The sequence below is a fragment of the Leptospira tipperaryensis genome (genome assembly GCF_001729245.1).
GTDB classification, from domain to species: domain Bacteria; phylum Spirochaetota; class Leptospiria; order Leptospirales; family Leptospiraceae; genus Leptospira; species Leptospira tipperaryensis.
Genome location: NZ_CP015217.1, coordinates 1785413 through 2016098 on the forward strand (window position 1 = coordinate 1785413; position 230686 = coordinate 2016098).

Here is a 230686-nt window from a genome sequence, read left to right on the forward strand (position 1 = left end):
TAGGATTCGTAACCCGTGGAACGGCAATGGGTTCGACCGCCGCTTCTCTGAAAGTCCACACCTTTCAAAAACATTCTTCCGTATGCGAGTTGTTTGGCGAAAGAAACCGCGATCCCGGCCATATTGAGGGACGGATTCTCCAGAATCGGAGCCTCGGGATAGAAGAGGGCGCGTAACGTTTGATCTAAAGGATGAGTGGAAAAGTAGATCCACTTAGGATTGGGAAGATCAAAAAGATGCGCGGAACCGCCGAACCAAGTAACGATCGGAACGTCGGGGGGAAGAATGTTTCGAAAGTGAAATAACGTTCCTCGAGAAGAATCGATGCTCAAAACCATGTCCGGAACGATTCCCGAAGTGACCAGCCAACCCAGAGAAGTGTCGGAAGCGAGAAGATGAAATCGATTTCTGTTTTTAAGAATCCAATCGGTTTCTCCTTCCAAAGAAGGGCTCGCTCCGGTGAAGAGTAAGGTCTGGTCCTTGAAAAAATTCTCCTTCGCTCCCGAGATAATTCCGGAAGAATTCAAATTCTTGAATATACTCGAAACGTTTCTGACTTCGTTTCGGACCCAGATTTTTTGAAAGTAATCCTTTGCCGCCTGATTCTGGGAATTCTGTTTGAGAGAATCCAAAAAGTGAACCGTAAGATCCGGGAACTTACGCGTATAAACCGGATGTAAGAACGGAGTGACTTTGTTTGTGCCTTCTGCAAGCCAGTGGGTGAGGGGTTGTTCCAAAAAAGAATCCAAACCGAAGATCATCCGAATTTGGTGCCCTTTTTCGGAATAAGAACGTAGCAGTCGATCAAAGAATTTTTCGGCGATCGGTTTGAGAGAAGAGATCGGTTCTACGATGAGAAGATGAACCGGTGTTTCCCTTTTTTTGAGATAGGATTCAACGTGATAACCGAGCGCAAATCCAAAGATTAGAATCGTTTCTTTTGGCGATTCCGGAATCGGAATTTGTTCGGAGAGTCTTTCTCCTTCGGATGTGGGATTGAATCTAGAATGAAAAAGGAAACCCGATTGGGTTTCCTCTAAGTTCAGGGTTCCGTTTGGATTGGAAATGAGACGGTAGATAAGCGAAAGACCTCTTAGTCCTCTTTTTTCTCGGCTACTTCTTCCTCTTCGTCGTCGTCGTCGAGTTTTTCTTCCTCGTCTTCTTCGTCATCATCTTCATCCTCGTCTTCCTCATCATCCTCGTCCTCTTCTTCTTCCTCATCTTCATCGGCGTCGAGACCTTCTTCGTCTTCGTCACCATCCAAGATTGGGCGAGGAGCTTCTTCCGGGATAAAATCTTCTTCCGTATCTTCTTCTGCGATCGGAGCTTGAGGAGCTTCAAAAAGTCCGTTAAATTTAGAATAGGACGCGTTTGTGATGTTTGCTTCTTGGTCGAGTACGATTCTTTCTTCTTTTGTGAAGTAACCATACTGCACTTCTTCGCTCGCGAGTGCATACATCGCTTGAACTGCTAATTTTCTAGCTTTGATTTTTTTAGGGAGTTCTAATCTTTCGATTCGGTCCAGCGTGTGGAATCCGGCAACGGCTTTTTCATACTTGTTGCGTTTTGCGAGTTCGATGAGAGTTACGATGTCAAATTCAGGATTAAGTTGGTTCATTCGGATTCCCTGGTAGAGTCGAAAGGACGTTCAAAATACCATGAAATCAAGGGTAGAGGAGTTGTCAAACCCTTATCGTCCTCATTTCAGAGAGAACTCTTTTTTGGGATCCTCAGAAAAAAACTGTAAAATCGGTCAAATTATGTCTCATAAGGATCTTTTTTCGGGACATCCAGGCAGGTCCGTGCCATTGTTTGGACCCAACCTGAGGTTCTTGTTTATTCCTTGAATTTAGAGCCGGAACGCTTTCCTCTGGTATTATCCATGAATTCGGAACCAGATTTCCGCCTTTTCTTTCCCTCCCTTACTGGAAATTATGTAGCATTGATGAACCGATTAACCCTCTTTCTAATTTTTGCCCTTTTTGTATTCCAATGTGCGCCTTCCGAACAACCCAATTTGGGAGTTCAAAATTTTCGGGGAATCACTTTGGACGGAAAGGAGATCAAACTTTCCGAAGTTACCGCGCCCCGTTTGGTTCTGAACGTTTACGGACCGAATTGTGTCCCTTGTATCAAGGAACTTCCGGCTCTCAACTATCTCTACCAAGAAATGCAAAAGGATCCTAAGATCCAATTCTACATGGTCGTTGATCCGGCTCTTTTTTTCGACGATCCCGAAACCATGTCGGAAGAAGACTTGCTTACAAAGGCAAAACCTTTGGTGCAAGAAGAAGCTCGTAAGTTTGGAATTCAAGTTCCGATTCTTCTTATGAAAAAACCGTTTCGTGTGAGTCGATCCGATTCCATCATTACGGGAACTCCGGAAACACTTCTTTTCAAAACAAAACCTTTCGTTCTCTATTATAATTTTATTGGACCGATCAGCGAAGAGGCCAATCCGGCAAAACTCATCTCCGATCAAAAAATTCTCTTTTTCAAAAGGATGGCCGGATCTTCATGAGAAGTTTGATCGTTCGTTTTAAAGACTGCGAAGGTCCAGGAATCCTTTTGGATTCTTTGAAAGAAAGAAATTATAGAATTTCGTATCACAACGCTTACGACACGAGAATTCAACCCATCCCGGACGCACATCTGATCTTTGATCTGATCGTTTTGTTGGGAGGTCCACAATCGGTCGCGGACCCGACGCTTTTTTCTTTTTTTGAACCTTGGTTCAACTTGGTGCGTTATGCGTCATCGATGCCCAATCGAAAGGTGATCGGAATCTGTTTGGGTTCTCAGATCATCTCCAGAGCGTTAGGCGGAGAAGTAAACGTAGGCGATAAGGGCCCGGAGGTCGGTTTTTCCGAAGTGAGCGTCCAGGATTCTCATCCGGTTTTAAACGGGACTTCTTCCTTTCCCGCCTTTCATCTTCACGAGGACGTGTTTACGATTCCGAAGGGCGGCAAACATCTTCTAAAAAGCGAGATGTATCCCAATCAGATGTTTTCTGTTCAAGATCGAATCTTTGGGGTCCAGTGTCATCTGGAAGTTACGGCTCCTATGCTCCAGGTTTGGCAAGGGGTTCACGCGGATTTTATTCGTTCCGCCGGTTGGGTTCCTGGACCCGATACCGAGTCTCTGAGGTCTCAGATGGAGACGTCAGGACGTAAAATATTCAATGCGATTCTCGATCTATGAAGTTCGGGATTCCACCAGCAACAATTCAATAACGTAATACGGAAAACTGATATGATTCAAAGCATTCTCCGGGTAATCCTTGGAAGCAAATTCGAAAGAGATATAAAAAAACTCATCCCGATCGTCCAGCAGATCAATTCTTTGGAAGATTCGATGAAGGCGATGAGCGACTCAGAACTTTCTTCGCAGACGGTCCGTTTTCGAGAGAGACTCGCGAAGGGAGAAACCCTGGACGCCATTCTTCCGGAAGCGTTTGCTACGGTGAGGGAAGCTTCCCTTCGTACGATGGGAATGCGTCACTTCGACGTTCAGATGATGGGCGGGATCGCACTCCACGGCGGTAACATCGCGGAGATGAAAACCGGTGAAGGTAAAACCTTAACTTCCACTCTTTCGGTTTATCTCAACGCACTCGCGGGTTTTGGGGTTCACGTGGTTACCGTTAACGACTATCTCGCAAAGCGGGACGCGAACTGGATGAAACCGATCTATGATTTCCTCGGGATTTCCGTCGGTGTGATTCAACACGATATGGATCACGAACAAAGAAAGATCGCTTATTCCGCGGACATCACATACGGAACCAACAACGAATTCGGTTTTGATTATCTCAGAGACAATATGGTTTCCCACAGGGATCATAAGGTTCAGAGATCTCATTTTTATGCGATCGTGGACGAGGTGGACTCGATCCTCATAGACGAAGCGAGAACTCCGCTCATCATCTCCGGTTCTTCCGATGAAACCACTGACAAATACGTTCGTATCAATAAGATCATTCCTAAATTGATCGTAGGCGAAGACTTCGAAGTGGACGAAAAGGCGCGTAACGTGCTTCTTTCGGAAAGAGGGGTTTCTCACGTGGAAGAAATTCTCGGGATAGACAACCTCTATGCTCCCGAAAACGTAGATTTGGTTCACCACGTTCATCAGTCTCTCAAAGCCCACAAGATCTTTCAGAAAGACGTGGACTACGTAGTTCAAGGCGGAGAAGTCATCATCGTGGACGAATTTACGGGTCGTCTGATGGCGGGAAGAAGATATTCCGACGGTCTTCACCAGTCTCTCGAAGCAAAAGAAGGTGTGACGATCGCAAAAGAATCTCAGACCCTCGCTTCGATCACCTTTCAGAATTATTTCAGAATGTATGACAAACTCGCGGGGATGACCGGAACCGCGGACACCGAAGCGGAAGAATTTAGAAAGATCTACAATCTTGACGTCATCGTAATTCCGCCTAACGTGACGGTTCAAAGAAAAGACTTTCCCGATCGAGTTTATAGAACCGAAAATGAAAAGTTCGAAGCCATCCTCGGAGAAATTCGCGATCTTCAGAGCAACAAACAACCGGTTCTCGTGGGAACGATTTCCATAGAGAAGTCCGAAGTTCTTTCCAGAATGCTCGCTTCCGCGGGAATTCAACACAACGTCTTAAACGCAAAGTTTCACGAAAGAGAAGCTGAGATCGTTGCAAACGCGGGAAAACCGGGCGCGGTCACCATCGCGACCAACATGGCGGGTAGGGGAACTGATATCGTTCTCGGTGGAGCTCAACTCTACAAAGAAAATCTGGAAACCTGGAAAGACGAAGACGATCTCGTAAGACAATTCAAGGAAGCCATCTTAAAACAAAATCTGGATCTGGCGGAAACGATCGCTCAGAAAATGGATTCCGGCGCGAAACAAAAAAGAGCCTCCGAAATTCTCGGGTCCATAAAAATTTGGAAAAAGAATCACGAAGAAGTTTTGAACGCGGGTGGTCTTCATATCCTTGGAACCGAAAGACACGAAGCAAGACGGATCGACAACCAGCTTCGCGGACGTTCCGGTCGTCAGGGAGATCCGGGTTCCAGCAGATTCTACCTTTCCCTCCAAGACGATCTGATGAGAATCTTCGGTTCGGATCGTATTTCCGGACTGATGAAATGGGCGAACATGCCGGAAGGTCAAGAGATCGAGAGTAAGATGGTGAGTAACGCGATCGCAAGAGCTCAGAAACGAGTCGAAGGTCATAACTTCGATATCAGAAAACATCTTCTCGAATACGACGACGTCATGAACCGTCAGAGAATCGTAATCTACAAAATGAGAAACGACGTCCTTGAAAACGAAGACATCGCTCCTCTCATTCTCGGGTTTATAGAAGAATCCGTTGAGAATCAAGTCGTCACTCACTGCGAAGGAAGTAATCCTTCCGCTTGGAATCTGGAAACACTGAACGAGTGGTTGGAAGGATTGGATCTCGACGTCAGAATCAAAGAAGAAGATTTCAAAAAAACAAAAAATCCTCAGCTCGCACTTTTTGATACGATCAACGCCGCTGCGAAAAAACGTTACGAAGCGAGAACGGAAAGTATCGGAAAGGACATCTGGAAACTCTTGGAAAGAAATATTTTCCTCGATATCCTGGATCATCGCTGGAAAGAACACCTCTATTCCATGGATCATCTCAGAGAAGGGATCTGGACCGTAGGTTATAGCGAAAGAAATCCTCTCGTCGAATACAAACTTCAAGGTTTTAGAATGTTCGACGTAGCGATCGAAAATCTAAAAAACGAAGTCGTCAACTTTCTCTTCCGAGTCGAAGTAACAGAAAATTCTAAACTACCCGAAGAGAAAAAAGAATATAAAAAAGTAGGTCAGGAAGTGACCGGTGGTTTTCCAACCTTGCAGGGCGGAAGTCCGAATTCTTCCCGTTCCAACGGATCTGCTGTTTCGGTAACAACGAGTTCCGGCGGCGGAACCGAAAGAAAAACGAGTCGGAGAAGAAAGAGGTGAGTTCCTTCACGAAGATTCTTCCTTTTCTTTTGGGGACAACGCTTCTCGTTTCCTGCGTAACTCCTCCGCCTCCAAAAGGATCTGCAAAACAGATCTTTGCGGATTGTATGGAAACCTTCGGGGACAAGGAGAAGTGTGAAAAGCTGGTTCTCAAACAACTCCTCGGATCCGGTCAGACGATCAATCCGGAAACCGGAGTCGCTGAAAATCAAACGGCGAGCGAACCGACCCTGGATCCTGAAATTGAAAAGAGTCTTAGGCTTCGCTCCGAAATCAAGGACACACTTCAGGGACAAAATCGGATCTTTGTAAAAGAATTTTTGGGAAATCCGGATCAGATTCAATTTAGAACCAATAGCGTCGAAGCCTTTATCTATTTTCGACCGATCAGTCGTTTCAAACCGGGAGCAAAGCCGGACGTCGAAATTAGAGTTCTGATGCGCAATGGAACCGTGGTTCGTGTGGAGCACATAGCCCCTTAAACCCATTTAAGACCTCACAAAACGCAATCGGTGCCTTATTTTCGAACAGAAGAACCGAAAAACATTTGTAGAGCTACTCCTACCTAAGAAATGTGGACTGGAATGCAGGTCCACTGGCTCAACAGACTTCTGATTCTCGCGCTCACGGCGGTAATTGTATTACCCTGTGAAGAAGACGGAACGTTTGACCTCGCATTTTTAGATGTCAAAGGATCGGAAGTTCATTCCGCTCTTGCAAAACGGATTGAGAAAAAAGAGACGACCGCTCAATTGCAGTGCGATCTGGATTCTCAGGAATTCGCTCTTTGTCTTAGAAGCCGCTACGACTTTTTAGATCTCGTTTTTTCCGATTTTTTCGAACTTTCCAAAACGGAAGTCGAATTCTTTCAGAGAAACTTCTTCGCTCCGAAAACTCAATACAACTATCTCCTTTCTTCCTTACTCCTCAATCTTCCTCCACCGATCGCTTAATTAGAATATTATAAAATTCTATCGTAAGAATTTTCCGAACGATAGATCTCCGTTTGGTGCGACGCACTAAATCGGAAGCGAATGCCCTTTTTTAGGGAAGATTGAATCTTGGAGAACCGTACCTCTTGATCCGCAAACAAATAAAACTGGCAAACTTATGAAAAAGATTTTCACGCTCTTAATTCTGCTCATACTGCAACCCATTCTTCCGGAAGAATCCAAAACGGCTTCTTCTCCTTCGAATGGGGAGCAACCAAGCCTTGGGATTCCGGCCACCTCCACTCAGTCGGAGAATCCGATTCAGGCCGAGGCGCCGAATGGAATCCCGATCGAGTTCAACTTGGATCTCAAAACCGCAGAAGAAAAGCTCTGGAGAAACAACCTCCTTTTGCTCGCTTCTCGTTTTAATATCGACGCGCGCAAAGCGGGAATCGAACAAGCGGGACTCTACGCAAACCCGAACATCTTTATCGATCAGAGTATCTTTGCGGAACCGACTCAGAGATACTTCGACTTCACTCGTTCCGGACAGACCGTTGTTCAAATTCAACAATTGTTTTTACTCGGCGGTAAGATCGGAAAACGGGTTCGTGTCGCGGAACTAAACGCTCGTATGAGCGAACAAGAATTCTACGATCTCGCACGCGGTCTCGTCACCAAATTGAGAAAACTTTTTTACGCGATCTATTACTATCGTCAGGCGATTACGTTTTACGATCAGAGTTTGGAAGCCCTCGGTAGAACCGTTTCCTCCGCCGAAATGGGTTACAAAAGAAGAGCGATCCTACAAGCGGAAGTCCTTCGTCTCAAGGCACTTTATTTCTTTCTCAAAAAAGAAAGAGAAGATTTGAATATTCGAATTTTGGAAAGAGAAGCGGATTTAAGAGTTTTGTTAAACGACGATTCTCTGAGAAGTTCGGACGTAAAAATCGTTCCGCAGATCAATGAAGACCATTTGGACTTTTTGGAACCCGCAAAGTTAAAACGGGACGAACTTTTGGAACTCGCAAGAAACAAAAGACCCGATCTCAAAAAAGCGATCCAAGCCCTTCGTTACGAAGAAGCCAACCTGGAATTGCAACACGCGAACGCGATTCCCGATCTCGCTTTTGGTCCGATGTACAACCGGGGTGGAACTGCCTTTCAAAACTATTGGGGGGTCACGGCTCAGTTGAACATTCCTATCTTTGATAGAAATCAGGGAAACATCAAGGCTTCGGAAAAAGCGATTCTTTCCAAAAAGCAGGAACTCAAAAACACTCTTTTGGAAGTGGAAAACGAAGTCGCAGTCTCCATTGAAACCGCGAGAGTCAAAGACAATCTCTATCGCAAATTTAGAAATACCTACACCAAGGAATATTTGGATCTTTCGAAAGACATGATTCTTAGTTATGAAAAACGTTATATTACGATTTTGGAATTTGCCGATTTTTTTGAAACCTATCGTTCCAGCGTCGTTGAAATGCTAAAACTGCAAACGGATCGTATGGACGCGATCGAGGGGATCAACTTCTCGGTCGGGCAGGGGATTCTTATCCCGAAACTTTCGGAACCCATACCCGTAACGAATCCAAAGAAGGAAGACTGACCATGAAATTACCTTTTACTAAACGCACAACATTCGTTCTTGGAATCGCCGCTATCATCGCCGTCGTTTCCCTCGCGATCCTCGGACTTTCCAAACGAGGAAAGCCGACGATTCATCCTCCGAGTAAAGCTATCGTTCACGACAAGGGAGAATGGATCGAATTTAAGGAAAACAGTCCCGGATTAGAGATTATAAAAACGGCTCAGATCGGTAAAGAAGGAGAATTCGTGGAAGTCGAGGCTCCGGCTCGTTTGATCGCTTCTTCTTCTCCCTCTATGAGCGGCGGTGAAAAGATTATTCTTTTTGAATCTGCGGATCTAAACGATCTGTATGTTGGTTATATTCATTCTAAAAATAGCCTGAACCGTTCTCGTAAAAATTTGGAACGGATCAAGGACATGTTCAAACATAGGGTCGCGACCGAAAAAGATCTGATCGAAGCGGAGACGGAATCCGAAAACGACGCGGCCGAACTCGCAGAATTTGAAGGGAAACTCCGCGCGGTCGGTTTGAATCCAGCAGAACTCAGAAACGCGAGCGCACTCAGCGCTTGGATCATCTGCGACGTTCCGGAATCGCAACTGCAAAGCCTGAAAAAAGGAAAAAAAGTAAAACTCAAATTTTCCAGCTTTCCGGAAACCGCTTGGACGGGAACCGCCGAGGCTTTGGGAGACAACGTGGATCCCACAACTCGAACGGTGAAAGTTAGAATCCTTGTGCGCAACGAAGGTTACGTTTTGAAACCCGGGATGTTTGCGACGGTCCGTTTTCCGGAAGATAGAAAGGGCGATACGGTAGTCATTCCGTTCACCTCCGTAATCACCGTGGAAAGCAGAAGTTATGTTTTTGTGGAAGAATCTCCTCGCGAGTTTTACAAAAGAGAAGTGATCTTGGGAACTTCCGGCGAGGAAAGAGTTACCGTTGTAGAAGGCCTTGCCAAGGGCGATCGAGTCGTCGTGGAAGGAACCATTCTTCTCAAGGGACTCAGCTTCGGATTCTAACATGAAAGATATTAAATTCTTAAGCGTAGTCATTATATCTGTTTTTTTGAATGTTTCTCTTTTGGGACAAACTCAAAAAAACGATTCTAAATCCGATCCTTCCCCGGAATGGGTGGAAGAACCGGACGGAAAAACTCGAATTGGAAAAGAAGGCCCGAATGAAAATTCTCTCAAAGGAAAACCTCTTCCGAATTCGACAAACTTTCTAGTTTACGGCGCGAGCATAGGCTCTCCCGGAAGTATCAACTTCAACGTTGGTTATTACTACAAGGATATCGTACTTCGGGCTTCCGGCGGGAGATGGAATCCGCATTGGTGGGGCGGTCAGGTCGATATCGGTTATAGTTTCTGGAAAACTCCGGTAGTCGCACATAGCGTTTCTCTTGTATTCGGAAAGTTTGAAGTAGATCCTTTTCAACCGGAAGTCGGCCGTGGTGGTCAGAACTCCTATCCTTCCGGCTCTTCCTTTCCCGGTTATAGTCATAGGGATCCTACATACGAAGATTTGATCATTCGCTCTTATGTGACGGAACAAAATCCGACCTTGGCTTTGTATCTGGAACACGAAAGTCGAGACAGACAAAAAGTTCATCTAAATCAGCAATACGTGGGTTTGACCTACGACTTTCTCTTGGGAAATTTTTTCCTTCAGTTGGGTGGTGGAATCGGGAAAGGGGATTATAAAAATCCGCAACTTCTTATTCAAATCGGTTATCTCTTTGATACGAGGTCTTCGGAATGATTCGTAATTTAATTGAAGTTGTACTTCGTTACCGTATAGCCACTCTCGCCGCGACGATCGCTTCCATCCTTTTCGGAACCTGGGCTTGGATTGATATTAGAAAAGAAGCATATTCTGATATCGCGGACACTCAGGTGCGCTTGATCGCTAAGTTTCCGGGTAAGGCGGCAGTGGAAGTGGAAGAGCGAGTCACGATTCCGATTGAAAGGGTCTTGAATGCGATCCCGAAAGTCGCCGTGAGAAGATCGAGAACGATCAACGGTCTCGTCGTATTTCAGTTCGTTTTTGAAGACGGAACCGACGATTATTTTGCAAGGACGAGACTTCTGGAAAGGGTTCGTGATGCGGACATTCCTGCGGAAGTGGAACCTTCGCTCGGACCGATGAGTTCTCCCGTCGGAGAAATCTTTCGATACGTTGTGGAATCGAGCGCGAACCACACTCCGATGGAACTCAGAACGATCCAAGACTGGGTGATCATGCCTAAGATGTTACAGATCCCCGGGATCGCGGACGTCGTCACCTTCGGAGGTTTGCCGAAACAATACCACGTAGTCACAACTCCGGATAAGTTGATTCGTTACAAACTCACGATCAACGACGTAATCAGCGCGATTCAACAAAACAACCTGAACACGGGTGGAAACCTTCTCTTACAAGGGGAACAAGGATTTCCGATTCGTTCCTTGGGTGCGATCCGAGATCCGAAACATATCGAGAACATCGTAGTCAAAACCGTAAACGGGGTTCCCGTTTTTATTCGCGATTTAGGAACCGTTGAAATTTCACATCCGATTCCGAGCGGCGTCCTCGGTTATACCGTCCAGAACGATCAGGAAGGCCTGATCGACGTGGATTCTTCCGTTCAGGGTCTTGTCGCCATTCGAAGATGGGGTGATCCGAATATTATGGGAGAAAGAATCAAAGCTCGAGTCAAAGAGATCAACGAGAACTATCTTCCTGACGGGGTTCAGATGAGAACCACGTATGACCGTACCGATCTTGTGAACTACACGTTACGCACCATTGGTAAAACTTTGGTGGAGGGGGTCATAGTCGTAAGTTTGGTTTTGATCTTCTTTATTGGAAGTGTAAAGGCTTCGATGGTCGTGGTTGCTACGATTCCGTTTGCGATGCTTTTTGCATTTTTGATGATGAATCTTACCGGAATTCCTGCCAGCTTACTTTCGTTAGGCGCTATCGATTTTGGAATCATAGTGGACGGCGCGGTGATCATGGTCGAGAATATCATGCGCCGTTACCGCGACGCGTCTTCTTCGGATAAGACAAAAGGAATCATTCGATTTACGGTGGACGCGGCTTCGGAGGTGGGAACCGAGATCATATTCTCCATTTTGATCATCGTACTTGCCTATCTTCCGATTTTCTCTTTTGAAAGAATCGAAGGACGTCTTTTTAAACCCATGGCGTTTACGATTTCTTTTGCGATCTTGGGCGCTTTGATTTTTGCTATGACCGCGATTCCAGTGATGATGTCCTATATCTATCGGAATTATTTCGAATCCGCAAATCCGGGACCGATCGAATGGCACAATCCGATCTACGAATGGGTGGAACATAAATACGCGAGACTGATCGAATATCTTGTAGAAAGATCGAAGAGGGTCGTAACGATTTGTTTTTCAGTAGTAGGCACGTTACTCGTTATTGGTGGGTTATCGCTTGGAACCGAGTTTCTACCCGAAATGGACGAAGGCGGTTTTAACTTAAGAATTTTCTTTCCCGTAGGAATCTCCTTACCGGAATCCAGAAAGTTTATTCCGAAAATCAGACAGATGATCTATAAGAATGAACAGGTCAACGTAGTAATATCTCAGCTCGGAAGAAACGACGACGGAACGGATCCGCTTCCTCCGAACCGACTGGAAGTCCTCGTGGGTTTAAAAGACTACGACGACTGGAAGGAAAAGATCACCAAACAGGAATTACTTCTCAGAATGAGAAACGATCTGGAAGCGGGGCTTCCGGGTGCAAGAGTGAGTTTTTCGCAACCGATCATGGATAACCTTTCCGAGGCGATCATGGGAACGATCGCGGATCTCGCCGTTTTCGTATCCGGAAACGACTTGAAGATAATGCGACAGATTGGGGATGAAATTCTCGAGATCGTAAAAGATATGAAGGGCGCGAGTGAATATGGAATCGAACAGGAAGCCGACAGTTCTCAGTTGACGATTCGAATCGATCGAGAAGCCGCAGCCCGTTTTGGAATCAACGTGAGCGATATCCAACAAATGGTGGAAGCCGCGATCGGGATGCAAAGAATCGACACCCTCTACGAAGGACCTTCGGACATTCCTCCAAAGATTCCGGCCCGTTTCGGGATCGTAGTCCGATTTTCAAAAGACTACAGAACTTCTCAGAGAGCGATCGAAAACATGCCGATCATTTCTCCCAAAGGAGAAAGGATTCCTCTTTCTGAAGTCGCACAGGTGACTTTAGAAGAAGGGCCGACGATGATCTTTCGCCAAGAGGGAAGAAGGACCGTCACCGTTCGAACCAACATCCGAGGAAGAGACCAGGGTGGTTTTGTCGCCGAGTTGCAAAATCGAATAAAACAAAAAGTCAAACTCCCCGACGGTTACGAAGTTCGGTACGGAGGGCAGTATGAAAACCTTTCTCGAGTAGGAACCCGTCTTATGATGGTGATTCCGGTTACGATCGCGATCATATTTGCGGTTCTTTATCTACTTTATAAAAACTTTAAGTATGTCTACGTGGCTCTCGCTTGTTTGCCTCTTTCTCTTGTGGGAGGAATTTATGCGCTTCTGCTTCGAGGTTATTACTTCAACGTTTCCGGAGGCGTGGGATTTATTTCCCTTTTCGGAATCGCGACGATGTCGGGGGTTCTATTCGTCTCGAGGACCAATCATATCTTAGCGGAAGACGACGACCTCAGTGTCAGAGAAGCTGTGAAGAAGGCAGCGGTGATCCAGCTTCGGCCTATGCTCATGACGATGCTTTTGGCGCTTCTAGGTCTGATTCCGGCTACGCTGGCTTCCGGAGTCGGATCCGACGTTCAAAGACCTCTGGCAACCGTGATCGTGGGCGGTCTGTTCTCGGCGCTTTTCTTGGTCCTAACGGTGCTTCCTTCTCTTTACCTGATTTTAGTAGGAGAAAGAAAAACTTACGGAGTTCAGAAGAAGTCGAATGAACCTTTGGAACCATATTCTTATTTGGATCAATATACGATCGAAGAGTACGAGGAAGAGGAAATAACTTTGCCAAAATCGAATGGGAAAAAGAAAGCTTCCTTGGTAAAGGATAAGAAGGGGAAGGCGAGTTCTTCCAGTAAGCCGAAGAGAAAATAAACTTTGATTTTAGAATCTATTCGGGTTCTCAAAATCCTTTTTTCGTCCTTTGGAAAGCCAGTTCCGAAATTTCGGTTTCTTTCTAAGGGACGAAAGTTCCGCAAAGATTCACCCCGCACGTGTGAAGAAAAGAATTCATTCTTCCGGCAGACGAAATCCCTCTGAAAAAAAGATTGAAATCGGACTTAAAGTCCGTCCGAAGTAGAATTGTCTAACAATCTATCTCTGAGCTTGCTCATTGGAAAAACTTCAATCGGGATTTTTTAGTGATGATCGAACTTAAAAGAACGGGAAGAGTTAGGGATTAAGAAACCATTTCTGAATTTATCACGATTTGCGAAATAAAAAGAAAGGAAGAACCGGCTCCCTAAGAAGCCGGAAATTTTATCGGAGTACTAGATAATATTCGGAAATGTATAAAAGCTGCTGCTCGGTTAAAAGATCTTCCGTAGCAAAGGGAAGGGAAGGATCCATTCCTTTATTTCGAACTTTTTTCCTTTGAATTTCTTTTCCAATCGTAGTCTCGGAGTTCGAAACAAATTCTCTCCAGGACTCTTTTGTTTTTTGTAAGATCTCATTGAATTTCATACTGCTTTCTCTTTTTAAAAAAGGCGCTCCGTTAAAGAGCGCCTTTTATACTTCATAACTAAGGATATTGAATCTAAGTCTTAGAACTTCGCAACAACACCTAAAGTCAAACCGTACTGGTGATCTGATTTCTCACCGCTTTGATTTACGAATTGTTTACCGGTCGCCCAGTCTCTACGCAAATCGAGTTTGATTAACAAGTTTTCGGTAAAGTTCCACACAGGAGTTACAGTAAAAGTTTTGTATTGTCCTGCGTTTCTTGTTCCACTGTAATCCTTGTAATCGTCGCTCATTGCTTGTAAAACTTGCGCTTGGGTAATTCCATACGCTCCGGTAGTAGGGTTTGCGGCTAATGCCGCTACTACTGCGTCTGCAATCGCTGCATCGGTCGCTTTTTTGTAATCGCTCAGATAAGTATTCGCTCCCATGAAAGGATTGAAAGTTGTCAAAGCGCCGTTGTTGTGTTTATCGTCGATATACTCGGCACGGACGTTCACACCCCAAGCTTCGTTGATTTTAAACTTAGCAAAAATACCATAAGCTTTGTAGGTAGTTTTGACGTCGCGTTTATTGTTTAAACCGTAGAAAAGGGTATCCTTGTTGAAAACTTCCGAGCCAGTTCCATCGACGTTGTAACGTTTTTGATCCAAGCCATTGTTTGCAAGACTTCCGGATTTTTCACTCCAAGTATAGTCTAAGTCAATTGTGATCTTATCAGTCGGAGTAATCGACAAGATTGCATGGTTCATGAACCAGTAGTCTTTGTCGTATTTCGCTCTTTGTGGATTGGAAACATTGTATTTTCCGATGTTAGGATCTCCAAGAGCAGTTGCTAATTCTGTAGCTAAAGCTGCTTTCGTTGGATCTACACGAGCTCCGGCGTTATCACTGGAATACAAAGTATTCCAAGTAATCGAGAGTTTATCTTCGATCAATTGACCTTTTATCTGGGTACCTACTGCTTTTCGTTCGGTAGCTCCTTCTAAAAGGAAGTTCTTGGAGGAAGCAAACGCTGCATTCTTTGTCGGATCTCCGATTGTGGTCTGCGGTGATGTATAACCGGTACCTATTCCACTGTTGTAGATATAAACGGTTCCAGCCCATTTATCCGTAAACTGTGTGGTCAAGCGTGCACCGGTGTGAATGAAAGGGATCGTGTTTTGGAAGATGGCCCCTATCGAGTAGTTCGGGTTACTCATGGATTCGAGAACCTCGTAACCGATATGCGTAGCCATTTTACCTACGTCCAAAGTCATCCCTTTGAGCACTGGAAAATACATACTTATATATGCTTGTTTTAGCATATTGTAGTTGTAAGTAGCGTTATTCTGAGTGTAAGGGTTTTCTTGATAAGGGTTGTTTAAACCGTTTTGAAAATCGACCCGAAATCCCCAAGGAGAACTTTTCTCAGCAGCCTTTTGAACTGTAAGCGCCGCAGCATTCACTGCGAAGTTCTTGTTATTGGTCTCGAAGGCACGGGTGGAATCGATATCATTTCCTTGTTTCGGGTTCAGGTTGTACATGTAATACACGTCAACAAACCCGGAAAACTCAACCTGATCATACCATTTCTTATCTTCTGGCTCGGCCGCTTTGGCCGGCGCGGGTGCTACTGCCGCTTCTGCTGCAGGCTTTTTCCCAGTCTGGGCAAAGACTTGGGAAGTTCCTACAAGGCAGAGGACAGAAGCAACGAGGCTTAATGTTTTTATTCTCATCATTCTCCTAAATCTCCTATGCCCATTATATGCAAGATGTATGCCAACGCCTAAAAAAGGGAATTTAGCTGAAAAATACGCAGATTTTTGTAGATCTAAAGGATTAGGGTGCTTAGGGAATAGGACAAGGCTGAATAACGGGGCATTTTATTGGGACAAATGCCTAAAAAATAGACATATTTGAATTAGGGTTTAAGCGGGAATGAGGGCGAGAAGGATTTCCTTTTGATTTTCGGAAGGGTTTTCCAGGACATGAGACAGAAGTTTTGCAAGAACCGTTCCCATTTCCTTGGGAGGAAGCTTGGGTCTGTGTTTGAGAATGTCTTCTCCCCGAAGGGCGAGCTCGGTGACAAGAAGGGCCTGCGGTTCTTTTGCGAGTTTCAGGACGCGAGAAGAATCTAAGACGGATTGAAGAGAGGGTTCATACACAAAACAAAGTTTGAGGATATGTTCGAGGACGATCCAAAGGTTCTCACGGGTCGCATGGACGCAGGTCGGATGCAAAAGAATTTTGCGGAGTTCCGAGTCGCTGATTTCGTTTTGGTTCTTCCACTGGAGAATCTTTGTTAGAATTTCCGCAAAGAAAATGGAATCCTTTGTGTTGTGATTGGAATAGCGAAGATCTTTTAAGAACTGTTTGGAATGAGATCCGACTGCAAACGAGCCAAACAACCAGGCGTGCAAAAATGTTAAACGAAGACTCAAAGGAAACGCGGGAATCTCCTTCATTCTTTTTGCGGCGCTTTCGTTCTCGTTTGGGTAGAGGACAACGTTTGTAAACAATTCTAAGATTTGAAATTCTTTGAAAAGTTTGAGAGAGGGAAACGGATTTTTACTCTTGAGGGTTTTGTTGAGTTCGTCGTGAACTCTTTCTCTCGAAACCTTTGCGGTGATGTTTCTACAAGTGCGGATCGCTTCGGCCGTATGTGGATCCAAGGAGAATCCGAGGCTACTCACAAAGCGCAGAGCACGGATGGGCCGGAGACCGTCCTCTGTAAATCTTCCGATCGGATCTCCGATCGTCCTTATGATTTGATTTTGTATGTCCTTGATTCCCTCGTGTTCGTCGATCAGAACCTTTTTTTCCAAGTCGAGCGCGAGTGCGTTCATCGTAAAGTCTCGGCGTTTCAAATCTTCACTCAAGGAAACTCCGAATTCTACGCTTTCCGGTCTTCTTCCGTCCACGTAGTCCGCGTCTTTTCGAAACGTAGTTACCTCGTAGGCTCGATCTTGGACGAGGACCGTGACGGTTCCGTGTTTGAGTCCTGTGGGAACCGTTCTTTTGAAAAGAGAAAGAATCTGTTCTGGTAAGAGAGACGTCGTGAGATCGAATTCTTCCGGTTTGACGTTGAGAACTAAATCACGGACGGAACCGCCGACGACGTAACATTCTCCGCCTGCGCCCCGGATCGTTTGTGTGAGAAAAAGTATATCGGAGCGAAAGGGTTCGGGGATTTTCCCGATCAAAACGGAAGGATCCAGCTCAGTCATTTTGAATCATTTTCTTCCAGAGATTTCCGTATCGGTCGCGAAGGGTTGTGTTGTTTTCCAAAATCCGATCGATCTTTTGTTTCCATTCCGGATCGACCGTAATTTGACTAAAGGGAAGTTCCGTTTTTTCGGAAAGGATTTTGTCGATTCCTAACGCGGTCTTTTCGGTCGCAAACGCGCAGAGTTCTTTGGTATCCGGGGTTTCCTTTTCAGAAAGACAGAGAAGAAGCATCTCTTCAAACTTTTCTTCCTTTTGGAGGGAGAGGAGTTTGTTTTTGAGGGCGTTCCCACATTCCAAAAAAAGTCCGAGCGCGAAGAATAGAATCCAGATTCTTCTTAAAATTGAAACGTCTGCGGGAATACGCCGTTGGGTTTTATTTAGAAAAGGCTTCGTTGGCGAGTCTATCGGCGAGTGCGTTTTTTTCACGGGGAACATGGGTAATCTGGAAAGATTGTAACGTGGAAACGAGTTTGTCCACTTCCTTTTTGTATTCCAAAAGATTGGGATGTTTTACCTTGTATCTTCCCGTCACTTGTCGAACCACGAGTTCGGAATCCATAAACGCGTGAACGGATTCGTGTTTTCTGCGAATACATTCTTCCAGACCTCGTTTGAGCGCCGACCATTCAGCGACGTTGTTGGTGGCGTCTCCGATTCTTTCCGAAATGGTGAATTCTTCTTTGTTGTCAATAAGACCGGCGACTCCGATCGAGGACGGACCGGGGTTTCCCTTGGACGCTCCGTCACAATAGATCTGGATCAAGAATTCTTATCTCCTCGAAAGAGATCCATCACGAACAAAACCGGTTTCCAGATAAGAATGTAAAACAACAAAAGTCCTCCTTTTACAAAGACGCTCAAGAAATTTAGGATGAATTCTAAACTCCAGCTTGTAAAAGAATCCGTGGCTTCGGGGAATAAAAAGGTGAATCCAAAAAGAAGAATCCCGAGTCCGAGAAGTACAAATTGTAAGACCGCGTTTCCGAGGAGAAAGGACGTAAGACTGGCCAGAGTGAAAAATAGCGCTAAGCGAAGTCCGCGTTTTTTGATTTCGAAGTTCATAAAAAGACTGTGCATTTCCGAGTTTTTTGATCCTTGCACGAAATTGAGTTTCTTTGCCATGTTGAAAACAACCGCGTCTTTCGTCGAGTTTTCCCTAAAAAACTTTACGAGTCGGGTCGTTTGTGACATGCTTTTCCAAAGATGATCCAACAAAAACTCCAAGACCTCGTGGATTCGCTTCCGATCAGTCCGGAGCGAAATTGTTCTTACTATTCGGATCGTCCTAGTCAAATTCAATATCTACCGTTTCATGGAGAGATCGCAAAGGAAGCCCTTCAGTTTTTTTTCGATTCCGGTTTTAGAAGAACGGGAAACATTCTCTATCGAGCGTCTTGCAACGGTTGTAGAGATTGTTTGAGTTATAGAATGCCCTTGGATCTTTTTGTTCCCAGTAGAAACCGCAGAAGACTTTTGAAAATCAATTCCGACTTGAGAATTCGTTTCGCTCAACCGGAACTCACGAGCGAAAAAGAAATTCTCTATCTCCGTTATCAAAGATCCCGTTATGAAAATTTTGTAAGTGGAGAATCCGATCAGGAACTCTTAGAAGGAATGCGTTGGAATCTTTTTGGTTATCCCGAAAATTCTTTAGAGATGACTCTATCGTTGGAGGAAAGGATCGTAGGCTTTATGATTCTGGACGTGGCCTCCGATTCTCTCTCGGCCGTGTATTCGGTGTATGATCCTGATTTTTCGGATCGAAGTCTGGGGAGTTTCGCCATTCTTTGTTCCATTCTCCACGCGCAGAAACTGGGAATGAAGTTCTATCATCTTGGCTATTATCTTCCGGGACATCCCGATATGGATTACAAAAAGTATTGGGCGCCCTCGGAAATTCGGGAACCGGACACAAATCTTTGGATCCAATCGGAAGAGTTTCAAAAAAAGCACCCGGACTTTCCTTGGAGTTAGAATTCCCACTCTAAATCATACTTGTCAGTTCCGTTTCTTCCCGTAAAACGGATGAATATGGCAAAAAAAATCATCGTCGTTGGTGCATCTAGCGGAATCGGAAAAGAACTCTCCATCCTTCTTTTGGAACAAGGACATACGGTGACTCTGGTCGCTCGTCGTGATAAGGAATTAAAATCCATCGCGGCTCCTTTTAACACTTCGAAAGAAACAAAAGCATTTATTATCAAACAGGACGTTACCAATTTCGATCAGGCGGACTCCGCGTTTCAAAAAGCTGTAAAATCCATGAAGGGTCTCGACGAGATCTACTACGCATCCGGAATCATGTATGATATCCAGCCGGAAGAATTCGATACTACAAAAGACATCGAGATGTTAAACACAAATCTTCTCGGCTGTGTCGCTTGGTTGAATCCGGCGGCATTCTATTTTCAAAATCAAAAGAGCGGAAAAATCATCGGAATTTCTTCGATCGCCGGAGATCGCGGAAGAAGAGGGAATCCGGTTTATAATACTTCGAAAGCGGGAATGAATACGTATCTCGAAGCGCTTCGCAATCGTCTCGGAGTATTGGGAATCCAAGTGCTCACCGTGAAACCCGGTTTTATCGATACTGCGATGACACAAGGATTGAAAGGACTCTTCTGGTTGATCTCGGCAAAAGAAGCAGCTTCTATCATTCTCAAAGCGGCCGACGGCGGAAAGGAATGTATCTACGTTCCGGCGCGTTGGGGACTCGTGGGACTAATCATAAGAATGATTCCGTCTTTTATCTTCAAACGTCTTTCTATTTAAGCCTGAATCGATTGAAAGGGTAAACACTATGGCAACTGCATCCAAAGCTTCTGCGAAGAAGAAGACCGCTTCTTCTAAAACTGCAAATGCAAAACCGGCGAAGACAAAGAAGTCTTTCGTTGACATTCATCTTCCGGAGGCGACGAAAGTAGAAGCCTGGGGAATGAATCACCATTCGATTTCTCCGGTCGTCTTCCCGGAAAAAGAAGAGGATTTTAAAAATCTATTTGCTTACGCGGAAGAGAAAAAACTCAAGCTGACCTTTCGCGGAGGCGGGTGCAGTTACGGAGACGCGGCGACCAACACAAAGGGAGTCGTGATCGATATTTCGAAATACAATCGAATCTTAGAATTCAACGCAAAGACAGGAATTCTCAAAGCGGAATCCGGTGTAACGATCAAACAACTCTGGGAATTCGGAATTGAAAAAGGATATTGGCCTCCGGTTGTAAGCGGGACCATGTTTCCGACGTTAGGCGGAGCTCTTTCGATGAACATTCACGGGAAAAATAATTTTGCCGTGGGTCCGATCGGGGATCATATTCAAGAGTTCACCTTTATGACTCCGGATGGAAAGGTTCTTACCTGTTCTAGAAAGAAGAATCAGGATTTATTCTTCGGAGCCATTTCCGGCTTTGGAATGTTAGGCGCTTTTTTGACCGTAACGATTCAGTTAAAACATATCTACGCGGGTAAGATGAAAGTATGGCCCGTGGTCAGTAAAAATCTTCAAGATATGTACGACTATTTCGAAAGGGAATACAAGAATTCGGATTATCTCGTAGGTTGGGTGGACGCCTTTGCATCCGGAAGTTCTCTGGGAAGAGGACAGATTCACAAAGCGGTTCATTTAAAGAAGGGAGAAGACCCAGAGTTCCCCGAAAATTGTAAATTAGAAAATCAGAATCTACCAACCACGTTCCTAGGAATCATTCCTAAGTCATGGATGTGGATCTTTATGCTTCCATTCTCCAATAATTTGGGAATGCGTCTTGTGAACTTTGCCAAGTTCATTTCGGGTTATCTTACAAACAACAAACCTTATATGCAAGGCCACGCGGAATATGCGTTCCTTTTGGATTACGTTCCGAATTGGAAGTTTATGTACAAACCCGGGTCGATGATTCAGTATCAGAGTTTTATTCCGAAGGAAAACGCGGTGGATGCGTTCTCGGAAATTTTGAGAATCTGTCAAAAAAGAGGAATTATCACTTGGCTCGCCGTATTTAAAAAACACAAACCCGATCCGTTTTTACTCACTCACGCGTTGGACGGATATTCGATGGCAATGGACTTTCCCGTAACTTCAGGAAACAAAAAGAAATTATGGGAACTCGCGGGTGAGTTAGACGAAACCGTATTGAAATTCGGTGGTAAGTTTTACTTTGCAAAAGATAGCACCCTTCGACCGGAAATCGTACAGAGGGCCTTTCCAAAAAAGAATTTGGAAGCTTTTCACGCGTTAAAAAAGAAATACGATCCGAAAGGAATCCTCGAAACCGATCTCTATAGAAGAATCATGGGAATCTGGTGAACGGATGAGTCGTGTGAAGGCGTATTTTAGCGAACTAAAACGAAATCAGGATCTCAAAGTATTTCTTTTTATCTTTGCGTTAGGCGCCTTCTTTCGTCTTTTTAGGTTGGATCTTCAGAGTCCCTGGGAAGACGAACTCTTTTCGATTCGAGCTTCCTCCCAATCTTCTCTGGTAAAACTTTGGGATTGGATGAAGAATGATCCGCATCCGCCCTTATATCAGACACTTTTGTTTTTTTGGTTTCAGACTTTTTCTCCGACTGTTTTTTTCGGAAGGTTGCTCAGCGCCATCGCCGGACTCCTGGTCCCTCTTGCATTCTATGTCTTCGCTCCTAAAACTCTGAGCGGAAGAATGAAGGTTTCCGTCGCCGCGTTACTCGCGCTTTCCACCGGGCTTATCTATTATTCGCAGGAGCTCAGATCTTATAGTCTTCTCGTTTTGTTTTGTACGATCCAACTTGCGTTTGTACTTCGATCCGTGTATGAAAATGGAAATCAAAGGAAGATCTATCTAACCGTTTTGGTAATATCTCTTCTTGCTTCTTACACTCATTTTTTCGGGTTTATCTGGTCGGCGTCCGTCTTTCTTGGGTTGTTTGTTTCCAGTTGGATTTTTACAAAGAAATTTCCGAAAGAGGAGTTCCTCTTAGGAATCGTTTTTGCGATTTTGTTTCTTCCAGCCTTGTATCTTCTTTTTAATTCGGATAAGATCGGAATCGCTTCCTGGATTCCGGAAGCTGGTTTTACCGCGTTTGTAGTCTTTTTTGATTTGATCTTTCATTCCGGAATTCTCAAAAAATTCATTCCCGGGATCGTCGCTTCTTTGGCCTTGCTCGTCGGTTTTGCCTCTCTTTACTTTCGCAAGAATCAGGGCGAGACGGAGACTACAAGTTTAGAAACAGAACATAAGAAATCTGTAATTCTTCTTTTTATCACTCTTTTGATCTTTTCGATCGTGATTGGAGTTCTTTCCGCGATTCAACCTTTGATCACCGCGAGAAATCTTTTGGTAACGAGTCCGGCGTTGTATTTTTTAATCGCGACCGGCTTTTCTCTTTTTCCGATCTACAAAGGAAAACGTCTGGAATCGGTCTTGATTCTTATCTCCTTGGTTTCTCTCTATTATTTTACGCGTCATTTTTATAAACCATACAAAGAACAGTGGAGAGAAAGTTCCCACTATATTATTTCCGAAGTAAAAGATCATCCGGAAGAATATACGCTTCTTTGTTCTTCTCATGCCTACAACATGGAATACTTTTTAAAGACGGCTGAGATCACGGGGATCACCCCAAAAATCTACAGCAGAGAAGAAGCCGATCTTTTTATCAAGGATCCGAAAAGAAAGAATCTTGTGATATTGGAAACGTCTTGGAAATACCTGGATTCGCAGGAAGTAGACGCGTTGTCTACAAAGAAGATATATGATCGAAACGATCGATTGTTTTACGGAATGAGAGTGATCGTAATCCGTAAGTAAAAAATTCCGGAATTTTAAACTATGAAGAAAAAAAATATTACCTACGTCATTCCATGTTTGAACGAAGAAAGAACACTTCCTTTGGTTTTAGAGAAGTTAGTAAAACTGAAAAAAGAACTGAAACAATACAACGTCGAAATTCTTGTTTCCGATAACGGAAGCGAAGACAAGTCGATCGCAATTGCAAAAAAGTTCGGCGCAAGGGTTGTGAACTGTAAAGAACGAGGTTACGGCGCGGCTCTCAACTTCGGAATTACGAACGCCACCGGTGAAATCGTAATTTTTGCGGACGCGGACAATACATACGACTTTCTGGAATCTCCGGCTCTTCTTGCGGAGATGGAAAAGGGAGCGGAGTTTGTGATTGGATCGCGTTTGAGCGGGAAAATTCATCAGGGTGCGATGCCGTTTTTGCACCGTTATCTCGGAACCCCGGTGATCAACTGGATTATCAATCTATTATATTCAAAAAAAGGAAATCGTGTCCAAGACGCAAATTCCGGTTTTCGTTGTTTTCTGAAAAAGAAATATCTCGAATGGGAAATCGAAAGTACCGGAATGGAATTCGCCTCCGAAATGCTCGTAAAAGCTCTGAGAAGCGGAGTGAAACTATCGCACGTTCCGATCAGCCTATATCCTGACGTTGCGGGAAGAATCCCTCACTTGAGAACTTGGAGAGACGGGATGAGACATCTTTTACAGATCCTCATCCATTCTCAGCAGTTGTTCTATTATTCGGGTTTGGTTCTTTTTCTTACGGGTTGGGCGATCACGCTCGTCGGATATTCAACTGGAATCATCGCGGTCGGACCGTTTCATATCTTCGGGATTCATTCTCTCACCGTTCTGCTGTTAGTCGCAACTCTGGGGCAAACCGTATGGGCCATCGGACTTTTTCTGGCGGCTAGAAAGACTTCCGAGTTGGGTTTTTATTCTAAGTTAAACAATCTTTCGGAAGATCTTTTGTTTTGGTATTCCGCGAGAATGATTTTGTTCGTCGTTCTCTTGTTCGGTTTTATCGTTTTTCGTTGGTGGAGAAATTCATTTCAAGTTTTGGATCTCGAAAAAGAAATTTTGATGATCAGCTTCTTGAGTGTACAGATTCTAAATCTCATCGGACAAACCATCACCGCGCATCTATTAAAAAGAACATAACTCAAACCCCCATAGGGGGTGAGTTAGCCAAAAGCCTGCGTGCGCGTCGGCTTTTGGTTCTTGACGCAAGTCAAGAAATAGAGCGACGTATCTATTACCAAAACGTTTTCAATCAACGACTAACGAGTGCAAATGAAAGCCCGCGGCTTTATCTTACTTTAACGAATACGTTTTAAGAGTAAAATCCAGAACTTTCTTCTGATCCTTTAACTTGTAAAACCGAGTAGAATCCGGAAAACGAACCGCGATTTTTTCTTTGTATTGTTTCTCGGGTAGGTTTGGATCCTTGGGTGGTTCGAGATCATACTCTAAAACGGAATACGATTCGATCTTTTGATTTTTTAGAATTTCTTCTAAATCCATTGCGTCCTTAGATGTATTCACAGACAGATGGATTGCGGTGAGATAAGAATAACCGATCAAATAATTGGTGAATTGACCTTTGTGAACGATAATCTTTCGTTTTTGAAACTCACTTTGAATTTCGTTGTAAGGCGAGATCGCCCCAAAAAGAATCTTAAATCCTTCTCTTGTAAACTTATAGTTGTAGTATAAACTGCAAGTCGCTATAAGCGCGAGAACGATTCCTGCTTTCGGATACTCAACACTTCTATGATATAGAAATATAAAAATTCCCGCAGAGAGAAAAATAAAACCCGATTCTAAATATCTCAAACCGAAGTGATGAACGCCGGCCGTATAAGGACTTAAAAACGAAATGGAGAAGACGGTTCCGAGTCCTACGATTCCGAGCAACGATTCTCCGGAAAGTGTCTTTTTACGAATCAGATTGGAAAGAATGCCGAGGATGAGAATCGCATACGGCGCGGCTTTTAAAAAACCGGTTTTTGTCTCGTCCCCGAAAAGATAACCTTGAAAGATCGAAATCTGTTTTGAGAGCGAAAACTGACTGACCGCGTCTCCGGAACTTACGAGAAATCGAATTCCCATCGGATGACCAGAATATACAAAATTTAAGAATCCGATGGAAACGAAAGCCACGGTTGCACCTAACGCGGAGAAGATTAGATATTCTCTGAGATTCTTTCTGGTTTCTTTTTGAAAAAAAGAAAGAAAACCGAAAAGAAAGATCGGGAAAGCGGATTCCGTTCTGAGAAAGAAAGCGGTGACTGCTATTAGTCCGGAAATACAGGAGAATATTCTAAAGTTAGAATGTTCCGATGGTTCTTTCGTTTTGATTAGGTCTGCAAAGAGGGATCTGATTACTAAGAGTCCGAAAGTAAGAAGAAGCAAGTTATTCAGTGGAACCTCGGAAAATTCTTCCGAAGAAAGAACAGGAAAACTAAGACCAAACGGAATCAAGGTGCTGATTAAAATGACCCAGGCTTGTTCAATAAATAAAGAGAGAATGAGATCAAAGACGATCATACAAGCGAGCAGACAAAGAAGCGGCAAAAAAGTAATGATCTTAGGGCCTAGGAGATAGGCGGGCAAGCCGTTGACCAAGGCTAAAATCGGCGGATACTGAAAGAGGCAGTTGCCTTTTGAGTTTTCCTTTAGAAAGGCCCATGGATAATCAAACGGAAAAAAACGAAAGTCCGGATCCAAATTTTTTCCGGGATAGGTGCATTCCGATTTCGAAATTGCGCCCAACCCATTTTGAGCAAAGGCTATCGTCTGGTAGTATTTGATTTCAGAGTCGCTCGAAACAAAAGGAAACTGACGATCCAGTTTAGAACGATTGAATATAAGAAATCCAAAAACGAGTAGATAGAGAGAGTATCGAACGTAGCTGTGAGTCAGTCGTTGTAACATCTTAAGATTTTATTCCGTAAAAATGATATGAAATGGATCCGTCTTTTTTGCTTCCCCGAGTTCTTGTCGGATATCCAAATTAGGTTCGTTCTTTTTTAAAAGGTCGGCCTTTTCCTTTCTACAAGCGGAAGAATACGGATTCTGACGGATACATCTTGTGAGTAAGGATTGGGAGAGCGTTTGGTACTCCGGTTTTTTTCTAAGAATCAGGGACGCTAAGACGAGACTTTCTTCCGAACGAATCCATTTTTCGTTCTTGACGATCTCTTCGATCGGATAGGAAACTTTTTTTCGCTTTCCGATCGTATTCTTTTCTTTGTATATTAGAAAATTATCAAGTTCGATTTCGTTCTGGACGGATGCGAGAATCAAGTTTCTCAGTCTTTGTTCCCAGGTGATCTGAAAACAAACCAAACCTAAAATAAACAAACCTACGTAAAAAGAGAATTGAAAAAGGCGTTTTTCCGTCCGTATGGACCGATTTTTAAAGCCGTATTTTATCTGTAACAAAGAAACGCAGAGAACGAGAGGAATGAGAAAATGTTGTTCTCCAAGATTAAAATCAAAGAACTCGTGAAATGCGACAAAGAGAAAAAGGCAGGAGATAAAAATTCCTAAATTTGCAGTTTCTCTCGTTTTAGAACGAAGCATCTTATAAGAAAGATACACGAATTGAAACGCGATTCCAAGAAAGACAACGGATCCTAAAATTCCAAAACTAGTATAGGCTTCGACGTAGAGATTATGAGCTTGCGGATAAGAACGAAAGGAATGCAAGAAAAGATAAAAGTCCTCGTAACCGATCGTTCCTGGATGTATGCCGGGGAGATGTGCCAAAAGGGAATCCGCGTCCGGGCCTAGACCGAAGATGGGCGCATTATGAAAGACGGATTGAAAGTGAAAGGTCCAGAGAGAAAAACGAATCAAGAGGGTTTCCGGATTGAAGTAACGAGTAATCGATTCTCCGGGTATAAAAAAATACGTTCCAAGTCCGAGGATCAATAAACCAAAAACAGTCGGAACGAAAACCTTAGTAAAAGAAACTTTTTTGCCTAAACGCAAAAGAAGAAAATAGATCCCTGCTACGAGAAAAGCCAACATGCTCGCTCTGGAATGATTTAGAAACGTTAGATATATCGCCGCCGCCGCGCCCGGAATGAGAACGGGAGAAAACCAAGGAAACTGGAAAGCGGTGTATAACGTGACAATCGTTGTAAGCGCCGAGATGACCGCAATGGAAGAGACCGGAAAGCCGGCGTAGGTTAAAAGAAGCGGCGGCTCCAAGATTGGAAAGGGCCAGATCGTATGAACGGCGGAAAAAAGATTGATCGTGTTTAAGAGTAGATCGAAGGAAAGGATCAAGAGAAGACCCTTTTTAATCCCTCTGCTCGGGTAAGCTGAAACTAAGAAAAAGATTCCGGTTCCGGAAAGAAGAAGAGAGAGTTGTAGGAATCCTGCCTGTGCTTTGTAAGACAGAAGCGACGAAATCAAAACCAAAAGAAAAAAGACGGTGATGATCCCGTGAAGTTTTTGAAATCGAATTCTTCTCGGAGCCAGATATAAAAAGGAAGCTAACACAAATATCAAAAGAGGAATCGATTTGATGCTCGAAAACAGAGGAGGAGAAGAGGCAAAAGCAACCGTATGAATAAAAAGAAAAATAGGAGGAACGTTTTTTAAAAAAAGAAAAATGGAAAACGAAAAGGCTGCGACATACAGAAGTTTCAAATTCGATTTTTGAGGAAAGTAAACAACAGGTGCGCGGTTGATTCCGTTGACCGTCGAAATCCCGATGAGCAGAAGACAGGCCAAGAAAAAGATCGGATGAATTCGGTTTAATTTTTTCTTCCAAGCGAGCGCGGAACAAAAAAACCAGACAAAGAGAGTGAATACCAAACTGTCTCTAGAAAGAGCTGGATTCGAGGGATCGAAAAAAAACAAAAAGCCGAAACAAAAACAGAGTAGGATGAGAGGTAAAATTTTTAAATTGAGAAACTGGCTCATTTCAGTTTTTGTAAGGTCAATGAAAAGAAGATATATGCAGGCTATCTTCGCTCCCCATTTTTAGCAATCAAGATTCATGGTGATATAAATCATGTCTTTTGCGCAGAATCACAAATTCTTTCGATACCAATTTTGTCTATTTTTATCTTTCGCTTGAGCAAAGTAGTATTCCTCAAATTCTCGATATTTTTCTTTTCGAAGATCGGCAGGAAGAGTTCGATAAGTATCTCTATAACGATCTAAATATTCTTCAAAATTTACAAAAGAGATAGAAGAAATTTTTCCAAGTTCTTTCATCGTTTCCGGAGAATAGTTCAGAATTTGCCAAGTCACTCCGAGGTGGTCGACTTTCAGAGCGTCAAACTCGTTGGTAGGTTTTTGGACGTTCGTGAAGAGAAGAAGTTGAACGTTTCTTTTTTTTAGATAGTCCAATGGAGTCGATTTTTCATGACCGATTCTGCCTCTTTTTTTCGATTTCAGCCGAGCGATTGTTGGATCCGTCAGGCCGGCTTCCGTTTCAATCGCTAAGATCGGATTGAGATAGTATATAAAAATACATTCCGCGCCGGCAAAGGCAACCTTTACTTGGGAAGTTTCAAAGTGTTCTTTCCAGGGTGAAATGAGATCTCGAATTCTCTCGGTAGTTTCTCTTTTGTAGATTTGATTTTCGTCCGCTACGTCGTGTAAGACGGGAAGAGCCGAACCCTTGTAGATGTCCCAACGCAGAAGAATCAAGATCGGAAGAATGTAGGCGCTCGCATTCCAAAATTTTTTCTGGAAAGAAGGTTCTGAAATTTTAGAGAAAAGACCGGATTCTACCCATACAAAGACTAAGGGAAGAATGGGGAGATAGAATCGAGAGAACATAAAATCTCCTCCGATCCAGGTATAGTACGCTCCATACAAAGTTGGAAAGACAAAAAGAAGAATCCATCGAAAGTCCCGAGTTGTCGTCCCATGAAATTGATTTCGAAGCGCTTGAACAAAGAAAAACAGAGAGAAGAACAGGATCGGAATGAGAGCGTAATACATTTTAAGGAATAGGAAAAAATAGACCAACCCTTGAGATAGATAAAAACTTCCGCCCGACTTTGCGTAGAACGTATTGGGTAACAGATTTCCATAATATTCTAATTTCCAAATATAAAAAAAGGCGGGACTGACATAGACGAGCAAAAGAATTAAAATGGATTTTTTTAGAAATCTGTTTTTCCAGGAAGAATTCGGATTCTCTTGTAAAATCATTAAGCCGACGTAAATTCCGGAGAAGGCGTGAAACAAAAGTCCGTCGGGCCGATTGAGACAACCCAAAGCCGAGAAAAGGATTCCGGGTAGCCAATTATAATACGTTATTCTCTTTGCAAAGATCAAATGATAAGAGGCCGCAACGAATAAAAGAGCATGAAGCGATGTTTCAAGTCCTCCCGTGGCAAAAACCCGGTTGTGGTGGAGTAGGACAAAACAAGAAAGCGCAAACGGAAATCGGAATCGAGGAGCGGTCTCTTTTAAATTCCATTTTAATAAATAGATACAAACGCCTAAGAAGGAAATGATTCCAAAAAAATAAGTAACAAGAATCGGATCGATCCTTTCAAAAAGATGCGACGGGCTGAGTAGAAGAGTCCATAAAAAATTTGTATAACCTTCCACTCTTTCGCCTTCGTTGAAGACCAATCCTTTTCCTTCCGCTAGATTTTTCGCATAACGTAACGAAATGAATGCGTCATCCGAAATCCAACGCATTTGATAGGCTGAAAAGAGCCCGAATAAAATCAGCAGAATGCTGAATGTGAAATACAAAATGCGCTTCAAAGTTACATTCCCTTCTTGGATTCGAGTTTGCGGAACCATTCTATAGAATACTCATGTTTTTTTATACGGGCCGGAATTTCCTTGTAGGAATCAGAGTTCCGAAAAACTTGTAACTGAATGATCAGGCCACTTGGCACGCTTCCGAAGACAAAAGTAGAATGGGATCATTGGTTCCAGTCCGGGGAGATCATTCCTTATTTTCAACCGATCCTTTCCGTTGAAAGAGATTCTATCTTCGGATATGAAACGTTGGGAAGGTTCAGGGATCAATCCGGAAATGTACATTCTCTCGGACCGTTTTTTCTGGACGCCGAAACCGGAGTTTTGGATCCGCAAGAAAGAAAAGAAATCTACAATCTCAAAAGGGATGTAGACAGAGATCTTCGAAAGAAGGCGATTCTTCATCTCCTCAAAAATCAACATCTGTTTCCGGACGCAAAACTTTTCTTAAATATTTCTCCAGCTTATATGCGGGATCATATCGAAGAGGAGGCCGCCGATTCTTATACGATCCGTCTTGTAAAAGAACTCGGACTCGATCCTTCCAAGATCGTCATCGAAATCGTCGAAGAACATTTTGACGGAAGTTTAGAAAGTCTTCGACCTCTGATTTCTCGTTACAAAAAAGAAGGTTTCCTCGTTGCGATCGACGACCTCGGTTCTCGTTCTTCCAACTTGGATCGAATCGGAATCTTTCATCCCGACATTTTGAAAGTGGATCTTCAGATGCTTAGGAATTCGGTTACATCCAGAAATTTTCAGGAAATTCTTTTTACCATATCGAGACTTTCGGAATCTCTCGGATGTTCCCTTCTTTTTGAAGGAATCGAAAACGATAAGGAATTGTTTCAATCTCTCACATACAGCGCCCGTTTTTTACAGGGATTCTATTTTGCGGAAGCTCTTCCCGATATGATCGGACAAGAAGAATTAAAACTCAGATTCTCCACATTACACGAACTCTTTTTTAATTATAAACGTTATCAGTTGATGAAGCAGATCAAACGTGAGAATGAACTGGAAGAAAAACTAAATCTCTCCGGAATCACGGTTTACGAAGACGGAGATCTCCACGGTGTTCAGATTCAAAATCCGAGAGTTCTGAGCGATTTTGTTTTTAGAATCTACGTCACAAGTCTTACCGGAAGTCAGGTTTCCCCCAATTATATGAGGATTGGAGAAGTCTCGATCGATACCGACGATTCCTTTATCGGAAGAAACTGGAGTTGGAGACCGTATTTCTTAGAACAGTTTTACAAATCGATGAAAGACACCCGAGCCGAATGGATCATCAGCAATCCATACTACGATATCAGCTATGAAATACTTCTCATCACTTACAGCAAACGTCTTCCCGACGGACATGTCCTTTTTGTGGACGTGCAAGTTCCTGAATATTAAGAAATTCTAAAATATTGTCCGAAAAGGGTCAGATCTGAGCCTGGTTTGCTTCAGCGAGAAGTCGGTTGACGTTATCGATGTATTTTTTTCTTTCACCGGGGCGAGAAGAGTTTCCTTCGATCGAAAGTCCGACGTAAAGATTACCGTCCGCGTCCTTTGTCACCGATCGAATCACTCCGAACGCGGTGAGAGGAGCCTGCATCTTGAAGAAGATATCGAAGGTAAATCCGGCCCTTTTAGTAAGGTCGTGGTTTAGATCCGGATGATTGATCTTTGCTTTTAAGCCGCCGGTCGAAATGTTGACGATCGGAAATCTTTCTTTCACAAGAACCGTATTGGATTCTCGGATTCGATCCACCATCTCAAAGGTAAGAGTTTTGATTTCCATCACTTCCAAAATATCGATTTCACGATTTCGATTTTGCGCGTGAACGTAACCGATCGGAATCGCTTGTTCTTCGTGATTGAGATAGATTACGGGAACAATGAGTTCGGATCTGATTTTCTGGTTTGCGTATTCGATGATTTTTTTACGAATATCGTCCTTGTCACCGATCTCAGCTTCGTAATCGATAAAACCTTCCTGATCAAAGGGCGCATAACTTGAAGCCTTCTGCGTATCCGGAATAAAAAGAATCTTTCTGCTCTTTTTAACCAGGTCGAACTTGTCTCCGATGGTTCTAAAGACGTCGATTTTAAGAATATCGTATTTCGATTTTAACTTTGTTTCATAGTCGGCGAAGTTGACTTTGACCGAGGTCGGAATATTAAAAAGATTTGCGTCGATCGTGGTTTTGCTCGTACGAATATTCGTGATCCAGACGGATCCTTCTGTCGGAGCGATACGATTGAGGCTGCGTTCCTTGCTCGCGATAGAAATATCGGAAACGCCCAGGATCAGTTGATTTCCCGGTTTTTCATCCAAGACTTCACAATCCAATTCGACATACTTTGCGAGAAGTTTTGTCAGGGTGACTTGACTGTTTAAAGGAAACGCGTTTGGTGTCTGAGTTTGAATCAGAATTTTTGTCGCGTCTTTTGATACCTGCAAAATTTTAACGATCTGTTTTACGATGCCGGGCGACTGTGCGACGATGTCGGTTTTTACGAGAAATTTTGAAATAATGTGAAACTTTTTTGCCGGGTCTACGACCGTTTCTTTATCTCTTTTTTTTCTCTGAATTGTTTCCATAGTTTTTCAAAGCAAAGGAGGGGAAATTCTCTTGATCTCAGTTCTCTGTTTACCTTTTATGTACTAGGTAAGGAATAAGAATGTCAAACCAAACTTACCGCGACTCCGAATATTTAGACGGACTATCCGGAGACGAACTTTTCAGTCTTCAGATTGGTCTAACCTACAGAGATTTTCTCGTCCTCCCTGGATTTATCGACTTCCATCCCTCTGAAGTTGAGCTTGAAACCAGACTGACTCGAAATATAAAACTAAAACGACCTTTTATTAGTTCGCCAATGGATACGGTAACCGAATCCCAGATGGCCATCGCGCAAGCGTTGATGGGAGGGATCGGAATCATTCATTACAACAATACGATCGAAGAGCAAGTTACGCTCGTTGAGAAAGTAAAACGTTTTGAAAACGGGTTCATCACCGATCCTGTGATCCTCGGACCAAAGAATGTAATCAAGGATTTGGATTGGATCAAGGAGCACAAAGGCTTCACAGGAATTCCGGTTACCGAAGACGGAACCAGAAATTCTAAACTTGTAGGGATCGTAACCAACAGAGATATCGATTTTGAAAAGAACAGAGAGATCACACTCGATAAAGTGATGACCACAAACGTGATTACCGGTAAAGCAGGAATCACTTTACAAGAAGCGAATGATATCATCAAGAAATCAAAGATCGGAAAACTACCGATTGTGGATTCTAATGGAAAGTTGGTGTCACTTGTAAGTCGTTCCGACTTAAAGAAGAATAAAGAATTTCCGGACGCCTCAAAGGATGAAAACAAAAGACTTCGTTGCGGCGCTGCGGTATCAACTTTGATGGAATCCAGAGAAAGAGTCGCGGCTCTTTACGAAGCCGGAGTCGACGTGATCATCATCGATTCAGCACAAGGAAATTCGAACTATCAAATCGAAATGATTCAGTTCATCAAAAAAGAATTTAAGAATCTGGATGTGATCGCGGGGAACGTTGTAACCCGTGGACAGGCCGAGAATCTCATCCAAGCGGGCGCAGACGGGCTTCGTATCGGAATGGGACCGGGTTCAATCTGTATCACTCAGGATACGATGGCAGTCGGACGCGCGCAGGCAACGGCCGTATTCCAAACTGCGAAACACGCGGCGAAATACGACATTCCTGTCATTGCGGATGGAGGAATCTCCAATATCGGCGATATCGCGAACTCCCTTGCGATCGGAGCTTCTACTTGTATGATGGGTTTTATGTTTGCGGGAACCACCGAAGCTCCGGGAGAATATTTCTATGAGAACGGAATTCGTCTCAAGAAATACAGGGGAATGGCGTCGATCGAAGCGATGAAAGCAGGCGGGGACAAACGTTATTTTAACGAAGGACAAAAAGTAAAAGTGGCACAAGGTGTGAGCGGTTCGGTTGTCGATCGCGGATCCATTCTCAACTTCATTCCGTATTTGTCGCAAGGACTCAGACTTTCATTCCAAGATATGGGATACAAATCCATTCCTGAAATTCACAAGGCTTTAAGAAACGGAGCGATTCGTTTTGAAAGACGATCCGAATCCGCGCAGGCTCAGGGTTCCGTTCACGGTCTCTATTCTTTCAGCGCACCAACGATGAGGGCGGAGTAAGTTTGATTCGGATTCTTGCGCTGATCGTAAGTTTCTTGGCGTTCACCATTCCTGGCCGAGAAACAAACCCGCAAGGATCCGTAGGTCCTAGAGTCGCGCAAGAATTGGTCGCCAGACTCGACCAAGCGCTTGCAAAGTCGACGCAAGGATTGATCAAGGGAAATTTAATTCTAATCCGAAGATCCGGAGAAACCTGGAGCTGGGACGTAAGCATTTTTAGAAAGGACGAAGATACACTTTATCTTTTTGAAAGCAGGGGAAGAGGATTAGAATACAAGATTCTCATCAAAGACGAGGGTGAACAAATCTACGCCTTCAATGTACTTTCCAAAAAGATCTTTCGAAAAGTGGACGAGGAAAAATACGAACAACATCTTTCCACGGGTTTTAGTTTTATGGATCTTTCCGGAGTTTCCTATCAGGCCAACTACAACCCGATCGTGCAGAGCGACTTAAAAACTTCCGATCATTCCTTTAAAAGAGTTTCTCTCAAGCCGATCATACCGTATTTTTATTCCAAGCTCATTCTATTATTGGATTTGGATTCACTAAAACCGACCCGTTTGGATTTTCACGACAAGGACGGGGTACTTTTTAAGACGATGAACATAAAATACGGTCCAATCAAGGTAAAACAAAACCAAAAGATCGGAAAGGAAGAACTCGCAAACCGACTGGAGATGTTGGATTTGAATACGGGTTCTATCAGTGTATTAGAATATACTGAAATAGACAAGGAAGTAAAACCGGATCCTTCCTTGTTTGATCTCGCCAATCTAAACAGATAGGATTTCGTTTTGGAAGAAACGATTCTATTCCGAAGAGACTGGAATTCCGAAAAGGAATTCTTCCTAAATCGAGAAGAAATATCTCATCTAAAGGCGCTTCGAATTCACTCCGAAAAAAAACTTCTCCGAGTTTTAAACGGAAACGGATCCGAATGGATCTACGAAGTGGAAGCCAACTCCAATCAAGGCTTTCTAAAAGAATCCAAAGTTCATCCAAAGTCGGAAAGAATTTCCGGAATCGCCACCGCGATCCCGAAAGGAAATCGATTGGAATGGCTTTTGCAAAAGGGAACCGAACTCGGCCTCACACATTTTTATTTTCTAAACTTCGAACAATCCGATCGAAAGGATTTTAATATGGAAAGGGCGCAGAAGATCACGGAGGAAGCGGCGGCGCAGTCAAAACAGATCTTTCTGCCGGAAGTGCACGCGCCGGTTTCTCTAAAGGAATTTCTAAAATCCCAGGCGAATCAAAATCATTCTTACTATCTTTTAGATCCCAGAGGAGAATCGGAATTGAAACCGGAATACTTTCAGAATTCGATTTGGATCATCGGCCCGGAGGGCGGTTTTCGAGAAAAAGAAACAAACCTACTGAAAGAGAAAAAGGTCTTGGGAGTAAAGGCGGGAGATTCTATTTTAAGAATCGAGACCGCTGGAATTTTCGCGGCCTCGATGTTTCGATACTTTACTTGTTAAGAGCGCTGTATTGCAGATACAAACTTACGATATTGCAGTTTGTAGTGCAGGCGCTTGTGCAAGTATTCAGGTTTTGCAGGTTGGCGCTGGTAGTAGTTGCACCCCAACGGTCCGCACAAACGGCGTTGCAAGAATCGATCGTTCCTCCGGGGCCGCAAGCAAGGATATAATTGAAAACGGCCTTATCAGTGGTCTCATCGTGTCTGGAATGACAGCCACTCACAGCAAGGAAAAATAAAAGGGATATTAGAATGATTGAAGACAGTTTCCTCATACGGTTAGGTTCCCTAGCAAGGAATTCCTCGTAAATCAAAAAAGATTGGACAGAGACAGATTCCAACGCAAACTTTTTTCGATATCGTTATGAAAGTGAACGGAAAAAAACTTCCCCTTTCCGATTTGAAATCGTCCCAAATTCCAGACCTATTAGAATATCTGAAAATAAAACCGGATATGGTCGCCATTCAGAGAAACGGCAGCATTCTCAAGAGAGAGTTTTGGGGCCAAACTGAATTAATGGAAGAAGATCAGCTGGAAATTCTAAGGTTCGTCGGCGGTGGTTGATCCTAACGTTTGGTTTCACGCGGGCTTATATCCGATTCTGGATCTGGATTTTTGCAAAAAGAAAAATCTCAATTTTTTTGAGCTTCCCAAACTTTGGATGGAATATCCGGATATAGTTCCTTGGATTCAGATTCGTGCGAAGAACGTAAGCGCCGAAGAATTGGATTCCCTCGTAAAAACTTTGTTAGATAAATATCCGTCGATTCCTTGGATTCTAAACGATTCCTGGAAAGAGGCGATCCGATTTGATTGTTTCGGAGCTCACGTTGGAAAAGAGGATTACGAATCCTTGAACGAAGAAGAAAAAATTTCACTCCGAGAGTCGAAATTATTTTTAGGAACCTCGTCTCATACCATCGATGAAGTGAACGTGTTGGATTCTTCCCTTTGGAATTATACGGGATTAGGGCCGATCTTTCCGACCGAAAACAAAGACGACGCAAAATCCATAATCGGAATCGAGTCTTTGTCCAAACTTTCACGGCCGCGTTCTCTGCCCGTTACTTTGATCGGAGGAATTCAAGTTTCGAATCTGGATCAGATTTTGGACCAAGGTTCGTTTCTCCTTTCGAGTATTTCCATGGTTTGTATCGAGGAAGAATTTCGGGCCGCAGCCGCAAAAATACGAGCTCGAAAGCGGTAACTTTCAATTGACTCTGAACTTATGTCGTATAGGATGCCTTTAGGATGAAAAAGCCTAGTGAAATCATACATCTCTCCGCGAAGGACGATCGGGATTACCTCCTGGATTATCAAGTCATTCAGACGGAAACATTAGGAAAAACGGATATTCTGGGAGTGCCTTTTGACAATGTCTCTCAAGATGAGGCAGTCGCTAAGATATACCGTTTACTGGAAGAAAAAGAAAGATTTCATCACGTTCTCTTTTTGGACCCGATCAAAGTCATGTCGGTTAGAAAGGGAAAAAAACTTCACCGGATCACTGAAAAAGCCACCTTGATTCTCGCGGAAGGCGCAGGCCTCCAATGGGCCGCTGCGAGGCTCGGAAAAAATCTCAAAGAAAGAATTTCTCCCATCGCGTTGATGATGGACTTGGTTCGTCTTTGTGAGCTCAGAAATTATTCCATCTTTATGCTCGGCGGTAAAGAAGACGTAATCGAAAAGGTTTATTTTACACTTTCCCGTCACTTTCCCGGAGTGAGAATCGTAGGACGTCACGCGGGTTATATGAATCCGCAAAGAGAATTGATGGTAAAAGAATCGATTCGTAAGACCAGTCCGAATATTATCTTTCTCGCAATGGATTTTCCGGAACAAGAAATCTGGATCGAAAACAATACCGCATTCTTTGGCCACTCCGTGATCATCGGGGTGAGCGGCTCTTTAGACATTCTTTCCGGAAAGGTAAGAAAGGCTCCGAATTTTTTCAAACTCAGAGGACTGATCTGGGTGTGGAGAATTATGAGCAAACCTTGGAGACTGTTTCGCGTATTTAGAATGTTTCAGTTTTTTACGGTTGTATTTTTCAAATCCCTCTTTCGTAAAAAATCTTAGAATCGTTTGATTCTATAATCATACGATATGCGAAACTTCTTGTCGTAAGATAAGAATCGTATATTGTTTTTTTATAATGTTTTTCTAAAAGTTCTTGCGTCTTTCTGTTTCCGCAATAAGATTCTGTGTATGTTTGATTACAGTTTTATTACTTTGTTTTTGACTACCGTCTTAGGTTTTGGATCCCTTTTCGGTTTTTTGCATCTTGTTTGGAAACAGCTTTTCTCACAATTGGAGGAATCCAAAAAAGAATTAAAATCCGATCTTTTGTATTTGGAGGCCGAATTTAAAACGGATATCCATCGGGTAGAATCTCGTTTGGATCGTTCGATTTCCGCGCTTGGAGAACGTATTGATATTTTAGTGGATCATTTTTCGCTTCGGCTCATGGCGGAATCTCCTAAAAAAAGAAAACGCCTCCAGGGTTGAGTTTCCATTCTTATAGTTTAAAAAGTCTTTTGATCCATTAAAAAAGAAAAGGCCTTGGAAGTTTCCAAGGCCTTTTTTGTAAGATTCCAATTTGAAAAGAGGAAATCTGTATTACGAAATTCTAAATCATTCGGGCCGCATCAAAGGAAATAGAATCGTATCTCGAATCGAATGAGAATTGGTAAGAAGCATCACCAAACGATCGATTCCGATTCCAAGCCCGCCCGTAGGAGGCATTCCGTATTCCAGAGCGCGGATATAGTCTTCGTCCATCATAAACGCTTCGTCGTCTCCGGCTTCTCTCTGTCTTACCTGTTCTTCAAATCTTTCTTTTTGATCAAAAGGATCGTTTAACTCAGTAAAGGCGTTTCCGATTTCTCTTCCCGCCACATAGGGCTCGAAACGTTCCACAAATCCCGGTTTTTCCGGATTGGATTTTGCGAGAGGAGAAAGTTCAGTCGGGTAATCCGTGATAAAAACGGGTTGGATGAGATTCGGTTCTGCCTTGTCGGAAAATACTTCGTCTGCGACTTTCCAGATGCTATGGCATTTGGAAACGTCCACTTTTAGCTCGGAAGCCTTTTTCTTCGCTTCTTCAAGAGTTGTAATCTGACTAAAGTCGATTCCACTATATTCTTTGATGATATCTACGTAAGTGACTCTTCTCCAAGGAGGGGAAAGATCGATCATGTCTTTTCCGTATTGAATCTTTAAGGTTCCGCAGACTTTTTCGGCGAGATAGGTGATGAGTCTTTCCGTAAGATCCAACATCGAAGCCATGTCCCCGAAAGCCATGTAGGCTTCCATCATCGTAAATTCAGGATTGTGCTTTGTGGAAATTCCCTCGTTTCTAAAGTTTCGGTTGAGTTCGAAAACCCGATCCAGTCCGCCTACGATCAGACGTTTGAGATAGAGTTCCGGAGCGATTCTTAAGAATAACTGCATATCGAGAGTATTGTGATGTGTTACGAACGGTCTCGCCGCTGCACCACCCGCGATCGGTTGCATCATCGGTGTTTCCACTTCTAAAAAACCTTCGTTTGTGAGGAAACTTCTGATTTCGGAAACGATTCTGCTTCGAGTGATGAAAGTCTCTCGTACGCTATCGTTGACCACCAAGTCCACATAACGCATTCTATATCTCTGCTCTACGTCCGCAAAAGCGTCGTAAATGACTCCGTCTTTTTCTTTTACAACGGGAAGAGGGCGGATACACTTTGCGAGTAGTTGAACGCCGGTTAGGTGTAAGGTGATCTCACCTTTCTGAGTGGTGAACAGATAACCTTCTAAGCCGATGATATCTCCCAAGTCTAAAGACTTGAAGATTGCGTAGGTCGCTTCTCCGAGATCGTCTCTTGTCGCGTAGAGCTGGATGATTCCGGTGCTGTCCTTGAGATGAGCGAAACTCGCTTTTCCCATCACTCTTTTGGAATGTAGCCTTCCTCCGAGTTTGTAAATCGTTTCGGGTCCAGTCGGAGTTTTTTCGTATTTTTCTACGATTTCTTTGGATTTAGAATCCGGAAAAAAACGAATCGGGTAGGGATTGATCCCTTGTTTTTTTAATTCTTCTATTTTCTGAATTCTTTGCTGAATGAGCTCGTTTGATTCTTTTGCGTCTAACATTACGATTCTATTTTCCTGGAAGTATTTGATAAAACGTTCTGGCTAAGTTTGTGAATACGAGTTCAAATCCTTCTTCGGTTAAAAACCAATTGGAAAGATTCGTTCGATCCGCGAGAGGAACGATATGGACTTTCAATCCAGCTGGTCCTAAGACGGATTCGTAAATTTTTTGATTGAGCGAGGACTCGAATCTTTTGGAGAGAATTAGAATATTCTTCAGTTGCCGATCCAGACAGATCTTTAAAAGAGACTTTGAAAAATTCTTCGCACCCACCGGATAAGGTTCAAGTTTGTAGATGAGAATTTTAGATTCTTCCACACCCAGACTCACGAGGGAACTTTGAATCTCCTGAGTAAGATCCAGTCCAATTCCTAAATTGGAATTTGCGGTCGCGGGAGAATAAAGAATGATTAAGATTCCTGCGTAACCCTTTTTGAAACCGTCCGCGGCATTTTTTAAAATATCCCTGGGAAGTGTTTCTTTTACCTCCACAACAAGAGCGTCGCTCTTTGGAAACGGAGTGTCCTTTATCAAAAAAAGAGGAGAAAGAAAGACAAACCCTACAATGAGAAGTAGGCAAAGGAAAAATCCGGAAAGGAATAACCGCGTTTTGTACAAAACTTCCCGTACGGATACCGGTCCTGGATTTGCAGACATATAGAACGAGAGTTTTTCCCAGGAACCAAATTACAAGAGGAATTTAGAGGCGCTCAAGTTGTCGTTTCGAAGATTCGTTTTCTTTCGATCAAAGGGGGAACTGAATTTTTTCGCTCAAAGAACCATTTGAATCAATGAACCGGATCTTTTTCCGAAGCGTCGTTGCTGTAGAGCATCGCCGTTTCAAGTTCGATTGTAACCCTCGGTTCCACCAACTGTGCAACGGTTTCTACGATGTCCGCAGGAGGTTTGTTTAGAGAAAGCATAAGATCTTCCCAGCTTGCTCTGAGTCCGATAAATTTTACGATCGCATATCCCAACATGAGAGCGTTCGCGAGGTTGTAGAAAGAATAAGCCCAGTTTCGATGTAGGTAGTTCGTAACAAAGCCGAAGAAAAGCTGAGCCAAAAGAGAATATTCTGCAACTACGTAGAGCGCGGGCATCGCGGTTCTTCCGATAACTTTCGGAGTTCTGCTGAATGGAATTTGTTTTCCCGTAACGGCTTGGTTCAGAGACATCAAAACTCCGGCGAGATTGACCGGAATGAGGAGTAGATTCAACGCATAAACTCGGAATACATCCATCCAACGATATCCCATTTCCACAAGATCCATTCCGTAGAGAAAGAAATAGGGAAGGGAGGAGATCGCAATCCAGTAGGTTTCCATTCCTTCTCCGAGGGGACTTCCCATAAGGATTACCAAACCGATATTGACCGCCGCGATAGAACCGAGGTAGTGAACTCGAAAGAACGCTTCGATAAACTTCGTAAGTTTCCAAGGCCACTGAAATACGTGACGTAAAAGTTTCGGAAGAATGATCAATCCACCGTTCGCCCATCTTCTTCTTTGAATGAGAAGGGAACCGAAGTCGGCAGGGGTCGCGCTATAAGCGAGACGTTCCGGATAGTTATAAAGATTCCAATTTACGTCCAAAAGATCGATGCTGGATTCGGTGTCTTCGATTACCGTGTTGTCTTGAATGTAACGATAGACCTTATGTCCTCGTTCTTCATACACGGTGCAGATATCAAGAAGTGCTTTGTAACGAAGCATCGCGTTCGCCCCAACCCAGAACGTAGCGCCGAAATGAGTAAAACCTTGGTGAATCTGATATTGAATGTCTGTGGTTGCTCCCGCCATTTGTTCGAGGAGATTGGGAGCTCCGGGAATCGCGCTGTAAGGAGTTTGAGCGACGGCTACTCTTTCGTTTTGAGGCGAGGCCATCACGTGCGCCAACTTCAAAACGTAGTCGGGAAGAAGTGCACTGTCGGCGTCTAAAGTGATTAAAAATTCTGCGGCAGGAATTTCAAAGGAAGGAATTAATTCCTGCGTCTCTTCGAGAATGGCTCCGTGAGATTCTTCTCTTTCTTTCCATTTTTTTCCTAAAAGATAGATGTAACTGTTTAAGTTCATCGCTTTGTTCGGAAGATGAGAGAGGTTGAGATATCTCTTTCTTTCAAAGCTCGTAAAATTTACGGAAAAGAGATAAGAAAGTCGATTGTATTCTTTTTCGATTCTTTCCAAAGAAGCTCCGCCTTGAGAAAGGAGATTCTCCAATTCAATCGTTCTTTCGGAATGCAATTCTTCCCATTTGGCAAAGAAACGATCTCTCATAAAAACACGGGTGTGTTCCGGAAGTTCTCTTTTGATCGTATGATCGTCGTAGTTTAGAATGCGAGTCTGAAACCAAAGAGATACGCTTTGGTAAAGACGGATCAATTCTTCGGTTTCCGTAGATGGATCGAGAGAACCGAAAAGTTTACGTTTTAGGAATTCGTCTTTGGCCTTGGAGAAAGGCGCACAAGCTTCCTCAAATTCTTTTTGAAGAGATTCCGGAAGATTTCTCATCTTCTGAAGGGCTTCGAAATCGGAATAATTTTTCGGTTGAGGAGGATCGTCGATCAACAATACAACCCGTCTGTTTGGGTAGTCTTGGAGGGCGGCGGACAAAAGTGTTTCTCGGACGATGTCCAATTCTTCTTTATAGGAAGGGACCAAAACGGCCAACGGAGGACATTCCGTCTTATAGATTCCTTCCAATTTTTCTCGATCGGGAGGGTTGTGTTTGAGAAGTCTTTTGAAATAGCCCAGGCGGGTAAATTGATAAACGAAGTTCCCGTAGGTGAGTAACGTTATGATAACAATGAAAGCGACCTGACCAATAGCGGCAAACGGTCTGTGATCGAGAATTTCTTCGACGAGAATTTGGAACATCTCGATGCACGCGAAAACGCAGGAGACGATCGTCAGAAAAAGGAAAATGCGAGTGATCCAGATCTGGTTGCTGTAATACCGATTTGTCTTCAAATTCATGGATTCTGCTACAAGAGCTGGATTCTTTCTCATCTAAATTCGTACTGAATCTACTATATCAAAAATTACCCTTCGTTATGTAATTCATAATTATTGCCGTCAGAAGGAAATTTTTATTAAGTTCAAGAAATTTAGGAAATTCTAATAAGAATAAGGTGAGTTCCCTTGGGTGGATTTCTGTGTCTTCTGACATACGATGTATCTTGGGTTCTCCAATTGTTCAATAAAAGTTGCAAGATCACATTTCCCATCGATGAAGATTCGTTTTATATGCAAAGGGTCAGCCCCCGGTTGGTTGGCCCCTTCTTCTGTTGTCAAAAGCGCCTTGTAACCGGATTGTTTTGCTAACTGAACCAACTTTTCATTGTACCAACCGCAAGGCCAGGCCAGATAATTGATTGGGATTCCTAACTTGCTTTCTAAGATTTTTTTGGATTCCTTGAGTTCGAAGAGAGCTTCTTTTTTTCCCTTGTTCGGAACCTTATGATCAACCCAGGTTACGAGGTTGTCCTTAGGATTCCAGGGATGGCTATACGTATGAGATCCGATTTCGAAAAGTGGGTTCCCTGCCAATTCCCGAATTTCGGACCATTCCAAATATTCTCCGTTTCCAATTCCTTTGGGCCCTGCGATGATCCAGAAGGAAGCGGGAAAGGAATGTTTTTTTAGAATTGGAACCGCGTTTAAGACATTCTTCCAACCGTCGTCAAAGTTGAGGACGATGGAACGATCGGGAAGAGCGGTTCCTTTTTTCATATAAAGGAGGAGTTCTTTCATCGAGATCGGATGATATCCATGAGAAGAAAGATAGTCCATCTGCTCTTTGAATTTTTCAAGGGAGATTACTGTTTCTCCCGGCACTCGATCCTCTTCTGTTACAATTTCGTGATAGATAAGAACGGGGATTCCTTTGAGATTCGAGACTTTCGCCGTGTTCGATTCCTTTTCGGGAGAACTGCAGAAGACATGGAAAGAAAGTAAAATCAAAACAAACCCGAACCCGGTGAAGTTAAGAATTTTGGATACGATCGAATTCAAAGGTTACCTCGTGTTTAGATGATTCTAAGATTAACTCTTAAAGGGCATATCACCCAGATAATTCTTCTTACCGATTTCCACTCCGTTATGACGTAAGATGGAATACGCGGTTGTAATATGAAAATAGAAATTAGGAATCGCGTGTTGGATTGCGAATTCTTTTCCGGTGAGATACTTTCCTTCCCAGCGCGGTTGCGAGATTTTACGGTCTTCGGATTCGTTGAAGTCCTTTTCCGAAAAGGTTCCGAGATATTCCAAGACCGATTGAATTCTTGTCTGGAGTTCGGAAAGAGTTTTTTCCTGGTCGTCGTGTTTGGGCGCGTCCTTTCCGGTAAGACGGGAAACTCCTAACTTTGCGGTATCACAGGCGATCTGAACTTGTTTGATGAGATGAAACTGATCGAGAGCGAGCCTTGAATTCAGAAGAATCTCGACGTCGACCTTTTTGGTTTCTGCGTGGGACGCACCTCTTTCTAAGAGGACGCTGAGATTTTTGAGCATCTTTGTGAATTGAAGAATTGTGATTTCGTAGAGCATTTTTTTTTCCTGATAAAACAACGCGGTGATTTTTCAAGCTTTTGAGATGCTTACAATTCAGATAGAATTTTTCAGAAGAGAAGAGTATCTAAGGATTTTTCAAAGAAAGAAGGAAGCGTTTTAGTCGGGATTCGATAATGAAGTCAAGGAAAAGGAATGAAATTAGCTACCGCAAACTCAGAGAATGAATTCTTCTCATTGAAAAATGCTGCTTTTTTGGATAGAGTCAGGTTCCGGAAAATTTCCCGCGAGTATTCCTCCGTACGAAGAGGTACCGTAAAGCGTAGCTTAAATCTCATGATAAATCCTGTCGGAAGTCCGACAACTCTTCTGTGAAAACGGCGCGCCCCACCCTGATTTTGGGAGGTGGGGCGGGGTGGTGGAAAAATTCCGGAAATTTTCCATTATCACAAAATTCTAATTTTGCAAGAAAAAAGTCTCGTGTAGGAGCTCTAACAAATCCGACGATTCTCGTTTGGAGCTTCCTTGTAAGCAGGGCTGTAGCCAGAGCCAGGGGAGCCGTTCCGTTTTACGGATGTAGGAACTGCAACGCTCGGTTGGAAAGTGAAATTCTTACCAAAGCTCGCTTCGAGTCCCGATTCTTTGTAATAGATTGTATGATTTTAAAAAAGAGGAAAGATTCTTGCTCGAGTTAAACTCAGTAAATTTCTCCCTAAGGGTCGAAATTGAGGGGACTCGCCGTTTCGCAGTCTCGCATCCTGCGCAACTTTGCTCCACGGCGTCTCACTTTGGCCTCGGAACATCCTGTTCCTCGGAATCGTTTTTCGCTTTTTACGAAAGCTCAAAACGATTTACCAAAGCTCGTTTCGAGTCCCGATTCTTCGTAATAGATTGTATGATTTTAAAAAAGAGGAAAGATTCTTGCTCGAGAGGGGACTCGAACCCCTACACCTAATCGGCACAAGCACCTCAAGCTTGCGTGTCTACCAATTCCACCACCCGAGCGGTTGCAATGGACAGGATGTGAGAAGAGGGTTGGGAGTCAAGAAAGTTACGATCAAACGAGTTCGTATTTCTTTCGAGTCTTTTTATCCTCGGGGTCAATTTGAATTTTTTCGGGGTGAAAGACGATATTCCAATAACGTTTGGAATAAGCGAAGATACCGATACTGAGAATGAGGACCAGAACGTAGCCTGAATATTCAGGATGTTTCAGAAAACTCTCGCCTACAATTTGTAATTCAATGAGAGGAAGGCACATATACCAGAGGACGGCGACGGCGACGAGTCCAACTCCAAACTTTCCCCACCAATTTGGTTTTCCTTGAATTCCTCTTTTGAGATAGAGAAAACTTCCCAACCAAACGCCTAAGATTTCCCGAATTACATAAGCGACGAGAATCCAAGAAGGGAAACGGAAGTAGTGAACGATCACGGAAAGTCCGCCTACTGTAACGATCTTATCGCAGACGGGATCCAAATAACGTCCCAAAACGGATTCTTGATTGAGAAGACGCGCTAAAAAACCATCCAGATAGTCCGTGATAACCGCACCGATACAAGTGAGGACCGCGTAGATGAGGAATTCCGTTTTTTCCGGATCTTCCATATAAGTTTTCGTGAAAGTAATAAAAAAGGGTAAAAGAAAGACTCTACTTACGGAGAGAAAATTCGAGACCGTAAAGATTCGATCTTCTAAGAGTTCCTTTGGTTTTTTTTCCTGAACGAGCATTCTTGTTTCGTTCCAATATTTTTATCAGAAGAATTTTGTATTCCAGTAAATGAAAGAATAGATTTTCGGAACAGAATTTTTCGGACTAATTTGTTTGAAATCGGTTGACCGGATACCTTCGTTTGAAAAAGTATCAAAGGAACGAGGAGCTGTAGCTCAGCTGGTTAGAGTGCCTGCCTGTCACGCAGGATGTCGCGGGTTCGAGTCCCGTCAGCTCCGAGATTCATCTTTTCCCGCTTCAATCTTCAACTTACATAAACTTGGACTCGAAGCTTTCGAGCGAGAGTGAATTTCGTTTCCGTAAGAAACGGAATTCACGATGCGAATCCATGGATGGATGAGCGCGCGAGTAAGACGCCGTGGAGCTTAATTCCGCACGATGCGGAATTGCGTAACGGCGAGTCCCGTCAGCTCCGAGATTCATCTTTTCCCGCTTCAATCTTCAACTTACATAAACTTGGACTCGAAGCTTTCGAGCGAGAGTGAATTTCGTTTCCGTAAGAAACGGAATTCACGATGCGAATCCATGGATGGATGAGCGCGCGAGTAAGACGCCGTGGAGCTTAATTCCGCACGATGCGGAATTGCGTAACGGCGAGTCCCGTCAGCTCCGAGATTCATCTTTTCCCGCTTCAATCTTCAACTTACATAAGCTTGGACTCGAAGCTTTCGAGCGAGAGTTTTAGATATACTCTTCTCCGTCTTTTTTCACAAAGATCGTTCCTTCTTCTTCCAATTCTCGGACCAGGTTGAGAACGATATTTCTTGCGTCGTTGATTTCGCGTAAGGTGAGTTTTCCTCGGATGTCCATCATATCCATGATTTCGGCCGCGCGGTTTCTAGACATAGCGTTTAGGAAGTGATTTCTGAGTTCGTCTCCGGAACCTCGAAGCGCCATACTCAGAGTTTCGTCGTCGCTTAGGCGATTGATAAGAATTCGCATTTCTTTTTGATCGAGACCAAGAACGTCTTCAAAAGTGTATAACTTTTCTTTGACTTGTTTTGCGAGTTCCGGAGAATTCGCTTCCAGCTCTTTTAGAATATTCTCTTCCTGAGACTTGTCCATGTGATTGAGAATATTTGCCAAAGCTTCGGCTCCGCCAGCTTCGCTGTATTCGGAACGATCTCTCTGCTCGTATTTTTTCTTTAAGACCCTGGCGATTTCTTTGATCGCGTCGGGATGGGTCTTTGTAGTGTTTGCCAAACGATAGGCGACACTGGCCTGCAATTCTCCCGGAAAGAATTTTAAAATATCGGCGGCTTTTTTCGGAGTCATAAAAGCGAGAGTGACTGCAATTGTCTGAGGAGATTCGTGTTGGAGAAGACCCGCGAGAACTCCGGGTTCCGCTTCGCTTAAAAAAGAAAAATCGTCTTCGATATCTTTCCGGGAAAGTTTTCCTAAAATATTCTCCGCTTTTTCCTTTCCCATCGAGTGCTGGAGAATTTCTCTCGCGGCGTCCATTCCACCTTTGATTTCCCCTTCACCGGGAAGAACTGAATTCTTAAATTCTAATAGAACGTCTTCTTTTTCTTTTTTGGAGATGGTCTTGATCTGAGCCATCTCGAGGATGATCTCTTCGATCATAGAGTCGTCTAATTTTGAAAGAACCTTGGCGGCGTCTTCTTTGTTAAGCGACAAGAGGAGAAGGGCCGATTTTCTGATTTTTTCTTTTCTTGCACCGGAAGTTGATTCTTTATCCACAAAAATAAAATCCTTAACCTGTTAGTAGGCGAAGGGGATGTTCCGTAAATTCTCGAAATGCAGAAAGAAATCTGGCTCCGGTGGCGCCGTCGACAACTCTGTGATCGCAGGAAAGAGTTACCGTTAAGGTTTTTCCCGCGACCAGACTTCCGTTTTGGATCACCGCTTTTTCTACGAGAGCGCCTACCGCGAGGATGGCAGCTTCCGGTTCGTTGATGACCGCAGTGAAGGAAGAAATTCCAAACATTCCGAGGTTGGAGACGGTAAAGGTTCCGTCCGTGTATTCCCCCGGTTTGAGTTTTCTCTCTCTTGCTCGGGAAGCAAGTTCTTTTATCTCGCGACTGATCGCGGTCACATTTTTCTGATCCGCGTTTCGAATATAAGGAGTGATGAGTCCGCCCTCGATGGAAACCGCGACACCGATATCGATCCTTCCGTGCTCAAGGATATGATCTTCTCTCCAAGAAGAGTTGACTTCGGGAACTTCCCTCAAACACAAAGAACAAACCTTGAGAATGAGGTCGTTGACGCTGATCTTATCGTGACCTTCGAGTTTTAGATCCTTGTTGATCGAATTTCTGAGATGATCGATCGGTTCCGCGTCGACTTCCATCGTAAGATAAAAATGAGGAATCGTGGATGTAGAATGAGCCAGTCTTGTTGCGATGGTCTTTCTCATTCCTGTCAGTTCCAACTTTCGATCCTGACGTTTCACAAAATGGGTTCCTTTGCCTCCGGATTCTTGAAAAGAAAGAATGTCTCTTTTGATGATTCTTCCTCCGGGACCGGAGCCAAGGACCTCGTCTAAGTTGACTCCGCTTTGAAGCGCAAGATTTTTTGCAAGAGGTGAAGCCTTGATCGTTCCACCAAAATTCTTTCCCTCTCTTTGAGAATGAAAATCCTCTTTCCGAGTTTCATCGGGTTCTCGAACAACCGAAGCCACCGGCTTTTGTATTTCTATCTTTTTCTCAGGAACGGACGAAGTAGTTGTAGGTGCGACGGAAGAAACTTCGGGAGTTGGATTCGAAGCGGTTTCTTTTTTTGCGGGAATGGATTTTTTTGCGGTTTCGACTAACGCAGAAATGTCTTCTCCGGTTTTTCCGATGATGGCGACGGGAGCTCCTACAGGAAGAAGGGTTCCTTCCGGCGCGAGAATTTCGAGAAGAACCCCGGATTCAAAGGCTTCCATCTCCATGACTGCCTTATCGGTTTCCACTTCCGCCAAAATTTCACCCGGAGAAACTGAATCTCCGTTTTTTTTGAGCCAACGAACGATCTTTCCCTCGGACATCGTCGGACTGAGCTGAGTCATTTCTGCAATTTTAGCCATTTTGAATATTCCTTGCTCTCATTACTCGAGCATTTCTCTGACTTTGGCGATGATCTTCTCTTCACTCGGAAGAGAGGCCTTTTCCAAATTGGCGGCGTAGGGCATGGGAACGTCTTCTTGTGTAATCCTTTCCACGGGAGCGTCCAGATGATCGAATGCGTTTTTCTGGATTAGATAGGCTACTTGCGCGCCAAAACCCGCCACTTCCCAACCTTCTTCCACGATTAGGGCGCGGTTCGTCTTTGCTACGGACGCGTAGATTGCCTCTTCGTCTAAAGGACGGATCGAACGAAGATCCAAAACTTCCACGGAAATTCCTTCCTTGGCGAGTCTTTCTGCGGCGGGAAGAACATACATCAACGCGCGAGACCAGCTAACTATCGTTATATGAGAACCTTCCCGTTTTATATCGGCCTTACCGAAAGGAATCGAATATTCTTGATCGGGAACTTCTCCGCGACTTCCGTATAAAACTTCGCTTTCGATAAAAATCGTCGGATTGTTGTCGGCGATGGCGGTCTTTAAAAGTCCGCACGCATCCGCCGGCGAATAAGGCGCTATCACCTTTAAACCGGGGATATGAGCATACCAACTTTCAAACGATTGAGAATGTTGAGCAGCGAGTCTTCCTCCCGCCCCTCCCGCTCCTCGGAACACGATCGGAATCGGAAACTGACCCGCGCTCATATAATTCATCTTAGCAGCCGAGTTGATAATCTGATCGATCGCGACAAGGGAAAAGTTCCAGGTCATAAATTCGATGATAGGACGTAAGCCGATCATTGCGGCTCCGATCCCGACTCCGGCAAAACCGTTCTCCGAGATGGGAGTATCGATGACCCTTTTTTCTCCGTATTTCGCGAGCATTCCCTGAGAAACCTTGTAGGCTCCGTCGTAGTGTCCGACTTCTTCTCCCATGAGAAAGATGTTAGGATCCTTATCCATTTCTTCGCACATCGCGCGGTTGAGCGCTTCTCTGTAAGTTAGGATCGCCATCAGACATTCTCCGCGTAGACGTTTTTATACAACCAACCTAACGGCGGTTCTTCGCTTTTTTCCGCGAATTGAATCGCGTCTTCGACCCTTGTTTGAAGATCTATATCTAATTTTTCTAATTCTTCTTCTTTCCATTCGGCGTGAAGAAGGTCGTCCTTTGCTTTCAAAAGCGGATCGCTCTGTTTGTAACGATCCAATTCTTCTTTGGTTCTGTATTTTGCCGGATCGGACATCGAGTGACCTCTGAAACGATACGTGGAAATTTCCATAAGAGTAGGGCCTTCTCCTCTGCGAGCTCGTTCCACGGCGACGCTTACGTGGTCTCGAACCTTACGAACCTCGTCTCCTTCGATATGATCTCTTGCGATATCATATGCGCCCGCTCGAACCGAAACGTCTTTGACGGAAAGCGCTCTGTATTCCGGTGTTCCCATCGCGTAGTGATTGTTTTCACAGATCATCACAAGAGGAAGTTTCCAGATCGCGGCGAGATTCATTCCTTCGTGAAAGGATCCGATGTTCGCTGCTCCTTCACCAAAAAAACAAATTGTGACTGCATCCGTTTCTTTGAACTTGGAAGCGTACGCGATTCCAGCCGCGAGAGAGATATGTCCTCCCACGATTCCATGTCCGCCCATGAAATGTTTTTCCTTATCAAAAAAATGCATGGAACCTCCGTAACCTTTGGAGATTCCTGTTTTTTTTCCAAAGAGTTCCGCCATGAGTGAGTTCGGATCCAAACCTCTTGCGAGCGCGTGTCCGTGATCTCGATAGGTGGAAACGATGTAGTCTTGTTCTTTGAGGGCCGCGATGGAGCCGACTCCAACCGCCTCTTGACCGATGTAGAGATGGCAGAAACCTCCGATCTTACCGGTGCTATAGGATTTGGCGGCTCCTTCTTCGAATCTTCGGATGAGAAGCATTTGTTTGTAGAGTTCGAAAAGGTCTTGGGTTTCTTTTTTAGTTTTTGGTTGGCTCATAATATAATGTAGATCGCGAAAACAATCGCAAAGTATCCGTGTGGAAGGAGGATATGCAAACGGATTTCATTTCAATCTGAAAAAAATTCGAAACTGGAGAATGGAACAAAAATATTCTTTTCCTAAAGAGAACGATCCGTTTTTCTTTTATTGCATGCATCCCGTCCGAACAATCTTACTCACTGAAGACGAACCTGGGATCCGCGATACAATTCGTATCGTATTAGAATCGGAAGGATTTCGTATGCTTTCGGCTATGACAGGCAAAGACTGTCTTTCTCTTTTGAAAGAATCTCCGGATCTACTCGTATTAGACGTGGGCCTTCCGGATGGAAGCGGATTTGAAATTTTAAAAGAACTTAGAAAAAAACATTCGATTCCGGTCATTCTCCTAACTGCCAGAGAGTCCGAACTGGATCGTGTTCTTGGTTTGGAATTAGGCGCCGACGATTATATGATAAAACCCTTTAGTCCAAGGGAACTGGTCGCAAGAATTCGAGCCGTACTCAGAAGATACGACGGAAATTCGGAAGAAAAGCAAACCGAGTTTTTTACGGATGAGGATCGTAAGGTGATTTACTATTACGGTAAATCCTTGCCACTCACTCCTTACGAATACAAAACTCTGCTCTTATTTTTAAAACGGCCCGGTAAAATTTTCACTCGAGAAGAAATCATGGACATGGTTTGGACCGAACCGGGGGATAGTTTCGATCGAGCCGTGGATACCGTAATTAAAAACATTCGAACTAGATTGAAAGAGGTCCGGAGCGACCTCGATCCGATCGAAACCAGACGGGGTTTGGGTTACGGATGGAAGGTTACGTTATGAGTCTTTGGATTCGAATCGTAATCGGTTTTTTTTTGCCTTTTCAGCCGGCTATTACTACTTCGTAGATAAAATCGAAAAATCGATTCGACCTCGTTATATGGAAACGGTGGAGGAATCGATGAATGACACCGCCCACCTTTTCGCTTCTTTATTGGAGAAAGAATTTTACAAAAAAAAGTCTACGTTAGGCGAAGTCTCCGATCGGATTCTTTCTCCGATGTTTAGAACCGCGAAAGAGAGAACTCTAAATTCTAAAATTTTCGAAGTAATCAAGAAGAGGGTGGATCTACAACTCTATGTTACCGACGAACAAGGAATTGTAGTCTACGATTCGGAAGAATATCGAAAGGGACAGGATTATTCAAAAAAGAACGACGTATATCTCACGTTAAAAGGAAAATACGGAGCGAGGTCGAGTTTGTTAGCCGCTTCCGATCAGGAGGGAGCGTTATTCGTCGCGGCTCCGATTCGGATGTCAGGAAAAACGATCGGCATTCTTACCGTCATCAAACCTAAGAGTAGCTTGATTCCTTTTATCGAATCTGCAGAGGAGAAATTTTGGAGCCTAAGCCTCTACGTGGCTTTATCCATCGTCGTTTTATTTCTCATCGTTGTTTATCTGATATTCTCACCGATACGGAAATTATCCGAATATGTTTCCGCGCTCCGATCTAAAAAACGGATTCCTTTTCCAAGAATAAACGTTTCTGAAATTCGAGGTTTGGGAGAAGAGATGGATCAATTGTTTCGCGAACTCGCGGGCAAAGAATACGTGGAAAATTATGTACAATCCATGACCCATGAAATCAAAAGTCCTCTTTCTTCTCTGTTAGCTTCCGCGGAGTTGATCGCCGAGAATCCCGATCGTATGAATTCTTTAATCTCTAACATTCAATTGGAAGGAAGAAGAATTCAAATGATTCTAGAAAAATTATTGGAATTCAGCGCGCTTGAGAATCTATTCCAATTGGAAAAAGTTCCGAATTTAGATTTGCAGACGATCGTCCGAGAAATCATTTCTTCCGCAACTTCAGAGGCGATTCGAAAAAAAGTAAAGATTCAAGAGTTAAGCGAAACCGTATGTGTGGAAGGAAACTCTTTCTTTTTAGGAATGGCTCTTCGGAATTTAGTACAAAACGCTTTGGATTTTTCAAGCCCCGGTTCTCAGATAACGGTTCGTTGCGGAAAAAAGAACGATCTTCCTTTTTTAGAAGTGGAGGATTTTGGGACTGGGATTCCCGGGTATGCTTCGGAAAGAATTTTTGAAAAGTTTTATTCTCTACCGCGTCCCGATACCGGTCGCAAAAGTTCCGGATTGGGTCTTGCCTTTGTAAGAGAAATCGCAAAATTACACGATGCCGACGTGGTGGTAAAAAATGGAAATTCTATCGGAGTAACCGCTCGCATCGATTTCAAAAATAGTTCTCAAAAATAATATCCTCACACAATCCTCACAATCCGCTCATTCCTCTCTCACTTCCATCCCGCATACTTTTTCGGCAAGGAGAACGTATGTTTAAAATTCAATCGTCCGTAAATTTTCGGATCTTCATTCTTGTTCTGTTGTTATCCGGATTTTTGATCCCGATTCAGATGGTAGTTTCGCTGGTCTCCGAAAGACAACAAAGAGCGGTGGAAACTGCGGAAGAGGTGAGTTCCAAGTGGGGGGGATCCCAAACTGTGGCCGGTCCGTTCTTGGCAATTCCTTACAAAGTATATAAAGAAAAATTAAAAGGCCAAAATGGAGAAGACATTCTCATCGGAGAAGACGGCGAAATGTATTTTTTTCCGGAAGAATTGAATCTGGAAACGGATTTAAAGACTGAAAGAAGAAAACGCGGAATTTATGAGGCTATCTTGTATGGAGGAGATCTAAAAATTCAAGGGAATATCAACCAACCTTTAGTTTCCGATTTTCCTGAAAATACGAAAAGTATTCTTTGGAACAATGCACGTATGGTCGTTTTTGTAAGCGATCCGAAAGGGCTAGGTAGCGATATCGAATTTGTTTTAAACGGAAAGGGAAAAACATTTCAGCCGGGTTCTGCTTCCCGCATTTTTACTTCCGGTTTACATTCCGAAATCAAACTTTCCGAATCAAATGCGCCTCTGACGTTCCAAATCAAAATTCCAATCCAAGGTTCGAATTCGATTCATTTAGCTCCTCTTGGAAAAAAAAGTAAGATTCAAATCACCTCGGACTGGAAGGATCCATCGTTTGAAGGAAACCTTTTACCGAAGGAAAGAAATATTTCCGAAACTGGGTTTCAGGCTCTATGGGAATCTTCGTATTTTTCCAGAGATTATCCGCAAGTCATTTCATCAAACGGAGAAACGAGTTTTGACACGATTCTCTCTTCCTGTTACGGAGTTCGATTGATCGTTCGAGCGGATCAATATCTGAAACTGGAGCGGTCTTTGAAATACGCGATATTGTTTCTTGGCGCCAGTTTTACACTTTTCTTTTTATTGGAAATCTTTGGAGGGAAAATTCTTCATCCTTTTCAATATCTTATGATTGGATTTGCGATGATGGTCTTTTACATTCTGAACTTGTCTTTATCCGAACATTTGGGTTTCGCATTTTCTTATATAGCGGCCTCTCTTGCGGTCTCTTGTCTGATCGGTTATTATTCCGGTGCGGTTTTGCAAAATACGATGAAGGGACTCATTGCGGGCGGATATTATTTAGGATTGTATTCCTTTTTATACGTTATACTTTCTTCAGAAGACAGTTCTCTCTTGTTGGGTTCCATCGCGGTCTTTCTGTTTTTGGCGCTTTTGATGCACTTAACCCGGAAGATCGACTGGTATTCTTTTGGATCCAGAAAAGACACAGAGTAATCAAAGTCTATTTTATCCCTGCTCTTTGAGAGCAGGGTGTCTTTTTGCCAATTTTTCGGAAGTAGCGGCTTGAAAAAAATGGGATTTCCGGAAAAAAACACCGTTATGGATTTCCTTACATGGTTCGAAGAAATCTATAGCTCCTAATTTTTTTAGAAAAAAACAAAAAAACACGACTCTCTAAATGGGCCATTTTAGCTAAAAACCTTCGAAAAAGGTCTAAAATGAATGAAATGAGTTCATTATCATAAATTTAATCCTCACCCTCCAATCACCGAAGATAGAGTAGAAAGAAAAAGACCATATCGGATTCGTCCGAGGTGATTTGATTCTTACAAATATATAAATCGATTAGGCCAAAACCAAACTCACAAAGGGCTCGGGCACGGATGCCAGAGTCGTGATCAGTTTCAAGGAGGAAACCCATGATCATCAATCACAACTTAGCCGCGATCAACTCCCATCGCGTTCTGAAGTTTCAGAACAACGAAGTAGCGAAGAATATGGAAGCTCTCTCTTCCGGTATGCGAATCAACCGCGCCGGTGACGATGCTTCCGGACTCGCCGTTTCTGAAAAAATGAGAACGCAGGTAAAAGGTCTCAGACAAGCTGAGAGAAACACTGAAGACGGTATGTCTTTGATCCAAACTACTGAAGGTTATCTGCAGGAAACTAACGATATCATCCAAAGAGTTCGGGTTCTTGCAATCCAGTCTTCTAACGGAATCTACAGCGCTGAAGATCGCCAGATGATTCAGGTTGAAGTTTCTCAACTTGTCGACGAGATCGATCGTATCGCTTCTCAAGCGGAATTCAACAAGATGGCTCTCCTTCAGGGGGACTTTGCAAGAGGTTCTAGAACTTCTTCCATGTGGTTCCACATCGGGCCGAACCAGCACCAAAGAGAAAGAGTGTATATCGCGACTATGACTGCGAAATCTCTCAATCTTATCAAAGCTGACGGTTCACTCCTGACGCTGTCTACTGCTGAATTTGCAAATGAGTCGATCGGAACTCTGGACGACGCTCTGATGAAAATCAACAAACAAAGAGCTAACCTCGGAGCATACTTCAACAGACTGGAACACGCTTCCAAAGGTCTGATGGTTGCTTACGAAAACATCCAGGCTTCAGAGTCGAGAATCAGGGACACAGATATGGCGGAGGAAACCGTTGCATTCACTAAGAACCAGATTCTGGTTCAATCGGGAACTGCAATGCTTGCTCAGGCTAACGTAAGACCTCAGTCGGTTCTCCAGCTTCTTAGATAATAGAGCGGAGAATTACTGACCGGAAGAGGAGCACATCCTTTGGGATGTGTTTCCTTCCGGAATTGATTTATAAATTCCATCCGGTCCGTTTTGATCCGACCTTATTTAAGAAAGCCGCGTAACGCGGCTATTCGTGTTTGGAGATTCCCGAAAGTACGATAGAAAGTTAGCAGTAAAGAATATTCTCAACTTAGAATATTCGCTTTCTATGGTCCTTTAGGGCCAAAGAGGTTCGTTGAAGTAATCAGTTTTTGATAATCTAATATTCTCCGAGGTAGGACGCCTGGTCTGTCAGGTGGTCTGATTTACTGTCCATCCCGGAGCACCGGACAGACCATGTCCGGCCGGCAGATAGGGAGATTTGCCGGTTCATCTCTACAAAGGAGTGTAGAATGATTATCAATCACAACCTGAGCGCGATCAATTCGCATCGTGCTCTTAAATTCAACGAGCTTGCTGTAGACAAGACGATGAAGGCTCTGTCTTCCGGTATGCGGATCAACTCCGCTGCGGACGACGCTTCCGGACTCGCTGTTTCCGAAAAGCTACGGACCCAAATCAACGGGCTTCGTCAGGCTGAAAGAAACACCGAAGACGGAATGAGCTTCATTCAAACTGCCGAGGGTTTCCTCGAACAGACGTCGAACATCATTCAGAGAATCCGGGTGCTCGCCATCCAGACCTCGAATGGTATCTACAGCAACGAAGATAGGCAGCTTGTGCAGGTAGAAGTATCTGCGCTGGTGGATGAAGTCGACCGAATCGCTTCTCAGGCTGAGTTTAATAAATTCAAGCTTTTTGAAGGTCAATTCGCGAGAGGATCCAGGGTCGCTTCCATGTGGTTTCACATGGGACCGAACCAAAATCAGCGTGAGAGATTTTTTATCGGCACAATGACTTCGAAAGCCCTGAAGCTTGTAAAAGCTGACGGGAGACCGATCGCGATTTCTTCTCCGGGAGAAGCCAATGACGTGATCGGGCTGGCGGATGCGGCTCTTACGAAGATCATGAAGCAGAGAGCGGATATGGGAGCTTATTACAATAGGCTTGAATATACCGCAAAGGGTCTGATGGGCGCATACGAAAATATGCAAGCATCCGAGTCCAGAATTCGAGACGCTGATATGGCGGAGGAAGTTGTCTCGCTGACCACAAAACAAATATTAGTGCAGAGTGGTACGGCAATGTTGGCGCAGGCAAACATGAAACCGAATTCAGTTCTCAAGCTTCTGCAGCAGCTCTAAGGAAGCCTTCCAGGAGGGAAGGTAGAAAAAAGGTTCCACCGGGAGGCATCGCTCTCGGTGGATTTTTTTTGTATATAATCATTAAGAATCTCGGGCGGAATGAAATCAAAAGACGAACCACTTCAGCATCCGTCTTCTGAAATTAAATACGATTCTAATTCAGGATCGGCTCCGGAACTCTGTTTTTAACTGCCTTTAAGGATTTTAGATACGCATAGATATCTTTGAGATCCTCGTCGCTCATAGGATTTACATTTCCCATCATAATTGGACCCATAGGAGGAAGAAGCGGTCTTCCGTTCCCCATTCTTTTTTGTGTTCGGACGGTTTTGATGAACATATCTTCCGTCCAACCTCCGATTCCGGTTTCCGGGTCTGGGGTCAAATTCTTTGCAAAGGAAACTCCCCAAGGACCTACCACTGCGGTCAGGTCTCCGCTAAAGAGCAACCAAGGAGTTTTTCCGAATGCTTTGTAGTCGGGAAGTGTATTTTTTTCAGAGTAACCGGCAAGAAACATGTTCATGTCCGGTACCGGGCCTTGAGGAGTCATCGTTTTCGGAGTATGGCAGTCGCTGCATCCTCCGATCGTAATTAGTTTTTTTCCGCGTTCTATGCGGGATGAATTTTGATCTTGGGAACAGTTAGCAAAAATTGCGAAAGCCAAAATCAAGGAAGCGATTGTTTTTTTCATGAGTTGTCCTTTATTTACATTGGTTCAGACGGATTGATGATCTGAATTTTTTTTCGAGTCGGTGCAAGTTCACCGAGGGCTAAGTATTGAAATGATTTGTTTGCCTTCCTCCTAAAAGATTTGGAGGCACAGTTTCAGTCAGCGCGTAAAAAATCATCTTAAAATTAAAAAAATGATTCGTACAATATCGAACGTTAAATTATAAAAAAATGATATTCTAAAGTGACTTATAATCTAATTCTAAATTTATATTTCGATTGTGGTATGATTTTGTTTATACAGTCCGAATGGATTTATTTTTCTAAAAGACAATCCAAGAGCAATTGGGCTTAAAGAGGAATATTGTGATTCGGCTTGGCTCTATAAAACAAATTGGAGGAAGGAAAAGAATTCTATTTCAGAAAATCGTTTCGAGATGTTAGCGTAGAATTGTCCCTATGCAGGAATGGGTAAATGGGTAAAATTCGTTTTTCGAATTTTATATTTTGCGAATTTCTTTTTAAGAATACGCGATTTCATTTATAACTTATTTCTCGTTTCAAAATCAGGTGCGATCGACTTTTTAGGAGCTCCTCCTTCTCTCAAAATCAAGAAGGAGAATCAAATCAATAGATTTGAAAAAAGGATCCTGAAAACATTTTTTATCTCCAGAATTTCGGGTATTGACGGTTCTTGATCAAATTGTTAAATACCAATGCCAATACTAAAAGAATTAAAGATCCGGATAGGGCCGGAGTTAAGAGAAATTTCCAGTCCGCGTTTCCCATAAGAATTACGATCGGATCCGCTCCTGCCGGAGGATGTGTGGTCTTTGTGAGCTGCATAAGCGCAATCGAAGTGGCGACGGCAATTCCGAGTAGATACCAATCGTTTCCGAAGAAGCTGAGAATGAGGAGTCCAACAAAGGAGGAAATCAGATGACCTCCGATCAAATTTCTCGGCTGGGAGAACGGGCTTTCCGGAGCTCCAAAGAGGAGAACACAAGACGCACCGAAGGGAGCCATGATCAAAGGGTAGTCTAACGTTTTTGATAAAAGTGCGATGATGGAAATTCCAATCGTTCCTCCGATCCAAGAAAGAAGAATATGAATGGAATCCGGTCTTGGCGGGGACTTCGTGTCCGTTTTCATTTTTTGAATGAGCTGTTTCATGTATTCTTTAGTTCCTCCTTGATCAATCGAATCGTCTGTTTTAATATGGAATCCTTTAGATGAATTTTGCGCATCAAGAGGGAGCCTTGGATTCGACTAACGTAATCCTGGCTCATCTGTTCCGCTTTCTTTTTTGAAAAAAGAAATTTTAGATTGGAATAGTATACTTCTGTCCAGCGTTCAAAGAAGAATCTAATTTTTTTCTCTGCGGACTTGTGCAAAGATTTTGCCTCTAAGGAAACGTTTGCAAAGATACAACCGTCAGGATGATTCAGGAAATACTTTAGAATTTTTTCATTGGTCTGGATAATCGCGCTCGCAGGCTCCTTCCCCTTTGTATCGAAAATCTCGTTTTCAAAATAATTCTCAACTCGTAACAGAACCTCGTCTAAAATCGCTTCTTTACTTTCAAAGTAATGATAAACGCTTCCCTTGAGTAGCTTACAGGTTTTTGCAATCTCCGACATCGAAGTGGGCGTATAGCCGTTTTTACGAAATAGATCCAAAGACGCGGTGATAATTTCCTCTTTTTGATTCTTTCCCTTCACAAAAATAAACTACCAAACGTTTGGTCAAATTTCAAGAAAAATTTTCAGTGAAATCGTAAATTTAAAGAATATTGAAGAGTGGTTCGTGATTTCAGAATCTTTGACAGACACGGAAAATTTTGTGAAAAAAAAGCAGGTTCGAATCCGTTTTAAAATCGCCCTTACATCTTAGCTTTGCAAAGAGTCAACTGGAACGCGCTATACTTGGCTAAAGAGAAAACACATGGATCGGAAAAAAAGTGGGAACTCCTACAAAATCAGAGGTAAAGAATGTGCCTTGACAAAATTAGAATTTTGTGATAGAGAAAAGTCTCCCGAGCTTTCCACCACCCACCCCGCCACCCAAAATCAGGGCGGGGCGCGCGACTTTTACAGCGAATGTCGTAGTTCCGACGTCTGCTCTGAAACATCCGGTCCCCTCCCTCGTTGGGTGGAGGAGGTGAGGAGGCGGGAAGATTTGCGAAACATCCCTCTATCACAAAATCCTTCTTTTTACAAATAGAATTCTTCTCACAAAGTTTGTCGTAGGTCCTCAAATCAGTCTTAAGAGTACGAAAAAAAATGCCCGGAAAAAACTTCCCGGGCATTTTATATTCTCGGATGAGAAATAAAATTTTACTTCAGGGGTTTGAATTCTAAAGTCACAACTCCGCGAGTTGCCGATTTTACTTCTAATGATTTACTAGATAAGAAAGAAAATCCTCTGTCTTTTTTATAGACCAATTCTTCTTGAAAGAGTGAATCTTTTCCAGGATAGATCACTTCCCACTCGGAACCGTTCGTGTCGGAAGTTCTTACGTTTACTTCTTTTGCGGCGGTAAACTCGGTAAGATCATCTTTGAACTTGGTCGCTTCGTCTGCGTTCAAACCGGTGAACTTCAGAACGATCGGGTTGTTTTCAGTCAGGTTAAACCATTCTTCTTTCAACTGATTGTTTACTTTTTTAGAAACTGAAGTCGCCCATTCGGAAATAGCTTTTTCTCTGGAAACTTTTTGAGTGATATCCGCGCCGCGTCCGTCTGCAGTTCCGCTATCAACGATCTTTCCATCACCCCAAAGAAGAACTACTTTGTAAGTTCCGGTAGCCGCCGTGTTATAGATGGTTCTTTCGAGAGCCTTTCCGTTTACGGAGTCAAGAGGTTGTTGGTCTTCTGTTTCCACAGTTGCAAGAACCAAAACTTCAGCTTGAAGAGCTTCCGCAAGAATTTTGATCAAAGGGGAACCTTCGACTTTCTCAGCGTCTACTTGATTCTTACCGACTTTTTTTGCAGTAAGTGCAGGATCGATGATCTTGTTTCCGTTTTTCTTGAGAGCCTTTATGATTTCCGCTTCTCCGAAATTATTCGGACCTGCTGGGATCACGGGAACTCCCGCAACTTTTCCAAGAACTAAAACTGCAACTCTTGGATTTCCAACGTCGGCGAGAAGGTTGTCAACCGCAGTGGAGATTTTAGATTCTTCCACTTCACATCTTACTGTGAGTTTCAGCATCGGTTGTGTATCGATCTTTCCTTCGGCTTCATCGATGATATCGTAGCTTTTTACGAAAGCATCGGTTTTAGAAAGAAGGCTAGAACCTAAACTTTCTCCGTCGGAAGCCTTGCTCTTGTTGCTGATTTCTTCTCCGATCACTTTTCGAACCGCGTTGATTTTCGCGTCTTTCAAAGCTCTTTGTTTTGCGATTTGTTTGTCGCCGTTGTAGATCGGAGCCTCGCCGATCACGGTAACTTTGTTACCTTCTTTTTCATACATCTCTTTCTTCTTTCCACGAGTGGATCCGGAAGAACCGCAGTTGACTGCGAACGTAATAACTGCTAGGGCTGCGATGAGCCTAATGGTAGGGAAACGATTCATTTTGTCGTTTTTCTCCTTGAAGAATAGGTTTGAGGGATTTTCTTAAACAAAATAGGAATTTTCGGATGCTCTACACAAAAATAAAGAAAAAATTCTTTCTCTTAGTCATTTTTTTTCTCTTCCTCCCTTCGGTTGCCTGCGCAGAAAAAGGATTTCGTAAACATATCTCGGATTCTAAGCTCGTTCCTTCTGAAAACGAATTCTACTCAAGTATTCTTCCCGGACTCTCAGGAAAGAATGTCATTCTTATCACAAATCCATCCGGAATCGGAAGAAGTCCCGAAAGGATCATCAAAGAATTTAAAAAACACGACGTAAAGATCAAACATCTCATCGGACTGGAACATGGATTCTTGGGTTTAGAAGAAGACTTTAGCAAATCTCCCGTAACCGTTGACGAGTTTTTCAATCTCCCCATCTATCATATCTATCGAGTCAAGAACGCAGAACTTCCGGCGATTCTCAAAGGTGCGGACGCGATTCTTTTCGACGTGCAAGATATGGGAATGAGATGTTACACCTATCTCACGGTTTTAAAAAGAATCATGGATGGAATTCCGGATCCAGCTTCCACGAGACTGATTTTACTGGATCATGTAAATCCGGCCTTGTATCTAAAAGGAAGAGGGGAGATTATCGATAAAAAATTTCTTAACTTCGCCGGAGAATTTCCTTCTCTCTTTTTCAGCGGACTTACTCTGGGAGAATCCGCGAACTTCTACAACAACGAATACCTCGCAAAAAAAGTTCAGTTGGAAGTTCTTTCTCCAAAAAATGCAAAACGTTCTTTTGACTGGGACAAGGAAGGAATTCCTTGGACGACTCCTTCTCCCAATCTTCCGATGGTGGATTCCGCGATCAACTATCTCGGTCTTGTTTTATTAGAAGGTGTGAATGTTTCAGTAGGACGCGGAACGACCGCTCCCTTTGTCTACTTCGGAGCGCCTTGGATGATGGAACCCGAAAAATTAGCCGAAGAATTAAATCAGAATTCCGGCGGAGATTATTACTATCAGACCGTATTTTTTAAACCAGTCTTCGGGCCTTTTAAGAATGAAATCTGCCGAGGTCTTCGTCTAACCGTTGTCAATCGGAAATACGATCCTTTGAAGATGGCCTACAAGTTGATCACTGGAATCAAAAATACTTACGGGAAGGATTTTAAATGGAGATCTTATCCTGACGGAACCCACAATATCGATTTTCTCTGGGGAACTTCTTCTTTTCGTAATGCGATCGAATCCGGAAAAACTTACGATCAGTATTCAGAATTTTTGAGTTCTACCGAAAAAGAATACAATGAGAAGATCAAAAAATACTATCTCTACTAAGATGGAAAGATTTAAAACGACATTTTTACAAACGATCCTCGGTTTTAGTATATTCTTCTTTTTGAATGTTCCAATAGGAGCTGACTCCGGCTCTTGGAAGGAATATCAGTTACGGGATTTGATCGGAAGATTAAAATACTATACCTTTGCCAAGGTCGCTCAGAGTCTTCGAGGAGTTTATCCGACGAGCCAGGAACAACAGTGGGAGATATCCAATTGTTTTGTCTCAGTTCCCGAACTTCCGGGGCCTTTTTTCTGCGGATTACTTCGGCACCAACATCCGACTTCTTCTCAGGATCCGACTCAAAATGTAGAAACGGGGCCGGTCGCAGCCTCGAAAGAATTTAAGAATATTCAACTTTACACCGGAACTACGATTTCTGGTAAGAATGTGGTACAAATCACCTCGGACGAAAATCCGGGGGATTCTCTCCGTGCCTTTTATCTTTCCAGCGGTCACTTGAGCCACTACGAATTTCAGGATCGAATTCTCATTTTTGATTGGTCAGGTTCTAAGCTGAATGGTATTCTGGAAGTGAAAGTGGATCCGATTTTAAGACCGCTTTCCGGAAGAGAAATCCTATTTCCATGAAACAAAACGTCTCCGGTTTTTTAAGAATGATGGATCACGAAGGAATCGATCCGGTCCGTTATATCTGGAACTGGGCGACTTATGAAACCGAGACCTCCGAAAAACAGGAAAGTCATTTACAAGAAGATTCTAATATTCTAAATTCTCTCGGTAAAAAATACAAACTCGAGTTTACGGGAAGAATCCGTTGTGTTTCCTGCGGACGTATCACCAAAAAAAGTTTCAACCAAGGAAACTGTTTTACGTGTTTTCAAACGCTCGCGGAAAACGATCTCTGTATCCTAAGACCCGATACCTGTCACTTTCATCTTGGAACTTGCAGACAACCGGATTGGGGAGATTCTCACTGCTTTCGACCGCATACGGTCTATTTGGCGAACAGTTCTGCGATCAAGGTGGGAATCACAAAGGAGAATCCGGTTTCCAACCGTTGGGTGGATCAGGGAGCCGTCCAAGGAATTCCTTTGGTGGAAGTGAATTCGAGAAGGGACGCGGGGATCATTGAAAAAGAATTGTCCAAGGTTTTATCGGATCGAACGACTTGGCAGAAGATGGTCTCTGGGGATCCGGAGGAGATCGATCTTTCCGAAAGAAAAAAAGAATTCTTACAAAAGATTGAGGACTTGGATTTTGATCTCGACTACAGGGTGTCGCCTCAAGAAGAACCGACTCGAATTCGATATCCGGTTTTGCATTTTCCTCAAAAAATTCTTTCCTTATCTCCGGAAAAAAATCTCGTCATCGAAGACGTCCTTACCGGGATCAAAGGACAGTATCTCCTCTTTCAATCCGGGGTCATCAATATTCGCGCTTACGGCGGATACGAAGCCACTCTCAGCGTAGAATAAAAATTCTGCTATGATTCTAACTTCCTCCCGGAAAAGAATGTTCCGTATGAAAAAGATCGTAGTGAAGTTAGCTCTATTCATAACCGTCGTTTCGTTCTGGGGCTGCGGTGTTATTATCGAATCCGTCGTTCCGATTGAATTGGATCTGCAAATCGGAAAATCATTTTTAGAAAACGCAAAAGACGGAAAGGAAGGAATGCATATCCTAAAGAATGCGGTCCTCGAAAAGTATGTAAAATCAGTAGCCGATAAAATTTTAAAATCGGATAAGATCCAATACAAAAAAGAATTCCCTTATAAAATTTCCATCCTCGAGGACGATGATACGATCAACGCCGTCTGTACTCCGGGCGGTTATATTTTTGTCTATACCGGACTTTTAAAGTTAATCAAAGACGAGGCAACGCTCGCTGCCATTCTCGCTCACGAAATCGCACACGCCGAAAAAAGACATTCAGTGAAACAGATCATCAGCTCTTTGGGAATCTACTTTACGATTTATATCGGTCTTACGATTTTTTTAGGCTCGGACGCGGCCAATCTCATCAACTTGGGTTCGAGAGTGGGCGGAGAAATTTTGACCCTCGCCAACAGCCGCTCCGCAGAAGCGGAAGCCGACGAAATGAGTTTTGAATATTTGAAATCCACGAAATACTATCCGGGCGCACTGGAATCTTTTTTTGTTCTTATCGAAAAGAAAGAAAAAGAAGAAGGCGGAGTGGATCCTGACAAACGTGTGATTAAATTCTTATCCACACATCCTCTGAACGAAGATAGAATCGCAGAAAATCAAAAACGTCTGGATAAGATCGGAAATCCAAAAGCGACTTCTGAAAATCTCTATTCCGCTCGATATCAATCCGTAATGAAACGGGCCTTCGGCGAAGACGAGTGATCCTCGATACGAACTTAATGAAAGACTACCTGAAATCCCTTCGTCGAGGGGATTGATTTTTCTGAGTTACACTTCCTTGACTTTTCACGAGGGGAAAAACAGAAAACCGATCGGGGAGGGTTTGCCTTGGGTCGGGTTCAGAATCGACTCTTGCACAAAGAGCTGGCCTTTTGAGGAACTTTGTAAGAAGCGTATCGAAGGGAAAACTTCTTGTATTCTAATTTGGCATAGATAAAGTTTCTCCATCTATGCGCCTGGAACACAAACTTAAAAAATGGGTGGAAGCGGGGCTGATCGGTTCGGAACAATCCGAATCAATTCTCCGTTTTGAAGAAAACAAAAAGACTCCTTACTTATATTATTCTTTTCTAATTTTGGGAGTTGTGGTGATCGGAATCGGGATTATCGCGGTCATCGCTGCCAATTGGGAAGAAATCTCGGACTTCATTAAGTTAGGCGCCGCGCTTCTCCTCTTGACTTCGATCGGAATCGCCGGATTTTTAAAACGAGAGAATCCGAATCTTCTCACGGTGTTGATCGTCCTCAATTCCATTTTGATCTTGGGAATGATCGGACTCATTTCACAGGTTTACAACTTAGAAGGAAAATACTACGAAGCTGCTATGCTCTGGTGTATTCTGAATTTCTTATTTTTGATTTCTACGGATTCCAAAACTTTTCTGCATCTTTGGCTCATCGGCTTTCAGGTCTTTCTCACGGGTTGGATTTTGGAACGGGAACATTCGATTGAAACGATGTATTGGATCGAATTTTTTTATCTTTCGACGGTCGGATACTTTACGCTTTGGTTGAGCTCTGAAAAGTTTTCTTTGGATTCGAGAAAAGGAAGTTTGTTTTTATGGGCCGTTTTGTTTTTAGTCGCGGGAAGTTCCTATCAAGGTTTTGTGGAAAAAATATTGGAGAGCACAGGTTGGAGTCATTCTCTCGTTGGGTTTCCTTGGTTGAAACTTTGTTTCCGTTTGCTCGCGCTCGTTCCCGCCGGATTGCTTCTCGTTTCCAATAAGGACTTTTCGATCAGCCAGAAAAAGTCTTTGGCTTTGAGTTCTTTCTTTTTGTTTTTTCTTTATTTCCCGTTTCCGTTTCAATACGTTCCGATCACGTCCATACTCTCCTATGTTTGGAATTATTCGATCTCCTTGCTTCCCGCGATATTGTTTATTCTTTTTTGGTTAGGAATCGCGTCCGCGTTTCGTTCCCACAAAAAGATCTTTGATCTTTCGATAGCGATCATCGGAGTTCGATTCTTATTTTTTTACTTCGATGTCTTTGGTTCATTGACTTACACCGGATTTGGTCTGATTCTTTCCGGGCTTTTGATCATCGGTTTGACGGTCGGTTATTTAAAATACAAGGGTAAGGTAAGAAACCTACTCGGAGGGGAAGAATGAGAATTCTAAAGTATTTATTACTGATCTCTTTTGGAATTCCGATTTTATTCTTCGCTTCGGAAATTTTATATCTCGAATTTGCAAAGAAGTCAGGGAAAGAATTGATTCTTCCGATCCAAGGATACGATCCGAGAGATCTCCTTGCGGGACACTATCTTCGATACAGTATATCTTTTCAGACGGAGTCGGTTTGTCCCGAGACCGATCGTGAAGGAATTTTAAGAAAAACGAAATCGGAAGTATCGCATTGTCTCTGTTATTCTCATTCCGGAAAAATTTTGGAAGGGGAAGGGCTCTTTGTTGAAAATTGCGAGCCGGATACTCTGAAGAGTCGTGAACTTTGCCGGGTGTATCTTCGCGGAACCTGCGATTACGGAAGATTTAAGATTGGAAACGAAAGATACTACGTAAACGAACAAAAGGCTCGCGAATACGAGGTTCGTCTTCGTAAAGAGAAAGGAGTTCACATTCGTTTGAAAGTGGACACGGAGGGAAAAGCGATTACGGACGCTCTGATTTGGGAGGACGGATCTTCGCTGTGACCTCGTTGAGACTGCAGAAATCGTTTTCTCCAAAACCCGCTTTCATTCCGGAGTCGTAAATAACGGGAAGATTTTTGAGAAGAGAAAGTTCAGTCTTGGATTCTTCTGCGAGTTCCATCGCGTGATAGACGTCCTTTCTCATGTTCTTGAGAGAAAAATGGGTTTCGTAGTTTCCACTGAACACAAAAGGAAATTTAAACTCGGCGATTCCCGATTTTGCGGCGGACTGAAGAAGAATTTCTTTTAGGGTTTCCGCATTCACTCCGGCGTTTTGAGCGAGAGTAAATCCTTCCATATACACTTCAAAGATTCCGGCTTGAATCAGATTCAATGCAAGTTTTGCTTTTTGTCCGTCTCCGACCTTCCCGCAATAGACCGTATTCTTTCCACAAGCGTCCAGGAAGAATCGAACGTCTTCCACTTCTTCCTGGATGGCGCCGATCATAAAAAGAATCTGCCCGTCTCTCGCTGCGTTTTTAGAGCCAGTCATCGGACAATCGTAGAATCTGATTTTTCTTTGAGCGCAATCTTTTGCCAGACGAAACGTGAGGGGAAGGGAAGTGGTTCCGCAGTCAAGGATGACTTTTGGATTTGAATCGAGTAAACCCGATCGTAAAACTTCCTTTTCGACGACTTCGTCTTCGGTAAGGCAAAGAATTACGAGATCGCTTTCTTTTGCGGCTTCTTTTGGGTTGTTAAAAATCTGAGAATTCTCATTTTTCAAATCCTCGATTTTTTCAGGATTTCGAGAATAGAGTCGAACCTTGTGGCCATTTTTTAGAAGATTGGAGGCGATGCCCCTCCCCATAATTCCGGTTCCTATGATGGATATTATATATTTGTTCATTATAATATATAAATAAAATAAATTATAATATTAGAAAGCGCTCAAAGCAGCTCTGATAAAGCTTGTTACGGGAGCCTGTTCTCTCGTGTCCTCGAGTCCTTCTCTGAGCTCCCGCAATACGATTTGGGCGTCCGTCAAAACGGTGTTTACGTTTTTATGGACGTCGTCGTTATTGATCAGTCTTCCCAAACTTCCGTCTCCGGTGTTGATCTTTGTCGTGATATCCGCGATGTTGGAAAACGTTCTTCGAATATCTCCGCGGTTTTCCGAAATGAGCTCCGATAAACTCACCAACGGGTCCTGCAAAACCCTTCCTTTTAAGGCCCCGACGGTTTTGTAGTCGATCATGGTCACGGGAGTGGATCTCGTCTTTAGTCTTTGTGATTCCGGATCGGTAGTTCCCGGATCGATCGATATGACGCGCCCGGTCAAAAGGCTTTCGTTTTTGATGATGATGTCATAGTTGTCGTAGAGTCTGATCTTTTCTTTTAAGAGGAGTGTGACTTCGACTCTCGTTCCGATTCCCAGATCACCGCTTTGTACTTCGAGTCCGTTTTCGTCGATTTGTATCAGTCGGATCGAGGAAACGTAGCCAAAGGGAACCCCTTGTACGGTTACTTTGTTTCCCACCTTGATTCCTTCCGCGTTTCGGAATGTGATCTTCATAAATTCTCCGCGTTTTTTCACGGGCCCGCCCTCGGTGATGATCGTAAAGTAACCCACGACTCCGACCGCGGCAGTAAAAATGATTCCTACGAGTAAATAACGCAATGAACTCATATTCTTTTCTCCTAATGGATCCCTGATCGGTCCTATTTTGTTTCCAGGATCATCGGACCCTTTGTCTTTCCGTGAATGAATTGTTGGATCAGTTCGTTGTCCGATTTTTGGATCTCTTCCGCGGTTCCGGTAAAAACGATTTTGCCCTTGTATACAAAACTGATTCTATCCGCGATCATATAGGCGCTCGACATATCGTGAGTTACTACGACTTGCGCGGCACCGGTTTCTTTTTGAATCTTAAGAACGAGTTCGTTGATCACGTTAGACATCACCGGGTCCAAACCGGAAGTGGGTTCGTCATAGAGAATGATCTCGGGATTGGTAGTGATGGCTCTCGCGATTCCCGCCCTTTTTTTCATCCCGCCGGAAATATCGTTCGGAAAGTTATCCTTTGCGACAACCATATCCACTAATTTTAGTTTTTCCATCACGATCTCTTTGATCTTTTCCTCGGTCGCAAGTTTGTGCTCCCTCAGAGGAAGAGCTACGTTATCGAACACGGTCAACCAGTTGATCAAGGCTCCCGACTGAAACAAAACTCCCATTCTCGCGCGTAGTTTTTCTTTCACCTTGTTATTCACTCGGGAAATACTTTCCCCAAAAATATAACATTCACCGGCGTCTGGTTCAAGGAGTCCCGTGATATGTTTGAGAGTGACCGACTTTCCGGTTCCGGACGGACCCACGATCACGAGGGTCTCTCCTTTTCGCACTTGGAGATCCAGTCCCGAAAGAATCTTTCTGCTTCCGAAACTTTTATGGATGTTTTTGAGTTCGATCGCGAGTGGTTCCATTTTTATTCTCTGTAAAGAAGGGCGGTGATCATATATCCGGTAAAGATGACCATCAAGAAGGAAGTAACAACCGATTCTCTTGTAGCGCGCCCGACTCCGATCGCGCCTCCGCTCGTTCTCAAACCGTGGGAACAAGAGATTGCGGAAACAATAACTCCGAAAATAAATCCTTTGAGAATTCCCACATACAAGTCTTTGAGTCCTGGGATCGAGGCGACTCGATCAAAGACGTCTCTGAAATAAGTAAAGTAGTCGATTCCCAATTGAAAATAACCTACGATCGCTCCTCCGATGATTCCGAGTATCGTCGAATAGACGCAGAGAACGGGGACCATCACTGAAAAACCAAGAATCCTAGGAAAGATCAGATAACGCACGGGATCGATGGACATCACTTCCAAGGCGTCGATTTCTTCGGAGACTTTCATCGTTCCAATCTCGGCGGCCATCGCGGATCCTATGGAAGCGGAAAGAATCAACGCGGTCATAAAAGGGGACATCTCTCGTGTGAGGGTGATCGTCATCAAAAGGCCGATCTGTCCTTCCGCGCCGAAGTCTTTTAGACCCAAGCCGGTGTTAAGCGACATGATCATTCCAGTAAAAACGGCGACGATCGATACGACGGAGATACTTCCCACTCCGGTGATATACATCTGATCCAGAATTTCTTTTCTTTTGAAAAAGCTATACGGAAGATTTAGAATACTCTCATATACTAAAAGAATCGTAAAACCGCTCGCGTAGAAAAATTCGGTGGATCTGGACTTTAAACTTTCAATCATATTTTGATAAACCAGAGTAATTGCAGATTCCGATTCGATTCGATTCTTTCATAACCGATGAGACCGTAAAGGAATTTCCAGGATGTTTTTTCGGGAGTAAGGGAAAGTTCCAAAACAAAGGGAACGCTCGCGTGAAACTCGGTTTCGGTCCATCTCTGGGAATAGGCCCTCATCAAAACTGAAAATCTTCTTTCTCCGTTGGATAGTTTTTGGTATTCTACGATCGACCAAAGAGGATCCCAGATTCGGTCCACAACTTCCGATTTGATCGGGAAAAGCGATAAAAGATTCCAGACTACGTTTCCTTCTCTGTCCTTTTGGTATTTGAAAAAAGGCCATACCTTGAGATAACGTTCGTCCCGATCCCATTGTACATAATGTCTTCTCGAATTGAAAAAGAAAGGAATCAAAAACGTATCGTCCGATTGAATGTGATACGTATCAGATTGAAGATGGAAGTAAAACGGACTCACGAACGTCGTTTGTTTGGACGCGAAGCGATAGTTTCCATAGAATGGAAAGAGAATTAACTTTTTGTAATCCTCGTCTTGGTTGCTTCCGTATTGGATAAAAAAGAAGAGGGCGTTAAAATCCTTTTCTCCGGTTCGCTTATCGTATCCGTAGCCGATAAACGATCCCAAAAGAGGGAGAATAAAAAATCCCCGCGATTTCATATTTCCCGCTTCCGAGTCTTTGATTCCAAAAAAAGGAAAGAAGATCGTATAACGAACCGGCTCTCTTTTGTCCTGAAACGTGGTTCCCCACTGAAAGAAGGGCCAGAGAAAGGAATACCGTTCATACTTTCCACGGTTGATCTTTTTGGAATAGAGAGGAAAGATTCTAAATTCTTCTCTCGTTTCCGAGGAACCGTAGAGAAAGATCGGCCACAAAACCGCGGTCGCCTCATAGTCCTTGTATTTCCAATTGGAATAGAGCGGAAAAAGCGCGAAGCTGAGTTCGGAATAAGCGATCTTGTTCCTCATTCTTCCTAAGAGGGGAAAGAAACCGAAATACTTTTCTCTCGCTGTATCACCCGATCCCCAAAATAAAAGCGGTGTCAGAACGTCCGAATCTTCTCCCGTGTCTTCGTGTAACTGAGAAGTTCCCGTGATAAAGAAGAGAAAGGTCCAGACCTTCCAGTACTTGGTTTCTTCGCTGTAATAAACAGGATAAAGAACCGTTTGAAAACGATACGCTGACTTTTCCTCTTTGTAACTCGAATAGAAAGGACGAAAGATGATTTCGGATTCTCCTGCTCGGATTTCTTTCTGATACAAAAACCAGAACTGATCATACTCCGATTTGAATTCTCCGATGGGCTTGGAAGGATATTCCGAAAAGATGTTTTCAGAGGAGAATAGAAGAATTAGGATGCAAAAGATTCTGAACTTCTTCCCGAAGTTTGGATGGAACCCATTCTTTTTGGAGAAATTTTCTTGGCTAAGATTGCAGTCTTTTTTGGTGGCAGTTCTACGGAACACAGTATCTCGATTCGAACCGGATGTTTTATTTGTAAGACTCTGCATACGATGGGACATTCGGTCAAACCCATTCTCTTGACCAAGGACGGAGGCTGGGTTGTTCCTTTAGAGTATCGGATGGAGCTTCCATTTGAGTCAGTGAATTCTCCGGATTCTTTCTTAGAAGAATTTCAAAAAAGGAATGCTGTACAAAAGACTTCGATTCTCCCTTCTTTGGACGCAGAGATCGTCTTTTTGGGCCTTCACGGGGGCAAAGGGGAAGACGGTTCCATCCAAGGTTTTTTGAGCGTTTTGGGAATTCCATACACAGGATCGGGGGTGACCGCTTCCGCGATCGCTATGGATAAGACCCGAGCGAATCAAATTTTCTTGCACGGAGGACAGAAAGTGGCTCCGTTTTTTGAAATTCATAAAGTCGATTATGAAAATTCTCCGGAGGATGCAGTTTCCAAACTTTCGAGCCTCGGTTTTCCTCAGTTTCTAAAACCCGTCGAAGGCGGTTCCAGCGTATCCACGCATAAAATCGGAGATTCTTCCCAACTTAAAACTCAGTTGGCGCTGATGTTTCAAACCGAACTCAAGGTGATGAGTCAGGCCTTTCTCGCAGGCACTGAAGTTTCCTGCGGAGTTTTGGAAAGATATCGAAACGGAGAATTGAAAACGATCGCGTTACCCGCAACCGAGATCGTTCCCGGCGGGGAATTTTTTGACTTTGAGTCCAAATACAAATCGGGTGGCTCCAACGAAATCACTCCCGCGAGAATTTCAGAAGATCAGATGAAACGTGTTCAGGAACTTTCGATAGCGGCTCATAGATCTCTGGGTTGCAGAGGTTATTCTCGAACCGATTTTATCATCGTCAACGGAGAACCTCATATTTTAGAAACGAACACGTTACCCGGAATGACAGAAACAAGTCTCATTCCACAACAAGCTGCGGCCGCAAAAATTCCGATGGAAGAGGTTTTTGCCGATCTTATCGAAATCGGATTAAAAAATTCTCTTTCTTAAGAGATTACAAAAAGCGCAAGTTTGGAAAAGAAGTTTGGTCGGAATGTAACCCGGCTTAAATCTCGGAAGTAGGCTCGGTCTTCGATCTTAAATTTTTGGATGTCGCAGAATTCTATAAAATCCAAAACCGAAAGAAAGTGAAGGTTCGGAGTGTTGAACCATCGATAGGGAAGTAGATCCGTAACAGGAGTTTTTCCGGTCGTCAAAATCGTCCAGCGAACGTTCCAGTGACCGAAGTTTGGAAACGCCACGATGACTTTTTTTCCGATCCGTAAGGATTCTTTCAAAATTTCACCCGGGTTTCTCGTTTCCTGAATCGTCTGGTTGAGAATCACAAAATCAAAACGTTTGTCCTGATGGTGTTCCAGTCCTTCGTCGATATCCCCGTGATGAACATAAACTCCGCGTTGGATACATTCCACGATGCAGTCTTCGTCCTTTTCGATTCCTTGACCGCGGATTCCTTTTTCTTTTAAGAGATAGAGAAGGGTTCCGTTTCCACAACCAAGATCCAAGACCCTCGAACCGGAAGGAATCAGATTGAGAATGTAAGCAAAGTCCGGTCTTTCTTTGAGAGTGAGATCGATGGAAGTTTTTTTTTCAGGAGGCGTCATGATCGGATTAGTTCGAACCTTCTAAAAATCCTTTTAGGATTTCGATTTGTTTCGTATTCTTCAGTAAAAAGGAATCGTGACCTTCTCCGGATTGAAGTTCCAGATAAAAAACTCTTTTGTCAGCGGCTTCCAAAGACTTTACGATTTCTCTCGACTGAGCCGGCGGATACAACCAATCCGAACTGTAAGAGACGACTAAAAATCTACAAGTCGCCGGAGAAAGGGCCGCCGTCAATTCCTTGCCCTTTCCTAAACTGTAGTGATCCAGAGCCTTGGTAACATAGATATAAGAATTCGCGTCAAACCGATCCACAAAACTTTCACCTTGATAGATGAGATAACTTCCCACCGCAAAGTCGGTTGTAAGAATGTTTCCACGAGGCGGGTTCCTGCCAAACTTCTCGCGCATCTTGTCATCGGAAAGATAAGTGATATGACCGACCATTCTCGCGAGCGCCAAACCCTTGCGCGGAGAATTTTCGTCATAGAGACCGTTGTTCCAATTCGGATCGGAGACGATCGCTTGTCTTCCGACTTCGTTGAATGCGATCTGCATCGCGGAATGTTCCGCGCTGGAAGCCATCACGATACAATTGAAAAGAGAATCCGGATAGGCAATGCTCCATTCTAATGCTTGCATTCCGCCCATAGAACCGCCCGCGACGCAGAGGAGTTTGGAGATTCCTAAAGATTCTACCAAGAGTTTTTGCGCGCGAACCATGTCCTGAATGGAAACGAAGGGAAATCGAGAACCATAGGCGGTTCCGGTTTCCGGATGGATCGAAAGAGGACCGGAAGAACCTTTACAACCTCCGATTACGTTCGAACAAATTACGAAGTACTGATTCGTATCAAAGGATTTACCGGGTCCGATATAATCGTCCCACCAACCGGGTTTTTTATCGGATTCCGAATTGTAACCGGCCGCGTGAGCGTCTCCCGAAAGAGCGTGACAGACTAGGATTGCATTGTCTTTCGAAGGGGAAAGGGCGCCGTAGGTTTCATAGGCGATCGTAACGGGAGATAAGACGGATCCGTTGTCCAAAGGAAGTTCTTTGAACTCCGCAAATTTAGTTTCTACAATTCCGATCGATCCCGGTTCATTCATACAATTTGGTTGCCACTTTCCTTTCCACCGGATAACTTTTCAGTTACTTTCTTGGACCGGCTTAGAAAAGAAAAGTGGCTTTCTATACCTAAAAAAGTTTGATTCCCTTTAGATCAAACTTTCTTCAGGGCTTCTTCCAAATCGAAAAGAATATCATCGATATTTTCCAGACCTACGGAAAGACGAACAAAGTCGGGAGTCACTCCCGCCGAAGCTTGTTCTTCCGGAGTCAACTGCTGATGAGTCGTAGAAGCCGGATGGATCGCGAGCGATTTCGCGTCTCCCACGTTTGCGAGTAAGGAGAATAACTCAAGTCCGTCGATGAACTTCTTCGCTTCCGCAACTCCACCTTTGATACCAAAACCTAAGATCGCGCCGTAGAGGTCTCTCTTATGATATTTTTTCGCAAGAGCGTAATTCTTATCCGTTTTTAAACCGGGGTAGTTTACCCAAGATACTTTTGGATGTTTTGTCAGATACTCCGCAACGGCTAACGCGTTCTCGGAATGTTTACGAAGTCGGAGAGGAAGAGTTTCCACACCTTGGATGATCTGCCAAGCGTTGAAAGGAGAAATGGCTGCTCCCGTATCTCTCAAACCTTGTACTCTCGCTTTGATAATGTAAGCGATATTCACTCCGCCGAACGGCTCGAACTTTCCAAAGACGTCCCAGAATTTCAGTCCGTGATAACTTGGATCGGGTTCGGTAAAATTCTTAAACTTACCGTTGCCCCAGTTGAATTTACCGGAGTCGATGATGATACCACCGATGGAAGTTCCGTGGCCGCCTAAGAATTTTGTAAGAGAGTGGACGACGATATCGGCCCCGTGTTCGATCGGATTCACCAAATAAGGAGAAGGAAGGGTATTATCTACGATAAAAGGAACTCCGGATTCGTGAGCCACTTTTGCAATCGCTTCCAGATCCAAGGTGTCTAACTTTGGATTTCCTAAAGTTTCCGCATAGAACGCACGGGTCTTATCGTTCACGGCCTTTCTGAAATTCTCAGGATTGGAAGGATCTACGAAGTGAACCTTGATTCCTAATTTTGGAAATGTATAGTGAAGAAGGTTGTAAGTTCCACCGTAGAGAGAAGCGGAAGCTACGATTTCCTGTCCGGTTTCCACGATATTCAAAAGAGCTAAAGTTTCTGCGGCTTGACCGGATGCGGTTGCAAGCGCGGCTACCCCACCTTCTAAAGCGGCTACCCTTTGTTCGAGAACGTCGGTCGTAGGATTCATAAGTCTTGTATAAATATTACCGAATTCTTGCAGACCGAAGAGCCTTGCGGCGTGATCCGTGTCCTTAAAGACGTAAGAAGTCGTTTGGTAGAGAGGAACGGCTCTGGAAGTTGTCGTCGGATCCGGGGTTTGACCACCGTGAAGTGCAATCGTCTCAGGTTTATAATTTCTTGGCATAGAATCTAAGTTCTCCTTTTTCGAATCATGGAATTCGTATAGAAGATGTCAAACAAAAATCTGTTATATTAAACTAAAAATCTGTTTACGCAGACGGGTTTGTCAAAAAATTTCCATTGCATTTTCTAAGGTTTCTGATTCTATACTCCGTCTGATGCCAAATCACAGCGTAATTTCTGTAATTTCGGTAGTTATAGATTCAGAAACCGGTATCGTCCGAACCGATAATGGTCCTGAGACCCTTGACGGAGAGAATTTAACGAAGATTCGCTTTCGAATCTTCAATGGATAACTGATCCAAACTATGATCAAACGCTCGAAATACTTCCTTTTATCCCTTTTCTTATTCTTTGTCGCTGCCTCCGGGCTTTTTGCACAGGGAACCCAGCTCTGGACGCCTCCCGGAAGGCAATATATGCATCCTACGGATCCTTTTACCTACGACATGGGGATCAATAAGTATGATAAGGACTATTATCTTTATGTAGCTCCGACCGCGAATTTTAATTTTGGCGGCGATTTTGGGGCCTCGCTCACGGTTCCTTTGAACTTTCTTCTCTACGATGTAGAACCCAAACAGGAAAATTCTAAGATTGGAAAACTCAGAGCCTTTGATTACAACGAAAAGAGCGATTATCTCCGTTTGATCAATAATATCTGGTTTGGACAGTTTGGAAAATATACTCCCGGAGAAATTACGTATTCTGCCTATTTGGGGAAGATGTTCGACGGTTATATCGGCCACGGAACGATCGTAAACCGATATATCAACAACCAAAGGCTGGACGTTTACAACGTCGGTCTCCAAGCGGATATGAACAGCGACTTCGGGGGGGTTCAGGTTTTTTCAAACTCGATCTATTCTCGGGAAGTCAGTTCCGCTCGGGTTTATATCCGTCCCTTTGCCGTAGGATTCAAACTATTTGATATCATCACAGGGAGATCGAAAACCTTCGCGATGCTCACGGTCGGACAAGGAAACGTCGCGGACGAGGCCGGAAGAAAAAAGGTCTACGAAGAAGTAGGAGCTGAAGAAAAAGAATCCTACCGAGCTCTCATCGAAGACCAGAAGACGAAAGAAAAAAAAGAAGAGATGATTCCCGCGGATAAGAAGCCGGAAAAAAATCAGAATCTAAAAGAACTTTTTAATCAGGATCATTTTGCCAATCGATTCGCGATCGGTTATACGACCGCGTTTGACAACAAGGCTCCCACCGAGTTGAAGTTTGATACGACGGGAAAACTTAGGGTCGACGACAACGACAATCCTCTCGTGAAGTCCGTTGAAAAACTTACGATCAGCGGCTACGACTTCGAATACAAACTTCTAAGTTCTAAATACGTGGAACTCACTCCGTACTACGACGTAAACAAGATCAAACAAATCGACGGAGCTCAGGGAACACACTACGGAGCGATCTTTCGTTTTGGCGGAAAAGATATTTATATGCAGGTCAAACCGGAATATCGGAACATGACCGCGAACTATATTCCGATGTACTTTGATAGTTTTTACGAATTGGAAAGATATCAGAGTAATCTGCAGAGCAACATTCCTCAGACAAAACTCGAGGCGGCAAAACTCAAGGATCCGGACGGACCCAAGGTCAAAGGATACTTCACTACGGTTCTTTTTAATTTTTATAAAATCGCGGTGGAAGGAAACTACGAAAACTATTCCGGACCCAATAACTCAAGGGTCTTCGTAGGTGTTTATCTTCCTCTCGGAAGTTTGGTTCTTTTGAACGGATATTATATGAAGAAAGGTTTTGATGAAAACAAAGAAGCCTTCAAACTGGACGACCGATCTCAAGGGGCGCTCGAACTCGCGATCAATCTCGGATTTGCCGCAGTTCGTCTTCAGAACGTAAGAAAATGGGTCTATGACACTTCTTCGAATCAATATGTCGCTCAGGACGAGCAGAAGGTTTTATTTTCGAGTAATCTTACTTTTTAAAAAGAGATTCTTCTTCCAATCTGGAAAGTAAAAAAGCGACCGCGGTTTCCGTTCTTAAAACTCGGCCAGAAACGTTGACGCTTTCAAATCGGTTTTCCTTCCAAAAATCGATTTCTTTTTTTACAAAACCGCTTTCCGGTCCTATCGCAACTAGAATTCTATTTTCTGAATATTCTAAATTCTTGTTTTTCCATTCTTCGGAAATTTGAGTGATCGATTTACCTTTTCTATCCAGTAAAAACCGGAAGTTGAAGTTTTGATTCTTTAACGTTTCCAAAAGAATCGTTTTCGGGTCGTTCTGAAAATCCAATTCCACTTTCGGAAGAAATATATTTTTACCCTGTTCCATTCCTTCCAATAGTTCCTTTTCGATTTCATCCGGTTTCCAGACGGGGGAGGTGAGATAGTCTTTTCGAGAATTTTTTGTAAGAAAGAATCGGATTCCACCGACGCCCCAGGTTCCCGCGAGTTCGAGAATTTTTCGGACGGTAGGAGGGCGGTTGATCGCGAGTAAGATATGAACTTCCGGAAAACGCGGTTTTGGTCTGAGGATCGGTTTGAAAGTCCCTACGATTTCCTTCGGGCCTAACTCTTCGATCAACCATTGTCCGAGACTTTGGTCTACGATTCCCGCCTTGAGACGGTCTCCGACTCCTTTATGAAGAATTTCTAATATATGTTTGATCTTGATCGGATCGATGATCCGAAAACGGTTTGAGTTTCCGATTCTCCATTCTTCTTTGCAAATGAGTAGATTCAATTTTGCAAAACAGAAATTAGATCTGAAACTTAGGGTTTGGTTCCGATTCCGCAGGAGGATTGGGAACTGAAGGTTCCGTTGGAACGGTTTCTTTCGGTTCCTGAGAAGAATTTGGAAAAGGATTGGAGTTTGGAATGTCGTTAAAAGGAGAAAAAAAACAAGTTCGAACGATTCCGATTGCAAGAAGAATCAAAAGTAGATTCCTTGCAAATCGTTTTCCCGGAGTTTGCCCCAAACTTCCAAAGTCTTGAAATTTTGTTTTGAATCCCGAGAGGGAATTTTTGAGATTTTCCCAGAACGTTTCGATTGAAGTCTTTCGATAGGGGCTGTTCGGTTTCGAATCCGTTTCTAAATATCCGGAAGCGTATTGACGAGTAGAATCCGGATCGAATAAAAATGATTCATAGCACCGCGGACACCGGACGGTCAGTTTTCCCAAATCAATGGGAATCCTGAGTTCCGTCTGGCATCGGGGACAGGGGAGAATGTAACGCACTTTTTAGTAGCGAAGAGATTCCTTCAGAGCGTCTACGTTCTCTTTGTAATTTTCGTTTCCTAACTGATCGTTATAATCGAAAATTTTTGTAAAGAGTCTATCAAACTGATCCAAGTGTTTGATATAAAATTCTTTTTTGAAAGAGTTACGGATCGGGTTTGTCTTGGTGTTTTCAACGCCGGCGAGAATGTATTTTCCAACACCTTTCTCTGCAGGAGTTTCAGGACGACCGTATTCAGGATATCCGTCTTTTTGGAAGAAAACTTCCACCTTATCGTTGTGAGCCGGTTGTGTGTTCGGTCCTCTATCGATAACTTCAGAAATAATCTTATCTTCCAAAACCATATTGTTTCTATAAATTTTTGATTTCAGCCTATTGATATTTCTTGGAGCTTCCGTTCTTGGTTCGGGGTCGTTGCTGTTTTGGCCTTCGAAGTAGATCTCCATGTATTTCGCAAGGGATCCTTGAACGGTCTTGTTCAAACCTCTTTCTTCGTCGCGGATGAAATCGTATACTTCCACACGAATACAGTTGTTTGCAGGATCTTCTTGGTTGAGAGCAGGAGTGCACTCATCGTTGTTTGCTTTCCCTTTAAAAAGAACCGTTCTAAAAGGAAGAACTCGAACTTTCATTTTCATGAGAACCGTATGACGTGTGAGTCTTTGGTTCAGTTCGAATACTTTCTCATCCAGTTTCCTTTCTGTATCGAGAATGGATGCGCCTAATTGTGCATCCGACTGTGATTTCTGATCTGCGTTGGAATTTTGCTGAGAAAATACCGCAGTTGAAATTGCTACGAGAACCACTAAAAATAACTTTTGAAGTTTCATTTCCCCTTGTCCTTAGTGAAGCGGATATTTGAATTCTGCAATTAGGTTTGCCCTAATTATAGAACCCTATGTGTATTATCGGAATAATAGACTCCGGATTGAATGAATGCACCACTTTTTATTGAAAAATCAGCGATTATTTCGAAGATACGGAGCTAGTTTCCAGATACAGTTCATACGGTGGTGGGACCGGATTCAATCCTTTTTCAATGAGGTAGGAAGCCCATTTTCTTTCCACAAGGTCGCAGAAGTCTCGGATCGTTCTTCCGGAATGTCCTTTCAAACCTTCCGATATTTGAATTCTTTCTTTTTCGGTCAGGTGCATCGCATATGTCTCCAGAACCTTTGCCCTTTCGCCCGTGTCGGGTAACGGAAAGTAGATGGTTCTATCAAAACGGGAGATAAGGGCGTGATCCAGGTCCTGTTTTCGGTTCGTCGCTCCGATGGTAATGGAATTTCTTTGGCTACTGAATCCGTCGATCTTTCGCAAAAGAACGGAAAGGATCTTACGGGTCGCTTCGAACATTCCTTCTTCTCTGCTTCCGGCCAGGGAATCGATTTCATCCAAAAAGATCAAACAAGCCGGAAATAGGGCGGCCGCGTCGAATACGTAAGCCATGTTTTGAGCGCTTTCTCCGTAGTATTTGCTCATAATGGATTCTACAGGGACGTAAATCAAGGGAAGCCCCGTCATACAGGAAACTACTCTCGCCATCGTCGTCTTTCCGACTCCAGGATCTCCTTCGAAGAGCACGGCGCGGGGACGGATATCGGTCGGAAACTTGCGGGTCAGTTTGGAAACCTCGGAAAGAAGATTCGGATTTTTGAGGGGAAGGATGATGGATTCTAAGATCTGTTGTTTGACTCCTTCGTATCCGGCGATATGTTCGAAAGTAAGGGCATTTCCTTTTTTCTCAGCTTCGATCGGATCAAAAACTTCCACTCCCAAGGCGGCCAGCAATTCTTCCGGTTTGGCAGTTTCGGTGTTATTTCCCGATTTTAAGAATTTAAAAAGCGAAAGGCTCGCGAAGAGTTCCTCTCTTGTGAAATCTCCCTTTTTTGTGATTTCGACTCGATTTTTCGTTCTTCCGGAGTAGAATCGAAATCGGATCGTATCGAGTAGATTTTTGGTTTCAAAAAGATTCTCATTGAGGGCCTGAATGCAGTAATAGCCGGGTTCAAAGGTATGAATTCTGAGATTTTCGATATGGTTTTTTAGAATCTGAAGACAATCCAAAAGGGCCGACTTGGAAATCGAAGGGACTTGGAATTCTATCTTGAGATCTTTTTTTTCGGAAGATACGATGGGAAGATCGGCGTTTGAAAATCCGAGCGCGGTCAGTTCCCCGTGAAGAAAACTTTTGGTTTTTGTAAAATCGACTTCGGAAAGCGTCAGATCTCCGGAAGAAGGCTCGGGTTTAGAAGGGGAACTCAATCGAATAATACCTCTTAAGAATCTGAAAATACTCTTGTAGGAATCTTGGATTCTGTCGATTTCTTTACTATCGGATTCGGTTAGGAGAAGGAAAAATGGGAGAAGGGTCACTCTCACAGGAAGACATAGACGCGCTTTTAACGGGCGGAGGTGGAGATGCACCGGCCGGAGGCGGCGGTGGCAGCGGGTCCGATTTTAATCTAAGTGGAGAATTGGATTCTCTCTTGGGTGGCGGAGGAAGCGGCGGTGGAGATGCCTTCGGTGGTGGGGGCGGATCGGATTCTCCTTCGTTTGCGGATATTTCCGCGGCGCTTGGACCTTCTGCGACTCCTACATCGGCGCCGAGACCTTCCAGTCGTCAATCGTCCCCGACACAATCCACAAACTTAAACTTACTCATGGACGTAAATCTCGCGCTCACCGTGGAGCTGGGAAGAACTAACATGTATATCAAAGACGTGAACGGACTCAACGAAGGCACCGTAGTGGAACTTGATAAGAACGTCGGAGAAGACTTGGACATTCTCGCGAATGGTCGTTTGGTGGGTCGAGGGAAGCTGGTAGCCATGGACGATTTTTACGGGATTCAGATCACCGAGATCGTGGATCAAAGCAGAAGATTATAATTTTATAAAAATTGTATATTCAGAATTTCTGTTGAAATAAAAAACCCGGCTTTATCCGCGCCGGGTTTTTTATTTTTAGTCTGTGATCCGTTCGAAAACGATGATTTTCCAACGAATCGTGGACTTTCGATTGTTTCTACAAAACAAGTCTTTTGGAAAAAGACTTGTAGGAGACTTTAAGTCCGGAATCGAGTAGGATTTTGGGCAGGCCTACTTTTTTCGCGGAAAGGATAAGGAATTCTTATCCCTTGGTTGAATCCACCGTTCCCAAGACCGATTTCAAGATTGAACGGAAGTTTGTAAGATTCATCGGAAGAACGATTTCCGTTTTTTTACCCGAGATCTTTTCAAATTCTTTGATAAACTTTTGACCGATTCTGAGTTTGACCGCGTCCTTTCCACCTTTTGAGTTGATGGATTGTGCGAGGAGTTCGATTCCTTTAGCGGTGGCGATGGCGATGGCTTCCACTTCTTTTGCGACCCCTTCGGCCTCGTTGATCCGTTTTTGTTTTTCCCCTTCGGACTTGTTGATCGCTTCCTCTTTGAAACCGAGAGATCGATTGATTCTCGCGTCTCTATCACCTTCGGAAAGGGAGATCTGAGCTTTTTTTGTAATCTGAGCTTTTTTCTCCTTCTCCATCGCTTCGAGAATCGACTTGGGAGGAGTGATGTTTACGATTTCATAACGGTTGACTTTGATTCCCCAGGATTCGGTGGCCAAGTCCAACACTTCGAGAATCTTACTGTTGATCGCGTCCCTCGTTTCAAAGGTAACGTCCAGATCCATCGTCCCGATAATCGCACGCATCGTAGTCTGCGCCAACTGAGAAGAAGCAAACTGATAGTCGTTGATTCCATAACTCGCCTTATGAGGATCCAAGACTTTGAGATAGAGAATTCCATCCATCTCTACTTTTACGTTGTCTTTTGTGATACAAGTCTGAGGAGGAACGTCCGTCGCTTGTTCTTTCAGAGTGTGATAGTAGGCGTCTCTTTCGATAAAAGGCCAAAGAAGATGAAGGCCGGCGTGTAAGGTTCTGCTGTATTTCCCGAATTTTTCGACTACGATACAATCCTGAGCGGAAACGATTCGGATCGAACGGTAGAGTTTATAAGCAAAGTAGATTCCGAAGAGGGTCCAGAAAATGGTAACAAAGGTATTTTGTGCGGATTGAAAAAACATCTTATTTCTCCTCCTTTCCCGTTTTGATTTCGGGAAGTTTGCCGGTCACTTTGGAAAGTCCTTCGAAAACTCCGGCGATGTTTGCGAGTTCTAAAGGAAGAATTGTCGTTTTTGATTCGCTCAAGATCGTTCCAAGTCCTGTCAGATAATCTTCGGTGATTTGGAGGTTCACGGCTTCGGAACCGCCTTCTCTGGAAATGGATTCTGCGATCATCTGGATTCCTTTTGCTTTCGCAGCGGCGATGACTTCGATCTCCAAGGCCTTTCCGTCGGCTTCGTTGATCTTTTTCATCTTTTCCCCTTCGGAGACGTTGATCGCTTCCTCTCTTTCTCCCACCGAACGGTTGATCCGAGAAAGTTTTTCTCCTTCCGAAATCGTGATCTCCGCGCGTTTTACACGTTCGGCCTTTACCTGTTCTTCCATTTCATGAAGAATTTCTTTCGGAGGAGAAATGTTTTTGATTTCGTAACGGGTGACTTTGATTCCCCAGGGATCGGTTGCTTCGTCCAAAGCGCGCACAACGTGAGAATTGATATCGTCTCTTTCAGCAAACGTCTGGTCCAAGATGAGTTTTCCGATTTCGGAACGCAAAGTAGTTTGTGCGAGTTGTTGAGTCGCGAGCATAAAGTTTTCGATCGCATACGAAGCCTTATAAGGATCCACAACCTTGAGATAAAGAATTCCGTCCACGGAGATGGAGACGTTGTCCTTTGTGATACACATTTGGGGAGGAATGTCGATCGCGATCTCTTTTAGATTTTGTCTGTATCGTACGACTTCGATGATCGGCCATAAAAAGTGAAAGCCTGCTTCCAGAGCTCCGTTAAATACTCCCACTCTTTCCACGACGAAACAATACTGTTGGGGTACGATGATAAACGTCTTTCGAATCAGATATATCAACCCAATGAAGAGTAACGTGACTATAAATCCTGCGGACATAAATTCTCCTTTTAGTCTTTTGATTTCAAATTCATTCTTCGGGGAGTTCTAACGGTTCCACGAGAAAGGTAAGATTGTCTCTGCTCAAGATTCTCGCTTGGCTTCCTTGAGGGATGCGGCTCTTCTTTGAAATCGCGTCCCATTCTACACCTTGGAATAAAACCCTTCCTCCCTTTCTTTCCACGAGGACGTCTTTTACGACGGGAACCAATCTTCCGATCTGATCGTCCGTCGGAACCGCGTGTTCGATTTGCGCCGGAAAGAGTTTTCGGATGGTCTGACTTCCTACGTAGATGAGCCCGGTGGAAAGAGAAGCCCAGATTCCCAATTGCCAACCAAGACTCAGGTCAAAAAAATAAACGATAATGCCCGTGAGAATTCCAGCAGTACCCAAAAAGGCAACGAAGGTTCCAGGGATAAAGAATTCGGCGAGAATCAAAAAGATTCCACCGCCGATCCAGATGGTCACGGGTAGATTGGAAAGAAAATCAGGCATGAAAGACGCATTCTCCCGAGTGGAGCAGATTCGTAAATTTTTTTCAGAGTTCAATCCGTTTTTTCTATTTTAAAAAAAAGGGAAGGGATCGAAATGATCCAAGGCAAGCCACATGAAAAAGAAAATTCTTCTCGTTTTGTTAACCGCACTTGTTTTGCTCCAATTCCTCCCTTTGACGGCGCCGAGCGGAACCAATCAAAATGAAATCCAAGGAAAGGACGAAGTCAAAAAGATATTGAAGAGGTCTTGTTACGATTGTCATTCCGATCTAACCGTCTGGCCCTGGTATACTAAAGTTTTTCCGGTCAACGCATATCTCTATCATCACGTGGAAGAAGGAAAAGCGGAATTGAATTTTTCGGAATGGGAAACCCTGAGTAAAAAGGACAAGGCTAAAAAAGGGGATGAAATTTTAGAAACCCTGGAAGAAGGAGAAATGCCTTTGAGCGATTACGTTCTTCTTCATCCAAATGCAAAAATTTCCAAGGAAGAATTGGAAGTCCTGAAAAACTGGATCCAGGATTTGGAAGAAGACTTTCAGAAAGAACCGTAAAAATTAATCTGACGAAGTTCTTATGACTCAAAAAGAAAAAAAACTCTGGGGCGGAAGGTTCCAAGAAAAAGCGTCTTCGATTTTGGAAAGAATCGGAGAATCCGTCTCCTTCGATCATAAACTCTATAAAGAAGACATCCAGGGAAGTATCGCGCACGCGAGAATGCTTCAAAAAATCGGAATTCTTACCAAAGAAGAATTATCACAAATCGAAACTTCTCTCTCGCTGATCCGGACCGAACTCGAAGAAGGAAAACTCGAATTCAAATCGGAACTCGAAGACATTCATATGCATATCGAGTCTCGTCTCACCGAACTGATCGGAGAGACCGGAAAAAAATTACACACGGCTCGTTCCAGAAACGATCAGGTCACACAAGACGTAAGACTTTTTATTCTGAACCAGGGAAAAGAAATTCTAAGATCGATTTTTAACTTAAGAAATTCCTTATATGAAAAGGCAAAACTGAGCCTGGACGTTATCATCCCCGGATATACTCACCTTCAAGTCGCGCAACCGATTCGTGCTTCTCAGTATTTGCTTTCTTGGTTTTGGGCTTTGGAAAGAGATCAGGAGTTCATCCGTTTTGCTCTTCAGTCTTCGAGCGAGTTGGCTCTCGGATCGGGAGCGATGGCCGGAGTCAACTATCCGACCGATCGGGAATTTTTAAAAAAAGAATTGGGTCTTTCTAAAATTTCTCACAATTCCATGGACGGTGTTGCGAGCCGGGATCATATTCTACAATTCTTATTTGCCGCGAGTCAGTTGATGATTCACGCATCGCGGATTTGCGAAGACATCATTCTTTATTCTTCTCAAGAATTTGGAATTCTAAAACTACCGGATTCTCTGACAACGGGTTCTTCGATCATGCCTCAAAAGAAAAATCCGGATATCGCCGAACTCATCCGTGGGAAGTCGGGAAGGGTCATCGGAAATCTCAATCATATTTTAGTAATGTTGAAAGGACTTCCTTCCACTTACAATCGAGATCTACAAGAGGACAAACTCGCGCTTTTTGATTCTATCGAAACGGTTCAGATCAGTTTGGAAGGAATCCAAGCGATGATCGAAGGTTGGATCTGGGTTCCGGAACGCGCGGAAGCTTCTTTGAAAAACGGTTTCGCGACCGCGACCGATCTGGCGGATTACCTCGTGAACGAAAAGAAAATTCCCTTTCGAACTGCTCACGAACTCGTAGGAACCTTGGTCGGGATTTGTGTGGAACAAAAGAAAACCCTTTTTGATCTTTCCGAATCGGATCGGATTTCCGTTTCGGAACACTTTGCCGGAAAGGAATACGAGGACGCGGTTTCGCTTTCACTTTCGGCTGATAAAAAAATTTCTTACGGAGGGACTTCCCGGAAAAGACAAGAAGAACAATTAAAAATTGCGCTGGAATCTTTGAAGGAAGCTGAAAAATGGCTGTTATGAGAAAAATTTCCTGGATCTTAGTCCTACTTTGTTTTTTTGCCTGCAATCGAAATCCGTTTGCGGAATCCAGATATCAACCGGCCCAGTATTCGCCGTCTTCCGTAGTCGTTCCAAGACCGGATAACGCAGTCATTCCTTTGCCGGACAAGCCGGCGATTTACGCAGTCTTTCTTACCAACCAGGGAAATATCGCCGTTGAACTTTTTGATAAGGACGCTCCAAAAACGGTTCAGAATTTTATCGATCTTGCACAAGGCGAAAAAGAATTCACAACTCGATTCGGACAAAAGGTAAAAAAACCTTTTTACGACGGACTTACGTTTCACCGAGTGATCAAAGACTTTATGATTCAAGGTGGATGTCCAAGAGGAGACGGAACCGGCGGACCGGGTTACGAGTTCGACGATGAGATCAACGGAAAGTCCCTTGGCTTGGATAAGTTAAAAGCCGGAGAAGCTCCTTACTATCAATATCAATTGCAAAGAGCGGTCGCGAACGAACTTCAAATCAAAAGCAGAGAAGAAGCGGAGTCCAAAAGAGAACTGATCGAAAAGGCGTTTGAAGAAGCCAAAAAATTATCAGTCCTCGAAATTCTTTTTAGAACCGGATACAAATATAACGAAACTCTAAACTCTCACAGAGCAATCAAAGGTTCTTTGGCGATGGCAAATGCGGGACCGAATACGAACGGTTCTCAATTTTTTATCAACCAAGTGGATACTCCTCACCTGGACGGACTTCATACAGTCTTTGGACAGATGGTTTCCGGAAGCGACGTAGTGGATAAAATCGTAAGCGCAGGGAATTCAAAAACCACGATCAAAAAAGTTCTGATCGTAGACAAGAGAGCGGCGGCAACTCCAGCACAATGACTACCGAATCGGACAAAACCAAGGCGGGAAGTTTTCTCGCGGTTGTAAAGGAGTTGGGGGCTTACACCTCGGGCTCCAGCACCAATCGTATTCTTGAAAAACTTTCCGCCTTTTCTGTGCAAGAGTCCGAATGCAGAGTTGCGATTATGGAAACCAACGACGGAAAAAATCTTCCGGATCATTTGGTGGGAATCCTAAGACTATTTCGAGTTGTTCATTTCAAACGGCAGGAAGTAAACTCGTATTACGAGACCGCGATGTCTAAATACGGGGTTATCAATTCCCTAACCGCAAAAAGAAGACCGACCGACGACGAAGCGAGGATCAAACAGGTTCTTACCGATTATATTCTAAAAATTGAATCCTACTTTGAAAAAAACGATATTTCCGACGAAGCTCTCATAAAAGAAATCAGTCGATTCTTAACCGAACTCGATTCGTTTAATTTGTTAAACGAAGACAACCTTGGTTCCTTGGTCCTTTCGGTGAAGGCGATTTCTCTCTTACAACCTCCGATGGAAAAGCTGATCGCCTGTTACAAGGACTACGACCAAGTGGAATCCATTTTGAAACGTCTGATTCGAATCTCCGAAATGATCATCGAGGACGCAAAAGCTCCGGGATAATCTAAAAAGAGGGATTTTTTCAAAGCTTTTGGGAGAAACTGCCGAAAATAAACCAGAATGATCCGGATTCTCCTCGTTATCCTCCTTACTCCTTGGATCCTCTGGGCCTTCCCAAAACGGGACGCTCGAGGCTCCGTATCCGAAAATTATCTCAGACAACAGGGAATCATTTCCCTGGATTTGAAGAAGATTCACTTCCGTGAAAACGATCGGATTCCCGTAAAGATGTCCATCACCAACACAGGAAACGAGGTGGTAAGAATTTTTCCTTCCGGAAGAGATTTGGAATCCTATCGAATCGTGGTTCGAGACGAGGATGGAAATCAAATTCCCGAAAGAGACGATGAAAGAAGAATCGATCCCGTTCTAAAACGAAGAAACACGATCGAATCTCTGGAAGGAAAGGAAATCAAAGAAATCATTCTTCACAAGGACGAGGTCTTTTCAAAAGAAATCGATCTGAATTCTCGCTTTGACCTAAATCCGGGAAAGAAATATTTCGTAACCGCATACTTCCATCCGAATATCACGGAAATGCCCGCTCTTTTTATCCGTTCCCGCAATCAGCCCTATTTCTTTTACGAAGAAAAACACAAGGAACCGGTTTTATCCGCAATTCCTGAAAAAGATCCAACCGTGGACGGATTGGAACCGGAAGAGGTGATTCATCTTTTCCTCGGATCCGAGAAGAAAAAAAATTGGACTCATCATTTCAAGTGGATTTATTTTCCGGAATACATCCAAGCTTATGATCAGTATTCGGAAGAATACAATCGATCGGAAGAATCGGAAAGAGACTTTCTTCTCGAGAATTTTAAAAAGTATCTGACCGAGTCCAGAGCGGGGCTTCTGGATTCTTATAGAATTCAGAGCGTGGAGAATGTTTCTCCGAGTTTGGCAAAAGTCACCGTCTTTGTGGAAAGAAGGTTGAATCGTCTTCGTTCCAAATACGAATACACATACACTCTCAGAAGAGTTCCCGATGAACAGGGCGGCTTCTGGAAAGTGTCTAACTTAGTAGCGAAGGTAAAGAAATGACAGAGATTTTATCGCAGGATGAAATTGACGCGCTACTCAGCGCCATCAGTTCGGGTGAAGTAAACGAGTCGGACTATGCGTCCGTATCCGAACAGAAGAAAGTAAAGATCTACGACTTCAAACGTCCGGATAAGTTCTCAAAAGACCAGATCCGTACTTTGCAGATGATGCACGAGACCTTCGCTCGTCTCGCGACCACTGGTCTTTCCGCGCAGCTCCGAGCTCTCGTTTCGGTGCACGTGGCTTCGGTGGATCAGTTGACCTACGAAGAATTTATCCGTTCGATTCCGAACCCAACAACACTTGCGGTTATCAACATGGATCCTCTGCGCGGTTCCGCGATCTTAGAGATCGACCCTTCGATTTCGTTTACGATCATCGATCGTCTGTTTGGCGGTAAAGGTGAACAAGCCAAGATTTCCCGAGAACTTTCGGAGATCGAGATGAGCGTTATGGAAGGGATCATCGTGAGAATTCTCGGAAACATGAGAGAATCCTGGTCTACTGTGATCGACTTAAGACCTCGTCTGGGAAACATCGAAACCAATCCTCAGTTTGCTCAGGTGGTTCCTCCGAATGACATGGTGGTTTTGATTACACTCGAGACGAAGATCGGGGAAGTGGAAGGGATGACGAACCTTTGTATTCCCTATATCACGATCGAACCGATTATCAATAAGTTATCCGCGCAATACTGGTATTCTTCGATTCGAAAAGGGGAGTTGGACGAAAACCGCGCCGTAATCCAAGAACGTTTGGATCAAGTCGCAATTCCTCTCATCGCGGAAGTCGGTTCCGTAGACGTTTCCATCAACGACTTTATGAATCTTTCCGTAGGAGACGTGGTAAAACTCGAGAACACTTCCACGAGATCCGAGATGACGGTGAAAGTCGGAGAAAGAAAGAAATTCAAATGTCTTCCGGGAAGAGTCGGAAGCAGGCTCGCGATTCAGATCGGAGATCGAGTGGAAGACATTCCGGACGAACTCTTAGGATCTACGAGATCGGAACAAGAATACTGATTCTTAATTAAACAAAAAAGGCGGCTAAAGGGCCGCCTTTTACATTTCTTTCGAAAAGAAGTTTTGAATTACTTCTTCCACTGAATACATTCACCGGGGCATTCGTCCATTTCTTTCTGAACGATCTTCCAATCTTCTTCAGGAATTGCAGCGTTGTTAATGGTTTCTCCACCGATATGGGTTTCCGAAGTGTCATTATCATCCATCTGAAAGTATTTCGGAAGATTATCCGCACATTGATTACAGGAAGTGCAGTTGTCCTTATCTACATACGCAATTTTAGTCGCCATAGGCTTCGATTCTCCTGAGTTGGTCTCCCGGTCGCTTAAAAAACAGGTTCCAAGATCAATTTTCTAATCACTACTTAGACGGCAAGTCCTTTTCTTTGGTTCTTTTCGGTCGAAAACACCTTGGGGGAAGAATTCTTGATAAATCGCAATCCACAAAGAAATTCAAAAAAGGGAAAACTCTGGACTAGAAATAAATTTCGTGCTACTTTGCCGGGAAAGAATTTATAAATGGGAGAACCAGAATGATTCAAAAGGGTTTATACCTGGCTTTGATCGTCTTATTCGCAATCGACTGTGGCAAATCCAAAAAAGAGGACCTTCAGGGCGGTGTTTTTACTTTTATCAAAGGAACCGTAAAACTTTCCGACAAAAGCGGAAAGGAAAAGAAAGTAGGGGTTTCCGAGTTCATCCTTCCGGAAGACAAAATCGAGACCGGAAAGGCTTCTTACGCTGACGTGCAGTTGATGGACGGAGTGATCATCCGCGTAAAGGAAAACACGATTCTTACCCTAAACAAGATTTTCGTTGATACTAAGAATTCCGAAATCTATGCCGATTTGAGTTTGAATAAAGGAAAAATTTTTTCCAAGGTTGGAACCAAACTCAACAAGTCTTCCGGTTTCAAGGTTAGCACTCCTACCGTAACCGCCGCCGTTCGTGGAACCGATTTCCAAGTCGAAGTGGAAGGAAACAAATCCGAAACTCTTGTATCGGAAGGATCCGTGGAAGTCGTAGACAATGACAACGCAGATCAAGTAAACACCGCCGACGCGGGAGAGAAAGTAACTTCAGACGGTAAGAATCAGAGCGAAGGTAAGTTGTCCGAGGATGAACTCAAAGAACTACAAGAAGACGCGGCTACCGTTCAATCCGTAACCGAAGAACAAAGACAACGTATCGAGGAAATTCTAAAAGACTTTAAAGAGAATAAAGAACGAATCCTACAAGGTCTCGAAGAACAAAAACAGAGAAACCAAGAATTGATCAATTCTACAAAAGAAGAGAATAAAAGAATGATCGATGAAGTAAAGGAATCCGGAAAGGCCGAAAAAGAAGCCATTAAAAATGCCGCAGACGAAGAAAGAAAAAATATCAAGTCGGGCATCGATAAGGACAAAGAAGCCATAGAGAATTCCAGAAAATCTCTCAAAGACCAAGTCAAACCTCAGTAAGACATTTTAAAAATCCCCGAATCGTTTTTTAAACGAGCCGGGGATTTTTCCTTCCTTCTCAAATTTCGTTTTTTATTTCGAAACAAATTCGAATCTGTGTCTTTCCGGGTCCGCATAGTTTTCCTATAAAACTTTATGCGAATGTCGCGTTATAACCCGTGAAATAAAAAAATTCTTCAGATCAACTTCTTATTATTTTCCCCCTAATTTATCATTTCGGGGGAATCATCTCTTCTGTAGATCTATAATGAGACAGATTTTACAATGATAAGGAAACTATGGATAACCGTTTTTTAACCATATCAGCTCTGCTCTACATTCTGATCGGAGCGCTTCGATTCAAAAAAGAAAGTAATGGACTGGGTTCTTACCGAGGTCTTCTTTTTCTTTCCCTCGGATGTATTCTTGGATCTTATTCCGCGACCAATTGCTCGATCCAGAGCGGACCATTTTGTTCCGTCTTAGAATTCTTCTTTGTGTATTCTTCCATCATGGCCGCTCTCGTTTTTTATTACTTTCAGAAAAAACTGAAAGTAGGTCCGGGTAGTCCTGACAAGGAAACCGTCTTTGATTCGAAGTGGGTTTTGATGGATCCCCTGAAGATCGGGATTCAGGCGGCTTTTACATCGGCTTTCATCTTTGCGGTTTGGAGAATTTTTCCTGAAAATTCTCTTCCGAGTTTGATCTCATCGGTTTCTTTTTTTATTTGTATCTATTATATCCTGATCTTTGTGGATATTCTTCTTCGCTTTCAAAAGAACCGCGGGGAAAAAATCAATCTACTTCCGTTCCTAATCGTAATTTTGGTCGTAAAAATTTTCGAGCTGGCCAGACAGATACAAGGATTTTCGGAAATTCATTCTCTGATCGTATTCGATGAGTATTTTATTCTTCTTTCTCCGATCATTCTTCATGAAATTCTTCCGCAGGAAAAACAGAGTTTTTTGAGTAAGGAAGATTTTGGAAATCGCTTGGATCCAGTTTCGGAAGAATTAAAAACGGAAGGAACTCCTTATCCAACTCGGAAATCGCAAATCAAATACAATCTTCTGAGCAATCTAAATCTTCCCGCTGTCGATCAAAAATTAAAAACTCTCTTTGAAGAGGAGAAGGTTTATTTAGACGAAGACTTGAGACTTCCGAGTCTTGCCGATGAGATCGGAATTTCGGTGCATCATCTTTCCGCGTTTATCAACGAATACTTAGGTTTGAGTTTCAATCGTTTCATCAATTCGTATCGAGTGGAAGAGGCGAAACGTATGCTTCTGGAAGAACCGGATAGAGCCGTTTTATCGGTAGGGATGGCCGTGGGATTCAATTCTACATCCGCGTTTCATCGAGCTTTTTTCTCCGAAACGGGACTGACTCCGAAACAATTTAGGGAAAATCATTTTGAGAATTTTTCAGATCGGCTTCCTTCCTCTTTGGAAGGTTTGAATCTGAATTAAGGACGGCATTTGATAAGAAGTTTCTGAAAGTTTCTGCGGATGAAAGTTTACTTTCGTTTTCTTTGTCTGAAAAAGAGGGTTAAATTGAATTTTATAAGTTCTTTTCATGAGGAATCTCGTCTACTGAAAGGCACGCTTTACAAAATTCAATTTTCCCTTTTTTAGAGACGCCGAAATGCTAAATACTTTCTATTTATTAGGCTCCCTTCTTTCCTTTATGCTGGGCCTTGTCCAAATTCTAAAAGGTTGCGTGGCCCGAAATTGGATTCTTTTCGGCATTTTTACTTCGATGGGAGTCTTTCAGCTCAAAGGTTTTTTTATCATCCGTCAGTTCTGGTTGGATTATTCTCATTTTTATGCCGTTGAGATCTTTTTTATTCTTCTCATTGGTCCTTCTCTCTTTATTTATTTTAATCTGCTGATCGGAGCTCGGCAGTTTTCCGATCGAAAGATTTTTGCTCACCTTTTGCCTTCTCTGATTTTTTTGATCTATTATCTCTGCGATACGATCTTTGTTTCTTTTCGAAATCCCTCTTTTCAGGATCTCAGCTCCGAGTTTAAGAGTCGTTACAACGCACTCTACTATATCGTTTCTTTTGTTCCTTTTGCTTACTTAATCGTTTTGGCAGTCAGTTTTTTTAAGATCTTTAAAGGGAATTTTTTAAAAATCAGATGGCCTCTGCATATCTTTGTTATCTTTCTTATGGCCCTTTTTTCCACCTTTGTAAGTATCTTTATAGGAACTCGATTTCTGCTTCAATTTCAGGATTACTTTTTAGAACTGTATCAGATTCTTCTTTTTCTTTTTTCCTGTATCATCGTTTATACTTTTTTTGTAAGTCAGATCTATCCGATCACTTTCAATCTTCTTTCCGAAACGATGATACGCCTTCAATACGAGAAGAGCACTTTGAATCGTCTGGATACGAAAGTTCTGAAGGAAAAGATAGTTTCGATCATGGAAAGAGAGAAGTTTTTTTTGGATCCGAGTATAGGTCTTAAATCTTTGGCGGAAAGATTGGAGATTTCCTCGCATCAACTTTCGGAACTTTTAAATCAACATTTGAATACGAATTTTAATTCCTTTGTGAATGCGTATCGTATCCAAGAGGCAAAGGACTTACTCCTCAATCAAAAAGAAAAAACGATTCTTACGATCGCCTATGAGAGTGGATTCAATTCTTTATCCGTCTTTAACGCAACGTTTAAAAAGGAAGTGGGGGTGGCTCCGCGATTTTACCGAAAACAAAACGGGTAGATTTGACATTCTTTCTATCAATCGCCTTTTTTTCAAAGTAGCTAGCATCGAGAATGAGTTTCGCTTTTTATAAGAACGAAATGATTCAGTTTCCTTGCGAAAGATAAGAGTCTTATAAAGTAGCGACTTGTGCTTTATAAGAATGATTTAAACTTTTCTTCTTTTTGAGTATAGTATCCCAGCCTTTCAAGAACCAATGAAAGAACTTCCCTGGGAGAAACCAATGCGATTTTTTAGATTCTATTTCTTACCGTTGACCTTATCCTTTCTATTCCTTTCAGGTTGTTTGGGAAATCGAGAGGATCAGAGTTTTTCTTTCAAGGGAGTTTTTGGTTTTCCGATTACCTCCGTAATTGGGTCGGGACCATTTTCAATTTCCGGTTCGATTTCCGGTCTTACCGGGACAGGACTTACGTTACAATTGAACGGAGGAGAAACGTTAGTCGTTTCTGCGAGTGGAAGTTTTAAATTTCAAACCCTGCTTGAAAATCAGAGGACTTATCTCGTTACCGTTTTTACAAATCCGGTGGCTCCGAGTCAGACTTGTTCCGTAACCAACGGATCCGGTTTGATTGCTTCGAGAGACATTGGAAACGTTCAAGTCGTTTGTTCTTCTTCGGCTTATTCTGTAAGCGGAAGCGTGACTGGTTTATCCGGTACTGGTTTGGCTTTATTGAATAACGGAACGGATTTGATCGGTGTTTCCGGTGCGTCCTTTACGTTTCCCTTGTCCCTTGCGAGTGGTGGAAGTTACTCGGTTTCGGTTTCAACCAATCCGTCCTCTCCTGCACAGGTTTGTTCCGTTTCTAATGCAACCGGAACGATTGCGTCTTCCAACGTCACAAATGTACTCGTAGTATGCTCCACTAGTTCCTATTCGGTAAGCGGAAGTATTTCGGGTTTGTCGGGATCCGGATTAAAATTGAAAAACAACGGCGGGGATGAAATCTCTCCGACCGGATCCACCTTCGCGTTTCCGACGTCTATTGCGAGCGGCGCCGCGTATTCTGTTTCCGTTTCACAACAACCGACTTCGCCAAATCAGACCTGTTCGGTAAGCTCAGGAGCCGGAACAATTGCGTCGGCAAATATTACGGGTATAACCATAACGTGTTCCACGACTGCTTATACGATCGGAGGAAGTATTACGGGTTTGTCAGGAACCGGTTTGAAACTTAAGAATAATTCGGGAGATGAGATCAGCGCTTCGGGCTCTTCCTTTGTTTTTCCGACTTCGATTGCAGACGGATCTACCTATGCCGTAAGCGTTTCCAATCAGCCGAGTGGTCCTTTGCAACTTTGTAGCGTGACCTCCGGATCGGGAACCGTGGCCGGAGCCAACGTGAGTAATCCTTCCATTTCATGCGTCAATCAATACAGTGTCGGGGGAACGATTACCGGCTTATCCGGAAGCGTAACGATTAAGAATTTGGTCAACGGAGACACTTATACCGCTTCTTCTAATGGAAGTTTTACGATGCCGGCGGGTTTAGCTGCTTCGGAGAATTTCAATCTTTCGGTTACAGCCACTCCATTTTCACAGTTTTGTAAATTAGCGATGATGTATGGAACGATTGCAAGTTCTCATATAACGGACGTTAGAGTGCATTGCCAGACCGGAAATAGCGGATTGATATCAGGAGGCAATTCTATCCTGTCCGATCTTTCGTTTCTGACTGGAAACATGGAAGTTCAGGCGCCTTTCACTGGTTCAATTTTCGCAGGAAAGGTTGGAATCAACGGTTCTTCCAATGGATACGGAAACACCGCGAGCTTCCATGCTCCAAACCATATTGCGACGGACGGGAAAACTATTTTCGTGGCAGATAACCTGAATAACAAAGTTAGGGCAATTGAAATTGCTACAAGGAATGTGTCCGATCTTTTTACATTCAATAACGTAAGGGGAGTCGCGACGGATGGAGTCTATGTCTATGCTTGTGGCGAGAATTCTTCCACCATTGTAAAATACGATTTAGGAACCGGAATTATAACCACGGTGGTGCCGGCAAATACATCCGGTTTCTTGGACGGTCCGATTGCAGGCGCAAAATTGAATCAACCCAATCATCTTTCTGTGGATGGCGTAAAGATCTATGTTTCGGATACGGGAAATCATAGAATTCGAATGATTGATCAAAGAGTTGGAAGCGTAACGACGATTGCAGGGACTGGGCTTGCCGGAATCGGAAACGGTTCCGCTACTGCAACCAAATTGAATTCTCCAAAAGGATTGTATCTGCAAGGAAACTCTCTTTTTATAGCGAGCACGGATGCGGATGCGATCGTAAAATTAGATCTTTCTTCATCGACTCTTTCCGTTCTTGCGGGCGGCAATTCCGGTTCTTATGACGCAACGACTGGAACAAGCGCCGCTTTCTCTGCCCCAACGGGTTTGATTTCGGACGGTTCCAAACTTTATGTTACCGACGGAGGGAGCGGGTTGATTCGAACGATAAGTCTTACGGCTCCCAATCCGACGGGAACGATTTCAGGTTGTGTGGGAAAATCAGGAACCATATCAGGAATTCATTATGCTGCTCCCTGCCCGGGCTCTGCGACCACGGCCGCATCCTTCGGGACACCGTTTGGAATCACATCGGACGGTTATAATATTCTTATCTCGGACGATACGGATCATATCGTTCGGAGGATGGAGTGAGTTATGTAATTAATTTTTTAAGTTTTCGTCGCGGGTGATTTGTAATTGAAGGTTAAAGCTTTTGATTACAAATCTTGATTTTTCCTCCTAAACTTGAAAATCAAGATTAAGTATTTAGTATCATTGGATCCGCTTTTTAACTATGATTAAAGATTTTGTTTGAAAAAAAGGGATTTGGTCTAAAACCTGATATAAATTTCAAAATATTCTTAAGGAAAACATGAAAAAACTGATTTCGTTCTTAATTTTGATGACAGCCATTAGTTGCGTTTCTTTACCTGAAACTCTCAAGAAAAAAGGTTCTGCTGACCTTTCAATAATAGCGATTTCTTTCGTTTTACAAGCGCCGATTGCTTTTTTTTCAAAAGATGCATCGGAAGTTCTTTTTGTAAAGTTAGCGGATCCCAAAGACAAGAAAGCCACTCCTAAAATTTTCCAAAGTAACTTTACTGCGAACGGTTATGTTTATTTGATAAATGCTGAACCTGGAACATACACAGTGCTTTTAGCAGGCTCCGCAAAGCAAAATCAAAACGATACGCCTGTGATTCATTATCTAGATAAGGATTCTATCGCGAAGATCGTTATCAAAGTGAACAAGAACGAATTCGTTTATGCGGGTAAATTTACAACAAATTCAAGTCAAGACGATGCTGCTTGGTCTCGGGTAGACGCTGGAAATCGCGCTCACAGTTTGACTTCTACGGAGAGCAGTACATATGAGCGCAGTTTATTGTATGCAGGCTTTTTGCAAAAAGCTGAATCTACAGATGCGGACAAACAAAGGTTAATCGGGAAAGCAAAAGAAGTTTTTAATGAATCTGAATGGGCTTCAATCATTAAGTAACTAAATATTCTAATTGTATGCGATTCTTGAATTTTGATTCGCATACACAACTTCTGATTTTCATTCTATTGTCTACCAAAAACCGTCGTAGTTCCTACTTCTGTTGTGAAAATCGGCGGCCCCGCCCTGAATTGGGTGGAGGAGGCGGGTTCGTGGGACAACTCCGGAAACTTTTCTCTACCACAAAAATGAATCTTTTTCAACAAGGAAAAACCGTTTCATTTTTGTCGTAGCTACGACAAAAAGTTAGGATTCTTTCATTCGCCTCTCGAGTCGTTTCTCAATTTAAAATAAAGAATAATCGAAGTAAAAATAAATGTGAATATATTGGCGAGGATGATCGGGAAGTCTTGTTTGAGACAACCGTAGATAAACCAAAACACGACGCCTATCACAAAGACGAGATACATGTTTCTTGAAATGTCTTTGGTGCTTCCGCCCATAACGATTCGAATGAGTTGCGGAAGAAAGGAAACCGTGGTCAAAAGAGAAGCGATATAACCTAAGAATGTAACTGAATCCATCTTGATCGGAATTCCATTACGCCTTTTTATATTCTCTGGTTACGATGGTTTTGATTCCGCCGCGAGGATTGTAGTCACCGATCACTTTTAGATATTTCGGGTCGATCGCTTTGATTAAATCATCTAAGATTTTATTCACGACGAATTCGTGAAAGATTCCAATGTTTCTATAGCTAAGAATGTATTCTTTAAAAGATTTGAGTTCGATACATCGGTTTGTGGGAACGTAGGAAATTTCGATGATTCCAAAATCGGGAAGCCCGGTCTTAGGACAAACCGCCGTGAACTCTGGAACAGTAAAATCGATTGTATAATCCTTTCCCTCGTAAACATTGGTGAAAGATTCGATTTCGGGAGTTTTTAGGGCCGGGATATGATCTTGTCTTCCGTCGTAGGTCTCTGGATTGATTGTTTCCATGGATTGTTCCTTTCATGACCAGACTTTTCAATCTTTCCCCCAGGAAAATTCTTTTTCCTGAATCCGATTCTGCATCAAAGTTCTCAGAGGGGTGGAATGGAAATCCAAAAAAAAATTGCCGTAGTTGATTTCGGAGGGCAGTACGCCCACCTGATTGCATCCAGGATTCGAAGACTCGGCGCTTATACGGAAATTCTTTCCAACGAAGAACCGCTTTCTCAATATCAAAAATACGCAGGTATCATTCTTTCCGGAGGACCCGAAAGCGTTTACGAACCGGATTCTCCAACAATCACTACAAAACTTTTTGAACTCGGAATTCCTGTTTTAGGAATTTGTTACGGTCATCAACTCATCATGAAGCTCTTAGGTGGAGTTGTCGAACGTTCCGGTACGGGAGAATACGGACCGGCATCCTTAGAGCTTCATTCTTCCAACGGAAATTCTTTACTGAAGAATTTCGTGGGTGGAGAACAGGTCTGGATGAATCACGCGGACGAGGTTGTAAAACTTCCCGAGGGGTTTTCAAGAATCGCGTCTTCCAAAGACTGCGGATACGCGGTTGTAGAAAATTCTTCCAAGAAAATTTTTGGAATTCAATTCCACGCTGAAGTCAGTCACAGCGAAAAGGGTTCCGTTCTTCTTGATAACTTTATAGAAATCTGCGGAGCTTCGCGCACTTGGGGAATCGATCAGTTCCTCAAGGAAAAAATCAAAGAAATTCAAAAGACGGTAAAGCCGGAACAAAAAGTGTTCATGCTCGTATCAGGCGGAGTTGATTCCACGGTTTCCTATCTTCTTCTCTGCAAGGCTCTTGGAACCGAAAGAGTTCTGGGATTTTTAATCGATACCGGATTTATGAGAAAGGGTGAAGTCCTTCCTCTTCAAGAAAAACTCAAGTTACAAAATATTCACCTAACGGTGAGAGACGAATCCAATCTATTTTACGAAAGTCTAATGGGAAAATCCGATCCCGAAGAAAAAAGAAAAATTGTCGGAAATCTTTTTCTGGAAGCGCGGGATCGCGCCGTAAAGGAATTAGATTTGGAACACGGGGATTGGCTCCTCGGACAAGGAACGATCTACCCGGACACGATTGAATCCGGCGGGACCAAACATTCTCATACGATTAAAACACATCATAACCGAGTGGAAGCGATTCAAAAACTCATCGAAGAAGGAAAGGTGATCGAACCGATTCGAGATCTTTATAAGGATGAAGTTCGGGACTTGGGTATTCTTCTCGGCTTGGAATCGGAGTGGGTGGGTCGTCATCCCTTTCCGGGCCCAGGTCTTGTAGTTCGTATGCTCGCCGTGGAAAAAACGAGTTCCGACGCAGATCAAAAAGAAATCGATGCCTATCTTTCGACTCAAAACGGACTTTCAGGAAAAATTCTTCCGGTCGCGAGCGTCGGTGTAAAGGGTGATCGTAGATCCTACGCCAACTGCGCGGTGTTAAACGACATCGATACGGATTGGAAAACTCTCGATCGAGTTGCGACTCATCTTTCCAATCAGTTCTCCTTTATCAATCGTGTCGTTCTTCTTCCTTTTGAGAAGGACGTGAAAAATCTGACCTTTCGTTTTACAGGAATGCAACTGGATAAGAAATGTTCGGATCTTCTCCGAGAAGCGGATTTTATCGTAGAGTCTTTGATCTTCAAAGCGGGACTTTACAATCAAATCTGGCAGATGCCCGTGGTTCTTCTTCCTATCGGCGAAAAAGAAAATGAAAAGAGTATCGTCCTTCGCCCGGTGGAATCTCAAGAAGCGATGACGGCTAACTTTTTTCCGATGAAACGAGAACTCTTACAGGAAATCAAAACGGAAGTCCTCAAAATTCCCGGAATTCGTTACGTCTTTTTTGATCTAACGAACAAACCTCCGGGAACGATCGAATGGGAATGATCAATCTTCACTCCCAATTTTGTAAATTTTTACGGCCTGAGATTTTCCTTTCACCGTAACTTCTTCGATAAACTCGTGAGGGAATTGATTTGCATCTTTTAGAGAAGCAATCGTTACCTCGCTCGCAAGGATAGGACATCCGAACTGTTTGGTCAGACCTTCGATGCGAGACGCGAGATTTACGCTGTCTCCGATTACGGTGCATTCCATTCGATTTTCATGCCCGATGATTCCGAGCATCAGATGACCCGTATGAATTCCGATTCCGATATCGACGGCTTCTTGATCTTGATTCTTTCGGAAACGATTGAATTGTCGTAGCGTTTTTCTCATTGCTAAAGCCGCTTCAATCGCGTCCTCCGCTCGGGTCGGAAAAATCGCCATAATTGCATCCCCGATAAACTTATCAATGAAGCCGTGATGTTCTCGAATTACGGGCGCGATCATTCCAAGATAATCGTTGATAAATCTGAAATTTTCACTCGGGGTCATTTTTTCAGAAAGGGTCGTAAAACCTCGAATATCGGAGAACATCACGGTCATCAGACCTTCCGTTTGATCCGCGAGTTGGGTTTCTAAGATCGACCGCTTGCTTAAGAGCGCGAGAGTTTCTTTCGGAACAAAACGGCTGTAGGCTTCCGAAAGTTGCTGCTGGGTGTGGTACGCGGCGGCGTTTTCTATCGCGACTGCGATTTGGTTCCCTACGATGCTCAGAATCATTTCGTCTAACAATTTGAAGGCGTTCATTTCCGAACTTTCGACCGCGAATACGCCGAGCAATTTTTCCTTGACTAGAAGTGGAATCGCAATCTGACTTTTGGCGTCTTTCAAACCGGGAAGTTCGATTTTCTTTTCTTCCATTCCCATGGATTGACCCACCTGTCCCGCATAACGCATTTGGGTTGAAATTCCCACCATACGCATGATCTTTTTTCTTTTTGCGACAACGCCGATCACTCCCTGTCCAAATTCTACCTTGGCACCGATCCCGACTTCGTCATAACCGCGACTGGCTACTACTTTCAGGATTTCTAAACCTTCTTGCACCATCAGAATCAGCGCGTGTTTGAAACCGAAAACCTCATCCATCACTTTCATAATTCTTTCAAAAATTTTGTCGAGGTCGAGAGTGTTTAAAATTTCGGCCGAAATGGATTGAATGATTTCGACTTCCCGCGTTTTGCGATGGAGTTTTTGATTTAAGTCTTCGATTCCTTTTTGGTTTTCGACAAATTGTTTTTTGAAGTCTTCAATCTCCTGATCGTTCGGCACGATTAGGTCTCCTTCGCTTCGGCGAGATTTTTCACGGAACGAACTTCGAATACGTCCGCGGCCTTGAGTTTAAATACGTCGCTCATACCGGACATAGACGCGATTGCTTCCAATTGCATTTCCATGGCTTCAAACAAATCACCTTCCGTTTCCGTTCTCTGATAATAAATTTCGAGAACCCACGGTTCGAGATTTTCTGGATTCAAAACTTGAAGAATGGCGTGTCGATTTTCCACGACGTTCTTATGAGTTTTGCCAAAGAATTGGTTGGAGATCGCAACGTGACGATCGTCGACTTGATAAACCTGACTTACGATCGTAGCGTTCGGAATTCCTTCTTTGGAAGAAGTTACCATGATACTCGGAACCACACCTTGCAAACAAACTTGGATATTTTCTAAGATCATTTTAATTTTTCTCCTGCTTTGGCTCCTGGCGATTGTTCAAAGAGTTCGGAAATCTCGAATGTGATCGCGACCGCGGGTTTAAGAATGTATTTTCCCCAGCCTTCTCCCGCCGTCGGACCAAAGAATAGGGTACTCGTGTCCGAACCGGCTTGTCGGGTCCTTCTCATCAATTCGTAATCGGAATCCGAACAATCGTTGATTTGTTTTACCCGTCCTTTGAACTGCCGTGTTTTGAAAGAAGACATGTGCGCGACTGTCGTTGCGATCAGTCCGTTGTCTTGGATGTCCTCTAAACAAGCTTCCGCGACCACTTGGGGAATCAATACGGTCATCTCAGTTTTTTCTTCGTTGTACCGAATTCCAAATCCTCTTGCGAAATGTGGTCTGAGATCTGAATCTCTAGTCGCGATGCTAATCGATAAGGGGCCGCTCAATTCGCCTAAATCTTCTTGTGATAACATTTTGCCTCCTTTTTTAAAAAAGTGGCTTATCGTTTCCGGCTTCCGGATTTGGGACAAGAAGAATTCAATAAAACCGAGCTTTGAATTTTAAAAACGAATTTTAATAATTGAATATTCAAATTAATTAAAGTTTCATTCTTTGCTCGAAACTTTCTATTTCCAATCTTGTTTTTGTTGTGAGTTGATAACTTGACGGGATAAAATTTTGGTTCAAATTTAGATTGCCCTTTGAAGTAGAAGTTGTTGGTGGATTCGAGGAGTTGGTTTGGCTTTTACTCGAATCGAACAAGAACAAATGGAGCCGTCTTATTTCGTTTAGGGAAGAATCCGGATTTGAAATTCTTTGTCCTCGTATTGAAAATAGAAAGTGTTTTCTTTTTCGAAGATGTTTTTTGAAATTTCGAGCAGAAGTTCCTGAGAAAAAGATCCCCATTCTTCTAAGGGGCTAGGATGTACCAAGGAATTTCGATAGATTCTCAATTGATCGGGTTGGAAGGGAAGCGAATGACTGGGCGAATAGAAAAGTTTTCCGGATTCCAACTTCCGAAATACAAAGACAGAAGTGGACGGTTGGATAAAATTCCATTCTCCGACGCAAAGAGAAAGATACGGAAACTCGGGATAAAGTCCGGTTTTGTTTTTCTGAATTCTGGAAATAAAAAAATCAAGAAATTGAGGATCGTTCAATTCGGTCCCTTCGTGAAAGAGACGGCCTCTCGCGTCTAACTGATAAAAATAAGTCCTTCTTTCACTCATAGGAACCTGTTTCGTTCGGGACGAAACCTCGCGACCGATCCGCTTGAGAAAGTAAATCGAAGCTCAAAGACCGCTCTAAAGACTTTTCTATTGACATCATACTTTCCCTTAAAATCATACCTTTTAACGGCGTCGTGGCCAAGTGGTAAGGCATGGCTCTGCAAAAGCTTGATCCCCGGTTCGAATCCGGGCGACGCCTGTCACTTTGTATCTGCCTGGATGGTGGAATGGTAGACACCCAGGACTTAAAATCCTGTGAGAGCAATCTCGTGCGAGTTCGAGTCTCGCTCCAGGTACCAAGGTTTCCCGTTTGCAACGATTCTACTGCGTTTGTGGAATCACCGCATCGCAAATTTTTCCAAAATACAATTTTGGAAAATCCACTTTCCCTTCTTTTTCAAAATCCAGATATGAAATTCTAAAGTCTCGGAAAAACACACCGTCCGGAAATTCTTTCGGATATGTATGGAGCAAAGAATTCGGGATAAGAATCTCGTTCTTACCCGGCTTCAAGGTAACTTCGATGGTTTCCAAATCCGTTTCCCCTTGCGCCCAGTAGAGTTGGTCCTGGTTAAAAGAATCTCTTGAAACGATCGTAATCCTTGCTTTTTTGGGGACGTTAGTCGCGTTTTCAGGGACGTAGATCTCAAAACTAAACGGAATCACTCTCGGGACGGGTGGATTTGGATAACGGTGCGTCAGACAACCTTCCACTTGAAACGGGAGGGACGCCTGGGTAACGTTTAGGTTCGAATCGAAGTCTTGATTCAGGATTTGAGAAGATTCGAATTTTAGAATATTCTTCTGAACTGTCTTTACGAGATTGAGATCGGAAGCTCTGACTCTTCGATTGTAGACGTCCAGAGGTTTTAGATTTAGGCGAGGGATCCAAAAAAGCCAATAGAAGAGGAGTGGAAGCCCGACGGCGGCTGCGGTTTTCAGGAAAATTTTCCGAAAGATCGGAAGTTGAGAAAGTGTTTTAGAATCTTCGAATGTATTTTCGGTTTTGGATGGTAGAGAAGGATTTCGAAGTCCTCCTAAAAAAATTCCACAAAAAACAAAAAAGGGAAGGAGCACCTCGTCGTCCAAAAGATAACACTGAAAAAAACCAGCGGAAAAAAGACTAAAAATCCCGATCGTCAAAATCGACAAGCTCCCAATTTCATCGGGTCGTTTTTGAAAAAATCCGTCGAATAACTTCCACCAAAACCATAAAAATAAAATTCCGGCAAAAATCCCTCCTACGGCGATGAAATGAAGGAGATCGTTGTGAGCGTGTCCTCTCGGAGTGATATAGAGTTCATACCAGAGCTGCTCCTGGCCTTCGATCATCTTTGAAGATTCTTTCCAGTGAGAATCCTTGTAGTTTCCACCCCCGACCCCGATCCAGGTATGATCTTGGATCAGAGGAATCGTATTCTTATAGATATAGTATCTCTGATTTTCAGTATTATGAACTTCGAATATTTGAGAAATCGATCTCTGGATCAGCCAGTTGTTTCGAAAAAGATAGGTGGCTGAAAGTAGGACTGCGAGAAATAAAAGGCCGGCCATGAGTTTTGTTTTTGTCGAAAAGTTCGGTAGATTTTTTTTGAGAGAAAAGGTTCCGTGTAACAAGGCTACGACGAGAAGGACGACCACTCCCAACCAGATCGAACGACTCTGGTTAAAAAAAAGAACGATCCATCCTGCGGCGAGGAGCGCGGTCCTTGCGTAAAATAGAATATTCTTATTTTCTTTCCATTTCCGAAACCAATCCAAAAGAAGACCCGGAAGAATCAGACCCAAAAGTCCGCCAAACGTTAGGTGTGTATTCATCATTCCAATGGGAAGATAGAGTTTGATCGGTCCTAAATTCCCCGAAAAATGTTGGAGTCGATCTCCGGGAGCGTAACGAAATCCGTTGGAGACAAACTTTCCGATTCTTACTTCCGAAAAAAGACTGATACAACCCAGAAGGATCGCGATTACCGCAGAAGCGTAGAGAAAGTTTTTAAGAATCCTTTGATTTTTTTCCTGGGAAACGATCAAATAAGAAGCCGGAAGAACAAGGAGCATCCAGAAGTCACCGAACTCGGACTGTTTGATAAACTTTTTAAAAAAAGGCTGATACGATTCTGCCTGGATCAGAGAGGAAAGAAGGGCTAAAAGATAGATTCCTAAAAAGATCAGAAAGAAACTCTGAATTCGTTTCCAATCCTCCCGATATTCTTTTCTGAAATAAAGGAGCGGATAAGTCGTTGCAATCGTAAGACCCGCAAAAATCTGCGAGACGCTCACGGACTGTGGAAAGCTGAGCAGAAACAAACAGAGTGAAAAAAGGGAAAGCCTCTCCCCATTCTTTACAAATCCTTCTTTCAAATTTTGCTCCTCGGAAGTTCTTAAAAATTCCCTTAAAAAACCAATGACAGAGAAAGAATTCATTCTACCATTAGAAAAAAGAACTGATTCCGGGAATCAATCAAGCAGATGGGAAAAACAATTCCAGCCAAGAAAAAGAAAACGGAAAAAAAAACCGACTCCACTCTTCCCTCCAAGGGCAAAAAATTATCAGTCGCTATCATTACCTACAATGAAGAAAGAAATATCGGAGAATGTATCGAATCCTGTCTGAACATCGCGGATGAGATCGTTGTCCTCGATTCGATCAGCACCGATCGTACGGAAAAAATTTCAAAGTCGTATCCGCAGGTTCGATTCTACAAACAAAAATTCAAGGGCCATATCGAACAAAAAAACGACGCGATCGAGCTCTGTAAGTTCGAGTGGATTCTTTCTCTGGACGCGGACGAAAGAGTTTCTCCGGAACTGCAAAGATCGCTTCTGCAATTCAAACAAGACGAGAAGAAGGAAGACCGCAGCGGCTTTCAGGTATCCCGTCTTACGTTTCATCTCGGAAGATTTATCCGTTACTCCGGTTGGTATCCTCAGTTCCGTTATCGTATTTTTAAAAAAGGAAACGCGGTCTGGGTCGGAGAAAATCCGCACGATTATATCAGCATCCAAGGAAAGGGCGGAAAACTTTCAGGCGATATCATTCATTATAGCTTTCGAGATCTCACTCATCAAGTGAATACTATCAATCAGTTTTCTTCCATCGTCGCAATGACGAGACAAAAAAAGGGTAAAAAATTCTCAGCTCTTCGCACGATCTACAAACCGTTCTCTAAATTTATAGAAACTTATTTTTTTAAGTTCGGATTCTTAGATGGATTTCCCGGCTGGGTCATCGCCGTTTCTTCCGCTTATTCCACCTTTCTCAAAGACGCAAAACAATACGAGCTTGAGAAGAAGATCATCGAAAGACCTTCCAACGTAAAAGAGGGTTATGGGAGTTAAGTCGTTTTTCAAAAAAATCCTTTCCTTCTTTCGAAGTAGAAAAAAGAAAAAGGGTCACGTCGAAGAGGCTCCTCCGGTAAGAGAAAGTTACGGATACAAACGTGAGCTTTCCGAACTTCGTGAAAAGGCTGATCGTTTTTTTGTAACGCGGAAAAAGAGCAGCGGCGTCGTTCACGAAACAAAATATTATAAAATTCTAAAGAATGGTCCCAAACTTTTCCGCTTCGAAGGAAAGGAAAAAAACGGAAGAGAGTATTCGCTTGTTGTTTCCACCGGAAATTTTTTAAGTCTTCAGGGTGAAAAAATCTCGGGGGTGGTTTTTGTTCCGGAAGCTGAACTCAACCGAATTCTTTCCTACGAACACACGGATCTAAAAAGTGTTTTCTCCCGATTTCAACCCGAAGGAATCGCCGAGGACTTAAAAATTTTATACGGAGAATCGGGTTCTTCGCAAGAATCTTGGAAGGACTTTTACAACTGGGAAGCGATCTGGAAACAACAGATTCTTATGCGTTTGAAACCGAGTCTTTTGGGAATTCTTCTCGTCTACATGGGACCGGAATTCGAACAATTCTTTCAATCTAATTCTACAAAGAGATTAAAGTCGATCGTCTCGGACGAATTGTATTTTTTAAACGTGAGCGGAAATCAAAAAGAGAATTCTCCTTACACGGAAAATCTTTCGCTTCAGGACTTTGAAAAAGCAAAAACGGAATTCTTCCGAGTGTTGGAACAGATACGGAAAAAAAGAGGTACAACCTAAGATGGATATCAAAGAAATTGCTCTCGGTCAGATCCGAGATTCTATTTCCACCAAACAGAAATTAATCGATTTAATTTTAGAAGATATTACGAAAGCGGGCGATCTGGTCTCGAAAGTTTTGCAAACTGGAAACACCGTTTTTCTCTGCGGGAACGGAGGTTCTTCCTGCGACGCTTCTCATATCGCCGCCGAACTCGTGGTTCGTTACAAATCCGGAAACGAAAGAAAGGCGCTTCCTGCGATGTCTCTTTCGGCAGACTCCGCGGTATTGACCGCGTGTTCGAACGACTACGGTTACGAAGAAGTATTCTCCAGACAAATCGAAGCCTTCGGTAGAAAAGGGGACTTGCTCATCGGACTTTCCACGAGCGGAAATTCCAAGAACGTTCTTCTCGCTCTTGAAAAAGCGAAAACGAGAGGGGTCAAAACCATATCCTTGTTAGGCGGAGACGGCGGTAAGATGAAAAACCTCGCTGACCTTGACGTGATCGTTCCGAGTAAGGTGACCGCAAGAATCCAAGAATCTCATATTCTGATCGGACATATCCTCTGTAGTATCGTTGAATTCAACCTCTTCAATCTGGAATAACCCTGATTTGTGAAATCAACCCTCATCGAAATTTCCAATCTGAAGGTTTCCACTCCCGGTCATCACATTCTCAAAGGAATCGATTTTTCCCTGCAAAAGGGCGAAGTCCATTGTATCGTAGGAGAATCCGGGAGCGGGAAGTCGACTTTTGCTTCTTGTCTTTTGGGAATGACGGACAAAGAACTTTTTCAGAGATCCGACCGTTTTCAATTTCTGGGAACGGACGCTCGTTACTTTACGGAAAGAGAATGGCAGCCCCTTCGCGGCAAAAAGATCGCCTTGGTGCCGCAGAATCCGATTTGGGGGTTTCATCCCTATCGAAAGACCGGTTCTCAGATCCTCGAAGCATTCTCCCTTACCAACCGAGAATGGGCCCAGAAAGAGAAAATCCTCAAACTTTTAGAATCCATTTATATTCACGACCCCAAACGCGCGTTTGACGGACTCCCCGGAAATCTTTCCGGAGGAGAAAGACAAAGAATCCTGATTCTTCTGGCTGTTTATTCCGGTGCGGAGATCGTCGTCGCTGACGAACCGACTGCGGCTTTGGATTCGATCAGCGAAGCGGAGGCTTTGAAACTTCTTATGAAATTCCGAAAGGAAAGGGACCTTTCTCTGATTTTTATCACCCACGAAATCTCTATCGTAAAGGCTTTGGCCGATACTATGAGTATCTTGTATCAAGGAGAATGGACCGAGGTCGTTTCCCGAGGAAAATCCGGAGAATTGAATCCGAGTTCCGAATATGGAAAAAAACTGTTTGAACAGGGAAGCTGATCTTAGAAACTACTCGAGCGAATGATGGGTTATGCAGTCCTCCTAACACTGGTTTTATTTACCTTTCCGATTTTTGCCCAGAAATCCCCATTTATAATGGAGGAAATCGACGCGTCCTCGTTTCCATCCATTCAACTTTCGATCCGAGATAAAAAACAATTTCCAATGGAAAGAGAAAACTTTCTCATCCGAGAATCTCGAGGTCCTGAAAACCGTACGGTTCTCAGACCTAAAATCTCTCGCAAAGAAGGATCGAGATCCGTTCATACGGTCTTTCTCGTTCAGTCCGGAACGAGCTTGGAAGAAAATAATTTCAACACACGTCTGCTTCAAAAAATCGTTCAGGCAAGTGGCGACGAAGATCATTTTAGTTTTATCTTTTTTTCGGACGATCTCCTCGTTGTAGAAAAAGATCTGGATCGACAAGCCGCGCTTCTCAAAGCGCGGGTTCCCGGTTCTCTCAGCAATCGGAACACGGGAGTCAACCTGGATCTTGTATTCCAAAAAGTGAATACGATTTTAACAAGAGAATCCTATCTTGCACTTTTGGTTTCCGATTTCGACTACAGACTTCCTCCGGGGCTTAGACAAGGTTTGTCCACTTCCGGTCTTCCGATTCAGGTTTTAGGAAAACGCAATTTCGCAAACCAAGAGCTCGTTCGAATTTACGGCGGAGAATTGTATGAGTTGGATGCTCCCGATTCCGTTTCCCGCTTTTTGACCGACTTGGAATACTTTCACAAACATCCGGCTCTGATTCAGTATGATTCTCCCTTTCAAGACGATTTTTGGAAAGGAGAAGGTGATTTTTTGCGAGGAGATTGGGAATCCAGTCGAGGCGGAAAGTTTACATACAATTACAAACCAGGCGCGATGAAACAACTTCGTTTTGTTTTTTTGAGTCCGGGAGTTTTTCTTCCCACCATCGGATTCTTACTCATTCTCACTTTGATCGGGCTTTTACTTTTGTTCAAAAGAGAAAAAGAACCCGAAGAAGCCTTGAGTCCTTCCAACGGAGAAGCCGAACGTAGATTTCACGCGAGAGGAGAAGAACGAGAAGTCTATCAGAGAATGTATGGAGATCAGTTTCATACTTCTCCCTATGCGAATCCCGAAGGAGTTTACGTGGCTCGTTCTCTTCCCGTAAACGAATCCGAGTTTGAAGCGGCCGAAGCATACGATCTCGCGACCCTGATTCAAAAGGAAGGACGAACTCCCGGAAAACAGGTTCCGATTCGAAAGGCGGAAACAACCTTGGGCGCTGGAGAATTTTCGGACGTCCTCGTTGCCGATCCGAACGTGAGTAAACTCCACGCGAGAATCCGAAAGATCAAAAATCGATTCGTGCTCTACGATCTCATTTCGGACGCAGGCACTTATCTCAACGGGAAGAAGGTTCTAAGACCTCGGGTCCTCTATGATTTTGACGAGATCAGTCTGGGAAAGACGGTCTTTGTTTTTCGCGCGAGATAGAATTTTCATTCTTCCAAATTCAATCCAGATCGCTTAGAATAGATCCGGGTAGACGAAAAGACCCGATTTCCCAACGATGGAAATACAGACGGATGCGCTCTTTCTCCTTCCGAGAAATCCATCCAATCCACAAATTCCGAAAGAATTTCTTTCGGGGAGACAGAATCCAAAATGAAGACAATGTTCGAAAAAATCTGGGAAGACCATCTAGTCGGGGAACTGGATGGAGGATCGTATATCATTTATATTGACCGTCACCTCATCCACGAAGTCACCAGCCCCCAGGCTTTTGAAGGAATCAAAATCGCAGGAAGAAAGGTCCGTCGTCCGGAAGCAACCTTTGCTACGATGGATCATAACGTTTCCACAAGAACCAGAGACATGAGTCTCGCCGATCCGATCTCCGCGATCCAAATGCAGACTCTGAAAAAAAACTGCGACGAAAACGGAATCCGTCTTTATGATTTTCAAAATCCGGATCAAGGAATCATTCACGTCATCGCTCCGGAAATGGGTCTGACTCATCCCGGGATGACCATCGTATGCGGAGATTCTCATACTTCCACTCACGGCGCTTTCGGAGCTCTTGCGTTTGGAATCGGGACCAGTGAAGTCGAACACGTCCTCGCGACCCAGACCCTCGTTCAGAAAAGAGCGAAGACCATGGAGATCCGCGTAGACGGAAAACTCTCCGATAAGGTTACGGCAAAGGACATCATTCTTGCGATCATCGGTAAGATCGGAACGGCCGGGGCCACCGGTTACGTAATCGAATACCGCGGTTCCGCGATCCAAGCTTTGAGCATGGAAGCTCGTATGACGATCTGCAATATGTCGATCGAAGCGGGAGCGAGAGCCGGACTGATCGCACCGGACGAAACCACTTTCCATTATATCAAAGGAAAAGACTTTGCTCCAAAGGGTGCGGAATGGGATCTCGCGGTTAAAAAATGGAAACACTACGTCACAGACGAAGGTGCGAAGTTTGATACCACTGTGATTTTACACGCAGACGAAATCGCACCTATGGTGAGTTGGGGAACTTCTCCGAGCCAAGTGATTTCCATAAAGGGAGTTGTGCCGGATCCAAAAGACGCGACCGATCCCGTTGAAAAAATCGGAATCGAATCCGCGTTGAAATATATGGATCTCAAACCGGGACAAAAGATCGAAGAAGTAACGATCAACAAAGTTTTTATCGGCTCTTGCACCAATTCTAGAATCGAAGACTTGAGAGCGGCGGCGGCTACTATCCAAGGGAAAACCGTTTCTTCCAAAGTGCAGGCAATCGTAGTTCCCGGATCCGGAAGGGTCAAACGCCAAGCGGAGCAAGAAGGTCTGGATAAGATTTTCTCAGCGGCAGGTTTTGAATGGAGAAATCCAGGTTGTTCCATGTGTCTTGCGATGAACGACGACGTTCTCGAACCCGGAGATCGTTGTGCTTCCACCTCCAATCGTAACTTCGAAGGTCGTCAAGGAAAGGGCGGTCGAACTCACCTCGTAGGACCGGAAATGGCTGCGGCTGCTGCGATCGAAGGTCATTTCGTGGATATCCGAAACTGGAAATAAGGGAAAGAATTTAGAACTATGAAAGCATTTACAACTCTCAGTGGAATCGCGGCGTTACTGGATCGTCCGAACGTAGATACCGATCAGATCATTCCAAAACAATTTTTAAGAAAGATCGAGCGCACCGGTTTTGGAATTCATCTCTTTCACGACTGGAGATATCTGGATGACGCAGGGACTAAACTCAATCCTGAATTCTCCTTAAATCAAGATCGTTACAAGGGATCTATCATTCTAGTAACAAGAGACAACTTTGGCTGCGGATCTTCCAGAGAACACGCCCCTTGGGCCTTGGAAGACTACGGTTTTCGTTGTATCATCGCTCCTTCCTACGCGGATATCTTTTTTAACAACTGCTTTAAAAACGGAATGCTTCCAGTAGTTTTAAAATCCGAAGAAGTGGAAGAGTTATTTCAGGCTGTTTCCACTAACGTGGGAGCCAAGATTACGATCGATCTGGAAAAACAAACCGTTACCGGACCTACCGGAAAAGTATACACTTTCGAGGTCGATTCTTTTCGGAAATACTGTCTCTACAACGGGCTGGACGATATCGGGCTTACTCTCAAACACGAATCCAAAATCGGAGAGTTTGAAAAAAAGCAGAAAGAAGTTGAACCTTGGTTGTACGCTATATAATTCTGCACAAATTATATGTTTGATGAAATCTCCCGTTCAATTGACGAGTTTGGAAACAGTTTCCTTGGCGCTCTGAATAACATTCAGAAATCGTTTGGACGGGAACTCAGCGTAGCAAAACCGGTTAAAGAAACCATTCTCCAGATGATTGGAAACACTCCTCTCATCCGTTTGAATCAGATCGGTTCTCATATTCCCAATGTGGAATTCTACCTCAAAGCGGAGTTCTGCAATCCCACCGGCTCGGTGAAGGATAGAACGGCTCTTTCCATGATTCTTTCCTCCGAAAGAAGGGGAGAATTGAAACCGGGAGGACAGATCATTCAACCCGGATATAATTCCACAGGGCTCAGTCTTGCCTGGATCAGTACGATTCGCCAATATAAATTTCGCTGTTTGGTCGCCGGGGACACCGACCCTCAAAAGATCAAGGATCTCCAGACGTTTGGAGCTCACGTCGAAATTCTTCCCGAAGCAAAGGGGAATTGGGACGAGGCTCTTTTGAAAAAAGCGAGAGAGATCAAAGAGAAAGAAAAAAACACAGTAATCTTAAACGAATACAAGGATATGGCGAATACAAACGCGCATTATCTTTTTACAGGCCCTGAAATTTGGAGAGACCTCGCGGGTAACGTGGACGCGTTTGTCGCGGGAGGTGGTTCCGGAGGAACGCTTTCCGGAGCGGGTCGTTTTTTGAAATCCAAGAAGTCTTCGATTCGGGTGATCATGGGCGTGAGTCAGAAATCAAGATTCATAAGAAAGATGGTTCAAAAGGAAGCTTCCATTCATCTTCCTGAATCCTTTGATCCGAAGATTGTGGATGAATACGTGGGTGTGGATCGGGAACAAGCGCTTCTCTATCAATCGGATCTCTATCAAAAAGAAGGAATATTCGCCGGCACAACAACGGGGACTACGCTTGCGAGTGCGATCCAATTTGCGGAAAGTCTTCCCACCAGGGATGATCAAAAATCTCAGGTCTACAGAATCGTAGTCCTATCTCCGGATCGGTTTTGAAGGAACAAAAATTTTCCGGTTCTCTCGACGAACTGGAAGCCGTTCGCAAAGAACTGGAACGGGAAAAAAAAGAAGAAGACAATCTCTTTTCCAAAGACTGGCTCTCCCGTTCCTTGCAAGATAGAGTTCAGCTTGGAATTACGTTATACCCTCTTGTATACGAAGAACAAGCCATCGGTCGAGACGGAAGTTGGATTCTTACCTTTCGATTTCCGGATCAGGAAGAATATCCTTCTAAGTTTCAATCGGGCGCTCCGATTCAAATCGGAAAAGAAGAGGATCGTGCGCGCGCGATTCTCGTTTCCCTTCATAAAGAAAGAATACGAATCGCTATCGATGAAGTGCCGGAATGGGCCGAGGAAGGAAAGTGTCATCTCGATCTTTTGCCGGACGAAACCTCTTACAAAGAAATGTTTCGTGCCTTGGAAGTCGTATCCGACGCTAAGAAAGGAAGTCGATTGTATGTGAATCGTGAACTTCTTCTCGGATATGGAAAAGCGGATAAGATATCCCTGCGAGAAGCGGATAAAACTCGAGTTCAGGGAAGAATGAATTCTCGTCTGAACGAATCTCAGAAGAATGCTGTGTTGCACGCCGTTCTTTCCGAAGACGTCACGATCATCCACGGTCCTCCCGGAACCGGGAAAACTACAACATTAACCGAAATAGTAAGTCAACTCGTTGCGGAAGAAAGAAAAATTCTCGTTTCCGCTCCGACACATTCTGCCTGCGATCTTCTTGTGGAATCCATTTCCGAAAAAGGAATTCCAGTATTGAGACTCGGACATCCCGCCAGAGTTTCTGAGACGGCTCTTCATTCGACATTGGACTATAAATTGTTTCATCATCCCGACGGTAAATTGTTAAGCGAATACAGAAGGGAAGTTGTAGAAATCTCCAAACAAGCAAAAAAATACAAAAGAAACTTTGGAGAAAAGGAAAGAGAAGAAAGAAAGTCTCTTTTTCAAGAAGTCAAGGAACTCAAAAAAACGATTCGAACGATTGAAGCCGGACTAATCGACAGTCTCGTTTCTTCACATCCAGTGATCGTATCTACTCCAGTCGCTTCGGCGAAAGGAATTTTGGAAGGACGATTCTTCGACTATTGTGTGTTAGACGAGTGTTCGCAAGCGCTCGAACCTGCCTCTTGGATCCCGATTTTGAAATCGGATCGAGTGATTCTCGCGGGAGACCACAAACAATTGCCGCCCACTTTGTTTTCGGAGAAGAATGCACTGGAAGTGACCTTGTTTGAAAAGGCCGCTGAGAGACTTGCAGAATCCGAACGCGTTTTCCTTCTCGACACTCAATACAGAATGAAGGATGAAATTGCCGAGTTTTCTTCCCAAGAGTTTTATTCTAACCTTTTGAAATCGGGTCGCCCGCTGGAAGAAAGGACTTCTAATTTTCCCGAAGACTTTCCGTTTCTCCATTCTTTCCAATGGATCGATACCGCCGGAACCGATAGCGAGGAAGTTTCCGTCGACGACAGTTTGACAAATCCGTTCGAAGCCGATCTGCAGATTCGAATCTGCGTTTTGTTAAGCGAAGTCGGTTGGCCCGAGGAAGAGATTACGATTCTTTCTCCGTATCGCGCTCAAGTGAAATTGATATCCGAAAAACTGAAAGAGGCAAATCTTACGAAGATTCGGGTTTCAACGATCGATTCCTTCCAAGGGAGAGAAAATCGTTGTATTCTTCTTGGCTTTGTCCGTTCCAATGAAGAAGGAAAATCCGGGTTCTTAAAAGAATCCAGAAGGATCAACGTGGGAATGACGAGGGCGAAGGATCTTTTGCTTTGTTTCGGGGATAGTTCTACACTTTCCGGCGATCCGTTCTTATCCAAACTCATTCAATTTGCCGAAGAGAAGAAAGTCTTCCGAACCGCCTGGGAATTTTTATAATCTTCGAAACAGAGTGCGGTTGCTTCGGGATGGATTGGTTGGGAACGCTTTCGCCCAGACGCCACTGAGATGGATTCTGATCACGAAACGTTTTGTCGTGAAGTGCCAGAGTTTTATTGCAAACAAATTTTTTCAGAGTTACTTTGTCGGAACAAATAAGAGCTATCGAAATTAGATCTGAAATCGAATCCAACTTTTTCCGACTAAGCATTTGCTAAAGAATTATCGTTGAGAATATACGGTTTTTTAATGTACGGAGCTTCGGATTCTTCCTGCCGCCTTTTTTTCGTTCAAGATCGGAACTTTCTTATCAACAAGTTGAGAGGGAATTGAAGCGAGAGTTGTCCTTTGTTAGAGCTCCTACAAAATGGAATTTTTCTTGCAAAATCCCGTTTTTCTGATAGAGAAAAGTTTCCGGATGCTTTCCACCACCCACCCCTCCACCCAAAATCAGGGCGGGGCCGCCGCGACTTCTACACTATAATGTCGGAGTTCCTACGGGGTTTTTAGCTCCTATTCGAACGTTTCCGACTTTTTCTTATTTTTTTCTTAAAAGACTAAATCGGAACCCTATCGACTGATTCTATCGTAAAACATTACCACTTTAGAATATTCTTAAATGCGAGAGAGCCGATCAAGAATAGAAGCACACTCGGAAGCCCGTGTGAAAAAAGGATATGATATGAGGACTGGTCTCCGCAGACAAATTTAAGACAAAAGTTTGCAAGGGCAAGACTAAAGACCGAAAGAACCGCCGCGCTCAAAACCGGATTTCCGGGTTTTCCTTTTCTAAATAGATATAAACCGCTCCCGCAAAAAACGAGACTTGAAATAAATATGATCGCCGAACAACGACCTATGTGATGACTGAACTCGTGATCTGCAATGATATCCCAGGCATATAAACCCGCGGAGTAAAGAACCCAAATGAAACTCAGAAGGATCGGAAGTTTAGAAGATTTCGAAAAAGATTCCTCCGGAAATCTCAATTGAGAAAGAATCCAAAACGAACTGATTCCTACGATTGCAATCCATAAAAAATCAGGAAACAAAGTTGGAATGTGAATTAGAGGAGCCGTAATCGGATTAAGAGATAATAAGAATAGAATGAAAACGATTGCAAAAATAGGAAGCAACATGACGAAATTGCCCCAAAGGTTTTCTTTGGATGGGGGCTCGGCCGCCATTTTTTGGATTAAGGATTCGGTTTTCTCTTCTTTACTCAACATATTCTAAGTTATAATATTGGAAATTTTCCAATTTTAAAGAATGGTTGGACAATAATTTCTTCCTGCTTCAGGCTGGAAGGAAATCGGGTTCAACTGTTTCTATATTCGAAGGTCGCAAGCAGTTAGTTACATGTCAGCTAAAAAAGAAATCTGGGAAGAATGCACAATTCTTATCGCCAAGGCTCGAGAAGGAGACCAGGCTTCCTATGAAAAATTTCTCAGACTCGTAACGGGTGTCCTTCGTTCCTATCTGATTCCCCGTATTAACAACGCAGAAGACCGGGAAGATCTCATCCAAGAAATATTGATCGGACTTCACAAGGCTCGGGATTCTTATCGCGCGGAACGTCATCCGGCTCCTTGGGTTTTTGCCATCGCGAGATACAAGACCATCGACTATCTCCGAAAAAGAAAGGTCGGAGACCGTTATTTTACGACCGAAAATCTCGAACTCTTCGCTTCTCCGGAACCGATCGAACAGGATGAACCGGAAAAGGCGCGGGAAATCTTGCAGGAGTGGCTTTCCGTTTTGGACGAAAGACAGAAACAGATTCTCACACATCTCAAACTCGACGGAATGAGCGTGAGAGAGGTTTCGGAAAAAACCGGACTTTCCGAGTCCAATATCAAGGTGATTACTCACCGAGCCGTTCAAAAGATTCGAAAGCATTTTTCCCTCGATATCTGACAAAACTGCAACCAAACAAGTCCAACAAATAGCATGTCTTCGCAACCGCCCAATGGTATCAGAGTAGAATTTTTAGATTCTATCTCCTCGATTTCCAAGGAAGAATGGAACGCAATCTCCGATCCAAAAAACCCATTCTTAGAATACGACTTTTTACATTCTCTCGAAATCTCCCGTTGTATCGGTTCAAACACTTCTTGGATTCAGAAGTATTGTATTCTCAAAAAGGAAGGACGTTTCTCAGCGGTTATTCCTCTTTTTCTCAAGTTTGATTCTTACGGAGAATACATCTTTGATTTTCAGTGGGCTCAATTCTTCTCTCAAGCTGGTTTGAATTATTATCCCAAAGGTCTCGTTGCGATTCCGTTTACTCCTGCCAACGGCAAACGAATTCTCCATACAAAGGAAATGAGTCTCGAAGAAGTTTGTTCCTATATGATTCCGGAGCTCCTTCGTTTTTCCGAAGAAGAGGGTCTTTCCGGAGTTCATTTTCTATTCTTAGAAAAAGAAGAATCGGAAGTTCTGGAGAATTACGGATTTGCCACCCGGCTTTCGCACCAATTTCACTGGATGAACCGGGACTACTCAAGTTTTGACGATTACTTGGGTGCGATGAAATCCAAGAAAAGAATGCAGATCAAACGGGAACGCGAGATCGTTCGTAGCTACGGCCTCGAAATCAGAATCCTAGAAGGAAATGAGATTCAAAAATCGGATATGAATTCGATCTGGCAATTCTATCAAGACACACATTCCAGAAAATGGGGCTCCGCTTATCTCAATCGTAAGTTTTTTGATTCGGCCTTTGATACGTTTCGAGAAAGGGTCGTTTTGGTTCTCGCCTCGCGGGACGGAAAACCCATCGCGGGAACCTTCAATCTCCGCAAAGGAGATTTTTTATACGGAAGATATTGGGGTTGTATCGAATACCATTCTCATCTTCATTTTGAATGTTGTTTTTATCAATTGATCGACTACGCGATTCGTGAGAAAATCAAAGTCTTTGAGGCCGGCGCCCAAGGAGAACACAAATTCCTCCGAGGATTTCCTGCGATGCCGACTTATAGTTCGCATAGGATTTTTCATCCGGGCGCGAGAAATGCGATTGAACGTTTCCTAAAAGAAGAAAGACTGCACATGCAGGAAATGATTCAAGAAACCAACGAGCACTCTCCGCTTAAGGAATTTTCGAGCGAAACATTCTTCCGAGACAATGCGATCGCAGATAAGGGGAGTCGAGATCCATGAGCGAGATCTTTCGATTTGATACGGAAGAACAGACTTTGACCAAGGAGAAGGTCAAACTCAAACGTCCTTCCAAATACAGGGTTATCATACTCAACGACGATTTTACTCCTATGGAATTCGTCGTTTGGATTTTACAAGTAGTCTTTCACAGAACAAGAGCGGAAAGCGAACAGATCATGCTAAAGGCTCATATTACGGGGAAAGCGTTATGCGGCGTTTATTCGCACGATGTGGCGCGAACCAAGGTCATACAAGTTCAACAATTGGCGGATCAACACGGATACCCACTGCATTGTACGATGGAAGTGGAGGAAGGAGAAGAAGAATCATGATTCTTACGGAAGAAATGGAACGGACCTTAAGAAAGGCTTGGGAAGAAGCCAAAAAAAGAAGAAACGAATTTATCACGCTCGAACACATTCTTCTCGCACTAACATCCGACACGGTCGCTAAGGAAGTTTTGGAAGCCTGCGGGGCGGATATCGAAAAACTAAAGAAAGATCTGAGTCATTATCTGGATAGCGAACTCGAATCCTTTCCGGAAACCTCGGGAGAAGTGGATCCGATTTATACCATCGGGGTACAACACGTTCTGCAACTCGCCGAGTTTCACGTTCAATCCACTCGCAATAAAAAAATGGACGGGGGAGACGTTCTCGCGGCGTTATTCAGAGAAGATCAATCCAACGCAGTTTATTTTCTCGGATCGCAAGATATTTCCAGACTGGATATCGTACGTTACATTTCTCATGGAATCCGTAAGGACAATCAGAACCGAGAAAAAGAAACTCTGGGTGAAGAAGGAGAAAAAGTTTCCGATCCTCTCAAGGCCTTTTGTGTGGATCTCACCGCAAAAGCACGAGAAGGAAAATTAGATCCTATGATCGGACGCGCGGACGAACTCGATCGTACGATTCATATTCTCTGTAGAAGAAGAAAGAACAATCCTATCTTTGTAGGAGAGGCAGGAGTCGGTAAAACTTCGATCGTGGAGGGCCTCGCCCAAATGGTCGTGGACGGAAAAGTTCCGGAGCCGTTGAAAAATCTAAAAGTTTATTCTTTGGATATGGGGCTTTTACTCGCGGGCACTAAGTTCCGAGGAGAATTTGAAGAAAGACTCAAGAATGTAGTAACTCAGATCACGGCCCAAGACGATCACGTTCTTTTTATAGACGAGATCCATACGATCATCGGAGCCGGAGCCGTTTCCGGCGGTTCTTTGGACGCATCCAATCTCCTAAAACCAGCACTCTCCAGCGGAGAACTTCGTTGTATCGGAACCACGACCTATAAAGAATACAAATCTATATTCGAAAAAGATCATGCACTTTCCAGAAGATTCCAAAAAGTAGAAGTGGGAGAACCGTCCATCTCCGAAACCGTTGAGATTCTAAAAGGACTTTTAGGAAAATACGAATCCTTTCACAAGGTGAAGTATTCCGCTTCGGCGGTGGAACAGGCTGCTGAGTTGTCGGCGCGTTATATTCTGGATCGAAAACTTCCGGACAAGGCGATCGATCTTTTGGACGAAGCCGGCGCTCGCGTTCGCCTTAGAGAGGGGGGAAAAAAAACCGTGACGGTAAGAGAAATCGAAGAACTCGTTTCCAAGATCGCAAAGGTTCCTTCCGTTACGGTTAAAGCCGACGATCGTGAAAAACTCAAGAACTTGGATGAAGAGTTAAAAGCCAAGATCTACGGACAAAATTCCGCGATCGATCAGCTCGTACAGTCCATTCGACTTTCCAGAAGCGGACTTTCCGAACCGGGAAAACCCGTGGGAAGTTTTCTCTTTGCAGGACCGACCGGAGTTGGAAAGACGGAGTTGACTCGTAAACTCGCGGAGATTCTCGGAGTGGAACTCATTCGTTTTGATATGAGCGAATACATGGAAAAACATACGGTTTCCCGATTGATCGGTTCTCCGCCGGGTTACGTAGGTTTTGAACAAGGCGGACAACTTACGGACGCGGTGCATCGAAATCCTCACTGTGTTCTTTTGCTCGACGAGATAGAAAAGGCTCATGAAGACATTTATAATATTCTTCTTCAGATTATGGATCACGCAACTCTTACGGACAACAACGGAAGAAAATCCGATTTTCGTCAGGTGATTATAGTGATGACTACAAACACCGGAGCTCGGGAGCGTTCCACAAATCCAGTGGGTTTTGGAAACGATCTTTTGGAAGACAGAAGTCTCAAGGCGATCGAAAAACAATTTTCTCCCGAGTTTAGAAACCGTCTCACAGCGGTGATAGAGTTCTCTTCTCTCAGTCAGGAAAATGTAACCAAAGTAGTTGCAAAACAGCTTGCTCTTTTACAAGAGCGTCTGAATTCTAAACAAATTGAATTAGAGTTTCAGGATGATGTACTCAACTACATCGCAGAGAAAGCTTATACCCCTGAGTTCGGGGCAAGACCCGTGCAGAGATGGATCGATACTCATATCTCAAAGAGAATCTCTGAAGAGATCCTTTTTGGAGAACTCAAATCGGGTGGAAAGGCAAAACTGATCGCCGGTAAAGAGGGAATCGAAATGGAATTCTCTCACGGCAAAAAATCCTAAACTTAAAAAACTTTCCAGGATCCGATGAAACAAAAATACGTACGTATCATACTGATACTTCTCCTTATTTCGTGTAAGGAAGTTCCGCTTTCGATCGAAGGAAAGCAAGTTTCCACAGACTTACTCGTAACTCCTTCCAATCAAAGAAAACATACCGATTATTTTAGCGAGAGTAAAAATCTGATGATCGCATCCGATTCTCCCGAAGCCACCGCGGCTGGGATCGAAGTGGGAAAGTTAGGCGGAAATGTCGTGGACGTTGTCGTCGCTACTTCCTTTGCGATCTCCGTGACGAGACCCCATTCGACCGGTTTGGGAGGAGGCGGTTTTCTCGTTCTCTATCTAAAAGAATTTTCGGAACCGATTGCGTTTGATTTTAGAGAAAGGGCGCCGAGCGCGGCCTCCCGCAATATGTATAAAAGAAAACCGAAAGAGGATTCTCTTTTTGGATTTCGTGCGGTTGGTGTTCCGGGTAACGTGGCCGGTCTGATTCAGATTCAAAAACGTTTTGGTAAACTCCCGCTCAAGTCAATCATAGCTCCTGCGATTCGTTTAGCGGAGAATGGTTTTCCGGTTTACGCGGATCTTTTTTCTGCGATTCAAAAATCATCCAAGGACATGGACGAGGAAATGAAAGGAATTTTTCTTCCCAAGGGTAAGGTTCCCGAAGTCGGTTCCTTGCTCGTCCAAAAAGATCTCGCCAATACTCTAAAACTAATTTCCGAAACCGGAGAAAGAGAGTTCTATCACGGTAAAATCGCAGAATCGATCGTGAACTCGATGAAGAAAAACGGAGGTCTGATTTCTTCCCAAGATTTGAAAGGTTTTCGAGTGATTGAAAAGAAAACGCTGAAGTCGTCTTACAGAGATTATACGATCTATACGATGCCTCCTCCTTCTTCCGGCGTTCATCTTCTTACGATGTTGTCCATGGTCGAAACAAAACCTCTGAAGGAATTGTATGACAAGGACGCGGCCGGTTATTATCATTTTATTACGGAAGCGATGCGTAGAGGATATGCGGACCGAGCGATTCTCGGCGGAGATCCGCAGTTTACAAAGATTCCGATCGATCGACTTCTATCAAAAAAATACGCGGAAGAAAAAATTACTGACTTTGATCCAAAGCAGGCTTCGAGCAGCTCCTCTTTTTTAAAAGAATTAAACTTTAGCGTAGAATCTCCGCAAACCACTCATATTTCCGTGATGGACAAGGATGGAAACGTTGCTTCGACAACTCAATCCATCAACTTTCGTTTCGGAGCTTCGGTCGTAGTTCCCGGTTATGGGATCGTCTTAAACGATACGATGGATGATTTCAGCCGTGCTCCCGGGGAACCGAATGTCTATGGACTTATCGGTGCGGAAGCGAATTCCATTCTTCCTAAAAAAACTCCACTGAGTAGTATGTCTCCGACTCTTGTTTTTAAAGGCAATCAAGCCTTTTTGGCTACGGGAGCTCCGGGTGGTTCTTATATTGTGAATGCAGTTTTACAGTCTTTGATCTATAATTTGGATTTTAAGCTGACCCTGTATGAATCGGTGGCGAGAGGGAGAGTGCATCATCAATTCTTTCCCGATGCGGTCTTTATCGAAAAGTCGGTGAACGAACGAAACGTTTTCGACGGACTTTCCGCGAGAAAACACGATATACGAATCGCACCGAACTTTGCAAAATTATTCTCGGTCAAAAGAGAGAATGGAATGCTCTACGGAGCTTCCGATCCACGTGGAGAAGGGGCCACAGGCGGACTTTGAAAACAAAAGAATTTACTCAATCAAAGCTAGACGAGGTTTCTCTGGAAATTCTTTTACGCCACGCGGTAAAAGCAAAACACGGATTGGAAAAAGAAAGTATGCGAGTCAATCCGGATGGAACCCTCGCAAGAACTCCCCATCCGGAACATCTCGGTTCCAGTCTTACCAATCACTATATCAAAACCGATTTCGCCGAACCACAACTCGAGTACGCCACTCATCCTCGTCCTCGAATCGAAGCCAATATTCGAGAATTACAAGATCTGCATATATATACGATCCGAAAATTAAACAACGAGTTGATCTGGCCTTTTAGCATGCCTCCGATTTTACCGGAAGACGAAAACGACATCCCGCTCGGACAATACGGGAGTTCCGCTTCCGGTAAATGGAAGACGATCTATCGCCACGGACTCGGGCTTCGTTACGGAAGAAGAATGCAGACGATTTCGGGAGTTCACTATAACTTCTCTTTCTCCAATATATTCTTGAGACAATTTTTAGGAAAGGACGTGTCCAATTTTACAAAGGAAGAAATCTCTTCTTTGTATTTGCACGTTATCCGAAACTTCATGAGAAGGGTTCACTATTTGACCTATCTCACCGGATCTTCTTCCGTTTTCGATTCCACCTTCCTCCCCAATCCCGGGGATCTTAAATTTGAAAGACATAAGAATTTTACGATGTATTCTCCCTATGCGACTTCCCTTCGTATGAGCGAGATCGGTTACACGAGCAAAGTTCAGGATACATTAGGAATTCATTATAATTCTTTGGCGGAATACGTGGATCGTATGTGTTACGCGGTTCACACTCCGTATGAGAAGTATGAATCCTTTCCAAGAACTCCGGATGCTCAGCTCAATCCGAATTATCTTCAGATCGAAAACGAGTTCTATTCCCCCGTACGTCCGAAACAAGTTCCAAAAGGTGATGAAAGACCTCTGGATGCGCTTTTAAGAAGGGGAATCGAATATATAGAAATTCGATCCTTGGACATCGATCCGTATTCTCCTTTGGGGGTTTGTAGACACAATCTCGCGTTCACTCAGTTGATTCTTCTGGATTCTCTTTTGACTCCGTCGCCTTCCATCGACGCGGAGGAGAACGAAATTCAAAAAGAAAATCTGAGTAAGGTGATTTGGGAAGGAAGAAAACCCGATTTGAAAATCAGGGTCGGAAATTCCGAAAAGAACTTTCAACAAACGGGTGCAGAATATTCGGAATCCTTGAGACACTACGCGAAAATTTTGGATCTCCACACAGGAAGAAAGGCCTATCAAGAAGCGATCGACTTTCAGATTCGGAAATGGAGGAATCCTGATAAAACTCCTTCCGGAAAATTGTTATGCGAAATCCTAAAACGTGGAATCGAATTTAGAGATAAGGGAATGGAACTCGCGAGGGAAAATCGAAGAGCCCTTTCTTATATGGAATATTCTCCGGGAACCCTTATGAAGATCGAAAAGGAATCGCAGAGATCCTTTCAAGAAAAAGAACAATTAGAGAAAGAAGAATCTCAAACCCACTATCCCACAGTCAAACTATGCAATCACTGAAATTGAAATCGGGAGAATTTATCTCACCCGATATTTTCACACTAAAAGATTTCGAAGATCTGGAAATTTCCACTCAGATCGTGATCCGAGACGCCCTCAATCGAGGTCTCGAAGTTGAAATTTTGGATCGAAAGAATCATTTTCTTCGGTTAAAAAATTCTTCCGGACACGTTCAATACGTAAAGGAAGCTTCCAAGACGGTACTCGATTCTTATATGACCTTTCTCGTGATGGAGAATAAAACGATTTCAAAAATCGTAATGGATGAAGCGGGTCTTCAAGTTCCTGCGGGAGATAGTTTCGGCGAACCCGAACCCGCACTTTCGTTTTGGGAAATTCATAATGAAAAGAAGATGGTCGTAAAACCGGTCACTACAAATTTCGGAATTGGAATCACCATTCTTCCTCCCAAAGCCTCGGTAGAGGACGCGAAAAAAGCGATCAAAATCGCCTTCAATCATTCCGAATCCGTAATCGTGGAAGAATTTGCGGAAGGAAATGAGTATCGTTTTTTAGTGATCGGTGATGAAACCGTTGCCGTTTGCAATCGGATTCCGGCTAACGTGACGGGCGACGGTAAACATACGATAGAAGAACTCGTCGCTTTAAAAAACGAAGATCCGAGACGCGGAGTTGGACACGTAACTCCTCTCGAAAAAATTCAACTCGGAGATACGGAACTCGACGTTCTGGAGCAGGCTCACCTCACGAAAGATTTTATTCCCGCAAACGAACAAAAAGTTTTCCTTCGAAAAAATTCCAATATCAGTACGGGTGGAGATTCGATCGACGTAACGGATCTCGCAGATTCTTATTATAAGGATCTTGCGGTAAAGGCAGCGAAGTCGGTGGGAGCGAAAATCTGCGGAGTGGATATCATCCTGAAAGATTTGGAAACAAAGGGAGATTATAGAATCCTGGAGTTGAACTTCAACCCCGTCTTATACATTCATAACTATCCGTATGAAGGCAAAAACAGGGACGTTGGAAATAAAATATTAACGCTCTTGGGTTTTTAAGAAGCCAGTTTCTTTTTTACGTAGGTTACGATATCTCTGGATTCATACATCTGAGTGTTACCGTCTACGAGAAAAGGAACCTGACTCTTTCCGCCGAGTCGAACGACTTCATCTCGGCCGGGGGTTCCCCGGCTCGCTTCTACAAGTTCATAATCCTTTCCAGGCACCAAACCCATCTTCGAAAATTCTTCTCGAACATAGGCGCAGTATGGACAGGTAAGAAAGTGGTAGAGTTTTATCATGCAGGGATGGTTCCCACTTTTTTCTGAAGATCGCCTGACTTCGCCATCTCAACAACGATGTCATGACCGCCTACAAATTCTCCATTGATATACAACTGAGGAATCGTCGGCCAGTTTGCGAAGTCCTTGATTCCTTGACGAATCACCTCGTCGGACAAAACGTTAAAGGAACCGTATTGAATTCCCAAACTTCTGAGGACGTTGGCAACCCCGGCTGAAAAGCCGCACATAGGCGCTTCCGGAGTTCCTTTCATAAAAAGGAAAACCTTATCGGAACCGATCAATTCTTCTATCTTCTGTTTTGCTGCGTCGTTCATTCTTGTGTCCTCGTTTCCAGTGCAAGCGCGTGCACTTCTTGTTTTAGTTCTTCTTTTAGAGTTTCATAGACCATTCTATGTTGTTCTAAAATGGATTTACCTTCAAATCCTTTGTAAATCACAACTGCCTTGATATGTACTCCATCTTGATAGGGATCCAAGATGGTAACCTTAGAATCGGGAAGACCGGATTCTATTTTATTTTTAATTTCATCGATTGTCATCGTTCTTTCTTTAGACCGGACCTCGTTATCCGTTTGATTTCTGAGATCGTAGATTTAGCATTTTCGATCCCGTTTTTGTTACAATCCGAATTTACTCGGATTCTCCGGTTTCGAGCACGATCGCGTGGAGCCCGGCGTCGATCCAAGGTTGTAGAATGGAATAGACCATCCTGTGTTGTTCCACCTTGGATTTGCCTAAAAAAGCGGAAGAAATCAATACGATTTTTATATGAGTTCCTTCCGCTTTGTTTTCCGGATTTCCCGCATGACCCGAGTGTTCCTCGCTGAAATCGACAACTTCCAGTTTCGAAGGACGGAGCTCTTGTGAAAGTCGAAACCGTATTTCTTCTTGTATGCTCATGGTTTTATCGGAATCAATTTCGAATTCCGGTTCCTCTTCGCAGTAAGAATACGGAAAGAATGTAGAGAACCAAGGTTGCCATCGCGATCATCAAAAGAGCAAATCCCGGATGAATATCGCTGACCCCGAGAAATCCAAATCGAAACGCGTTTACCATATAAAGAATCGGATTGAGCTTTGACACATTTTGCCAGAAAGGGGGAAGCATTTGGATCGAATAAAAAACCCCGCCCAAATAAGTTAGAGGCGTAAGGATAAACGTAGGAATGATCGTAACGTCGTCGAATTTTTTCGCGAAGAGTGCGTTTAAAAATCCTCCCAACGAAAATAGAAGAGAACTCAGGATCACCGTAGTAATCAACATTGGAAAATTATAAACTTCTAATTCAGTAAAAAAAAGTGAAATTGCGATCACGAGAATTCCCACAAGAATTCCACGAATAACACCTCCGATCGTATAACCGAGGACGATCAAAGAAGCGGGAGTCGGGGAGACGAGTAACTCTTCGATATTCTTCTGAAACTTGGCTCCAAAAAAGGAGGAGACTACGTTGTTATACGAATTGATGATCACGGACATCATCACGAGACCCGGAACGATAAACTGAATATACGTGTGATCTCCGATGTTTCCGATCTGAGAACCGACTAACTTTCCAAAGATGATAAAGTAAAGTGTGATCGTGATTCCCGGAGGAATGAGTGTTTGCACCCAAATTCTTAAGATACGAACTGTTTCTTTGATTACGATCGTCTTAAATGCGTTGTATTTTTCTATTAAGGTCATAGTTTTTTCTCCACCAGTTTGAGGAAGAGTTCTTCCAGACGGTTGGATTTATTTCTCATGCTGCTGATCTTGATTCCGTTTTGATCCAGAAGTTTGAAAAGATCGTTTAGAGAAGCGTCCGCAAAAATAGAAACTTCCAGAGTGGAATTGTCTATTTGTTTGATTTCGATTCCTGGTGCGCTTCGATGCGAATTCAGATGCCCCGTAAAATCCAAGATGAACGTTTCTTGATCCAGTTTTTGAAGAAGGTCTTTCATCGAAGTGTTTTCGACGATCTGACCCTGATCGATGATCGCGATATTTCTACAAAGACTTTCGGCTTCTTCCAAATAGTGAGTCGTCAAGATGACCGTGATCCCGGAGGCGTTGAGCTTTTGGAGGTATTCCCAAAGAGAACGTCTGAGTTCGATATCAACTCCCGCGGTAGGTTCGTCCAAGATAAGAATTTTTGGATTGTGAATGAGTGCCCTTGCTATCATCAATCTTCGTTTCATTCCGCCGGAAAGTCTACCTGCAGTTTCTTTTCGTTTTTCATACAACCCGAGTTGTTGCAGATAACCTTCTGCGCGTTCCGCGGCCAGCTTCCGATCCATTCCGTAGTAGCCGCCTTGATTGATGACGATCTGATCGACTCTTTCAAAGATATTGAAGTTAAATTCCTGAGGAACGACTCCGATATAAGATTTTGCTTTTGCTAAATCGACATCGATGTCCGCGTCAAAAATTTGAACTCTTCCGGAAGTTTTGTTCACTAAGGAACTGAGAATTCCGATCGTTGTGGATTTTCCGGCGCCGTTTGGACCGAGAAGCGCAAAAAAATCTCCGCTTTCCACGTTTAAGCTGATTCCTTTGAGCGCCGTGACCCCGCCGGAATAGGTTTTGACTAAGTTTTCAATTTGCAGAGCAAATTTCATATTTTTCTTTGATTCCCATCATTTATGTTGTTTGTAAAATTTCGTTCGCCTTTCTTGCCGCGTTACGCGCAATTTCGGGTAACGCAGGGTGGATATAGATCATCTTTAAGAGATCGTCAATTGTTCCCTTCATCGTTATAAGTAGAATCAAAAGGTGGATTACGTCGGATGCCTCGTCCCCGATCGCGTGAGCTCCCAAAACTTTTCTCGTTTTTTTTTCTACGAGAATTTTGATAAATCCGGAATCGGAAAGTCTCGCCATTCCGGTCGCGCTGGAGCTGTAAGGATTTTTCGCTGCGATATAATCGATTCCTAATGCTTTTAGTTCTTCCTCCGTCTTTCCGACTTTTGCCACCTGAGGATGTGTGAAGACCGCGTGCGGAACCGGAGGATATTCGATCGGAGATTTTTGCTTTTCCTGATACAAGGTTCGATACAGAAATTCTCCCTCGAAGTTGACCGAATGTCTGTAAAAGTATTTTCCGATGATATCTCCGAGGGCATAAACACCGGGAACCGTCGTTTCCAAATATTCGTCTACTTGAATATAACCGTTTTTATCAGTCTGAATTTTTGTATTGGAAAGTCCGAGTAGATCCGAATTCGGTTGAATGCCGGTTGCGACGAGAAGAGCTTCCGATTCTAAACGAGATTGTTTTCCGTCCACGGTAACATCGAGATAAAATCGATTTTCCTTATATTCTACTTTTTGAATGGTAGAATGTAGTAAAACTTTTTGTTCTTTTGTAAAAACTCTTTCGAATTCGTCTACGACGTCCGAATCTTCGTTTTTCAGCATTCGATTCCGAACCAAAAAGGTAACGTCGGAACCAAACGCGGAATAGGCGAAACCCAATTCTAAGGCGATAAAACCGCCTCCGATTACGATCAACGATTTCGGAAGTTCGGTTCTTCGAAGCGCCTCACGGCTTGTCATATAAGGAGTTCCTGCCAAACCGGGGATGTTTGGAAGAGAAGGTCTTGCTCCCGCCGCGATAAAAATTCTTTCCGCGGTCAGTTCCTCTCCGTTAACGCGGATGATACGATCGGAAACAAAAGTTGCCGTACCTTGGATATAGTCTATGTTCGGATTCTTTTCATATGCGGGAACGATGGAAGCGGATTCTTCGTCCACGGTTTTGGAAACTCTTTCCACGAGGGTTTTGAAATCTACGATCGGCTTTTCCGGAAACGTAATCTGAAATTTTTCGGAATGTTTTGCGAGAGTTAAAATTTCAGCGGGATAGATCAACATCTTAGAAGGAATACAACCTCGGTTGAGACAGGTTCCTCCCGGAGTTTCTTTTTCGATCACTGCGACCTTATAGCCGAGTTTGGAAGGAGGGGTGACCAGCTTTGTCCCTCCGCCCGTTCCGATTACGATGATATCATATTGTTTCATAAGACTTGCCGATTCAAAAGAGAACTGTCCTGGTTACAGATTCTTTAGACTACGGTTTTCCGGCAAACGATTTCCGCCCCTTTTTTACCAGTGATCCCGCAGAGAACGCAATGAAACAAAAAGAGATTTTGGATCGTTTGGAAGGAGTTTGAGATCGGACTTTTTTTGAACGTTCTTTTTCAAATCCTCGGACGGATGATCGCACTGAAGGAATGTATTGATCTTCTTCTCTTTCCCGAGATTGGTTGTTAAGAATTCTACGTCTTTTTGCAAACGAGCGGATTCTTCCAGCGTATCAATCGCGTCTTGATTGGAAGGATCTAAGGAGAGAGTAAATTTCAGATTGGATTCTAAATAGTCGTGTCCGGGATAAAGAAGAATCTCGTTTTCCAAGGGATAGATTTGTTCGAGAACCGTTTGGGCAAGAATCTCGGGGTCGCCTCCTCGGTAACAATTTCCCACACCCGCGTTGAAAAGGGTATCACCCGTAAAGAGTGCCTTTGCCTTTTCTTGTTCTACGAGTTTAAGACAGACATGACAAAAGGTATGGCCGGGAGTATCTAAAATTTCTAAGTGTTCCTTAGAGGAAGCGAGAATTCGGTCTCCCTTTTTTATAGGATGAGTCGCGTGTGGAATTTTTCCGATTCCTCCCGGATGAGAATATACGATCGGTTTGTATTTTCGAAAGAGTCCTTCGTTTCCGGATGTGTGATCCGCGTGTTCGTGTGTGTTCAGGATAAAGTCGAGATTCCATCCTTGATTCTCCAAGAACGTTTCGACTTGTTTTGAATCGTACGGATCGATCGAGAGGGTTTGGGACGTTTCCGTGTTTCTGAGGATGTAAGTAAAGTTGCGAAGGGGTGAGAGGGTGTAGATCCGAAAGACTTCCAGGATACGGACCTAACGGATGATATCCAAGTGTTTGTCAAGATTTGCGATCTTTAAGATCGTCATCACGTCTCTGCTGATATTCTTAAGCTTGAGAGAACCGTTTCTTTCGGTCACGTATTTCTGAGAATTGAAGATGGCTCCGATTCCGGAAGAATCCAAATACGCGTCTCCCGCAAAGTCCAGAACGATATCCGAAAAACCTTCTCCGTGCTTTTTGATAATTAGCTCTTTGAGAGCAAATGCATTTTTGAGGCTGATGCTCCCTTGAATGCGTATCGTGCAGGTTGTTCCTTCTGTAAGGATTTCAGTGTTGAAATTTTCCACGTTTGCTTTGCTCGGAACCTATTTGAATCCTAATCGATCACTGTACTCGGTAAACAAAATTTTTTTCCTAACGTTCGCTACCAAGAAGAAATTTTTCATAAATAAAAAAGAATTAGCTGGAAATCCTGAAGGAATTGATAATTTTAGACAACATTTTCCTGAAAAATCCTCTTCTTTTCAGGTTAGTTTTTTTAAATTATGCGCATAAAATTTTGGGGTGTACGCGGGTCCATTTCCTCCTCTGTGAGAGGAGAATCTATACGTGGCAAAGTACAAAAAATTCTCAGCCTAGCAACTCCCGCGGATATTCAGAGTCCGGACGCCATCGATACGTTCTTAGATTCTCTTTCTCTCTCCAGTTGGAGCACCTACGGTGGGAACACGACTTGTATCGAGATCCGAGATAAGAAAGACAATCTCGTAATCATCGACGGAGGAACCGGTTTGAGAGAACTCGGTAATTCCATTTTGCATGAAGGTTTTTTAGAAGGAAAGGGAAAGGCAAAGTGGATCTTCACTCACACTCATTGGGATCATATCCAAGGGATTCCTTTTTTTGTTCCTCTCTATTCCCCCGGTAACGTATTCGAGATTCTGAGTTCCGTTGACAATTTAGAAGAACGACTCAAATACCAACACAGTTTTACTCATTTTCCGGTTCCTTACGACGGGTTTCGAGCTACGAAGAATTTTAAATTCATTCCGGAAGGAAAGGCGTTTCCAGTAACGGAATCCATTTCCGCGATTTCAAAATCGGTTCGTCATCCCGGAGGAAGTTTTTCCTATCGTTTTGAAGAAGATGGAAAGTCCCTCATCTTCGCATCGGATGCCGAGTTTAATCTCGACGAAATGGAAAACATCCAAGACTATCTCAATTACTTTCGCGGCGCTGATATTCTGGTCTTTGATACACAATATACTTTTGAAGAATCTCTTCAGAAGATTGACTGGGGACACAGTTCCGCTTCGATGGCAACCGATATCGCGCTTCGTGCAAACGTCAAAAAACTCGTGATGTTTCATCACGATCCTTCGTATGACGACGAAAAGTTGGACGCGGTTTACTTGCGTGCTTTAAAATACAAAGAGATGTTTGATCCGGACAATCAACTGCAGATCATCATGGCCTATGAAGGTCTGGAACTCGAAGTCTAAAAACAAGTTTTCTCTTTCTGAAATTGAATTCCATCTTTCATTTTTAATCTTTGGGAGAATCATCAATGAGTGAGTATATCATCGGAGTCGACGCCGGAACTACCGGTATTCGAACCTTCTGCTTTAACAAATCGGGCAACGTAATTTCAAGCGCTTATTCTGAATTTGCGCAACACTATCCGAAACCTGGATGGGTGGAACACGACGCGGAAGAGATTTGGGTAAAAACGGAGAAGCTCATTCTCAAAGCGATTCGAAACGGAAAGCTCAAACCGTCCGACGCCGTGGCAATCGGAATTACAAACCAAAGGGAAACAACCGTCCTTTTTGATAAGGATACGGGCAAACCCGTTTACAACGCGATCGTATGGCAGTGCAGAAGGACTTCCAATATCTGTATGGATCTAAAGGAAAAAGGTCTCGAACCTTTGTTCCGCAGAAAGACCGGACTTGTGATGGACGCCTATTTTAGCGGAACCAAAATCAAATGGATTTTGGACAACGTAAAAGGTGTGAAGGCGAAGGCTGAAAAAGGAAAGGTTCTTTTCGGTACGATCGATACATACTTACTCTATAGATTGACTAACGGAAAATCGCATAAGACCGATCATACGAACGCAAGTAGAACCCTAATCTACAACATCGAAAAGAAAGAATGGGATCGGGAACTCACTCAAATTTTAGGAATCCCTGAAGCGGTGCTTCCGGAAGCTCATAATTCCAGTTCCTTGTTTGGACGAACCGAAAAGGTAAACGGTCTTCCCGACGGAATTCCGATCTCTTCTCTTGTCGGCGATCAACAAGGAGCTCTTTTTGGTCAGCTCTGCACGGAACCAGGAGAGGCGAAGAATACCTACGGAACCGGATGTTTTCTTCTTTTTAACACCGGAAATAATTTTCAAATCTCAAAGAACAATCTACTAACGACTCTCGGTTGTGGTCCGGAAGGAAAGACCGTGTATTGTTTGGAAGGATCCGTCTTTATCGGAGGAGCCGTCGTTCAATTCTTACGAGACAATCTGAAGTTTTTTAAAGAATCCAAAGTTTCCGAAAAGTTGGCGGCTTCCGTAAAAAAAGAAGACGAGGTCGTGTTTGTTCCCGCCTTTTCAGGGTTAGGCGCTCCGTATTGGGATATGAACGCAAGAGGGGCCATCCTTGGACTCACACGCGATACGAGCGCGGAGCAAATTACGAGGGCCGCTCTCAAGTCGATCGCGCTTCAATCCTATGAACTTGTGGAAGCGATGGAGAATGATACCGGATCGAAGTTGAAGGTTTTGAAAGTGGACGGCGGGGCCACGGGAAATTCTTGGTTGATGCAGTATCAATCCGATATCTTGGGAAAAAAAGTAATTCGTCCGGCCAACGTCGACACGACCGTGTTAGGCGCCGCTTTTTTAGCGGGACTCGAGCGGGGATTTTTTCCTTCAGTCGCCGATCTTAAGAAAAAACTCAAGACCAGCAAAGAGTTTTCTCCCCAGATGAAAGCGGCGCAAAGAGAAAAAGAAATTCAGATCTGGAAGGATTCTGTAAGAAGAATCCGTTCCAATCAATAATCAAAACCTAATAAACAAAATTCGAATGTCTTTCTTTCCGATGTAATCCCGGCTCCGCAGAGGAGCCGAAATTCCGGAAAGAAAGGGATCTCTAAAATTCTTCCGGGTGGAATTTTAAGAAAGAACTGTTCGTCCCGTTCTTTTTTGGAAATGAGAGTGTCCATCCGAACGATCTCGATCCATAGCAAAACCTGGAAAAGAATCGTTTTTTCCGTAACTGCGTAGAGTCGAATCGCCGAAATTCCTGAAATCTGAAAGTTGAACTTTTCTGTTCTGGGAACGCTCTGAAATTTGGTTTCGATTGTCTGACTCGGATCCGCCTTTGAGTCTTCTTGGTGTTCTCTATAAATCGAGAATATTCCAGCCTCGTAATATATCTTTCTGGAAAAATTTCTAAAAATCTCTCTTTCGATCGTTTCTTCCAGAGATTCTCCGGGCTCCGGTTTTTTCACTGGAGAATCCAGAATACTTTTTAGTTTATTCTTAGAGATATTTTTTTCGATCATCGTTTTGACGGGCGGTGAAAGTTTCGGATAAGAGAATCGAATGATTCTTTCATCGAGGGTTGTCAGGATACGATTTAAGAATGGACCGTGTATGAGCGGGAGAATTTCGATTTTGAAAATTTGATCTCGAAGAAAAATCGCGAATTCCGGTTCGTGACTGAATAGATTGGAGACGATCGTTTGTTCTTCAGCGGGAGTTCCCGCAAAAAGAATTTTTACCAGGCGAAAAAGATAAGTTTTACTTTTTTGATCGAAGTAGAGCGATTCGATTTTTTTTTCGACTTCGTTTTCGGATAACTCCGGATTTACGATATCTTTCAAGGACAAATAACGTGTCGAGATCATCTTGTTTCTTCTCTGACGATACAATTGGAATTCCCCGGAGACAACGGCACCGATCGTGGTAGTTTCATCTTTCGTTCTGGAAATTCGGATCGGAAGTTTTTCCACGGGAAGATATGGATTTTGTTTTACGGGGAAAGATCCATTCTCCGTAGTCTCAAAGGTTGTTTCCGGAAATCGCTCCGTATTGGAATGGATTCTTCCATTTTCAAAACTCAAATAGGCCAGCGAATCGATCGATTTACTCGGATATAAACTTCGGTTCCATTCTATAGAATATAAAAAACGAGGAACGATTCCGGGTGACGCGAATAAAAAGGGTAATTCTTCTATTTCCTTTGTTTTGAAGTCGTAAAAGGGTTCTATCTTCGAGGTAAATCGAACGATAGAGTCGGGATTGGCGAGAATAAAGAAGTAATTCTTTCCTTCTTGTAAGGGCATTTTTTCTTTCGGAAAATAGAAAAACGGGTCTTATCGATTTCGGTTTGCTTTTCGTTTGAAAAGGCGAGACGACGATTGCCTCAAAAAGTAGGTCTTATCGTTTCCGGAATCGGAACGGATAAACCCGGAGCCGGATAATTTCGTTTGGTCAATTTTGCGATCAGAGATTTTTTAAACTTCGTAAAATTATATTCGGTCCTTAAAAGGATGATTTCTTCCTCGAGACCAAACGGAATAAATTCTAAAAGCTCGTCTTCGTTGAGTCCTGTCACCAAGACCACGTCCTGAAGAATTCTTCCTAATTTGCGAGCGTCTCTGTCTTCGAGCGAGAGACAGGAAAGGATTTTGGTTTCCAAGGGCGTCAATTCTAACATTTATTTTTTACGAATCATCAGGATCGTCATATCATCCTGAATTCTTCCTCCGGTATGAATTAGAATTTCCGCAAAAAGACTGTCCGCGATTTTTTTTAGATCGTTCTTGGGAACTTCTTCTAAAAACCGGAATAGGCTTTCCCCGAAATACAGGTTCCCCTTATTTTTCTGTTCGTAGAGCCCGTCTGTAAAGCAAAATACGATATCTCCGGATTCCAACTGAAATTGATTTTTGCCCTGGACGTTCTTCAAACTCGAGTTCATCGTCGTGGAGATAAATTTACCGTCGGTTTCCACGATTTCATTTTCTTTCGTTTTACTTTTGTAACGGACAAAACTCGGATGCAAACCAGAATGTTGAAAGTTTCCTTCCTTATCCGCTTTGATCAGTAAAAAAGTGGCATATAAATTCGCGTTGATCGCGGGGTAGGCTTCCGTCCTTTGTGATAGGCTTTCGTTGATTTGTTCGATGACTTCGAAAGGATCGGAATAGAGATGTACGAGCAAGGACATCTTTTGAAAGATCATCATGCTGAAAATTCCCGCTAAATATCCGTGTCCTACCGAGTCGCCGATTCCGATCCAATAATTTCCCTTGAGATCAGTTAAAAAATTATAGAAGTCTCCTCCTATCGGATTGTAGGTAAGGGTTCTCCCGTAAATTTCGTAGTGGGCGTCGTCGATAGAAAGAGGAAAAAGATAGGTCTGCATCCGATCGTCTCCCTTTCGGAAACGTTTCATCATCTTTCCACGGATTTCTTCGGAAGGTAAAAATTTCTTTGTAAGAAATAATATAAAAGAAATGTAATTAATTAAATAGAGGAGTGCGATCGAGATAAGATAGAAAATGATTTTTTCTTTCGTGTTTAAACCTGAGTTTTCGAGAAAGACAGCGATGAGAATTAAGGAAAGAAGGTTTAGGCTCGGTAAAAGCCATCCGACCCTTTGAAAGTATTTCTTAATATAGTCCGAAAGATTCATGGTTTGTAGAAATAGGCGTGGAACTGAAACTCTTTCTTTAGAAAGTTTTTTCGCGCTATTTGAAAATACTTATCCTCTAAATAAGGCTGCTTGACCCCGTCCAGCAATCCGTAGGTTTTTTCCTTATATCCGGACTCATACAATAATGGGACGAGAGTTTTTGAGGAAGTATCATAATGATATAACAATTTATGAATAAAAGGAGAATAAACGACCACGAATGCTTCTCCGTTTCCCTGGAATTCCACCTCTCCTTTTTCCAAAGTTTCCAATAGAACCCAGTTACCTAACGTAGAATACCTTCCTTTTCCGCTTACGATATATGTCGTATACTCGTTCTTGTCTTTGACCTCTCGTCGCATGGATTTTTCAAACGTCCTATCGGCTGTGTTGAGGAAAATTCTTTCCTGGACGACGTTTTTGTAAAAGAGGGTATTCATGTGCGAACGTTCCGGCCGATTGCGAACATACATTCCGCCCGGAATCTCTTTCTGAGTTTTTTCGTTTGAGACTTCGGCGGGAAGTTCTCGGATCCAACGCGGGGAACAACCTAAAAGAATTAGGAAAAGAAAGAGAAACGGCACAAAGAAAGGGTAACGTTTTTGCAGCTCTCGATTCAAGATCGCCCCCTTTCTTCCCTTGGAAGAAGTCCTTTCCCTTTGGGCTAAGGACTTAGAACTGAAAGTAAATAAATTCTCCACCACCGTCTCCAAATACTCCCAAAAGAAGTAGAAGAATGACGCTTAGGATGGGAATCAGAATCAGAGCCCGCTTTTCGATCTTGGACATCAGTTGTGGATAATACTGAAACGCGTTTAGGCCGACCGTCAGCAGAATGAAGAGAAACAACTCTTCCCAACGAGGAAGAATCTTACCCGTAAAAATATTTTTATAACCGCCGAGTAGATCCAACATAAACGGAACCGCGTTTTTACCGGCCGATCCGCCTCGAAAGAAAATTCCCGAGAAGATAAACAAATTGAGAGTAAATACGTTTCTTAGAATTCGGACCATAGTCGAAGGAGTGTTTGAGACTCCCGGCGTCGGTCTGGGTTCTACAATTCTCTCCACGGCCAAGATCAGACCGAGATAGGCTCCCCAGAGGACAAAGGCGATATTGGCACCGTGCCAAAGGCCCCCGAGACACATCGTGAGAAACATATTCAACTGAGATCTGAATTCTCCCTGTCTGCTTCCGCCTAACGGTATGTAGATGTAATCCCGAAGCCAAGTGGAAAGTGTTACGTGCCATCTTCCCCAAAATTCGCGGAAGGAAACGGAAAGAAACGGTCCGCGGAAGTTTTCCGGAATATCGTATCCGAGTAAGAATGCGGAACCCCTCGCAATATCGGTGTAACCTGAAAAGTCGCAGTAGACCTGACAAGCAAAGCCGACCATTCCGATGTAGATGGAAGCCGCGTGATACGAACCGGGTTCGAGATACATCGGGCCGACGATGCCAGCGATGGAATCGGCGAGCACTGATTTTTTAAAAAGACCAAAGATCAAAAGAAAGATTCCGAGCTTCATCCGATTTTTATCAATTTCGGGATGATCTAGTTTCGGAAGAAAGTCAGTGGATCTCATGATCGGACCCGCGATCAATTGAGGAAAGAAGAGTATAAAAAGAAAATAATCACCGGAGCCGATTCTACTCGGAATCAGACCTCTGTGGATATCGACTTGTAGAGCGATCAATTGAAACGTATAAAAGCTGATCGCCAGAGGAAGAAGAATTTCCACCGAAGTCCCCAGCCTTTGCCAGAGTTCCATCCCCGTGAGAGAACTCATGGAATCCATTACGAAATAGTAATATTTAAAGAACGCGAGGTTGATTCCGTTTAAAACGATTACCCATTTCAGAAGTTTTCCCGTGGATTCTCCGCGTTCCCGAATCTCCCAGAGTTTTGTGGAGAAGTAGTAGTTGATTCCGATCACGAGTAAAAAGTGAATCAGAAAAGCTATATGGGAATATCCGTAGAAGATGATCGAGGAAACGAGGAGGACCCTTTTTTTCCAGGGTCCGGATACGTTCCAATAGATCAAATACGTGATAAGAAATAAAAAAAGAAAGGGTAAAGAATTAAATAACATCAGACTTCCGAAAAATAAATTCTAAATTTCTAATATTCTCAATAAGACCAGAGATAAAGAAAACGAACCTGTTTTCCCGTTCCGAAGATTTTGGAAATCGGAGAATCCACTCTGAGTTCGGGTGATTGTACCTGATAGAAGTTTGCTTTCTTTTCGGCGCTCTGAGAATAATAGATGATTCGAGGACTTGTGTTTCCCGGAGTTTTGCGGTAGTTAGGAAGGGACATCGTTTCTTGGAGCGCGTTGTCAAAGTAACCGACCTTATCGATCAGACCGTGTTGTAACGCTTGAGAAGCAGTGAAAATTCTTCCGTCGGCAATCTTACGAAGTTCGGTAGGATTTTTTCCGGGACGACCTGCCTTTACAACTTCAAAGAATTTTTCATAAAGATCGTCCACGATGGACTGAAGAAGTTTTCTTTGCTCGGGAGTAAGATCTTCCAGAGGAGAACCGATTGTTTTGTTTCCACCGGAACGAATCGATTGATCCTTGATACCGAGTTTATCCAGACCTTCTTTGAAATTGATTCCGGAAAGAATCACTCCGATAGAACCCGTGACCGTGGTCGGATGTGCTATGATAAGATCGGACGCCATTGCGATATAGTAGGCGCCGCTCGCAGCCGTATCCATAAAAAGCGAAACCACTGGAATCTTCTTTTTGGTTTTAAACTGAAGAACTTCTCTATAAAGGATGTCGCTGGAAGTAACCGAACCGCCTGGAGAATTGATTTTTAGAATGACCGCTTTGATTTCGGGATCCAATTCAGCGAGTTCGAGTTGTTTTTTGACTCCGGCAAGAATGGAATCTTCTTGTCCGCCGAAAAAGGTTCTTTCTCCTTCGTCGCTGATCACTCCGTCGATTGGGATGATAAGAATCTTGTCTTCGTTTCTCCCGGTGAGGAGTTTTTCTCTGAGTTCGGCCGATTTGCCGGAGCCTCCGAGATTTGCGTTCACGGGGATATAACAATTCGTTATAAAAAGAGCCAGAATGAAGGAATAGGTCCAAGTCAGAATCGGTGCTTTCAAAGAAATTCTCCTATGGAATCGTCAGTATCCGCCGACAAAGCAGGCTTTCAATTCCTTTCCTAAGACCCAAGTTTTAAAAAAGAATTCAAATTTGATTGGAAATAATTTCCGTTTTCCCACAGTCTTGTTCGCCGTGCCCGAAATATTTAGCCAGCATTCACGATTGAAACTAAACGAGCCGGGGAATCAGATTCTTTCTTGGACTTGGAAACATCCGGTGACCGAAAAGAATCTCGAGATCATCGCAGGATACGATGCATCGGACCGTTTTTTTAGCAGCGGTTCTTATCTGATGTTTCCTTGGGTCAATCGCCACACCGCCCATACCATTCAACTTGGTGAAGAATTTATTTCCTTAACGGAGTTGGGAACCAAGGATTCGAAAGGTTATCCTTCTCACGGACTTGCCTATTCTTGGAGAAGAAGAATTCTAGATCATACGGATCATTCGCTTTTATTGGAACTGATTCCCGACGAGTCAATCGCACTCACTCCCTTAAGTAAAATACGAGTCAGGGAAGAATATTCTCTGCATACGATTTCCGACGAAGAGGTTCTGACTCTGAGAACTTTTTTTCAGAATGAGAATACGGCTCCTTTTCGTTTTTGTTATGGCTATCACCCTTATTTTCGAATGAATTCCAAACAACCGCCGACACAACTACGGTCTAACATAAAGAAACAGATTCCTTTACAAGAGGATTTGATTCCGGTCTATCCAATTTATGGAATAGAGACGGATGTATTTGAGTTGGAACAAATACCGATTCTCGATTCCTTATTTTTCGGAGGGGAGCCGAATGTACTTTTGCAAGTACAGAGCGAGTCGTATCAAGTTTCGATTCATTCTTATGCGAACGCTTCGAACGAGATACCTCTTTCTTACGTGCAAATTTATACGGACTTCCCAGGGAATCGAATCGCAATCGAACCTATGAGCGCTCCGGGGAACGCGGTTTTGCACGGTTTTTCTTTGACGACCTTATTGCCGGAAGAAGAAAAGAGCGGTTGTTTTCAAATTCTGCTCTCAACGATGTGAAACTTTGGAACGGATCTTTCGGCAACGAAGGAAAAAACCTTATGTTCGCATTCTTCTTGACAGAAAGGGGTCGATTTTCAGTCTAAACAAACAGGAAACCAGACACAAATGAGCAAACCCTTAATCGTTCAGAGTGATAAAACTATGCTTTTGGAGGTCGATAACCCGGAGTTTGAGGCCTGTCAGACCATTGTTTCCAAATTTGCAGAACTAGAAAAAAGCCCGGAATACCTCCATACATACAGAATTTCACCACTTTCACTTTGGAACGCCGCTTCCATCAAGATGTCTGCGGATGAAATCGTAGAATGTCTCGAAAAATTCTCCAGATACTCCGTTCCAAAAAATATCGTGAATGAAATTCGCGAACAGATCAGCCGTTACGGAAAAGTCAAACTCGTCAAAGAAGAATCCGGAGAGCTCGCAATCATCTCCAATGAAAGAGGATTTCTTCAAGAAATCGGAAATCACAGAGCGGTGCAACCGTTCATCGAATCCACATTCCCTGATAAAATCTATATTAAAAAAGAATACCGCGGTCATATCAAACAAGCTTTGATCAAAATCGGTTTTCCGGTAGAAGACCTCGCCGGTTACGACGAAGGAAACAAATACGGATTCAATCTCAGAGCGGATAGTATCAGCGGTAAAAAGTTCGGAATGCGGGACTACCAAAGAGCTTGTGTGGAAGTTTTCCACGCTGGTGGTGGAAACGAAGGAGGTTCCGGAGTAGTCGTTCTTCCTTGCGGTGCCGGAAAAACCATCGTAGGAATCGGTGTGATGCAAATCGTCGGAGCCGAAACTCTGATCCTCGTAACCAACACTCTTTCCATCCGTCAGTGGAGAAATGAAATTCTGGATAAAACTGACATTCCTCCCGGGGACATCGGAGAATATTCCGGTGAAGTCAAAGAAATCCGTCCGATTACAATCGCGACTTACAACATTCTTACTCATAGAAAGAAGAAGGGGGGAGACTTTACCCACTTCCATCTTTTCAGCGCCAACAACTGGGGACTGATCGTCTACGACGAGGTTCACTTACTTCCGGCTCCGGTTTTCAGAATGACTTCCGAACTCCAAGCAAAGAGAAGACTCGGTTTAACCGCGACCCTGGTTCGAGAAGACGGTTTGGAAGAAGACGTGTTCTCGCTCATCGGTCCAAAAAAATACGATGTTCCTTGGAAGGAACTCGAAAGTAAGTCTTGGATCGCGGAAGCGAAGTGTAAGGAAATCCGTGTCAACATGGACGACGATCTTCGTTTGAAATATTCCATCGCGGACGACCGCGAGAAGTTCAGACTCGCTTCGGAAAATCCGGAGAAGATGAAGGCGATCGAACTCATCATGAAAAAACATTCCGAGTCTCATTTGCTCGTCATCGGACAATACATCAATCAGTTGGAAGAAATATCAAAGAAATTTAATATTCCTTTGATTACCGGAAAAACTCCGCTTCCGGAAAGACAAACCCTGTATGATGCTTTCCGTTCCGGACAGATCAAGTCTCTCGTCGTAAGTAAGGTGGCGAACTTTTCCATCGACTTACCGGATGCAAACATCGCGATTCAGGTTTCGGGAACTTTCGGTTCCAGACAAGAAGAAGCTCAGAGATTGGGACGAATCCTGAGACCGAAAGGACACGACAACACGGCCGTATTCTATTCTTTGATTTCGAGAGATACGAACGAAGAAAGATTCGGACAAAACCGTCAGTTGTTTCTTACGGAACAAGGATACGAATACGAAATTTATACTCTGGATCAATTCAGAGAGGCTCAGGAAGAATTGGCTCAGCTTCAGCTGAACAACGCCTGATTCTTTTCGACAAAATCGATTGGCAGAATTGTTGATTAAAGTTAGAAACACAAAAAGAGGAACAGCATGGATCTCAGCGCAAAAAGGCTGAACGTCATCGAGCCCTCTCCTACGCTCGTAATCACCGCGAAAGCGAACGAGTTGAAAAAAAAAGGAGAGGACATTGTAAGTTTCGGAGCCGGAGAACCGGACTTTGAAACCCCGTCCCATATCAAAGACGCAGCGAAGAAGGCGATTGATAAGGGAATGACGCGTTATACGGCTGTTTCCGGAACTGTGGAACTCAAAGAAGCGATCGTAACCAAGTTCAAAAGAGACAACGGTCTGGATTATGAAAAAAATCAGATCATCATCGGAACCGGCGGAAAACAGGTTATCTATAATTACTTTCTTGCGACGTTAAACGCGGGAGACGAGGTCATCATTCCCGCTCCGTATTGGGTGAGTTATGCGGACATCGTACGTCTTGCGGAAGGTGTTCCTGTGATCGTTCAAACTACTCCGGAAAGTAATTTTCAAATTACTCCCGAGCAGTTGAAAAAAGCGATCACATCGAAAACAAAATGTCTGATCCTCAATTCTCCTTCCAATCCTACGGGAGCCGCTTATTCGAGAAAGGACTTGGAAGCCCTCGGTGAAGTCGTTCTTGCGAATGGAATTCAAGTGATGAGCGACGATATCTATGAAAAGATCGTCTACGACGGTTTTGTATTTTCCAATCTCGCGATGATTTCTCCCGAACTCAAAAAACAAACCTTCGTGATCAACGGGGTTTCTAAAACGTATTCTATGACCGGATGGAGAATCGGTTACGGGGCAGGAGACATCGGCATTATTAAGAATATGGAAACGATTCAGAGTCAGTCTACTTCCAATGCTTCTTCCATTTCTCAAGCCGCTGCGGAGGCTGCTATCGGCGGGGATCAAGCCTGCGTGGAAGAAATGAGAAAAGCGTTTGAACAAAGAAGAAATACAATCGTTTCCCTTTTGAACGCAATTCCCGGAGTGAATTGTAAGAATCCACAGGGGGCTTTCTACGTATTTCCCTATCTAAACGACGTCTACAAAACTCCCGGTTTTGAAAGACTCAAGAAAGAATCTTCGGAAACGTCTTTGAGTAAACTTTTCTGCAGTGTTCTATTAGAAAAGTATAAAGTAGCAGCGGTTCCCGGAATCGCCTTTGGAGAAGACAACGCACTCAGACTTTCTTATCCGATGGGTGAAGCCGACATCAAACGCGGCGTGGAAAGAATTGCGGAAATGATAAGGGATCTGAGCAAGTAAACGATGAGACGGATCGTACTGATCCTCGCTTTTTTTACCGCGACTCCGTATTTGTGGGGAGGAGACTGGTTGGTTCTCAAGCCGAACGCTCCTCTCTACTTATTCCCGGATAAACAATCTGAAATTCTAAGAAGACTAGGATTCGGAGAAATCGTCCAGAGCAAAAACGAAAAGGAGAAACAAAGCGAGAAGAATTTTCGTTTTGTTTCCGACGGCGCCGGTCTCAGCGGATGGACTCCCACACATTCTCTATTTAACATGCAAGAAAAGGGCGGGTTTAGAATCGTCCTTCGATCCATAGACAGGATGTTGTATTCTCCCAATACGGGAATCACAGAACTCGAATCCGTATATCAATATCTAAGTTCTCTGGAAGACAACGGAATCTATCACGGAGACGAATATCTCTATCTAAAAATCAGACGAGCCGTCGTTCTCGGAAAAATATTAGAAATTCTGCAAGAAGGCGAAAACAAACGAAAGGAATCCAAACTCGCGGATTATCTTTCTAAAAATCCAGGTGAAATCATTCCCGGTGAAAGAGGAAAATCTTCTCGGATCAATCCCGAAGTTTTCTGGAAGGTCGGAGAAGAATTTAAGGACAAAGGCCCCGGAGATTTCGCCGCCTTCTTAGGTGTAAAATATACCGAAGAGACGATTTGTAAAAAAGATATATTCTGTTTTCTAAACGACGAAAAAAAAAGAAAGATCCGTTATCTCCAGCTCCAACCAAACGGTAATTATGCGACCGTCTTTGCCGCCCAGATTTCGAAACGTTTGGAGACTCTTACAAAGGATCCGGAAACCGTAGACTGCGGAAAGGATCCCGCAAAAAAAGAAATCTTGGAATCGTTTCGAAAGGATCTTCAAACCTTGCCGTATCGATACGGAAAAAAATATCACCAATTTTTAAAAGTGATTCAGAAAGAATGTCTGCAGTAGATCTATATTCCCGCAAAATCCCATTTCAAAACGAAAAATTTTCTAAACCGATCTGCGGACCTATCGTAGTTCTTCACGGACTTTTTGGTTCTTCCAAAAACTGGCCGACGGTCGGGGATTTCCTAAGTAAATATTCAGACGTCTATTTGATGGATCTTCGCAATCACGGAGATTCTCCCCACGCTGTCGAACATTCTCTCGCGTCCATGGTCGAGGACGTCGAGGTTTGGGTTTCTAAGAATTCCATTGTCGATCCGGTCTTTCTCGGTCATTCGATGGGTGGTCTTGTTACGATGGGATTTGCGCTCAAAAATCCGGAAATTCCTTCCGCTCTTTTGATTCAGGACATCGTTCCCAAAGACTATCCTCTTCGATACGATCTGGAATTTGAATGTCTACGAACCGACGTATCGAAGTTCAAAACGAGACAGGAAATCGATGAAGCCCTTTCTAAAATTCTTCCAAACGCGTTTATCCGAAACTTTTTAGAAATGAATCTGGAAAGAATGGAATCCGGCGGTTATCGATGGAAGTTAAACGTGTCAGCGATCGAAGGATCTCCCCGTTTACTTCAGGATTTTTTTCAAAAGTATTCCGAGATACCTTTTCTCAAAAAAACGAACTTTCTGATCGGAGGAGCCTCCGAATACTTTTTAACGGAAGATATTCCCGTTGCAAAAAGATTCTTTCCGAATTCTACATTCTATAGAATCCCGGAAGGGGATCATTATATCCATTTCACAAAGGCCGCCGAATACAAAAGAATCTTAGAATCTATTTTGGAACAGAAAGACGATTCTGAATTTTTAGTAAAATAAATCCGAACAAAAGGCAGGTTCCGATTCCGAATGGAACCAAATACGTAAACCCGAATCCGGTCCATTTCCTAAAGACCAAAGTTAGAATCGGAGTCAACACAATCGAAAGAGACGCGTATCTATCTTTTAATTCTTGCATATAAGAAAATGCTGAAATTCTTCCGGTTAAAAAGATCGCGATGATCGGACCGACCGTATAAGAAGCGATCGAAAGCCCCAATTCCACCAAACCCGTTTTTCCAGTCGTAAGAAAAAGTGGAAGGAGAGAACTCAGGAGTAATACCAATCCCCAGAAAAGACTAAGAGTGGCGGAACCGAATTTTGAAATTCCCAGATCCACTTTTGTCGTGAGGGAAAGAGAATTGATGGAACTCGAAAGGGTGGACATCGCGGAAGCAAGAATCGCAGCGAGTAAAAAACCGGTGATCGGAGAAGGGACTTCTTCCAAGATAAATTTGGAAAAAACTTTATCCTTGGGAAGATTCTCTCCCGCGTAGTAAAAAAATAACAAGATCCCGATGCTCAAAAACAAAACGAATTGAAAGAATACAAAAATTCCGGAGGAAATCATCGCCTTCTTTGCATCCGATTCGGATCGACAAGCCAAAACTCTCTGTACGAACATCTGGTCTACGCCGTGAGTTCCCAGGGTAAGAAGAATTCCACCTAGAATCGCCGTTGGAAAAAAATACGCCGAAGAAAAATCATTCCATTCTAAAATTTTGAGTTTTCCCGCGACGGAAGCCGATTCAAACACATTCAAAAAATGGAATCCTTTTTCAGAAAGAAGATATCCAAGATAGAAAAAAGTAAAAATTCCTCCGCCGACATAGATCACAAATTGAATCGAATCGACCCAGACTACGGAACGAAATCCGCCCTGGACCGTGTAAAGAATCGTGATTCCTGAAATCAAAAGCAGACTGAGAATTTCGATCTGAAGAGTTCCTACTTCGACAGAAACGTATTGTTTGAGAAACACTTCCAGTAAGATTGCGACCGGAATCGCGGACGCATACATTCTCACTCCGTCTCCTAAGATTCTCGTGAGTTTGAATAGGTAGGTCACCGTCTTTTGGGAAACTTTTCCGTATTTGATACCGACCCATTCGTAAACCGAAATAAAACCGGATTGATAATACATCGGAATAAAAAGTTGTGCGACAAGGATTCTTCCGAAAACAAAACCCAAACCCAAACCGAGAAACGTTAGATTTCCGGAATAACTGAGTCCCGGAATGTTGAGAAACGTAAGAGTGGAAGTTTCCGTCGCGACGATCGAAAAACTGAGTGGAATCCAGGAGAGTTCTCTTCCCGCGAGAAAGTAGGAGGAAGAATCTTTGTCCTTCTTTCTGGATGTAAACCAACCGGAAAATAAAACGAGAATGACGTATAATAGAAGTACGAGTAAGTCCGCGATTCCAAAGTGCATAATCAGGCAGAATTCACTCTTGTTTTATCGGGAAAACTCTTTTTCAGGAAGATTTCTTTTCGGCGCTTCCTTCTTCCGACAAAGTGATTCTACTAAAAAACACTTGAAATCGGACTTCAAGTCCGTTCGAGATAGAATTCGCGGAAGACCTTTCGTTTCAAAAAATCGAATTTTTAAAATCCGAATTTCTAAATCGGAAAAGCAAATGACGATTTGATTTGGAGAGAAATCGTGGTCCTAATTTTTACGATTCGGTTCCTTCCTGGCGTCTTTTTTATATCGTCCAAAGCGGGTTCAAAATCGGAATCAGATGGTTTTGCAAACATGACATCGATCCGACAGTATTCCATCACCGTTCCGGGAACTTCCGCAAATTTAGGTCCGGGCTTTGATCTTTTTGGTCTTGCGTTTCGGATTTACAATCAGTTTCAATTTCGTTTTTTTCCGGAGGGAGAATTCAAAACTTCCGTAAAGGGAATGGACGTTCTTCCCTTTGGTCCGGACGAAGACCTCGTAATCTCCTCTTACCGTTCTTACTTTCAAAAATTTCTCTCGAATGAAAAATTGATTCCGTATTCTCTCGTTATGGATCTGCGTCTTCCTATGAAAGGCGGCTTGGGTTCGAGCGCGAGCGCAGCGGTTGCGGGTGTTTGTGCCGCGAGATTTGCACACAAACATTTTTATCCTCAGATTCCTCTCCCGAGGGAAAATGAATTTTTGTTTCATCTCGCTCTGATCGAAGGTCATCCCGATAATACGATTCCCGCTTACTTAGGCGGATTTGTGTTTGCTTATTTCAACGGAGATCGATTGGAATACGTAAAAAAGAAATTTCCAAAGAGGGTTCGGTGTTTTCTTTTAGTTCCGGATTTGGAAACTTCCACTCATCAATCTCGTAAAACTCTTCCGGTCAGTTATTCTACCGAGGACGTGATTTTTAATATGAGTAGAGTTGCCACTTGGATGGAATTTCTGGATTCCGAAAATATGGAACTCCTCAAGCTGGCGTTGGAAGATCGGGTGCACACTCCGTATCGAATGCACGCCGAATTCGAACTCAATCCTCTTTTGGAAAAAATAAAAAAGAATCTGATCGGATATTCTCTTTCCGGAAGCGGGCCTTCGGTTCTTCTTTTTTGCGAACGTAAAAAAGCGGGAAGAGTGGAGCAGATTTTGAAGGAGAAGGTCGCCGAGTTTTGTGAACAAACTCATTTTGGTTGTCAGATTCTTTCTTTGAAGGTGGAAGAGGACGGGATCGTAGAATCCGAAAAGAATATTAAAGTTTCTTAAACTATTCTTCTTCCTCTTTTTCTTCTTTTCCGAACGCATACAATCCTTTTTTGATCGGAGTTCTTCTGTTTAAACCAGGATGAATTCTGGAAACCGTAAAGATAAATCTCATTCTTTCCTTACCAAAATTATTGATAAAGAATTCTGAGGAAAGACTGATCTCAAAATACTGAGTCATCCTTTCCTTATTGACCTTGTCCGAGATTCTAAAGTCGGCTTTTTTACCGATCACTTCGTAACTATCCAGTTTTTCACTGGATTCCATTCTGGAAAACGTCGGCATCGCGGGCGGTTTGAAAAGGGCGGGTGCGTTTCTTGTGATCTGGATTTCGTAGTCTTCGGATTCTTTTGCTTTTTTAAAATTGAATACGAGGTGATCGTCTACGATCGCATTACAATAGGTTCGTATGTCTCCGGATTTCTGACCTACGCTGAATCGAACGTTTCTCTGACTTTCGGAAACTACAAGAACGGATCGATCTCCTTCTTCGGGCGGAGTTCCTGCTCCCGCGCTTTGTTTTTTAAGCGCGGGGTATATGATTTCTTGGAAGAATAGAAAGGCGAGGCCTGCGAACGCCGCCAGACCCACTAATATCAAAAGAATGTCTAAACCTACGGTGTAGATGAGTGAGAGAATTAAAAACAAAATCCCTCTATCGTCTTACATCGATTTTGTGAGCTGAAGAATCGTCGCTCATTCTAGAACGTACCATCATCGAGAGTAGATTTTTCATCTGTTCAGGACTGATTACTTGGTTCATTCTTTCTTCAAAGGAAACCGGAGAAGGTTTCATAACGAGTTCTTCCGGTTTGATTTTATTCTTTTCCGTCTTCGACTGCGGAACGAATTCTGAAACCGAGTCTTTTTCTTGGATGATTGTTTCTCTGTTTTCGTGACTTGCTTCTTTTACAGGCTGGGGCCAGGAAAACGAAAAAGTAGGAATCGTCAATCCAGTTACATTCATAAACCCGCACCTCCTTTTGGATCTCTGTCGTCTTCTTTGTGAGAAAGACAGTCTCTATGTTCAATATCGGTAATAGGGGATTCACTTTAGGGTTTTTTCGAAAATTTTTACTCTCGTCTCTAAATTTGCTCAAAATGCCGATGCCTGAGACGATTCGGAGTGGATTTCAAGACTCGCGGAAGAGTCGCCGAATTTATCGTTTGCCAGCTTATCAGAGGTTTCTAAGCTGGCTAGTAGGGAAACCAAGTATCGGTTCTACGGGGCCATCGGGGGAAATATTTCCATGCAAGACATAATTGCCAAACTAAAGGCTAAGGAATCAAGACCGCTTTTAATGATTACCGCACTCTTCTTACTCTATATCGCAGTCACTTCTCCACTCATCGTTTCTTATTTTTCTCCGGACGGCGTAGCCGAAATCAACGGAAAGAATTATACGATCAAGGATGTGGAAAAAGAAAACGCGAGACTGGCCCGCAAATTTCATTCCGAAACCAACGATCGTTTGTATCGTGTCCTCTCCGAGTTCGCGAGTAAAAAGGTTGTGGCTTTAGCCGCAAAGGAGCGTAACGTTTCCGAAAAAGATTTGATGGAACCTGCAGTTCAGGAACCAACTCTCGCGGAAATGCGCGCGATCTATGATCAGTATAAGAATTCTCCGGCGTTGCAAGGAAAACCTTTCGATGCTGTAAAAGCCGAAATTCAAAACCATTTGCTTTCTCAGAAAAAAGAGGAAGCGCGAAATTCTATCTTTGCCGAACTTCGCAATCAATATAAGATTTCAGTAAAAGTAAAAGAACTCCCTCCGATGAGAGATGATTCCATCCTTGCCGGTAACAATCCTTCCTTAGGTTCGGAAAAAGCTAAGGTTACGATCATTGAATTCTCGGATTTCGAATGTCCTTATTGTAAGAGAAGTCAGGATGTAAACGCTCAATTGAGAGCAAAGTATAAGGACCAGATTCGTTGGGTTTTTAGAGACTATCCTCTTTCATTTCACCCCAATGCAATGTTTGCTCACATCGCTGCAAACTGTTCGGCTCCGCAGGGAAAGTATTGGGAATTCTTCAATGTTCTCTTTGAAAATTCGGGAAATCTTCCGAAAGATCGCGTTTTGGATCTCGCCCGATCTTCCGGGATGGATATGAAAGCGTTTAGCCAGTGTGTAAACGACACCGCTGTGAGAAAAGAAGTGGAAGCCGATATGGCGGAAGGTGAGAAGTATGGAGTCAGCGGAACTCCTGCATTCTTTATCAACGGAATTATGGTGGAAGGCGCTCAACCTTTGGAAGCGTTTACCAAAGTGATCGATCAAGAACTTAAAAATTAAAATTAAAAATTAGGAGTCGGCCAAATATGAGTAAGACAGTGAAAGTCGCTGTTACAGGCGCTGCAGGACAAATCGGATATTCTCTACTTTTTAGAATCGCTTCCGGACAAATGTTCGGAGCTGATACTGCGGTAGAAATTCAAATGCTTGAATTGGAAGCTGCGGTCCCTGCGGCAAAAGGTGTAATCATGGAATTAGAGGACTGTGCGTTTCCTCTTCTCCAAAAGGTGACTGTGTCTTCGGATTTGGACGTCGCGTTTAAAGACATCAACTGGGCCTTGCTCGTTGGTTCGGTTCCTAGAAAAGCCGGAATGGAAAGAGGGGATCTCCTCAAAATTAACGGTGGAATTTTTGTAAATCAAGGAAAGGCGATCGAAAAAAACGCGGCGAACGACGTAAGAGTTCTCGTAGTCGGTAACCCTTGTAATACAAACTGCTTGATCGCTATGAACAACGCGAAAGGTGTTCCGGGGGATCGTTGGTTTGCGATGACTAAGCTAGATGAAAACAGAGCAAAGTCTCAATTAGCCGGAAAAGCGGGAGTTCCCGTAAAAGAAGTTACTCACCTCGGAATCTGGGGAAACCATTCTTCTACTCAATATCCTGATTTTTACAACGCAAAGATTTCCGGAAAACCGGTAACCGATGTAATCTCCGATCACGACTGGTTGAAAGGTGATTTTATTAAGAACGTTCAACAAAGAGGTGCGGAGATCATCAAGGCGAGAGGAGCTTCCTCTGCTGCAAGCGCGGCTAACGGAGTCGTAGACACCGTACGTGGGATCATCAATCCTACCGCACCGGGAGACGCATTCTCCGCTGCGATTGTTTCCGACGGATCCTACGGAGCTGAAAAAGGTCTGATCTTCGGATTTCCTTTGAAGTCGGATGGAAAAAAAGTGGAGATCATCCAAGGTCTTCCTTTAAACGACTTTGCTAAAGAGAAATTCAAGATCACCCACGACGAGCTAGTTTCCGAAAGAAATGAAGTCAAGGAAATGCTCTAAAATTTAGTCGAGAGGCTTTCCGAATCTGAATCCATCCACTTTCATTCAGAAGGCCTCCGCCGTTCTGGAATCCTTAAAAGAGGATTTCTTATATCGCACCCTGGAAGTTCCTTTCGGGGTCGATTTCTCTTCCAACGATTACCTTTCTCTTACAAAACATCCCACGCTTATCGCAAGCCTCAAAGAAGGTTTGGATCTCTATGGAGCCGGTTCCGGCGCGTCTCGATTGGTCAGCGGTCACAGAGAAAGTTTTGATCGGGCCGAAGCCGCTTGCTCTGAATGGACTGGAACTGAAAGTTCCTTATTTGTCGCAAACGGATTTGCCGCAAACCTCGGACTTCTTTCTTGTATCGCCAACGCAAAGACCGAAATCTTTACGGATAGACTCAATCACGCTTCGATCTTAGACGGAGTTCGACTTTCCGGAGCGGAGAAAACATATTATAAACATCTAAACTTGGATCACTTGGAAGAATTGCTACGCAAATCCAGGAAGAAGGAAAAAATCATCGTATCCGAGACCGTCTTTAGTATGGACGGGGATTTGGCTCCGATTGAAGATCTCGTTTTTTTAAAGAATAAATACGAAGCGACTCTGGTATTGGATGATGCACATTCCATCGGGGTTTTTGGAGATTTCGGTGCCGGAAGAGTTTCTCAGGTTCTCGGAAAGCAAAGAATCCAAGAGGTTGATTTTATTACCTACACGAGCGGAAAGGCTCTTGGATTGGAAGGAGCTTGGATCGGAACTTCTAAAATCGGAAGAGAATTTCTCATCAACAAGATGCGGACCTTTATCTTCTCCACGGCTCCGATGCCTGCGATCGCACACGCGGTTCCAACGTCGATCGCTCTACTCAAAACGATGGATCGGGAAAGAGAGAATGTCTTTCAAAAATCGATTCGACTTCGCGAGTTGATCCAAACCAAAAATTATCCAAAAACCGATTCCGAGTCCCAGATCATTCCGATTCTTTTTCCTTCCGAAAAATCGGTGTTAGACGCGGCGGCACTTTGTAGAGAAAACGGACTCTACGTAAAGGCGATTCGTCCTCCCACAGTTCCGGTTCCTCGGCTGAGAATTTGTATTCATGCCGATATGACGGATTCTATATTAGAAAAATTGATTTCACTTTTACCGGCCTTCTGATGTCAGTTTTTATTTCGGCGACTGGGACGGATGTGGGAAAGAGCTTCTTGAGTTCTATGATCCTTGCAAAATACGGAGTTTCTCTGGGGCTCAAGTATTTCAAACCGATTCAAACCGGAGACGATAGCGATCGGGCCGCGGTTATGAATCTTGCCGGTTTACACGAAAGCAGGTTTTTAAAAAATTATTATTCGTTTCAGTTTGCGGGTTCTCCCCATTATGCATCCGAACTCGAAGGGGTCGAGATCGATACTGACGAATTGGCGAGACATCTTTTTAGCATTCGAGACGAGAATATCATCGTGGAAGGAGCCGGCGGGCTTTTGGTTCCTCTCACTCGAAAAACTCTTACGATCGAATTGATCCGCCAATCCGAAATTCCTTTGATTTTGGCTGCCCCCGTTTCTTTGGGATCGATCAATCATACGCTTTTATCCGTAGAAGCGATTCAAAATCGAAAGATCAATTTTAAAGGAATCTATTTTATAGGGACTCCGGATAAAACGACCGAGGACAATATCGAAACGATTTTAGAATGGACCGGCGCCAGATTGTTAGGATGTTTCTTTTTCAATTCTAAGGAAAAGATGAGTCGGGAGCAGTTTCAAAGGGAATGTAAGCTTCGATTCGATCCCGACTTTATTTTAATGGATGCAATTCAATGATTTGGTATCCGTATACGCTTCAATATGAACCGGAACTCCCGCTTCAAATCGTACGAGCGGAAAAAGAATTTCTCTACGACGAAACAGGAAATTCTTATATAGATGCGATCTCTTCGTGGTGGGTCAGCGTTCACGGACACAATCATCCTAAGATAGTCCAGGCGATGAAGGATCAACTGGACCGTCTCGATCACGTTCTCCTCGCAGGTTTTACTCACGAACCCGCGGAAGCCCTTGCGAGCGAGCTTCTAAAAATTACCGAAGGATTGTTTCACAGAGTCGTCTATTCCGATAACGGATCGACCGCTGTCGAGATCATGATCAAACTCGCGTATCAGTATTTTCAAAATTGTGGGGAACCCGATCGAAATATATTCATAAAATGGAATACTTCCTATCACGGAGATACGATCGGAACGATGAGCGTGGGTGGGGATTCTATCTTCAACCGAGTTTTCGCGGGTTTACTCTTTCCTACTCAAGAATTTACAAGTCCGAACTGTAGCTTTTGTCCTTTGGGAAAAAAACCGGATTCTTGCAAAACGGAATGTGTGGATGCTATCGAAGAATTCTTTCAAAAAAATCCGAAACGTGTCGCGGGAATCGTAATCGAACCTTTGATCCTTGGAACGGGCGGGATGATCTTTTACAAGGAAGAAGTTCTTCAACGTCTCGAAAGGTTTTCCAAAGAATACGGAGCGCTTCTTTTGGTGGACGAAGTCTTTACCGGCTTTGGGAGAACCGGTTCTTTCTTCGCTTATCAAAGGGCAAAGATCAAACCCGATCTGATCGCTATGGCAAAGGGACTCAGCGGCGGCGCCGCTCCCATTGCGGTAACTTTAACTTCGGAAAGGATTCATTCCGCTTTTGTAAGACCGGAATCGGAGAAGGCGTTTTATCACGGACATACGATGACTGGAAATCCGGTGGCCTGTGCGGCGGCCCTTGCTTCTGCAAAACTTATGTTCGAAGAAAATCGACTGGAGCAAGTGGCTCAGCTGGAAGAAAAACTGAAAGACGGATTGAAAAAAATTCAGAATGAATTCCCGACTTTGATTCGCGACCTTCGAGTAATGGGGGCCGTCGGAGTTTTAGAATTGGAAGTAGGTCAACAAAGCGGTTATACTTATCCAGGGAACAGAATTCTCAAAAAAAAGTTTTTAGAAAAGGGAGTGGTTCTTCGACCGCTCGGAAACGTAATCTATATCACACCTCCCTATGTGATTTCGGATTCTTCTTTGGATAAAATTTTTAAGGCAATCCGTGAGACCTTAGTTGAAATTTATTCTGGGAAATAGACTTTTCAAGAAAACTCCCACTCTTGATCCTGTCTGAAGAATGTCTGCAACACTCAATACTGCTGAAAAAATATTCTCCGAAGTTCCGAGCACGATCACAAAGGAAGAGGCTCTGGAAATTCTCGATGGAAGTCTTCCTCTGACAACTTGTTTGGATAAGGCGTTTCAAGAAAGAAACCGTTACTATGGAAACAAAGTCCGAATTCATATCTTAGATAATATCAAGAATGGCCACTGTCCGGAAGATTGCGGATACTGCGCACAAAGAAAGAACGCAAATTCCGGAGTGCAAGAATATCCGATGAAATCCGAAACCGAAATCTACGAGGATGCGGTGAAGGCGAAAGAGAACGGGGCCTACCGTTTTTGTATGGTAACTTCGGGAACGGGGCCGAATCGACCGACTACCGAAAAGCTCGCGGCTACAATTCGCAAAATCACGGATGAACTTGGGATGAAGGTTTGTCTTTCCGCCGGGTTGTTAGACGGAGACAAGGCTCAACTTTTAAAAGCGGCCGGTCTGGATCGTTACAATCACAATCTCAATACTTCACAAAATCATTATCCTGAAATTTGCGATACACATACGTATGCGCAGAGAGCGGAAACTCTCGACTCGGTTTCCAAAGCCGGGATTGGGATGTGTAGCGGCGTGATCGTAGGAATGGGAGAAACCCTTCGTGATCTGGTCGACGTTGCCTTTGAACTCAAATCGTTTCGAGTGATTTCGATTCCGGTGAACTTTTTTATTCCAGTAAAAGGACACGCGATTAAAAATCCGAGCGTTCTTACTCCCGAACTTTGTGTAAGAATTCTTTGTCTTTTCCGTTTGGTAAATCCGGATTCTGAAATACGGATTGCAGCGGGAAGAGAAGGGCATCTCAGAAGTTTGTCCGCGACGGCTCTTTTTGCTGCCAATTCTTTGTTCTCGTCAGGATATCTGAACGTCAAAGGATCCGATATGGTGGAGACGATTGGTATGATTCGAGACGCGGGCTTTGTCCCTGAACTCGCGGACGGCGGCGTATTGCCCGAAGATTCCGAAATGGAAGCTCTCTATTCGGAAAAAAATTTCCCGGAATTGTATAAATTTAAGAAATCTTAAGAGTCTCAAAAGCCCAAAAAAAGGTATTTTAGGCATTTTTTAAGCTTTCCCGGCAACTTTTTTTTATTAAATTGAGTCTGAAGACAGTATGGATTGTTAAGTACCTGTTCGGTTTTTGACGATCTTTCCGTGTAACAGAGAAATACCGGAGATGGTTTGGATCTGTGACAAAGCGAAATGGAAATTTCTTTTTATCGAACAAGAAGACGTTATGCGCCTTGTTGTTCAAAAAAACTGAAGAAAAAAAATTGAAAAACAATTTGGAAATGTCGGAACTCGGGGTTATTCTTTTTTAAAATTTTAGAAAGAGTAAGTTCATTTTTTTTAGAATCGGTTTGAAAGCCTGAATCCATCTAAAAATCTGACATTACTGGAGTTAATGGATGAAATATAAAATAGAAATCAATAAGCTGAAGAACGGTTACATCGAAGCCAAGCTCATTGATACTGCTTCCAACAATCCGATCGAGTTTAGAATTTGTGATTCTGAGGATTACCTCCAAGCTCAAATTGCAGATTGGCATAAACGTTTCCACATGAAAGAGCCTCAGGAACAGTGATAGATCTTTGGTAAGGTATTTCTTTGCTTTCTCCTTGCTCTTTCTTTTCACTTCCTGCTCAGTCCTGATTAAAAAAACATACACAGACTACTCCAGCTCCGACTTCGAATGTTGGTCTGGAGCCGGTTACCGCTCTTCGGAAAAATTCGAACAATACTACTCACTCTGGAAAACGATGCGCGGAATCTATCGCGAAGAGAACCAGAGAATCAAAACCGCGAACGTAGTCTTTGTAGGAAATTCTTTGATTCAATTGTTTCCGATCGACTTGATGGCCAGGGAATTTCCCGGCGCGGTGAATCGAGGAATTGGCGGCGACATCACCGAACTTCTTTTGCAAAGAATCGAAGAGGACGTTCTTTCCCTAAATCCGAAAGCCATAGTTTTGGAAATCGGCGGGAACGATCTCATTCAGGGGAAATGCCTAAACGTCATCGAAACAAACTTTGGAAAGATCTTAGAAAGAATCTACCAAGCGAATCCGAACTTAAAAGTGGTCATTCTTGGAATTCCACCGGTTCGGACCCAGAGTATCAACAATGTTTCTCCTGCGCTCAATCTGACTTGGATCTCCATCGCGCAAGGATATAAGAATGTCGTATTCTTGGACAATTGGCAGTGGCTCCGGGAAAAAGACCGGCCGGCTCTGAGACAAGAATTCTGGCTCGAAAAAGACAAGATCCATCTGAATGAAAACGCGTATAAAATCTGGGTTCAAAAGCTGAAACCGATCCTGACTCCCTATCTACAGTAGTTAAACCGTCTTGCTCTTAATTCTCACTCAAAACCCGGAAGAAATTCGTAAAGAACTCCTCTTAGGAATGGGGAACTTCGTTTCTATAAAATCGGAAGACACCTTCTTACTTTCCAGTGCGCCCATCCGAACGAGCGGACTTTGGAGTTGTATCGAATGGAAAGTTTCAAAGAAGCTGGAACAAAAAGAACTCATTGAACTTCGGGAAAAATTTGCGAAGAAGAATTCCGATCTTTTACAAGTAGAACGCCTTCTGGATCCTAAAAAGAAAAGTTTGTTCACCTTCGATATGGATTCCACTCTGATTCAACAGGAAGTGATCGATGAACTCGCAAGGCTCGCGGGAGTTTACGATCAAGTCGCGTCCGTTACCAAGGAAGCGATGGAAGGGAATTTGGACTTTCACGATGCCCTCAAAAAAAGATGTCTTCATCTCAAAGGACTTCCCACTACGATCTTTGAAGAGTTGTATCCGAAGTTGACTTTGAATATCGGAGTTGAGAAATTACTCTTTGGTCTAAGGGAAATAGAAACTAGAACGGCGGTCTTTTCCGGCGGCTTTACCGATATCCTGGAAATGTTTCAAAAGGAATATAGAATCGGAGAAGTTCGCGCTAACGTATTAGAAAGAGAGAATGGACTTCTGACAGGCTTTGTCACCGGTGAAATCGTGGACAAGGTGAAGAAGTTTGAATTCTTAAAAGAAATTCGGAATCGGGAAAAAATTGATTCTTCGCAAGTGGTTGCGGTGGGCGACGGTGCCAACGACGCTCTGATGTTAAACGAAGCCGGGATTGGAATCGGTTTTCACGCAAAAGAGGGTTTAAAAAAGTTGATCACCAATTGGGTGGACTTTGCGCCTATGGACGTTTTGTTATTTTTGTTTTCTTAATTTTTTCTGAAAGTCTTCGAGTGCCTTTAAGGCTTCGATCGGTGTCATCTCTTCCAATCTCAGTTTCAAAATCGATTCTTCCGTCTCGGAACGAGTTTCTTTCTTTTCCGCTTCCACAAACAGCATAGGTTGCGCCTCTTGAATCCGAATCTCCTTCTTTTTGGATTCGAGTTCGATGAGAAGTTCAGCCGCTCGTTTTACGATCGGTTCCGGAACTCCGGCGATCTTTGCCACGTAAATCCCGAAAGACTTTTTGGCTTTTCCCGCACGAACCTTTCGTAAGAATAGAACCTTGTCGTCCTTTTCCAGAGTTTCCAGATAAAGATTGAAGATCCCGCTCAGACGAGAAAGTTCGGTGAGTTCGTGGTAGTGAGTTGCAAAGATCGTCTTTGGTTTGATCGCAAGAGAAGACAGATATTCTAAGATAGCCCAAGCGATGCTCATCCCGTCATAAGTCGAAGTTCCTCGACCAACTTCGTCAAAAAGAATCAGAGAATCTTCGGTGCAGTGATTTAAGATATTGGCGGTTTCTTTCATCTCGACATAAAATGTGGATTCTCCAGCGGTGAGATTATCACCTGCGCCGATGCGTGTAAAAAGTTTGTCCACGATCGAAAGTCGCGCGGATTTCGCCGGAACAAACGCTCCCATCTGAAAGAGAATTTGATTGAGTGCGATCTGCCTCATAAAAGTCGATTTACCCGCCATGTTCGGTCCCGTGAGAACCGCGATGGCCTTGTCCTGCGTATCCAAATAGAGAGAATTGGGAGTAAATTCCTGACCGGGAGGAAGAGTCGCTTCCACGACCGGATGTTTGGAATCTATGAGTTCCAGAGAACGATCCTCGGAAAGTTGAGGACGAATCCAACCGAACTTGTCTTTCGCTGTCAGAGTGGAGATCTGAAAATCCAAATCACCGATTTCTTCGGAAAGTTCTAAGAGAAAGGAAGAATATTTGAGAACTTCTTCCACCATCAGATTGAATTCGGCTCTTTCGATCTCTTGGATGATCTCGTCTGCTTCGAGTATCGTCCTTTCGATTTCTTCGAGTTTTGGAGTCGTAAAACGTTCGCTTCCGACTAACGTTTGTTTTTTGAGATAGTCCTTCGGAGCCTGTTCCGCTTGAACCCTTGAAATCTCTATAAAATATCCTACGATTTTATTATAACGAATCTTTAATGTATTTAAGCCGGTGCGTTTTTTTTCCTCCGTTTCCAATTCTAAGATCCAATCCTTTCCTTTTACGCCGGCTTCTCTTGCCTTGTCGAGTTTTGCGGAGAATCCGGAACGAAGAAAAGGGCCGTTTCCTAAAATGACGGGTAGGTCGTCGTTTGGATTCAGTTTGGAGGCGATAAATTCGGAAAGAGATTTTAGTTTTTCCGTCGGAATCAAAAAAGGATAGGAAAGGGTTTCCAATTCCTCTTTCAATTTGATTCCGGTTGCGATGGAATTTGCGATGGTGCGAAAGTCCCTCGGATACGCGTGATTGCCTCGAAAGCGTGTGAGAATTCGTTCGAGATCTCCGATATCCTTTAGCGCCGAAATAAAAGGGGCGAGAACTGTTTTTAAGAGGATGTCTTGTTTTTCCCAGCGAGAATAGAGAATCAGAGGATCACATTCCGGAAACAAAATTCTCTGTTTGAGAAGTCTTTTTCCCTTTGCAGTATTGCAAAAATTGAATATAGAATAGAGAGTGTGATTTCTTTCCTTTTCATTCTCCACGAGTTCCAGGTTGAGAATCGTTTCCCGATCCATTTCTAAAAATTTTCCGGAACTTAAAATTCGAGGTTCTCGAAGTATGAGTTTGTTGTCTCGATAGGTTTCTCGGATGTATTCGTTTAAATACAAAGAAAGGATGTGGAACGGATCCTTATCGCTGATTTCTGCCTGATCCGGCAACAGAGTAAATTCACGATTTTTAAAATACTCGAGGTCTTTGAAAAAGGAAACTTCGGATTTCGGAACGCAGATTTCAGAAGGACGAAACTTTTCGAGTTCTGCGATCAGTCGTTCCAAACCGGTGATCGAAGCGGAAGAATAAAATAATTCTCCTGTGGAAAAGTCCGCCATCGCAAAATAAATCAGACTTTTTTTGAGATGGAGAACAGCGAGGTAGTTGTTCTGATATCCGGAAAGAAGATTCTCTTCGATGACCGTTCCCGGTGTGATGATCCGAACCACGTCGCGGGTCATGAGCTTGGAACCCGGATCGTCCGATTTGGATTGTTCGCAGATCGCGATTTTTTTTCCCGCGCTAAGGAGTCTTGAAATATAATTGTCTTTGGAATGATAGGGAATCCCGCACATAGGGACTGCGTTTTGCCTTTTGGTAAGAGCGATATCTAAGATGGAAGATGCAACCTTTGCGTCTTCTAAGAACATTTCATAAAAGTCACCCATCCGAAAAAAGAGAATCGTATCCGGAAAGTCTTTCTTGATCGCGAGAAACTGTTTCATCATCGGAGTGTTGAGCGCGTCTGCGAGATCGCTCCAGTATTCAGCGGAGGTTCCTGTGGTTTCTAAACTCATAAGACTGATTTTGCGTTCCTGATAAAATCGATTATTTTTTGCGGATCTTTTTGACCGGGAGAGGATTCGACTCCGCTCGCAACGTCGACTCCAAAGGGTTTTACTTTTGCAATCGCCGAAGCTACGTTCTCCGGATTCAAGCCGCCCGCGAGCAAAAACTTTCTCGTGACTTTCGAGACGAAGTCCCAGTTAAAACTTTCCCCCGTGCCGCCGCCCGCGCCCTTGGAATAGCTGTCCAAGATCAGAAATTCTCCCGGGACGGAATTCAAATCCTCGTCTAAGATCTGTTTGTCGACGCGATACGAACAGATCTGGTTTTCTCCGAGAAGTTCGATTCGATAGATGGACGCAAGTTCCGGATCGTCCCAGACCCATTGAACATAATCATGAGAAAGGGCGCTACGAATCGTTCGAATCTCTTCGGGAGAATTTTTATAAAAGAGCAAAACAACCTGGGGAGAATCCGTTTGAGACTTATAGAATTGAATGATCTTCCGTGCGGTTGTGATATCGATCTTTCTCGGACTGGAAGGGGCAAAATTGAGTCCTACGAAATCGGCGCCTTCTTCTTTGCAAATTTTTGCGATTTCAAGATCTCGGATTCCGCAGATCTTGACCTTTGGTTTTTGAGCGAAATTCGGTTTCATGAATCTGGTTTTTCCAGTCTCGGAGAAGGGTTTCTTTAGATCACGTACTTTAACACTCGTCAGTTTCTAAGGCGGATTTACTTTCGGTTTCGATGGCCTTGTCTCATTCCTTCCCGATCGCAAACGGAAAGAAAATTCGGATTTTGATCCTCGGGAAAAAAGAACTTCCGAATCTTTCTCTGGAACCGAATTCTCAGAGAAACGAAATTTCAAAACAAACCGGACGAAAAGAATCTTCTATTTTCCTTTTGAATCAGGTGCACGGAGATACGATTCTCGAAGCTTCCGAAATTCCAGAATTTGCCTTTCCTGCAGCGGACGCTTTGATCGGAGAAGAATCTCAAAAAATTCTCTGTATTAAGACGGCGGATTGTATGCCGATCTTTTTTTGGTCTTCCAGCAGCGAGAAGTTCGCGGCGGTCCATTCGGGTTGGAAAGGAACGTTAGCCGGAATTGCAGAGGAAACGATCTTAAAATGTTTTTCTAAAAAGGAAATCGTTGACGGATCTTTGTTTGGTTTTCTCGGACCGTGTGCCACCGGAATCCGCTACGAAGTGGGGGAAGACGTCGCGTCCTTGTTTCGTTCCGAATATTCCGATTGTTTGAAGTTTTCGCTCGAAGGAAAAAGTCTTTTGGATTTGGAATCCTTTCTTAGATTTCGATTGGAAAAAAATCGGATTCGAGTGAATCTTGATCCTTCCGGAATTTGTACGATGGAGAAAAATTCAGATTTCTTCAGTCATCGTCAGAAAGACGTAGGAAGAAATCTGAATCTGATTTGGAAGGAAGATTAGACCTTAGGAATTTTTTTGATCGCCGCGTTGATCTTTTCCAAAACCTTTTCTCGTTTTACCGGTTTTGGAATGTAGTCCATCGCGCCTTCGTCTATGAGATACTTGAGAACCGCAGGTGTGTTTTCTTCGGAAACGAGAACGATTCTTGGAAGAACTCCTTTTTCTTTGATCTCAAAAAAAGTAGCAAATCCGTCCATAACTGGAAGATTGAGATCCAATGTAATCAAATCGACTAATCTATGTTCGTCGAAAAGTTTTACGAGTTCCTTTCCGTTTTCTGCGAATCCGATTACCTGATATCCTTCCGATTCTAAAATCTGAGCCAACTGCTTGGCCTGAAATCTCGAATTTTCGGCAATCAATACCTGATAAGGTCTTCCGTTGGGAGCTACACCTGCTTTCATACTTTAACCTCTTTTTAGAGAAAGGATTCGATTACCTGACCGATTTCTTTTGTTCCAACGACCGTAGATCCGGACTCTGCGATGTCTCTCGTTCTTTTTCCGGTCGCGATGGTTTTGCGCACCGCCGCTTCGATCTTGCCCGCTTCTTCTTCCATGGAGAAAGAATAACGTAACATCAAAGCCGCACTCAAGACCTGCGCGATCGGATTGGCGACACCTTTACCGGCGATATCGGGAGCCGATCCTCCGGAAGGTTCATACAACCCGAATCCGGATTCCGATAGGGAAGCCGATGGTAACATTCCGATCGAACCCGTGATGATGGATGCCTCGTCCGAGAGAATATCTCCGAACATGTTCTCACACAACACCACGTCGAATTGTTTCGGGTTTACGATCAACTGCATCGCCGCGTTGTCCACGTAGAGATGATTCAATTGGACGTCCGAAAATTCTTTCTTATGCAGATCGATGACAACTTCTTTCCAAAAAACGGAAGTAGTCAAGACGTTTGCCTTGTCGATGCTTGTCACTTTATTATTTCTTTTGCGTGCCGCTTGGAATGCTACTCTGGTAATCCTTTCGATCTCTCTTCTGGAATATTTCATCGTATCGTAGGCGAATTCTTCCTGACCGGATCCTTCTCTACCTTTTGGTTGTCCGAAATAGATTCCTCCGGTCAATTCTCTTAGGATGAGAATGTCCAGTCCGTCACCGATGATATCGGCGCGAACGGGCGAAGCATTCTTCAATTCGGGATAGATGATCGCGGGTCTGAGATTTGCAAAAAGATCAAAGTGTTTACGAAGGGGAAGAAGGGCTCCTCGTTCCGGTTGTTTTTCCGGCGGAAGGGTTTCCCATTTGGGGCCGCCCACACTTCCAAAAAGAATCGCTTGCGATTCTTCACAGAGTTTGAGAGTTTCCGGCGGAAGCGGATGCCCGGTCTTGTCGATCGCGATTCCACCCACATATCCCTCTTTAAAGTTAAACTCGGAGGCCTTGGCGCCGAGAGCTTTTTTCAAAACGGAGAGAGCTACCTCCATTACTTCCGGACCGATTCCGTCTCCGGAAAGTACAGCTACGTTCTTCATTCTTTTTTGGATCCTTGTTAATTTTGTTTGATTATGGATTCGAAAATATCCAGACCTTGATTTAAAAAGTCCGTGGAAATCGTGAGAGGAGGCATGATCCGGATCACGTTCTCCGCAGTCGCGTTGACGACGAGTCCCGCTTCCAACATCGCTTCCGCAACTGGTCTGGAAGGAATCGACAATTCGACTCCGATATGAAGTCCCTTTCCTCTTACGTCTTGAATCACCGGATACTTTCCTTTCATTTCAATCAGTCTGGAAAATGCGACGTCGGAACAGACGTTTACGTTGTTTAAAATTTCTCTTGTTTGGATGATTCGAATCGTTTCGTAGGCGATCGCAGCGGCGAGGTGATTTCCTCCGAAGGTCGAACCGTGGGAACCCAGTGTAAAAAGATCCTGGTATCTTTCTCCTACAATCAACGCGCCGATCGGAAAACCAGAGCCCAGTCCTTTTGCAAGGGTCATCGCATCCGGACTAAAACCCAAAGTTTCAAACGCAAATAACGTGCCCGTTCTTCCCATTCCCGTTTGTATTTCGTCAAAGATGAGTAACGCGTCGTTTTCCGCGGTCAATTCTCTGGAAAGAGTGAGAAAGTTTTTTGTCAAAGGGATGATTCCGCTTTCACCGAGAATCGGTTCCACGAGAAGAGCTACGATTCTTCCTTGATATCTTTCGAAGGCGGATACGAGCATCTCGTCGTTGTTCGGTTCTATGAATTCGATTCCTTTGAGAAGTTCTCCGTAACCTTTTCTGATCTTATCCTGACCGGTTAAACTCATCCCGGAAACGGATCTTCCGTGAAAACTTTTTTCCAAAGAAAGAATGATCGGGTCTTCTATGTTTTTGGAATACGCGTATTTCCGAGCGAGTTTGAACGCGCCTTCGATCGCTTCGGTTCCGGAGTTTGTCAGAAAGACTTTTCCCGGAAAGGAATTGAGAATCAGAAGTTCTGCGAGTTTAGCCGCTTCCTCTGAATAGAAGAGATTGGATGTGTGAAAGAGTTTATCGGCTTGGTTGCGAACCACCTCGATGATATCCGGATCCGCGTGTCCTAAATTTGTAACCGCAACTCCCGAGTGAAAATCGATGTATTGTTTGTTGTCGTAGTCGAAAAGGAGTTCGTTGACCCCGTAACGAAACGCGACGTCGTATCTAGCATAGGTATTGATTAGATAGAGTTCGGCCAATTCCTTGGTGTGTTGAAAAAGTTCCTTTTGGATTTCTGTATCGTTCATAGTAGCCCTGCCAATTTTAAAAATATTTCTTCGGAGGCCTTGATCTCGGAAAGAAGACCCGCCGTTAACGTTTGAATCTCTTCCTTGGATTTTGGAGCCACGAGACTCTGAAAGGAAGAATAAATCTTAATCTTAGGTTCCGTGCCGGAAGGTCGAATGGTGAGTTTCGCGTTGCCTTCGAGAATCACTTGGATTACGTCCGAAGAGGGACAACCGGAAAACGCGGTTTTGGATGCGCTTCCTTTTGCAGTTTGTGTTTTGTAATCCAGAATACCAACGATTTTTCTTTGGTGAATCTGTTTTCCCAAAAGATCGCTCGTTCTCAGAGATTCTAATGATTTCCGGATCTTTTCCTTTCCCGCGTTTCCTTCCAGAGTCAAGGATTTGAGGCTTTCCTGGAAGAGTCCGTAACGAAGGTAGATCTCGTCCATATAAGACAGAAGATCTTTTTTTTCGGTAAGAATTTCGAGAAGAAGAAGCGCCGAAGAAAGAGAATCCTTGTCTCTCACAAAAGAAACCGGAAGATAACCGAAGGATTCTTCTCCGCCGAAAAGAAAGAAGTCAGTTTTGCTTTTATCGAGTTTTGCCATCACCTGCGCGATGAATTTAAAACCGGTGAGAACGTTTTTGTATTTCACCTTGTTTTTTTTCGCGATGATCTCTTGTAAGTCGGTGGTCACGATGGTTTTTACAAGAACCGCTTTCTTTTTCTTCTTCTTAGATGCCGCATAACGTTCACAGAGATAAGCCGCCATGATCGAGCCGATCTGATTTCCGTTGAGGAGGGTATAATTTCCTTTTCCGTTTTGAACTCCGATTCCAAGACGATCCGCGTCCGGATCGGTTGCGATAAAAGCGTGAGCGTCTTTGGAAATCGCAAATTTTCGAGAGAGTTCCATCGCTTCCGGTTCTTCGGGGTTGGGAAACTTTACGGTAGGAAATTCTCCGTCCGGATCTTTTTGTTCGGGGACAAGGAATACGTTTTTATAACCAAAACCGTTTAGAAGTTCCTTCATCGATTTTCCGCCGGTTCCGTGTAACGGAGAATAGACGACCTTCAAAGAAGAACGATCTTTGGGTTTTAAAATGGAGGAAAGAATTCCGGCCTTTGCGAGTTCCTTTTTGTAAGAAGCAAAACAATCCTTGCCCGCGGGTGTAACAAACTTTTTGTAGGTCGCGTCTTTGGGAGAAAGAATCGAAATCTCCTTCCAATCGCTGATCGATTCGATCGCGGAAATGATCTTCTTGTCGTCGGGAGGAACGAGTTGTCCGCCGTCCGCGAGATAGGCCTTGAATCCGTTGTAATCCGGAGGATTGTGAGACGCGGTGATGACAACTCCGCCGCTCGCCTTGTAATAACGAATCGCATAGGAAAGAAGCGGTGTCGGAGTCACTTCTTTAAAGAGAACTACCTTCACGCCCAAAGAAGCCGCGATTCCCGCGGTGACTTCGGCAAATTCCTGAGATCTTCTTCTGGAATCGTAGGCGATGACGATGGAAGCCTTTTTGTTTTTTTTGGCGAGATAAGAAACGAAGCCGAGCGCCGAGCGTCCTACCGTGTATTCGTTCATCCTTCCGATTCCGTTTCCGAGACGACCGCGCATTCCACCGGTGCCGAATTCAAGAGGAACGGAAAAAGCTTCTACTTCAAGTCCGGATTCTCCCTTTCTAAATTTTTCAAGAGCTGACGAAGCTTCTTTTCGAGCGACGGCGGAGAATGGATCTTTAGTCCAGGAAAGGATCAAGGATTCAGGATGATTCATAGTTTTAAAAAGATTCCGAGTGACTTTTTTTTAGAGGATTAAATTCATAAAAATCGGGTTTCCCTGAGGTTCAACCCTAATTTTAGCCGATTGTAAAAGTATGGAATCTTACGAATTCAACCAAGATGAAAACAGAGAATTCTTAAGTTTGAGCAAGGCGCTCAAGCTCGCATCTCTCTCTTTTTTTAGTCTTTCCGGAGTCTCTTTCTTTTCGGCATTTGTTTCAAACGATACGGGCAAGCTCATGTTGTATCTGATCCCCGGAATTTTATTTCTTCTGATCGGAATCTGGAGTTACAGCGCCGGGATTTCTTTCAAAAGGATTACAGAAACCAAAGGTGAGGATTTGGATTATCTAAGAATCGGTCTTCGCAGTTTGAAAGTTCATTTTTGGATTCAGATTTCTTTTGGATTCTTTGCAATTCTATTTCTCTTGGGAGGGGCCATTCTTACCCTTGTCTCTTGATGGAACCGAGAGAATTCTGGATCGAAGAAAGGCTCGAAAAGTTTCGAAAGACGGCGGGATGTAATTTAGGCGAAAGTGGGATTCGAAATCTCAGTTTTGGAGAATTGCTTCGGCGTTTGGGAATCGGTTTTGAAGTACTCGAATCGATCTCCTTGGAAGACGCGCCGAATCGAGGCGATCTCGAACTTCGAGAAGAAGTCGCTAAACTCTATCCTGGAATCGAAGCCGATCAAGTTTTGATCACGACCGGAACCGGAGAAGCGCTCTACATTCTCTTTCATCTTCTTTGTAAAAAAGATTCTTCGGTTTCGTATTTTGAACCTGCCTTCCAAGCGTTGTATGAAATCCCAAGAATGATCGGAGCAGAACTCAAGGCCGTTTCTCTTTTAAATTCATTACGAAAAAATCCAAATTCATTTTTATCCTCCGATTCTATCTTAGAATTGTTTTCGAAAAATGCGGATCTTATCATCTTCAATCATCCTCAAAATCCGAGCGGTCTTTCTTTGGATCCAAACGGGATCAAAACGATTCAAGAGGCCGCTTTGAACTTTCCCGGTTGGATCCTCTTTGACGAACACTATCGATTCTTAGATTTCAAAAACTCCTTGAGCTGGAGCGGGGCGGGCTTAAACAAACGAACGGTTTCCACGGGATCCATCACAAAATGTTTCGGAGTGATGGGACTTCGTATCGGCTGGATGATCGGACCTCAGGAACTCATAGAAAAGGCCCGTTCGTTTAAGGATTATCTCACACATACTGTCTCTCCGATTTCTGAATTTCTGACGATTCAGATTCTAAAAAATAGAATGCGTCTTTCTGAACCGATCAAAGAATTCTTGATTGAGAATATTCAATACTTTGAAAGTAATTGGAAGAATCTTCCGGGGCTGGACGGTTTTATTCCCCCGAGTGGCGGCGTGGTTTCCTTTTTACCTTTGAAAGAAGGACTTTTGTCTTCACAATACGCGGACGCTTTGATCGATCAGTGCGACGTCTTTGTGCTTCCGGGCAGGGACTTTGAAACGGAGGGATGGATTCGTATCGGCTTCGGGGAAAATCCGGAACGCTTTCGAGCGGGAATCGATCGTTGGAAAAAGTTACGGTTGTAAGAGCTCCTGCAAAGAGATAACAGACTTTTTATACAATTTGCTTTTCCTCGGAAATATATAATATACTTATAATATTCTAAAATTACAAATGACGAAGAACTCGGTTTGCGAGCTGCATCGGGTGATACGCAAAAATGGCTCTTTGGAAGAATCTCCCGTGAAGGTGTTGACCTTGAAGAGAATATTGTTTTCCGCCCGCTTGTATAAAATCCGAGGCCAAGGGTTCCAATTCTTCCAACTGAATCCGAAAACGAATTTCTTTCTGAAAAAGTTTAAAAACTTGCTCTTTGGAAGAACTCTTCCACTGAAACGGATCGGGAAGAAGGTTTCGCTCCTTTAGCCAAAGAGGGAGATTCTTTCGTTCTAGTTTGGTAGGAATGAGGGTTCCTAAATAATAAGATTCCGGATTTTCGAGATCCACATTTTTATCCGGGGTTTCTCTCAAATAACCTTGTGCGTAGAGATCGCAGAAGGCAAGTTCGGGAGAATACGATTCTTCATAGAATTCTTGCTTGGAAAAGGAAGCGGCCCTGGCTGCGACAAAACGGATTTTGATCTTCTTTCTGGTTCCGAAAGGAATCCAAGACACCGGAAGTTTTTCCTTCCATTCTTCCCAGGGAAAAAATTCCTCCCAGAGGATCAAGGAATGCAGATACAATCGATACGGATTCGGGGAAGCTGCGCTCAGCAGGTCCGGGCTGGTTGCGTCTAACGTAGAATCGGATTCTTTCTCTGAAATATTTTTTTTCCAAGGCTTTCGATGGAGAAAATGAAGTCCGTTTCGCAAAAGTTTCCACGAAAGAAACTTGGCTCGATTGGAAGCGCTCGCTTTTAATTTTTCGGTAATTTCAATCTTTTGTTTTCCGCCGGCGAAAGAGGAACTTTTGATTTCCACTTCGGTTTCGAATTGAGATGGAATTCCATTCTCCCGCAAGAGCTGAGTTTGATACAAAAGATTTCCCAATTCTTTTTGATCAACGATCTGTTCTCTTTTGAATTCTTGGTTCAGAATGGGCTGAAGCCGGTGTTCGGCGAGGACGCTCTTGCTCTGAAAGAACGGAAGTATGTTTACGTTCCAGATTCGATCGATCCAGAGTTGAAATTTTATGAGAGCGAGGCGGAACATGAGTGAAAGGGTTCTTTGTTAGTCTTTTTGGAAGCTTTGAGATTCTCCAGTCAAAAAGAAAAAAGTCATTCAAAATCCGCCTTAAACGCCAGAAAATCGGCGGAAAGGTTGACAGAGAAAGGCGCCAATCGATTATGTCCTTACTATGGCCAGAAGATGTGAAGTAACCGGGAAGGGCACTGCCTCCGGAAACAATGTTTCCCATTCCCACATTAAGACAAGAAGAACCTGGAAGGTGAATCTTATCAAAAAAAGAATCTTTTTGGAAGATGAAAACCGTTGGGTTACAGTTCGTCTTTCTACCAGAGCTCTTCGTACTCTGAGAAAAAAAGGAATTAAGGCCGCCATCAAAGATAACGGCGGATCCTTGGGCGTTCTTGCTCCGAAAAAATACGCAGGAATCCAGAAGTCAGCTCCAAAAACAGCCTGACTCCTCGTTTCTAAAATGGTTTTCCCGAGTCTTTTCTCTTTTGAGAAAAGAATTCGGGGAAGTCGAAACCCCCCTTCACTATAAAAATGACTATGAGCTCGCGATCGCTGTTATTCTCAGCGCTCAGTGCACGGACGAACGCGTCAATCAAGTCACACCCGCTCTTTTTAAATTCTTTCCAACCTTAGAATCCTTTGCAAACGCGGACATTCTTGAAATCGAAAAGCTGATCTTCTCCACGGGCTTTTATCACAATAAGGCCAAGTCGATTCAGGGTTTTGCCCGTAAATTGTTAAACGACTTCCAGGGAAAGATTCCGAACACGATCGCAGAGCTGATTACGCTTCCGGGCTTTGGAAGAAAAACCGCGAACGTGGTTTTATCGGAAGTGCACGGACTCGTAGAAGGGATCGTAGTCGATACCCACGTCAATCGAATCGCAAAGATTCTCGGACTTACGACAAAGAGCGACCCCGTTCAAGTGGAAAAGGATCTCATGAATCTTCTTCCCAAAAAATATTGGAGAGATATTTCCTTATATTTGATCTTCTTAGGAAGAAAGAGTTGTAAGGCCCATCGCAGATTTTGCGAAGAATGTATTTTAAAAAAAGAATGTCCCTCGTCCTCGTTTGTCAATGGAGCTTAGAAGAATATGGAAGTATTTATCGATCGAAAATTGGAAGGAATGGAACTCGCGACTCAACATATCGTGATGTCCCGGGATCTCAACCAACACGGATTTCTTTTCGGAGGTCAGATGCTCGCCTGGATCGACGAAGGCTGCGCGATGTTTGTCATGGAAAAAATTCGTTATTCGAATATCGTCACCGTAAGTATGGCCGACGTCGTTTTTAAAAGTCCCGGACTTTTGGGAGATATCATTCAGATCTTTTCCAAGATCGATAAGGTAGGAAACAGTTCGATCACGATCCGAAACACTTCGATCGGTAAGAGCCAGAGTCGGAAAGATTTGAAAGAGATCATCGACTGCAAGATCACCTACGTCTGCTTAGATGAAAACGGAAGACCGTTTCCTTATTTCCGAGATCATTTTGAACTTCAGGATTTGAAGTAATTGTTTTTATGGCTCCTCGATTTCCCGTCTCCGTAGAAAAAGAACACAAACTCTCCGAACTTATGGAATCTCTTCAGATCAAAGAATCCGATCTGGAAGAAAGTTTTACGAGAAGCGGGGGCAAGGGCGGACAAAACGTCAACAAGGTTTCTACCGCGGTTCATCTCAAACACAAGTCGAGCGGAATCGAAATCAAGTGTTCTCTCTACAGAACCCAAGGGCTCAACCGATATAAGGCACGAGCCATTCTTTGCGAGAAAATTTTAGAACAAAGACAAAAGGCGAGTTCTACGATTTCCGACGTCCAAAAAAAGGCGATACGAAACAAACAAAAAGACGCAAAGAGAAAGAAGGAAAAGTATTCCAGAAAAGGACAAAATTCTTCTTCCATTCTTCCGGCAGAGGTTCCAAACTTTGAAGAAGAAGTTCCCGAAGAGACCAAAGACTAAATTCTAAAAGTCTAATGAATACGCGACATGGCTGAAATTCTAAACCACACCCTGATTTTGGAAAAGATCAAAAACTTAGGAGCTTCTCCGGGTTGTTATCTTTGGAAATCTAGAAAGGGCGAGGTTTTGTATGTTGGAAAGGCTAAAAATTTAGACAAAAGAGTCCGCAGTTATCTCAAAGAATTCCATCCCGACGTCAAAACCCGAGTCCTTCAGAGAGAAATTTTCGATCTGGATTGGATTGCGACCAGAACCGAAAAAGAAGCGCTGATTCTCGAAGCGACTCTGATCAAAAAACACAACCCTCGTTTTAACGTTCGTCTCAAAGACGATAAAAAATATCCTTATATCTGCGTTTCGCTTTCCGAACCGTTTCCGATGGTCTATGTGACCCGAAAACTTAGGGACAACGGAGATCGGTATTTTGGTCCATATTCGGACGTTCGCTCCACAAGAGAAACGTTAGACATCATTCTTAGAATTTTTCCGATCCGTAAAACGAGACAGGTCCTTCCGCTTCCCAAACCGAGAAGACCTTGTTTGAACTTTGATATGGGCCGTTGTCTCGGGCCTTGTCAGGGAACGATTCCCGTGGAGGAATACAAGATCGTAGTCGATCAGGTGATTCAATTCTTAGAGGGAAAAAAAGATTCTCTCGTCGGAGATCTGAGTACGAAGATGAATTCTTCCTCGGAGCGTCTCGAGTTTGAAAAAGCGGCTCGTTATCGGGACATGTTGCAGAGGATTCAAAACTTCCGGGAAAAACAAACCGTCGTAAGCACCGACGGCGGAGACGAGGACGTGATCGGATTTGCAAGGAAAGAAGACGAGGGTCAGGTGATTCTTCTCGAAGTGCGGGGCGGAAGACTCGAAACCAAAAAATCATTTCCGATCAAAGGAGTTTTGGACGCGGAGGATTCCGAGATCATAGGCGCTTTTTTTCGAGATTACTATTTGAACGCCGCCTTGGTTCCACCTGTGATTTTTATTCCTACGGATATCCAGGAAGAAGTGTCGACCGTTATCGATGTCCTTCAAGAGAAGACCGGTTTTAGACCCAAGCTCAAATCTCCTCGCACGGGGGACAAACGTTCCCTTTTGAAAATCGCGGAGAAAAACGCGGAGCTGAGTCTCACGGAAAGATTACTCGCGACTCATTACAAGGATCAGACCGCGTCCTTAAAAGAAATCCAAGAGATGTTTTCTCTCGAACGACCTCCTCATATCATAGAATGTTATGATATCAGTCACTTTCAAGGTTCGCAACCCGTAGCGAGCGGCGTCATGTTTGTGGAAGGAAAACCTTTCAAACAAGGATATAGAAAGTATAATATGCGCGGCTACGAAGGAATCAACGATCCCGGTATGATCCACGAGGTGATTTCGAGACGTTTGCAAAGAATCGCGAACGAAGAAGGAGTTTTTCCGGATTTGATCGTGATCGACGGAGGACCGACTCAGTTGACCAAGGCCTGCGAAGCCGCCGTCGAAGCGGGGGTGGAAGGAATTCCGATGGTCGGTCTTGCAAAAAAAAGAGAAGAGATTTTCTTTCCCGGAGACAACGAACCCTTTATCTTTGATATGAATTCTCCTGGAATGAAATTGCTCCGACACCTTCGGGACGAAGCGCATCGATTCGGAGTGACACATCATCGAACTCGTAGAAACAAAGAGACGATGCGCGCGCTGATCCAGGATGTTCCGGATATCGGACTGAAAAGAAGCAAACTTCTCCTACAACACTTTTCGGGCGAAAAGAAAATCGAAGAAGCTACCAAAGAAGAATTGCTCGGAGTTCCCGGTATCGGAGAAAATCTCGCCGAAAAAATTTTGAAACAATTGCAAAAAAAAGAATAAAAAAACTCTAAAATTCCCTCCGAACCGAACGCAATCGGAACCGTTTTCAGACGGAGGGAATCATGAAACTCAAATCCGTCTTCACTACGTTACTTTCCTTGTGCGTCTTTACTTCTTGTCCGGGAAAAGGAAGTTCGGCTTTTTTATTGCCGATCGCAAATCCCGGAGAATTCAAACTCTTCTACGAACCCGTGTTTTGGAACGGTCAGGAAATTCCAAAACCGATCCTCAAAGAATGGCTTTCGCCCGGTGTTAGAATCCGCTCCGCGTCCGGAATCGCTTGTTTGTCGGCCGGATCCGATTTTGTATACGGGCTTTCGATCTGTTTTCCCGATCCCCAAGGACAAGTAGATTTAGAAATTCAGAATATTCTAAAATTCTGGAATGAAAATCCGGAAGGCCGAACCGAATCGGAAGAATTCAATTTTTCAGAACTAGGAAACGGAAGGCTCAAAGTGGAACTCAATCGGGATCTTCTTTCCGATTGTAACGAGGATTGGCTGATTCTTTCGGGCGATCCGGATCTCGAGTCTTCCTTAAAAAAGATTCAATTTCCCGAAGCAAATCTAGTTTCAATTTTTTCGGAACAATCGCTCCTTCGTCCGCATTCTCCAAATGCCGAGGTAGGTTTTAGCATTTTGGCGGGTGCCGGAAGAATGAAGATTTTATTTCATTCTAAAAATCGAATGCGTGCGTTGAACAGTTTGGTTCTTGAAATTCCGGGAGACGCATCGATTCTTTCCGAATTCTTTCTGGAAATACGAAGAAAAAACTCGGAGGCTTTCGCACTTTGTAAAACGAGGATCCCTGAACTAAGCGAAGTATTCGGTGGAAACAATTCTCCCGCGGGAAGATTTCTGGAATTTCAAAATCCTTCTCGGGAACCGATTTGTTTTCAAGATCTGAGTCTTACCGTCAATTCTAAGTCCTTTCCGATTCAAAAAGGAATCGGTTTTTTGATTCCGGGAGAAACGATTCTTCGTGTCGAAAGTGGAAGTATTCTTCCCGGAATTGTGATGTCGGATTTTCCTTGGGCGGAGTTAAAAAAGAAAGGAGAATGGATTCTTAAATCTATTTCCGATCAAAAAACGGTCTCCAATCGGGAAAGAAACTTTCAAGAAGGAGATCGATTTTACTCGAGCGTAGGAAACTACTATTCCGTTTGCGCCAAAGAAGGTTTATTCGAAAGTTCCGATCGACTTTGTATGAGTCCGGGAATGGCCGGAAGCGCGAAGGATCGGGAAGAATTTTCCTTTTGCGGAATTTCAAATTTTCAAGTGGAAGAGGCCAATCTTACCGGCCTCAGTCTGAACGATAAGATCGATGAAAAGCAAAAATTTATAGATTTAGAATATTCAGGAAACATAAATTGCAACCCTAACGTTTTGTCTCTCGAAATCGGGGAGAAAGAATATCCGATTTGGCTTGATCCCGAAACAATTCAGCCAAATTCGATTTTGACGTTGGGAAAACGAGACTGGATACAAAAACGGATTCTTCTTTCCTGGAACGATCTTTCGGATTCGGTTTTTGGAGATCGAATTCTTTTGAAGGATCGGCTTTTAAAAAAAGAGATCGTCCTTTCTCAGGAAAGAGCGGAGACTCCGATTCTTAGAAAAACAAACGGATCTCTGCTCTCGCTCTTATATCGAAATGGAAATTGGATTCCACATCCGATTGTAAAATCCGAATCTCTTTCGCCACCGATTCAAGACCTCCATTTCATGAATCCGGGTTTAAAATCGGAATCGGAAGAATCGTATCCAAACGAAAACGCTGAACTTTCCGAACTTTCTTGGATGGGTTCTTACGACGCCGGAATCGCTGTGAGCGCCGATCGTTTTTTAGAGCTCGATTCTTCCAAACCGACTTCTAAGATTGTAGAGATCGTTTCCGGAACGAAGAGCTATAGCCTCTTAGTTTCCCTTCCTTCCGGGAAGAATGTCTTTTCGGCTTCAAAGCTCGTTTGTTTTCCGAATGTCGTAACTTGGATCCTACCGGAACTGAGCGTTGGTTCTTCGGGAAGAATCCGGATTCTTTCCTTGGACAAAAATTTTGTCGAAGACGAGTTGACTTGGAACGCGCAAGGGCCGGGGATCAACGCGACCTCGCAGAAGTTGCGAAGGTCAGCTTCCAAGATAAAGACCTTGGCCGGGACTTTTCTCTGGAGAAACAGCTCATTTTCGGATCCGACGGAGAGAAAGCCGAGTTGTTCTCAAACGGAAGCGAGTCCTGGTTTTGAGAACAGAACTTCTCCGTTTTTTTGGAGAGAAACACAAACAACGGATTCTTTTTCAAACCCGAACTTGAGTTGGAATCTTCCCAGAGCCGCGGGGATCATTTCAAGTGGAATTCAAGTTCTCACCTTTCAGCCGAGTTTTTCAGAAAGTGCGATTACCGGTGAATTTCTAAGTCTTTGGTCCTTTCTGAAAACAAAAATATTCGAATCTTGGAATATTCCAAAAAACGCACTTCGATATTTGATACCGAACGGTGGAGAAGATCTTGTCGTCCTTCCGGGAAGTTCCGGGATTTTGATTTCATCGGTTTATCCGAATCCCGTCGTTTCTTCCAACGAATGGTTTACGATCTGTAATCACGGAGCCGATCCGGTCGACGTTCGGACTCTTGAAATTCGCGACAGCTCCGCATCGGATCGCCTCGTGGAATATTCGTTTCGATTTGGAACGGCTCATCCTGTCGGTTGGGAAACCTACAATCCCGATCCTTACGGTTGGGTTTTTTCGGATCGATTTCTAAAACCCGAGGAATGCGGTTATATCCTTTCGCCGAGCTTTAAAAACGAATCCGTTCCGTTTCAGGCGGCAAACTACAGAAAGATTTATACGATCGAAACGACGACTACGATCGGAAACGGAATCGGAAAAAACGAAGGTTTGGATTTGTTTCAAGAGATTCAGCAGAGTCTCGTTCACGTTCACAGTTATGGAAATCAGTATTCTCCCTTTCCCTTTGCAGTGGACGCGGATTCAGGAGATCTCATTCTTTTAAGAGAGAATCGGTTCGGAGATTCTATTTTCGATTACGAAGTTCGAAAGAAGGATCTACCATGAGGAGGGTTTTAGTATATTCTATATTTATTATATATCTACCCCTCTCCGCCGTTGACAAGAATTCTGGTTGGAAGCAGATTTCTTGGTATGGTTGGGGACTCGGAGCGGGTCAGGAAAAACAAGATTCTTCCGAAAGTTCGAAAGAACGGACGTATCAGGAATTGAGAATAAACGAATCCTTGTTTCATTCGAGTCTGGATCAAAATTTTATTTCCGAACACTGGAGTCTTAAAATCCAAGGGGATGGATTTGTTTCACCCGAATCCAAGTTTCGCTTTTACTCGGGGCGAGATTTATTTTTTGAACTCAAGAATCAAATCCTTTCTCTTTCGCTCGGAAGAATTTCCGAAGAAGGAAAACAATCTTCCTTTCGAGATTGGGCCGACGGAACGGATGGAATCGTGTTGCGTGCGAATTTTAGGGAATGGGGAAAACTTAGGGTCGACCTTTTTGATTTTTACTCCGGTTATCAACTCTTTGAGAAAAACGCCTTTAAGGATACGATCTTAAATACAAAGAGGATAAATTCGTATTCGTTAGACGAAATACCGGTTGGCAATTTTAATCCCGAAGAATATAGAAATCGATACAGAGGCGGTGTGAGTTATCGATACGAAAGTTCTTTTTTTGAGACAGGATTTCGCTTTCAGTATTTAAACTTTCAGAACTGGGGAAGATACGGAGACGACCTGCAAATCAGAACCGAATCTTCGGGAGACCGAGACTATCTTACGCATTCTACGATCGATTTTCATTGGAAGTGGAATTGGTTTCATTGTTTTCTTTCGGGAATTCTTGCGAGAGGTCAGGACAAAACCGGGTGGAACCGAATTCGAAATTCGGGAAACATTCCGATCACGGGCGAAGCGATTCTTTTCTCTTTGGGTTTTGAAAATTCTCACTGGAAGTTGTACACATTTGGATTTCTTCCGGATCGAGACCGACGGAAAGAGAACGGTGAAATTTTAGAATTGGGTTTTGTGGGAATCGGATCCAATCCTTCTCCTGTTTTTGCGACCAATCAAAGTCTGGATTTTTATCCTTCCGCCTGGGTTACGGAGAGAGGACTTGAAAAACAGTTCTCTCTTCAGAGCGGAAAAAGACAAGCCGCTTGGTCCGGAATCAATTTTGAATATAATAAATCTTTGATTCGATTTCGATTTTTTCTCGCTTCTTATTTTTATCTTCGGGAAGATTCCGGATGTTCCGGGGCTTTGACTCTTTCTCGGGATTCTTTCCAAAAAGGATATTTTCGGGAAGTGATGTTTCAAACAAATTTATTCTTTCCGACGGAAGACGAGAGGGTTCCGCTTTCATTTTTGAAATTGACCTTGGGTGGATGGAAGAGCGACCCCCAGACGGCACAAAAGGAGTTCTTTTTTCAGATTTCATCCGGGGTGATTTTATGAAAAAGTGTTTTTCCCTTTTTGTGTTTCTTTTTCTTTTCTCCGCATGCGTCCATAAGGATGAGAATTTTTTATTTTGGACGGACTTTGCTCGACCGCGTGATTTGGAAGCTTTCTTTTCCTTTCCGGGGCGTTACGTCCCGATTGGTAAAAAACGAAACGTAAGAAATCGTATCTTAAGTTTGATCGGTGAGGCGCAACACTCGATCGATCTCTGGATTTATTCCTTTGAGGATTTGGAAATTCTAGAGGAGTTGATTCGTGCGCAGAAAAGAGGAGTAAAGATCCAAATTGTCGCGGATCCTGAGAAAGAATATCCGGACGATTTAGTAAGGTTGGGACTTTTTCGAAAATGGGAAAGATCCGGTTTACAACATTCTAAAATACTCATAGTCGATCGTAAGAATGTGTTTTTAGGTTCCGGAAATTTTACCTGGTATGGTTTAGAGAACGATCTAAACGGTTACGTTTCATTTACGCTCGCTGACGACGAAATTTTAAATTTCTATTCCTTTCTAGAAGAAGATCCGGGAATTACTTCTCTCGAAATTCCGCCGTTTCTATTTTACATCGCGCCGGAAAAAGGAAGACCGATCCAGAATCTTTTGTTAAGAGAAGTGGATCAGACTCAGGATTCCATCCGTTTTCTGATCTTCGATCACTTTGATTCGGTTCTGAGTTCTCGATTGGCTCTCGCAGATCGGAGGGGCGTGAGCGTAAAAGGAATCTATGACGCTCCCGTAGACGAAGAAGGGAAATTTCTTTCCAACGTTTTGATTCAACCGGATTCTCAGATTTTAGGCGATGGAAACGACGAAACGATCTCTTCCGACTCAATCGGGAAGGGAGGACTGTTACATCATAAAACCATGATATTGGATGAAAAAACTCTTCTGAGCGGGTCCTTTAATTTTTCGGTGAGCGCGAGGGATAACAATCGAGAGATTTTATTCAGAACTAACGATTCTTATCTTTTGCAAGAATATAAGGAAGAATGGAATCGTGTTTTCGAGGGTGCGATTCCTTACTTACCAGTCTTTCCAAAAAAGAATGACGAGCTTAGTTCGGTCCATTTTGGCTTTCCCGAAGATTCGCTTCCGAACGGGATCGAACAAACGTTTTGTAGAGAACGTTTTGAAAACGAGGAATCCTTTTATCTCGAATCCGGTCCTGCGTTTTTAAAGTCCATTCTGGAATACGATTTTCAGCCGGGAGAAAGTTGTAAGCTCGTCAGCGACTTCACTTCTGTTAGTAGCGGTTTTACGGGGAAAAAAACAAATCATCCCATAAAGAGGCCTAACTTTCGCTCTTCTGCGAGAATCTTTAGCAAGAATGGATTTTTGGTCAAAGACGGGGAACAAATGGAAGCAAAGCCGACTCACTTTGATTTGAAACCGGTATTTCTTTTTGTGCCGGATCTTTTTTCAACGAGTTCCGGAAACTTGCTTTTGCCTGATTCACTTTCAACGATTGGAAATCCGCTTCGTGTTCTCTATTATCAGAAAGGATCGGGACCGACTTCTATCCCTTGGAATCGAATCGGAGCATTTCTAAATGTTTCTTCCTTGTCGACCGAAGGGATGATCTTTTTGGAATACAACTCGGAAATCCTTGGGTTTTGTTTTCACGAACGCACAAAGAAGGGAACTGAATATACGGAATTGATAAACGAAATGCTTTCCTTTCGAGTGAGCGAGTTGACAACTCAAAAATTTTCAGAAGAAAAGACTGCGATTCAAAGAAGAAAGGATTTCGGGTCCTACTGCTATCAATACTAAACGGCGGTGGTAACGGATTCTTCTTTGGATGTACGAAGAAAAAATCCGCTCAAGATCCAAAATAAGATCACGACCTCGTCGTCTTGAAAGTAACACTGAAAAAGACCGGAGAGAAAAAAACCGGCGATCCCAAAAAAATACAAAGAATTTGAGTAAGGAAGCGAAGTAGAGATAAGCTTGTAATACAAACTTGTTCCGAGCGCGAGGAAGAGAAAGATCGCGGGAAAACCAAAGACCGCAAAGAGATGAAAGTAGTCGTTGTGAGCGTGACCTCTTTGAGTCGTTTCGTAAAAGTAATAGAGTTCTCTGTATTTTTCGGAATGAGCAATTCTTGATTTTTCAATCTCTCGATTGTAATTTCCGGGTCCGACTCCCGTAAGAGGATTTTCCTGGATCAGAGGAAAGGTGGAATCCCAGATAAAGGTTCTTCCCGCATCGGTATGTTTTTCTTTTCCAAAAATGGGGTCCGTGATTTTTTGTCCGGCTTCCGTAAAAGAAAGTCCGATTCCGAGTAAGAGTAAAAAAAACAAAAAAGCGGCGGACGCGATCAGAATTTTGGCGGTCGGTAATTCTTTACGAATAGGCCCTAAAACAAGAAAGGCAGTCGCGGAAGAAAAGATGGCTCCGATCATGGAAGAGCGTGCGTTGTTTAAAAAGACGACGTATAGAAAAAGAATGAGAACGAGTCCCTTGAGTAGGGTTTTTTTCCAGTTGCGATCGAAGAGAGATTGTAAAAAAAGAAACAAGGGAAGCGGGAAGAAAAATTGCAAAAGTCCGCCGAACGTTAGGTGCGTATTCATAAGTCCGATCGGGAGATAGAGCGGAAGTTTTCCTACTTGTCCCATCGGATGAGTGAATTTCCAGTTCGAAGATTCTCTATAAAGATCGCTGATCAATCGAGAAAGACGCACGGAAGAAAAACTCGACACAAAACCCGTGATCAGAAGAACCCAAAAGAGAATGTTCAAGGCGCGATAGACGGCGGGAAATTCTTCTTTTTTTAAATTCCAGGCTACGACCAAGCCGCTGAAAAGAAAGATATCTTTGAGTTCCGCGTTAAAGGCGGTCTTCGCATAACGGGAGATAGTTTCTTCGCTGGTAGCGTGAATGCAAAAGTCGATCAGATACCAAAGAAAGAAAGAAAGCGCGATTGCAATGACGGGTTCTTTCCAAAAGCCTTTTGTCTTTTCGGAGAACAAAGAGGATAAGAAAGCTAGGACGAGAAATCCCTGGCTCAGAGAGACGGAAACGCCAATTGTTACAATGCTTGCGCAGAATAAAAAAAGAGTGATTTTTCTAAGACGTTCGGGCATCTTCTCTAATCGATTGAACCCAGGTTTTCTGTAAGCTGCGAATTGTAAATTCGATAATTTGTTTCAATCGATTGATACAGAGGATTCCGGTAAAGTCCGTGATTTTAGGAGATCTTTGATGAGAATTCTTTATTTTTCCGATACCTTTTTGCCCAAAGTAGACGGTGTCGCTATTTCTATGAAAAACTTTGCGGAGCTCCTGGCAAAACGAGGACATACGTTCATGATCTGTTGTCCGCGTTACGGAGAAGGCGACTTTGATCATATCGGAGATTCCATTCAGATCGAAAGATTTCGCAGCGGATATCTTCCGAGTTATCCCGACATCAAAGTAGTTCTTCCGTCTCCGAGTAAGATCAAAAGAATCATCAAAGAATTCGAACCGGATCTAGTTCACATTCATACTCCGGGTTTGCTCGGTCTTTACGGAATCAACGCGACGGAGAAATACGGAATTCCTACGATCGGAACGTATCATACTCTCATGTCGGAACAAGACATGTATCTTTCTTTTTACAGACTTCTTAAGTTGGATAAACTTTTTTTAAAAGCGAGTAAGTCCGAAAAGAAGCTTAAGATCAAGGATTTAAGTAAGATCGAAAAGTTTGATAAGTTCAATATCCGTAAAAAGATCATTCTTAAAATTTCGAACAATATCTATGAACGCTGCGACCTTATCATTTCTCCTTCTCATCTCATCGAAAAACAACTGAGAGAATTCGGACTGAAGACAAAGATCGCCGTGATTTCCAACGGACTTGATCTCACGAGTTTTAAAGGAACGATCAAAAAACTTCCGACCTCGCCGAAACTTTTGCACGTGGGAAGAATCTCCTACGAGAAGAATTGCGACGTGATTCTCAACGCATTTAAGTTGGTTCATGACGAGATTCCGGATTCTACTCTTACGATCATCGGAGACGGACCGGCTCTTCCTTCTCTGAAAGTGCAGGCGCAGAATTTGGGACTGGAGAATGCGATCACGTTTACGGGCTTTATTAAACGTGAAGAACTTCCCCAGGAATATCCGAAATACGATTTGTTTTTGACGGCTTCCACGATGGAAACCCAAGGACTTGTAATCTTAGAATCCGTTGCGTGCGGTCTTCCTGCGGTCGGTGTGGATTCCTTTGCGATTCCGGAACTCATTCACGACGGAAAGAACGGCTACATCGCAAAACCTTTTGACGTAAAGGGAATCGCCGAAAAAGCGGTTTCGATTCTGAAAGATGCCGCGCTCTATGAACGTTTCTCCGAAGAATCCATTAAGATTTCCAAAGGTCATGAGATGATGGCCTGCGTCGATAAGATGGAAGAGGTTTATAAAACGATCGCGAGCGTGAAAAACAAAAAGAAAAGAAACACACTGATCAATATGTTATTTTCTCTCCCCGATCCTTTGGATCAGTTTTTGCGATTTTTAGAATAGAGTATTGATATTGTAAACGACTCGAATCCGTTTGATCACGTCTTCGGGTTGAATCCATTCCATACAAGCAAAGTCTTTTCGAAAACAGGTCGTATTTCCGTAGATGCTGCAAGGTCTGCAGGGAAGATTATCGATTTGTAATACTCCAGAATCTTCCTGTCCGAAAGGCGCAAAACCGGAATAGGGATGTGTGGTTCCGTAGATTCCGACTACCGGTCGTTTTAAAAGAGCCGCGATATGAACGTTGGAAGAATCCATTCCGATCATGATGTCCATCTTTTCCATGATTCCGAGTTCGCCTCGAATCCCGAGTTTACCGCCGGAGACGATCTTCAACGCTTCTTCGCTTCCTCGACTCCAGGCTTCCAAAATTTTGGATTCGTCTCTGGATCCAAAAAGAAATATTCTGACCCCGGGAAATTCTTCCAGAAGAAGTTTGAGAAGAACCTGACTCTTTTCGCGAGGCCACTCTTTGAGTTCGTGTCCGGCAAACGGCGCAAAGCCGATCCAAAGTCCTTCTTTTTTTGTTACGTTCTGCGATTCAAAAAATTCTTTCGCAAAAATTTTAGACTCCGGATCCACGTTGATCCAAGGGCCTTTTCTTACGGTCGCAGGATAACCCGCTTTTTCAAAAACTTTTAAGTATCTCTCCACGGTATGAGGCAGAGGAGTGAGAATCTTTTTTTTCTGACGAATTTGTCTGAGTTTCTCTTTTCTTCCTTTTACGATTCTGAAAACTCCGATCCCTCGAATTAAAAAGAGGAGACTGATCAGTCGAGAACGAACGGAAGAATGAAGATCGATTACCTTTTCGTAAGGACCGAGTTTGTTGATTTCTTTGAAAAGACGGTATAAACCTTGAATTCCTCGGTAGCGTTTGAGATTAAAGCCTACTACGTTTACGTTCGGAATATTGTAAAAGAATGGCGCGTAGTTTCCCCGAGTAACGATCGTAAGTTGTATGTTTGTATATTTCGCCGCGATCGCTATGATCGCAGGAGCCATAAGGGCGACGTCGCCCATGGCGGAAAAACGCATGACTAATAAGTTCATGATTTTTTGGAATAGAGAGAAGGGTTCAGGTTCTGATCGTTATACATCTTCATCTGTCTGTAGACCTTGTAAAACTTATCTCCGGACTTCAGATCTTCCAGAAGTTCGTCGAGGCAGGTGGAAAGATCGACCCTTTGTTCGAGTAATACTTCCAGTTTACGTTTGCAGGTTTGAATATGGGTTTCGTCCACATCCTTTCTCTGGGTTTGTTCTTCCATGTGATAGATCTTGAGTTCGAGAATACTCATCCTGTCGATGAGCCAAGCGGGGGTTTCGGAGTTCATTCTGGCTCCCGATTTTTTGGGAACCGACTTGAATTCGGAGGAAATTCTATCGTCTAAAATTTCCACGAGATCGGTGCGTTCTTGGTTGAGCTTATCGATTTGTCTTTTAAAACCCACCAGGTCTTTATCCGGAAGATCCGGTCTACGGATCTCGTCTTCTACGTGCCACTGGATCGTATCGATTTGATTTTTGCTATAAAGAATGGATTCTATACTGTCTGAGGGAAACGGATTGGCTGACGTGGCTTCTTTTTTATGCCAGTCTACAACGGATTGACGAAAAACGGATACAACTGAGTTCGCTTTCAAGGTCATTGTGTATAACTTTGTGCGGTAAGCCAGAAAATCAAGAGAAAAGCACGGAAAGAAAGCCGATTCAAGGAATGGGCATTGAGAAATCCTTTACATTCTCGTCCAATTCCAATAGAGTCACCTGCGTCCTATGGCACGAAAAATACATCCAGAAATTTTGAAATTTCTTTCCGGCATTTCTCTATTCCAAAAATTATCCCCGGCTGTCCTCACTCGAATCTATCAAAATATAGAAGAGAGGAACGTTTATAACCACGACGTTATCTACTTTCGAGGCGATATCTCGGATAAACTTTTTATAGTTCGACACGGAGAGGTGATGCTCACTTTCGGAGAATCCGGAAAGGCCGTAAAGTATCTGGGAGAAGGAGAATTTTTTGCGGAGAATAGTCTGATGACAAGAACCCAGCACGGTGGTTCTGCGATCGCGGTGATGGATTCTCTTTTGTATGTGTTAGACGGACATTTTTTTCTCAAACTCGCGGAGAAGGAACCGGTTCTTTCGAGCAACTTGATCCGATTGATGAGCAACCGTTTTCGGGAACATCTTGAACCGGAAGACAAACTCTCTTCGGTTCCAAGAAGGATGATCTGTCACGTTCCATTGGAAGAAGTTCATGGTTATAAGGAAAAACTCGACGCGATCGTGAAGATCAGCGGATATTCTCACGAAGGAAAGATGACCTTGATCCCCATGGAATCTTTTGAGAAGGTAAGCATTCAAGAAGCGATTCGAAAACTTTCCGTACTTCGGAATCAATACCCCGTCATTCATCTTTATTTTCAACACGCCGGACTAAAACCGGAGTTGGACAAACTGCTTCTTCAATCGGATCAGATCGTTTTCTGGGAAGATAACCCCGAACGAAACCAAAAGAAAAAAACCGAAATCCTCACTTATTTCCGTTCTCGGATTCGCAACTTCGCCGGAAGGACGATTCGTTATATCGATTCTTCCAACTCGATGCATCCTGAAGACAGCGTCAAACACCAGAAGATTTTTCATAAAGAAGAAACCTTCGGGCGTTATCTCGTTTCAAGAACGAGAGGAATCGCGTTAGGCGGCGGTGGAGCGAGAGCTCTGGCGCACGTCGGACTTTTAAGAGTATTAGAAAGAGAGAATATTAAGATCGACTTTGTTTCCGGCGCATCTTTTGGCGCTGTGATCGCCGCGCTCTACGCTCGAGGAGAGAATACGGATTCGATTCAAAAGATGATCTATAAATTTTTCGGCGGCTTGGATAAACCTTTTGATCCGACGATTCCTCTCGTTTCCTTTTTTAAAGGAAAAAAAATGAATCGAATGTTAAAGGACGCTTTCGGTTCCACACTCATTGAAGATTTAAAAATTCCCTTTGTGACTTCTGCTGTGGATCTTCATAGCGGAGAAGAATACGTGATGGACCGCGGTCCGATCTGGGAAGCCTTGGCGGCTGCGATGAGTTTGCCGGGTATGTTTCCTCCCGTATTTCACGGAGATCATCTCCTCGTAGACGGAGGCGTAATCAACAACGTTCCTGAAAATTTAATCCGACAAAAGGGAGCCGATATCATCCTTTCCGCAAATGTTTCTCCGCTGCGAGACGAGGCGATCGTTAGACTTTTGGAAGATAGAAAGATCACTGGAAAATCGTTCTTTAAGAATCTATGGGAAGACCTCAAGTATCCGCCGATCCTAAAAATTATGGGACGCGCGATCACTCTCGAAGGTCGAGAAATCACGAGACTCAGAAAAGACAAGATGGATCTGTTTATCAATCTTCATATCGAGGAATATTCTTTCTTTGATTTTGGAAGATTTAGAGAGATCATTCGAAGAGGGGAAGAGGAAGCTGAAATTCATCTCGAAGATATCCATGATCTCTTTTTTCCGGGAAAAAAGTTTTCAAAGAAAAAAAGATAAAAGAAAGTCCTGAAGCCGGGTGGATTCCCTTCTGTAGTTGTGTCTCCATTCTTCGCTTCCGCTCGGACCTACCGAGTTCGTTAGCGCAAAGAAGGCGCAGAACGGAATTTGAAATTCTTCGCAAACGCGAGCGAGTCCCCAGCATTCCATATTCTCAAAACCGAGATCGTTTTCTCTTAAGAATTCCAAACTTCTTCCGGAGACGGTCTCGATCGAAATCGATCCCGTACCGTTTGTCCTGGAGGTTAAGATCTCTTCCACAGCCGATAATTGAAAAGGGCTTGCGAACTCGTATGAGTCGGGAACGATTTCCGGAATTCGAATCCGTTTTTCAATCTTTGCAAGTTCTTGATTCTGAAACTCGTAAGAATATCCCAAACGGCCTTTCCAGAAATTCGCATGCAGCCAGGGATATACGCCCGCAGATCCCAAAAACACAATTTGAGAAGGAAGAGTCAGACCTTTGTTTTGTTTTTGAAGCAGAAGTCTTTGAAGATTCAATCCGGCTTCTAAGTTTCCGATTCCGCAGAGAAATGTATTCCATTTTCCTGAATCTTGAAATTGATCCAGTTCTTCCGAAATCGCGGAACAGAGTAGAGTCGAGGTCGGATCAATCTTCATCGTTTGTATAGAGGGAGTGAATTATGTTTTCGTAAAGTTCAAAGACGACGTTTCGTTTGAGTTTCATAGTCTCTGTCATCTCTTTACCTTTTTCAAATTCTTTGGGCAGAATGTGAACGTGTGCGATCTTTTCAAAAGACTTGAAGCCCGCTCGGGTGGAAACCTTGTCTTTCACGATATTTTTAAAGAAAAGAGTTACTTCCTTATTCGAGTTCCATTCGCTCGGATCTTTCGGAATCGACTTTCCTTGAGAATGGAATTCTTCAATGACCCGATCATAAAAAGGAACGATTAAGACGCCGAGATTTTTACGATCCTGTCCCACTACTATGACTTGGTTGATAAATTCGGATTCGGCGAGTTTGGCTTCGATCGGAGCGGGCTCCAAGTTTTCGCCGCCCGAAAGTACGATCGTATCTTTGGCTCTTCCCGCAAATTTTAATTCTCCCGTATGAGTCCAGGTTAAGATATCCCCCGAATCCAACCAACCGTCTTGCAACGCTTTGGCGGACTTTTCGGGTTCTTTGTAGTAACCGGAAGTAACGTGCGGGCCCTTGTGCCAAGCGACTCCTTTGGCCCCGGGTTCGGTCACGATCTTTCCGTCTTCGCCGACGAGTTTGATCGCGGTTCCGGGTAACGGAGCTCCGATCGCTCCGTTTTTTGGAAGAGGAAATTCTCCGATGGCTCCGATCCCGGTCGTTTCGGTCATCCCGTAGGTTTCGATGATCGGAAGCCCCGCACTACGAAAGAAAAATTGAATGTGAGAAGGCATGGCCCCGGCTCCGCAAAGCGCGAAACGCATTTGTCCTCCGAAAAGATCTCGAACCTTTTGAAGAATCTTATAAGAAATCACTTTCAGAGGATACATGGATAAAAGAAGAATGCTCGCAACAAAACGATCTAAGACCTTTTGATTCGGATTTTCCGATTCGGAAGTCGCATACGAATCCCGGATCGTGTCTTGCAGACTTGTTGTGATCGCGGCGATTCTCACCGCAAAGTGAAAGAGGTTTTGTCTGAAAGGAGGGCTTTTGCGAACCGTATCGTGGATTCTTTTGTAGAGACCTTCCCAAAGTCGGGGAACCGAAACGAGCACCGTAGGTTTAACCTTTTGCATGTCCGCGGGAATCGTAGGCACCGAAGAACAAGCCATGGACGCACCCCAAGCAATGAGTGTGGTTTCCAAAAGCCTTTCGGCGATATGCCAAGGAGGAAGGAAGACAATCGTTCTGTCTTGATAAGAACCGGGAACAAATTCTTGGAGTTGGTGAATTCCCCAGGTAAAACTTCTGTGATTGAGCATCACACCTTTGGGAGCGCCGGTCGTACCCGAAGTGTAGATGATGGTGGCGAGATCTTTTCCGATGAGGATCTCTCCTCTTTGCTGATAGGGTTTGTCTCCCTTTTTGATTCGAATCTTTTCGCCTTCTAAGAGGGCTTCTTCTAAGAAGATAAATTTTACGCCGCCGAGTTGATTGCGCGCGCTTTCCAAATCCTTCCACTTGGATGGGGGATCGATCAGAAGAATCGTTTTTACGTTTGCAAAACTTCCCTTATCTTCTAAGAGTTTTTTTAGAACCTTTTCATTTTCTAAAAATAGAATCTTCGCTTCGCTATGACCGAGAATGTATTTCAAATCATCGAGGGTTGCATCACAACCTCTAGGAACGTCCACACAACCGATCGTCACCAAAGAAAGAGAACAGAGAGACCATTCGTAACGATTGTCGCAGATAAGTCCTGCGGTATTTCCTTTTTGTAAACCAAGCTCGATCAAAAAAGAGGAAAGATTTTTTAGATTCTCGTACCAATCCTTATAAGAGATTCCTCGAAAATCACCGGATTCTTCTCGGATCCAATACATGGGACGGTCCGCGTAAACCGACGCGACGTCTCTGACTAAATGATAGAGGCTGGTTTTTTCCATGGAGGTTAGGGGAGAAGTCCTACGGTCTCTTTTGTCCCCGTCATCAAGTTGATGTTCTGAAGGGCCTGCCCTGCAGCTCCTTTGACGAGATTGTCCAAGGCCGAAACGACGACTAACGTGTTTCCTCTTTTTCTCAAGGAGATATCTAAGAAGTTCGTGTTTTGGACTTTCTTTAGTTCGATTTCTTCGGGTGATTTTAAGATTCGGATAAACGGTTCGTTTTTGGAAGAATCCAATAAAACTTGCATCGGATCAACGGCCGGCTCCGTTTCGAATTCCACAAAGATCGTGGAAAGGATTCCTCTAAAAACGGGTAGTAGGTGAGGAACAAATAAAACTTCCGGTTCTTTGAGACCGGAGTTTGTATAGATGTATTCTTGAATCTCGGGTTCGTGTTGATGAGTGAGAATCTTATAAGCCCGAAAGTTTTCATAAACTCCCGTATAAGAAAAGCCAGCGTCTTCGGTTCTTCCACCCGCGCCAGAAACTCCAGACTTGGAATCGGCTATGATTCTGGGTTTCAAATTTTTTCTGAGTTCGTTTAACAAAAAGACGGGAAGAATCACCGAAGTCGAAAAACAACCCGGATTGGAAACAAAATCCGCTCCAGTGAGTTTATCCCGGAAAATTTCAGGAATTCCAAAAACAGCCTTATCGACGTAGGAAAACTTTGTATGTTTTAGTTTATAAGATTTTTCTAATATTTCTTGATTGTGAAGTCTGTAAACTCCGGAAAGATCGATTACTTTATGGCCTGCGTCCAAGAACTTCGGAGCCGATTCGATCGAGACTTCGTTGGGGACTGCCAATACGACTAAGGATTTTTTGGGAACGGCGTCTTCGTGTTTGTGAAAGGTAAGATTTTTTGGAAACGGAATTTCAGGAAAAACTTCGGAAAGAGTTTTTCCGGCGAGTTTGTCACTCGTGATATGAACGACTTCGTGTGTGGATTGATGCGAAAGAAGGGAAAGAAGTTCCTTACCGGTAAAACCACCCGCTCCTAAAATACTAATTTCTGCCATATTCCCCTTATCTTTTCTATCTTCGTGTGGAAGAAAGTAAACCTCTACAAAAAAGGATTCATTTGTCTGAACGTTTCTGGATTCACTAAGGGAAAGAATTTAATGGGAGGATTCTGTTGTAACTAAAAAAAACGCCGGACGATTTCTCATCCGGCGGTCAAGGGTTCCTAAAAAGAAAGCCAGTGTTTAACCCGCAGCCTCTTCCAATTTTTCCTCTTTCTCTTTGCGCGGTTTCTTGTCCTGCGCTAAGAGGGGAAGGCTGTTCAGATCGCGAACCATATTCTCGATCGTGAATGCGGTTTCAGGATTGGATCTCAGATACTCTTTTGCTGCATCTTTTCCCTGCCCGATTTTTTCCGTGTTATAGGAATACCAAGCTCCCGCCTTATTGATAATATCATGTTTCACACCGAGGTCAACCAGAGAACCCTCTCTGCTGATTCCTGCGTTGAAAATTATGTCAAATTCTGCCTGTTTAAACGGCGGTGCGCACTTATTTTTGACAACTTTGACACGAACCCGGTTTCCGATCGATTCTTCTTTTTCCTTAATTGTCTCGATTTTGCGGATGTCCAGACGAACCGAGCAGTAGAATTTCAAAGCGTTTCCGCCTGTGGTTGTTTCCGGAGATCCGAACATCACACCAATTTTCATCCGGATTTGGTTGATAAAGATCACAACCGTTTTGGATTTTGAAATGGTTCCTGTGAGTTTTCGGAGGGCCTGAGACATCAGACGAGCTTGCAAGCCCATGTGAGAATCTCCCATATCTCCTTCAATCTCCGCCTTGGGAACAAGAGCCGCCACCGAGTCGATTACGATCAGGTCGATCGCATTGCTTCGAACCAAGGATTCGCAGATTTCCAGGGCTTCCTCCCCGTTGTCCGGTTGCGAAACCAGAAGTTCGTCGATATTGACGCCTAACTTCTTTGCGTAAGAAGGATCCAGCGCGTGCTCTGCGTCGATAAACGCCGCTACACCGCCTCTTTTTTGCGCTTCGGCGATCGCAGAAAGAGTCAGAGTCGTTTTTCCGGAAGATTCAGGACCGTAGATTTCCACGATTCTTCCGATCGGATAACCTCCGATTCCAAGTGCGATGTCCAGATCCAGAGATCCGGTAGGAATCACTTGGACCGTTTGTCTCGCGGCGTCCGATCCTAATTTCATGATCGCGCCTTTTCCAAATTGTTTTTCAATTTGGCTCATAGCCTGTTCGATGGCTAACTTCTTGGAATCGTCTACGCTCTGTGGTTCTTCTTTCGTCTTCTTCATAATACCTTCTCCCATGTTTTTCTGCCTCCGTTTGTTACGGTTCCAGGCAGTTGCTCTGCAGTGCAGAAGCGGTTCACTTTTTTTAGTATAAATCTTATACCGGACAAAAAAGAATCATCCGGATTAAAAAATGCCGATTCTGATTAGATTTTTCGAAAACTTTGGTTTATGTCACCCGGTTTTCTCTGTGCAAATCTAAAATATACGTAAGTATTTGTATAGCAAATTTTTGAAGGCTACTTCGAAAGAATCGATTTTTTTTCCTGATCCAAAGTCTTCTGGGCCTGCATCGCTTTTCGAAGAGTTTCCCGATTTCGAACCAGAAAGTTTCTAAAGAAGAACACCGTAGTCACAAGAGAGCCCAAAACGAGGAATACTCCAAGTCCAAAGCGGGTCCAGAAGGAAAGAGCGGTTTGACTGGGAAAGAAGAATAACGTTCCATCCAAAAGTCGGAGACGATCACAACCTTGGCAGTGAGAATTTTTGGATTTAAAGTAAGAATTCAATTCTCCGATCGATTGAGAATCCGTAATTTTCCATTCGTTTGTTTCTTGAGAATAGAGAACGGTTTCGTCTTCCGAGAAATAATAAAATGCCGAACTGAGTCCCGTTTTTGGAAATTCAACAGAGGGGATTGCGGATTGTCTTCCGAGATAAAAATCTACGTAATACGCCCCGACAGAAAAGGTCTGAACCTGAGAAAAGTTGGGAAACTCGTTTCCAAAAGTCACGATGTGAAAGAGTTCAGTTTTCTGATTTCGAATTCTTAAACCACCTAGGTTTGGAACCTTTTTTAATTCCAATTTGAGAGAATCCTTTGCGGGAAAATTTTTCCCTTCGAGTTTGGGCGTGAGAATTTTATTCAAATAGAGTTCCAGTCTGGATTCTTCTTCTTTTTTCCAGATCGGAATCGACTCGACGAGCCAGGACTTTTCAATCGTAGCCGGATCTCCTAAGAATCGTTTGAGAGATTCCACTCGATGAAAAAAACTCGGGGTTTCCGCGTAGGATGTCTGACTCCAGAGGAGAAGCAGGATAGAAAGAAGATGAAAACGTTTCATGAGGAATCCTTTTTTTAGCGAACGGGTTTGGATCCAATTTCGAGAATTCTTATCCTTTATGGGTTTTCCGATCTGGAAAGAAGAATTCCGGAGAAAGGAATCATTTTTTCAAATTCTCCAAAAGATGATTTTCTCCTATACAAGATGCGATTTTTTGGGATACTCATGAAATTCGAATTTAGGTCTTTGAAAGATGATTGATTGTCCGATTTGCCAAGTCTATCAGTCCGGTGAAAAACCGGAAATCCTCGCACGATTCGGAGAATTCTCCGTTCGTCATTCCGAAGAAGAAAAGGGACTTAGGGGATATCTCTATATCGAGCCCGCCTCTCACTGGACTTCCTATCAAGAATGGAACAGCGAAGCTTTTTCTGATTTCGGTAAGGCCCTCGAATTCGCTACAAAATGGATCTATCAAAATCATTCTCCCGTTAAAATTTATACGGTCACCGTTTCGGAAATGGCGCCTCACATGCATTTTCATTTGATTCCCCGTTATACGGACGATCTGAAAGGGGTGGACTATATTCGTTTGGCCTTGCAGGGAAAACTTCCGAGACAAGATTATATTCAAAATATGTAATAGTTTGAGTTAGAATTTGGAGGAAAGGATATGGGAATTTTGAAACTAAAAAACATTCTGCTTTTGGGAATGATTTCATTCTTACTGAGCGGTTGTATTTACCGAGACATTCGAGTTCCGGGACTGGGAACTAACTACACGCAGTATCTGATCAATTCGGAAGATTTTCAGATCCTCGGAACCGTGGAAACCGAAGGAGTTTATACTTCTTGGTTGATGCTCTGGGTCACGGGAGAAACCGGTTATCGGGAACTATTGGACAAGTCCAAGGCGATGGGTGGAGACGAAATCATCAACTATCGTTTTGAAGTGCAGGAAACCAGCATCCTTCTCATCGTCTGGAATCGAATCAAATGGAAGGCGACCGCGCACGCCATCAAATACAGAGAAAAAATCAAAAAACCGTAAGTAGAATTAAAAAGACTCCGGTTCAAACCGGAGTCTAACAGGATAGAATGCAGACAAACAAAGCCCACCTGATCCTGGAAGCAGGCCTTTCCAGAAAAGCAGATTTCGTCGAAATATTTGAAGAAGAAACCAGATCCTCCTCGGTCAGTCTGAGAGATCGTAAGATAGAGCAGAGTTTTGCCGGGATCGACTACGGAATCGGAATCCGTTTGATCTATGGAACCGACGTCCTCTACGCACATACAAACAACGAAGATCCGGAACATCTCATTTCTCTCATAGACCTTCTCGCCGATTCCAGAGGAGCCGCGAAAGGAAAAGGACAAGCCCTCGTGTTTCGAGGAGATCTAAAAACCCCATCTTTTCCAGCACAGATCACCGATCCTAGAAAAGTTTCTCCGGATCAAAAATTAGAAATTCTTTATAGAGCGGATCAAACCGCAAGAGCTACGTCTTCGAATATCGTTCAGGTCAGCGCGTCCGCATCCGATTCCGTTTCCAAGATCGGAATCTACAACTCGGAAGGTCTGGCCTTAGAAGATCTAAGGGTGAGAAGCAGATTTAGCATCAACGTGGCAGCCGAAAAAGAAGGAGAACGTTTTGTGGCTTCGGAAAATCCGGGAGCCAGAAAGGGTTTTGAATTTTTTGCAAGTCTTCCCATCGAACAACTTTCCAAAACCGCGGCCGAAAGGGCTCTGATGATGTTATCCGCCGGTTATATCGAAGGAAAAAAAATGCCGGTCGTGATGGGCAACGGATTCGGAGGAGTGATCTTTCACGAAGCCTGTGGACATCCTCTGGAGACGGAAGCCATTCGTAAAAAGTCGTCCCCCTTTGTGGATAAGTTGGGACAACCCATCGCAAAGTCTTGTCTGACCGCCATCGACGACGGAACGATTCCCGATTCTTGGGGAAGTATTTCCGTGGACGACGAAGGGATGGCTCCTCAGAAGACAGTTCTCATCGAGAATGGAATTCTTAAAAATTATCTTTCCGATCGAATCGGATCCGAAGAAGTCGGAGTCGCAAGAACCGGAAGCGGACGCAGAGAAAGTTATATGTATGCTCCGGTTTCGAGAATGAGAAATACATACATCGCAGCCGGAAAGGATTCCTTTGAGGATATGCTCACGGGAGTAGAATACGGACTCTTTGCCAAAAAGATGGGCGGAGGTTCGGTAAACCCTTCCACCGGAGAATTTAATTTTTCGGTCGAAGAAGGATACGTTATCCGAAACGGCAAGATCGCGGAACCGGTGAGAGGTGCGACTCTGATCGGAAAGGGCGACGAAATTCTTCCTAAGATCAGTATGGTAGGAAACGATTTGGAACTCGCGGCCGGGATGTGCGGAGCAGCTTCCGGTTCGGTTCCCGTAACGGTCGGTCAACCGACTCTCAAAGTGGACGAAATTCTCGTGGGAGGACGCTGATGGACTTGGATCAATCCGTTGAATACGTGTTAGGCGTTTGTAAACAAAAAGGTCTCGATCAATACGATCTCATAGGTGCCGAATCCAAGGACGTTGGAATCGAACTTTTTAAAAAGCGAGTGAGTAACACCGAACTTTCCAATTCGAGAGGAATCGGAATTCGTCTGATCCAAGACGGAAAACCCGGTTATTCCTACAGCGAAAAACTTTCCGAAGAAGCCTTGTCCCAGATGGTCGAAGACGCAATCGCTCAGGCAAAGATATCGGATCCTTTGGACATCGATCTTCCCGGGCAAACTGAACTTCCGAAGATTCCGATTCGTTCCTACGAAGAATCTTTGGAATCCCTGGGTTTTGAGTGGTTAAAATCCACCGGAGAAAAACTGGACGAACTCGCTTGGTCGGCCGACGAAAGGATCGAGAACGTTCCGTATTCTTATGCGGGAAAAACCTGGAACCGATTTATATTAGCAAATTCGAAAGGACTTTTTCACAGCGAAAAATCGAATCTGATCTCCGCGGGAGTTGCGTTAGTCGCAACCGACGGTAAATCCAAAAAGATGGGCGGTTATACGAAGTCCGGATTGGACATAGATAAAATCCAACCCGAGAAGATCGTATCCACTGCGACCGAACGTTCCCTTTCTCTTTTGGGAGCGGAACCGGTAAAGAGCGGAAATTATCCGATCGTTCTTTCCAATCGGGTCAGTCCTCAGATATTTGGAATGTTCTCTTCCCCGTTTTCTGCGGACAGCGTTCAGAAAGGTCTTTCCCGTCTGGAAGGAAAAATCGGTTCTCCAGTCGCTTCTCCGATTTGGAACGTATTCTGTGATCCTCATATCGTGGACTATCCCGGTTCGAGACTTTTAGACGCCGAAGGAGTTTTGACTCGCAAAAAGGCGATCATAGAAAACGGAATTCTTCAGACGTATCTTTATAACTTAGAATCCGCAAAAAAAGCGGGTGTGAGTTCCACAGGCAACGCCGTTCGTTCTTACGGCGGGCGCGTGGGAACTTCGTTTACCAATTACGTAGTTCCCAAAGGAAAAGAATCCCTTGAGGACTTACTTTCACGTTATCCGGAATGTATTTATGTTCTAAAACTGGAAGGAGGTTCCGGTTGCAGCGCGGTTTCGGGAGAAATTTCGATCGGGGTGCAAGGATTCTATTACAAAAATGGAAAACCCGTTCATCCTGTGGATCGAATAACAATGAATCTGAATTTTTTTGATCTTCTTTTTGCAATCGAAGGAATTTCAAACGAGTACAACGATTCTTATTCTTCCATAAAAATTCCCGATATTTTAATTCGGGAAGCGAGCATCGCGGGTTAGCCCGAGTTTTCGCTTGCACATCTTTTCACACCGAGGTTTTCTTTCCGAAACAAACATCGATTCGGGAGAAAACCTTGAGTTCTTTTGCAGTTCCCAAATTCTTATCTAAAACTTATTTCTTTATTTTTTTTCTATTGGCTACGAGCGTCAGCGCGCAGGTTCGAATCGAATTCAACCCGACCGGCGAAGTCAAAAAACCTTCTCAAATCCGCGCTCGTTTTTCGGAATCGATGATTCCTCTTGGAAATCCAAAATTCTCTTTGAACCCTTTTGAAATTCGTTGTCCCGTTACAGGAAGCGAACGTTGGGTGGATGATAAGAATTGGGTTTTGGAGTTCTCTTCTCCGCTTCCCGGCGGAGTGGAATGCAGTTTTGAAACCAAAAAAGTAAAATCGGTTTCGGGAACTTCTCTCACCGACGGAGAAAAATTTTCGTTTCACACCGGAGGACCCGAACTCGACGCTTCCGCTCCTTATGAAGGCGGGATCATAGACGAGGATCAAATTTTTATTTTGGATCTGGATTCGGAAGTGGATCTTTCTTCGGCGAGTGATCATCTTTACTTTATCACCGAAGGAATTCGAGACAAGATAGGATTTAGCAGAGTCACCGGATCCTTGGAGAAAGAACTTCTCAAAGCGAACTACAGAGAAGGCAAGGACGCACGAACCATTCTGATCAAACCGGATCAAAAGTTTCCGAGTGGCAAAAAAGTCCAAATCATTTTAGAACAAGGACTTAAATCCAAATCGGGAGTGGCAAGAAGTTCTACGAGAAAGATAGACTTTACGGTTCGTAAAGCATTCCTCGCAGAATTCAATTGCGATCGTGTCAACGCAAAGGCCGCTTGTATTCCTTCTTTGCCTCTGACTCTAAACTTCAGCGCTCCCGTTTCAGTGGAACTGTTGCGAAAGATCCAATTGCAGACCGCGGATGGAAAACTGATTCCCGCAAAGGTCGCTTCGGAGGAAGGCGGGTATGACTACGGAGTGAGTTTTCCTACACCGCTTTCTCCCAAAGCGAAGTTTCAGATTCTTCTTCCTTCCGGAATCAAAGACGACGCGGGAAGAAATCTTGCCAATCAATCTTCTTTTCCTCTTACGGTTTCAACCGATGATTATCCGCCGCTCTTAAAGTTTGCGGCGCGTTTTGGAATTTTGGAACGTTATCCGGAAGCGGTCTTACCCGTGACGATTCGAAACTTAGAAGCTGAGAATCCGGTTCGACTCTATCAAGTCAAAACGAGTCCCGATACTCAGGAAGTCATCAAACAACAGTTCGACAAGTTGAAAGAGAAGGGAAAAGAAATTCTTAACTGGGCCACAGGAAAGGACGAGAAAAACAACCAGACTCCTCCCAAACAATTTTCGGGAAAAGAAGTGATCCTCGGAGTCGGTCAGGTTTCTGAAATCATTCAGTATCTAAAAATTTTAGATTCTTTGGATCATAAGGATTCGATCTTTGATCCGAGCCGAAACCAACTTCCACCCGGAACCAACGAAATCAAACTCCAATCCAAGCACGGGGTTCGCCGTTTTGAAGTGGTTGGGATTCCCCTCAAAACTCCGGGCTTTCACGTCGTGGAAATGAAATCGGACGTATTAGGAAATTCTTTATTAGGAAAGAATCAACCGTTTTATGTTCGGACGGGCGCGCTTGTCACCAATCTTTCGATTCACTTTAAATGGGGAAGAGAATCCTCTCTCGTTTGGGTGACGAGATTGAACGACGCAAAACCAGTACCCGGCGCGGACGTACAAATTCTCAATTGTAAAAATGAAAAAGTTTATTCCGGAAAGACCGGTCCATCCGGAACTCTGATTATCAAAGGACTTCCCACACGAAGTAATGTTCCATATTGTTCTTGGAAACCCTATGAGAACGGACTTTTTCTCACGGCCGCATTTGAAGACGACTTTACGTTTAGTCATTCTCGCTGGCAAAACGGAATCGAAAATTGGAGATTCAATCTTCCGGGAGATTACGGAGCAAGTAACGTTCTCTTTCACCCGGTGATGGATAGAACTCTTTTCCGCGCCGGCGAAACGGTCTCGATGAAGATCGTTTCCAGGGCTAAAAAATCCAACGGTTTTGAAATTCCGGGCGCGAGCGAATATCCGAACTCCGTAAAAATCATCCATTCCGGAACCGAAAAAGAATATTCCATTTCCTTAAAATGGAATCCGGAAGGAACGAGCGCGATTCAGTTTAAAATTCCTAAAGAGGCAAATCTCGGAGTCTATCGAGTTTTGTTAAACGAATTCAGCGGAAAAAATCACGAAGGTCAAGTTTCCATCGGAGAATTTCGAGTCGAAGAATTTAGAATTCCCTTGATGAAGGCCGATTTTCAGACGAGCGGATCCAATATCGCTCCTTCCAAGATCGGAATTACCGGAAACGTACGTTATCTTTCCGGCGGTGGAGCCGGTAAAATTCCTGTCCTTCTAAGAACCCGAGTCCTTTCGGGAGGAGGAGTTTATTTTTCGGATTATTCCGACTTCTCATTTAGCAACGGTAAGGTGGCACAAAGATCCGAGGAGGAAGGCGAAATACAAAACGCCGGTTTTACAAAAACTCAACTTACCTTGGATGGAAAAGGTTTTTTTGACGCAACCGTTAAGTCGATTCCGGAATCCGATTCTCCACAAAGACTCGAAGCCGAGTTGGAATACAGAGATCCGAACGGGGAGATCCAAAGTGCGTTTCGTTCCTTTCCGATTTATCCTTCGGAATTTCATATAGGAATCGCTCCCGAAGGTTGGGCGGCCGTACAAGACGCGGTGAAGTTTAAAGTGGCGGTTCTCGACCTCAAAGGAATTCCCGTAGAAGGAAAGAAGGTCACGGTAAAAGCTTTTACAAAAAAATACTATTCCAATCGTAAGAGACTCGTTGGAGGATTTTACAGTTACGATCACAGATACGAGATCAAAGAAATCGGAGAGTTTTGTTCGGGCAAAACCAATACAAAAGGATTTTTATTTTGCAACGGATCCGTAAAAGAAACGGGAGAAATTTACTTTGAAGCTTCTTTGTCCGGAGAAGATGTAAAAGCAAATTCTTCGGTTTGGATAACGGGAAAGGAAGACCTTTGGTTTGCCGCGAGCGACCACGATCGAATGGATCTTCTTCCGGAAAAAAAAGAATACCAAGCAGGAGAAAAGGCGAGGTTCCAAGTTCGTATGCCTTTCCGAGAAGCGACGGCTCTGGTTACGGTGGAAAGAGAAGGGATTCTGACTTCTTTTACAAAAGTTTTAAGCGGTAAAGAACCGGTTCTCGAAATTCCGGTGGAGAATTCTTACGCGCCTAACGTGTTCGTATCGGTGCTTGCGATTCGCGGAAGAGTGGAGAATCCAAAGGAGACGGCCCTTGTCGATTTAGCAAGACCGTCCTTTCGTCTCGGCCTCGCTCAAATCCGAGTCGGATGGAAACCATTCGAGGTTCCGGTTCGAGTGGAAACCGACAAAACGGTTTACGGAACCAGACAAAAGGCAAAGGTCAAAATTCAGATCGAACACCCTTCTGCCCAAGTCAAAAAAGATTCAAGAATCACGTTAGCCGCCGTTGACCAAGGTTTGTTGGAACTGAAGTCAAACGATACTTGGGATTTACTCCGAGCTATGATGAAAGAAAGAGGAAACTCGGTGGAAACTTCCACGGCGCAACTGCAGGTCATCGGAAGAAGACATTTCGGTTTAAAAAGTCTTCCTCCGGGAGGTGGCGGTGGTGGAGCCACTACAAGAGAACTCTTTGATACGCTTCTTTATTGGAAGGCCGATCTCAAACCCGATGAGAATGGAAAACTGGAAGTCGAAGTTCCGCTGAATGATTCTTTGACTTCGTTTAAGATCGTAGCCATTGTTCATTCCGGAAAAGATAAGTTCGGCTCTGCTTCGACTCAGATCCAGACGACTAGAGATCTTCTTGTATATCCGTCTATCGCGCCGTTTGCCAGAGAGAAGGATCGTGTTCAGAGCGGCCTTACGATCAAGAACACAACGGATCGTACGATGGATTTATCGATCACACCGAAAACTTCTCCGGATCTCGGGCTGGAAATAAAAAATCTCAAACTGCCTGCGGGAGAATCCACCGTGGTTCAATGGGAGCTTGGAATTCCTACAAAGAAGAATGAAATCGTCTACGAGTTTCTCACAAAAGAAAACGGAGGAAGTTTTACCGATACGGTTCGTTTTCGTCAGAGGGTCGGCGAGTCGGTGCCGGTTCGAGTTTTACAATCCACATTTGTCCAAGTGGAGGCAGGAAAGTTAAGCATTCCGATTCAAGAAAATCAGGAAGCCATAGCGGGAAGTGGAGAATTGGAGATTAGCCTAAAGGCTTCGCTTACGGGAGGAGCGATTTTTTCCGCGAGAGAAGCGATGAGTCGTTATCCGTATTCTTGTCTTGAACAAAAACTTTCCAAGTCCATCGCAGCAGGATCTCAGAAAGATTGGGATCAGATCATGGATCAACTCAGTTCTTATATGGACGGAGACGGGCTCCTCAAGTTTTTTCCTTCTTCCTTATACGGAAGCGAAATTTTGACGGCTTATCTTTTGATTCTTTCTTCGGAATCCGGATATAAAATTCCGGACGCGACGAGGGAAACTTTGATCGAGGCTTTGAATCGCTACAGCAAGGATTTGATTTTTAGAAGCAGCTATGTTTCCAACACGGATACAAGACTTAAAAAAATCATAGTCCTCGATGCAATTTCGCGTTTCGTCGGTCCGAGCGATGAAAGTATTCGTGCCATACAAACCGATCCGAAAATTCTTCCTTCGGATATTTTGATCAGCCTGAGAAATATCTATTCCCGATCTAATTCTTTTAAGAATCAGATTCCGGCGATCGACGTTCTTTTGAAATCCAGATTTCGGATCCAAGGAACCTCTTATAACTTCGTGGATGAGTCCGGTCTTTGGTGGCTTTTGTCTTCGAACGATTCTACCGTGATGAGAACCATTCTTTCCGTCGTCAAAGATCCTTCTTGGAAAGAAGATCTTCCTCGAATGATACGAGGCGCGATTACGAGACAATCCAAGGGGAGTTGGGACATCACCACGGCAAACGCGTTAGGCGTTCTTGCGTTTCAAAACTTCTCAAAACAATTTGAAAAAGATTCAGTAGATGGAAACACAACCGTCTCCTTGGAAAATCAATCGAACACATTGGAATGGAAGAATAAAAAAGATCCCGCGACTCTATCGCTTCCGATGCCAAAGACGACCCAGACTCTTGAGTTTGTACAAAACGGAAACGGAAAACCGTATGTCGTGATTCATACAAAAGCGGCTCTTCCTCTCAAAGAAAAGTTAGAAAGTGGAATGAGACTCGATAAGGAAATTCTGGATGAATCCGGAAGTAAAAAAACTTCCTTCAAAGAAGGAGATCTCGTTCGGGTTCGTTTGAAAATTCAGACGGAATCCACTCTTTCTTGGGTTGCAATCAAGGATCCGATCCCGGCGGGTGCGAGTATTTTAGGTTCCGGATTGGGAAATGATTCTATAGCCGGAAGCGAACTCGCCACCAGAGGTGACTGGTGGTCTTCACCTACGTTTGTGGAAAGAAAATGGGAAGGTTATACCGCTTATTTCGAATATCTCCCGGCGGGAAGTGTGACTTTGGAATACGTCTATCGAATCAACCATTCCGGAAAATTTGTGCTTCCTTCCACCCGAGTCGAGGCCATGTATCTTCCGGATCAGTTCGCGGAAGTTCCGAACGCGGATCAAACCGTCAACAAGGACTAGGTAAGAATGTTTCGCAAGAATCTGCTGATATTTTACTCCATCAGTATATTCTTGTATTCGAATGTTCTTTTTTCGGAGGAAATTCCAACTTATGGCGAGGTCCGGAATTCGTACCGATCTTCCGATGGAACACTTTTGGATGTTTACGGAAGATTTTTGCAAACGATTCGGTTCGACGTAAAGGAACGAAAGCTTGCTTGGGTGGAAGAAGGGGAAATCCCGGAAACCTTGTTTCTGGCTCTGCTGCTTCAGGAAGACAAACGATTCTTTGAACATTCGGGTGTGGACAAAGTCGCAATCTTAGGCGCGGTTCGAGATCGGATTTTAGGAAATTCAAAAAGGGGCGCGAGCACGCTTTCCATGCAGCTCGCCGGAATTTTTCTGAAAACCAAGCCAGGAAGAAGAAGCTTTTTCGATAAATGGAACCAGATTCAATTTGCGAAAGAGATGGAAGAAACTTGGAAGAAGAATGAAATTCTTACCGCGTATTTAAACCTCGCACAATTTCGGGGAGAACTGAGAGGTCTTCGTTCCGCGAGTCGTGGACTCTTTCACAAAGAACCTTCTGCGTTAAGCGACACCGAATCGATTCTTCTTGTATCCATGCTTCCGTTTCCCGGAGCCGGCGCTGACGTTTTGAGTAGACGCAGTTGTATTCTTGCAAAAAAAATCCAAAGAGAAGATCTCTGTTTAACTTTTGAAAAAACCGCCAAGGTTGCCGTTTCTAAACCGACAGGACTTCGATCCACGGGTGGAATCGCGTATCACGCGGCACAAAAATTCTTTCGTGAAAATCCCGGATTCTTAGAAAAGAACGGAAAACAAAAAACGACTCTCGACTTTGATCTTCAGTGGAAGATTACAGAACTCGCGAAGAATATTTTAGACGGTCTTAAAAATCAAAACGTCGCTGAAACCGGGATCGTGGTTTTGGACAACGCTTCCGGCGCGGTCTTAGCTTACGTTGGAAATCTTCCGGAGAGTCGATCCTTTTATGTGGATGCGATTCAATCCAGAAGACAGGCGGGTTCCACGCTGAAACCGTTTTTATACGCGCTTGCATTTGATCAGTCCGTCTTAAAACCGAATTCGATCTTGGAAGACAGTCCGTCCGAATGGAACGCGGTCTCCGGCATCTATCGACCTTCCAATTACAGCGACACGTATCACGGCAAAGTGGAAGCAAAGTTTGCGTTGGCTTCTTCTTTGAACATTCCTGCGATTCACGTTTTGGATCTTGTAGGAGTTTCTACGTTCGTTCAAAGATTGCAGGAACTCGGAATCGAGAACCTGCAACGATCCGATTTCTACGGAGCCTCTTTAGCGCTCGGAACCGCGGACGTTACACTTTTGGAATTGACCAATGCCTACAGAACGTTTGCAAACGGAGGAATGTATTCTCAATCGACTTTGGTTCCTTCCATCGCAAGACAGACCTTTCAAGAAAGATACAAAGACGGAAATCATTGGAAAAAAATATATTCCAAAGAATCCGCGAACGCGTTAAGCGAAATCCTTTCCAATCGAGAATATCGTTCCCTTTCTTTCGGGTTAAACAATCATCTGAGTACTCGATTTTTTACCGCGGTAAAAACGGGAACCTCTCAGGATATGAGGGACAACTGGTGTATCGGATATTCTAAAAAATTTACTGTCGGTGTTTGGGTCGGGAACATGGACGGAAGTCCGATGTGGGACGTAAGCGGTGTCACGGGAGCGGCTCCGATTTGGAACGCGGTCATCCATCTTTTACAAGAAAGAGAAGGGGAGAATTGGAAACTTCCCTTAGAAGCTCAAAACGAAGCTCCTCTAAAAACCGCGTCTGATTCAAATCCAATTCCAAAAATTTTAATACCCGGAAGCGATACGATCTTCGCACTCGATCCGGATATTCCCGAAGGAAGACAAAAACTTCGTTTCACCGCTTCGGTTTTTGAAAACGGATTTCAGTGGATCTTGGATGGGAAAAATCTCAAAGAATCGCACGAGAAGGAAACATTTTGGAAACCGGAAAAAGGATTTCACATTCTTTCGCTTCAGGATCGGACCGGAAAAATTATCGACAGCGTGGTTTTTGAAGTCAGATAGTAAAAAGGTTTTTCTCTTGCCGAACCCGACCTTGACGTTAGAATCAATCCAAGACTTCTTATGAATCCACTGATAGACACATACTTACTTTCTCCTTCTCTGGAAGAAGCGATTCTCATGGCGGAGATCACTTCTCGACCTTTACTTTTAAAGGGAGAACCCGGAACCGGAAAGTCTCTCCTCGCTGAATACTTAGCCAAACATAGAAAACTACCGATCCATACCTGGCATATCAAATCGATCACACAAGCCAAGGAAGGTTTGTATTTTTACGACGCCGTTTCTCGTTTGAACGATTCTCGCTTCGCTGAAGATTCCGAAAAAGTGAAGAACATCGAAAACTACATTCGTTTGGGATCGTTAGGCGAAGCCTTTGACTCGGATCAGAAATCCATCGTTTTGATCGACGAAATCGATAAAGCCGACATCGAATTTCCAAACGATCTTCTTTTGGAATTGGATCGAATGGAATTCTTCATTCCAGAAATCCAAAAAAGGGTTCAGGCGAAACAACGTCCTCTTACGATCATTACTTCCAATAACGAAAAAGAGCTCCCTGCCGCGTTCCTAAGAAGATGCATTTTTCATTATATAGAATTTCCGGATCCCGAATTTATGAAAAAGATCATCCTTTCCCATTATCCGGGAGTGGGTCATACACTTTTGATCAAGGCTCTTGAGATGTTTTATCTGATCCGGAGAATGGACGACTTAAAGAAAAAGCCGGGAACGAGCGAACTTCTCGACTGGATTCAGATCTTGGTTCACCAAGGAGCCGCTTTAAAAGACGAGGTTCGAATTCCATTCTTAGGCGCTCTTATTAAGAATGAAGAGGATTTAAAGTTATTTAGGAATTAAGAATGTTTATTCCTTTCTTTTACAGACTAAAAAGCCAAGGAATTCCGGTAACCACCGGAGAATTTCTTGACTTTTTGAAAGTTGTGGATCACTACACGACAAATCAAAAAGCGTGGATTACCGTAGACGAGCTCTATAGTTTTTCAAGAACCTGTATGGTAAAGGATATCAAATACTTCGATGCGTTTGATCTCGTATTCTCCGAGATTTTCGGAGAAAAAGGAGCCTTACGTCCCGAATTCAAACAAGAACTTTTAGATTGGCTGACTCGGATTTTTGAAAATCCAAACGGACCGCCGCCTCCCTCCTTGATTTCACCGGATCAACTTTTCGAAGAATTAAAAAAGAGACTCGAGGAACAAAAGGGAGAACACCACGGAGGAAGCAAATGGGTGGGAACCGGAGGTTCGTCTCCGTTTGGGCACAGCGGTTCTAATCCGGAAGGTGTGAGAGTCGGAGGAGAAGGTGGAAACCGTTCTGCGATCTTTCAAGCATTAGAAAGACGTTATAAAGAATATAGAACGGACGAACAGCTCGACGTTCGCCAGATAAAAACAGCGCTCAAAAAACTCAGAAATTTTCGAAAGGAAGGTGTTTCCGAATTTCATCTTCCCAAAACGATCGATTCTACGTGCAGAAACGCCGGAGATATTCATCTCGAGTTTGAACGTTCTCGCAAGAACGGTCTCAAGGTTTTACTTTTGATGGATACGGGTGGAAGTATGACTTCCCACGCGGAACGGGTGAATAAACTTTTTTCGGCGAGTCATCAGATCAATCATTTCAAAGAATTTCATTACTATTACTTTCATAATATCATCTACGACGCAGTGTATCCGAAAGCAAACATGCGCACTCCGCTTTCGCTTCAAAGGGTTTTTAAAAAACACAGCGACGATACAAAGTTGATTGTTATCGGAGACGCTTATATGGCTCCGTATGAACTTTTAGATTCTTCTTACGGTTTTTATCACAGCCGGTTTCGTATGGACTTCCGACTTCCTGAAAATCCGGAATCGGGGCTTGATTCTTTAAAAAGAATCCGAAGACATTTCAGGGATTCTATCTGGTTGAATCCGGAGCCGAAAAAATATTGGGACGCTCCTACGATCAAAGAAATAGGAAATCAGATCCCAATGTATTTTCTTTCTTTGGACGGGCTCGAACAAGGAATCAAAAAACTTTTGAATTCACTTTGAATGACTTTTGAGTTTTAAAAGCGCATAGAGCGTCGCGATATGAGGAGTTTTAAAATGAAACTTTTCTCCGATTTTCAGGGCGTTGCCAAGGATGGCGTCGATCTCCATCGGTCTTCCACTTTCAAAATCCAAAAGCATACTCGTCTTATACGGTTTCATCGACTCCGTCATCTGAATAAAAGTTTCAATCTGTTCTATGGGAACCGCAGCTCCGTCTAATTCGGAAAGTTTCTGGACCTCGTACATGATCTCGATCACGAGAGAACGACTGGAAGGTTCGGCAAGGATTTGAGAAGTATTTTTACCTCCGGAAAGAACGCTGATCGGATTGAAGGGCGCGTTCCACATCAGCTTCTTCCACCTTGCTTGGCGGATCTCATCCGTCCTTTGTGTGGGAACTCCTCCTGTTTCAAAAAGTTTTACGAGTTTGTCCGCAAGCGAAGAAGTAGGATTGCGATTCCAAGAACCGATCGTAAGATCTCCGTAATCCAGGTGATGAATTTTACCGTTGTCTAAGCGGTTTGCGCAGACAAAAGCAAGACCGCTCAAAATTTCGTTGGATGGATAGAGAGAAGCAATCGGTTCTTCGATTCCGATTCCATTTTGGAGGAGTAAGATCGGAATGTGTTCCGGAATAGAAAAGCCTAAGATCGTTTCCAGGCGCACATCGGGTAGACATTTGAGGCAGTTAAGAATGAGATCGTATTCTTCTAAATTTTTGGGGACCTCCTCAAAGACGAGGTTCGGTTGATACTCGAAGTCCCCCCAATGACTCTGGATTTGAAATCCGCTTTCTTCGAGTTCCAATGCGTTCTTACGAACCCAAAAGTCGAGAGTACAACCTGCCTGTTTGAGTTTGCCGGCGTAAAGTCCGGCGATTGCCCCGGAACCTAAAACTAAAATTCGAAACAAATCATCCCACCTGAGAAAATTTCTTTTCTATCTTTTTAAGAATTTCTGTGATTGCTTGCACATAACCGTCGTAAACGCCGCGATCGTATTCGTTTAGAGCTCGATAGTTTAGACCTTGCATCTCTTTCAAATGACTTCGAAGCTCTTCGTCGATGTAATTTTTGCGGACATAAAGCGTCTCAAATACTTTCGGATGCATTCGGTTCCCTCGTTTGTAAGGTAAGAATCAAACTTTACACCGGATTCCAAGTCTGTAAACATTCAATTTTTGAAAATTAGAGATTTATGGATTGGTGATATTTGGACTTGAGCCATTGATTGGCCCTCAAGTAGTCCGGATATTTCCTTTCCAAGGCTCGAAATTCTTTTCCGTGGATCACATTTTTTCCGTTTTTTCTCGTCGCGGGAAGGTAAACGTGTAAAAGTTCGTGAAATACGATGTATTCCAAAACAAAAACGGGAACGATCTGCCTTCCTAAAATCGGATTGATGACGATCATTTTGTGAGAAGGATCAAAATGACCCAATCTCGTTTTGGAATTTCCTTTTCCCCAATAGATTTCGATATCCGAAAGATCGACTCCGAGATACGTTTCGTTGATTCTGTGGAGCATCTCTTTGAGAATCGCGTTTTTAGAGTCGGAGGATTCTATTCTTTTTTTACGCTTGCTCCTTTCCAATTTTTGCTTGGAATGAATTTCGTAGAAATTTTGAATCCGCTCTTCGATCGTCTTTGGAATCGGGAGTTTGAGAAGTTTGCAAAGAAGCAATTCAACGACAGTCTCCAGAGAATCCGATTCTAAATACGCCGAATGGATTTTAAACTCCAGAACCCCCGAGGAGATTCGGATCGCACTTCCTAAGTTTGCGTAAGGGTAGAATTTATAACGAACCTTTTTTCCATGTAAAATTTTTCCGCCTCGAACATTCAAGAATTCGAATACTTTGTTTTCAAGAAGAGCCTGAGTTTTATCCAAAGACGGTTTTGATTTTTGTTTTTCAAATGCCAAAATCATAGGATCAGTTTCCGAAATAGTCTTGGATTCTGGAAAACGATTCGGAAACGTTTTTCCCGCCGGCGGAGCCGGCGCTTGCACCGAGTTCCGATTTGGGAACCGATTTTGTGGAAACAAGTTTGAGTTCATAAACCTTTTCCGGAGAAGGGATTTCGCTTAAGAAACGCGACAACTTCGTATAATAAGGACCGGATCTGGATTGAGCCAAAGAAGGCCTTGTAAGATAGAGTTCTTTTCTGGCACGGGTAATCGCCACGTAAAAAAGTCTTCGCTCTTCTTCCGTGTCCGTGTTTCTGCTGGAGGGAAAAGAACCTTCGGTCGCGTTCAAAACGAATACGAGATCAAACTCCAGACCTTTCGCGGAATGAACCGTAGAGAGGTTTAAGAGATCGGTTTCCGAATTGTCCGGATTGATTTTTTCCAAACTCAAAGAGGCGTGATCCATGGTTAGGTCTGAGAGAAAATCGGACAAAGAAAAATACTTCAAAGCAAATCCAAGCACGGAATCCAGATCTTCCGATCTACGTTTGGAATCGTCGTAATTTTTTTCCAAAAGGACTCGGTAGTAATCGATAAAATCGGATGTGATCGTTTTTACTTCCGATTTGGACTCTGAATGTTTTTGATAGAGATGATAAAGTGGTGAAAGATATTTTTTAAGATTGGAACTCGTTTCTTCCTGGAGCGCGTTCATCTTTCCGGAAGAACTTCGAACCTTTTCTAAGATTTCGTTTGATTTTGCGTTTCCGATTCCTGGGATCAATTTTAAGACTCGAATCCAAGAGACGGAGTCCAGAGGATTTATGAGAAGTTTTAAGAAGGAAAGTAAGTCCTTGATATGCGCGGTTTCGATAAATTTTCTTCCGCCGAATTTAACGAAAGGGATATTTCGTTTTGCTAATACGAGTTCGAGTTGATTGGAATTCCAACCCGCGCGAAAAAGAACACTCATCCGTTTGAAAGGAATTCCTTCTTCTTTTTTTTGGAGTAGGATTTCGGCGATCCCTTCCGCTTCTTCCAGTTCGTCCGTAAATTGAAGCACGGAAGGAAGAGGCCCGTTTTCATTATCGGTAAATAAGAATTTTTCGTATTTTTCGGAAAAATTTTGAAGCACTGCGTTTGCGAGGTTGAGAATCGCAGGTGTACTTCGGTAATTCTTCTCTAAAAAAATGGTTTTTGTATTTTCAAATATTTTAGGAAAATCTAATATTCCTCGGACCGTGGCGCCGCGAAACGTATAGATGCACTGCGCGTCGTCTCCGACCACCATAAGATTTCGGTGTTCCGCCGCGAGAAGACAGGCAATATGGGCTTGAATCTTATTCGTATCCTGAAATTCATCCACCATGACAAAACGATATCTCTCGGAAAGGGCGGAACGAACCCCGGAATGATTTGCGAGCAGATCCCGTGTGAAAAAAAGAAGATCATCGTAATCCAAAAGGGATCTTTCCTTTTTATAAATTTTATAATCTTCGAAAATTTGTATGATATCGTTCGATCTTTGTAGGAAAGACGGATAATCTTTTTCTAATATATCCGAAAGGATTCTTCCCGTATTTTGAATTTCGCTGTGGATTCCGACAAGGGTTTCGTTGGACGGAAAACGGGTCTTTGTCTTTCCGAAATCTCTTTCGCCTCTTAAAAACTGAAATACGTCTAAGGAATCGGCTTCGTCTAAGATTGTAAAATCCGAGGAAAGTCCAAGGACGGGCGCGAACCTTCGGAGCACGGAGCTACAAAAAGAATGAAAGGTTCCGCCTTGGACTTCGCCACAACGCGCGTCTCCTAAAGAAGATGCTCTGAGAATCATCTCTCTCGATGCTTTTCGTGTGAAGGTAAGAAGTAAAATGGAAGAGGCGGGAATTCCGGAAGAAACCAGCTGTGCAAGCCGGCTGATAATGGTTTTTGTTTTACCGGTTCCGGCGCCCGCTAGGACGAGCACCGGTCCGTCCTGGGTAAGGACAGCTTCCAATTGAGCTGAATTTAATTCTTCCTTCCAGGACATGAATGTTGGGGAACGATCTCCTAGTGGTGGTGATGTCCACCTTCTCCGTGAACGTGTCCGTGAGAAACCTCTTCGTCGGTTGCTTCCCGAATCTCAGTAAGTTCTACGTCGAATACGAGGTTGATACCCGCGAGAGGATGATTTCCATCGACGATGACGGATTCGTCTTGGAGTTCGGTGATTGTAAAAACTTTGTCCGGTTCGTCGGTTTGAAACATCATTCCAACTTGTAGATCCTCGTTCGGAGGAAATTGTGATCTCGGAACATCGAAGATCAAATCGGGATCTTTTAAGCCGTAGGCATTTTCTGCTTCTACACTGATTCTTTTTTTCTCACCGGTTGACATCTTTTTCATTTCCTCTTCCAGCCCAGAAATAATATGACCGACGCCCTCCATATAAGAAAGGGGTGCCTTGCCCTCGGAAGAATCGATCAGATTGCCTTCTGTATCGTGAAGGGTGTAATGAAAAGTAATCACTCTAGTTTTCATGGATAGCTCCAAATAGGATAAATTCAAAATTCTGGCAGGAATCGGACGTCAGAAAAATACCGGAATCTAAGTACTATTCAGGCTAAATTGTGCGCGGTTTAACTCAATCAGAATTTTATTCAGAATTCCGATTCATACTGAAAATCCAATTTGGTTTGTTCGTATTCTTTGAGAAAGGTTTCGATTCGATTTGATAAAAAGAACCAAGAGTCTTGGGTAAATGTTTCTCTGAATCTTTCGGAGAATCTTAGATAGCTATTTTCCGCGATTCGACTGTCGCCGGTATGATCCAAAAGAAGTGTATAGGAAATCAGAAGAACATTTTTTTCTAAACTGTAGGCAATGGATTTTTCCAGAACCTTTTGCGGTTCTTGGACGGAGATCTTTCTTTTGAGTCCGTTCTTGGTAACGAATAAAGGAGGTTGTTCCACTCTGAGAGAAGTAAAGGCGCCGGAATAGATTTTCATATTCATAAGTCCACCCAAGGAATAAAATTCCGGGGATGAATCCGAATTCCCGATTTACAAAAGAGGAATTGGATTCTACCCCAGCAAGCGAGCTGGCTTTAGACGGCAATCCAGTGAACAGGAGATTAGGAGACTGATTCACTCGGTTCATACCCCAGAAAAGTGCTCGAATCTTTCCCAAAGAATGAATTAATTATGACTTATAATATAGAATTGAAACAATTACAACAAATAATTCTTTGAAAGACGTTTTATGAAGCTTTTTTTCTTTCTTTGCCTCCAAATTCCGACCTCTTTTCCGTGGAAAGTTTTGTGACTGCCCGAGAAATTCCGGTCTCGGGATTTTTCAGAAACAAACCTTCCGACCGGAGAGTTATCTTTTCCGAGAAAAGTCGAATGAGTTTGAAATTCTGGGTTTTCTTTGCCAAAAGGAGACAGATCTTCGCGAGCTGAAAATCTGCAGGGCGGAGAATCGAAGCTTTCGCGTAGAAAGAAGCAGCCCTTTGCAATTCCCCTCTTTGAATCGCCTCCTTTCCCTTTCGAATATAAGAGTCACTTTCCAAATAGGAATGAATTTCGATTCTTCCGGCGGTTCTTTGTATTTTCAGAAAACTCAGATCGTCCGAGAGTTCTCCAAAACTTCGGATTCTATTCTCCAAAATTTCAAGACTCGGTACGGAATCCTGGACGGTTTTGAGAAACAGTTCCGGAGAAGAAGTCTTCTGCTTTTGAGAGGGATCTGTTTCCAGAGGGAGAAACAAATCCTCGCGTCCGTCGGAACCAAAGAGAATCGTATCTCCCGACAAAACGGAAAAATGTAACACTTGCACCGGAAGTTCCGAATTCGGAAATCCAATCTTTCTAAGAATCAAATCCTCCGAAAGATAACTTACCCGTTGATTTCGCAAGAGTACGATGGGCGGGTGTTCGCAATTGAGAAAAAAGAGATCTCCTGTCTCGATTCTATACAAGGAAAGAATGGATGAAACGAGCATACTTCCGTCAAAAGATTCGAAAACGGCTTGAAGATTTTTATAAAGCAGAAAAAGCCAATTCTCAGGACTTCTAAATTCGTAATCGGGCGTTTGTAAAAAGCTTTTTACAATGGAACAAAAGATCAGAGCCCCGCTTGCTCCTTGGAGAGATTTTCCCATTGCGTCGGCGTTGATCAGAACCTGATATTCGAGTCCGGAAATTAAAACAGTTTCGTTTAGAACCACGTCGCCTCCGATTTCATAGTTTCGATTCTTAAATTGAAATCGTTTGTATTGTTTTCTGTAGACTTCGATGTTTGCCGAATCACTTTTAACTTCTTTGGAAAGAAAGGGCTGAAAGAGAAGGGTGATAAGAAAGTAATCTCCGTCTTGTTGTTCTTTTAGTATTTTGATTTCTTGAAGACTCTGCGTTAGTTCCTTTGTCCGCTTGCGGATTCCTTCTTCCAAAACGAGGTTCCAGGTCTTAAGTTTTTCCTTCATTCCTACAAATTTATCAGCGAGAATCAAGGTTAGAAAGAATAGGAAGCCGCTGACTCCAAAGCCGGAAAGACGAATCATCGAAAAATTTCCTCTTTCTGAAAGTGTGTCGATTCCGACGCAAGCAACGAGAAAGAAAATTCCAAAAAGAATTCTTCTAAAATCCTTTCTGTTTTTGAGGTTGGGAAGAATCAGTTTGAGAGAAAGCCCGACATAGCCGACCCAGAGCGTTTGATGAAAGATACGATTGGTCCAGTCCAAGTCGGATACGGTTGGCAAAAACCAAAACACAACTCCGAGAAGAATGGAAAACATTTCTAAGATTTTTTGGAACCGATTTCTCTGCTTTCGCAATATCGCGGTAAGGAATCTACAAAAAAGAGGAAACAAAAAGACTAAAAAAGTATATTCTAATTTCTTTAAGTATAAAATTTCCAATCCGGTGAGATATTTGAATTCGCTCAAGGAAATCTGATAGTACGAAAAGAAAATGAGAAAGAGGCCGAAATAAAAATTCTCGTTTTTTAGTTTTTCCCTCAGAGAAAGAAACAAAAAGAATCCTCCGATCAAAAGAAAAGAGGAGAACAAAAGAAGTCCTCCTATCTCGGAGAAATAAAATTCTTTCCAAATGGCGACCGAAGGCCCGACGCTGATCGGACCGGAAAGGATTCCAAACTCGTATTCGAAGTACGGTTTTACAAATACTTCTACTGTGTTTTCCTCTCGGACAATCGACTGCGGAATTCTATAGATTCGAGTTCGATCATAACCTTGAGGAATCGAATTTTGATACTGAGAAAATAATTCTTCCGTTAGTTCGGTTCCGTTCAAAAAGACCCGGGCCTGATCCGAGATCTTTCCTAAACAAAGACTTTGAAAGTGTGGTTCTTCTGAGGATTTGAAAAATTTCTTTCTTAGTAAAACGCCTTCGTTTGGCGATTGAATCCATTTTTGAAGGTTGGAGGGAACTGGGACCGTCTTTTTGGATTTGCGATTTGGCGCTAAGGCCAAGGAAAATTCTTCCGTGTTCGTTTCGATTTCCCAATCTCCCGAAAGATCGAGGACCGGATCCCGGTTTGTCGCCGGTTGGAATTCCGGTTCGCAAGAAAGGAAAAGGACGGAAAGAATGATGAGAATAGGGCTGAATTTTGAAGACAAGCGATTCTCCTCCTAACACAAACGGTTCTTCGATGTGTTCGGAGGAGAGCGTGAGATGAGAGAAATTCTAAAAATTTTTCGTTTTAGTTTACTCCGATAGTGAGTGCGGCTTCGAATCCTTCCAACATCGCGCGTTTTGCGTCGATCCCGGAAGCGTCCTTTGCTCCTCCGATGAGGAACGTCGGAATATTCGAAACCTTTTGTTTGAATTCTTCGTAGAGAGAAACTTCACTCAACTGACCCGCACAGAGAATGATCGAATCACACTCGATCGTCACAGGGCCGTCCTTTTTAGTTTCTACGACGAGACCCTTGTCGGTAACTTCCTTATAACTGAGAGAAGTATAAAAACCGACTTCTTTTGATTCTAATTCTTGGAGAAGGGCCCAAGCAGTTGTGGCGCCGAGTCCTGAACCGATCTTTCCCGATCTTCGGAAGATGGAAACTTTACGATCCGATTTTTCGGGTTGGATCTGCGCTTTTGTATAAGACATTACGTTGTATTTATGAAAGTAAGAATCGATCGTTGGCGCTTCTTCTTCGGTGAGTTTATGGGCGACGTCGCATCCGATTCCTCCGCCTCCGATGACGGCTACTTTTTTACCGGGCGTAAATTTTCCGGAAAGATAGTCCGCGTAAGATGCGGTTTTCTTTTTTTCAATTCCGGGAAGGGAAAATTCTCTCGGTTTGACTCCGGTTGCAAAGATCACCGCGTCCGGCTTGAGGGCGAGAATGCTGTCTAACGTTGCTTGGTGACCGAATTGAATTTCCACTCCGAGATTTTTGAGCTCGTTTTTAAAGTAACGAATCGTTTCAAAGAATTCCGATTTACCGGGGATTTGTGCTGCGAGATTGAGTTGTCCGCCGATCTTATCCGAAGCTTCCAAGACTGTAACCTTGTGTCCACGGATCGCGCTGATTCTTGCGGATTCGAGACCGCCAGGTCCAGAGCCGATGACGACTACGTGTTTCTTTTCCGCATTCTTCCATTTGCTGATTTCCAATTCGCGGTTTGCGGATGGATTTACAAGACAAGAAACCATCTGCTCTTTGAAAGTATGATCTAAGCAGGCTTGATTGCAGGCGATACAAGTATTGACTCTTTCTTCCTGATCGGCTTTGATTTTGTTGAGAATATCGGGGTCCGCTAAAAAAGGTCGCGCCATACTCAAGAGGTCCGCTTCGTGATTCTTGAGAATCCGAGACATGGTTTCCGGCATGTTCACTCGGTTGGACGCGATGATCGGGATGTCCTTGACTTTTTCTTTGATCTTTCCTGATATTTTCGCCCAGGCTCCTCTTGGGACGAGCATCGAGATCGTTGGAATTCGAGATTCGTGCCATCCGATTCCGATGTTCAATGCATCGGCTCCGTTTTCTTTGAGTTTCTCGGCGAGTGTAACGACTTCTTCAAAGGTTGGGTTACCGGGGATGAGATCGATTCCGGACATACGGTAGACGACGGGATAATCCTTTCCTACTTTTTTGCGGACGTTCTTCATCACTTCGATCGCGAAGTTCATTCTCTTTTCGGGAGTTCCTCCGAAGAAGTCCTCTCTTTGATTGGTAACGGGTGAGAAGAATTGGTTTACTAAGTATCCTTCGCTTCCCATGATTTCGATCGCACCAAATCCCACTTCTCGGGCTTTGACTGCCGAATCTCCGAAATCTTCGATGGTTCTCCACGCTTCCTCTTCCGTAAGGGCTTTCGGAATAAAACGATTGATCGGCGCTCTCAGAGGGGAAGGAGCTACGAGTTCTCTGTGATAGGCATATCTTCCCGCGTGGAAGAGTTGGGCGCAGAAGACTCCTTTCGGTTTGAGCGCGTTCGCTACGATCGAGAGTTCTTTACAATCTTCTTCTTTTTGAAAGTTAAAGAAGATATTGGACCCTTTTCCTTCGTGATTGACGGAGATTCCTCCGGTGGTTATAAAACAAGCCCCGCCGTCGAACCTTCTTCCGTAGAAGGCAATCATTCTTTCTGCGGTCATTGGCATTCCTTCAAGTCCTAAGTGCATGGATCCCATGATTACTCTGTGAGGAAGGGTGATCGAACCGAGTTGGATCGGTTGAAAAATTTCTGAATATTTCATAACTAACCTTTGTATAGGGAGGAAGATCTTTGGTTTCTACCTTGAAAAGGGACCTATAATCGGGCAAGAGAATTCTTTGGCGGAAAAAATACTTAGTTTGCGATCAAACTAAGTTGCGAACTGTGTTCGGAAATATTACTTTTAGAGAAGGAATTGGATCTTCTTTCTTCTATTTTTTGGGTAAGAAAAGCGGCGGGTTCTTTTGCTTTTTTATTTTCTAAGAATTCTTCGGATCCGATTTTTTTTGAATTTTTCAGTTCTTTTTAGGTGAATTATCCTCTGAGCCGAGATTTGGAAGAACCGTCCCTTGTATGGAACTTCTTTCACTCAATTCTCAGGAAAAAATTAATTCGGTTTTGATAGAAGGGGAAATGGGAACGGATTCGATTCTTATCCCATTCTCGCGTTGGAATGATTTGGATTTGAAAGAAAGGAGAATTCTTTCGAGGAAATTACCTTATCTTCTGAGAAGATATACGAAGTATGCCTCTTCTATGAAGAGGCTTCACTGGAGGGCGGGAAAGGTTAAATACAATCGGGGCGTTGGAAAGATGAAGAAGATGAGTATTCGGGTAAACACTGGCGCTTGGGCGATGCTGGGGGCTTTGGCGGCGGCACACGGAGTGTCACGTTGTTTTCTATTTAATTATATGCTCTGGTTGGATGATATTGGAGTCGGGGATTCTATCGTAGAAACTTTAAACCAAGGAGTTCCTAGGTTTCACGGGATTTACAGAATGATCTGGACTCTAAATTTAGAGAAAAACCGAATCTCCAGAGAACTCGACTTCGAACCCAACCCTTTAATGGGCTTCTCCCCCTTCGGTTTTCATACGATTCCTTCCTAAAAAGGATCTCCGAAAAACACATTCAAAAAAACTAAAGTCGGTTGAGGGCCGAAATATAAGCTCGGGAACAAGCCTCTATAATATCAGTAGAACTCCCTTTTCCAACAACCCTCTCTCCCTTGTATTCCAGAGTTACGGAAGCCTCTGCCATGGCATCCTGACCCTCGGTAACTGGAGAAATAACGAGTCTGGAAACTTCAGGATCCATCCCCGTAGTTTTTTGAATCGCTTTATAGATCGCATCGACAGGTCCATCCCCGGTAGCGGATTCTTCTCGAACGTGACCGTCTATGGAGATTCTCACACCTGCGGTCGGAGTACTTTTGGTGCCCGTAGAAACCGTAAAACCTTCCAGTTGATAACGATCCCCAGTGGACTTTCTTGTCTCATCCGAAAAAAGGGCGCGAATGTCTTCGTCATAGATCTCTTTTTTTCTATCAGCGATTTCTAAAAATCTCTGATAAGCGGCTTCCAATTCTTCCGGTTGCGGAGAAAAACCGAGCTTAACGATTCTATCCTTGAAACCGGCCCTTCCACTGTGTCTTCCTAAAACCATTCGATTAGAAGAAAGTCCGACCGTTTCGGGTTTCATGATCTCATAGGTTTCTCTGTGTTTGATCACACCGTCTTGATGAATACCGGATTCGTGAGCGAATGCGTTGGCTCCGACGATAGCCTTATTGGGTTGAACAAGCATTCCCGTGATTGTCTTTACGAGATAAGAAGCTCTTGCGATTTCTTCCGTCTTGATTCGAGTCTGAATTCCTAAAGTATCTTTTCGAGTTCTCATCGCCATCACGACTTCTTCCATAGCGGTGTTTCCGGCTCTTTCTCCGATTCCATTGATCGTACATTCGATCTGACGAGCTCCATTTTGAACGGCCGCAAGAGAATTTGCAGTTGCCAGTCCAAGGTCGTTGTGACAGTGAGCGGAGAAGATGGCTTTCTCGGCGCCCCTAACATTCATAATCAAAAATTTGAATAGGTTTCCGTATTCCGCCGGCGTCGTATAACCGACCGTATCCGGAATGTTGATGGTAGTTGCGCCGGCTTCAATCACTGCCTCGCAAAGTTCTCTTAAGAATTCCGGTTCGCTCCTGGTTGCGTCTTCCGGAGAAAACTCAACGTCTTCCACAAACTCTTTACAAAGTCTGACGGCTTCGATCGCCATCTTCAGAACTTCTTTGGGTTCTTTTCCCAATTTGAATTTCATGTGAATCCGAGAAGATGCTATGAATGTATGAATTCTTCTTTTTTTTGCCGGTTGAAGGGCTTTCGAGGCGGATTCGATATCGGCTCTCATGGCTCTTGCGAGGGCCGCGATGATCGGTCCTTCCGTTTCTCTTGCAATTCTTTCTACCGCTTGAAATTGAACCGGGGAAGAAACGGGGAAACCCGCTTCAATGATATCGACTTTCATCGTTGCGAGTTGCGCGGCGATCTCGAGTTTTTCATTCTCAGTCATCGCGGCTCCGGGGCATTGTTCTCCGTCCCGAAGAGTAGTATCAAAAATTCGAACGTAATCTTTCTGATCTTCTGTTGCCATCTTTTACTCGCAAAAAATTCTTCTTCCAATATTTTCGGTTTTACTCTTTAGACAACCAATTAAACAGGAAGAATCCGCATTCTTCCTCTTCGAATGTAATTTGAAAAACTATGATCCAATTCTACGCTTCTAATTTTCAGTCTTCCGATAGCTCCGTCTCGGCAAATCTCTACTCGGAGCTTTTTGGTCTCAAAATCCGCAAAAGTTCTAAAGTTCATTCCGAACTTTTCTGGGAGAATGGAGCCACGCTCATTTTTAGCAAGGAATCCAAAAATTGTCCTGTCAGCGCCGGAACCTTGACCTTTCAGATTTCAAAAAGCGAATGGGAGAATTTTAAGATTCTTCTTTTGAGTCGCGGGTTTTCTCTGGAAACTCAAGATTTGAAATATGTTTCCGTTTTGGATCCTTGGAAGAATCGAATCTGGTTTTATTTTGAGTGAGTTTTTTTGTCTCTAAAAAGTCGCGATTGGATTTCTGTAAAAAATTCTTATCCTCGTAAGGATATAAAAATGGGGAGAATCGAATTCAATTTTTTGAATTTGGATTGGATTCTTCCGTGAAAACCTCTTTTCAAAGGGCTTCGAGTCGTCCGAAAGAAGAGATTTTAAGTCAAAGGTTGTTCAACCCGGTGAAATCGGTTCCACATCGGATCTGCCTTCTTTTGTCGCGGCCAAAATCATCTTTTCGGCTTCCGCTCCCAAATACCAATCGATGAATTTATGAGCTCCGTAGATAAGCGGGGTAATAGCAACGGCAACTCCACATTTGTAGATAAAGTTATTCGTAGAAATTTGATTCAATTCTTCAAAGCTCAGCTTTCCACCGCTCAAGGCGATATAGATCACCACAAAGGAATCCACGAGTTGAGAAACGATCGTAGAACCGGTCGCACGAAGCCAGATATATTTGTTCTTGGTTTTAACTCTTAGAAAGTGAAAGATCTGAATATCAATGAGCTGACCGACCAGATAAGCTACGATCGAACCTATGATGATCTTTCCCGAATTCCCAAAGACAATATTGAAGGAATGATCGTCTACCGGAGAATTGGCAGCCGCTGGAATCCGCATATCCAACATCAATAGAAAATACGCCACAAAGATCATGACCATTCCAACGAGAGTCGTAAAACGCACACCTTTACGGCCGTAATATTCGTTTAAAAGATCGGTTACGATAAACGTCACAGGAAAGGGGATTACTCCCATCGTGAGCGTAAATCCGAAAGAGACAAAAAGTTTAGAACCCGTTACTTCAGCAAGAATCAGAAACGTGAGAAAGAATGCGTTTAAGGCGATAAATAATTTCAGAGGTTTCGAGAGAGGCATAAGCGGTTTTTTCCGATGCTATTGGAATTCGTCAACTTGTAAAAAGAACCATTTGACAGTCCTCCAACCTCGAAATCTCTGGAAGAGGATCCTCAAATCAAAGACTTAGGAAACTTCTTTATTTTCTGCCTCTTTGATTCGATAATAAGACAGTTAACACAATGGCAAACGAACAAGAAGACAAACACAAAATCCCGGACGGACTCAGTCAACCGGTTCCATTCCCGAGAAATTCAGAACCTAAAAAGAAGATCTTATTCTATTCTTTAACCTGGTTTCTATTATCCGTTCTCTCTTTCTCCTTAGGGATCAATCTTCTCAAAAAAGACAACTCCGCAATTGCAAATCAGTCAGAAACGGTCCGCGCGAGTTCCGTTGGAATTATGGACGGAATTCGAGATCTTTTCTTTCTCAATAAACCTGTCAATCAGACCGAAAGCACAAACTCAACTCCGGATTCTGATTCTTCTAAATCCGGTTTTTTCTCCTTTGGAAAAGACGACGGAGATATGCCGGAGGCGACCTTGCTTCCTATGGCGGATGACAATACAACCTTTCGCGCATCCACTTGGTTTTCGGATTATGAAGCGATGAAAAAGACCGTTCATCTCTACAATGAAATCCACCCTTTTATCTATGGAATGAAAGGTCGTGAAACCAATAACGGAGACCTTTATTCGAGTTGGGGAAGCACTCAAAAACACGAGCGTGTGGCCGAGCTCAAAAAACTAAATCCAAACGTAAAAATCATTCCTACCATTTTCCGTTGGGAAAACAAATACGAAAAGATTTCCGAGAACATCGGAATGAACGGGCGTAACGATATCAGAGACAAACATCTCGGAAACATTCTTCATGAACTCGATACATACGGCTATGACGGAATCGATATCGACTACGAAGGAATGAGCTGCGAGAAAAAAGAAAAGTTTGAGGAATTCATAGTCATTCTTTCCAAAGAAGTTCATAAACGCGGAAAAATTTTGTCAGTTGCGGTTCACCCGAAAACTCCTGCTAAAAAGGAAACCTTCAAAGCTTGCAAAGGCCTAAAAGAAAAAATCAAGATGGATTACGCAGAAAACTGGAGAGGGCCGATGACACACGACTACGCCTTTCTCGCAAAGTATGCGGATCGTATTAAGATTATGGCATACGAACTTCATCCTCGTAAATATAGAAATCCGGGACCGGGACCTCAAGCGCCGAACACTTGGATCAAAAGTATCATAGAATACGCAAAAGCAAGAGTTCCTTCTCGTCAGTTGTATATGGCGATCCCGACTTACGGTTACGACTGGGCTCTCAACTGTAACTCGAAGATCAAATCGGTTTATTATATGGACGCGGTTCGTAAAAAGGATTTGGGAGTTCACAGACAACCGACTAACATCGATCAGATTATGGCCAATACAAAAAACTCAAGCACTTGGACCAATCTCTCCAAATTTTCCTGGGTTCATACTGGAAAAACCTACGAAGATCCGAGCATTTGGTATAAGTCCGAGGGTTGTGATCGAGTTGCGTTCTACATGAACCGGAAAGCCTTTGAAGAAAAGATGAGTCTTTTGAGACAATACGATTTGGGCGGATTTTCTTTTTGGCAGTTGATCAGCGACAACGATCCTGGAATCAACGACTACCTAGAATTATTGGTTTCTAATAAACTTCCTCCTGTGGAAAAAATCAAAGAGCCGGTAAAAGATCCGAACGCTCCCGCAAAGGACGCTCAACAAACACCGGAAGAAGCAAACGCAAACCGCCTGCACGCGGAGAAAGTTGCCAGAAAACAAGGTTAACACTCTCATCACAGACTCTCCCTTGGAAGCAGCAAAAGTTTTGCTTCGGGGAGGGCTCGTTATCTTTCCAACCGAAACCGTTTATGGAATCGGAGCTTCCGCCTTCGATCACAAAGCTTGCAGAAGAATCTACGAAGTAAAAAAAAGACCCTCCGATAATCCTCTCATTCTTCACGTTGAAAATATCGCCGCTCTGAAAGTTTGCGCTTCCGTAAATCCGGCCGGTGAACTCGTCTTTCAAAAATTTTCACCGGGTGCGATTACGGGAATTTTCTCGAAAAAAGATCCGAATCTTTTTACCGCGGATCTGAAGACGGTAGCGGTAAGAATTCCATCCAATCCAACTGCGCATTCTTTTTTAGAATTTTGTAATGTTCCCGTGGCGGCCCCGTCGGCCAATCTTTCCGGAAAACCATCCTTAACAAAAATGGAATATATTTTAGAGGAATTTTCCGGGAAGGTGGATTGTATTCTGAAAGGGGAAGAACCGAAGATCGGAATCGAATCGACTGTGATCGATTTTACGTCCGATCCTCCAATTCTGCTACGTCCAGGATTTGTGGACTTTCAAGATCTCAAAGAAATTCTTCCGGAACTTCAAGTATTGATATCGAAGGACAAAACGCAGAATACTTCGACCGATGCCCCGATCAGTCCCGGGCTCAAATACAGACACTACGCTCCGGTTTGTAAGGTGATTCTAACGGAAAGTCTGGAGAACGTGCCTCAAGACGCGGCTCAGATCGGATTTCAATTTTACAAAGATGTCACTTATCAAATTCAAGTTTTTACGAACGAAGACTATATGCAATTTCTCTATTCCTTTTTTGTGGAATGTGATCGGAGAAAAATCGCAGAAGCCTATTGTGAGATTCCAAAAGAAGGAAGAGGAAAGGACGCCCTTTTGAATCGAATCACAAAGGCCGCCTCAAAATGATTATCCTTGAGTCCAAAACTTGGATCGAAATAGAATTTCACCTTCTGAAAAAAGAAATTTCTTTTTTAAAGAATCTTCCACGTTTGTAAGATTTCCATCCATCCAAGACGGAAGAATTCCATTCTTACCAAAGCCTATTACGTTTAAAAAACTCGGTCTCAAAGATTTTAAAAAACTCTGGAACGTAAAAAGGGTCGGAAGGTATTGTAGTTGAACTCGTTCCGTTTTGAGTTCTTGTTTGATATCTTCCACAAGCCCTAAAAAGTCAGTGATGGAATCGATCATCTTATCTTTTAAAAACTGACTCGCGGTAAAAACCTTTCCTTGCCCAAATCTCTGATCGAGTGTTGAAACGTTGATCTTACGCGCATCCGCGACACGTTTGTAAAAAAGACCCTCAGATTCACGGATTTCCTGTTCCATCAATTTTTTGGAATCCGCGTGGATCGGCCCGTATTCGGAAAGCAGATCTCTGTATTTATAAAACCCGACTCGATCCTTGGTGACACCTAACTTGGAATAAAGATTCTTGAGATCCATTCGAAGGGAAATACTTCCGATACTCCCGACAACACTGTAAGGAGAAGAATAAATTTTGGAAGCCCCGCAGGAAAGATAATAACCTCCGCTCGCAGAAACGTTTTGAACATAGGCGTAGACAAGTTTTTTCTTGGATAACTTTAGGATTTCCTGATAGAGTAGTTCGGAAACGAACGCGGAACCTCCGGGAGAATCCACTTCCAGGATTACCGCCTTCACCGCGTTTTCATCCCTGAGTTCTTTGAGGGCGTTTTTTACGGAGTGATACGAAATTCCTTCCGTCTTTCCGTCTCCTTTTCCCAAAGTATCGTGATGAATGCTTCCTTTCAAAGGAAGTACGGCGACGATCGGTTCTCGCCGCGAAAATACTTTAAAATTTCTTAATTTTGCAAATCGATACAAGGACGAAAGAGTTAACTCCTTGGTAAGAGGTTTTTGTTTTTCTCCTTCGTTTGTATAAGCCTCGTAGAGAAAATTCTCCCGAAAGTCCTCTTCATTTAAGAATCCGGTAATGAACTTTCTTTCCTTCAAAACTTTGGCTGATAAAAAAGGTTCGGAGAATGTTTTTAAGGAGAATTTCGTATAACGTTGAAAAAGATTCTCTAGATCCGTTGTCATCTGTTTGAGAAGAGATACCAGATTCTCCTTTGCCTTTGGAGAAAATTTGTCTCTCTGAAACGATTCTCCGAACGATTTATAAGGACCGCTTTGAAAGGTCTCAACTTTGACTCCCCATTTTCTCCCCGCGTTTCCGAAGAAAAAAGATTCCGCCGAAGGAAGAACCGGAAAAAATTCGGAAGCTTCCGCGCAAAATCGAGTATTACAAATTCCTAAAAGAAAAAGAGACTTGAGTCCTCCCGTTAACGCAAAACCTTCGAGTTCGATTCCGGATTCTTTTAAAATCTGAAGTCTTTCTCCGATGCTCAGCGCTTCTCCAAATCCGTATTCGGGTTGTTCGATGAGAATCGAAACTTTTTTTAGATTGGGAATCTGTGAGAGGAGTTTTAATTCCAATAAGAATTCGGTGAAAAAAAGATCCTCGTCTTTGGAGGAAAGTAGTCTCATAAAGAAAGACTTTCGGTAGTTTGAGAATTCGGAAGGAATCTCTAGAAAGTAGTGATTGCCTCGAAAGAATCGAAATCGAATCCAACGAACGAGTTGGGAAATCAGACGAACAGGTAAAAAGACGAATTTTAGAAAATTTCGAAACATGTAAGCCAGTATGGGGACCGCTTTCTTCCTGAAAAAGAAGAATTTGTTTCAGGAAAGGAGTTTTCAGATTTTCGGAAGCTATAAATTCTAAAAAGTGAGAGGGTAATTCATTGCAGGAAATTCGGATTCGGGGAGCGAGAGAGCATAACCTTAAAAATATCAACGTGGACATTCCCAGAGACAAACTCGTAGTCATCACGGGTTTATCCGGTTCGGGAAAATCCTCTCTTGCATTTGATACGATCTACGCGGAAGGCCAGAGAAGATACGTGGAAAGTTTATCCGCGTATGCAAGACAGTTCTTGGGTCAGATGGAAAAGCCGGATTTGGACCTCATCGAAGGTCTTTCTCCCGCGATCTCGATCGAACAAAAGACCACTCACAGAAACCCTCGGTCCACTGTAGGAACTGTAACAGAAATTTATGATTATCTCCGTTTGCTCTATGCTCGAGTCGGAAAACCTCATTGTCCCGAATGTGGAACTCCGATCCAATCCATGTCGATCGATCAGATCACGGCTAGGGTACTTGCGTTTCCACAAGGAAGTAAACTCCAGATCTTGGCGCCTCTCGTCTCCGGAAAAAAAGGAGAACACAAGGACGTTTTAGAAAAGGTTCGTAAGGACGGATTCAATCGGGTGAGAATCAACGGAGAAATCCGAACCTTGGACGAAGAGATCGTCTTAAAGAAGAATTTTAAAACTTCCATCGAGATCGTCGTGGATCGGATCGTGATGAAGGACGGAATCCGAAGCAGGCTCGCAGATTCTGTAGAAACCGCTCTCAAACAATCCGAAGGAATCGTGATCTTGGACGACGGAACCAAGGACCACGTTCTTTCTCAGAAGATGGCCTGTCCGAACGGACACGATATCGGTTTTACCGAACTCACTCCTAGAATGTTTTCCTTCAATTCTCCTTATGGCGCCTGCGAGACCTGCGACGGTCTGGGAAGTTTATTGGAATTTGATGAAGATCTTCTTATCAACGATCCGGAACTTTCTCTCGTCGACGGTTGTATCGAAGCCTGGGCCGGCTCGAAAAGCAACGGCTTTTGGTTTATGGCGACTCTCAAGTCCTTATCCGATTCTTTAAAATTTAAGATGAACACTCCTTGGAAGGATCTTCCCGAAAAAACGAGACAGACAATTCTTCAGGGAGATAAGAAAATAAAAATTGAATATGATTTTCGTGGCGCGAATTCTCACTACGAATTTACGAAAGAATACGAGGGTGTGATTCCGAATCTTCAGAGGAGATACAAGGAAACAAAGTCGGATTCGATGCGTCAGTGGTTCGAATCCTATATGACCAATCATCCTTGTCCCACCTGCAAGGGAAAACGTCTCAAAAGAGAAAGTCTTTCAGTAAAGGTGCATAACGTTCCCGTGGACGAGTTTACTTCCTTTTCCATCGAAAGGGCACTTCATTTTGTGGAGAATCTAAAGGTTGTCGGTTCCGAAGAAATCATCGCCAAACCGATCTTAAAGGAAATTCATCAGAGGCTTACTTTCTTGAACGACGTCGGTGTAGGATATCTTACACTCGAAAGAAGCGCCGGTTCCTTGTCCGGCGGGGAAGCGCAGAGAATTCGTCTCGCGACTCAGATCGGATCGAGGCTTATGGGAGTTCTCTATATCCTTGACGAACCTTCGATCGGTTTACACCAAAGGGACAATACAAAACTCATCGCCACTCTCAAAAATCTCAGAGATTTGGGAAACACGGTTCTCGTCGTGGAACACGACCACGAAACGATGGAAGAATCCGATTGGCTCATCGATATGGGACCCGGCGCGGGAGTCCACGGTGGAATGATCGTTTGTGCGGGAACTCCGGAACACGTAGCCAAGGATAAAAATTCTCTCACCGGAAAATATCTTTCCGGAAGATTGACGATTCCGATTCCTGAAAAGCTCAGAGACGGAAACGGTTTTAATCTTCAGATCATCGGAGCCAAAGAAAACAATCTCAAGAATATCGACGTAACGATTCCTCTCGGAAAGTTAGTCGTCGTTACCGGCGTTTCCGGATCCGGAAAATCCACTTTGATAAACGACATTCTCTATAACGCCGCAGCCCACAAGGTGATGAAGATGAAGACCTTAGCGGGAAAACACAAGACTATCAAAGGTTTTGAACAAATCGATAAGATCATCAATATCGACCAATCTCCGATCGGAAGGACTCCACGTTCCAATCCGGCGACTTATACGGGGCTTTTTACTCCGATCCGGGAAATGTTTTCCAATCTCGAGGACGCAAAACTAAGAGGTTACGGACCCGGAAGATTCAGCTTTAACGTAAGCGGTGGAAGATGTGAAACCTGCGAAGGCGACGGGATTCTTAAAATCGAGATGCACTTTCTTCCCGATGTTTACGTGACCTGCGAGGTCTGTAAAGGAAAACGATACAACCAAGAAACATTAGAAGTTCGTTATAAAGGAAAAAATATCTTCGATGTCCTTGAAATGACCATCGAGGACGCGAATCAATTTTTTGAAAATATTCCGATCGTAAAAAGAAAACTGGAAACGATGATGGAGGTCGGACTCGGTTATATTCGACTCGGACAACCGGCTACCACATTCTCCGGAGGAGAAGCTCAGAGAATCAAACTCGCTACCGAACTTTCCAAAAGACCAACCGGACGAACTCTGTATATTCTGGACGAGCCGACGACGGGGCTTCATTTTGAAGACGTTAGACATCTTTCCGTAGTACTTCATACGCTCGTCAATCGAGGAAATTCTATGATCGTGATCGAACACAATCTGGACGTAATCAAACAAGCCGATTGGTTGATCGATATGGGACCCGAAGGCGGAGACGGAGGGGGGCTTGTGATTGCGGAAGGAACTCCAAAGGAAGTCGCGAAGGTGAAAAATTCCTATACCGGACAGTATCTCAAGAAAATCTTTGCATCCGATAAAAAGAAAACCGGCTGAGGACTTATGAATCTAAAAGAATTCTTATCTTCCGTTCCATCCGAAGAGTATCATTCAGTATTTCGAAACGCTCTTCCGTATTTGGTGGAAGAAGGATATTTTGACGCGATCGTGGGAGGATCTTTTGAAAGCTTTCATAAAAAGATTTTCACCCTCGGTTCTTATCCGAGAGGAATCGGGATCGGAATCGCGCTCATGGCTCAGACCAATGTCGCCGGAAGAATTTTAAAATTTGTCTCGGAAGGATTTGCAAACGAAACGGAAACGAACAAACTTCCCGGTCGAGAAAAAACGATTTCGATCGTGAAAGCTCTTCTACAAGGAGTTGGAACCGGGAAAGATATTATTTCCATGGGTGTGAGCGAGTCCGGATGGAAGGGAAGAATCTCGAATATCACGAGTTCCTACAAGATCGAAGGGGATCGGATTGTTCTCGATCTTACAAAATCTTTTTTGACCAACGGAGCCAATTGCAGCGGGTTTCTCGTAGTTGCGAAGTCGCCTAACGAAACCTACGACGTGATCTATCTTCCTTTGGAAACTCCGGGTTTGGAAGTTGAACTTTTTGATTTGGAATACGCTAAGGAAGCGACCCACTGTAGACTAAAAGGGGAAGGTTTGTCCTTTCCTCTGGAGAATTTGGTTTTTCTAAACTACCAAGGATACGCGCCTGAAATTCATCTTTCGGAAATGCTTTCCGCCTCGGCGTTGTTTTGCGGTTACGTCGATCTGATTTTAAGAACTCTTCTCAGAGAAAAAAGAGACAACGTAGATCCAAGAATCGCCGGAAAAATTCTGGATATTCAAGAATTATTATATTCTAAAATATTGGAGATTTCCCGTAAAAAAGACAACGACCCGAATTTTAGAATGGAAGAAGTTCATCCTTACGGTTACGAAACTTCCCTGGATTTGATTTACTCTTGGTTTACGGATTGTGTCAGTAGCGTGGAATTGACGAAGTTGTTTCCGGACATCAATCTATTTTATTCGATTCACCCCGGAAAAACCCCGATCTATCAAAAAAACATTCTAAAAAAAATCAGAGCGCTGCGTTAGACAAAACCTTTAGTGGTGATGGTGGCCGTGATGACCTTGTTGGGGTCCATGAGAATCATGAATCTCTAATGTTCCGATTCTTTTGGTAAGATCCGATTCCTCACACTGAACGGTCACAAAATCAATCCCGAATTCGGATTTTAGAATCCGTTGTGTCAAAAAGACGATTTCACCCGAAGTTTTTAGATCCGAAACGGAAAGACGCAGAGTACAAGCGTGAACTCCTCTCGTAATCGCCCAAAAATGATAATCCAGAATTTTTTGAATTCCTGAAATCTTCCGAAGGTGCTCCAGAATATGAGGAATATCGAATGTAGGAGGAGACGATTCCAAAAGAACGGAAAGGCTTTCCTGGAAAATTCCCCATGCGGAACGCAAAATCAAAATAGAAATCAAAATGGAAATCAAAGGATCAATCCAGTTCCACTGCGTAAAATAGATCAGAATCGAGCCGATCAAAACGCCCGCCGTTGCAAGAAGGTCGCTGAGCACGTGGATATAAGCCGATTTGATATTGATATTCTCGTTGCTAAAACGAAATAGAATCCAGGCGCTGATCAGATTCAAAACGATCCCGCTGGAACTAAAGATCAACATTTGAAAACTCAAAATCTCTTTTTGATTCTGAAATCTTTCAATCGCTTCGTAAAAGATATAAAACGAAATTCCAAAAATCAAAATCGAATTTACGAGCGATGTTAAAATTTCAATTCGATAGTACCCAAAAGAATATTTCGGATTCGGTTTGCGGGATGCAAGGAGCACCGCGATCAAAGAAAGAGAAAGTGCGATCGCGTCGGTGATGATATGTCCCGCGTCGGCGAGGAGGGCGATACTTCCGCTCTGGATTCCTCCGAAGACTTCTACGACAAAGATCGTAAGCGAAACAAAAATCGCCAAAAGAATGGATCGTTTCAGACCCTTCTCTTGGCTTCTTTCTACGTGATGGAGTTGAAAAAAATCATCCATCAACGAGGAACGACTACGATATCAACTCTTCTGTTGAGCGCTCGATTTTCCGGAGTATCATTGGACACGATCGGCTGGAATTCTCCGTAACCCGCCAGTGATAGGTTTCTCGCGTCCAAGTTTTTATTTTCTAAAAAGTAATGGAGCACCGAAAGAGCTCTTTCTCCTGACAACTGCCAGTTGTCAGCGAACTTCTTTGTTCGGATCGGAATGTTGTCCGTATGTCCTTCGATGATGATGAGATTTCCCGGATAATTTACGAGAATATCTTTGATCTTATCCAGAGCCGGAAGAATCGCTTTTTTTAGATCGGCCGATCCGGAATCAAAGGAGATTTTGTCGTCGATATTGATCACGAGACGATTGTGAAATCGTTTGAGACGGATCTGTCCTTTTTTGATTTCATCTGTGAGTTTATTTTCCAGTTCATTGGCCTGATCGGAAAGACGATCCAATTCTTTCTTTTGATTTTCGGAAAGATTTTTGAGTTTGGAGATTTCGTCGTTCAAAGAGAGGATTCTTGCTTCGAGGTCGCCTATCTTTTTCTCATATTCCTTTTGTAAGGCTTCGGTCTTTTTCTGACAAGCGGCTCTTTCCTTTTCGAGTTCTTCCTTTAGATTTTCCAGGAGTTCCCGAAATTTTTTGGCCTGTCTTTCGTTTTCTTCGATCAGTTCCTTTTCTTTGTTTGTACTTTTTGCTTTTAAAACGGCGATCTGATTTTCAAGAGCTTTTATTTTCTCTTCGCTCAAGTCGTTGTCCTTAGCTCGGAATTCTTTCTCCCTCGCTAAAAGTTCCTCTAAAGAGCGGATCTTAGATTCGATCTCCAATTTCTCTTTTTTATAATTTTCGGTTTCGTTTCTGTATCTGGTTCTTAGGGAATCCAGTTCGATTTCAAGGGCGATCTTCTCGTTGTAGACCTTATTGTATTCCCAGGGATAATAAAACGCATCCGCAGAAAGCGGGCTGATGGAGAGAAGAAGAGCAAAGAAAAGAAGGAGAGAATAAGTTGGAAAGGATTTCATTGTGAATATACACCCTGTGTTTCTAGGATTGAACAGTTTACGATCGGGTCAAATGAAAAACTCCTTTTTTGACGGCAGGATGGAAATTCATTGATCGGTCTGGAAAGTTTTCAATTCTGTTCTCTGAAACCATTTCTCGGGGAGAATTTTATGGAAGAAAAAGGAGTCGGTCAGAGTCTATTCTCGGAAAAAGCGAATCCTTCTTCTTTGGAATGGATCGAATTCTTCCAAGAAAAAATCAAAGCCGCGAACGTCTCATTTTTAGATCGTTTTCTTACTCTCAATCACCCGGCGGACATCGCGGAAGTTTTGGAGAAGTTGGAAGAAGACGAGGCTTTCTACGTTTTCAAACATTGCGATTCCGAACTCCAGAGTTCGATCCTAGTCGAGTTTGACGAAGAATTTCAGGCGGACCTGATCTCTCGTTTTCAGATGAAGGAGATATCTCCGATTCTTGAAAATTTGGAAACTGACGAACTCTCGAGTTTGATCTCCGAATTTCCCAAGGACAAGGCGGAAGAAATTCTCAATTCCATCGACCAAGAAGATTCTTCTCAGGTTCGAAAACAGCTTACGTTTCGGGAATACACAGCCGGACGTCTGATGAACACTGTATTCGCTTCCGCCGTGGAAACCGATACGGTTCGAAAGGCGATCATCAAACTCAGAAAGATCGCAAGAGACACAGACGATATCTATCATCTCTATCTCACCGATGAGAATAACGTTCTCAAAGGTTACGTAAAACTAAAGAATTTATTTTTAGCTCCTCTCAACACAAAGGTAAGCCGTTTGATGAAAACCGGTTTTACTTCTCTTCACTACGATACGGATCAGGAAGAAGTCGCGAAAATTTTCAGAAAATATGATTTGGTTTCCGCAGCGGTCGTGGACGATCTTGGAAGAATTTTGGGAAGAATCACCGTGGACGACATTTTGGACATCGTTCACGAAGAGGCTTCGGAAGACATCCTTCGTTTGGGTGGGGTTTCCGAAGAGGAGAAACTGACTTCTTCCGTTTTAACCTCTGTTAGGCGAAGAATGGTCTGGCTTATGATCAATCTCGGAACTGCCTCCTTGGCCGCATCCGTAGTTTCCTTTTTTGGAGATACGATTGAAAAATACGTATTACTCGCTTCTCTTATGCCGATCGTAGCCGGAATGGGTGGAAATGCAGGAACTCAGTCGATCACTCTCATCGTTCGAAATTTAGCGACGGGAGATTTGACTACTGAAAACTGGAAGGCGGCAATTCGAAAAGAGGGTTTGGTCGGACTTTTTAACGGCTTTATGGTCGGGATCACCGCCGGAGTGATCGTATATCTTTTTACCGGAAATTTTGCGTTGTCCGCGGTCATGTTTATGGCATTGCAAGCGAACCTTTTGATCGCCGCTGTCATCGGAACTTCGATTCCATTGCTCCTTCGAGTGGTAGGAATCGATCCGGCGATTGCGTCTTCGATCTTTGTGACGACCTTTACGGATGTTTTTGGATTCTTTTGCTTTTTAGGATTGGCTACGATCTTTATTCATTTATTATAATGGACTTCGAAAGAACGGAAGGACGAATGGAAAAACAAAAATGGAAATGAGTTATCTTAGAATAGAATTTAGTTTCGGAGAATAAAAATCGATGTCGGGTATGAAGTCAAAGTTTACATTTACAAAAATCCTTTTAATCGTCGGGATCACTTGGGGCGGACTTGGAATCCTTTCTTGTTCCGCGGGCAATACGAAAACCCCCGAGGGTGAAACAGTGAAAACCGAACCGGTC

At 43.5% G+C, this 230686-nt stretch carries 204 protein-coding genes, 4 tRNA genes and 4 pseudogenes (2 of these 212 cut by a window edge); 114 read left to right on the top strand and 98 right to left on the bottom strand.

Features of this window, described 5'->3' with window-relative positions; all coding sequences use genetic code 11:
* On the bottom strand, positions 1-1079 hold the 5' portion of the coding sequence (locus tag A0128_RS08445; RefSeq protein ID WP_083244093.1) for a 6-hydroxymethylpterin diphosphokinase MptE-like protein. The gene continues 301 nt to the left of window position 1, outside the view; the window shows 1079 of its 1380 coding nt (coding positions 1-1079); it begins with the start codon at positions 1077-1079; the stop codon falls past the left edge of the window.
* A 14-nt stretch (positions 1080-1093) separates the two neighbouring features.
* Positions 1094-1686: pseudogene (locus A0128_RS22205) on the bottom strand (DNA primase).
* Between the two features lie 196 nt (positions 1687-1882).
* Here A0128_RS22205 and A0128_RS08455 point away from each other — a divergent pair.
* From A0128_RS08455 to A0128_RS08495, 9 genes are all read left to right on the top strand, one after another.
* Positions 1883-2521 (top strand): TlpA family protein disulfide reductase, encoded by a 639-nt coding sequence (locus A0128_RS08455; protein ID WP_069607103.1) that lies wholly within the window; start codon positions 1883-1885, stop codon positions 2519-2521.
* Positions 2518-3201, top strand: coding sequence for a type 1 glutamine amidotransferase (locus A0128_RS08460; protein ID WP_069607104.1), 684 nt, complete (start codon positions 2518-2520; stop codon positions 3199-3201). Before A0128_RS08455 ends, A0128_RS08460 begins: the two co-directional genes overlap by 4 nt.
* 51 nt (positions 3202-3252) lie before the next feature.
* Entirely contained in the window at positions 3253-5979 is a 2727-nt protein-coding gene (gene secA, locus A0128_RS08465) for a preprotein translocase subunit SecA (protein WP_069607105.1), read from the top strand.
* Between the two features lie 29 nt (positions 5980-6008).
* Positions 6009-6461 carry a hypothetical protein gene (locus tag A0128_RS08470; RefSeq protein ID WP_156781910.1) on the top strand — a complete coding sequence of 151 codons (453 nt, stop codon included), beginning with the start codon at positions 6009-6011 and terminating at the stop codon, positions 6459-6461.
* A gap of 102 nt (positions 6462-6563) precedes the next feature.
* The gene (locus A0128_RS08475; RefSeq protein WP_069607106.1) at positions 6564-6932 is read left to right on the top strand and encodes a hypothetical protein; all 369 of its coding nucleotides are present in this window, start codon (positions 6564-6566) and stop codon (positions 6930-6932) included.
* Between the two features lie 157 nt (positions 6933-7089).
* A complete protein-coding gene (locus A0128_RS08480; protein ID WP_069607107.1) occupies positions 7090-8520 on the top strand; it encodes a TolC family protein in 1431 nt (476 codons plus the stop codon).
* Positions 8521-8522: 2 nt separating this feature from the next.
* Entirely contained in the window at positions 8523-9521 is a 999-nt protein-coding gene (locus A0128_RS08485) for an efflux RND transporter periplasmic adaptor subunit (RefSeq protein ID WP_069607108.1), read from the top strand.
* Between the two features lies 1 nt (position 9522).
* Positions 9523-10263 carry a hypothetical protein gene (locus A0128_RS08490; protein WP_069607109.1) on the top strand — a complete coding sequence of 247 codons (741 nt, stop codon included), beginning with the start codon at positions 9523-9525 and terminating at the stop codon, positions 10261-10263.
* Entirely contained in the window at positions 10260-13595 is a 3336-nt protein-coding gene (locus tag A0128_RS08495; RefSeq protein WP_069607110.1) for an efflux RND transporter permease subunit, read from the top strand. Before A0128_RS08490 ends, A0128_RS08495 begins: the two co-directional genes overlap by 4 nt.
* 384 nt (positions 13596-13979) lie before the next feature.
* Here A0128_RS08495 and A0128_RS08500 read toward each other — a convergent pair whose 3' ends face one another.
* The 6 genes from A0128_RS08500 to A0128_RS08525 all read right to left on the bottom strand — a co-directional run bounded on the left by A0128_RS08500 (position 13980) and on the right by A0128_RS08525 (position 18467).
* Complete coding sequence (locus A0128_RS08500) at positions 13980-14183, bottom strand: hypothetical protein (protein WP_069607111.1); 204 nt, start codon at positions 14181-14183, stop codon at positions 13980-13982.
* Positions 14184-14263: 80 nt separating this feature from the next.
* The gene (locus tag A0128_RS08505) at positions 14264-15898 is read right to left on the bottom strand and encodes an outer membrane beta-barrel protein (protein ID WP_083244206.1); all 1635 of its coding nucleotides are present in this window, start codon (positions 15896-15898) and stop codon (positions 14264-14266) included.
* A gap of 192 nt (positions 15899-16090) precedes the next feature.
* Positions 16091-17389 carry a CCA tRNA nucleotidyltransferase gene (locus A0128_RS08510; RefSeq protein ID WP_069607113.1) on the bottom strand — a complete coding sequence of 433 codons (1299 nt, stop codon included), beginning with the start codon at positions 17387-17389 and terminating at the stop codon, positions 16091-16093.
* Positions 17382-17732, bottom strand: coding sequence for a hypothetical protein (locus A0128_RS08515; protein ID WP_069609208.1), 351 nt, complete (start codon positions 17730-17732; stop codon positions 17382-17384). Before A0128_RS08515 ends, A0128_RS08510 begins: the two co-directional genes overlap by 8 nt.
* 31 nt (positions 17733-17763) lie before the next feature.
* Complete coding sequence (locus tag A0128_RS08520) at positions 17764-18153, bottom strand: ribonuclease HI family protein (protein WP_069607114.1); 390 nt, start codon at positions 18151-18153, stop codon at positions 17764-17766.
* A complete protein-coding gene (locus tag A0128_RS08525) occupies positions 18150-18467 on the bottom strand; it encodes a hypothetical protein (RefSeq protein ID WP_069609209.1) in 318 nt (105 codons plus the stop codon). The genes A0128_RS08520 and A0128_RS08525 overlap by 4 nt, the downstream gene beginning before the upstream one ends.
* A 126-nt stretch (positions 18468-18593) precedes the next feature.
* Here A0128_RS08525 and A0128_RS08530 point away from each other — a divergent pair, with 126 nt between their 5' ends.
* The 5 genes from A0128_RS08530 to A0128_RS08550 are packed head-to-tail and all read left to right on the top strand — an operon-like array spanning position 18594 to position 24331.
* Positions 18594-19364 carry an arginyltransferase gene (locus A0128_RS08530; RefSeq protein WP_069607115.1) on the top strand — a complete coding sequence of 257 codons (771 nt, stop codon included), beginning with the start codon at positions 18594-18596 and terminating at the stop codon, positions 19362-19364.
* 57 nt (positions 19365-19421) lie between these two features.
* A complete protein-coding gene (locus A0128_RS08535) occupies positions 19422-20162 on the top strand; it encodes an SDR family NAD(P)-dependent oxidoreductase (RefSeq protein WP_069609210.1) in 741 nt (246 codons plus the stop codon).
* Between the two features lie 28 nt (positions 20163-20190).
* The gene (locus tag A0128_RS08540; protein ID WP_069607116.1) at positions 20191-21696 is read left to right on the top strand and encodes an FAD-binding oxidoreductase; all 1506 of its coding nucleotides are present in this window, start codon (positions 20191-20193) and stop codon (positions 21694-21696) included.
* A 4-nt stretch (positions 21697-21700) separates the two neighbouring features.
* On the top strand, positions 21701-23176 hold the full coding sequence (locus tag A0128_RS08545) for a glycosyltransferase family 39 protein (RefSeq protein ID WP_069607117.1): 1476 nt from the start codon (positions 21701-21703) through the stop codon (positions 23174-23176).
* A gap of 21 nt (positions 23177-23197) precedes the next feature.
* Positions 23198-24331, top strand: coding sequence for a glycosyltransferase family 2 protein (locus A0128_RS08550; RefSeq protein WP_069607118.1), 1134 nt, complete (start codon positions 23198-23200; stop codon positions 24329-24331).
* 153 nt (positions 24332-24484) lie between these two features.
* On the opposite strand, the gene A0128_RS08555 is transcribed toward A0128_RS08550, so the two are convergent.
* The 3 genes from A0128_RS08555 to A0128_RS08565 form a co-directional block, all read right to left on the bottom strand.
* Positions 24485-26107, bottom strand: a complete 1623-nt coding sequence (locus A0128_RS08555) for an LA_3751/LA_3752 family putative glycosyltransferase (RefSeq protein WP_069607119.1) — start codon at positions 26105-26107, stop codon at positions 24485-24487.
* 9 nt (positions 26108-26116) lie between these two features.
* Positions 26117-28111 carry an O-antigen ligase family protein gene (locus A0128_RS08560; protein WP_069607120.1) on the bottom strand — a complete coding sequence of 665 codons (1995 nt, stop codon included), beginning with the start codon at positions 28109-28111 and terminating at the stop codon, positions 26117-26119.
* Between the two features lie 108 nt (positions 28112-28219).
* Positions 28220-29962 carry a hypothetical protein gene (locus A0128_RS08565; RefSeq protein ID WP_156781806.1) on the bottom strand — a complete coding sequence of 581 codons (1743 nt, stop codon included), beginning with the start codon at positions 29960-29962 and terminating at the stop codon, positions 28220-28222.
* A 78-nt stretch (positions 29963-30040) separates the two neighbouring features.
* Between A0128_RS08565 and A0128_RS08570 the strand changes: the two genes are divergently transcribed.
* On the top strand, positions 30041-31324 hold the full coding sequence (locus tag A0128_RS08570) for an EAL domain-containing protein (RefSeq protein WP_069607121.1): 1284 nt from the start codon (positions 30041-30043) through the stop codon (positions 31322-31324).
* Between the two features lie 28 nt (positions 31325-31352).
* Here A0128_RS08570 and A0128_RS08575 read toward each other — a convergent pair whose 3' ends face one another.
* Positions 31353-32516 carry a DUF1577 domain-containing protein gene (locus tag A0128_RS08575; RefSeq protein WP_069607122.1) on the bottom strand — a complete coding sequence of 388 codons (1164 nt, stop codon included), beginning with the start codon at positions 32514-32516 and terminating at the stop codon, positions 31353-31355.
* Between the two features lie 80 nt (positions 32517-32596).
* Here A0128_RS08575 and guaB point away from each other — a divergent pair, with 80 nt between their 5' ends.
* The 3 genes from guaB to A0128_RS08590 are packed head-to-tail and all read left to right on the top strand — an operon-like array spanning position 32597 to position 35610.
* Positions 32597-34123, top strand: coding sequence for an IMP dehydrogenase (guaB, locus tag A0128_RS08580; protein WP_069607123.1), 1527 nt, complete (start codon positions 32597-32599; stop codon positions 34121-34123).
* A 2-nt stretch (positions 34124-34125) separates the two neighbouring features.
* Positions 34126-34911 (top strand): outer membrane lipoprotein-sorting protein, encoded by a 786-nt coding sequence (locus tag A0128_RS08585; RefSeq protein WP_069607124.1) that lies wholly within the window; start codon positions 34126-34128, stop codon positions 34909-34911.
* A 9-nt stretch (positions 34912-34920) separates the two neighbouring features.
* On the top strand, positions 34921-35610 hold the full coding sequence (locus tag A0128_RS08590) for a 16S rRNA (uracil(1498)-N(3))-methyltransferase (RefSeq protein ID WP_069607125.1): 690 nt from the start codon (positions 34921-34923) through the stop codon (positions 35608-35610).
* Here the strand turns inward: A0128_RS08590 and A0128_RS21780 are convergent.
* Positions 35600-35884, bottom strand: a complete 285-nt coding sequence (locus A0128_RS21780) for a hypothetical protein (protein WP_083244207.1) — start codon at positions 35882-35884, stop codon at positions 35600-35602. The two genes, A0128_RS08590 and A0128_RS21780, sit on opposite strands and share 11 nt — an antisense overlap.
* Positions 35885-35973: 89 nt before the next feature.
* Between A0128_RS21780 and thiS the strand changes: the two genes are divergently transcribed.
* From thiS to A0128_RS08610, 4 genes are all read left to right on the top strand, one after another.
* Positions 35974-36174: a sulfur carrier protein ThiS gene (gene thiS / locus A0128_RS08595; protein ID WP_069607126.1), complete on the top strand. Its 201-nt coding sequence runs from the start codon at positions 35974-35976 to the stop codon at positions 36172-36174.
* The gene (locus A0128_RS08600) at positions 36167-36817 is read left to right on the top strand and encodes a thiamine phosphate synthase (RefSeq protein ID WP_069607127.1); all 651 of its coding nucleotides are present in this window, start codon (positions 36167-36169) and stop codon (positions 36815-36817) included. Before thiS ends, A0128_RS08600 begins: the two co-directional genes overlap by 8 nt.
* Positions 36818-36861: 44 nt before the next feature.
* Complete coding sequence (locus A0128_RS08605; RefSeq protein ID WP_069607128.1) at positions 36862-37689, top strand: WecB/TagA/CpsF family glycosyltransferase; 828 nt, start codon at positions 36862-36864, stop codon at positions 37687-37689.
* 129 nt (positions 37690-37818) lie between these two features.
* The gene (locus A0128_RS08610; RefSeq protein WP_069609212.1) at positions 37819-38118 is read left to right on the top strand and encodes a hypothetical protein; all 300 of its coding nucleotides are present in this window, start codon (positions 37819-37821) and stop codon (positions 38116-38118) included.
* Between the two features lie 126 nt (positions 38119-38244).
* Here A0128_RS08610 and lysS read toward each other — a convergent pair whose 3' ends face one another.
* The 7 genes from lysS to A0128_RS08645 form a co-directional block, all read right to left on the bottom strand.
* On the bottom strand, positions 38245-39741 hold the full coding sequence (lysS, locus tag A0128_RS08615; protein WP_069607129.1) for a lysine--tRNA ligase: 1497 nt from the start codon (positions 39739-39741) through the stop codon (positions 38245-38247).
* Between the two features lie 7 nt (positions 39742-39748).
* Positions 39749-40399: a hypothetical protein gene (locus A0128_RS08620; RefSeq protein ID WP_069607130.1), complete on the bottom strand. Its 651-nt coding sequence runs from the start codon at positions 40397-40399 to the stop codon at positions 39749-39751.
* 131 nt (positions 40400-40530) lie between these two features.
* A complete protein-coding gene (locus tag A0128_RS08625) occupies positions 40531-42708 on the bottom strand; it encodes a glycosyltransferase family 2 protein (RefSeq protein ID WP_083244209.1) in 2178 nt (725 codons plus the stop codon).
* Between the two features lie 147 nt (positions 42709-42855).
* Positions 42856-43701 carry a polysaccharide deacetylase family protein gene (locus A0128_RS08630; protein WP_245667244.1) on the bottom strand — a complete coding sequence of 282 codons (846 nt, stop codon included), beginning with the start codon at positions 43699-43701 and terminating at the stop codon, positions 42856-42858.
* Between the two features lie 81 nt (positions 43702-43782).
* Complete coding sequence (locus tag A0128_RS08635) at positions 43783-44289, bottom strand: DUF1993 domain-containing protein (protein WP_069607132.1); 507 nt, start codon at positions 44287-44289, stop codon at positions 43783-43785.
* 883 nt (positions 44290-45172) lie between these two features.
* Positions 45173-45255, bottom strand: a tRNA-Leu gene (locus tag A0128_RS08640).
* A gap of 52 nt (positions 45256-45307) precedes the next feature.
* Complete coding sequence (locus A0128_RS08645; RefSeq protein WP_069607133.1) at positions 45308-45982, bottom strand: CDP-alcohol phosphatidyltransferase family protein; 675 nt, start codon at positions 45980-45982, stop codon at positions 45308-45310.
* Between the two features lie 145 nt (positions 45983-46127).
* Here A0128_RS08645 and A0128_RS08650 point away from each other — a divergent pair.
* A tRNA-Asp gene (locus A0128_RS08650) sits at positions 46128-46201 on the top strand.
* Between the two features lie 463 nt (positions 46202-46664).
* On the opposite strand, the gene fliG is transcribed toward A0128_RS08650, so the two are convergent.
* Genes fliG through pdhA form a run of 4 tightly spaced genes read right to left on the bottom strand, consistent with a single transcriptional unit; the run spans position 46665 to position 50993 of the window.
* Complete coding sequence (gene fliG / locus A0128_RS08665) at positions 46665-47684, bottom strand: flagellar motor switch protein FliG (protein WP_069607136.1); 1020 nt, start codon at positions 47682-47684, stop codon at positions 46665-46667.
* Positions 47685-47697: 13 nt separating this feature from the next.
* Positions 47698-49014, bottom strand: coding sequence for a pyruvate dehydrogenase complex dihydrolipoamide acetyltransferase (locus tag A0128_RS08670; protein WP_069607137.1), 1317 nt, complete (start codon positions 49012-49014; stop codon positions 47698-47700).
* A gap of 21 nt (positions 49015-49035) precedes the next feature.
* A complete protein-coding gene (locus A0128_RS08675; protein WP_069607138.1) occupies positions 49036-50010 on the bottom strand; it encodes a pyruvate dehydrogenase complex E1 component subunit beta in 975 nt (324 codons plus the stop codon).
* Positions 50010-50993 carry a pyruvate dehydrogenase (acetyl-transferring) E1 component subunit alpha gene (gene pdhA / locus A0128_RS08680; protein WP_156781807.1) on the bottom strand — a complete coding sequence of 328 codons (984 nt, stop codon included), beginning with the start codon at positions 50991-50993 and terminating at the stop codon, positions 50010-50012. Before pdhA ends, A0128_RS08675 begins: the two co-directional genes overlap by 1 nt.
* A gap of 97 nt (positions 50994-51090) precedes the next feature.
* On the opposite strand from pdhA, the gene A0128_RS08685 reads away from it, so the two are divergent.
* From A0128_RS08685 to A0128_RS08705, 5 genes are all read left to right on the top strand, one after another.
* Positions 51091-51822 carry a response regulator gene (locus A0128_RS08685; RefSeq protein ID WP_083244210.1) on the top strand — a complete coding sequence of 244 codons (732 nt, stop codon included), beginning with the start codon at positions 51091-51093 and terminating at the stop codon, positions 51820-51822.
* Between the two features lie 4 nt (positions 51823-51826).
* Positions 51827-53257, top strand: coding sequence for a two-component system sensor histidine kinase CreC (creC, locus tag A0128_RS08690; RefSeq protein ID WP_069607140.1), 1431 nt, complete (start codon positions 51827-51829; stop codon positions 53255-53257).
* 77 nt (positions 53258-53334) lie between these two features.
* Entirely contained in the window at positions 53335-54666 is a 1332-nt protein-coding gene (gene creD, locus A0128_RS08695; protein WP_069607141.1) for a cell envelope integrity protein CreD, read from the top strand.
* 425 nt (positions 54667-55091) lie between these two features.
* Positions 55092-55937 carry a flagellin N-terminal helical domain-containing protein gene (locus A0128_RS08700; protein ID WP_069607142.1) on the top strand — a complete coding sequence of 282 codons (846 nt, stop codon included), beginning with the start codon at positions 55092-55094 and terminating at the stop codon, positions 55935-55937.
* A 392-nt stretch (positions 55938-56329) separates the two neighbouring features.
* Positions 56330-57181 carry a flagellin N-terminal helical domain-containing protein gene (locus tag A0128_RS08705; RefSeq protein WP_069607143.1) on the top strand — a complete coding sequence of 284 codons (852 nt, stop codon included), beginning with the start codon at positions 56330-56332 and terminating at the stop codon, positions 57179-57181.
* A 154-nt stretch (positions 57182-57335) separates the two neighbouring features.
* Here the strand turns inward: A0128_RS08705 and A0128_RS08710 are convergent, their stop codons facing one another.
* The 4 genes from A0128_RS08710 to A0128_RS08735 form a co-directional block, all read right to left on the bottom strand.
* Positions 57336-57872 (bottom strand): c-type cytochrome, encoded by a 537-nt coding sequence (locus A0128_RS08710; protein WP_069607144.1) that lies wholly within the window; start codon positions 57870-57872, stop codon positions 57336-57338.
* Between the two features lie 641 nt (positions 57873-58513).
* Positions 58514-59023, bottom strand: coding sequence for an HPP family protein (locus A0128_RS08720; protein WP_069607146.1), 510 nt, complete (start codon positions 59021-59023; stop codon positions 58514-58516).
* Positions 59020-59571, bottom strand: coding sequence for a TetR/AcrR family transcriptional regulator (locus A0128_RS08725; RefSeq protein WP_069607147.1), 552 nt, complete (start codon positions 59569-59571; stop codon positions 59020-59022). The genes A0128_RS08720 and A0128_RS08725 overlap by 4 nt, the downstream gene beginning before the upstream one ends.
* A gap of 615 nt (positions 59572-60186) precedes the next feature.
* Complete coding sequence (locus A0128_RS08735) at positions 60187-61425, bottom strand: lipoprotein LipL46 (protein WP_069607149.1); 1239 nt, start codon at positions 61423-61425, stop codon at positions 60187-60189.
* Positions 61426-61490: 65 nt separating this feature from the next.
* Between A0128_RS08735 and A0128_RS08740 the strand changes: the two genes are divergently transcribed.
* From A0128_RS08740 to A0128_RS08770, 6 genes are all read left to right on the top strand, one after another.
* A complete protein-coding gene (locus tag A0128_RS08740) occupies positions 61491-62756 on the top strand; it encodes an exo-beta-N-acetylmuramidase NamZ family protein (protein WP_069607150.1) in 1266 nt (421 codons plus the stop codon).
* On the top strand, positions 62725-63348 hold the full coding sequence (locus tag A0128_RS08745) for an LIC_11883 family protein (protein ID WP_069607151.1): 624 nt from the start codon (positions 62725-62727) through the stop codon (positions 63346-63348). The genes A0128_RS08740 and A0128_RS08745 overlap by 32 nt, the downstream gene beginning before the upstream one ends.
* Positions 63345-64196 (top strand): DUF2797 domain-containing protein, encoded by an 852-nt coding sequence (locus tag A0128_RS08750; RefSeq protein ID WP_069607152.1) that lies wholly within the window; start codon positions 63345-63347, stop codon positions 64194-64196. Before A0128_RS08745 ends, A0128_RS08750 begins: the two co-directional genes overlap by 4 nt.
* Before the next feature lie 46 nt (positions 64197-64242).
* Complete coding sequence (locus A0128_RS08755; protein WP_486606197.1) at positions 64243-65091, top strand: M48 family metalloprotease; 849 nt, start codon at positions 64243-64245, stop codon at positions 65089-65091.
* A gap of 248 nt (positions 65092-65339) precedes the next feature.
* Positions 65340-66500, top strand: coding sequence for a DUF2157 domain-containing protein (locus A0128_RS08765; RefSeq protein WP_069607155.1), 1161 nt, complete (start codon positions 65340-65342; stop codon positions 66498-66500).
* Positions 66497-67042 carry a GDYXXLXY domain-containing protein gene (locus A0128_RS08770; RefSeq protein WP_069607156.1) on the top strand — a complete coding sequence of 182 codons (546 nt, stop codon included), beginning with the start codon at positions 66497-66499 and terminating at the stop codon, positions 67040-67042. Before A0128_RS08765 ends, A0128_RS08770 begins: the two co-directional genes overlap by 4 nt.
* On the opposite strand, the gene A0128_RS08775 is transcribed toward A0128_RS08770, so the two are convergent.
* The 5 genes from A0128_RS08775 to A0128_RS08795 are packed head-to-tail and all read right to left on the bottom strand — an operon-like array spanning position 67002 to position 71729.
* On the bottom strand, positions 67002-67889 hold the full coding sequence (locus A0128_RS08775; protein WP_083244096.1) for an NAD(P)-dependent oxidoreductase: 888 nt from the start codon (positions 67887-67889) through the stop codon (positions 67002-67004). The genes A0128_RS08770 and A0128_RS08775 overlap by 41 nt on opposite strands.
* Before the next feature lie 30 nt (positions 67890-67919).
* Positions 67920-68669: a mammalian cell entry protein Mce gene (gene mce, locus A0128_RS08780; RefSeq protein WP_069607158.1), complete on the bottom strand. Its 750-nt coding sequence runs from the start codon at positions 68667-68669 to the stop codon at positions 67920-67922.
* Positions 68670-68701: 32 nt separating this feature from the next.
* On the bottom strand, positions 68702-69466 hold the full coding sequence (locus tag A0128_RS08785; RefSeq protein WP_069607159.1) for an ABC transporter ATP-binding protein: 765 nt from the start codon (positions 69464-69466) through the stop codon (positions 68702-68704).
* Positions 69467-69468: 2 nt separating this feature from the next.
* Entirely contained in the window at positions 69469-70248 is a 780-nt protein-coding gene (locus A0128_RS08790) for an MlaE family ABC transporter permease (protein ID WP_069607160.1), read from the bottom strand.
* The gene (locus A0128_RS08795; RefSeq protein ID WP_069607161.1) at positions 70245-71729 is read right to left on the bottom strand and encodes a hypothetical protein; all 1485 of its coding nucleotides are present in this window, start codon (positions 71727-71729) and stop codon (positions 70245-70247) included. The genes A0128_RS08790 and A0128_RS08795 overlap by 4 nt, the downstream gene beginning before the upstream one ends.
* Here A0128_RS08795 and A0128_RS08800 point away from each other — a divergent pair.
* Positions 71685-72740 (top strand): D-alanine--D-alanine ligase, encoded by a 1056-nt coding sequence (locus tag A0128_RS08800; RefSeq protein ID WP_069609215.1) that lies wholly within the window; start codon positions 71685-71687, stop codon positions 72738-72740. The two genes, A0128_RS08795 and A0128_RS08800, sit on opposite strands and share 45 nt — an antisense overlap.
* On the opposite strand, the gene metW is transcribed toward A0128_RS08800, so the two are convergent.
* The 3 genes from metW to A0128_RS08815 all read right to left on the bottom strand — a co-directional run bounded on the left by metW (position 72737) and on the right by A0128_RS08815 (position 75880).
* Positions 72737-73354 (bottom strand): methionine biosynthesis protein MetW, encoded by a 618-nt coding sequence (metW, locus tag A0128_RS08805; protein ID WP_069607162.1) that lies wholly within the window; start codon positions 73352-73354, stop codon positions 72737-72739. The two genes, A0128_RS08800 and metW, sit on opposite strands and share 4 nt — an antisense overlap.
* A 7-nt stretch (positions 73355-73361) precedes the next feature.
* Positions 73362-74462 carry a homoserine O-acetyltransferase MetX gene (gene metX, locus A0128_RS08810; protein WP_069607163.1) on the bottom strand — a complete coding sequence of 367 codons (1101 nt, stop codon included), beginning with the start codon at positions 74460-74462 and terminating at the stop codon, positions 73362-73364.
* Positions 74463-74575: 113 nt separating this feature from the next.
* Entirely contained in the window at positions 74576-75880 is a 1305-nt protein-coding gene (locus tag A0128_RS08815; RefSeq protein ID WP_069607164.1) for an O-acetylhomoserine aminocarboxypropyltransferase/cysteine synthase family protein, read from the bottom strand.
* A gap of 304 nt (positions 75881-76184) precedes the next feature.
* Between A0128_RS08815 and impL63 the strand changes: the two genes are divergently transcribed.
* Positions 76185-77837, top strand: coding sequence for a cytoplasmic membrane protein ImpL63 (gene impL63, locus A0128_RS08820; protein WP_069607165.1), 1653 nt, complete (start codon positions 76185-76187; stop codon positions 77835-77837).
* On the opposite strand, the gene A0128_RS08825 is transcribed toward impL63, so the two are convergent.
* The 4 genes from A0128_RS08825 to A0128_RS08840 all read right to left on the bottom strand — a co-directional run bounded on the left by A0128_RS08825 (position 77827) and on the right by A0128_RS08840 (position 81359).
* On the bottom strand, positions 77827-78597 hold the full coding sequence (locus tag A0128_RS08825; protein ID WP_069607166.1) for a 16S rRNA (uracil(1498)-N(3))-methyltransferase: 771 nt from the start codon (positions 78595-78597) through the stop codon (positions 77827-77829). The two genes, impL63 and A0128_RS08825, sit on opposite strands and share 11 nt — an antisense overlap.
* Before the next feature lie 16 nt (positions 78598-78613).
* Positions 78614-79036 (bottom strand): hypothetical protein, encoded by a 423-nt coding sequence (locus A0128_RS08830; RefSeq protein WP_069607167.1) that lies wholly within the window; start codon positions 79034-79036, stop codon positions 78614-78616.
* 60 nt (positions 79037-79096) lie between these two features.
* Positions 79097-79924, bottom strand: a complete 828-nt coding sequence (gene fcpB, locus A0128_RS08835) for a flagellar-coiling protein FcpB (RefSeq protein ID WP_069607168.1) — start codon at positions 79922-79924, stop codon at positions 79097-79099.
* Positions 79925-80060: 136 nt separating this feature from the next.
* On the bottom strand, positions 80061-81359 hold the full coding sequence (locus tag A0128_RS08840; RefSeq protein ID WP_069609216.1) for an AAA family ATPase: 1299 nt from the start codon (positions 81357-81359) through the stop codon (positions 80061-80063).
* A 95-nt stretch (positions 81360-81454) separates the two neighbouring features.
* Between A0128_RS08840 and fliN the strand changes: the two genes are divergently transcribed.
* On the top strand, positions 81455-81985 hold the full coding sequence (fliN, locus tag A0128_RS08845; RefSeq protein WP_069607169.1) for a flagellar motor switch protein FliN: 531 nt from the start codon (positions 81455-81457) through the stop codon (positions 81983-81985).
* A gap of 241 nt (positions 81986-82226) precedes the next feature.
* Here fliN and A0128_RS08850 read toward each other — a convergent pair whose 3' ends face one another.
* The 3 genes from A0128_RS08850 to A0128_RS08860 are packed head-to-tail and all read right to left on the bottom strand — an operon-like array spanning position 82227 to position 84607.
* A complete protein-coding gene (locus tag A0128_RS08850; protein WP_069607170.1) occupies positions 82227-83168 on the bottom strand; it encodes an SPFH domain-containing protein in 942 nt (313 codons plus the stop codon).
* A 1-nt stretch (position 83169) separates the two neighbouring features.
* Positions 83170-84111 carry an SPFH domain-containing protein gene (locus A0128_RS08855; RefSeq protein ID WP_069607171.1) on the bottom strand — a complete coding sequence of 314 codons (942 nt, stop codon included), beginning with the start codon at positions 84109-84111 and terminating at the stop codon, positions 83170-83172.
* Between the two features lie 31 nt (positions 84112-84142).
* Positions 84143-84607 (bottom strand): NfeD family protein, encoded by a 465-nt coding sequence (locus tag A0128_RS08860; RefSeq protein WP_069607172.1) that lies wholly within the window; start codon positions 84605-84607, stop codon positions 84143-84145.
* A gap of 112 nt (positions 84608-84719) precedes the next feature.
* On the opposite strand from A0128_RS08860, the gene A0128_RS08865 reads away from it, so the two are divergent.
* From A0128_RS08865 to fliM, 6 genes are read left to right on the top strand one after another with little or no spacing between them, the layout of a single operon-like run.
* Complete coding sequence (locus A0128_RS08865; RefSeq protein WP_069607173.1) at positions 84720-85160, top strand: heme-binding domain-containing protein; 441 nt, start codon at positions 84720-84722, stop codon at positions 85158-85160.
* Between the two features lie 22 nt (positions 85161-85182).
* The gene (argH, locus tag A0128_RS08870; RefSeq protein WP_069607174.1) at positions 85183-86595 is read left to right on the top strand and encodes an argininosuccinate lyase; all 1413 of its coding nucleotides are present in this window, start codon (positions 85183-85185) and stop codon (positions 86593-86595) included.
* On the top strand, positions 86592-87467 hold the full coding sequence (locus tag A0128_RS08875; protein WP_069607175.1) for a peptidylprolyl isomerase: 876 nt from the start codon (positions 86592-86594) through the stop codon (positions 87465-87467). Before argH ends, A0128_RS08875 begins: the two co-directional genes overlap by 4 nt.
* Positions 87464-88093, top strand: coding sequence for a hypothetical protein (locus tag A0128_RS08880; protein WP_069607176.1), 630 nt, complete (start codon positions 87464-87466; stop codon positions 88091-88093). The genes A0128_RS08875 and A0128_RS08880 overlap by 4 nt, the downstream gene beginning before the upstream one ends.
* Positions 88094-88150: 57 nt before the next feature.
* Entirely contained in the window at positions 88151-89131 is a 981-nt protein-coding gene (locus tag A0128_RS08885) for a hypothetical protein (RefSeq protein ID WP_069607177.1), read from the top strand.
* Complete coding sequence (gene fliM / locus A0128_RS08890) at positions 89128-90153, top strand: flagellar motor switch protein FliM (RefSeq protein WP_069607178.1); 1026 nt, start codon at positions 89128-89130, stop codon at positions 90151-90153. Before A0128_RS08885 ends, fliM begins: the two co-directional genes overlap by 4 nt.
* A 68-nt stretch (positions 90154-90221) precedes the next feature.
* Here fliM and A0128_RS08895 read toward each other — a convergent pair whose 3' ends face one another.
* Complete coding sequence (locus A0128_RS08895) at positions 90222-90443, bottom strand: ferredoxin (protein WP_069607179.1); 222 nt, start codon at positions 90441-90443, stop codon at positions 90222-90224.
* 242 nt (positions 90444-90685) lie between these two features.
* Here A0128_RS08895 and lsa33 point away from each other — a divergent pair, with 242 nt between their 5' ends.
* From lsa33 to A0128_RS08920, 5 genes are all read left to right on the top strand, one after another.
* Positions 90686-91615 carry a surface adhesin Lsa33 gene (lsa33, locus tag A0128_RS08900; protein WP_069607180.1) on the top strand — a complete coding sequence of 310 codons (930 nt, stop codon included), beginning with the start codon at positions 90686-90688 and terminating at the stop codon, positions 91613-91615.
* 278 nt (positions 91616-91893) lie between these two features.
* Positions 91894-93063 (top strand): AraC family transcriptional regulator, encoded by a 1170-nt coding sequence (locus tag A0128_RS08905; protein ID WP_069607181.1) that lies wholly within the window; start codon positions 91894-91896, stop codon positions 93061-93063.
* 175 nt (positions 93064-93238) lie between these two features.
* Positions 93239-94321 (top strand): helix-turn-helix domain-containing protein, encoded by a 1083-nt coding sequence (locus tag A0128_RS08910; RefSeq protein ID WP_069607182.1) that lies wholly within the window; start codon positions 93239-93241, stop codon positions 94319-94321.
* 223 nt (positions 94322-94544) lie between these two features.
* Complete coding sequence (locus A0128_RS08915; RefSeq protein WP_156781808.1) at positions 94545-96983, top strand: NHL repeat-containing protein; 2439 nt, start codon at positions 94545-94547, stop codon at positions 96981-96983.
* Between the two features lie 220 nt (positions 96984-97203).
* On the top strand, positions 97204-97830 hold the full coding sequence (locus tag A0128_RS08920; RefSeq protein ID WP_069607184.1) for a hypothetical protein: 627 nt from the start codon (positions 97204-97206) through the stop codon (positions 97828-97830).
* Between the two features lie 257 nt (positions 97831-98087).
* Here A0128_RS08920 and A0128_RS08925 read toward each other — a convergent pair whose 3' ends face one another.
* Positions 98088-98354 carry a SemiSWEET transporter gene (locus tag A0128_RS08925; RefSeq protein WP_069607185.1) on the bottom strand — a complete coding sequence of 89 codons (267 nt, stop codon included), beginning with the start codon at positions 98352-98354 and terminating at the stop codon, positions 98088-98090.
* 16 nt (positions 98355-98370) lie between these two features.
* The gene (gene queF / locus A0128_RS08930; protein WP_069607186.1) at positions 98371-98772 is read right to left on the bottom strand and encodes a preQ(1) synthase; all 402 of its coding nucleotides are present in this window, start codon (positions 98770-98772) and stop codon (positions 98371-98373) included.
* A 96-nt stretch (positions 98773-98868) separates the two neighbouring features.
* Here queF and guaA point away from each other — a divergent pair, with 96 nt between their 5' ends.
* Entirely contained in the window at positions 98869-100680 is a 1812-nt protein-coding gene (guaA, locus tag A0128_RS08935; RefSeq protein ID WP_069607187.1) for a glutamine-hydrolyzing GMP synthase, read from the top strand.
* On the opposite strand, the gene A0128_RS08940 is transcribed toward guaA, so the two are convergent.
* From A0128_RS08940 to A0128_RS08955, 4 genes are all read right to left on the bottom strand, one after another.
* Positions 100681-101952: an adenylate/guanylate cyclase domain-containing protein gene (locus A0128_RS08940; protein WP_069607188.1), complete on the bottom strand. Its 1272-nt coding sequence runs from the start codon at positions 101950-101952 to the stop codon at positions 100681-100683.
* A 2-nt stretch (positions 101953-101954) separates the two neighbouring features.
* The gene (locus tag A0128_RS08945; RefSeq protein ID WP_069607189.1) at positions 101955-102359 is read right to left on the bottom strand and encodes a pyridoxamine 5'-phosphate oxidase family protein; all 405 of its coding nucleotides are present in this window, start codon (positions 102357-102359) and stop codon (positions 101955-101957) included.
* Positions 102356-102820, bottom strand: a complete 465-nt coding sequence (locus A0128_RS08950; RefSeq protein WP_069607190.1) for a hypothetical protein — start codon at positions 102818-102820, stop codon at positions 102356-102358. Before A0128_RS08950 ends, A0128_RS08945 begins: the two co-directional genes overlap by 4 nt.
* Positions 102821-103135: 315 nt before the next feature.
* Entirely contained in the window at positions 103136-103576 is a 441-nt protein-coding gene (locus tag A0128_RS08955; RefSeq protein WP_069607191.1) for a DUF4505 family protein, read from the bottom strand.
* 128 nt (positions 103577-103704) lie between these two features.
* Between A0128_RS08955 and A0128_RS08960 the strand changes: the two genes are divergently transcribed.
* Both A0128_RS08960 and A0128_RS08965 read left to right on the top strand, forming a co-directional pair.
* Positions 103705-103775, top strand: a tRNA-Cys gene (locus A0128_RS08960).
* Positions 103776-103789: 14 nt separating this feature from the next.
* Positions 103790-103875 (top strand) — tRNA-Leu (locus A0128_RS08965).
* A gap of 241 nt (positions 103876-104116) precedes the next feature.
* On the opposite strand, the pseudogene A0128_RS08970 reads toward A0128_RS08965, so the two are convergent.
* Positions 104117-105937, bottom strand: a pseudogene (locus A0128_RS08970) (O-antigen ligase family protein); the annotation flags it as partial.
* 108 nt (positions 105938-106045) lie between these two features.
* On the opposite strand from A0128_RS08970, the gene A0128_RS08975 reads away from it, so the two are divergent.
* From A0128_RS08975 to A0128_RS09015, 9 genes are all read left to right on the top strand, one after another.
* Positions 106046-106915, top strand: coding sequence for a glycosyltransferase family 2 protein (locus A0128_RS08975; protein ID WP_069607192.1), 870 nt, complete (start codon positions 106046-106048; stop codon positions 106913-106915).
* Positions 106905-107678 (top strand): LBBP_01157 family protein, encoded by a 774-nt coding sequence (locus tag A0128_RS08980; RefSeq protein WP_069607193.1) that lies wholly within the window; start codon positions 106905-106907, stop codon positions 107676-107678. The genes A0128_RS08975 and A0128_RS08980 overlap by 11 nt, the downstream gene beginning before the upstream one ends.
* Position 107679: 1 nt before the next feature.
* The gene (gene gmhA / locus A0128_RS08985) at positions 107680-108267 is read left to right on the top strand and encodes a D-sedoheptulose 7-phosphate isomerase (RefSeq protein WP_069607194.1); all 588 of its coding nucleotides are present in this window, start codon (positions 107680-107682) and stop codon (positions 108265-108267) included.
* 9 nt (positions 108268-108276) lie between these two features.
* Positions 108277-109044, top strand: a complete 768-nt coding sequence (locus tag A0128_RS08990) for an ATP-binding cassette domain-containing protein (RefSeq protein ID WP_069607195.1) — start codon at positions 108277-108279, stop codon at positions 109042-109044.
* A gap of 21 nt (positions 109045-109065) precedes the next feature.
* A complete protein-coding gene (locus A0128_RS08995; RefSeq protein WP_069607196.1) occupies positions 109066-110517 on the top strand; it encodes an FHA domain-containing protein in 1452 nt (483 codons plus the stop codon).
* A gap of 171 nt (positions 110518-110688) precedes the next feature.
* Positions 110689-112086, top strand: coding sequence for a 3-isopropylmalate dehydratase large subunit (gene leuC / locus A0128_RS09000; protein WP_069607197.1), 1398 nt, complete (start codon positions 110689-110691; stop codon positions 112084-112086).
* Between the two features lie 18 nt (positions 112087-112104).
* The gene (gene leuD, locus A0128_RS09005) at positions 112105-112725 is read left to right on the top strand and encodes a 3-isopropylmalate dehydratase small subunit (RefSeq protein ID WP_069607198.1); all 621 of its coding nucleotides are present in this window, start codon (positions 112105-112107) and stop codon (positions 112723-112725) included.
* Positions 112726-112740: 15 nt separating this feature from the next.
* Complete coding sequence (locus A0128_RS09010; protein ID WP_069607199.1) at positions 112741-113742, top strand: PLP-dependent cysteine synthase family protein; 1002 nt, start codon at positions 112741-112743, stop codon at positions 113740-113742.
* The gene (locus A0128_RS09015; RefSeq protein WP_069607200.1) at positions 113739-115646 is read left to right on the top strand and encodes an AAA domain-containing protein; all 1908 of its coding nucleotides are present in this window, start codon (positions 113739-113741) and stop codon (positions 115644-115646) included. The genes A0128_RS09010 and A0128_RS09015 overlap by 4 nt, the downstream gene beginning before the upstream one ends.
* Positions 115647-116242: 596 nt before the next feature.
* Here A0128_RS09015 and A0128_RS09020 read toward each other — a convergent pair.
* Positions 116243-116875, bottom strand: a complete 633-nt coding sequence (locus tag A0128_RS09020) for an NrsF family protein (protein ID WP_069607201.1) — start codon at positions 116873-116875, stop codon at positions 116243-116245.
* Positions 116876-117005: 130 nt separating this feature from the next.
* Between A0128_RS09020 and A0128_RS09025 the strand changes: the two genes are divergently transcribed.
* From A0128_RS09025 to gshAB, 7 genes are read left to right on the top strand one after another with little or no spacing between them, the layout of a single operon-like run.
* Positions 117006-117563 (top strand): sigma-70 family RNA polymerase sigma factor, encoded by a 558-nt coding sequence (locus A0128_RS09025; RefSeq protein WP_069607202.1) that lies wholly within the window; start codon positions 117006-117008, stop codon positions 117561-117563.
* A 33-nt stretch (positions 117564-117596) separates the two neighbouring features.
* On the top strand, positions 117597-118811 hold the full coding sequence (locus A0128_RS09030) for a GNAT family N-acetyltransferase (RefSeq protein WP_069607203.1): 1215 nt from the start codon (positions 117597-117599) through the stop codon (positions 118809-118811).
* Complete coding sequence (gene clpS / locus A0128_RS09035; RefSeq protein ID WP_069607204.1) at positions 118808-119143, top strand: ATP-dependent Clp protease adapter ClpS; 336 nt, start codon at positions 118808-118810, stop codon at positions 119141-119143. The genes A0128_RS09030 and clpS overlap by 4 nt, the downstream gene beginning before the upstream one ends.
* The gene (gene clpA / locus A0128_RS09040; RefSeq protein ID WP_069607205.1) at positions 119140-121377 is read left to right on the top strand and encodes an ATP-dependent Clp protease ATP-binding subunit ClpA; all 2238 of its coding nucleotides are present in this window, start codon (positions 119140-119142) and stop codon (positions 121375-121377) included. Before clpS ends, clpA begins: the two co-directional genes overlap by 4 nt.
* A 24-nt stretch (positions 121378-121401) precedes the next feature.
* Positions 121402-123135 carry a gamma-glutamyltransferase gene (ggt, locus tag A0128_RS09045; protein WP_069607206.1) on the top strand — a complete coding sequence of 578 codons (1734 nt, stop codon included), beginning with the start codon at positions 121402-121404 and terminating at the stop codon, positions 123133-123135.
* The gene (gshA, locus tag A0128_RS09050) at positions 123132-124694 is read left to right on the top strand and encodes a glutamate--cysteine ligase (protein ID WP_069607207.1); all 1563 of its coding nucleotides are present in this window, start codon (positions 123132-123134) and stop codon (positions 124692-124694) included. The genes ggt and gshA overlap by 4 nt, the downstream gene beginning before the upstream one ends.
* Positions 124682-125713 carry a bifunctional glutamate--cysteine ligase GshA/glutathione synthetase GshB gene (gshAB, locus tag A0128_RS09055; RefSeq protein ID WP_069607208.1) on the top strand — a complete coding sequence of 344 codons (1032 nt, stop codon included), beginning with the start codon at positions 124682-124684 and terminating at the stop codon, positions 125711-125713. Before gshA ends, gshAB begins: the two co-directional genes overlap by 13 nt.
* Here the strand turns inward: gshAB and A0128_RS09060 are convergent.
* The 9 genes from A0128_RS09060 to A0128_RS09100 all read right to left on the bottom strand — a co-directional run bounded on the left by A0128_RS09060 (position 125710) and on the right by A0128_RS09100 (position 131175).
* A complete protein-coding gene (locus A0128_RS09060) occupies positions 125710-125952 on the bottom strand; it encodes a glutathione S-transferase N-terminal domain-containing protein (protein WP_069609218.1) in 243 nt (80 codons plus the stop codon). The genes gshAB and A0128_RS09060 overlap by 4 nt on opposite strands.
* The gene (gene grxD / locus A0128_RS09065) at positions 125952-126272 is read right to left on the bottom strand and encodes a Grx4 family monothiol glutaredoxin (RefSeq protein WP_069607209.1); all 321 of its coding nucleotides are present in this window, start codon (positions 126270-126272) and stop codon (positions 125952-125954) included. The genes A0128_RS09060 and grxD overlap by 1 nt, the downstream gene beginning before the upstream one ends.
* Positions 126269-126496, bottom strand: coding sequence for a BolA/IbaG family iron-sulfur metabolism protein (locus A0128_RS09070; protein WP_069607210.1), 228 nt, complete (start codon positions 126494-126496; stop codon positions 126269-126271). Before A0128_RS09070 ends, grxD begins: the two co-directional genes overlap by 4 nt.
* A gap of 91 nt (positions 126497-126587) precedes the next feature.
* Complete coding sequence (locus tag A0128_RS09075; RefSeq protein ID WP_069607211.1) at positions 126588-126857, bottom strand: BolA family protein; 270 nt, start codon at positions 126855-126857, stop codon at positions 126588-126590.
* A 13-nt stretch (positions 126858-126870) separates the two neighbouring features.
* The gene (locus tag A0128_RS09080; protein ID WP_069607212.1) at positions 126871-127644 is read right to left on the bottom strand and encodes an ABC transporter permease; all 774 of its coding nucleotides are present in this window, start codon (positions 127642-127644) and stop codon (positions 126871-126873) included.
* A complete protein-coding gene (locus A0128_RS09085; protein ID WP_069607213.1) occupies positions 127641-128558 on the bottom strand; it encodes an ABC transporter ATP-binding protein in 918 nt (305 codons plus the stop codon). The genes A0128_RS09080 and A0128_RS09085 overlap by 4 nt, the downstream gene beginning before the upstream one ends.
* Positions 128559-128580: 22 nt before the next feature.
* The gene (locus A0128_RS09090) at positions 128581-129960 is read right to left on the bottom strand and encodes a dihydrolipoyl dehydrogenase (protein ID WP_069607214.1); all 1380 of its coding nucleotides are present in this window, start codon (positions 129958-129960) and stop codon (positions 128581-128583) included.
* An 84-nt stretch (positions 129961-130044) separates the two neighbouring features.
* Complete coding sequence (locus A0128_RS21790; protein WP_427854337.1) at positions 130045-130728, bottom strand: hydroxyacylglutathione hydrolase C-terminal domain-containing protein; 684 nt, start codon at positions 130726-130728, stop codon at positions 130045-130047.
* Between the two features lie 132 nt (positions 130729-130860).
* The gene (locus A0128_RS09100; RefSeq protein WP_069607215.1) at positions 130861-131175 is read right to left on the bottom strand and encodes an STAS domain-containing protein; all 315 of its coding nucleotides are present in this window, start codon (positions 131173-131175) and stop codon (positions 130861-130863) included.
* A gap of 198 nt (positions 131176-131373) precedes the next feature.
* On the opposite strand from A0128_RS09100, the gene A0128_RS09110 reads away from it, so the two are divergent.
* The gene (locus A0128_RS09110; RefSeq protein ID WP_069607217.1) at positions 131374-132330 is read left to right on the top strand and encodes an MBL fold metallo-hydrolase; all 957 of its coding nucleotides are present in this window, start codon (positions 131374-131376) and stop codon (positions 132328-132330) included.
* Positions 132331-132395: 65 nt separating this feature from the next.
* Complete coding sequence (glpK, locus tag A0128_RS09115) at positions 132396-133886, top strand: glycerol kinase GlpK (protein WP_069607218.1); 1491 nt, start codon at positions 132396-132398, stop codon at positions 133884-133886.
* Here the strand turns inward: glpK and A0128_RS09120 are convergent.
* The 6 genes from A0128_RS09120 to sppA all read right to left on the bottom strand — a co-directional run bounded on the left by A0128_RS09120 (position 133880) and on the right by sppA (position 139652).
* On the bottom strand, positions 133880-135175 hold the full coding sequence (locus A0128_RS09120; protein WP_069607219.1) for a hypothetical protein: 1296 nt from the start codon (positions 135173-135175) through the stop codon (positions 133880-133882). The two genes, glpK and A0128_RS09120, sit on opposite strands and share 7 nt — an antisense overlap.
* 80 nt (positions 135176-135255) lie before the next feature.
* Positions 135256-135549, bottom strand: a complete 294-nt coding sequence (locus tag A0128_RS09125; RefSeq protein WP_069607220.1) for a hypothetical protein — start codon at positions 135547-135549, stop codon at positions 135256-135258.
* Positions 135550-136530 (bottom strand): PP2C family protein-serine/threonine phosphatase, encoded by a 981-nt coding sequence (locus A0128_RS09130; protein ID WP_069607221.1) that lies wholly within the window; start codon positions 136528-136530, stop codon positions 135550-135552.
* Positions 136527-137138, bottom strand: a complete 612-nt coding sequence (locus A0128_RS09135) for a hypothetical protein (RefSeq protein ID WP_069609220.1) — start codon at positions 137136-137138, stop codon at positions 136527-136529. Before A0128_RS09135 ends, A0128_RS09130 begins: the two co-directional genes overlap by 4 nt.
* Positions 137139-137202: 64 nt before the next feature.
* Entirely contained in the window at positions 137203-138624 is a 1422-nt protein-coding gene (locus tag A0128_RS09140) for an MBOAT family O-acyltransferase (protein WP_069607222.1), read from the bottom strand.
* 38 nt (positions 138625-138662) lie between these two features.
* Positions 138663-139652 (bottom strand): signal peptide peptidase SppA, encoded by a 990-nt coding sequence (sppA, locus tag A0128_RS09145; RefSeq protein WP_069607223.1) that lies wholly within the window; start codon positions 139650-139652, stop codon positions 138663-138665.
* 133 nt (positions 139653-139785) lie between these two features.
* Between sppA and A0128_RS09150 the strand changes: the two genes are divergently transcribed.
* The 5 genes from A0128_RS09150 to A0128_RS09170 all read left to right on the top strand — a co-directional run bounded on the left by A0128_RS09150 (position 139786) and on the right by A0128_RS09170 (position 145553).
* The gene (locus tag A0128_RS09150; RefSeq protein WP_069609221.1) at positions 139786-140691 is read left to right on the top strand and encodes an aldose 1-epimerase; all 906 of its coding nucleotides are present in this window, start codon (positions 139786-139788) and stop codon (positions 140689-140691) included.
* Positions 140692-140799: 108 nt separating this feature from the next.
* Positions 140800-142509, top strand: coding sequence for a DNA repair helicase XPB (locus A0128_RS09155; RefSeq protein WP_069607224.1), 1710 nt, complete (start codon positions 140800-140802; stop codon positions 142507-142509).
* Positions 142510-142575: 66 nt separating this feature from the next.
* On the top strand, positions 142576-143793 hold the full coding sequence (locus A0128_RS09160; RefSeq protein ID WP_069607225.1) for a pyridoxal phosphate-dependent aminotransferase: 1218 nt from the start codon (positions 142576-142578) through the stop codon (positions 143791-143793).
* 3 nt (positions 143794-143796) lie between these two features.
* Positions 143797-144735, top strand: a complete 939-nt coding sequence (locus A0128_RS09165) for a hypothetical protein (RefSeq protein WP_069607226.1) — start codon at positions 143797-143799, stop codon at positions 144733-144735.
* Positions 144723-145553: an alpha/beta fold hydrolase gene (locus A0128_RS09170; protein WP_069607227.1), complete on the top strand. Its 831-nt coding sequence runs from the start codon at positions 144723-144725 to the stop codon at positions 145551-145553. Before A0128_RS09165 ends, A0128_RS09170 begins: the two co-directional genes overlap by 13 nt.
* Here the strand turns inward: A0128_RS09170 and A0128_RS09175 are convergent.
* Entirely contained in the window at positions 145510-146985 is a 1476-nt protein-coding gene (locus A0128_RS09175) for a sodium:solute symporter family transporter (protein WP_069607228.1), read from the bottom strand. The genes A0128_RS09170 and A0128_RS09175 overlap by 44 nt on opposite strands.
* 324 nt (positions 146986-147309) lie before the next feature.
* On the opposite strand from A0128_RS09175, the gene thrB reads away from it, so the two are divergent.
* Complete coding sequence (gene thrB / locus A0128_RS09185; RefSeq protein WP_069609222.1) at positions 147310-148275, top strand: homoserine kinase; 966 nt, start codon at positions 147310-147312, stop codon at positions 148273-148275.
* A 1-nt stretch (position 148276) separates the two neighbouring features.
* Here thrB and A0128_RS09190 read toward each other — a convergent pair whose 3' ends face one another.
* Together A0128_RS09190 and A0128_RS09195 are read right to left on the bottom strand one after the other, a co-directional pair.
* The gene (locus A0128_RS09190) at positions 148277-148921 is read right to left on the bottom strand and encodes a hypothetical protein (protein ID WP_069607230.1); all 645 of its coding nucleotides are present in this window, start codon (positions 148919-148921) and stop codon (positions 148277-148279) included.
* Positions 148922-148928: 7 nt separating this feature from the next.
* Positions 148929-149240: a hypothetical protein gene (locus A0128_RS09195; RefSeq protein ID WP_069607231.1), complete on the bottom strand. Its 312-nt coding sequence runs from the start codon at positions 149238-149240 to the stop codon at positions 148929-148931.
* Positions 149241-149523: 283 nt separating this feature from the next.
* Between A0128_RS09195 and A0128_RS09200 the strand changes: the two genes are divergently transcribed.
* From A0128_RS09200 to serB, 9 genes are all read left to right on the top strand, one after another.
* Complete coding sequence (locus A0128_RS09200; protein ID WP_069607232.1) at positions 149524-150570, top strand: DsbA family protein; 1047 nt, start codon at positions 149524-149526, stop codon at positions 150568-150570.
* Between the two features lie 26 nt (positions 150571-150596).
* Positions 150597-151577, top strand: a complete 981-nt coding sequence (locus A0128_RS09205) for a malate dehydrogenase (RefSeq protein ID WP_069607233.1) — start codon at positions 150597-150599, stop codon at positions 151575-151577.
* 25 nt (positions 151578-151602) lie between these two features.
* Complete coding sequence (locus tag A0128_RS09210) at positions 151603-152727, top strand: aminotransferase class I/II-fold pyridoxal phosphate-dependent enzyme (protein ID WP_245667246.1); 1125 nt, start codon at positions 151603-151605, stop codon at positions 152725-152727.
* Positions 152727-153392, top strand: coding sequence for a dethiobiotin synthase (bioD, locus tag A0128_RS09215; protein ID WP_069607235.1), 666 nt, complete (start codon positions 152727-152729; stop codon positions 153390-153392). The genes A0128_RS09210 and bioD overlap by 1 nt, the downstream gene beginning before the upstream one ends.
* A complete protein-coding gene (bioA, locus tag A0128_RS09220) occupies positions 153389-154690 on the top strand; it encodes an adenosylmethionine--8-amino-7-oxononanoate transaminase (RefSeq protein WP_069607236.1) in 1302 nt (433 codons plus the stop codon). The genes bioD and bioA overlap by 4 nt, the downstream gene beginning before the upstream one ends.
* Before the next feature lie 40 nt (positions 154691-154730).
* On the top strand, positions 154731-155795 hold the full coding sequence (bioB, locus tag A0128_RS09225) for a biotin synthase BioB (protein ID WP_069607237.1): 1065 nt from the start codon (positions 154731-154733) through the stop codon (positions 155793-155795).
* Between the two features lie 383 nt (positions 155796-156178).
* Positions 156179-156355, top strand: coding sequence for a hypothetical protein (locus A0128_RS22260; protein ID WP_000875511.1), 177 nt, complete (start codon positions 156179-156181; stop codon positions 156353-156355).
* A gap of 7 nt (positions 156356-156362) precedes the next feature.
* Positions 156363-157109, top strand: coding sequence for a GDSL-type esterase/lipase family protein (locus A0128_RS09230; RefSeq protein WP_069607238.1), 747 nt, complete (start codon positions 156363-156365; stop codon positions 157107-157109).
* Between the two features lie 10 nt (positions 157110-157119).
* Entirely contained in the window at positions 157120-158001 is an 882-nt protein-coding gene (gene serB / locus A0128_RS09235; protein WP_069607239.1) for a phosphoserine phosphatase SerB, read from the top strand.
* Here the strand turns inward: serB and mutS are convergent.
* Entirely contained in the window at positions 157984-160530 is a 2547-nt protein-coding gene (mutS, locus tag A0128_RS09240; RefSeq protein ID WP_069607240.1) for a DNA mismatch repair protein MutS, read from the bottom strand. The two genes, serB and mutS, sit on opposite strands and share 18 nt — an antisense overlap.
* A complete protein-coding gene (locus tag A0128_RS09245) occupies positions 160527-161177 on the bottom strand; it encodes a phosphoribosylanthranilate isomerase (protein WP_069607241.1) in 651 nt (216 codons plus the stop codon). The genes mutS and A0128_RS09245 overlap by 4 nt, the downstream gene beginning before the upstream one ends.
* Positions 161178-161269: 92 nt before the next feature.
* On the opposite strand from A0128_RS09245, the gene A0128_RS09250 reads away from it, so the two are divergent.
* Positions 161270-161971, top strand: coding sequence for a purine nucleoside phosphorylase YfiH/LACC1 family protein (locus A0128_RS09250; RefSeq protein ID WP_069607242.1), 702 nt, complete (start codon positions 161270-161272; stop codon positions 161969-161971).
* Here A0128_RS09250 and A0128_RS09255 read toward each other — a convergent pair.
* Genes A0128_RS09255 through A0128_RS09270 form a run of 4 tightly spaced genes read right to left on the bottom strand, consistent with a single transcriptional unit; the run spans position 161968 to position 166467 of the window.
* Positions 161968-162375 carry a response regulator gene (locus tag A0128_RS09255; protein WP_069607243.1) on the bottom strand — a complete coding sequence of 136 codons (408 nt, stop codon included), beginning with the start codon at positions 162373-162375 and terminating at the stop codon, positions 161968-161970. The genes A0128_RS09250 and A0128_RS09255 overlap by 4 nt on opposite strands.
* 14 nt (positions 162376-162389) lie before the next feature.
* Positions 162390-163466, bottom strand: coding sequence for a 3-isopropylmalate dehydrogenase (leuB, locus tag A0128_RS09260; RefSeq protein ID WP_069607244.1), 1077 nt, complete (start codon positions 163464-163466; stop codon positions 162390-162392).
* Positions 163467-163483: 17 nt separating this feature from the next.
* Positions 163484-164704 (bottom strand): aspartate aminotransferase family protein, encoded by a 1221-nt coding sequence (locus A0128_RS09265; RefSeq protein ID WP_069607245.1) that lies wholly within the window; start codon positions 164702-164704, stop codon positions 163484-163486.
* A complete protein-coding gene (locus tag A0128_RS09270; RefSeq protein ID WP_069607246.1) occupies positions 164701-166467 on the bottom strand; it encodes a phospho-sugar mutase in 1767 nt (588 codons plus the stop codon). The genes A0128_RS09265 and A0128_RS09270 overlap by 4 nt, the downstream gene beginning before the upstream one ends.
* Before the next feature lie 100 nt (positions 166468-166567).
* On the opposite strand from A0128_RS09270, the gene A0128_RS09275 reads away from it, so the two are divergent.
* Both A0128_RS09275 and A0128_RS09280 read left to right on the top strand, forming a co-directional pair.
* Positions 166568-166933, top strand: coding sequence for a hypothetical protein (locus A0128_RS09275; RefSeq protein ID WP_069607247.1), 366 nt, complete (start codon positions 166568-166570; stop codon positions 166931-166933).
* Positions 166933-168048 (top strand): pyridoxal phosphate-dependent aminotransferase, encoded by a 1116-nt coding sequence (locus tag A0128_RS09280; protein ID WP_069607248.1) that lies wholly within the window; start codon positions 166933-166935, stop codon positions 168046-168048. The genes A0128_RS09275 and A0128_RS09280 overlap by 1 nt, the downstream gene beginning before the upstream one ends.
* 82 nt (positions 168049-168130) lie before the next feature.
* On the opposite strand, the gene A0128_RS09285 is transcribed toward A0128_RS09280, so the two are convergent.
* Positions 168131-169174: a hypothetical protein gene (locus A0128_RS09285; RefSeq protein ID WP_069607249.1), complete on the bottom strand. Its 1044-nt coding sequence runs from the start codon at positions 169172-169174 to the stop codon at positions 168131-168133.
* Positions 169175-169319: 145 nt separating this feature from the next.
* Between A0128_RS09285 and rpmB the strand changes: the two genes are divergently transcribed.
* The 8 genes from rpmB to A0128_RS09325 all read left to right on the top strand — a co-directional run bounded on the left by rpmB (position 169320) and on the right by A0128_RS09325 (position 179243).
* Positions 169320-169604: a 50S ribosomal protein L28 gene (gene rpmB, locus A0128_RS09290; RefSeq protein WP_069607250.1), complete on the top strand. Its 285-nt coding sequence runs from the start codon at positions 169320-169322 to the stop codon at positions 169602-169604.
* Positions 169552-170250, top strand: a complete 699-nt coding sequence (gene nth, locus A0128_RS09295) for an endonuclease III (protein ID WP_069607251.1) — start codon at positions 169552-169554, stop codon at positions 170248-170250. Before rpmB ends, nth begins: the two co-directional genes overlap by 53 nt.
* Before the next feature lie 6 nt (positions 170251-170256).
* A complete protein-coding gene (locus A0128_RS09300) occupies positions 170257-170679 on the top strand; it encodes an acyl-CoA thioesterase (protein ID WP_069607252.1) in 423 nt (140 codons plus the stop codon).
* Between the two features lie 8 nt (positions 170680-170687).
* Positions 170688-171128 carry a peptide chain release factor family protein gene (locus A0128_RS09305; RefSeq protein WP_069607253.1) on the top strand — a complete coding sequence of 147 codons (441 nt, stop codon included), beginning with the start codon at positions 170688-170690 and terminating at the stop codon, positions 171126-171128.
* 27 nt (positions 171129-171155) lie between these two features.
* Positions 171156-172985 carry an excinuclease ABC subunit UvrC gene (uvrC, locus tag A0128_RS09310; RefSeq protein ID WP_069607254.1) on the top strand — a complete coding sequence of 610 codons (1830 nt, stop codon included), beginning with the start codon at positions 171156-171158 and terminating at the stop codon, positions 172983-172985.
* Between the two features lie 62 nt (positions 172986-173047).
* Positions 173048-176059 carry an LIC11755 family lipoprotein gene (locus A0128_RS09315; protein WP_069607255.1) on the top strand — a complete coding sequence of 1004 codons (3012 nt, stop codon included), beginning with the start codon at positions 173048-173050 and terminating at the stop codon, positions 176057-176059.
* Positions 176056-177468, top strand: a complete 1413-nt coding sequence (locus A0128_RS09320; RefSeq protein WP_069607256.1) for an LA_2168 family protein — start codon at positions 176056-176058, stop codon at positions 177466-177468. Before A0128_RS09315 ends, A0128_RS09320 begins: the two co-directional genes overlap by 4 nt.
* Entirely contained in the window at positions 177465-179243 is a 1779-nt protein-coding gene (locus A0128_RS09325; protein ID WP_069607257.1) for a phospholipase D-like domain-containing protein, read from the top strand. Before A0128_RS09320 ends, A0128_RS09325 begins: the two co-directional genes overlap by 4 nt.
* On the opposite strand, the gene A0128_RS09330 is transcribed toward A0128_RS09325, so the two are convergent.
* On the bottom strand, positions 179240-180556 hold the full coding sequence (locus tag A0128_RS09330) for an O-antigen ligase family protein (RefSeq protein ID WP_069607258.1): 1317 nt from the start codon (positions 180554-180556) through the stop codon (positions 179240-179242). The genes A0128_RS09325 and A0128_RS09330 overlap by 4 nt on opposite strands.
* Positions 180557-180674: 118 nt before the next feature.
* On the opposite strand from A0128_RS09330, the gene A0128_RS09335 reads away from it, so the two are divergent.
* On the top strand, positions 180675-181985 hold the full coding sequence (locus A0128_RS09335) for a glycosyltransferase (RefSeq protein WP_069607259.1): 1311 nt from the start codon (positions 180675-180677) through the stop codon (positions 181983-181985).
* Here A0128_RS09335 and A0128_RS09340 read toward each other — a convergent pair.
* Positions 181977-183038: a glycosyltransferase family 9 protein gene (locus tag A0128_RS09340; RefSeq protein WP_156781810.1), complete on the bottom strand. Its 1062-nt coding sequence runs from the start codon at positions 183036-183038 to the stop codon at positions 181977-181979. The two genes, A0128_RS09335 and A0128_RS09340, sit on opposite strands and share 9 nt — an antisense overlap.
* Complete coding sequence (locus A0128_RS09345; RefSeq protein WP_069607260.1) at positions 183035-183637, bottom strand: DUF4254 domain-containing protein; 603 nt, start codon at positions 183635-183637, stop codon at positions 183035-183037. The genes A0128_RS09340 and A0128_RS09345 overlap by 4 nt, the downstream gene beginning before the upstream one ends.
* 127 nt (positions 183638-183764) lie before the next feature.
* Here A0128_RS09345 and A0128_RS09350 point away from each other — a divergent pair, with 127 nt between their 5' ends.
* Positions 183765-185537 carry a patatin-like phospholipase family protein gene (locus A0128_RS09350; RefSeq protein ID WP_069607261.1) on the top strand — a complete coding sequence of 591 codons (1773 nt, stop codon included), beginning with the start codon at positions 183765-183767 and terminating at the stop codon, positions 185535-185537.
* Here the strand turns inward: A0128_RS09350 and A0128_RS09355 are convergent.
* The 5 genes from A0128_RS09355 to A0128_RS09375 all read right to left on the bottom strand — a co-directional run bounded on the left by A0128_RS09355 (position 185520) and on the right by A0128_RS09375 (position 191440).
* Positions 185520-186158 carry a nucleoside phosphorylase-I family protein gene (locus A0128_RS09355; RefSeq protein ID WP_069607262.1) on the bottom strand — a complete coding sequence of 213 codons (639 nt, stop codon included), beginning with the start codon at positions 186156-186158 and terminating at the stop codon, positions 185520-185522. The genes A0128_RS09350 and A0128_RS09355 overlap by 18 nt on opposite strands.
* Positions 186148-188085: a long-chain fatty acid--CoA ligase gene (locus tag A0128_RS09360; RefSeq protein ID WP_069607263.1), complete on the bottom strand. Its 1938-nt coding sequence runs from the start codon at positions 188083-188085 to the stop codon at positions 186148-186150. Before A0128_RS09360 ends, A0128_RS09355 begins: the two co-directional genes overlap by 11 nt.
* A gap of 5 nt (positions 188086-188090) precedes the next feature.
* Entirely contained in the window at positions 188091-189107 is a 1017-nt protein-coding gene (gene argC / locus A0128_RS09365; protein ID WP_069607264.1) for an N-acetyl-gamma-glutamyl-phosphate reductase, read from the bottom strand.
* Positions 189108-189293: 186 nt separating this feature from the next.
* Positions 189294-190394: a recombinase RecA gene (gene recA, locus A0128_RS09370; protein WP_069607265.1), complete on the bottom strand. Its 1101-nt coding sequence runs from the start codon at positions 190392-190394 to the stop codon at positions 189294-189296.
* Between the two features lie 221 nt (positions 190395-190615).
* Entirely contained in the window at positions 190616-191440 is an 825-nt protein-coding gene (locus tag A0128_RS09375; protein ID WP_069607266.1) for a hypothetical protein, read from the bottom strand.
* A 193-nt stretch (positions 191441-191633) separates the two neighbouring features.
* Between A0128_RS09375 and A0128_RS09380 the strand changes: the two genes are divergently transcribed.
* From A0128_RS09380 to A0128_RS09415, 9 genes and pseudogenes are all read left to right on the top strand, one after another.
* Positions 191634-192023, top strand: a complete 390-nt coding sequence (locus tag A0128_RS09380) for an HIT family protein (protein ID WP_069607267.1) — start codon at positions 191634-191636, stop codon at positions 192021-192023.
* A gap of 30 nt (positions 192024-192053) precedes the next feature.
* Positions 192054-192431, top strand: a complete 378-nt coding sequence (locus tag A0128_RS09385; protein ID WP_069607268.1) for an LIC11742 family lipoprotein — start codon at positions 192054-192056, stop codon at positions 192429-192431.
* Between the two features lie 47 nt (positions 192432-192478).
* The gene (locus A0128_RS09390) at positions 192479-193861 is read left to right on the top strand and encodes a TldD/PmbA family protein (protein ID WP_069607269.1); all 1383 of its coding nucleotides are present in this window, start codon (positions 192479-192481) and stop codon (positions 193859-193861) included.
* Complete coding sequence (locus A0128_RS09395; RefSeq protein WP_069607270.1) at positions 193861-195195, top strand: TldD/PmbA family protein; 1335 nt, start codon at positions 193861-193863, stop codon at positions 195193-195195. The genes A0128_RS09390 and A0128_RS09395 overlap by 1 nt, the downstream gene beginning before the upstream one ends.
* 74 nt (positions 195196-195269) lie before the next feature.
* On the top strand, positions 195270-200945 hold the full coding sequence (locus A0128_RS09400; RefSeq protein ID WP_069607271.1) for an alpha-2-macroglobulin family protein: 5676 nt from the start codon (positions 195270-195272) through the stop codon (positions 200943-200945).
* Positions 200946-200951: 6 nt separating this feature from the next.
* Positions 200952-202718: pseudogene (gene pbpC / locus A0128_RS09405) on the top strand (penicillin-binding protein 1C); the annotation flags it as partial.
* A gap of 51 nt (positions 202719-202769) precedes the next feature.
* Positions 202770-203033, top strand: a pseudogene (locus A0128_RS22545) (hypothetical protein); the annotation flags it as partial.
* 60 nt (positions 203034-203093) lie between these two features.
* Complete coding sequence (locus A0128_RS09410; RefSeq protein ID WP_069607273.1) at positions 203094-203891, top strand: AAA family ATPase; 798 nt, start codon at positions 203094-203096, stop codon at positions 203889-203891.
* Between the two features lie 2 nt (positions 203892-203893).
* Entirely contained in the window at positions 203894-205090 is a 1197-nt protein-coding gene (locus A0128_RS09415) for a VWA containing CoxE family protein (RefSeq protein ID WP_069607274.1), read from the top strand.
* On the opposite strand, the gene A0128_RS09420 is transcribed toward A0128_RS09415, so the two are convergent.
* From A0128_RS09420 to A0128_RS09455, 8 genes are all read right to left on the bottom strand, one after another.
* Positions 205082-206002, bottom strand: coding sequence for a ketopantoate reductase family protein (locus A0128_RS09420; protein ID WP_069607275.1), 921 nt, complete (start codon positions 206000-206002; stop codon positions 205082-205084). The two genes, A0128_RS09415 and A0128_RS09420, sit on opposite strands and share 9 nt — an antisense overlap.
* 1 nt (position 206003) lies before the next feature.
* Positions 206004-206201: a hypothetical protein gene (locus A0128_RS09425; protein ID WP_069607276.1), complete on the bottom strand. Its 198-nt coding sequence runs from the start codon at positions 206199-206201 to the stop codon at positions 206004-206006.
* A gap of 76 nt (positions 206202-206277) precedes the next feature.
* A complete protein-coding gene (locus A0128_RS09430) occupies positions 206278-207018 on the bottom strand; it encodes a SprT-like domain-containing protein (RefSeq protein WP_069607277.1) in 741 nt (246 codons plus the stop codon).
* A gap of 4 nt (positions 207019-207022) precedes the next feature.
* On the bottom strand, positions 207023-209026 hold the full coding sequence (locus A0128_RS09435; protein WP_069607278.1) for an ATP-dependent helicase: 2004 nt from the start codon (positions 209024-209026) through the stop codon (positions 207023-207025).
* Positions 209027-209046: 20 nt separating this feature from the next.
* Entirely contained in the window at positions 209047-209517 is a 471-nt protein-coding gene (locus A0128_RS09440) for an FKBP-type peptidyl-prolyl cis-trans isomerase (RefSeq protein WP_069607279.1), read from the bottom strand.
* Between the two features lie 119 nt (positions 209518-209636).
* Complete coding sequence (locus A0128_RS09445; protein WP_069607280.1) at positions 209637-209984, bottom strand: LIC14007 family protein; 348 nt, start codon at positions 209982-209984, stop codon at positions 209637-209639.
* A 251-nt stretch (positions 209985-210235) separates the two neighbouring features.
* A complete protein-coding gene (locus A0128_RS09450) occupies positions 210236-212614 on the bottom strand; it encodes a SpoIIE family protein phosphatase (protein ID WP_083244099.1) in 2379 nt (792 codons plus the stop codon).
* 83 nt (positions 212615-212697) lie between these two features.
* Positions 212698-214707, bottom strand: a complete 2010-nt coding sequence (locus tag A0128_RS09455) for an NADPH-dependent 2,4-dienoyl-CoA reductase (protein ID WP_069607281.1) — start codon at positions 214705-214707, stop codon at positions 212698-212700.
* 311 nt (positions 214708-215018) lie between these two features.
* Between A0128_RS09455 and A0128_RS09460 the strand changes: the two genes are divergently transcribed.
* Entirely contained in the window at positions 215019-215555 is a 537-nt protein-coding gene (locus A0128_RS09460) for a DUF1564 domain-containing protein (RefSeq protein WP_069607282.1), read from the top strand.
* 31 nt (positions 215556-215586) lie between these two features.
* Here the strand turns inward: A0128_RS09460 and A0128_RS09465 are convergent, their stop codons facing one another.
* Positions 215587-217101, bottom strand: coding sequence for a 2-isopropylmalate synthase (locus A0128_RS09465; protein ID WP_069607283.1), 1515 nt, complete (start codon positions 217099-217101; stop codon positions 215587-215589).
* A 110-nt stretch (positions 217102-217211) separates the two neighbouring features.
* On the opposite strand from A0128_RS09465, the gene A0128_RS09470 reads away from it, so the two are divergent.
* A complete protein-coding gene (locus A0128_RS09470) occupies positions 217212-217541 on the top strand; it encodes a hypothetical protein (protein ID WP_069607284.1) in 330 nt (109 codons plus the stop codon).
* A 180-nt stretch (positions 217542-217721) separates the two neighbouring features.
* On the opposite strand, the gene A0128_RS09475 is transcribed toward A0128_RS09470, so the two are convergent.
* Positions 217722-218429: a queuosine precursor transporter gene (locus tag A0128_RS09475; RefSeq protein WP_069607285.1), complete on the bottom strand. Its 708-nt coding sequence runs from the start codon at positions 218427-218429 to the stop codon at positions 217722-217724.
* Positions 218430-218590: 161 nt separating this feature from the next.
* Between A0128_RS09475 and A0128_RS09480 the strand changes: the two genes are divergently transcribed.
* The gene (locus tag A0128_RS09480; protein WP_069607286.1) at positions 218591-220225 is read left to right on the top strand and encodes a glycosyl hydrolase family 18 protein; all 1635 of its coding nucleotides are present in this window, start codon (positions 218591-218593) and stop codon (positions 220223-220225) included.
* Entirely contained in the window at positions 220206-221162 is a 957-nt protein-coding gene (locus A0128_RS09485) for an L-threonylcarbamoyladenylate synthase (protein WP_069607287.1), read from the top strand. The genes A0128_RS09480 and A0128_RS09485 overlap by 20 nt, the downstream gene beginning before the upstream one ends.
* Here the strand turns inward: A0128_RS09485 and A0128_RS09490 are convergent, their stop codons facing one another.
* Positions 221163-222914 (bottom strand): S49 family peptidase, encoded by a 1752-nt coding sequence (locus tag A0128_RS09490; protein WP_069607288.1) that lies wholly within the window; start codon positions 222912-222914, stop codon positions 221163-221165.
* Positions 222915-223024: 110 nt separating this feature from the next.
* On the opposite strand from A0128_RS09490, the gene uvrA reads away from it, so the two are divergent.
* Positions 223025-225862 (top strand): excinuclease ABC subunit UvrA, encoded by a 2838-nt coding sequence (uvrA, locus tag A0128_RS09495; RefSeq protein WP_069607289.1) that lies wholly within the window; start codon positions 223025-223027, stop codon positions 225860-225862.
* A 6-nt stretch (positions 225863-225868) separates the two neighbouring features.
* The gene (locus tag A0128_RS09500; RefSeq protein WP_069607290.1) at positions 225869-226921 is read left to right on the top strand and encodes an acyl-CoA dehydrogenase family protein; all 1053 of its coding nucleotides are present in this window, start codon (positions 225869-225871) and stop codon (positions 226919-226921) included.
* 9 nt (positions 226922-226930) lie between these two features.
* Here the strand turns inward: A0128_RS09500 and A0128_RS09505 are convergent, their stop codons facing one another.
* Entirely contained in the window at positions 226931-227890 is a 960-nt protein-coding gene (locus A0128_RS09505; RefSeq protein ID WP_069607291.1) for a cation diffusion facilitator family transporter, read from the bottom strand.
* Positions 227890-228912, bottom strand: a complete 1023-nt coding sequence (locus A0128_RS09510; protein ID WP_069607292.1) for an OmpA family protein — start codon at positions 228910-228912, stop codon at positions 227890-227892. The genes A0128_RS09505 and A0128_RS09510 overlap by 1 nt, the downstream gene beginning before the upstream one ends.
* Before the next feature lie 150 nt (positions 228913-229062).
* Here A0128_RS09510 and mgtE point away from each other — a divergent pair, with 150 nt between their 5' ends.
* Positions 229063-230454, top strand: a complete 1392-nt coding sequence (gene mgtE / locus A0128_RS09515) for a magnesium transporter (protein WP_069609225.1) — start codon at positions 229063-229065, stop codon at positions 230452-230454.
* Between the two features lie 91 nt (positions 230455-230545).
* Positions 230546-230686 carry the 5' portion of an LA_2219 family laminin/E-cadherin/plasminogen-binding protein gene (locus A0128_RS09520; RefSeq protein ID WP_069607293.1) on the top strand. The gene runs 516 nt beyond the window's last position, so only the first 141 of its 657 coding nucleotides appear in the window; the start codon lies at positions 230546-230548; its stop codon lies beyond the right edge, outside the window.

Coding starts and splice junctions, on each gene's coding strand:
- A0128_RS08455 (WP_069607103.1), top strand. CDS start 1,883: ATGAATTCGGAACCAGATTTCCGCCTTTTCTTTCCCTCCCTTACTGGA.
- A0128_RS08460 (WP_069607104.1), top strand. CDS start 2,518: ATGAGAAGTTTGATCGTTCGTTTTAAAGACTGCGAAGGTCCAGGAATC.
- secA (WP_069607105.1), top strand. CDS start 3,253: ATGATTCAAAGCATTCTCCGGGTAATCCTTGGAAGCAAATTCGAAAGA.
- A0128_RS08475 (WP_069607106.1), top strand. CDS start 6,564: ATGCAGGTCCACTGGCTCAACAGACTTCTGATTCTCGCGCTCACGGCG.
- A0128_RS08480 (WP_069607107.1), top strand. CDS start 7,090: ATGAAAAAGATTTTCACGCTCTTAATTCTGCTCATACTGCAACCCATT.
- A0128_RS08485 (WP_069607108.1), top strand. CDS start 8,523: ATGAAATTACCTTTTACTAAACGCACAACATTCGTTCTTGGAATCGCC.
- A0128_RS08490 (WP_069607109.1), top strand. CDS start 9,523: ATGAAAGATATTAAATTCTTAAGCGTAGTCATTATATCTGTTTTTTTG.
- A0128_RS08495 (WP_069607110.1), top strand. CDS start 10,260: ATGATTCGTAATTTAATTGAAGTTGTACTTCGTTACCGTATAGCCACT.
- A0128_RS08500 (WP_069607111.1), bottom strand. CDS start 14,183: ATGAAATTCAATGAGATCTTACAAAAAACAAAAGAGTCCTGGAGAGAA.
- A0128_RS08505 (WP_083244206.1), bottom strand. CDS start 15,898: ATGAGAATAAAAACATTAAGCCTCGTTGCTTCTGTCCTCTGCCTTGTA.
- A0128_RS08510 (WP_069607113.1), bottom strand. CDS start 17,389: ATGACTGAGCTGGATCCTTCCGTTTTGATCGGGAAAATCCCCGAACCC.
- A0128_RS08525 (WP_069609209.1), bottom strand. CDS start 18,467: ATGCACAGTCTTTTTATGAACTTCGAAATCAAAAAACGCGGACTTCGC.
- A0128_RS08530 (WP_069607115.1), top strand. CDS start 18,594: ATGATCCAACAAAAACTCCAAGACCTCGTGGATTCGCTTCCGATCAGT.
- A0128_RS08535 (WP_069609210.1), top strand. CDS start 19,422: ATGGCAAAAAAAATCATCGTCGTTGGTGCATCTAGCGGAATCGGAAAA.
- A0128_RS08540 (WP_069607116.1), top strand. CDS start 20,191: ATGGCAACTGCATCCAAAGCTTCTGCGAAGAAGAAGACCGCTTCTTCT.
- A0128_RS08545 (WP_069607117.1), top strand. CDS start 21,701: ATGAGTCGTGTGAAGGCGTATTTTAGCGAACTAAAACGAAATCAGGAT.
- A0128_RS08550 (WP_069607118.1), top strand. CDS start 23,198: ATGAAGAAAAAAAATATTACCTACGTCATTCCATGTTTGAACGAAGAA.
- A0128_RS08555 (WP_069607119.1), bottom strand. CDS start 26,107: ATGTTACAACGACTGACTCACAGCTACGTTCGATACTCTCTCTATCTA.
- A0128_RS08560 (WP_069607120.1), bottom strand. CDS start 28,111: ATGAGCCAGTTTCTCAATTTAAAAATTTTACCTCTCATCCTACTCTGT.
- A0128_RS08565 (WP_156781806.1), bottom strand. CDS start 29,962: ATGGTTCCGCAAACTCGAATCCAAGAAGGGAATGTAACTTTGAAGCGC.
- A0128_RS08570 (WP_069607121.1), top strand. CDS start 30,041: ATGATCAGGCCACTTGGCACGCTTCCGAAGACAAAAGTAGAATGGGAT.
- A0128_RS08575 (WP_069607122.1), bottom strand. CDS start 32,516: ATGGAAACAATTCAGAGAAAAAAAAGAGATAAAGAAACGGTCGTAGAC.
- guaB (WP_069607123.1), top strand. CDS start 32,597: ATGTCAAACCAAACTTACCGCGACTCCGAATATTTAGACGGACTATCC.
- A0128_RS21780 (WP_083244207.1), bottom strand. CDS start 35,884: ATGAGGAAACTGTCTTCAATCATTCTAATATCCCTTTTATTTTTCCTT.
- thiS (WP_069607126.1), top strand. CDS start 35,974: ATGAAAGTGAACGGAAAAAAACTTCCCCTTTCCGATTTGAAATCGTCC.
- A0128_RS08605 (WP_069607128.1), top strand. CDS start 36,862: ATGAAAAAGCCTAGTGAAATCATACATCTCTCCGCGAAGGACGATCGG.
- A0128_RS08610 (WP_069609212.1), top strand. CDS start 37,819: ATGTTTGATTACAGTTTTATTACTTTGTTTTTGACTACCGTCTTAGGT.
- lysS (WP_069607129.1), bottom strand. CDS start 39,741: ATGTTAGACGCAAAAGAATCAAACGAGCTCATTCAGCAAAGAATTCAG.
- A0128_RS08620 (WP_069607130.1), bottom strand. CDS start 40,399: ATGTCTGCAAATCCAGGACCGGTATCCGTACGGGAAGTTTTGTACAAA.
- A0128_RS08635 (WP_069607132.1), bottom strand. CDS start 44,289: ATGCTCTACGAAATCACAATTCTTCAATTCACAAAGATGCTCAAAAAT.
- A0128_RS08645 (WP_069607133.1), bottom strand. CDS start 45,982: ATGCTCGTTCAGGAAAAAAAACCAAAGGAACTCTTAGAAGATCGAATC.
- A0128_RS08670 (WP_069607137.1), bottom strand. CDS start 49,014: ATGGCTAAAATTGCAGAAATGACTCAGCTCAGTCCGACGATGTCCGAG.
- A0128_RS08675 (WP_069607138.1), bottom strand. CDS start 50,010: ATGGCGATCCTAACTTACAGAGAAGCGCTCAACCGCGCGATGTGCGAA.
- A0128_RS08685 (WP_083244210.1), top strand. CDS start 51,091: ATGGAACAAAAATATTCTTTTCCTAAAGAGAACGATCCGTTTTTCTTT.
- creD (WP_069607141.1), top strand. CDS start 53,335: ATGTTTAAAATTCAATCGTCCGTAAATTTTCGGATCTTCATTCTTGTT.
- A0128_RS08700 (WP_069607142.1), top strand. CDS start 55,092: ATGATCATCAATCACAACTTAGCCGCGATCAACTCCCATCGCGTTCTG.
- A0128_RS08705 (WP_069607143.1), top strand. CDS start 56,330: ATGATTATCAATCACAACCTGAGCGCGATCAATTCGCATCGTGCTCTT.
- A0128_RS08710 (WP_069607144.1), bottom strand. CDS start 57,872: ATGAAAAAAACAATCGCTTCCTTGATTTTGGCTTTCGCAATTTTTGCT.
- A0128_RS08720 (WP_069607146.1), bottom strand. CDS start 59,023: ATGAAACAGCTCATTCAAAAAATGAAAACGGACACGAAGTCCCCGCCA.
- A0128_RS08735 (WP_069607149.1), bottom strand. CDS start 61,425: ATGAATCGTTTCCCTACCATTAGGCTCATCGCAGCCCTAGCAGTTATT.
- A0128_RS08740 (WP_069607150.1), top strand. CDS start 61,491: ATGCTCTACACAAAAATAAAGAAAAAATTCTTTCTCTTAGTCATTTTT.
- A0128_RS08745 (WP_069607151.1), top strand. CDS start 62,725: ATGAGAAGATCAAAAAATACTATCTCTACTAAGATGGAAAGATTTAAA.
- A0128_RS08750 (WP_069607152.1), top strand. CDS start 63,345: ATGAAACAAAACGTCTCCGGTTTTTTAAGAATGATGGATCACGAAGGA.
- A0128_RS08755 (WP_486606197.1), top strand. CDS start 64,243: ATGAAAAAGATCGTAGTGAAGTTAGCTCTATTCATAACCGTCGTTTCG.
- A0128_RS08765 (WP_069607155.1), top strand. CDS start 65,340: ATGCGCCTGGAACACAAACTTAAAAAATGGGTGGAAGCGGGGCTGATC.
- A0128_RS08770 (WP_069607156.1), top strand. CDS start 66,497: ATGAGAATTCTAAAGTATTTATTACTGATCTCTTTTGGAATTCCGATT.
- A0128_RS08775 (WP_083244096.1), bottom strand. CDS start 67,889: ATGAACAAATATATAATATCCATCATAGGAACCGGAATTATGGGGAGG.
- mce (WP_069607158.1), bottom strand. CDS start 68,669: ATGAGTTCATTGCGTTATTTACTCGTAGGAATCATTTTTACTGCCGCG.
- A0128_RS08785 (WP_069607159.1), bottom strand. CDS start 69,466: ATGGAACCACTCGCGATCGAACTCAAAAACATCCATAAAAGTTTCGGA.
- A0128_RS08790 (WP_069607160.1), bottom strand. CDS start 70,248: ATGATTGAAAGTTTAAAGTCCAGATCCACCGAATTTTTCTACGCGAGC.
- metW (WP_069607162.1), bottom strand. CDS start 73,354: ATGACGCCTCCTGAAAAAAAAACTTCCATCGATCTCACTCTCAAAGAA.
- metX (WP_069607163.1), bottom strand. CDS start 74,462: ATGAATGAACCGGGATCGATCGGAATTGTAGAAACTAAATTTGCGGAG.
- A0128_RS08815 (WP_069607164.1), bottom strand. CDS start 75,880: ATGCCAAGAAATTATAAACCTGAGACGATTGCACTTCACGGTGGTCAA.
- impL63 (WP_069607165.1), top strand. CDS start 76,185: ATGATCAAACGCTCGAAATACTTCCTTTTATCCCTTTTCTTATTCTTT.
- fcpB (WP_069607168.1), bottom strand. CDS start 79,924: ATGAAACTTCAAAAGTTATTTTTAGTGGTTCTCGTAGCAATTTCAACT.
- fliN (WP_069607169.1), top strand. CDS start 81,455: ATGGGAGAAGGGTCACTCTCACAGGAAGACATAGACGCGCTTTTAACG.
- A0128_RS08850 (WP_069607170.1), bottom strand. CDS start 83,168: ATGTTTTTTCAATCCGCACAAAATACCTTTGTTACCATTTTCTGGACC.
- A0128_RS08855 (WP_069607171.1), bottom strand. CDS start 84,111: ATGTCCGCAGGATTTATAGTCACGTTACTCTTCATTGGGTTGATATAT.
- A0128_RS08860 (WP_069607172.1), bottom strand. CDS start 84,607: ATGCCTGATTTTCTTTCCAATCTACCCGTGACCATCTGGATCGGCGGT.
- A0128_RS08865 (WP_069607173.1), top strand. CDS start 84,720: ATGAAAAAGAAAATTCTTCTCGTTTTGTTAACCGCACTTGTTTTGCTC.
- argH (WP_069607174.1), top strand. CDS start 85,183: ATGACTCAAAAAGAAAAAAAACTCTGGGGCGGAAGGTTCCAAGAAAAA.
- A0128_RS08875 (WP_069607175.1), top strand. CDS start 86,592: ATGAGAAAAATTTCCTGGATCTTAGTCCTACTTTGTTTTTTTGCCTGC.
- A0128_RS08880 (WP_069607176.1), top strand. CDS start 87,464: ATGACTACCGAATCGGACAAAACCAAGGCGGGAAGTTTTCTCGCGGTT.
- A0128_RS08885 (WP_069607177.1), top strand. CDS start 88,151: ATGATCCGGATTCTCCTCGTTATCCTCCTTACTCCTTGGATCCTCTGG.
- fliM (WP_069607178.1), top strand. CDS start 89,128: ATGACAGAGATTTTATCGCAGGATGAAATTGACGCGCTACTCAGCGCC.
- A0128_RS08895 (WP_069607179.1), bottom strand. CDS start 90,443: ATGGCGACTAAAATTGCGTATGTAGATAAGGACAACTGCACTTCCTGT.
- lsa33 (WP_069607180.1), top strand. CDS start 90,686: ATGATTCAAAAGGGTTTATACCTGGCTTTGATCGTCTTATTCGCAATC.
- A0128_RS08905 (WP_069607181.1), top strand. CDS start 91,894: ATGGATAACCGTTTTTTAACCATATCAGCTCTGCTCTACATTCTGATC.
- A0128_RS08910 (WP_069607182.1), top strand. CDS start 93,239: ATGCTAAATACTTTCTATTTATTAGGCTCCCTTCTTTCCTTTATGCTG.
- A0128_RS08915 (WP_156781808.1), top strand. CDS start 94,545: ATGCGATTTTTTAGATTCTATTTCTTACCGTTGACCTTATCCTTTCTA.
- A0128_RS08920 (WP_069607184.1), top strand. CDS start 97,204: ATGAAAAAACTGATTTCGTTCTTAATTTTGATGACAGCCATTAGTTGC.
- A0128_RS08925 (WP_069607185.1), bottom strand. CDS start 98,354: ATGGATTCAGTTACATTCTTAGGTTATATCGCTTCTCTTTTGACCACG.
- queF (WP_069607186.1), bottom strand. CDS start 98,772: ATGGAAACAATCAATCCAGAGACCTACGACGGAAGACAAGATCATATC.
- guaA (WP_069607187.1), top strand. CDS start 98,869: ATGGAAATCCAAAAAAAAATTGCCGTAGTTGATTTCGGAGGGCAGTAC.
- A0128_RS08945 (WP_069607189.1), bottom strand. CDS start 102,359: ATGATCTTAGAAAATATCCAAGTTTGTTTGCAAGGTGTGGTTCCGAGT.
- A0128_RS08950 (WP_069607190.1), bottom strand. CDS start 102,820: ATGTTATCACAAGAAGATTTAGGCGAATTGAGCGGCCCCTTATCGATT.
- A0128_RS08955 (WP_069607191.1), bottom strand. CDS start 103,576: ATGAGTGAAAGAAGGACTTATTTTTATCAGTTAGACGCGAGAGGCCGT.
- A0128_RS08975 (WP_069607192.1), top strand. CDS start 106,046: ATGGGAAAAACAATTCCAGCCAAGAAAAAGAAAACGGAAAAAAAAACC.
- A0128_RS08980 (WP_069607193.1), top strand. CDS start 106,905: ATGGGAGTTAAGTCGTTTTTCAAAAAAATCCTTTCCTTCTTTCGAAGT.
- gmhA (WP_069607194.1), top strand. CDS start 107,680: ATGGATATCAAAGAAATTGCTCTCGGTCAGATCCGAGATTCTATTTCC.
- A0128_RS08995 (WP_069607196.1), top strand. CDS start 109,066: ATGATGGGTTATGCAGTCCTCCTAACACTGGTTTTATTTACCTTTCCG.
- leuC (WP_069607197.1), top strand. CDS start 110,689: ATGAAGACAATGTTCGAAAAAATCTGGGAAGACCATCTAGTCGGGGAA.
- leuD (WP_069607198.1), top strand. CDS start 112,105: ATGAAAGCATTTACAACTCTCAGTGGAATCGCGGCGTTACTGGATCGT.
- A0128_RS09010 (WP_069607199.1), top strand. CDS start 112,741: ATGTTTGATGAAATCTCCCGTTCAATTGACGAGTTTGGAAACAGTTTC.
- A0128_RS09020 (WP_069607201.1), bottom strand. CDS start 116,875: ATGTTGAGTAAAGAAGAGAAAACCGAATCCTTAATCCAAAAAATGGCG.
- A0128_RS09025 (WP_069607202.1), top strand. CDS start 117,006: ATGTCAGCTAAAAAAGAAATCTGGGAAGAATGCACAATTCTTATCGCC.
- A0128_RS09030 (WP_069607203.1), top strand. CDS start 117,597: ATGTCTTCGCAACCGCCCAATGGTATCAGAGTAGAATTTTTAGATTCT.
- clpS (WP_069607204.1), top strand. CDS start 118,808: ATGAGCGAGATCTTTCGATTTGATACGGAAGAACAGACTTTGACCAAG.
- clpA (WP_069607205.1), top strand. CDS start 119,140: ATGATTCTTACGGAAGAAATGGAACGGACCTTAAGAAAGGCTTGGGAA.
- ggt (WP_069607206.1), top strand. CDS start 121,402: ATGAAACAAAAATACGTACGTATCATACTGATACTTCTCCTTATTTCG.
- gshAB (WP_069607208.1), top strand. CDS start 124,682: ATGCAATCACTGAAATTGAAATCGGGAGAATTTATCTCACCCGATATT.
- grxD (WP_069607209.1), bottom strand. CDS start 126,272: ATGAACGACGCAGCAAAACAGAAGATAGAAGAATTGATCGGTTCCGAT.
- A0128_RS09070 (WP_069607210.1), bottom strand. CDS start 126,496: ATGACAATCGATGAAATTAAAAATAAAATAGAATCCGGTCTTCCCGAT.
- A0128_RS09075 (WP_069607211.1), bottom strand. CDS start 126,857: ATGAGCATACAAGAAGAAATACGGTTTCGACTTTCACAAGAGCTCCGT.
- A0128_RS09080 (WP_069607212.1), bottom strand. CDS start 127,644: ATGACCTTAATAGAAAAATACAACGCATTTAAGACGATCGTAATCAAA.
- A0128_RS09085 (WP_069607213.1), bottom strand. CDS start 128,558: ATGAAATTTGCTCTGCAAATTGAAAACTTAGTCAAAACCTATTCCGGC.
- A0128_RS09090 (WP_069607214.1), bottom strand. CDS start 129,960: ATGAAACAATATGATATCATCGTAATCGGAACGGGCGGAGGGACAAAG.
- A0128_RS09110 (WP_069607217.1), top strand. CDS start 131,374: ATGCGCATAAAATTTTGGGGTGTACGCGGGTCCATTTCCTCCTCTGTG.
- glpK (WP_069607218.1), top strand. CDS start 132,396: ATGAGTGAGTATATCATCGGAGTCGACGCCGGAACTACCGGTATTCGA.
- A0128_RS09120 (WP_069607219.1), bottom strand. CDS start 135,175: ATGCCCTTACAAGAAGGAAAGAATTACTTCTTTATTCTCGCCAATCCC.
- A0128_RS09125 (WP_069607220.1), bottom strand. CDS start 135,549: ATGTTAGAATTGACGCCCTTGGAAACCAAAATCCTTTCCTGTCTCTCG.
- A0128_RS09130 (WP_069607221.1), bottom strand. CDS start 136,530: ATGAATCTTTCGGACTATATTAAGAAATACTTTCAAAGGGTCGGATGG.
- A0128_RS09140 (WP_069607222.1), bottom strand. CDS start 138,624: ATGTTATTTAATTCTTTACCCTTTCTTTTTTTATTTCTTATCACGTAT.
- A0128_RS09155 (WP_069607224.1), top strand. CDS start 140,800: ATGAGCAAACCCTTAATCGTTCAGAGTGATAAAACTATGCTTTTGGAG.
- A0128_RS09160 (WP_069607225.1), top strand. CDS start 142,576: ATGGATCTCAGCGCAAAAAGGCTGAACGTCATCGAGCCCTCTCCTACG.
- A0128_RS09165 (WP_069607226.1), top strand. CDS start 143,797: ATGAGACGGATCGTACTGATCCTCGCTTTTTTTACCGCGACTCCGTAT.
- A0128_RS09170 (WP_069607227.1), top strand. CDS start 144,723: ATGTCTGCAGTAGATCTATATTCCCGCAAAATCCCATTTCAAAACGAA.
- A0128_RS09175 (WP_069607228.1), bottom strand. CDS start 146,985: ATGCACTTTGGAATCGCGGACTTACTCGTACTTCTATTATACGTCATT.
- thrB (WP_069609222.1), top strand. CDS start 147,310: ATGACATCGATCCGACAGTATTCCATCACCGTTCCGGGAACTTCCGCA.
- A0128_RS09195 (WP_069607231.1), bottom strand. CDS start 149,240: ATGAATGTAACTGGATTGACGATTCCTACTTTTTCGTTTTCCTGGCCC.
- A0128_RS09200 (WP_069607232.1), top strand. CDS start 149,524: ATGCAAGACATAATTGCCAAACTAAAGGCTAAGGAATCAAGACCGCTT.
- A0128_RS09205 (WP_069607233.1), top strand. CDS start 150,597: ATGAGTAAGACAGTGAAAGTCGCTGTTACAGGCGCTGCAGGACAAATC.
- bioD (WP_069607235.1), top strand. CDS start 152,727: ATGTCAGTTTTTATTTCGGCGACTGGGACGGATGTGGGAAAGAGCTTC.
- bioA (WP_069607236.1), top strand. CDS start 153,389: ATGATTTGGTATCCGTATACGCTTCAATATGAACCGGAACTCCCGCTT.
- bioB (WP_069607237.1), top strand. CDS start 154,731: ATGTCTGCAACACTCAATACTGCTGAAAAAATATTCTCCGAAGTTCCG.
- A0128_RS22260 (WP_000875511.1), top strand. CDS start 156,179: ATGAAATATAAAATAGAAATCAATAAGCTGAAGAACGGTTACATCGAA.
- mutS (WP_069607240.1), bottom strand. CDS start 160,530: ATGAGTTTAGAAACCACAGGAACCTCCGCTGAATACTGGAGCGATCTC.
- A0128_RS09245 (WP_069607241.1), bottom strand. CDS start 161,177: ATGAAACCGAATTTCGCTCAAAAACCAAAGGTCAAGATCTGCGGAATC.
- A0128_RS09250 (WP_069607242.1), top strand. CDS start 161,270: ATGGCCTTGTCTCATTCCTTCCCGATCGCAAACGGAAAGAAAATTCGG.
- A0128_RS09255 (WP_069607243.1), bottom strand. CDS start 162,375: ATGAAAGCAGGTGTAGCTCCCAACGGAAGACCTTATCAGGTATTGATT.
- leuB (WP_069607244.1), bottom strand. CDS start 163,466: ATGAAGAACGTAGCTGTACTTTCCGGAGACGGAATCGGTCCGGAAGTA.
- A0128_RS09265 (WP_069607245.1), bottom strand. CDS start 164,704: ATGAACGATACAGAAATCCAAAAGGAACTTTTTCAACACACCAAGGAA.
- A0128_RS09270 (WP_069607246.1), bottom strand. CDS start 166,467: ATGAATCATCCTGAATCCTTGATCCTTTCCTGGACTAAAGATCCATTC.
- A0128_RS09275 (WP_069607247.1), top strand. CDS start 166,568: ATGGAATCTTACGAATTCAACCAAGATGAAAACAGAGAATTCTTAAGT.
- A0128_RS09280 (WP_069607248.1), top strand. CDS start 166,933: ATGGAACCGAGAGAATTCTGGATCGAAGAAAGGCTCGAAAAGTTTCGA.
- A0128_RS09285 (WP_069607249.1), bottom strand. CDS start 169,174: ATGTTCCGCCTCGCTCTCATAAAATTTCAACTCTGGATCGATCGAATC.
- rpmB (WP_069607250.1), top strand. CDS start 169,320: ATGGCCAGAAGATGTGAAGTAACCGGGAAGGGCACTGCCTCCGGAAAC.
- A0128_RS09300 (WP_069607252.1), top strand. CDS start 170,257: ATGGAAGTATTTATCGATCGAAAATTGGAAGGAATGGAACTCGCGACT.
- A0128_RS09305 (WP_069607253.1), top strand. CDS start 170,688: ATGGCTCCTCGATTTCCCGTCTCCGTAGAAAAAGAACACAAACTCTCC.
- uvrC (WP_069607254.1), top strand. CDS start 171,156: ATGGCTGAAATTCTAAACCACACCCTGATTTTGGAAAAGATCAAAAAC.
- A0128_RS09315 (WP_069607255.1), top strand. CDS start 173,048: ATGAAACTCAAATCCGTCTTCACTACGTTACTTTCCTTGTGCGTCTTT.
- A0128_RS09320 (WP_069607256.1), top strand. CDS start 176,056: ATGAGGAGGGTTTTAGTATATTCTATATTTATTATATATCTACCCCTC.
- A0128_RS09325 (WP_069607257.1), top strand. CDS start 177,465: ATGAAAAAGTGTTTTTCCCTTTTTGTGTTTCTTTTTCTTTTCTCCGCA.
- A0128_RS09330 (WP_069607258.1), bottom strand. CDS start 180,556: ATGCCCGAACGTCTTAGAAAAATCACTCTTTTTTTATTCTGCGCAAGC.
- A0128_RS09335 (WP_069607259.1), top strand. CDS start 180,675: ATGAGAATTCTTTATTTTTCCGATACCTTTTTGCCCAAAGTAGACGGT.
- A0128_RS09340 (WP_156781810.1), bottom strand. CDS start 183,038: ATGAACTTATTAGTCATGCGTTTTTCCGCCATGGGCGACGTCGCCCTT.
- A0128_RS09345 (WP_069607260.1), bottom strand. CDS start 183,637: ATGACCTTGAAAGCGAACTCAGTTGTATCCGTTTTTCGTCAATCCGTT.
- A0128_RS09350 (WP_069607261.1), top strand. CDS start 183,765: ATGGCACGAAAAATACATCCAGAAATTTTGAAATTTCTTTCCGGCATT.
- A0128_RS09355 (WP_069607262.1), bottom strand. CDS start 186,158: ATGAAGATTGATCCGACCTCGACTCTACTCTGTTCCGCGATTTCGGAA.
- A0128_RS09360 (WP_069607263.1), bottom strand. CDS start 188,085: ATGGAAAAAACCAGCCTCTATCATTTAGTCAGAGACGTCGCGTCGGTT.
- argC (WP_069607264.1), bottom strand. CDS start 189,107: ATGGCAGAAATTAGTATTTTAGGAGCGGGTGGTTTTACCGGTAAGGAA.
- recA (WP_069607265.1), bottom strand. CDS start 190,394: ATGGGAGAAGGTATTATGAAGAAGACGAAAGAAGAACCACAGAGCGTA.
- A0128_RS09375 (WP_069607266.1), bottom strand. CDS start 191,440: ATGAAACGTTTTCATCTTCTTTCTATCCTGCTTCTCCTCTGGAGTCAG.
- A0128_RS09380 (WP_069607267.1), top strand. CDS start 191,634: ATGATTGATTGTCCGATTTGCCAAGTCTATCAGTCCGGTGAAAAACCG.
- A0128_RS09385 (WP_069607268.1), top strand. CDS start 192,054: ATGGGAATTTTGAAACTAAAAAACATTCTGCTTTTGGGAATGATTTCA.
- A0128_RS09390 (WP_069607269.1), top strand. CDS start 192,479: ATGCAGACAAACAAAGCCCACCTGATCCTGGAAGCAGGCCTTTCCAGA.
- A0128_RS09395 (WP_069607270.1), top strand. CDS start 193,861: ATGGACTTGGATCAATCCGTTGAATACGTGTTAGGCGTTTGTAAACAA.
- A0128_RS09410 (WP_069607273.1), top strand. CDS start 203,094: ATGAATCCACTGATAGACACATACTTACTTTCTCCTTCTCTGGAAGAA.
- A0128_RS09415 (WP_069607274.1), top strand. CDS start 203,894: ATGTTTATTCCTTTCTTTTACAGACTAAAAAGCCAAGGAATTCCGGTA.
- A0128_RS09425 (WP_069607276.1), bottom strand. CDS start 206,201: ATGCATCCGAAAGTATTTGAGACGCTTTATGTCCGCAAAAATTACATC.
- A0128_RS09430 (WP_069607277.1), bottom strand. CDS start 207,018: ATGATTTTGGCATTTGAAAAACAAAAATCAAAACCGTCTTTGGATAAA.
- A0128_RS09435 (WP_069607278.1), bottom strand. CDS start 209,026: ATGTCCTGGAAGGAAGAATTAAATTCAGCTCAATTGGAAGCTGTCCTT.
- A0128_RS09440 (WP_069607279.1), bottom strand. CDS start 209,517: ATGAAAACTAGAGTGATTACTTTTCATTACACCCTTCACGATACAGAA.
- A0128_RS09445 (WP_069607280.1), bottom strand. CDS start 209,984: ATGAAAATCTATTCCGGCGCCTTTACTTCTCTCAGAGTGGAACAACCT.
- A0128_RS09455 (WP_069607281.1), bottom strand. CDS start 214,707: ATGAAATATTCAGAAATTTTTCAACCGATCCAACTCGGTTCGATCACC.
- A0128_RS09460 (WP_069607282.1), top strand. CDS start 215,019: ATGGAACTTCTTTCACTCAATTCTCAGGAAAAAATTAATTCGGTTTTG.
- A0128_RS09465 (WP_069607283.1), bottom strand. CDS start 217,101: ATGGCAACAGAAGATCAGAAAGATTACGTTCGAATTTTTGATACTACT.
- A0128_RS09470 (WP_069607284.1), top strand. CDS start 217,212: ATGATCCAATTCTACGCTTCTAATTTTCAGTCTTCCGATAGCTCCGTC.
- A0128_RS09475 (WP_069607285.1), bottom strand. CDS start 218,429: ATGCCTCTCTCGAAACCTCTGAAATTATTTATCGCCTTAAACGCATTC.
- A0128_RS09480 (WP_069607286.1), top strand. CDS start 218,591: ATGGCAAACGAACAAGAAGACAAACACAAAATCCCGGACGGACTCAGT.
- A0128_RS09490 (WP_069607288.1), bottom strand. CDS start 222,914: ATGTTTCGAAATTTTCTAAAATTCGTCTTTTTACCTGTTCGTCTGATT.
- A0128_RS09500 (WP_069607290.1), top strand. CDS start 225,869: ATGAATCTAAAAGAATTCTTATCTTCCGTTCCATCCGAAGAGTATCAT.
- A0128_RS09505 (WP_069607291.1), bottom strand. CDS start 227,890: ATGGATGATTTTTTTCAACTCCATCACGTAGAAAGAAGCCAAGAGAAG.
- A0128_RS09510 (WP_069607292.1), bottom strand. CDS start 228,912: ATGAAATCCTTTCCAACTTATTCTCTCCTTCTTTTCTTTGCTCTTCTT.
- mgtE (WP_069609225.1), top strand. CDS start 229,063: ATGGAAGAAAAAGGAGTCGGTCAGAGTCTATTCTCGGAAAAAGCGAAT.